The organism is Pseudoalteromonas sp. T1lg65 (genome assembly GCF_051930985.1).
Lineage (GTDB): Bacteria > Pseudomonadota > Gammaproteobacteria > Enterobacterales > Alteromonadaceae > Pseudoalteromonas.
This window is the reverse complement of sequence record NZ_CP196837.1, coordinates 1,845,931-2,076,616: the sequence shown is the minus strand read 5'-3', so window position 1 is coordinate 2,076,616 and position 230,686 is coordinate 1,845,931. Positions and strand designations below refer to the sequence as shown.

Annotated in this window: 238 protein-coding genes (2 of these 238 running past the window's edge); 117 read left to right on the top strand and 121 right to left on the bottom strand. The window is 41.7% G+C overall.

Annotated features, from left to right (window positions below; all coding sequences use genetic code 11):
• The 3 genes in view from ACSLBF_RS09075 to ACSLBF_RS09065 are tightly spaced (each overlapping or abutting the next) and all read left to right on the top strand, a layout consistent with a single transcriptional unit that may run on beyond the window.
• Positions 1-959: the 3' portion of a lipoprotein-releasing ABC transporter permease subunit gene (locus ACSLBF_RS09075; protein WP_440053099.1), read on the top strand. Its footprint begins 241 nt before the window's first position; the window shows 959 of its 1,200 coding nt (coding positions 242-1,200); its start codon lies off the left edge, out of view; its stop codon occupies positions 957-959.
• Complete coding sequence (lolD, locus tag ACSLBF_RS09070; RefSeq protein ID WP_440053098.1) at positions 952-1,641, top strand: lipoprotein-releasing ABC transporter ATP-binding protein LolD; 690 nt, start codon at positions 952-954, stop codon at positions 1,639-1,641. The genes ACSLBF_RS09075 and lolD overlap by 8 nt, the downstream gene beginning before the upstream one ends.
• Positions 1,634-2,863, top strand: a complete 1,230-nt coding sequence (locus ACSLBF_RS09065) for a lipoprotein-releasing ABC transporter permease subunit (RefSeq protein WP_440053097.1) — start codon at positions 1,634-1,636, stop codon at positions 2,861-2,863. The genes lolD and ACSLBF_RS09065 overlap by 8 nt, the downstream gene beginning before the upstream one ends.
• Positions 2,864-2,899: 36 nt before the next feature.
• Here ACSLBF_RS09065 and speB read toward each other — a convergent pair whose 3' ends face one another.
• Both speB and speA read right to left on the bottom strand, forming a co-directional pair.
• A complete protein-coding gene (speB, locus tag ACSLBF_RS09060) occupies positions 2,900-3,820 on the bottom strand; it encodes an agmatinase (RefSeq protein ID WP_440053096.1) in 921 nt (306 codons plus the stop codon).
• Positions 3,821-5,734, bottom strand: a complete 1,914-nt coding sequence (gene speA / locus ACSLBF_RS09055; protein ID WP_440053095.1) for a biosynthetic arginine decarboxylase — start codon at positions 5,732-5,734, stop codon at positions 3,821-3,823.
• Positions 5,735-6,006: 272 nt separating this feature from the next.
• Here speA and ACSLBF_RS09050 point away from each other — a divergent pair, with 272 nt between their 5' ends.
• From ACSLBF_RS09050 to ACSLBF_RS09030, 5 genes are all read left to right on the top strand, one after another.
• Positions 6,007-6,855 carry an alpha/beta fold hydrolase gene (locus ACSLBF_RS09050; RefSeq protein WP_440053094.1) on the top strand — a complete coding sequence of 283 codons (849 nt, stop codon included), beginning with the start codon at positions 6,007-6,009 and terminating at the stop codon, positions 6,853-6,855.
• A gap of 117 nt (positions 6,856-6,972) precedes the next feature.
• Complete coding sequence (locus ACSLBF_RS09045; RefSeq protein ID WP_440053093.1) at positions 6,973-8,109, top strand: type 1 glutamine amidotransferase domain-containing protein; 1,137 nt, start codon at positions 6,973-6,975, stop codon at positions 8,107-8,109.
• Positions 8,087-9,001: a dienelactone hydrolase family protein gene (locus ACSLBF_RS09040; RefSeq protein ID WP_440053092.1), complete on the top strand. Its 915-nt coding sequence runs from the start codon at positions 8,087-8,089 to the stop codon at positions 8,999-9,001. The genes ACSLBF_RS09045 and ACSLBF_RS09040 overlap by 23 nt, the downstream gene beginning before the upstream one ends.
• Positions 9,001-9,699 carry a response regulator transcription factor gene (locus ACSLBF_RS09035; protein ID WP_440053091.1) on the top strand — a complete coding sequence of 233 codons (699 nt, stop codon included), beginning with the start codon at positions 9,001-9,003 and terminating at the stop codon, positions 9,697-9,699. Before ACSLBF_RS09040 ends, ACSLBF_RS09035 begins: the two co-directional genes overlap by 1 nt.
• 5 nt (positions 9,700-9,704) lie before the next feature.
• Positions 9,705-10,961, top strand: a complete 1,257-nt coding sequence (locus ACSLBF_RS09030; RefSeq protein ID WP_440053090.1) for a sensor histidine kinase — start codon at positions 9,705-9,707, stop codon at positions 10,959-10,961.
• Positions 10,962-11,088: 127 nt separating this feature from the next.
• Here the strand turns inward: ACSLBF_RS09030 and ACSLBF_RS09025 are convergent, their stop codons facing one another.
• The 3 genes from ACSLBF_RS09025 to ACSLBF_RS09015 form a co-directional block, all read right to left on the bottom strand.
• Positions 11,089-11,235: a hypothetical protein gene (locus tag ACSLBF_RS09025; RefSeq protein WP_440053089.1), complete on the bottom strand. Its 147-nt coding sequence runs from the start codon at positions 11,233-11,235 to the stop codon at positions 11,089-11,091.
• 421 nt (positions 11,236-11,656) lie between these two features.
• Positions 11,657-12,412 (bottom strand): helix-turn-helix domain-containing protein, encoded by a 756-nt coding sequence (locus ACSLBF_RS09020; protein WP_440053088.1) that lies wholly within the window; start codon positions 12,410-12,412, stop codon positions 11,657-11,659.
• On the bottom strand, positions 12,412-12,855 hold the full coding sequence (locus ACSLBF_RS09015) for a carboxymuconolactone decarboxylase family protein (protein WP_440053087.1): 444 nt from the start codon (positions 12,853-12,855) through the stop codon (positions 12,412-12,414). The genes ACSLBF_RS09020 and ACSLBF_RS09015 overlap by 1 nt, the downstream gene beginning before the upstream one ends.
• A 144-nt stretch (positions 12,856-12,999) precedes the next feature.
• On the opposite strand from ACSLBF_RS09015, the gene ACSLBF_RS09010 reads away from it, so the two are divergent.
• The 4 genes from ACSLBF_RS09010 to ACSLBF_RS08995 are packed head-to-tail and all read left to right on the top strand — an operon-like array spanning position 13,000 to position 14,763.
• On the top strand, positions 13,000-13,440 hold the full coding sequence (locus tag ACSLBF_RS09010) for a GNAT family N-acetyltransferase (protein ID WP_440053086.1): 441 nt from the start codon (positions 13,000-13,002) through the stop codon (positions 13,438-13,440).
• A gap of 20 nt (positions 13,441-13,460) precedes the next feature.
• A complete protein-coding gene (locus ACSLBF_RS09005) occupies positions 13,461-13,913 on the top strand; it encodes a YaiI/YqxD family protein (protein ID WP_440053085.1) in 453 nt (150 codons plus the stop codon).
• Between the two features lie 8 nt (positions 13,914-13,921).
• The gene (locus ACSLBF_RS09000; protein ID WP_440053084.1) at positions 13,922-14,356 is read left to right on the top strand and encodes a GFA family protein; all 435 of its coding nucleotides are present in this window, start codon (positions 13,922-13,924) and stop codon (positions 14,354-14,356) included.
• A complete protein-coding gene (locus tag ACSLBF_RS08995) occupies positions 14,356-14,763 on the top strand; it encodes an ACT domain-containing protein (protein ID WP_440053083.1) in 408 nt (135 codons plus the stop codon). Before ACSLBF_RS09000 ends, ACSLBF_RS08995 begins: the two co-directional genes overlap by 1 nt.
• Positions 14,764-15,025: 262 nt before the next feature.
• Here the strand turns inward: ACSLBF_RS08995 and ACSLBF_RS08990 are convergent, their stop codons facing one another.
• The 5 genes from ACSLBF_RS08990 to ACSLBF_RS08970 all read right to left on the bottom strand — a co-directional run bounded on the left by ACSLBF_RS08990 (position 15,026) and on the right by ACSLBF_RS08970 (position 23,636).
• On the bottom strand, positions 15,026-16,255 hold the full coding sequence (locus tag ACSLBF_RS08990) for an FG-GAP repeat protein (RefSeq protein WP_440053082.1): 1,230 nt from the start codon (positions 16,253-16,255) through the stop codon (positions 15,026-15,028).
• Between the two features lie 109 nt (positions 16,256-16,364).
• Positions 16,365-18,680: a PAS domain S-box protein gene (locus tag ACSLBF_RS08985; RefSeq protein WP_440053081.1), complete on the bottom strand. Its 2,316-nt coding sequence runs from the start codon at positions 18,678-18,680 to the stop codon at positions 16,365-16,367.
• Positions 18,673-21,339, bottom strand: coding sequence for an ATP-binding protein (locus ACSLBF_RS08980; RefSeq protein ID WP_440053080.1), 2,667 nt, complete (start codon positions 21,337-21,339; stop codon positions 18,673-18,675). The genes ACSLBF_RS08985 and ACSLBF_RS08980 overlap by 8 nt, the downstream gene beginning before the upstream one ends.
• Before the next feature lie 53 nt (positions 21,340-21,392).
• On the bottom strand, positions 21,393-22,445 hold the full coding sequence (locus tag ACSLBF_RS08975; protein ID WP_440053079.1) for an HD-GYP domain-containing protein: 1,053 nt from the start codon (positions 22,443-22,445) through the stop codon (positions 21,393-21,395).
• Between the two features lie 78 nt (positions 22,446-22,523).
• Entirely contained in the window at positions 22,524-23,636 is a 1,113-nt protein-coding gene (locus ACSLBF_RS08970) for a response regulator (protein ID WP_440053078.1), read from the bottom strand.
• A gap of 259 nt (positions 23,637-23,895) precedes the next feature.
• On the opposite strand from ACSLBF_RS08970, the gene ACSLBF_RS08965 reads away from it, so the two are divergent.
• From ACSLBF_RS08965 to ACSLBF_RS08955, 3 genes are all read left to right on the top strand, one after another.
• Positions 23,896-26,499: a serine hydrolase gene (locus ACSLBF_RS08965; RefSeq protein ID WP_440053077.1), complete on the top strand. Its 2,604-nt coding sequence runs from the start codon at positions 23,896-23,898 to the stop codon at positions 26,497-26,499.
• Positions 26,500-26,655: 156 nt separating this feature from the next.
• Complete coding sequence (locus tag ACSLBF_RS08960) at positions 26,656-28,224, top strand: esterase-like activity of phytase family protein (protein WP_440053076.1); 1,569 nt, start codon at positions 26,656-26,658, stop codon at positions 28,222-28,224.
• A 121-nt stretch (positions 28,225-28,345) separates the two neighbouring features.
• Positions 28,346-29,101, top strand: a complete 756-nt coding sequence (locus ACSLBF_RS08955; RefSeq protein ID WP_440053075.1) for a methyltransferase domain-containing protein — start codon at positions 28,346-28,348, stop codon at positions 29,099-29,101.
• Positions 29,102-29,139: 38 nt separating this feature from the next.
• Here ACSLBF_RS08955 and ACSLBF_RS08950 read toward each other — a convergent pair whose 3' ends face one another.
• From ACSLBF_RS08950 to ACSLBF_RS08915, 8 genes are all read right to left on the bottom strand, one after another.
• A complete protein-coding gene (locus tag ACSLBF_RS08950; protein WP_440053074.1) occupies positions 29,140-29,742 on the bottom strand; it encodes a response regulator transcription factor in 603 nt (200 codons plus the stop codon).
• Positions 29,739-30,491, bottom strand: a complete 753-nt coding sequence (locus tag ACSLBF_RS08945; RefSeq protein ID WP_440053073.1) for a sensor histidine kinase — start codon at positions 30,489-30,491, stop codon at positions 29,739-29,741. The genes ACSLBF_RS08950 and ACSLBF_RS08945 overlap by 4 nt, the downstream gene beginning before the upstream one ends.
• A gap of 378 nt (positions 30,492-30,869) precedes the next feature.
• The gene (locus ACSLBF_RS08940) at positions 30,870-31,583 is read right to left on the bottom strand and encodes a tetratricopeptide repeat protein (RefSeq protein ID WP_440053072.1); all 714 of its coding nucleotides are present in this window, start codon (positions 31,581-31,583) and stop codon (positions 30,870-30,872) included.
• Positions 31,584-32,018: 435 nt separating this feature from the next.
• Positions 32,019-32,465: a ferric iron uptake transcriptional regulator gene (gene fur, locus ACSLBF_RS08935; protein WP_440053071.1), complete on the bottom strand. Its 447-nt coding sequence runs from the start codon at positions 32,463-32,465 to the stop codon at positions 32,019-32,021.
• 103 nt (positions 32,466-32,568) lie between these two features.
• A complete protein-coding gene (gene fldA, locus ACSLBF_RS08930) occupies positions 32,569-33,096 on the bottom strand; it encodes a flavodoxin FldA (RefSeq protein ID WP_440053070.1) in 528 nt (175 codons plus the stop codon).
• Between the two features lie 14 nt (positions 33,097-33,110).
• Positions 33,111-33,389 carry a LexA regulated protein gene (gene ybfE, locus ACSLBF_RS08925; RefSeq protein ID WP_440053069.1) on the bottom strand — a complete coding sequence of 93 codons (279 nt, stop codon included), beginning with the start codon at positions 33,387-33,389 and terminating at the stop codon, positions 33,111-33,113.
• Positions 33,389-33,610: a DUF2788 domain-containing protein gene (locus ACSLBF_RS08920; RefSeq protein WP_336566274.1), complete on the bottom strand. Its 222-nt coding sequence runs from the start codon at positions 33,608-33,610 to the stop codon at positions 33,389-33,391. Before ACSLBF_RS08920 ends, ybfE begins: the two co-directional genes overlap by 1 nt.
• Positions 33,611-33,698: 88 nt before the next feature.
• Positions 33,699-34,466, bottom strand: a complete 768-nt coding sequence (locus tag ACSLBF_RS08915; protein ID WP_440053068.1) for an alpha/beta fold hydrolase — start codon at positions 34,464-34,466, stop codon at positions 33,699-33,701.
• Between the two features lie 123 nt (positions 34,467-34,589).
• Here ACSLBF_RS08915 and seqA point away from each other — a divergent pair, with 123 nt between their 5' ends.
• From seqA to ACSLBF_RS08880, 7 genes are all read left to right on the top strand, one after another.
• On the top strand, positions 34,590-35,144 hold the full coding sequence (seqA, locus tag ACSLBF_RS08910; protein ID WP_440056209.1) for a replication initiation negative regulator SeqA: 555 nt from the start codon (positions 34,590-34,592) through the stop codon (positions 35,142-35,144).
• A gap of 9 nt (positions 35,145-35,153) precedes the next feature.
• Positions 35,154-36,791 (top strand): phosphoglucomutase (alpha-D-glucose-1,6-bisphosphate-dependent), encoded by a 1,638-nt coding sequence (gene pgm, locus ACSLBF_RS08905; protein ID WP_440053067.1) that lies wholly within the window; start codon positions 35,154-35,156, stop codon positions 36,789-36,791.
• Positions 36,792-36,908: 117 nt separating this feature from the next.
• Complete coding sequence (astE, locus tag ACSLBF_RS08900; protein WP_440053066.1) at positions 36,909-37,943, top strand: succinylglutamate desuccinylase; 1,035 nt, start codon at positions 36,909-36,911, stop codon at positions 37,941-37,943.
• Between the two features lie 252 nt (positions 37,944-38,195).
• Positions 38,196-39,413, top strand: coding sequence for a thiamine pyrophosphate-dependent dehydrogenase E1 component subunit alpha (locus tag ACSLBF_RS08895; RefSeq protein WP_440053065.1), 1,218 nt, complete (start codon positions 38,196-38,198; stop codon positions 39,411-39,413).
• On the top strand, positions 39,413-40,390 hold the full coding sequence (locus ACSLBF_RS08890) for a transketolase C-terminal domain-containing protein (protein ID WP_440053064.1): 978 nt from the start codon (positions 39,413-39,415) through the stop codon (positions 40,388-40,390). The genes ACSLBF_RS08895 and ACSLBF_RS08890 overlap by 1 nt, the downstream gene beginning before the upstream one ends.
• A gap of 10 nt (positions 40,391-40,400) precedes the next feature.
• On the top strand, positions 40,401-41,954 hold the full coding sequence (locus tag ACSLBF_RS08885; protein ID WP_440053063.1) for a dihydrolipoyllysine-residue acetyltransferase: 1,554 nt from the start codon (positions 40,401-40,403) through the stop codon (positions 41,952-41,954).
• Positions 41,955-42,391: 437 nt separating this feature from the next.
• Entirely contained in the window at positions 42,392-45,322 is a 2,931-nt protein-coding gene (locus ACSLBF_RS08880; RefSeq protein ID WP_440053062.1) for a TonB-dependent receptor domain-containing protein, read from the top strand.
• Between the two features lie 284 nt (positions 45,323-45,606).
• Here the strand turns inward: ACSLBF_RS08880 and ACSLBF_RS08875 are convergent, their stop codons facing one another.
• The 7 genes from ACSLBF_RS08875 to ACSLBF_RS08845 form a co-directional block, all read right to left on the bottom strand.
• The gene (locus ACSLBF_RS08875; RefSeq protein WP_440053061.1) at positions 45,607-45,855 is read right to left on the bottom strand and encodes a DUF3862 domain-containing protein; all 249 of its coding nucleotides are present in this window, start codon (positions 45,853-45,855) and stop codon (positions 45,607-45,609) included.
• A 14-nt stretch (positions 45,856-45,869) separates the two neighbouring features.
• The gene (locus tag ACSLBF_RS08870) at positions 45,870-46,694 is read right to left on the bottom strand and encodes a CsiV family protein (RefSeq protein ID WP_440053060.1); all 825 of its coding nucleotides are present in this window, start codon (positions 46,692-46,694) and stop codon (positions 45,870-45,872) included.
• Entirely contained in the window at positions 46,691-50,164 is a 3,474-nt protein-coding gene (gene mfd, locus ACSLBF_RS08865; RefSeq protein ID WP_440053059.1) for a transcription-repair coupling factor, read from the bottom strand. Before mfd ends, ACSLBF_RS08870 begins: the two co-directional genes overlap by 4 nt.
• Positions 50,165-50,180: 16 nt before the next feature.
• On the bottom strand, positions 50,181-51,071 hold the full coding sequence (locus ACSLBF_RS08860; protein ID WP_440053058.1) for a carbon-nitrogen hydrolase: 891 nt from the start codon (positions 51,069-51,071) through the stop codon (positions 50,181-50,183).
• Between the two features lie 6 nt (positions 51,072-51,077).
• Entirely contained in the window at positions 51,078-52,115 is a 1,038-nt protein-coding gene (locus ACSLBF_RS08855) for an agmatine deiminase family protein (protein WP_440053057.1), read from the bottom strand.
• A 151-nt stretch (positions 52,116-52,266) separates the two neighbouring features.
• Complete coding sequence (locus ACSLBF_RS08850; protein ID WP_440053056.1) at positions 52,267-52,863, bottom strand: PilZ domain-containing protein; 597 nt, start codon at positions 52,861-52,863, stop codon at positions 52,267-52,269.
• 72 nt (positions 52,864-52,935) lie between these two features.
• The gene (locus ACSLBF_RS08845) at positions 52,936-54,810 is read right to left on the bottom strand and encodes a methyl-accepting chemotaxis protein (protein WP_440053055.1); all 1,875 of its coding nucleotides are present in this window, start codon (positions 54,808-54,810) and stop codon (positions 52,936-52,938) included.
• A 154-nt stretch (positions 54,811-54,964) separates the two neighbouring features.
• Here ACSLBF_RS08845 and ACSLBF_RS08840 point away from each other — a divergent pair, with 154 nt between their 5' ends.
• Entirely contained in the window at positions 54,965-55,939 is a 975-nt protein-coding gene (locus ACSLBF_RS08840) for a DUF4382 domain-containing protein (protein ID WP_440053054.1), read from the top strand.
• 233 nt (positions 55,940-56,172) lie between these two features.
• Here the strand turns inward: ACSLBF_RS08840 and ald are convergent, their stop codons facing one another.
• Entirely contained in the window at positions 56,173-57,294 is a 1,122-nt protein-coding gene (gene ald / locus ACSLBF_RS08835; protein ID WP_440053053.1) for an alanine dehydrogenase, read from the bottom strand.
• 140 nt (positions 57,295-57,434) lie between these two features.
• Between ald and lrp the strand changes: the two genes are divergently transcribed.
• The 7 genes from lrp (at position 57,435) to rmf (ending at position 64,852) form a co-directional block, all read left to right on the top strand.
• Positions 57,435-57,914 (top strand): leucine-responsive transcriptional regulator Lrp, encoded by a 480-nt coding sequence (gene lrp, locus ACSLBF_RS08830; protein WP_440053052.1) that lies wholly within the window; start codon positions 57,435-57,437, stop codon positions 57,912-57,914.
• 115 nt (positions 57,915-58,029) lie between these two features.
• Positions 58,030-60,564, top strand: a complete 2,535-nt coding sequence (locus ACSLBF_RS08825; protein WP_440053051.1) for a DNA translocase FtsK 4TM domain-containing protein — start codon at positions 58,030-58,032, stop codon at positions 60,562-60,564.
• Positions 60,564-61,202, top strand: a complete 639-nt coding sequence (gene lolA, locus ACSLBF_RS08820; RefSeq protein ID WP_440053050.1) for an outer membrane lipoprotein chaperone LolA — start codon at positions 60,564-60,566, stop codon at positions 61,200-61,202. Before ACSLBF_RS08825 ends, lolA begins: the two co-directional genes overlap by 1 nt.
• The gene (locus tag ACSLBF_RS08815) at positions 61,195-62,535 is read left to right on the top strand and encodes a replication-associated recombination protein A (protein WP_440053049.1); all 1,341 of its coding nucleotides are present in this window, start codon (positions 61,195-61,197) and stop codon (positions 62,533-62,535) included. The genes lolA and ACSLBF_RS08815 overlap by 8 nt, the downstream gene beginning before the upstream one ends.
• Before the next feature lie 2 nt (positions 62,536-62,537).
• On the top strand, positions 62,538-62,918 hold the full coding sequence (gene crcB, locus ACSLBF_RS08810) for a fluoride efflux transporter CrcB (RefSeq protein ID WP_440053048.1): 381 nt from the start codon (positions 62,538-62,540) through the stop codon (positions 62,916-62,918).
• 6 nt (positions 62,919-62,924) lie between these two features.
• Positions 62,925-64,220, top strand: a complete 1,296-nt coding sequence (gene serS / locus ACSLBF_RS08805; protein ID WP_440053047.1) for a serine--tRNA ligase — start codon at positions 62,925-62,927, stop codon at positions 64,218-64,220.
• 461 nt (positions 64,221-64,681) lie between these two features.
• Positions 64,682-64,852, top strand: coding sequence for a ribosome modulation factor (gene rmf / locus ACSLBF_RS08800; RefSeq protein ID WP_440053046.1), 171 nt, complete (start codon positions 64,682-64,684; stop codon positions 64,850-64,852).
• Positions 64,853-64,919: 67 nt separating this feature from the next.
• Here the strand turns inward: rmf and fabA are convergent, their stop codons facing one another.
• Positions 64,920-65,435, bottom strand: a complete 516-nt coding sequence (fabA, locus tag ACSLBF_RS08795) for a 3-hydroxyacyl-[acyl-carrier-protein] dehydratase FabA (protein ID WP_440053045.1) — start codon at positions 65,433-65,435, stop codon at positions 64,920-64,922.
• A 235-nt stretch (positions 65,436-65,670) separates the two neighbouring features.
• On the opposite strand from fabA, the gene ACSLBF_RS08790 reads away from it, so the two are divergent.
• Genes ACSLBF_RS08790 through ACSLBF_RS08780 form a run of 3 tightly spaced genes read left to right on the top strand, consistent with a single transcriptional unit; the run spans position 65,671 to position 67,770 of the window.
• Complete coding sequence (locus ACSLBF_RS08790; RefSeq protein WP_440053044.1) at positions 65,671-66,528, top strand: 6-carboxytetrahydropterin synthase; 858 nt, start codon at positions 65,671-65,673, stop codon at positions 66,526-66,528.
• The gene (locus tag ACSLBF_RS08785; protein ID WP_440053043.1) at positions 66,521-67,342 is read left to right on the top strand and encodes a M23 family metallopeptidase; all 822 of its coding nucleotides are present in this window, start codon (positions 66,521-66,523) and stop codon (positions 67,340-67,342) included. The genes ACSLBF_RS08790 and ACSLBF_RS08785 overlap by 8 nt, the downstream gene beginning before the upstream one ends.
• A complete protein-coding gene (locus ACSLBF_RS08780) occupies positions 67,339-67,770 on the top strand; it encodes an acyl-CoA thioesterase (protein ID WP_440053042.1) in 432 nt (143 codons plus the stop codon). Before ACSLBF_RS08785 ends, ACSLBF_RS08780 begins: the two co-directional genes overlap by 4 nt.
• Before the next feature lie 151 nt (positions 67,771-67,921).
• Here ACSLBF_RS08780 and ACSLBF_RS08775 read toward each other — a convergent pair whose 3' ends face one another.
• The 5 genes from ACSLBF_RS08775 to ACSLBF_RS08755 are packed head-to-tail and all read right to left on the bottom strand — an operon-like array spanning position 67,922 to position 73,425.
• Positions 67,922-69,253, bottom strand: coding sequence for a Na+/H+ antiporter family protein (locus ACSLBF_RS08775; protein ID WP_440053041.1), 1,332 nt, complete (start codon positions 69,251-69,253; stop codon positions 67,922-67,924).
• A 6-nt stretch (positions 69,254-69,259) separates the two neighbouring features.
• Entirely contained in the window at positions 69,260-71,200 is a 1,941-nt protein-coding gene (locus ACSLBF_RS08770) for a transglutaminase family protein (RefSeq protein ID WP_440053040.1), read from the bottom strand.
• Positions 71,190-72,137, bottom strand: coding sequence for a hypothetical protein (locus ACSLBF_RS08765; RefSeq protein WP_440053039.1), 948 nt, complete (start codon positions 72,135-72,137; stop codon positions 71,190-71,192). Before ACSLBF_RS08765 ends, ACSLBF_RS08770 begins: the two co-directional genes overlap by 11 nt.
• Entirely contained in the window at positions 72,134-73,045 is a 912-nt protein-coding gene (locus ACSLBF_RS08760) for an AAA family ATPase (protein WP_440053038.1), read from the bottom strand. Before ACSLBF_RS08760 ends, ACSLBF_RS08765 begins: the two co-directional genes overlap by 4 nt.
• Positions 73,042-73,425, bottom strand: a complete 384-nt coding sequence (locus tag ACSLBF_RS08755; RefSeq protein WP_440053037.1) for a response regulator — start codon at positions 73,423-73,425, stop codon at positions 73,042-73,044. The genes ACSLBF_RS08760 and ACSLBF_RS08755 overlap by 4 nt, the downstream gene beginning before the upstream one ends.
• Positions 73,426-73,820: 395 nt before the next feature.
• Here ACSLBF_RS08755 and ACSLBF_RS08750 point away from each other — a divergent pair, with 395 nt between their 5' ends.
• Positions 73,821-74,042, top strand: coding sequence for a hypothetical protein (locus tag ACSLBF_RS08750; RefSeq protein WP_440053033.1), 222 nt, complete (start codon positions 73,821-73,823; stop codon positions 74,040-74,042).
• 233 nt (positions 74,043-74,275) lie between these two features.
• On the opposite strand, the gene ACSLBF_RS08745 is transcribed toward ACSLBF_RS08750, so the two are convergent.
• The gene (locus tag ACSLBF_RS08745; protein WP_440053032.1) at positions 74,276-74,473 is read right to left on the bottom strand and encodes a hypothetical protein; all 198 of its coding nucleotides are present in this window, start codon (positions 74,471-74,473) and stop codon (positions 74,276-74,278) included.
• A gap of 195 nt (positions 74,474-74,668) precedes the next feature.
• Between ACSLBF_RS08745 and ACSLBF_RS08740 the strand changes: the two genes are divergently transcribed.
• The 8 genes from ACSLBF_RS08740 (at position 74,669) to ACSLBF_RS08705 (ending at position 80,871) form a co-directional block, all read left to right on the top strand.
• Positions 74,669-75,934 (top strand): phage/plasmid replication protein, II/X family, encoded by a 1,266-nt coding sequence (locus ACSLBF_RS08740; RefSeq protein ID WP_440053031.1) that lies wholly within the window; start codon positions 74,669-74,671, stop codon positions 75,932-75,934.
• 12 nt (positions 75,935-75,946) lie between these two features.
• Entirely contained in the window at positions 75,947-76,249 is a 303-nt protein-coding gene (locus ACSLBF_RS08735) for a single-stranded DNA-binding protein (protein ID WP_440053030.1), read from the top strand.
• Position 76,250: 1 nt separating this feature from the next.
• Positions 76,251-76,493, top strand: coding sequence for a hypothetical protein (locus ACSLBF_RS08730; RefSeq protein WP_440053029.1), 243 nt, complete (start codon positions 76,251-76,253; stop codon positions 76,491-76,493).
• Positions 76,494-76,523: 30 nt separating this feature from the next.
• The gene (locus ACSLBF_RS08725) at positions 76,524-76,736 is read left to right on the top strand and encodes a hypothetical protein (protein ID WP_440053028.1); all 213 of its coding nucleotides are present in this window, start codon (positions 76,524-76,526) and stop codon (positions 76,734-76,736) included.
• A gap of 95 nt (positions 76,737-76,831) precedes the next feature.
• Positions 76,832-78,331 (top strand): hypothetical protein, encoded by a 1,500-nt coding sequence (locus tag ACSLBF_RS08720; RefSeq protein WP_440053036.1) that lies wholly within the window; start codon positions 76,832-76,834, stop codon positions 78,329-78,331.
• Positions 78,324-78,746 (top strand): DUF2523 family protein, encoded by a 423-nt coding sequence (locus ACSLBF_RS08715; RefSeq protein WP_440053035.1) that lies wholly within the window; start codon positions 78,324-78,326, stop codon positions 78,744-78,746. The genes ACSLBF_RS08720 and ACSLBF_RS08715 overlap by 8 nt, the downstream gene beginning before the upstream one ends.
• The gene (locus ACSLBF_RS08710; protein ID WP_440053034.1) at positions 78,746-80,065 is read left to right on the top strand and encodes a zonular occludens toxin domain-containing protein; all 1,320 of its coding nucleotides are present in this window, start codon (positions 78,746-78,748) and stop codon (positions 80,063-80,065) included. The genes ACSLBF_RS08715 and ACSLBF_RS08710 overlap by 1 nt, the downstream gene beginning before the upstream one ends.
• 584 nt (positions 80,066-80,649) lie before the next feature.
• Positions 80,650-80,871: a hypothetical protein gene (locus ACSLBF_RS08705; RefSeq protein ID WP_440053033.1), complete on the top strand. Its 222-nt coding sequence runs from the start codon at positions 80,650-80,652 to the stop codon at positions 80,869-80,871.
• A gap of 233 nt (positions 80,872-81,104) precedes the next feature.
• Here ACSLBF_RS08705 and ACSLBF_RS08700 read toward each other — a convergent pair whose 3' ends face one another.
• Positions 81,105-81,302, bottom strand: coding sequence for a hypothetical protein (locus ACSLBF_RS08700; RefSeq protein ID WP_440053032.1), 198 nt, complete (start codon positions 81,300-81,302; stop codon positions 81,105-81,107).
• A 195-nt stretch (positions 81,303-81,497) separates the two neighbouring features.
• On the opposite strand from ACSLBF_RS08700, the gene ACSLBF_RS08695 reads away from it, so the two are divergent.
• From ACSLBF_RS08695 to ACSLBF_RS08660, 8 genes are all read left to right on the top strand, one after another.
• Complete coding sequence (locus tag ACSLBF_RS08695; protein ID WP_440053031.1) at positions 81,498-82,763, top strand: phage/plasmid replication protein, II/X family; 1,266 nt, start codon at positions 81,498-81,500, stop codon at positions 82,761-82,763.
• A gap of 12 nt (positions 82,764-82,775) precedes the next feature.
• Positions 82,776-83,078 (top strand): single-stranded DNA-binding protein, encoded by a 303-nt coding sequence (locus ACSLBF_RS08690; protein ID WP_440053030.1) that lies wholly within the window; start codon positions 82,776-82,778, stop codon positions 83,076-83,078.
• A 1-nt stretch (position 83,079) separates the two neighbouring features.
• Positions 83,080-83,322, top strand: a complete 243-nt coding sequence (locus ACSLBF_RS08685) for a hypothetical protein (protein ID WP_440053029.1) — start codon at positions 83,080-83,082, stop codon at positions 83,320-83,322.
• Between the two features lie 30 nt (positions 83,323-83,352).
• The gene (locus ACSLBF_RS08680) at positions 83,353-83,565 is read left to right on the top strand and encodes a hypothetical protein (RefSeq protein ID WP_440053028.1); all 213 of its coding nucleotides are present in this window, start codon (positions 83,353-83,355) and stop codon (positions 83,563-83,565) included.
• A 95-nt stretch (positions 83,566-83,660) separates the two neighbouring features.
• Positions 83,661-85,160, top strand: a complete 1,500-nt coding sequence (locus ACSLBF_RS08675; protein WP_440053036.1) for a hypothetical protein — start codon at positions 83,661-83,663, stop codon at positions 85,158-85,160.
• A complete protein-coding gene (locus ACSLBF_RS08670) occupies positions 85,153-85,575 on the top strand; it encodes a DUF2523 family protein (protein ID WP_440053035.1) in 423 nt (140 codons plus the stop codon). The genes ACSLBF_RS08675 and ACSLBF_RS08670 overlap by 8 nt, the downstream gene beginning before the upstream one ends.
• On the top strand, positions 85,575-86,894 hold the full coding sequence (locus tag ACSLBF_RS08665; RefSeq protein WP_440053034.1) for a zonular occludens toxin domain-containing protein: 1,320 nt from the start codon (positions 85,575-85,577) through the stop codon (positions 86,892-86,894). The genes ACSLBF_RS08670 and ACSLBF_RS08665 overlap by 1 nt, the downstream gene beginning before the upstream one ends.
• 584 nt (positions 86,895-87,478) lie before the next feature.
• Entirely contained in the window at positions 87,479-87,700 is a 222-nt protein-coding gene (locus ACSLBF_RS08660; protein WP_440053033.1) for a hypothetical protein, read from the top strand.
• A gap of 233 nt (positions 87,701-87,933) precedes the next feature.
• Here ACSLBF_RS08660 and ACSLBF_RS08655 read toward each other — a convergent pair whose 3' ends face one another.
• A complete protein-coding gene (locus tag ACSLBF_RS08655; protein WP_440053032.1) occupies positions 87,934-88,131 on the bottom strand; it encodes a hypothetical protein in 198 nt (65 codons plus the stop codon).
• A gap of 195 nt (positions 88,132-88,326) precedes the next feature.
• Here ACSLBF_RS08655 and ACSLBF_RS08650 point away from each other — a divergent pair, with 195 nt between their 5' ends.
• The 8 genes from ACSLBF_RS08650 to ACSLBF_RS08615 all read left to right on the top strand — a co-directional run bounded on the left by ACSLBF_RS08650 (position 88,327) and on the right by ACSLBF_RS08615 (position 94,529).
• Positions 88,327-89,592, top strand: a complete 1,266-nt coding sequence (locus ACSLBF_RS08650; RefSeq protein ID WP_440053031.1) for a phage/plasmid replication protein, II/X family — start codon at positions 88,327-88,329, stop codon at positions 89,590-89,592.
• Between the two features lie 12 nt (positions 89,593-89,604).
• Positions 89,605-89,907: a single-stranded DNA-binding protein gene (locus tag ACSLBF_RS08645; RefSeq protein ID WP_440053030.1), complete on the top strand. Its 303-nt coding sequence runs from the start codon at positions 89,605-89,607 to the stop codon at positions 89,905-89,907.
• Position 89,908: 1 nt separating this feature from the next.
• On the top strand, positions 89,909-90,151 hold the full coding sequence (locus ACSLBF_RS08640) for a hypothetical protein (RefSeq protein WP_440053029.1): 243 nt from the start codon (positions 89,909-89,911) through the stop codon (positions 90,149-90,151).
• Between the two features lie 30 nt (positions 90,152-90,181).
• The gene (locus ACSLBF_RS08635; RefSeq protein ID WP_440053028.1) at positions 90,182-90,394 is read left to right on the top strand and encodes a hypothetical protein; all 213 of its coding nucleotides are present in this window, start codon (positions 90,182-90,184) and stop codon (positions 90,392-90,394) included.
• A gap of 95 nt (positions 90,395-90,489) precedes the next feature.
• On the top strand, positions 90,490-91,989 hold the full coding sequence (locus tag ACSLBF_RS08630) for a hypothetical protein (RefSeq protein WP_440053036.1): 1,500 nt from the start codon (positions 90,490-90,492) through the stop codon (positions 91,987-91,989).
• Positions 91,982-92,404, top strand: a complete 423-nt coding sequence (locus ACSLBF_RS08625; protein WP_440053035.1) for a DUF2523 family protein — start codon at positions 91,982-91,984, stop codon at positions 92,402-92,404. The genes ACSLBF_RS08630 and ACSLBF_RS08625 overlap by 8 nt, the downstream gene beginning before the upstream one ends.
• Positions 92,404-93,723, top strand: coding sequence for a zonular occludens toxin domain-containing protein (locus ACSLBF_RS08620; RefSeq protein WP_440053034.1), 1,320 nt, complete (start codon positions 92,404-92,406; stop codon positions 93,721-93,723). Before ACSLBF_RS08625 ends, ACSLBF_RS08620 begins: the two co-directional genes overlap by 1 nt.
• Positions 93,724-94,307: 584 nt before the next feature.
• Positions 94,308-94,529: a hypothetical protein gene (locus ACSLBF_RS08615; protein WP_440053033.1), complete on the top strand. Its 222-nt coding sequence runs from the start codon at positions 94,308-94,310 to the stop codon at positions 94,527-94,529.
• Between the two features lie 233 nt (positions 94,530-94,762).
• Here the strand turns inward: ACSLBF_RS08615 and ACSLBF_RS08610 are convergent, their stop codons facing one another.
• Positions 94,763-94,960: a hypothetical protein gene (locus ACSLBF_RS08610; RefSeq protein ID WP_440053032.1), complete on the bottom strand. Its 198-nt coding sequence runs from the start codon at positions 94,958-94,960 to the stop codon at positions 94,763-94,765.
• Positions 94,961-95,155: 195 nt separating this feature from the next.
• On the opposite strand from ACSLBF_RS08610, the gene ACSLBF_RS08605 reads away from it, so the two are divergent.
• The 8 genes from ACSLBF_RS08605 (at position 95,156) to ACSLBF_RS08570 (ending at position 101,358) form a co-directional block, all read left to right on the top strand.
• Positions 95,156-96,421: a phage/plasmid replication protein, II/X family gene (locus tag ACSLBF_RS08605; protein WP_440053031.1), complete on the top strand. Its 1,266-nt coding sequence runs from the start codon at positions 95,156-95,158 to the stop codon at positions 96,419-96,421.
• A 12-nt stretch (positions 96,422-96,433) separates the two neighbouring features.
• Positions 96,434-96,736, top strand: a complete 303-nt coding sequence (locus ACSLBF_RS08600; RefSeq protein ID WP_440053030.1) for a single-stranded DNA-binding protein — start codon at positions 96,434-96,436, stop codon at positions 96,734-96,736.
• Position 96,737: 1 nt separating this feature from the next.
• Entirely contained in the window at positions 96,738-96,980 is a 243-nt protein-coding gene (locus ACSLBF_RS08595; protein WP_440053029.1) for a hypothetical protein, read from the top strand.
• A 30-nt stretch (positions 96,981-97,010) separates the two neighbouring features.
• A complete protein-coding gene (locus ACSLBF_RS08590) occupies positions 97,011-97,223 on the top strand; it encodes a hypothetical protein (protein WP_440053028.1) in 213 nt (70 codons plus the stop codon).
• Between the two features lie 95 nt (positions 97,224-97,318).
• Positions 97,319-98,818 (top strand): hypothetical protein, encoded by a 1,500-nt coding sequence (locus ACSLBF_RS08585; protein ID WP_440053036.1) that lies wholly within the window; start codon positions 97,319-97,321, stop codon positions 98,816-98,818.
• Entirely contained in the window at positions 98,811-99,233 is a 423-nt protein-coding gene (locus ACSLBF_RS08580) for a DUF2523 family protein (protein ID WP_440053035.1), read from the top strand. The genes ACSLBF_RS08585 and ACSLBF_RS08580 overlap by 8 nt, the downstream gene beginning before the upstream one ends.
• Positions 99,233-100,552 (top strand): zonular occludens toxin domain-containing protein, encoded by a 1,320-nt coding sequence (locus tag ACSLBF_RS08575; RefSeq protein WP_440053034.1) that lies wholly within the window; start codon positions 99,233-99,235, stop codon positions 100,550-100,552. Before ACSLBF_RS08580 ends, ACSLBF_RS08575 begins: the two co-directional genes overlap by 1 nt.
• A gap of 584 nt (positions 100,553-101,136) precedes the next feature.
• The gene (locus tag ACSLBF_RS08570; RefSeq protein ID WP_440053033.1) at positions 101,137-101,358 is read left to right on the top strand and encodes a hypothetical protein; all 222 of its coding nucleotides are present in this window, start codon (positions 101,137-101,139) and stop codon (positions 101,356-101,358) included.
• A gap of 233 nt (positions 101,359-101,591) precedes the next feature.
• Here the strand turns inward: ACSLBF_RS08570 and ACSLBF_RS08565 are convergent, their stop codons facing one another.
• Positions 101,592-101,789 (bottom strand): hypothetical protein, encoded by a 198-nt coding sequence (locus tag ACSLBF_RS08565; protein ID WP_440053032.1) that lies wholly within the window; start codon positions 101,787-101,789, stop codon positions 101,592-101,594.
• A 195-nt stretch (positions 101,790-101,984) separates the two neighbouring features.
• Between ACSLBF_RS08565 and ACSLBF_RS08560 the strand changes: the two genes are divergently transcribed.
• The 8 genes from ACSLBF_RS08560 to ACSLBF_RS08525 all read left to right on the top strand — a co-directional run bounded on the left by ACSLBF_RS08560 (position 101,985) and on the right by ACSLBF_RS08525 (position 108,187).
• Positions 101,985-103,250 carry a phage/plasmid replication protein, II/X family gene (locus ACSLBF_RS08560; protein WP_440053031.1) on the top strand — a complete coding sequence of 422 codons (1,266 nt, stop codon included), beginning with the start codon at positions 101,985-101,987 and terminating at the stop codon, positions 103,248-103,250.
• A 12-nt stretch (positions 103,251-103,262) separates the two neighbouring features.
• Positions 103,263-103,565 (top strand): single-stranded DNA-binding protein, encoded by a 303-nt coding sequence (locus ACSLBF_RS08555; protein ID WP_440053030.1) that lies wholly within the window; start codon positions 103,263-103,265, stop codon positions 103,563-103,565.
• A gap of 1 nt (position 103,566) precedes the next feature.
• Entirely contained in the window at positions 103,567-103,809 is a 243-nt protein-coding gene (locus ACSLBF_RS08550) for a hypothetical protein (protein ID WP_440053029.1), read from the top strand.
• Between the two features lie 30 nt (positions 103,810-103,839).
• Positions 103,840-104,052, top strand: a complete 213-nt coding sequence (locus tag ACSLBF_RS08545) for a hypothetical protein (RefSeq protein ID WP_440053028.1) — start codon at positions 103,840-103,842, stop codon at positions 104,050-104,052.
• A 95-nt stretch (positions 104,053-104,147) separates the two neighbouring features.
• A complete protein-coding gene (locus ACSLBF_RS08540) occupies positions 104,148-105,647 on the top strand; it encodes a hypothetical protein (protein WP_440053036.1) in 1,500 nt (499 codons plus the stop codon).
• Positions 105,640-106,062 carry a DUF2523 family protein gene (locus ACSLBF_RS08535; RefSeq protein ID WP_440053035.1) on the top strand — a complete coding sequence of 141 codons (423 nt, stop codon included), beginning with the start codon at positions 105,640-105,642 and terminating at the stop codon, positions 106,060-106,062. Before ACSLBF_RS08540 ends, ACSLBF_RS08535 begins: the two co-directional genes overlap by 8 nt.
• Complete coding sequence (locus tag ACSLBF_RS08530) at positions 106,062-107,381, top strand: zonular occludens toxin domain-containing protein (protein WP_440053034.1); 1,320 nt, start codon at positions 106,062-106,064, stop codon at positions 107,379-107,381. The genes ACSLBF_RS08535 and ACSLBF_RS08530 overlap by 1 nt, the downstream gene beginning before the upstream one ends.
• A 584-nt stretch (positions 107,382-107,965) precedes the next feature.
• Positions 107,966-108,187, top strand: a complete 222-nt coding sequence (locus ACSLBF_RS08525; protein WP_440053033.1) for a hypothetical protein — start codon at positions 107,966-107,968, stop codon at positions 108,185-108,187.
• 233 nt (positions 108,188-108,420) lie between these two features.
• Here the strand turns inward: ACSLBF_RS08525 and ACSLBF_RS08520 are convergent, their stop codons facing one another.
• On the bottom strand, positions 108,421-108,618 hold the full coding sequence (locus tag ACSLBF_RS08520; protein ID WP_440053032.1) for a hypothetical protein: 198 nt from the start codon (positions 108,616-108,618) through the stop codon (positions 108,421-108,423).
• 195 nt (positions 108,619-108,813) lie between these two features.
• On the opposite strand from ACSLBF_RS08520, the gene ACSLBF_RS08515 reads away from it, so the two are divergent.
• The 8 genes from ACSLBF_RS08515 to ACSLBF_RS08480 all read left to right on the top strand — a co-directional run bounded on the left by ACSLBF_RS08515 (position 108,814) and on the right by ACSLBF_RS08480 (position 115,016).
• Positions 108,814-110,079: a phage/plasmid replication protein, II/X family gene (locus tag ACSLBF_RS08515; protein ID WP_440053031.1), complete on the top strand. Its 1,266-nt coding sequence runs from the start codon at positions 108,814-108,816 to the stop codon at positions 110,077-110,079.
• A gap of 12 nt (positions 110,080-110,091) precedes the next feature.
• The gene (locus ACSLBF_RS08510) at positions 110,092-110,394 is read left to right on the top strand and encodes a single-stranded DNA-binding protein (protein ID WP_440053030.1); all 303 of its coding nucleotides are present in this window, start codon (positions 110,092-110,094) and stop codon (positions 110,392-110,394) included.
• A gap of 1 nt (position 110,395) precedes the next feature.
• Positions 110,396-110,638, top strand: coding sequence for a hypothetical protein (locus ACSLBF_RS08505; RefSeq protein WP_440053029.1), 243 nt, complete (start codon positions 110,396-110,398; stop codon positions 110,636-110,638).
• Between the two features lie 30 nt (positions 110,639-110,668).
• A complete protein-coding gene (locus ACSLBF_RS08500; RefSeq protein ID WP_440053028.1) occupies positions 110,669-110,881 on the top strand; it encodes a hypothetical protein in 213 nt (70 codons plus the stop codon).
• Positions 110,882-110,976: 95 nt separating this feature from the next.
• Complete coding sequence (locus ACSLBF_RS08495; protein WP_440053036.1) at positions 110,977-112,476, top strand: hypothetical protein; 1,500 nt, start codon at positions 110,977-110,979, stop codon at positions 112,474-112,476.
• Positions 112,469-112,891 (top strand): DUF2523 family protein, encoded by a 423-nt coding sequence (locus ACSLBF_RS08490; protein ID WP_440053035.1) that lies wholly within the window; start codon positions 112,469-112,471, stop codon positions 112,889-112,891. Before ACSLBF_RS08495 ends, ACSLBF_RS08490 begins: the two co-directional genes overlap by 8 nt.
• A complete protein-coding gene (locus ACSLBF_RS08485; RefSeq protein ID WP_440053034.1) occupies positions 112,891-114,210 on the top strand; it encodes a zonular occludens toxin domain-containing protein in 1,320 nt (439 codons plus the stop codon). Before ACSLBF_RS08490 ends, ACSLBF_RS08485 begins: the two co-directional genes overlap by 1 nt.
• A 584-nt stretch (positions 114,211-114,794) precedes the next feature.
• On the top strand, positions 114,795-115,016 hold the full coding sequence (locus ACSLBF_RS08480) for a hypothetical protein (RefSeq protein ID WP_440053033.1): 222 nt from the start codon (positions 114,795-114,797) through the stop codon (positions 115,014-115,016).
• Positions 115,017-115,249: 233 nt separating this feature from the next.
• Here ACSLBF_RS08480 and ACSLBF_RS08475 read toward each other — a convergent pair whose 3' ends face one another.
• The gene (locus ACSLBF_RS08475) at positions 115,250-115,447 is read right to left on the bottom strand and encodes a hypothetical protein (protein WP_440053032.1); all 198 of its coding nucleotides are present in this window, start codon (positions 115,445-115,447) and stop codon (positions 115,250-115,252) included.
• A 195-nt stretch (positions 115,448-115,642) separates the two neighbouring features.
• On the opposite strand from ACSLBF_RS08475, the gene ACSLBF_RS08470 reads away from it, so the two are divergent.
• From ACSLBF_RS08470 to ACSLBF_RS08440, 7 genes are all read left to right on the top strand, one after another.
• On the top strand, positions 115,643-116,908 hold the full coding sequence (locus ACSLBF_RS08470; protein WP_440053031.1) for a phage/plasmid replication protein, II/X family: 1,266 nt from the start codon (positions 115,643-115,645) through the stop codon (positions 116,906-116,908).
• Positions 116,909-116,920: 12 nt separating this feature from the next.
• The gene (locus ACSLBF_RS08465) at positions 116,921-117,223 is read left to right on the top strand and encodes a single-stranded DNA-binding protein (RefSeq protein ID WP_440053030.1); all 303 of its coding nucleotides are present in this window, start codon (positions 116,921-116,923) and stop codon (positions 117,221-117,223) included.
• A gap of 1 nt (position 117,224) precedes the next feature.
• Entirely contained in the window at positions 117,225-117,467 is a 243-nt protein-coding gene (locus tag ACSLBF_RS08460; RefSeq protein ID WP_440053029.1) for a hypothetical protein, read from the top strand.
• 30 nt (positions 117,468-117,497) lie between these two features.
• On the top strand, positions 117,498-117,710 hold the full coding sequence (locus ACSLBF_RS08455; protein WP_440053028.1) for a hypothetical protein: 213 nt from the start codon (positions 117,498-117,500) through the stop codon (positions 117,708-117,710).
• A gap of 95 nt (positions 117,711-117,805) precedes the next feature.
• A complete protein-coding gene (locus ACSLBF_RS08450) occupies positions 117,806-119,305 on the top strand; it encodes a hypothetical protein (RefSeq protein ID WP_440053036.1) in 1,500 nt (499 codons plus the stop codon).
• Entirely contained in the window at positions 119,298-119,720 is a 423-nt protein-coding gene (locus ACSLBF_RS08445) for a DUF2523 family protein (protein WP_440053035.1), read from the top strand. The genes ACSLBF_RS08450 and ACSLBF_RS08445 overlap by 8 nt, the downstream gene beginning before the upstream one ends.
• On the top strand, positions 119,720-121,039 hold the full coding sequence (locus ACSLBF_RS08440; protein ID WP_440053034.1) for a zonular occludens toxin domain-containing protein: 1,320 nt from the start codon (positions 119,720-119,722) through the stop codon (positions 121,037-121,039). The genes ACSLBF_RS08445 and ACSLBF_RS08440 overlap by 1 nt, the downstream gene beginning before the upstream one ends.
• A gap of 445 nt (positions 121,040-121,484) precedes the next feature.
• Here the strand turns inward: ACSLBF_RS08440 and ACSLBF_RS08435 are convergent, their stop codons facing one another.
• From ACSLBF_RS08435 to ACSLBF_RS08420, 4 genes are all read right to left on the bottom strand, one after another.
• Positions 121,485-122,357, bottom strand: coding sequence for a bacteriophage abortive infection AbiH family protein (locus ACSLBF_RS08435; protein WP_440056164.1), 873 nt, complete (start codon positions 122,355-122,357; stop codon positions 121,485-121,487).
• Positions 122,358-122,509: 152 nt separating this feature from the next.
• Positions 122,510-123,700 (bottom strand): serine hydrolase domain-containing protein, encoded by a 1,191-nt coding sequence (locus tag ACSLBF_RS08430; RefSeq protein ID WP_440056163.1) that lies wholly within the window; start codon positions 123,698-123,700, stop codon positions 122,510-122,512.
• A 161-nt stretch (positions 123,701-123,861) separates the two neighbouring features.
• Positions 123,862-124,476 (bottom strand): response regulator, encoded by a 615-nt coding sequence (locus ACSLBF_RS08425; protein ID WP_440056162.1) that lies wholly within the window; start codon positions 124,474-124,476, stop codon positions 123,862-123,864.
• Positions 124,469-125,623, bottom strand: a complete 1,155-nt coding sequence (locus tag ACSLBF_RS08420) for a sensor histidine kinase (RefSeq protein ID WP_440056161.1) — start codon at positions 125,621-125,623, stop codon at positions 124,469-124,471. Before ACSLBF_RS08420 ends, ACSLBF_RS08425 begins: the two co-directional genes overlap by 8 nt.
• Before the next feature lie 127 nt (positions 125,624-125,750).
• On the opposite strand from ACSLBF_RS08420, the gene ACSLBF_RS08415 reads away from it, so the two are divergent.
• The 3 genes from ACSLBF_RS08415 (at position 125,751) to ACSLBF_RS08405 (ending at position 128,290) form a co-directional block, all read left to right on the top strand.
• Entirely contained in the window at positions 125,751-126,941 is a 1,191-nt protein-coding gene (locus ACSLBF_RS08415) for an acyltransferase family protein (RefSeq protein ID WP_440056160.1), read from the top strand.
• Between the two features lie 11 nt (positions 126,942-126,952).
• On the top strand, positions 126,953-127,249 hold the full coding sequence (locus ACSLBF_RS08410) for a hypothetical protein (protein WP_440056159.1): 297 nt from the start codon (positions 126,953-126,955) through the stop codon (positions 127,247-127,249).
• A gap of 303 nt (positions 127,250-127,552) precedes the next feature.
• A complete protein-coding gene (locus ACSLBF_RS08405) occupies positions 127,553-128,290 on the top strand; it encodes a hypothetical protein (RefSeq protein WP_440056158.1) in 738 nt (245 codons plus the stop codon).
• 46 nt (positions 128,291-128,336) lie between these two features.
• On the opposite strand, the gene ACSLBF_RS08400 is transcribed toward ACSLBF_RS08405, so the two are convergent.
• Positions 128,337-129,701 carry a hypothetical protein gene (locus ACSLBF_RS08400; RefSeq protein WP_440056157.1) on the bottom strand — a complete coding sequence of 455 codons (1,365 nt, stop codon included), beginning with the start codon at positions 129,699-129,701 and terminating at the stop codon, positions 128,337-128,339.
• Between the two features lie 364 nt (positions 129,702-130,065).
• Between ACSLBF_RS08400 and ACSLBF_RS08395 the strand changes: the two genes are divergently transcribed.
• Entirely contained in the window at positions 130,066-130,614 is a 549-nt protein-coding gene (locus ACSLBF_RS08395) for a hypothetical protein (protein ID WP_440056156.1), read from the top strand.
• Positions 130,615-130,844: 230 nt separating this feature from the next.
• On the opposite strand, the gene ACSLBF_RS08390 is transcribed toward ACSLBF_RS08395, so the two are convergent.
• The 6 genes from ACSLBF_RS08390 to trhO all read right to left on the bottom strand — a co-directional run bounded on the left by ACSLBF_RS08390 (position 130,845) and on the right by trhO (position 135,027).
• Positions 130,845-131,354, bottom strand: coding sequence for a GNAT family N-acetyltransferase (locus tag ACSLBF_RS08390; RefSeq protein WP_440056155.1), 510 nt, complete (start codon positions 131,352-131,354; stop codon positions 130,845-130,847).
• Positions 131,355-131,409: 55 nt separating this feature from the next.
• Positions 131,410-131,982 carry a tRNA-(ms[2]io[6]A)-hydroxylase gene (locus tag ACSLBF_RS08385; RefSeq protein ID WP_440056154.1) on the bottom strand — a complete coding sequence of 191 codons (573 nt, stop codon included), beginning with the start codon at positions 131,980-131,982 and terminating at the stop codon, positions 131,410-131,412.
• 56 nt (positions 131,983-132,038) lie between these two features.
• Positions 132,039-132,635, bottom strand: coding sequence for a sulfotransferase (locus ACSLBF_RS08380; RefSeq protein ID WP_440056153.1), 597 nt, complete (start codon positions 132,633-132,635; stop codon positions 132,039-132,041).
• 62 nt (positions 132,636-132,697) lie between these two features.
• The gene (locus ACSLBF_RS08375; RefSeq protein WP_440056152.1) at positions 132,698-133,081 is read right to left on the bottom strand and encodes an MAPEG family protein; all 384 of its coding nucleotides are present in this window, start codon (positions 133,079-133,081) and stop codon (positions 132,698-132,700) included.
• 37 nt (positions 133,082-133,118) lie between these two features.
• Complete coding sequence (locus ACSLBF_RS08370; protein WP_440056151.1) at positions 133,119-133,823, bottom strand: SIMPL domain-containing protein; 705 nt, start codon at positions 133,821-133,823, stop codon at positions 133,119-133,121.
• A 217-nt stretch (positions 133,824-134,040) separates the two neighbouring features.
• Positions 134,041-135,027 carry an oxygen-dependent tRNA uridine(34) hydroxylase TrhO gene (gene trhO, locus ACSLBF_RS08365; protein WP_440056150.1) on the bottom strand — a complete coding sequence of 329 codons (987 nt, stop codon included), beginning with the start codon at positions 135,025-135,027 and terminating at the stop codon, positions 134,041-134,043.
• A gap of 203 nt (positions 135,028-135,230) precedes the next feature.
• Here trhO and ACSLBF_RS08360 point away from each other — a divergent pair, with 203 nt between their 5' ends.
• Both ACSLBF_RS08360 and ACSLBF_RS08355 read left to right on the top strand, forming a co-directional pair.
• The gene (locus tag ACSLBF_RS08360; protein ID WP_440056149.1) at positions 135,231-136,565 is read left to right on the top strand and encodes a DEAD/DEAH box helicase; all 1,335 of its coding nucleotides are present in this window, start codon (positions 135,231-135,233) and stop codon (positions 136,563-136,565) included.
• 2 nt (positions 136,566-136,567) lie between these two features.
• A complete protein-coding gene (locus ACSLBF_RS08355; RefSeq protein WP_440056148.1) occupies positions 136,568-137,395 on the top strand; it encodes a CvfB family protein in 828 nt (275 codons plus the stop codon).
• 71 nt (positions 137,396-137,466) lie between these two features.
• On the opposite strand, the gene ACSLBF_RS08350 is transcribed toward ACSLBF_RS08355, so the two are convergent.
• Genes ACSLBF_RS08350 through rlmKL form a run of 4 tightly spaced genes read right to left on the bottom strand, consistent with a single transcriptional unit; the run spans position 137,467 to position 143,458 of the window.
• On the bottom strand, positions 137,467-139,197 hold the full coding sequence (locus ACSLBF_RS08350) for a DUF3466 family protein (RefSeq protein ID WP_440056147.1): 1,731 nt from the start codon (positions 139,195-139,197) through the stop codon (positions 137,467-137,469).
• A gap of 8 nt (positions 139,198-139,205) precedes the next feature.
• Positions 139,206-141,122, bottom strand: coding sequence for an ATP-binding cassette ATPase Uup (gene uup / locus ACSLBF_RS08345; protein WP_440056146.1), 1,917 nt, complete (start codon positions 141,120-141,122; stop codon positions 139,206-139,208).
• A gap of 1 nt (position 141,123) precedes the next feature.
• The gene (locus ACSLBF_RS08340) at positions 141,124-141,354 is read right to left on the bottom strand and encodes a glutaredoxin family protein (RefSeq protein WP_440056145.1); all 231 of its coding nucleotides are present in this window, start codon (positions 141,352-141,354) and stop codon (positions 141,124-141,126) included.
• Entirely contained in the window at positions 141,347-143,458 is a 2,112-nt protein-coding gene (gene rlmKL, locus ACSLBF_RS08335; protein WP_440056144.1) for a bifunctional 23S rRNA (guanine(2069)-N(7))-methyltransferase RlmK/23S rRNA (guanine(2445)-N(2))-methyltransferase RlmL, read from the bottom strand. The genes ACSLBF_RS08340 and rlmKL overlap by 8 nt, the downstream gene beginning before the upstream one ends.
• Before the next feature lie 446 nt (positions 143,459-143,904).
• On the opposite strand from rlmKL, the gene ACSLBF_RS08330 reads away from it, so the two are divergent.
• Entirely contained in the window at positions 143,905-144,675 is a 771-nt protein-coding gene (locus tag ACSLBF_RS08330) for a DNA/RNA non-specific endonuclease (protein WP_440056143.1), read from the top strand.
• 810 nt (positions 144,676-145,485) lie between these two features.
• On the opposite strand, the gene ACSLBF_RS08325 is transcribed toward ACSLBF_RS08330, so the two are convergent.
• From ACSLBF_RS08325 to ACSLBF_RS08205, 25 genes are all read right to left on the bottom strand, one after another.
• On the bottom strand, positions 145,486-145,725 hold the full coding sequence (locus ACSLBF_RS08325) for a hypothetical protein (RefSeq protein WP_440056142.1): 240 nt from the start codon (positions 145,723-145,725) through the stop codon (positions 145,486-145,488).
• A gap of 56 nt (positions 145,726-145,781) precedes the next feature.
• On the bottom strand, positions 145,782-146,729 hold the full coding sequence (locus tag ACSLBF_RS08320) for a hypothetical protein (RefSeq protein ID WP_440056141.1): 948 nt from the start codon (positions 146,727-146,729) through the stop codon (positions 145,782-145,784).
• Positions 146,702-147,406 (bottom strand): hypothetical protein, encoded by a 705-nt coding sequence (locus ACSLBF_RS08315; RefSeq protein WP_440056140.1) that lies wholly within the window; start codon positions 147,404-147,406, stop codon positions 146,702-146,704. Before ACSLBF_RS08315 ends, ACSLBF_RS08320 begins: the two co-directional genes overlap by 28 nt.
• Entirely contained in the window at positions 147,403-147,888 is a 486-nt protein-coding gene (locus ACSLBF_RS08310; RefSeq protein WP_440056139.1) for a hypothetical protein, read from the bottom strand. Before ACSLBF_RS08310 ends, ACSLBF_RS08315 begins: the two co-directional genes overlap by 4 nt.
• Positions 147,885-148,514, bottom strand: coding sequence for a hypothetical protein (locus ACSLBF_RS08305; protein WP_440056208.1), 630 nt, complete (start codon positions 148,512-148,514; stop codon positions 147,885-147,887). Before ACSLBF_RS08305 ends, ACSLBF_RS08310 begins: the two co-directional genes overlap by 4 nt.
• On the bottom strand, positions 148,507-148,782 hold the full coding sequence (locus ACSLBF_RS08300) for a hypothetical protein (RefSeq protein WP_440056138.1): 276 nt from the start codon (positions 148,780-148,782) through the stop codon (positions 148,507-148,509). The genes ACSLBF_RS08305 and ACSLBF_RS08300 overlap by 8 nt, the downstream gene beginning before the upstream one ends.
• A gap of 225 nt (positions 148,783-149,007) precedes the next feature.
• Positions 149,008-150,051 carry a reverse transcriptase domain-containing protein gene (locus tag ACSLBF_RS08295; RefSeq protein WP_440056137.1) on the bottom strand — a complete coding sequence of 348 codons (1,044 nt, stop codon included), beginning with the start codon at positions 150,049-150,051 and terminating at the stop codon, positions 149,008-149,010.
• Positions 150,048-150,401: a diversity-generating retroelement protein Avd gene (gene avd, locus ACSLBF_RS08290; RefSeq protein ID WP_440056136.1), complete on the bottom strand. Its 354-nt coding sequence runs from the start codon at positions 150,399-150,401 to the stop codon at positions 150,048-150,050. The genes ACSLBF_RS08295 and avd overlap by 4 nt, the downstream gene beginning before the upstream one ends.
• 60 nt (positions 150,402-150,461) lie before the next feature.
• Positions 150,462-151,712: an SUMF1/EgtB/PvdO family nonheme iron enzyme gene (locus ACSLBF_RS08285; protein ID WP_440056135.1), complete on the bottom strand. Its 1,251-nt coding sequence runs from the start codon at positions 151,710-151,712 to the stop codon at positions 150,462-150,464.
• On the bottom strand, positions 151,712-152,287 hold the full coding sequence (locus ACSLBF_RS08280) for a phage tail-collar fiber domain-containing protein (protein ID WP_440056134.1): 576 nt from the start codon (positions 152,285-152,287) through the stop codon (positions 151,712-151,714). Before ACSLBF_RS08280 ends, ACSLBF_RS08285 begins: the two co-directional genes overlap by 1 nt.
• Positions 152,284-153,087, bottom strand: a complete 804-nt coding sequence (locus ACSLBF_RS08275; protein ID WP_440056133.1) for a hypothetical protein — start codon at positions 153,085-153,087, stop codon at positions 152,284-152,286. Before ACSLBF_RS08275 ends, ACSLBF_RS08280 begins: the two co-directional genes overlap by 4 nt.
• Positions 153,080-154,228: a baseplate J/gp47 family protein gene (locus ACSLBF_RS08270; protein WP_440056132.1), complete on the bottom strand. Its 1,149-nt coding sequence runs from the start codon at positions 154,226-154,228 to the stop codon at positions 153,080-153,082. Before ACSLBF_RS08270 ends, ACSLBF_RS08275 begins: the two co-directional genes overlap by 8 nt.
• Positions 154,218-154,547 (bottom strand): DUF2590 family protein, encoded by a 330-nt coding sequence (locus ACSLBF_RS08265; RefSeq protein WP_440056131.1) that lies wholly within the window; start codon positions 154,545-154,547, stop codon positions 154,218-154,220. Before ACSLBF_RS08265 ends, ACSLBF_RS08270 begins: the two co-directional genes overlap by 11 nt.
• On the bottom strand, positions 154,547-157,282 hold the full coding sequence (locus ACSLBF_RS08260; RefSeq protein WP_440056130.1) for a phage tail tape measure protein: 2,736 nt from the start codon (positions 157,280-157,282) through the stop codon (positions 154,547-154,549). Before ACSLBF_RS08260 ends, ACSLBF_RS08265 begins: the two co-directional genes overlap by 1 nt.
• A gap of 3 nt (positions 157,283-157,285) precedes the next feature.
• On the bottom strand, positions 157,286-157,429 hold the full coding sequence (locus tag ACSLBF_RS08255; protein ID WP_409076818.1) for a DUF6890 family protein: 144 nt from the start codon (positions 157,427-157,429) through the stop codon (positions 157,286-157,288).
• A 23-nt stretch (positions 157,430-157,452) separates the two neighbouring features.
• Entirely contained in the window at positions 157,453-157,740 is a 288-nt protein-coding gene (locus tag ACSLBF_RS08250) for a putative phage tail assembly chaperone (protein ID WP_440056129.1), read from the bottom strand.
• Positions 157,730-158,362: a hypothetical protein gene (locus ACSLBF_RS08245; protein WP_440056128.1), complete on the bottom strand. Its 633-nt coding sequence runs from the start codon at positions 158,360-158,362 to the stop codon at positions 157,730-157,732. The genes ACSLBF_RS08250 and ACSLBF_RS08245 overlap by 11 nt, the downstream gene beginning before the upstream one ends.
• Complete coding sequence (locus ACSLBF_RS08240; protein ID WP_440056127.1) at positions 158,362-158,814, bottom strand: phage protein; 453 nt, start codon at positions 158,812-158,814, stop codon at positions 158,362-158,364. The genes ACSLBF_RS08245 and ACSLBF_RS08240 overlap by 1 nt, the downstream gene beginning before the upstream one ends.
• Before the next feature lie 10 nt (positions 158,815-158,824).
• Complete coding sequence (locus ACSLBF_RS08235) at positions 158,825-159,925, bottom strand: DUF2586 domain-containing protein (protein ID WP_440056126.1); 1,101 nt, start codon at positions 159,923-159,925, stop codon at positions 158,825-158,827.
• A 13-nt stretch (positions 159,926-159,938) separates the two neighbouring features.
• Positions 159,939-160,571: a phage virion morphogenesis protein gene (locus ACSLBF_RS08230; protein WP_440056125.1), complete on the bottom strand. Its 633-nt coding sequence runs from the start codon at positions 160,569-160,571 to the stop codon at positions 159,939-159,941.
• Entirely contained in the window at positions 160,564-161,037 is a 474-nt protein-coding gene (locus ACSLBF_RS08225) for a phage tail protein (protein ID WP_440056124.1), read from the bottom strand. Before ACSLBF_RS08225 ends, ACSLBF_RS08230 begins: the two co-directional genes overlap by 8 nt.
• Entirely contained in the window at positions 161,034-161,471 is a 438-nt protein-coding gene (locus ACSLBF_RS08220) for a head completion/stabilization protein (protein ID WP_440056123.1), read from the bottom strand. Before ACSLBF_RS08220 ends, ACSLBF_RS08225 begins: the two co-directional genes overlap by 4 nt.
• 98 nt (positions 161,472-161,569) lie before the next feature.
• The gene (gpM, locus tag ACSLBF_RS08215) at positions 161,570-162,286 is read right to left on the bottom strand and encodes a phage terminase small subunit (RefSeq protein ID WP_440056122.1); all 717 of its coding nucleotides are present in this window, start codon (positions 162,284-162,286) and stop codon (positions 161,570-161,572) included.
• Positions 162,287-162,352: 66 nt separating this feature from the next.
• Entirely contained in the window at positions 162,353-163,405 is a 1,053-nt protein-coding gene (locus tag ACSLBF_RS08210; RefSeq protein ID WP_440056121.1) for a phage major capsid protein, P2 family, read from the bottom strand.
• Positions 163,406-163,416: 11 nt separating this feature from the next.
• Positions 163,417-164,313 (bottom strand): GPO family capsid scaffolding protein, encoded by an 897-nt coding sequence (locus ACSLBF_RS08205; protein WP_440056120.1) that lies wholly within the window; start codon positions 164,311-164,313, stop codon positions 163,417-163,419.
• Positions 164,314-164,504: 191 nt separating this feature from the next.
• Between ACSLBF_RS08205 and ACSLBF_RS08200 the strand changes: the two genes are divergently transcribed.
• Genes ACSLBF_RS08200 through ACSLBF_RS08185 form a run of 4 tightly spaced genes read left to right on the top strand, consistent with a single transcriptional unit; the run spans position 164,505 to position 168,044 of the window.
• Positions 164,505-166,277, top strand: a complete 1,773-nt coding sequence (locus tag ACSLBF_RS08200) for a terminase large subunit domain-containing protein (RefSeq protein ID WP_440056119.1) — start codon at positions 164,505-164,507, stop codon at positions 166,275-166,277.
• A complete protein-coding gene (locus ACSLBF_RS08195; protein WP_440056118.1) occupies positions 166,277-167,335 on the top strand; it encodes a phage portal protein in 1,059 nt (352 codons plus the stop codon). The genes ACSLBF_RS08200 and ACSLBF_RS08195 overlap by 1 nt, the downstream gene beginning before the upstream one ends.
• Positions 167,332-167,646, top strand: coding sequence for a hypothetical protein (locus tag ACSLBF_RS08190; RefSeq protein WP_440056117.1), 315 nt, complete (start codon positions 167,332-167,334; stop codon positions 167,644-167,646). The genes ACSLBF_RS08195 and ACSLBF_RS08190 overlap by 4 nt, the downstream gene beginning before the upstream one ends.
• The gene (locus ACSLBF_RS08185) at positions 167,646-168,044 is read left to right on the top strand and encodes a 3TM-type holin (RefSeq protein WP_440056116.1); all 399 of its coding nucleotides are present in this window, start codon (positions 167,646-167,648) and stop codon (positions 168,042-168,044) included. The genes ACSLBF_RS08190 and ACSLBF_RS08185 overlap by 1 nt, the downstream gene beginning before the upstream one ends.
• A 190-nt stretch (positions 168,045-168,234) precedes the next feature.
• Here the strand turns inward: ACSLBF_RS08185 and ACSLBF_RS08180 are convergent, their stop codons facing one another.
• Positions 168,235-168,591, bottom strand: a complete 357-nt coding sequence (locus tag ACSLBF_RS08180) for a hypothetical protein (protein WP_440056115.1) — start codon at positions 168,589-168,591, stop codon at positions 168,235-168,237.
• A 43-nt stretch (positions 168,592-168,634) separates the two neighbouring features.
• Positions 168,635-168,886 carry a PapB/FocB family fimbrial expression transcriptional regulator gene (locus tag ACSLBF_RS08175; RefSeq protein WP_440056114.1) on the bottom strand — a complete coding sequence of 84 codons (252 nt, stop codon included), beginning with the start codon at positions 168,884-168,886 and terminating at the stop codon, positions 168,635-168,637.
• A 345-nt stretch (positions 168,887-169,231) separates the two neighbouring features.
• On the opposite strand from ACSLBF_RS08175, the gene ACSLBF_RS08170 reads away from it, so the two are divergent.
• Positions 169,232-169,483, top strand: coding sequence for an ogr/Delta-like zinc finger family protein (locus ACSLBF_RS08170; protein WP_440056113.1), 252 nt, complete (start codon positions 169,232-169,234; stop codon positions 169,481-169,483).
• A gap of 56 nt (positions 169,484-169,539) precedes the next feature.
• Here ACSLBF_RS08170 and ACSLBF_RS08165 read toward each other — a convergent pair whose 3' ends face one another.
• From ACSLBF_RS08165 to ACSLBF_RS08130, 8 genes are all read right to left on the bottom strand, one after another.
• Positions 169,540-170,232, bottom strand: coding sequence for a hypothetical protein (locus ACSLBF_RS08165; protein WP_440056112.1), 693 nt, complete (start codon positions 170,230-170,232; stop codon positions 169,540-169,542).
• Between the two features lie 807 nt (positions 170,233-171,039).
• The gene (locus tag ACSLBF_RS08160; RefSeq protein WP_440056111.1) at positions 171,040-174,183 is read right to left on the bottom strand and encodes a replication endonuclease; all 3,144 of its coding nucleotides are present in this window, start codon (positions 174,181-174,183) and stop codon (positions 171,040-171,042) included.
• A 159-nt stretch (positions 174,184-174,342) separates the two neighbouring features.
• Positions 174,343-174,636 (bottom strand): hypothetical protein, encoded by a 294-nt coding sequence (locus ACSLBF_RS08155; RefSeq protein ID WP_440056110.1) that lies wholly within the window; start codon positions 174,634-174,636, stop codon positions 174,343-174,345.
• A gap of 26 nt (positions 174,637-174,662) precedes the next feature.
• The gene (locus ACSLBF_RS08150) at positions 174,663-175,250 is read right to left on the bottom strand and encodes an SAM-dependent methyltransferase (RefSeq protein ID WP_440056109.1); all 588 of its coding nucleotides are present in this window, start codon (positions 175,248-175,250) and stop codon (positions 174,663-174,665) included.
• Positions 175,247-175,465 (bottom strand): hypothetical protein, encoded by a 219-nt coding sequence (locus ACSLBF_RS08145; protein WP_440056108.1) that lies wholly within the window; start codon positions 175,463-175,465, stop codon positions 175,247-175,249. Before ACSLBF_RS08145 ends, ACSLBF_RS08150 begins: the two co-directional genes overlap by 4 nt.
• An 8-nt stretch (positions 175,466-175,473) precedes the next feature.
• Entirely contained in the window at positions 175,474-175,815 is a 342-nt protein-coding gene (locus tag ACSLBF_RS08140; RefSeq protein WP_440056107.1) for a hypothetical protein, read from the bottom strand.
• Position 175,816: 1 nt separating this feature from the next.
• The gene (locus ACSLBF_RS08135) at positions 175,817-176,119 is read right to left on the bottom strand and encodes a helix-turn-helix transcriptional regulator (protein WP_440056106.1); all 303 of its coding nucleotides are present in this window, start codon (positions 176,117-176,119) and stop codon (positions 175,817-175,819) included.
• Positions 176,116-176,394 carry a helix-turn-helix transcriptional regulator gene (locus ACSLBF_RS08130; RefSeq protein WP_440056105.1) on the bottom strand — a complete coding sequence of 93 codons (279 nt, stop codon included), beginning with the start codon at positions 176,392-176,394 and terminating at the stop codon, positions 176,116-176,118. Before ACSLBF_RS08130 ends, ACSLBF_RS08135 begins: the two co-directional genes overlap by 4 nt.
• 171 nt (positions 176,395-176,565) lie before the next feature.
• On the opposite strand from ACSLBF_RS08130, the gene ACSLBF_RS08125 reads away from it, so the two are divergent.
• On the top strand, positions 176,566-177,033 hold the full coding sequence (locus ACSLBF_RS08125; RefSeq protein WP_440056104.1) for a helix-turn-helix domain-containing protein: 468 nt from the start codon (positions 176,566-176,568) through the stop codon (positions 177,031-177,033).
• 29 nt (positions 177,034-177,062) lie between these two features.
• On the opposite strand, the gene ACSLBF_RS08120 is transcribed toward ACSLBF_RS08125, so the two are convergent.
• The 9 genes from ACSLBF_RS08120 to ACSLBF_RS08080 form a co-directional block, all read right to left on the bottom strand.
• Positions 177,063-177,425: a hypothetical protein gene (locus tag ACSLBF_RS08120; RefSeq protein WP_440056103.1), complete on the bottom strand. Its 363-nt coding sequence runs from the start codon at positions 177,423-177,425 to the stop codon at positions 177,063-177,065.
• Between the two features lie 3 nt (positions 177,426-177,428).
• On the bottom strand, positions 177,429-177,992 hold the full coding sequence (locus tag ACSLBF_RS08115) for a hypothetical protein (RefSeq protein WP_440056102.1): 564 nt from the start codon (positions 177,990-177,992) through the stop codon (positions 177,429-177,431).
• Positions 177,993-178,006: 14 nt separating this feature from the next.
• Positions 178,007-178,168, bottom strand: a complete 162-nt coding sequence (locus ACSLBF_RS08110; RefSeq protein WP_440056101.1) for a hypothetical protein — start codon at positions 178,166-178,168, stop codon at positions 178,007-178,009.
• Between the two features lie 445 nt (positions 178,169-178,613).
• Positions 178,614-178,871 (bottom strand): hypothetical protein, encoded by a 258-nt coding sequence (locus ACSLBF_RS08105; RefSeq protein ID WP_440056100.1) that lies wholly within the window; start codon positions 178,869-178,871, stop codon positions 178,614-178,616.
• A 63-nt stretch (positions 178,872-178,934) separates the two neighbouring features.
• Positions 178,935-179,930 carry a hypothetical protein gene (locus ACSLBF_RS08100; protein ID WP_440056099.1) on the bottom strand — a complete coding sequence of 332 codons (996 nt, stop codon included), beginning with the start codon at positions 179,928-179,930 and terminating at the stop codon, positions 178,935-178,937.
• A gap of 386 nt (positions 179,931-180,316) precedes the next feature.
• Complete coding sequence (locus tag ACSLBF_RS08095; RefSeq protein ID WP_440056098.1) at positions 180,317-181,024, bottom strand: hypothetical protein; 708 nt, start codon at positions 181,022-181,024, stop codon at positions 180,317-180,319.
• A gap of 124 nt (positions 181,025-181,148) precedes the next feature.
• The gene (locus ACSLBF_RS08090; protein ID WP_440056097.1) at positions 181,149-182,747 is read right to left on the bottom strand and encodes a hypothetical protein; all 1,599 of its coding nucleotides are present in this window, start codon (positions 182,745-182,747) and stop codon (positions 181,149-181,151) included.
• 126 nt (positions 182,748-182,873) lie between these two features.
• Positions 182,874-183,506, bottom strand: a complete 633-nt coding sequence (locus tag ACSLBF_RS08085) for a GyrI-like domain-containing protein (protein WP_440056096.1) — start codon at positions 183,504-183,506, stop codon at positions 182,874-182,876.
• Positions 183,507-184,029: 523 nt separating this feature from the next.
• The gene (locus ACSLBF_RS08080) at positions 184,030-185,229 is read right to left on the bottom strand and encodes a tyrosine-type recombinase/integrase (protein ID WP_440056095.1); all 1,200 of its coding nucleotides are present in this window, start codon (positions 185,227-185,229) and stop codon (positions 184,030-184,032) included.
• Positions 185,230-185,351: 122 nt separating this feature from the next.
• Here ACSLBF_RS08080 and sbcB point away from each other — a divergent pair, with 122 nt between their 5' ends.
• The gene (gene sbcB, locus ACSLBF_RS08075) at positions 185,352-186,821 is read left to right on the top strand and encodes an exodeoxyribonuclease I (protein WP_440056094.1); all 1,470 of its coding nucleotides are present in this window, start codon (positions 185,352-185,354) and stop codon (positions 186,819-186,821) included.
• Between the two features lie 113 nt (positions 186,822-186,934).
• Here sbcB and ACSLBF_RS08070 read toward each other — a convergent pair whose 3' ends face one another.
• Positions 186,935-189,424 carry a VolA/Pla-1 family phospholipase gene (locus tag ACSLBF_RS08070; RefSeq protein WP_440056093.1) on the bottom strand — a complete coding sequence of 830 codons (2,490 nt, stop codon included), beginning with the start codon at positions 189,422-189,424 and terminating at the stop codon, positions 186,935-186,937.
• 196 nt (positions 189,425-189,620) lie between these two features.
• On the opposite strand from ACSLBF_RS08070, the gene ACSLBF_RS08065 reads away from it, so the two are divergent.
• The gene (locus tag ACSLBF_RS08065) at positions 189,621-190,364 is read left to right on the top strand and encodes a YciK family oxidoreductase (protein WP_440056092.1); all 744 of its coding nucleotides are present in this window, start codon (positions 189,621-189,623) and stop codon (positions 190,362-190,364) included.
• A 63-nt stretch (positions 190,365-190,427) separates the two neighbouring features.
• On the opposite strand, the gene ACSLBF_RS08060 is transcribed toward ACSLBF_RS08065, so the two are convergent.
• Together ACSLBF_RS08060 and ACSLBF_RS08055 are read right to left on the bottom strand one after the other, a co-directional pair.
• On the bottom strand, positions 190,428-190,874 hold the full coding sequence (locus ACSLBF_RS08060; protein WP_440056091.1) for a methyltransferase family protein: 447 nt from the start codon (positions 190,872-190,874) through the stop codon (positions 190,428-190,430).
• 60 nt (positions 190,875-190,934) lie between these two features.
• Entirely contained in the window at positions 190,935-191,528 is a 594-nt protein-coding gene (locus ACSLBF_RS08055) for a Crp/Fnr family transcriptional regulator (RefSeq protein WP_440056090.1), read from the bottom strand.
• 243 nt (positions 191,529-191,771) lie between these two features.
• On the opposite strand from ACSLBF_RS08055, the gene ACSLBF_RS08050 reads away from it, so the two are divergent.
• A complete protein-coding gene (locus tag ACSLBF_RS08050) occupies positions 191,772-193,946 on the top strand; it encodes a S9 family peptidase (protein ID WP_440056089.1) in 2,175 nt (724 codons plus the stop codon).
• A 32-nt stretch (positions 193,947-193,978) separates the two neighbouring features.
• Here ACSLBF_RS08050 and ACSLBF_RS08045 read toward each other — a convergent pair whose 3' ends face one another.
• Positions 193,979-194,920: a helix-turn-helix domain-containing protein gene (locus ACSLBF_RS08045; RefSeq protein WP_440056088.1), complete on the bottom strand. Its 942-nt coding sequence runs from the start codon at positions 194,918-194,920 to the stop codon at positions 193,979-193,981.
• Positions 194,921-194,970: 50 nt separating this feature from the next.
• Positions 194,971-195,879 carry a GGDEF domain-containing protein gene (locus tag ACSLBF_RS08040; protein ID WP_440056087.1) on the bottom strand — a complete coding sequence of 303 codons (909 nt, stop codon included), beginning with the start codon at positions 195,877-195,879 and terminating at the stop codon, positions 194,971-194,973.
• Between the two features lie 359 nt (positions 195,880-196,238).
• Here ACSLBF_RS08040 and ACSLBF_RS08035 point away from each other — a divergent pair, with 359 nt between their 5' ends.
• Both ACSLBF_RS08035 and ACSLBF_RS08030 read left to right on the top strand, forming a co-directional pair.
• Positions 196,239-199,025, top strand: coding sequence for a TonB-dependent receptor (locus ACSLBF_RS08035; RefSeq protein ID WP_440056086.1), 2,787 nt, complete (start codon positions 196,239-196,241; stop codon positions 199,023-199,025).
• Between the two features lie 46 nt (positions 199,026-199,071).
• Positions 199,072-200,331, top strand: coding sequence for a metallophosphoesterase (locus ACSLBF_RS08030; protein ID WP_440056085.1), 1,260 nt, complete (start codon positions 199,072-199,074; stop codon positions 200,329-200,331).
• Positions 200,332-200,664: 333 nt separating this feature from the next.
• On the opposite strand, the gene ACSLBF_RS08025 is transcribed toward ACSLBF_RS08030, so the two are convergent.
• Complete coding sequence (locus tag ACSLBF_RS08025; RefSeq protein ID WP_440056084.1) at positions 200,665-200,982, bottom strand: hypothetical protein; 318 nt, start codon at positions 200,980-200,982, stop codon at positions 200,665-200,667.
• A gap of 437 nt (positions 200,983-201,419) precedes the next feature.
• On the opposite strand from ACSLBF_RS08025, the gene ACSLBF_RS08020 reads away from it, so the two are divergent.
• The 3 genes from ACSLBF_RS08020 to ACSLBF_RS08010 all read left to right on the top strand — a co-directional run bounded on the left by ACSLBF_RS08020 (position 201,420) and on the right by ACSLBF_RS08010 (position 204,650).
• Positions 201,420-202,535 (top strand): HBL/NHE enterotoxin family protein, encoded by a 1,116-nt coding sequence (locus tag ACSLBF_RS08020; protein WP_440056083.1) that lies wholly within the window; start codon positions 201,420-201,422, stop codon positions 202,533-202,535.
• 3 nt (positions 202,536-202,538) lie between these two features.
• Positions 202,539-203,492: a hypothetical protein gene (locus ACSLBF_RS08015; protein WP_440056082.1), complete on the top strand. Its 954-nt coding sequence runs from the start codon at positions 202,539-202,541 to the stop codon at positions 203,490-203,492.
• An 87-nt stretch (positions 203,493-203,579) separates the two neighbouring features.
• Positions 203,580-204,650: a hypothetical protein gene (locus ACSLBF_RS08010; RefSeq protein WP_440056081.1), complete on the top strand. Its 1,071-nt coding sequence runs from the start codon at positions 203,580-203,582 to the stop codon at positions 204,648-204,650.
• A gap of 194 nt (positions 204,651-204,844) precedes the next feature.
• Here ACSLBF_RS08010 and ACSLBF_RS08005 read toward each other — a convergent pair whose 3' ends face one another.
• Positions 204,845-205,663 carry an RNA polymerase sigma factor gene (locus ACSLBF_RS08005; protein ID WP_440056080.1) on the bottom strand — a complete coding sequence of 273 codons (819 nt, stop codon included), beginning with the start codon at positions 205,661-205,663 and terminating at the stop codon, positions 204,845-204,847.
• A 49-nt stretch (positions 205,664-205,712) separates the two neighbouring features.
• Positions 205,713-206,105, bottom strand: coding sequence for a YybH family protein (locus ACSLBF_RS08000; RefSeq protein ID WP_440056079.1), 393 nt, complete (start codon positions 206,103-206,105; stop codon positions 205,713-205,715).
• A 265-nt stretch (positions 206,106-206,370) separates the two neighbouring features.
• Here ACSLBF_RS08000 and ACSLBF_RS07995 point away from each other — a divergent pair, with 265 nt between their 5' ends.
• Positions 206,371-207,351, top strand: a complete 981-nt coding sequence (locus ACSLBF_RS07995; RefSeq protein ID WP_440056078.1) for a hypothetical protein — start codon at positions 206,371-206,373, stop codon at positions 207,349-207,351.
• 351 nt (positions 207,352-207,702) lie between these two features.
• Here ACSLBF_RS07995 and ACSLBF_RS07990 read toward each other — a convergent pair whose 3' ends face one another.
• Entirely contained in the window at positions 207,703-209,397 is a 1,695-nt protein-coding gene (locus ACSLBF_RS07990; RefSeq protein WP_440056077.1) for an NAD-dependent malic enzyme, read from the bottom strand.
• Positions 209,398-209,570: 173 nt separating this feature from the next.
• Positions 209,571-211,331: a gamma-glutamyltransferase gene (gene ggt / locus ACSLBF_RS07985; RefSeq protein WP_440056076.1), complete on the bottom strand. Its 1,761-nt coding sequence runs from the start codon at positions 211,329-211,331 to the stop codon at positions 209,571-209,573.
• Positions 211,332-211,413: 82 nt separating this feature from the next.
• Between ggt and rrtA the strand changes: the two genes are divergently transcribed.
• Positions 211,414-211,998 carry a rhombosortase gene (rrtA, locus tag ACSLBF_RS07980; RefSeq protein WP_440056075.1) on the top strand — a complete coding sequence of 195 codons (585 nt, stop codon included), beginning with the start codon at positions 211,414-211,416 and terminating at the stop codon, positions 211,996-211,998.
• Positions 211,999-212,044: 46 nt separating this feature from the next.
• Here rrtA and ACSLBF_RS07975 read toward each other — a convergent pair whose 3' ends face one another.
• The 3 genes from ACSLBF_RS07975 to purE form a co-directional block, all read right to left on the bottom strand.
• On the bottom strand, positions 212,045-214,519 hold the full coding sequence (locus ACSLBF_RS07975) for a prolyl oligopeptidase family serine peptidase (protein WP_440056074.1): 2,475 nt from the start codon (positions 214,517-214,519) through the stop codon (positions 212,045-212,047).
• A 277-nt stretch (positions 214,520-214,796) separates the two neighbouring features.
• Positions 214,797-215,945: a 5-(carboxyamino)imidazole ribonucleotide synthase gene (locus ACSLBF_RS07970; RefSeq protein ID WP_440056073.1), complete on the bottom strand. Its 1,149-nt coding sequence runs from the start codon at positions 215,943-215,945 to the stop codon at positions 214,797-214,799.
• Positions 215,945-216,430: a 5-(carboxyamino)imidazole ribonucleotide mutase gene (purE, locus tag ACSLBF_RS07965; protein ID WP_440056072.1), complete on the bottom strand. Its 486-nt coding sequence runs from the start codon at positions 216,428-216,430 to the stop codon at positions 215,945-215,947. Before purE ends, ACSLBF_RS07970 begins: the two co-directional genes overlap by 1 nt.
• A gap of 495 nt (positions 216,431-216,925) precedes the next feature.
• Here purE and ACSLBF_RS07960 point away from each other — a divergent pair, with 495 nt between their 5' ends.
• Both ACSLBF_RS07960 and htpX read left to right on the top strand, forming a co-directional pair.
• Positions 216,926-217,450, top strand: a complete 525-nt coding sequence (locus tag ACSLBF_RS07960) for a TetR/AcrR family transcriptional regulator (protein ID WP_440056071.1) — start codon at positions 216,926-216,928, stop codon at positions 217,448-217,450.
• Positions 217,451-217,597: 147 nt separating this feature from the next.
• A complete protein-coding gene (gene htpX, locus ACSLBF_RS07955; protein ID WP_440056070.1) occupies positions 217,598-218,458 on the top strand; it encodes a protease HtpX in 861 nt (286 codons plus the stop codon).
• 49 nt (positions 218,459-218,507) lie between these two features.
• Here htpX and ACSLBF_RS07950 read toward each other — a convergent pair whose 3' ends face one another.
• Positions 218,508-218,999 carry a GNAT family N-acetyltransferase gene (locus tag ACSLBF_RS07950; RefSeq protein ID WP_440056069.1) on the bottom strand — a complete coding sequence of 164 codons (492 nt, stop codon included), beginning with the start codon at positions 218,997-218,999 and terminating at the stop codon, positions 218,508-218,510.
• A 134-nt stretch (positions 219,000-219,133) separates the two neighbouring features.
• Between ACSLBF_RS07950 and ACSLBF_RS07945 the strand changes: the two genes are divergently transcribed.
• Positions 219,134-219,340, top strand: a complete 207-nt coding sequence (locus ACSLBF_RS07945; RefSeq protein WP_440056068.1) for a hypothetical protein — start codon at positions 219,134-219,136, stop codon at positions 219,338-219,340.
• A 21-nt stretch (positions 219,341-219,361) separates the two neighbouring features.
• On the opposite strand, the gene bioD is transcribed toward ACSLBF_RS07945, so the two are convergent.
• The 4 genes from bioD to bioB are packed head-to-tail and all read right to left on the bottom strand — an operon-like array spanning position 219,362 to position 223,003.
• Complete coding sequence (gene bioD, locus ACSLBF_RS07940; RefSeq protein ID WP_440056067.1) at positions 219,362-220,051, bottom strand: dethiobiotin synthase; 690 nt, start codon at positions 220,049-220,051, stop codon at positions 219,362-219,364.
• A complete protein-coding gene (locus ACSLBF_RS07935; RefSeq protein WP_440056066.1) occupies positions 220,048-220,818 on the bottom strand; it encodes a methyltransferase domain-containing protein in 771 nt (256 codons plus the stop codon). Before ACSLBF_RS07935 ends, bioD begins: the two co-directional genes overlap by 4 nt.
• Positions 220,812-221,954 (bottom strand): aminotransferase class I/II-fold pyridoxal phosphate-dependent enzyme, encoded by a 1,143-nt coding sequence (locus ACSLBF_RS07930; protein WP_440056065.1) that lies wholly within the window; start codon positions 221,952-221,954, stop codon positions 220,812-220,814. The genes ACSLBF_RS07935 and ACSLBF_RS07930 overlap by 7 nt, the downstream gene beginning before the upstream one ends.
• Positions 221,955-221,959: 5 nt before the next feature.
• The gene (gene bioB, locus ACSLBF_RS07925; RefSeq protein WP_440056064.1) at positions 221,960-223,003 is read right to left on the bottom strand and encodes a biotin synthase BioB; all 1,044 of its coding nucleotides are present in this window, start codon (positions 223,001-223,003) and stop codon (positions 221,960-221,962) included.
• A gap of 128 nt (positions 223,004-223,131) precedes the next feature.
• Here bioB and bioA point away from each other — a divergent pair, with 128 nt between their 5' ends.
• Together bioA and ACSLBF_RS07915 are read left to right on the top strand one after the other, a co-directional pair.
• The gene (bioA, locus tag ACSLBF_RS07920; RefSeq protein WP_440056063.1) at positions 223,132-224,421 is read left to right on the top strand and encodes an adenosylmethionine--8-amino-7-oxononanoate transaminase; all 1,290 of its coding nucleotides are present in this window, start codon (positions 223,132-223,134) and stop codon (positions 224,419-224,421) included.
• A gap of 175 nt (positions 224,422-224,596) precedes the next feature.
• Complete coding sequence (locus ACSLBF_RS07915) at positions 224,597-225,934, top strand: KamA family radical SAM protein (protein WP_440056062.1); 1,338 nt, start codon at positions 224,597-224,599, stop codon at positions 225,932-225,934.
• Between the two features lie 65 nt (positions 225,935-225,999).
• Here the strand turns inward: ACSLBF_RS07915 and ACSLBF_RS07910 are convergent, their stop codons facing one another.
• The 5 genes from ACSLBF_RS07910 to ihfB form a co-directional block, all read right to left on the bottom strand.
• On the bottom strand, positions 226,000-228,015 hold the full coding sequence (locus ACSLBF_RS07910; RefSeq protein WP_440056061.1) for a bifunctional 2',3'-cyclic-nucleotide 2'-phosphodiesterase/3'-nucleotidase: 2,016 nt from the start codon (positions 228,013-228,015) through the stop codon (positions 226,000-226,002).
• A 341-nt stretch (positions 228,016-228,356) separates the two neighbouring features.
• Positions 228,357-229,067: an orotidine-5'-phosphate decarboxylase gene (gene pyrF, locus ACSLBF_RS07905; RefSeq protein WP_440056060.1), complete on the bottom strand. Its 711-nt coding sequence runs from the start codon at positions 229,065-229,067 to the stop codon at positions 228,357-228,359.
• A 29-nt stretch (positions 229,068-229,096) separates the two neighbouring features.
• Positions 229,097-230,233, bottom strand: a complete 1,137-nt coding sequence (locus ACSLBF_RS07900) for a lipopolysaccharide assembly protein LapB (RefSeq protein ID WP_440056059.1) — start codon at positions 230,231-230,233, stop codon at positions 229,097-229,099.
• A gap of 2 nt (positions 230,234-230,235) precedes the next feature.
• A complete protein-coding gene (locus tag ACSLBF_RS07895) occupies positions 230,236-230,499 on the bottom strand; it encodes a lipopolysaccharide assembly protein LapA domain-containing protein (protein ID WP_440056058.1) in 264 nt (87 codons plus the stop codon).
• Positions 230,500-230,515: 16 nt separating this feature from the next.
• Positions 230,516-230,686, bottom strand: partial view of an integration host factor subunit beta gene (gene ihfB / locus ACSLBF_RS07890; protein ID WP_440056057.1) — the 3' portion only. Its footprint extends 120 nt past the window's final position; the window shows 171 of its 291 coding nt (coding positions 121-291); its start codon lies off the right edge, out of view; it ends in the stop codon at positions 230,516-230,518.

Genomic DNA, 230,686 nt, shown 5'->3' with positions numbered 1-230,686 from the left:
CGTTGGAGCAACACCCTTTAGTAAAACGTGTCACCCCTTATTTAGTGAGTGAAGTGATACTACAAACTAATCAAGATTTGGTCGGAGTTAAACTGCAAGGTCAGTTCGCAGGTTATAGCAACACACTCGACACACAAATCGAATCAGGCAGCCTTGCGACTCTCCACAATAATAAGTATCAGCTAGCATTAAGTCGCTATTTAGCGAACAAATTAGATGTAGGCATTGGCCAACAGGTCAGAGTGATTTTACCTGAGTATTCTACATACTCACCGCTTGGTAGAACACCAACTCAAAGATTATTTACCGTCGCAGCGATTTATAATGCGCAAAGTGAGGCCGATACCTATCTTGCATTTGCCGATGGCAAAAGTTTACAACGATTAATGCGCAAAAGTGCTGAGCAATTCGACGTTAGCGTGCATTTGCATGATGCATTTGAGCTGCAAGCCTTTTACCAAGAAGCCTCTCCATTACTGAGTGGATTGCAGTATCAAGATTGGCAAACCCAGCAGGGCACTTTATTTTCAGCCGTTGCGATGGAAAAACGCGTGATGTCTTTGCTGTTAGGTTTAATTGTGATCGTCGCAATTTTTAATATCGTCTCTGCACTATCTATGATGGTGAGTGAAAAACAGGGGGAAGTGGCAATTTTACAAACGCTTGGCTTTACGCCAAACATGATAGCAAAAGTGTTTATGGCACAAGGTATGTATAACGGTGTAATAGGCACCATTATCGGCTTATTTGGAGGCTTACTGTTGTCGAGTAACATCAATGAATCGCTTCACTTTATCGGCCTTAATTTATTAGGTGGTGCAGAACTACCAGTTAAGTTTGAGTGGCGTGATTTAGTCATATTAACAATGGCCAGTGTGTCTCTAAGCTTTGTCGCAACGCTTTATCCAGCTAAGCGCGCATCCAACGTATTACCAGCAGAGGTATTAAGATATGAGTGATTGGGTAATTGACTGTCAGGGGCTGGTAAAAAGCTATCAAGACGGCAAGTCTGAAGTGACGGTTTTAAAAGGATTGGACTTGCAAGTTAAACAAGGGGAAATGCTCGCCATTGTCGGTAGTTCGGGTTCAGGCAAGAGTACATTGCTCCATATCCTTGGTACCTTAGATAAAGCGTCCAGTGGTACAGTTCAGATCAAAGGCGTTGAAGTAGGTAAGTTATCGAGAGCAAAACAAGCGGAGTTCAGAAATCAATATTTGGGCTTTATTTACCAGTTTCATCACCTATTGATGGAATTTAGCGCGCTTGAAAATGTGGCAATGCCGTTATTAATAGCTCGCCAACCAGCCAAACTTGCAAAACAAAAAGCGTTAGCCATGCTAGAGCGCGTTGGGTTGAGTCACCGTGCTGAGCACAAACCTTCGGAACTATCAGGTGGTGAGCGACAACGCGTAGCGATTGCCAGAGCGTTAGTGACCGAACCTGCATTGGTGTTGGCCGATGAACCTACAGGCAATCTTGATAAACAGAATGCACTAAAGATTTATGAACTACTAGCTGAGTTAAATCGAGATCTAAATACCAGTTTCGTGGTCGTTACCCACGATTTAGAGTTGGCCGATAAACTAGGACGCTCTGTGCAGCTCGATGACGGAAAAGTAGGTGAGCTCGAACATGCTTAGTTACTTTTTAAGCAAGCGCTTTCGCGAGTCAAAAAAACAACTTGGTTTTATCGGGTTTCTTACCAGAGCTTCTACGCTCGGCGTAATGCTTGGCATGGCGGTGCTCATCATCGCACTGTCTGTTATCAATGGGTTTGAACAACAGCTTGAACAAAGATTGTTATCTGTGGTTCCTCATGTCAGCTATCAAGCTCCTTATGAGCCAATAAATAATTGGCCCAGTAAAGTTGAGTTACTTGAGAAACAACCCGGAGTTATAGCAGCGACACCTGAAATCAATTTAACGGCGATGATTCAATTTAAAGGTCAGTTAAAGGCCTCACAACTAAAAGGGGTTGTGACTTCACGCCATCATTTGGTTTCTAACATCGGCGATTTTATTACCCAGAGTAAACTTCAAGATTTACAGCCTGGGCAGGTAATTGTTGGCGCTGGAATTGCGGAATCTTTATCGGCACAAGTCGGTGATAAAGTGCAACTTCTGGTTGCCAACAAACAAGCCGATAATCCGCTGGCCGCACCCAAGCGTATGACGGCTGAAATTGTAGGATTGATTAATATGGGCGGTCCCATTGATCAGACCTCAGTAATCGTCCCGCTGAGTGTACTACAGCAAAACCTTGGCTTGGATGAATTACAAACTACAGACTTGCGGGTTAAAGTAGAAGATATATTTGCCGCCAATCAAATTGCTATGCAAGCCGGTCGAGCTTTGCCAGATTTAGTTTATGTGTCTTCTTGGTTTCGTACTCAAGGCAGTTTGTATATGGATATTCAAATGGTCAGAACGATTGTATACCTGGTGGTGTTTTTGATTATTGCTGTAGCGAGTTTTAATATTATTTCTTCCATGGTGATGGAGGTAAAAGAAAAGCGCGCAGATATCGCAATTCTTAAAACCATGGGGGCTAAGGATTCGACAATTTTCGCGACATTTGCGTTACAAGGTGTGACCTATGCTGGGATTGGTGCGACCTTGGGCGCCATCATAGGTATCATTGTTGCGATTAACATTCCGGATATCTTTAGAGCATGGATCAATTACAGTGATGTAAATCCACTGGAAGGGGTTTACTTTATTGAATATCTACCGAGTAAGATTGTTTGGATGGATATTTATTTTAGTTTGGTAATCACGCTGATCATGGCTGTGTTAGCCAGTCTTTTCCCAGCTTGGCAGGCAACCAAAACAGATCCAGCAAAAGTATTAGGAAATGGATAAGAAGGCCCAAAGGGCCTTAACATCCAATCATGGATCTTACTTATGCTTAACAGCCCAAAGGTGAAGTAATTCATGAGCTATGGTTGCTGCAGCAATCGCAGTTAATTCGCTCTGATCATAGGCTGGAGATACTTCAACCACATCCATACCGATAATATTCACACCTTGTAGTGCTCTTAATATTTTCAACACCTTGTCTGAACTTAATCCGCCACAAACCGGAGTGCCTGTGCCAGGTGCAAATGCAGGATCAAGGCAGTCAATATCAAATGTTAGATACACAGGAAGATCTCCGATACGATTTCGGATCTGTTCGGCGATTTCTTCAGCGCTGATATCATTAGCCGTCATGGCATCAATCACACCAAATTCGTGACGATTGCGGCTGTACTCAGTACGTATTCCAATTTGCATGGAATGTTCAGGACTGATCAAACCTTCTCTGGGAGCATGGTAAAACATCGTCCCGTGATCGTAACGTGAACCTTGGCTATAGGTATCGGTATGCGCATCAAAATGCACTAATGCCATTTTGCCATAACGTTGTTGATGAGCGCGTAGTAAAGGCAGAGTAACAAAGTGATCACCACCAAAGCTCAATAGCGCCTTACCTTGATCGATGATCTGTTTTGCTGCCAATTCCAATTGTGCCGTGAAATATTCAGGATCCCCGACTGGATAGGTAAAGTCACCTGCATCTTTTAATTTTATCTTGCGCAGCAATGCAAAATCCCAAGGATACTTTTTGCTTTCCCAAGCAAGATGAACCGAGGCACGACGAATAGCATCTGGGCCAAGGCGCGCCCCAGGACGGCCTGAGGTTGCCAAATCAAAAGGCAAGCCGAGTACCACAACGTCCGCATCAATTTGCGTAATATCAGTCACCATTGGTTGACGTAAGAACGTCATGCCGTTGGAATACAACGAATGGTCGGTATGATCAAATAGTTGAGTCATTTAGCATTCTTCCAAATAGGTGTAACCATCAAGCCCAAGTTCTAGCTCTGCTAGACAAGTTGCTTGCTCATCTTGTGGCAAAGTCCTAGCCACTAAATTAGCGTAATTGACCTTAAACTGTTCTACATCTAAGTGAACATATCGCATCATATCAGCCACCGTATCACCGGCTTCAAAGTCACTCAGCTGCAGTGCCCCCTTATCATCCACAACAGCTGTGATAGTGTGGGTGTCGCCGAACAAGTTATGCATATCTCCCAAGATTTCTTGATACGCACCAACCAAGAAAAATCCAAGTAGATAGGGTTCGTCTTTCTTAAATTCGGGTACAGGCAGCGTACTTTCGATCCCTTGTCCGTCAACATAGTGCTCGATAGCACCGTCCGAATCACAAGTGATATCCAGTAGTACTGCGCGTCGCTTTGGTGCTTCAGTTAATCCACTTAGCGGCAAAACAGGAAATACCTGATCGATCCCCCAAGCGTCTGGCAAAGATTGAAATAGCGAAAAGTTAACGAAAAACTTGTCTGCCAGTTTGCTATTCAATTCATCCAATATCGGTCTGTGGAACCTATCTTTGTAGTTCATACGCTGTTTTAATTCATAGCTTACGCGCAGATTTACTTGCTCGACCCAAGCACGTTGTTCAAGACTGAGTAACCCCATAGCAAATTGGCCATGAGCTTCAGCTAAATCACTATGTGTATCGTGATAGATCTCAATCAGTGCTCGATCATCACTTGCTTCATTCAGTGCACGCCATGACATCCACATATTCTTTAATAGCTGTGGTGCGTCGTCACTAGGTGCGACAAGTTCTTCTACCTGATAGCTTTCGGTACCGATGACATCGGTAATAAGCACAGCGTGATGAGCTGTGAGTGCTCGACCTGATTCTGAAATTATCTTAGGCATCGGCTGTTGGTATGCTTTACAGGTGTCGCCAATGGTATAAACAATGTTATTTGCATATTCCGCCAAACTATAGTTCATCGAACTTGAAGATTGGCTACGTGTGCCATCATAGTCCACGGCGAGACCACCACCAACGTCAAGGTTTAACAGGTTTGCACCAAGCCTTCTAAGTTCACAATAGAAACGTGCAGCTTCACCGACGCCAACGCGTACATCGCGTATATTTGCCATTTGTGAACCTAAATGGAAATGAACTAACTGCAATGCGCTTAACATATCTAGTTGCTTAAGCTGATTGACAACAGCCAATACTTGCGACGCAGAAAGGCCAAATTTAGACTTTTCACCACCGCTGGCTTGCCATTTACCTTTGCCTTGCGACGCCAAACGTACACGGATACCTAATCTTGGTGTGACATTCAACTCTGCAGCCTGAGCCAGTACAATTTCCAATTCAGAGCGCTTTTCCAGCACGATATAGACTTGATGTCCAAGCTTTTCACCAATTAAAGCTAAGCGAATGTACTCTTTGTCTTTATAACCATTACAAACGATTACCGCACTAGTGCCTTCGCTCATTGCCAAAACCGTCAACAATTCTGCTTTACTGCCAGCTTCTAAACCCAGTTGCTTCTTGTCTTGTTGAGATTGACTCGCGACCAGTCCATCAATCACTGCTTTTTGTTGGTTTACCTTTATCGGATAAACCAATAAATAATCCTCGGGATAGCCGTAGTCTTTGGTGGCCTGATTAAATGCATTAACAATATTGGTAACGCGTTGATTTAAGATTTGCGGAAATCTTACTAGCGCAGGGAGGCTGTAACCCTTTTGCTTAATTTGATCTGCAATAGCAGTTAATGCAATGCTGTGTGTTGGCTGCTGCAAGTTGGGCGTCGCAGTAACCTCTCCTTGATCATTAATGCCAAAAAAGCCTTGGCTCCAATGGCGCACGTTGTAGCATTCACGTGCTTGTTCAGAAGAGGTGGTCTTGGTCATTCAAGTTCCTTAGATAATAAAAATTAGAAGGTCATTTTTCGCGAATTAGACTGCAATCCGATTTAGCTGTCTAACAAGTTATTTTACTCGTCAAGAGTTAGGAATCTGTGAGTGAGTAGTAGAAAAAAATAGCCGCCTTGAATTACTCAATAGAAGTTTCAGAACTTTCTGAAACTTCTGTTGAGTAAAAATGTGAAAGTGATATTATTTAGCCGAAGTAAATCGCTTCGTGTGTCGTAACATAATGATTTTATTTAAGGAAAGTAACGATAATGAATAATAACAAGCTCACGGCTATTACACTTGTATCCTCGATGCTAATTTCAGTGCCAGCATTTGCTGAAGAACATGTCCACAACGAATACCAATACGTTGAAGCTGCTGGCAATAAGATTGCCTACCTCTGCAAAGGAGAAGGAAAGCTAACTGCGTTGTTGATCGCTGGCATGGGTTTGGATGTGCGTGAGACGTACAACAACACTTTCCATCGCGCCGAACCAAAAGGCTATCGACTTTGTATGTATGACAGAGCCGGTTCTGGTCAAAGTAAAATGGAAAAGCGTCGCGTAAGAACCATGGCTGAACTCGTTACAGAATTGGAAGAGTTCACTAAGGCTGCAAAAATGGACGAGCTGGTGCTTGTGCCTCATTCTTTTGGTGGCATGATAGCCAGAGCATATGCACATAAAAACCCTGAAAAAGTGAAAGGACTGGTTTTAATTGATACTGCACATGAATCTTGGGTTGAAAACATGCAACGCAAAATGTCACCAGATGGCTGGAAAACCATGTCTTGGATCATTGATTGGGAGAAATCCTCTAACTCATTTGAAGATATTATTGAAGCTTCAAACCACACTAAGCTATACCAAGTGCATAAAAGTCTTCCAGTTACCGTGTTATCCAGAGGCATGCCGCAGAACGATATAAGACAGACAGGTATGAGCTATGAAGATGTAGATATTTTCAATGCGACTTGGAATGAAGCACAGACAAAGCTGCACACAATTAGTGATGATGTTGAAGTCGTTACAATGAAATATGCTTCCCATGTTTTTGATAAAACCGATCCATGGATTGCTATTGAGCACATCGACAAAATGGTAAAACGAGTAAAATAAGAGAAGCTATTATCGGGGAGTATATTTTGCTCCCTAAAAACTATTTTATCCCTTCACATCGGCTTCACAAACTCATTGCTACTTTTCCCTGGTAATCACAATAAAGGGAGAGTCCCAATGTTTCGAACTGCAATTAAATTACCTCTAATAATCTCTTTGAGTGCAGCTGCATTGAGCACACAAGCCATGAGTAATAACGAGCCACATGTTGTTATGGTACTCAGTAGTCACGGAAAACTCGATGCTAAAGGCGAGATGATTCAGCCCGGTTATGAATTCGATGAGCTGAGTAAAGCGTATGCGGTTTTTAAAGCAAATGGTGTAAAAGTGACGTTAGCTTCCCCTTCGGGTGGAAAACTGGTTGCAGACAATTATGATAAAGAAAAAGCTTATAACCAACTATTTTTAGAAGACGAAAAGGCAACCAGCAAACTAGAAAACACCATCAAGCTTGAACATATAAAAGCTGCTGATGTTGATGCAGTATTTGTTGTCGGCGGTAAAGGTCCAATGTTTGATCTAGCTACAAATACTGATTTACAGTCTCTTATTCGTAAAATCTATGAAAAACAAGGGGTCATTGGCGCGGTGTGCCATGGTCCTGTAGCACTCGTCGATGTTAAGCTCTCTGATGGAGAGTACCTGGTGAAAGGAAAGCGCGTTAATGGCTTCACTAATGAAGAAGAGCAGGCATTTAGTAAAAAGTGGGCCAAACAGTTCCCCTATTTTTTGGAAGACAAACTGAAAGAGCGTGGTGCTCAATTTGAACAAGATGGCTTGATGCTTAACCAAGTGACAATCGATGGTCAGCTTATCACCGGGCAAAACCCGTTTTCAACAGCGGATACAGCAAGAGCAATGGTAAAGTCGCTTGGGATCAATCAGGACAAGTCGCCAAAGTTCAAAGATGATGAGACAATTTTGCTAGTTGAAGCATTTTTTAAAGACCCAGCGGCAGCAAAGCAAAAATATCAAACGAATCAAGCTGATTATGATCCCATGATGTTAGCCATGTTTGGCCTTTATCAGGCTAAACATGCTAACACTGAGCATGAATTAAACACTGCAATTACCATCATGGATCTATCACTTTCAACCTTAGATCACCCTATGTTGCATGCGGAACTCGCTCGCGCTCATATCCGTAAAAACGATACGTTGCAGGCGCAAAAAGTAGTCCAAAAAGCATTAAAAAAACATACTGATTCAGCATTACTTAAGGAGCTAAACAATGCGCTTAACAAACAAGGGTAAAGTTATAGCAACTACGTTATTTGGCGCTGCAGCTGCGATTGGTGCAATTTGGTACTCGATTGCCAATATACAACCTTATGAGATTAGCAGCGAACAGCTACACAAAACCTATCAGCACGGCAAAGTCGTGAGTCATTTTCAGTTGAAGGAAATATCGCCAAATCATTTTGAGATTAAGTATAAAAGCTTTGATGGTGAGTGGGTAAATGGGCAGTTGGTTTATCCTGAGTCTTATCAAATTGGCTCGAGTTCCATACCGGTAATGGTTGGGTTACATGCAAAAGGCAGAAGCGATTTACGCTTTTTCCAGGAGAGCTTTAAAGACCGTGACACTTCTGAACAAACGGATGAATTAACAAAAATGGCCTTGGATAAGGGCTACGCAGTGGTAGCAATCGATGCCAGAAATCATGGAAAACGCAAGGACGCCGACTATGGCATTGGTGAGGTGATGCGAGATCTTCGCTATTTTGGTAAACGTGAACCTTATGAGGCGATGATTATTAATACCGTTAAGGATAATCGTGTTTTGTTAGACTGGATAGAGTCTCAACCACAATTTGCACAGGACCAGATTAGTTTAGCCGGCTATAGCATGGGCGGACAAATTAGTTTACTGTTAGCGGCTGTAGATAGTCGTGTAGACAAGGTATTGTCGATTGTACCGCCGCACATAGGTGACGCCACGGCGATTGTTGCACCAAAAAATGTTGTGTCGCTTATCAATCAGCAAGTTTGGTTAGTCACTGCAGATGATGATGAATATGCGGATGTAGAGCAAAATGCCGCGCTGTTTTCACATCTTGCTTCATCGAATAAAAAACATATTGAAGTCGAAGGTGAACACGTATTACCTGAAGGCTACTATACCCAATTAACAGGATGGTATTAATGTTCAATAGCTCACCATTAAAAGTATTAGTAATTGAAGATAATCATGATATTGCCAGTAATATTGCAGACTATTTTGCACAACAAGAAGTGATTACAGATTTTGCTTACGATGGTGAGCTAGGTTGTACATTGGCACTTGAGCAATACTTTGATTGTATTGTGCTAGATATTGCACTGCCTGGCATGGATGGTCTTACAGTTTGCAAGCAACTTCGTGACAAAGCCGACCGACATATTCCAATCATCATGCTGACCGCTCGAGATACATTAGACGACAAGTTAGTTGGATTCGCGCAAGGTGCAGATGACTACTTAACCAAACCATTTGCACTAGACGAGCTGTATGTGCGTTGCTTGGCTTTATCTAAGCGACATGTACTCAACAAAAGTAGAGTAATTGAATTGGGTCAGAATGAAAAAAAGCTGTGTTTGGACATACAGACAAATACCATTAGTCGCGCTGACCAGACCATTTCTTTGCAACCAATCGCTTTTAAAATTCTCAAGCTTTTGATGGAAAGTCATCCTCGGGCATTGTCTAAAAGTGAGCTAATAGACAAAATTTGGGGTGATGAACCCACCGACTCTGATGCGTTGCGCTCTCACATTTATCAGCTAAGAAAAGAAATAGATAAACCTTTTTCTAGTCCCGTGATTAAAACTATTCACAGTGTTGGATTGGCATTAGATCTATAAAAATTATGAAATCGTCGCAACTTAGAAACCGAATTATTGGCTATTTTATTGGCTTTGTGGTGCTTTTGAGTCTGTTGTTCAGCGCACTGAGCTTTATCTTTTCATACAACATTGAAGACAACCTATTTCGTATACTTTTAGACGATGAACAGCGTCATGTTGAGCAACAATTAACTAGCGGCATGACTCCTAAGCCTCGTCTTGAGTTTATTGAATATCATCAGCACGTTGAGACGTTGCCGGAAATTATTCAAAGACTCAGTATAGAAGAACCGAAAAGAAGTGAATTTGCCTCTGAGGATGGAAAACACTATCACCTAAAGCGATTAGATTCGGGGTTTTTGGTTGCTGAAGTCAGCGAACATTTAGTGGTTAGAAAGCTAAAAACCGAAATGTTTAGCTTGCTAGGCGTGTTGGTGGTGATTGGTTTAGCTATTGCGTTCGTTTTTGCTTTTGCAGCATTTGCGGTTGCCAAACGGATGTTAAGACCATTGGACTCGTTAATGGCCATCATTGACAATGCTCCAGTCGATAAGTTACCAAGCGGATTTTCTAAGCAATTTAGCGACAACGAAATAGGGCGGTTTGCACAAACGCTTGAAGCTGCGCTTGATAGAATAAAAACATTTATTGCGCGTGAGCGGCAATTTACTCAAGACGTATCACATGAATTGCGAACTCCTTTGGCTATCACTGGAGGTGCGGTAAAGTTATTACAAGATTCGCCATTAAATGATAAACAACAAACTGTACTTGCTCGCATTGACCACGCACAGCTACAAATGTCGCAAAGTGTGGAGGCTTTATTATCATTGGCTCGGGAAAACCAGATCAGGCCTACCCAAGTTAAGGTATTACCAATTGTAGAAGAAATTGTGTTGCAGCTTGCTTATCAGATAGAAAATAAGCCGATTGAGCTTGATATTCAGCTCAAATCATCGCTAGTAGTTAACGTGCAGCAAGCTGATTTAAAAATGATTTTAGTGAACCTAATTGCCAACGCGTTTACTCATACTCAAAGTGGCATCATCGGTATTTCCTATCAAGATAACCACTTAATCATCCGAAACACGGGGATAGGCATCGCGGCACCAGTACTTGAACGGGTATTTGAATCAGGTGTAAAAAGCGCAACAAGCCCCGGACTTGGTATTGGTTTATCTATTGTGAAGCGGTTATGTGAGCGCAATAATGTTCTGTTGAATTTAGACAGTGATGAACAACAGACTTGTGTCATGTTGAGCTTTCAAGGGGATGCGTAACGATTTGTGTAAGTTCGGTTTCTGATGGGATATTATCGATTCACGTTGGTACTGGCTCTAAAAAGGTAAACTGTATATACACTAGAGCCAGTATAAACGTAACTAAAACGGTACTAAGCTGTTATAACTACATAAACCTCACACACGTCGCGCCGTAGCAACCTGTTAGTGTATTTACACCACCAGCGACCTTTTTTGTGGCTTTAGAATTGATATCCATGTTATCAAGATTATCAAGCTTTTTTAATTTTTGCTTTTTTAATACTAATTTCATTGTATTTTCCTTATTGGTATGGCCCGAGAGTGGGCTGTTTAAGAAACTGTCAAAAAGCGTTATCTAAGTCAATGAGTTAACGGCAACAAAACCTTATCTTTTATAACCGGTTTCTAATGGACAGTAACTTTTGAGGTGTTTGTTAGAAGAGAATTAGTAGTAACGATGTATGCAAAGTTGGCTTAACCAACTTGTTCAGCACTTTAATAATGGCAATAATGAAAATAGATTCTTATTATTATCATTCGTTTAGGTTTCTTTAATGTTTATGTCTAGTAAGCAGGTGAACGACGACTGGCAATGAATAAACGTATCCACTCAATATAAAGATTGGCATAAGCATCTCTATACGAATGGGCTAAATTAGTTATTCGTAGCTGAGGTTAGTCAGTAAATTGCATATTAAGACATTGCAATGGGTTTAGCACTGTTGGGATCGCGATATCAACTTCCGATACTGGATGGGCGAGAGTTGACAAATATGTTTGAATTCGCGACTCATATGAGCCTGATCTGAAAAACCACACTGTAACGCGATATCGACTAGCGAAACATCGTTAGCCCGTTTGATTTTGCTTTGGGCCAATCTAACCCTTATTATTCTTTCAAGAAGTTTGGCGGTAATTTTACAATGTTGCTTAAAATACCGTTCCAGCTGCCTCACGCTTACTTGCATATGATTAATACTTTCTGACAGTGGTTTATTGTTACATAGCACCTTATGCAACACGTGTATTTGCTCTAAATCTCGGGATGCGATTACCGAGTTTTTGAAGTGGCTCAATACTAAATTTTTGAAGTGATTAAGATGAAACTGGTCCGATAAAGATGAACTGATTGTGGTGAGTGTCTGACCATCCAACAGAGGGTGGTTGATCGAACGTAGGTATTCGAGACTTCCTAGCGTAAACCTTATACCTGCGATAACCGCGCCGTTAGACGCGGTTATGCAGTGAGATTGTGTGGATGGAGGTTGTATCACATAGTTGTTAGAGAAAGACTGTTGCTCGAATCGAATGTTATCGACTTGGTTAGCAAATAGTATCCCTTGAGCGCCATCGCTTGGAAGCCATATTTGCTTCTCGTGAGCAGTGTGTACTGAAGCTATCCACAGCGCTTGAATAAAAGGCTGAGCCTGCGCTGGCTGATAAATCTCTAACGTTAAGTCTTGGTGCATTAGCTGTGGTTAACCTCTGGTTGAAACACCTTAACAACTCGGTTCCAGCTATTTATAGCATTGATAGCCACGGTAAGAGCAAATAATGTCTCATCAGAAAATTGTTCGGATAGACGTTGATATAATTGCTCGGAAATAACTTCCGCACTTGTCACTCTTTCTGCAAACTCCAACATCGTTTGTTCCTGCTGTGTATAAAAAGGGAGTGTTTTCCATGCACTCAAGCCCATTAAACGCTGAGGCGATTCACCAGCAGCTTGCGCTTTTTCTCGATGCATTTCAATACAGTATCCACATTGATTGAGTTGTGAAACCCTAAGTTTTATAAGTTCGATTGCTTTAAACTCTACATTGGGTGTTAAGGTGGACTCAATTTGCTCCTCCAATGTAATCAGAATGCGCATCAATGCGGGGGCAGCGTTGTAATGGTTTGCTCTTTTCATAAGATTCTCCTAGTGATTAAAGTGCCCACAGCATATCGAGTCGTGAAGCTTTTGAATTGAAAAAAAACGACATTTTGAGTCGGATATTTACACCTAGTCTGTTATCTTATCAGCAGAATGCGAAGCAAAAACAAGGAGTACCAAATGAGCGATATTGAATTTGTGAAAGCCAAAGATAAAGACTTTGCGTATTTGCTCTCGTTGCGAAAGGAAACCATGGTGCCGCATCTTGAACAAGCTGGACTGTTCTTGACTGATGAAGACCATAAAGCGCGTGTTTTATATGAGTATGCAGCATCTCACATCATTTACTTGAATGGTCGACCTATTGGATTGGCCAAATTTAAGCCGGATGGTCAACAGTACCAATTATTTCAACTGCAAATAGAACCGAGAATGCAAGGTAAGGGATTTGGTAGCAAAGTGATTAACACGCTACTGAGTAGATTTGCAGATAAGGATTGGACATTAACCGTGCTAAAACAAAATCCGGCAAAACGGTTATATGAACAATCGGGTTTTGTCACGTTTGATGAAGACGAACATGAATTTCATATGCGCTACAATATGCAGCAAGCACGTTGAGTAGTTATAGAGCAAGTATTATGTCAAAACAAATTTGGGTAGATGCGGACGCTTGCCCAGTAGTAATTAAAGAAATGCTGTTTAGGGCCGCAGTGCGTAGTTCAACAACGGTGACCCTAGTGGCCAACCAATATATGAAAACGCCTCCCTCGCCATTTATAAAAAAGTTACAGGTTTCTAGTGGCTTCGATATTGCGGATAACGAAATTGTAAAACGCGTTAACGAAGGGGATCTCGTTATTACTAGTGATATTCCGCTGGCCGATGAAGTGATCGAAAAGGGTTGTGTGGCGCTTAGTTCAAGAGGGGAGTTGTTTACTAAGGAAAATATAAAATCACGATTAAACATACGTGATTTTATGGACACAATGCGTGCAAGTGGTGTGCAAACTTCAGGTCCGCCACCATTGTCTCAATCCGATAAACAGCAATTTGCAAACCAGCTAGATAGTTGGATAACTCGTAACAAATAGGAAGTAACATGAAGTATCAGGCAAGTTGTTTATGCCAATCTGTAAAAGTCGAAATCTTAGGTCCGATCACCGATATTATTCACTGTCATTGCTCACTGTGTCGTAAGTCCACAGGGACTGCATATGCTACGAATGGTTTTGTTGCTACAAGTGATTGCATTGTGACCGAAGGAGAGCGTGAACTGGGCGAATTTGAATTTAAGCCGGGAAGAAAGCGCCATTTTTGCAAGCGTTGTGCTTCGCCCATCTACAGCTCAAATAGTGACGATCCATCAAGGGTTAGACTACGCTTAGGTATTTTAGACTCCGCGATTGCTGAGCGTCCGATGTCGCATAATTTCGTAGCCTCTAAAGCCAACTGGGAGGAGATGGACGCAGCGCTTCCGAGATATGATGAGTTTGAGCCAACCAGAGATCTAAGCAAAATCAAAAGGAACGTCTAATGTGCAGTGGTATCACCGATCTTAGTGTCTTACTAGCCTCGATGTCACCTGAAATTGATACCACTGAGTATGTATTTTGTTCGTTAGATATTTCTTTCCAGGAGTGTTCGAAGTATCAACCGATTGCGACATTCAAGGAATCCGAAGGCATGACGTTGGTGTTGATTCGCAGTGTTGCCGATACGTATAACTTACCTTACCAATGTGTAATGCAAAAAATTACGCTAACAGTGCATTCAAGCCTTGAAGCGGTTGGTTTGACCGCGGCATTTGCCAATGCATTGAAAGAAGCGAACATCAGCGCGAACGTAATTGCTGGTTTTTATCACGATCATATTTTTGTGCCTGCTGAGCAGTCAGACAAAGCAATGCACGCTTTACGCACATTGAGTAAAAAGTACCGATAACTCGGTAAGGCGGTTTACCTTGAGATACATGGATTGCTAAAAAGTGTACGAACTGTAATGGTGTTACTTTTTAGGAGCGTTTTAATATCCATTCGTGGCGTACCAGAGTGTTAGACAGTTAGATAGCGTCCTCTGCTAATTCAACGATTATGTGAGAGTAGGACGCATAAGTGGCTGTGGCTACGACCTCAGCGGTGATAAACAGCGAGAGTCTTCATCAAAGCGCTATTCATAACGCAGCCATAGGTTCATTTCGTTATCCTCAGTCGATGTTATTTAGATCATGGACGTAAGCAGCGCCTGAGGAGTCGCCATTGTCATCACGATGGGGAGCCGCAATTATCGCGTTATTATCTGATAGGGCAACATTCCAACCAAATCGGTCCCCGGGGGCACCATCCGTCGCCACAATTTTGTTGGCGTAACGCCATTGACCCAAATGCTTTCTAAATACATACAGCGCACCGGCATTATCACCATTAGCATCATGATGCATAGCGCTGATTAAGGCGATATCGTTGCGCAGTGCGACGCCACGTGCAAACCTATCATCGGCCTTGCCATCAGGAGCAACTAACTTTTGTGTCTGTGTCCATTGTCCATTGGTACGTTCAAAGATGTATGCAGAGCCTGCGTCTTTACCAATACCCTCAATGTCGTCTCGTCTAGCGGAAATTAGAGCGGTGTCTCCAGATAGTGAAATACGTACACCGAAAATATCAGTATTTCCGCCATCTTTAGCTGTCAGCTTTGCTTGATGATTCCATTGCTTACCGTCAAAGTGATAGGCATAAACAGCGCCAGCTTTTTCGGCTTTTTCGTCGTTTAAGTCTGCACCAACTAAAATGGTGTCACCGTCTATCGCCACACTGATCCCGAATAGATCGCCTTCAGCGCCATCTGCTGCTGCAAGTTTAGTGTGAAAACGCCATGTGTGGTTGTCTCTTTCATAGACATAGGCAGAGCCCGAATCTTTATGCGGTGCATCGCTGTGAGGTGCGCCAATGATAAGAAAGCGCTCGTTAAGTGCAATGCTTTGACCAAAAGCATCGCCAGCTCTACCATCGGTTGCGGTTAAAATTTGTTGCTGAGACCAAGCATTTTCGTGTTTCTCAAATGAAAACACTGCACCCGAATCGAGTCCTTTATCGTCTCTTCTTGAAGCACCTAACATCGCAATATTACCTTTTAACGCCACATTGCCCCCTAATGTATCTCCAGCATGTGCGGGAGAAGCGAGCAATTTTGCTTGTTGCTGCCAACCAGCAGAGCCAAGGGTAAAAACGTATGCGCTTCCTGAATCTTGGAGGTTATTAGTATCTGAGTTGAGTGCCCCAACCAATGCGGTTGGACCATCTATTGCGACACTGAAAGCGAATTGATCTCCCGTTTTTGTGTCGTTAGGTAACAACTTTTGTTGCTGTGCATAACTTTGATAGGTGACTATTAACGTAAAACAAGACAGGAGTTTTAAAGTAGAAACAGATTTCATTTTCACATTCTTGTGTATAAGTTAGGTAAAGTCCTACTTTATTCAACTCTTTGTCGCATAACAAGATATCTTCTACGGAGTAACATTCGAAAAAGTTATTATTGTGACTCTACACCATTTTATTTAACACTTCATTCAGCTCATCAAATTCGATGGGTTTGGTGATGTAAGCCGTAAACCCAAGGCTTCTAGCTTGCTCTTTATCTGACTCCATGGCGTTAGCAGACACCGCAACAACGGGTATATTTTTTGTTGTATCATTTTGTTTCAACATTTGAAAAACCTCATACCCAGAAATGTCAGGAAGATTTATATCCAACAAAACTAGGTCAGGTTTGTTTTTGGTAGCAAGTTCATACCCTGACTGACCATTTATTGCTTCAATATATTCAAAGTCTCCTAGTCGAGAGATTAGCCGATTCATGAGTTTTCGATTTGTGGAATTATCCTCAATATACAATATCTTATTAGTACCTTTTTGATTATCTTCAACCTTACGTATGAGTGGGATGGAAATGTTGAAAGTGGACCCTTTTCCTAATTGACTTGTTACACTGACGCTGCCGTTCATCGCTTCAATCAACTCTTTGACTATAGTTAATCCTATACCTATTCCATGCTCACCAGAGTATTCGTCAGGTCCACGTTCGAATGGTGAAAATATGGACTCTACTTTGTCTTGAGGGATGCCTTTTCCTTCGTCCATGACGCTAATAACAGCGAAAGAGTCATCTTCAGTCATCTCTATCTTGACCGAACTACCAGCATCACTGTATTGCACTGCGTTTTCGATGAGATTGGTAAATACTTGTTTTAATTTTGAATAATCAGCATTTACATAAAGTAACGGGCTATGGGGGAGTAACACTGAAATACCTTTGGTTTTTGCTTCGTTCTCTATTAGTTTGAAGGCATTTTTAACACACTCGTTGAGATTAACTTCCTCACTGCTTATGGCGATATCTCCAGTCTGCACAGACGCAACCTGAAGTATCTCGTTCACCATTTGCATTAGATTTTTTCCTGCTGTTGCTATTTCCTGTAAACTATCATGTTGTTGGGGTGTTAATTGTTCGTCTTCTAAAATTTGGGTAAAACCAATAATGGCGTTTAAAGGCGTTCTTAACTCATGACTCATACGAGACAAAAACTTGGATTTTGAGCGGTTTGCCGATTGCGCTTGAAGCGACGCAGCTTCTAGCTCAGCCGTTCTGTCTTGTACTTGTTGCTCTAAATTGTCTCGGTATTGATCCAGCGCCGTTTCATATTTTCTTCTTTCTGTAATGTCCCTGACAATTCCAGTGAACATTATCTTATTGCCGACCTTCATCTCGCTTACGGCCAACGACATGGGAAATACCGAACCATTTTTTCTTTTGCCTAGTACTTCGCGTCCTGAGCCAATTACTTTCTTAATTCCGCTAGTGAGGTAATTCTTTAAATAGTCGTCATGCTCCTCTTGGTACGGGGCTGGCATTAACATCTTGATGTTGTTGCCAATCACTTCGCGTTCTGTATAACCAAAAATCTTCTCTGCGGCTGGATTAAAACTATCGACCACCCCCGATTCGTTAATCGTTATAATACCGTCAACCACGGTTTCTATGATGGCTTTTATTCGAGCTACTTGGTCGTTTAAAAGAGATTTTTGTTCGGTAATATCTGAAACATCTCGGACAATACCGGTAAACATTTTCTTGCCGTCTACCATCATTTCGCTGACCGACAGTTCCATTGGAAATAACTGACCGGATGCCTTTTGCCCTAATACTTCTCGGCCGATCCCGATGACTTTTGCTTCTGACGTCGTGATATAGTTAGTTAGATAGCTATCATGTTCATCTTGATAAGGCGCGGGCATCAGCATTTTTACATTATGACCAATTACGTCACTTGCCTTGTAGCCGAATATTTTTTCTGCCGCTGGGTTAAAAGTTTCAACGATCCCATGCTTATCTATAGTAATGACACCATCAATAACTGTATTGATGATGGCAGATAATCGTGAATATTGAGATTGTAGCTGAGATGAGAGTTTATCCATCTCCGTTAGTTTTAAGCGTAGTTGTTCGTCATCTGAATTAGCTTGTTTTTTTAAGTCTTTAATTTGTTCCGCGAGAAGTGATATTTCATCTTTATCAAAAGCAGCCCGTGTATGTGTATTTTTGGCTAACTGACATGAGAGATTTTCGGTTACTGCTTTTAATCTCAACCGAAAGTAAATAAAGCTGCTTAATAGCATCGTAGTTGCGGTTAAAACAAAGGCTGTTACTACTATACTGTGGTATTCATAGTGAAAATATTCATCGATGATAAAAAACAGTGTGGCAAATGCAATGGTTGTAATGACCAATAAAAACGCTGGATAAGGTATCGTGTAGCGACGATTGTGCTGAGTTACCTGTGGCATTTTGGGTTTATTCATTGTCACCTCGGGATCTAAGTGAAACGGTGAATGTAGAACCAACTCCTAACTCACTTTTAACATCTAGTTTTCCTTTCATTAAGTGCACTAGCTTTTTCGTGAGCGTTAAGCCTATCCCTGTACCGACTTTATCAGAGTGCTCAGCACCTAATCGATTAAAAGGTTCATACAACTTATCCAAGTCTTCATGTGCAATACCGATGCCTGTATCTTTAATTTCTATTTGGCAATCATCTTGGTTATTGCTGGTTGAGATTAAAATTTGCCCATCTTGGCGATTGTATTTGATGGCATTGGAAAGAATGTTAAGCAGAACCTGTTTCAGTCTTAGCGGGTCACACCAAGCATATGCATCGTTTATTGGCTTTATCTGTAGTGAGATGTTGTTACTTTTGCAGTCTGCTTCGATGTATTTGGCACATTCAAGAACCATCTCTGAAATATCTACGAGTTGATTTTTTATCTGTAATTTACCGGCTTCTACTTTTGAAAGATCTAAAATTTCATTGATTAAACTCAGTAAATGTTTACTTGCTTTAAGAATTTCTTGAACGTCGTCCTGATCTTCAGAAGATAGATACTCTGAAGATTCCAAAAGTTGCCCAAAACCAAGAATCGCGTTCAGCGGAGTGCGCAGTTCATGGCTGATGTTGGATAAAAACTCAGACTTAGCCTTGTTAGCATGAACTGCTGCTTCTTTAGCGCTAATTAACTGTTCTTCATTTCTGACTCTAATCAGTTCCAATGCTATACGGTCTGCAAATACGGTAAGTAGAGATTTGATATAATCAGCGTTACGTAATTTTCGTTCGCTCATTAAGCCAATATGGCCTAGCTTTTCACCATCTGGTGAGATCAAACGAACAGCTATATAGGCTTCAATGTTATTATTTTTAAGCCAGCTATCTTCAGGAAATAAAGCATGGACATTTTTTTCGTAAAAACAAATGTGTTTACCTTCTAATGTTCCGCAAGGAGTACCACAAATGTTGTAAGTGTAGGGGGCACGATGTTCACCAGCATGAAATAGACCAAGGGTTCGCATTTCATCTGGGTTACCTGTTGGTACCGAAATAAAGCTTGTGGTGACGTTGGTGGCTATGGCGAGGCTTTCTAAAACTTCGTCGAAAAAATTCTGACTTATCGTTGTCGAAGTGCTTACAACGATTGCTTTTAAGGCCTCTTGTAACATTTTATTTGTAGTAATATCAGTGCGTATGGAAATATATTGATAGGGCCTGCCATCTTGATCTGAAAACGGAACAATCGTCGCGTTTACCCAGTAAAGCCCACCATCTTTTCTTTTATTACATATCTCACCATGCCAAATATTTCCCTCGCTAATGGTTTGCCACATGGTGTTATAAAACTCTTTATCATGTATGCCTGACTTAACTATCCGATGATTTTGCCCGATCAGTTCATCTCTTGTGTAACCACTTGCAGCACAAAAGCTGTCATTAACATAAGTGATTGTTCCTTTATGGTCAGCAATACTGACTATTGCGTGGCTATTCATGGCCAAATGTTCTTTATCTCGCTCGTACGCCTCTTTTTGCAACGTGTGTTTAAGCTCGTTTTTCACTCTATATCGTCTGGCTCGTACAGAGATAGCGCCGCAAAAATGAGCTTCGTTTACGGGTTTCAGTAAAAAGTCATCCGCACCAGTTTTTAACGCATATAGCTGAGACGCATATTCAGTATCACTAGATAAAAATACGATTGGTACGTCAACGAACATGGGCTGTTCTTTAAGTAAAATCGCCAGCTCTGGGCCTAGCATTTTCGGCATGTGAAAATCAAAGATCATGACATCAGGTTTAATTTTATTGATATGCTCAAAAACCTGAAATGGCTCGTTAAACTCCCACGTTTCAAAGCCCGCAGCTTTAAGCATCGCACTATGCAAGGCTAGTGCAGTTCTACTATCGTCAACCAGTATTGCTCGATAGGGCTCATCGGTATTTTGTGCCAACGAATTTAGTACGGAAAATATATGGCTTTCTGTGCAGGGTAATTGGATAAACCTATCCACGCCTAACCGCAGTAGTTTTAATCTGAGCTCGATATCTATGGCTTTCGCCATCAGCAAAATAGAAACACCATCGCCATAGTCTGTTTTAATTTGTAATAGCGTTTCAAAAAGCGTCGCTTCGTGAGGGTCGCGATTCCATTTTAACAACACCATATCCACTTGCGCGTCAATTTTTCCGGAGTCAGAACTGGTTTGATGAACTGCGTAACCAAGTCCTTGTAAGTTCGCAGTTAAGTGCTCGCTGTCCGGGTTTTTATCATCAATAACCAGTATTGCACTACCTTTTCCTAGTTTAGGGTCCTCGTTTGAGCTCGTAGATATATGATTCGGTAGAACGCGACTATGCGAAAGGGTATATAAAAGTTCATCAATGATGTTCGCAAGTTCGGAGGCTGCTGTTTGGCTAGGGTTAGCTTGAAAGGCGCTCAGTTTATCGAGTAACAGGGTAAACGCCGTTTGCCTTGGATAAAAAGACGCCCCTAGTTCAGAGTCTATAAACTGGGTTATCGTCCCATTGAGCCTGTCTATAGTACTTGGAGTCAAAGGGATATGTTTTTGGCCATCGAGTATAACTTTATCGCGGATATGATGTAGCTGTAGAGAGAGTGTGTGTAGAATAAACATTGAGTGCTACACCTCAAAAGTTAAAAAACATAATAGCCAGCCCAGCACAGTCGTTAATCCTGAAACTGCTGTTTTATAGCAACCATTTTTTCGATGTTTGCCAAAAATAGTTTCACTAGTTCCGGGTCAAAGTGACTTCCACTGCTGTCTTCAATTTGTTTACAGGCTTTTTCAACACTCCATGCTTCTTTGTAGGGTCTGACCGATGTCAGTGCATCAAATACATCGGCTATGGTGGTTATTCGTGCTTCTATTGGGATTTGATCGTTTTTTAAGCCTTGAGGGTAACCAGAGCCATCCCATTTTTCGTGATGGCAATGAGCGATCCTTTGTGCCATTTGCATAAGATCTGAGTTATCGCCTTCTAACAGCTTGGCACCAATAGAGGTATGCTGTTGCATTATTTTCCATTCTTGTTCATTGAGCGGGCCTGGTTTCAATAAAATAGCGTCGGGAATACCAATCTTACCGATGTCGTGCATTGGACTGGCATTTAGGATCAGATCACAGTCTCGTTCATTCCAGCCTAGCAACTCCGCAAGCAATTTACACATGTGGCTCATGCGTAAGATATGGTTACCAGTCTCTTCATCGCGGTACTCAGCTGCCATGCCAAGTCTTTGCACGATGCTGAGGCGAGTTTGATGCAATTCCCTGGTTCGATTGGCTACCATTTCTTCAAGCACTTGGGCCTGATCTTTGAGTAACTTATGGGCTAAATGTGCATCTAATAGATTTTGCACTCTCATCAGTAATTCACTTTTTTCAAATGGTTTAGTGACATAATCTCTGGCACCATTTTTTAACGCTTTCAGTGTGGTTTCTGTGCTATGCTGCGCTGATATTACGATGATGGGTGGTATAGATTGTTCATCAAGTGCAAAAAGCGCCTCCATTACTTCAAAACCATCCATATGGGGCATGTTGATATCTAGTAGGATCAGATCGGGCTTAAGCTCCAAATACGTCGCCACTGATTTTCGAGAATCATCTACTAAATGAATATTTTTGTATCCTTTCGCAGAGAGCACTCTGTCCAACAATTTAAGGTTTGTTGGGTTGTCGTCAATGGCAAGTAATACAGAGTTAAGTCTAATATCTTTCACGCTTCGCGGCTCATATAACTAAACAATATCAGGTCACATTTTTCATACTAGTTCATTGTGTAAAATGCGCACAGAGTATTAATCGATAGCTTTAAGTTGTTCTGTGATGTTTTGCAATTTGTCTTCGATGATAAACGAAATGCCTAAGGTTTCTTCCACGTCATCTTTGGTATCATCAACTAAACCAACTAGCTCGCTTTCCTGATCTTCATCCAACCCAAGGGTGATAATTTTAAGTTGAATAGATTGTGAAAGATTACTGACAAGAGCAGAAACTTTTTCATCCTGGTTCTCACACAACTTTTTAATGGCGGCAAAATCTCCAAGCAATTGCTTTTTCAGCTCGCTAATAGCTTGTTTACGGATGTTGTCTCGTTCTTGTTGTTCCTGAATGGCCTCAATTCTACTGTCAACGATGGTGAGTAAAATTGCAAAGTTGTCACGTACTCGCCCTAGTAGGTCGTCGTCATAGATTGGTAAGCCCTTGACTAACATTGAACAAAACGGCGAGTTAAAAAGCATATTGGCTCCAAATGGTACAATACGCTTAGCTTTCCTTCCTAATTCGAGGATTTCTTTTTCCAAGTCTGTCATGCTTTGAGCAGGGTATTGGAAATGTTGTCCAGATACTCTAAATTCGACACAACAACTAACTCCAGAGTTGGCAAAATACTCTCTGATGTTTTGAAAAAGTATATCCATATCATGAACGTCGAGGTTTGAAGTGAAAAATGTCACTAAAGCGCCCAATTCATTCGCTTGCTGCATTGACGTAAATGCAGTGTTTGAAGCCATGTCACATTGTTCTTTCAAGGATTCACGTTCAGCAATACGGTATTCAACGCGTCTTAGCTTTTCATGTAAAATAGAGAAGTCCACAGGCTTGGAAATATAGTCATCGCCACCGCAGCCGTATGCATTCAGTTTATCTTCACTGGAGGTTAGTGCGGAAATGAAAATAATTTCGGTGTCCGCGAACGAGGGATGCGCTCGAATGTCAGTAACTAAGTCATATCCAGTAAGACCATTTTCGAGCATGATATCCATCAACACGACTTCAGGGTCATGGGCCTGCATTAATTCAATAATTGGCTCGTTACCGTCCGAAGAAATCACCTCGAACTTGGCCTGTAAAGCCCTTTCTAAGAGTTTTCTATTTTGCGGATTATCATCAACTGATAAGACTTTCACAATGGTTCTCACTCAATCGAAAAATAGATTAGATATAAATAGAAAGTAGTTATAAACAGACACGTGAGCAAATCAAAAATGGTAATTATACGAGCGTAGTAATACTTCATTTGCGAGCGTATAAAAAACAATTCGACAGAACGCTACGGTTTTTTACATATCTCCACACCCCAAGACACTTTTGTACAGCCATAAGGAACAAACGAATATATGCTCCTTTACGAGCAACTACTCAATGGGCATAAATAAAAGGACAAATATGAAAACGTCATACAAGCCATACTCAAAAGTGATGCTGGCTCCTCTTATCGGTACATTATTACTTGCAGGTTGTGGGTCAGACGGCAAAGAAAAGCATGCTTTAGAAAGCTACAATGGAGTTTGGATTGAGTTGGGAACACCGAACATATGGCAATTTTCCAACCAGCAATTAACTCGTTTTCAAACGAATGATGCAGGCTGTGTTTTATTAGATAAACATGCTTTTTCAGAACTAGATGTTTTAAAAGACAATCTTAAACTGACAGACAACAAACTAACACTAGTGACACATGCTACTTCCGATTGGCAGTTTGCTAGACGCAATGCGTTACCTGAGCAATGTGTAGGTGAAAATTTGTTATCTGGAAACAACCCAATCGAAAACTTTGAATTTCTGTGGCACCTATTTAATGAATCTTACGCGTTTTTCCATCAACGTGAGATTGATTGGCAAGCGTACTATCAGCACTTTCGCCCAATGGTTACTGAGCAGACTACTGAACAAGAGTTAGCGGTTATTTTTGAACAAATGCTATCTGCCTTTAATGACAGCCATGTCAATCTTTCTGATGGTGGCAATGTTGATATAGACGGTGGTGCACCGAAAGGGCTCAGTTTAGAAGTCGTGCGCTATATTGATGAATATGGTGATGGTGACGATTGGAGTCAAGCTGAAGATTTGTATTACCAGCAAGTAGAACGGTTCCAGAGTCTTATTTTGTCTTACAGCGATAGCGAACCTGCGCAACTAAAACAGTTAGATGAAGGTACAGCAATACGATGGACTACACTTACAGACAATGTTGGATATATTCAAATCATCAGAGAGTCTTCAATACTACTTGCAAACGAAAATGAAAATTTGAGTTTGTTTGAGCATATTGCTGCTGCCAAGCAAGACATTGCGGATACTGAAAAAGTGATGCGTGCAGTAATGACTGATCTGGCAAATACCAGTGGCATTATTATTGACTTAAGGTTAAATGACGGAGGCTATGACAAGGTCTCAGAAAAAATAGCCAGTTTCTTTACTTCACAACCTCGTGATTATGCCAAAAAGCAGATTCATAACGCTAGTTATCAACAACCGCAACAAACTCTGACTTTGGAACCATCTCCCATTACGGCATTCGAAAAGCCAGTCTATGTGTTAACTGGACAATCTTCGGTGAGCGCTGGCGAAGTCTTAACGCAAGCTTTGTCGGTGCTTCCGAATGTTAAGCTGGTGGGACAACCGACTAACGGTGCAGTGTCTGATATGATGTTATTTACCTTACCGAATGGTTGGCAAGGGTCGTTGAGTCATCAGGTCTACTATAACGATCAAGGTAACGAGCTTGAAGTGGCAGGAGTAGAGCCTGATATTGAAGTTCCAACATACTCTGTTTTCGATACTACTCATAACTCAGATACACCGCTAAGCTATGCGATTCAAGCACTTGGTAAAAAACCTAAGTCTCGTTATTCCCTTGAGGAAATGGATAAAATCCTAGATGAAAACTTTGACGATTTGGGTGTTCCTGGCGTCGCACTCGCAATGATCCATGATGGAAAGATTATATTTGAAAAGGGATATGGCTCTGCCAATGTTGAAACCAACCGACCCATGACGGCAAATACTCCGGTCAATATTGGCTCAGTGAGCAAGGCGGTAATGGCGGTTTCAATTATGCAAAAAGTTGAAAATGGCGACATCGATTTAGACGCAAAATTAAATGACTTTAATTTGCCGTTTACAGTTCAAAGTCCTTATACGACAACTCCGATCACGTTAAAGCACTTAGTCACTCATACATCAGGGATCCGCGATACCCTCAGTTACATTTGTAGCTACTATAAACATGATGATCTGCGCTCTCTTCACTATTCATTCAATACCGCAGATTGTAGCGAGTTTCCAATCACCGATCCGACAGATTTTTACCGACAATATTTGTTAACCGGAGGAAAGTATTTCTCCGATGCTGTATACGCACAAGGAGAGGAAGCCGAGCCCGGCAGTGTTTATGAATATAGCAACGTCGCATCAGGTTTAGCTGGTTATGCCGTAGAACAAATGTTGAATATAAACCTTGCTGAAGATATGAAACTTAATCTTTTTGACCCGCTAGGAATGAACGATACCAATTGGAATTATCAAGCACTTAGCCCGCTAAATCCCAAAGCTCAACAATACACCGCGGATGAAGAAGGGAACCTAATCGCAATTCCAGAGTTTAGTTATCCAACATTCTACGATGGCGATTTAAATAGCTCGGCTCACGATTTGGCTGTGTTATTGTTGGCGTTAGCAAATGGTGGAGAGTTAAATGACGCTCATATTCTGAAACCAAGCTCAATTGCAGACATGTTAAGCGAACAAACCGACGAACAAGTCGACATGTTTCAAACCCAAGGCGTGTTTTGGATCTGGCAAGGTCCATTTGTCGGTCACGATGGTGGCGATCCGGGTTCGAGCGCATTGATTAGCTATAATCCCTACACCAAAACAGGATTTGCCATGGTCGCAAGTGGTAACGACGATACTGTAGGGAAAGGCCAGTTTTTCAGCGAAATGAAAAAGTTTACCAACGCCTTCTCTCGTGCTGCAATGAGCCAATAGAGCTCATATTAAAAGATAAGCACAGGTCTAAGCCGTGCTTATCTTTTTTATATCTATGTTCATATTTATATTAACGCAATTGTCATCGTCTGTTCTTTGTTCCTGATTAAGCTAAACGACTTTTATTGATAGTCACAAAAATTATAAGGAACAAACATGAACAATCTGGGTAAAAGTTTGTTGGCTGTATCACTGCTAACTGCATTAGTGGGGTGTAGCGGAGATGATGGTAAAGACGGTGTGAACGGCAGCGACGGTGTTAATGGCGTAAACAGCTTAGTTAGGCAAGACAATTTGCTCATGGGAGATGAAACATGTTTCTTCGGTGGGGTACAAATTAATAGTGGACCGGATGGTAACGCTGATGGACAGCTTAGCGACGATGAAATTGACCATACTAGCTTTGTTTGTGATCCTTCATCGGTATCACAACAGGGGACTTCATTGCCTTATTCAGTTATGCGTAATGACCTGCAAAATGGCTTAGTAGCTGGAAGCACATTTGAGATTAGAAATGGGGGCTACGGCTCAGATATGGTTGCTCATCCTACGAATCCGACGCAGTTCTATGCGCTAACTGATCGCGGACCAAACGCTAACTATACCGGCCAATATGGCAAAGGAAAAACCTTTCCAACCCCCGAATATACGCCTCGCATTGGACTATTTGAGCTCAAACATAATGGCCAAGTTGTTAAAGTAAAAGATATCTTACTTAAAAGACCTGACGGTACATTGATAACAGGCTTACCCAATAGTGCAGATTTAGGTGGTACCGGTGAAACACCTTATGACACGAAAGGTGATCCAATTTTGCAAGACAGCAATAGCCCGTATAACGAGCAGACGAACCCAATAAAGTTAGATAACTTTGGACTTGATGGAGAAGGGCTGGTGGCTCTATCTGACGGTACGTTTTGGATCAGCGATGAATATGGTCCACATATTGTTCATTTTGATGCACAAGGAAAAGAAATTGACCGCATCAATGCATTTGCGAATGATGAACGGGTTTCAATTCAATTACCTGCTGAATTTGCTAATCGTCGAGCTAATAGAGGAATGGAAGGATTAGCTATCACACCTGATGAAACAACCTTGGTAGGCGTTATGCAGTCAACCATGCACAACCCAAATGGCGCAGTGAAAAATTCCGATTTGGTACGTATCATCACCATAAATTTAGAAAGCCGAAAGGCGTCACAATTCCTCTATCGGCAAGAAAAAAAACAAAACTCTAACTCTGGTATTGTTGCACTATCAGACCAAGAGTTTTTAGTGATTGAACGTGATGGCACGTTTTTTAGTCAAAATCCCAACGCGATGAAGCGTATTTATAAAATCAAGTTAGATAGCGCGACTGATTTAGAAACAGTAGAGCAAACCAGCGAGCTAGTACAAAACCCTGAGCTAGGTTTAACGATTAGTGGCCAAACAATTGAGCAAGTATCTATTGATGGGGGGTGGGAGAAATTAGAGGTATATGGCATTGTACCTGTACAGAAACAGCTTGTGATCGACTTAGTTGAGCAAGTGAATTATCCGCATGACAAGTTAGAGGGCATGTGGCTAATTGATAAAACTCGCTTAGCGGTGCTTAATGATGATGACTTTGCTACTTGGTCTACCGCAGGCGTATTGGAGCAAAAATATTTAGACGCGGCTAAATCAAGGGTCGATAGTAACACCCTATACTTAATCGAAGGTCTTGAATTAGATAAATAGCATTTTGAAATGACAGGTGCCCTACCAAAAGAGTGGGCACATCGCCTCGCCAAACTAAGTTTGACTTTTATTACTGATATGAGAGTTTTGGATACCTAATCTAGACGAATTGAGTAAGAGTGTGGATCTAATTACCGAATATATACAACAACAAAAGTGGCGTAACTGGTCAAATTACATTGATTTAATCCCGCTCCAATCTACCGATACTGTATTGGATCTAGGCTGTTCAGTAGGCAACGTTACTCATTTGCTTTCTTCGAGGGTTAAGAGCGTGATAGGGGTAGATCTAAACCCCGAGTTCGTTGAGTTTTGTAACGCAAACAAAAAGCAAAATGAACAGTTTTTGTGTCATAACCTGTTAGATATTGACCTGAACTCGTTTGCGGAACTCAACGGCATTTGGGCAAGTTTTTCTCTTAGTTATCTTGCTGAACCGCTGTCTTTTTTAGATAAGGTGTTTAACAACATGGAAAAATGGGGTTGGATTGCTATTTTGGACGTATCCTGTTTTATTTCAGGAAATATGGACTCCGATAGTATCTTTTATCAACAGGTCAAAACTTTCGAAATGGAGTCTTACTTAGCTGGTGTGTATGATTTCAATTTTGGTGGCAGGGTACAATCATTACTAGAACAGAGCGGATTTAAGGTTATACACAGTGATAACGATGTCACTGACACAGAGCTGAATTTTAATGGCCCGGCTAGTGAAAAGGTCATCAAAGTGTGGGCAGCTCGTTTAAAACGATTGATTAGACTAAAAAACCTATTAGGTGATAGTTACAATGCCTTTGAAAAAGAGTTTCTTGCGCATTTAAGTTCAGTTGACCATACAAAAAACGCTAACCTTAAATTTGTGGTAGCAATTAAGTAATAGTCTTTATTTGATAATTAGTTGGGCCTCCTGGATAGTCACAGCCAACCTTTGATTTTAGCTATTCGAGCTGCGTCAACTCGATTTGCGGCACCGAGTTTACTTATGGCCTCTGAGAGATAATTACGTACAGTTCCTTCTGACAAATACAGCTTTGTGGCAATCTCTTGAGTTTTTAATCCCTCAGATGCGAGCGCTAAAGCTTTACGTTCTTTTTCCGAGAGGGGATCTTGTTCCGATAGGGCATTTAAGGCTAGTTCAGTATCAATAACCTTTTTACCTTTCATAACCTGTTTAATTGCCTGGATCAGCTCCTCAGATGGCGCTTCTTTTAACACAAACCCTTTTACGTTGGCATCTAGTGCACGCCGAATATAACCTGCGCGCGAAAAAGTGGTCATAATCACGGTACTGATATGTGGATACTCTAGTTGAATAAACTGGGCTAACTCGATACCAGACATTTGAGGCATTTCTATATCGGTCAATACCAAATCAAATGATTCTTTACGCAGTAATTCTTGTGCCTCAACACCATTAGATACTTTTGCAATCACATCTATGCAGGGATCTAAGTTAATCAGGGCGCTGATTGCATCACGCACGAGTACTTGATCCTCTACTACTAATACCCTAATCATAAAGTCTTCTCTGTGAACTTAATACAAATTGAAAATCCAGAATCACTATCAAGTAAAAGATCTCCTCCGATTTTTTTACAACGTTCAGCAATACCTCGCAAGCCGTTTCCCCGTTGATGAGCGGATTTTACTGTGCCGTTGTCTTTAACGAGCACATTATCGTTAGTTAGTTTGATTATTACTTCAGAAGCGTCGCTATGTCGTATGATATTGGTCGTCGCTTCGGTAAGTATAAAAGTTAACTGTTTTTCTTTATCCAGTTCTAGCCCACTTAACTTATTTTCAATGCTGACACTGATCCCTTTTGCTGTTAAATCTGACTCAATTTTTGAGAGTTGTTTAGTCAGGCTGTAGCTATTCATGTCAGTGATAGCGACACGAATATCACTCAGTAAATCTCTGCTAAGCTCCGAAACTTGCTTTATTTCAGCGATTGCCAAATCCATCTTTCCGTTGAGCGTAAATTTTTCGGCAAGCTCAGCTTTTAGTGCAATTGAAGATAAACTATGTCCAGCTAAATCGTGTAAGTCTCTAGCTATACGTTCTCTTTCCGCTTCGGTAGCTAACTGTTTAATCCTTTCTTGGTTTTTTGCATCTTTTTTTGCATGCTCGAGCTCTCTGCGAGCTGTGAAGCCAATAGGGTAGAGTGCAAGGCTTACTAATATAGCTGGCGCTGAAAAGTAGAGGCCAATGTCAACCGTCAGAAAATACCTCGAAGCGATGTAAATAGAGACCAGCAAGATCGCCATTCCAAGTAATCCATTTCTGATTGTAAAGTTAAAACCCAAGAAGAAAGCTGCGTATCCGAATAGTGCTTGTGAACCAGGTGTCAAGGCAGTGCCAAACATGGATAACAGGATTATTGCGGCGACTATAGGCCAAACCTTTTCATCCTTGAAAGTTGAACCATAGATATAGCAGGCGATAAAAACGAAGTATATTGTAATGCTCAATAGAATTTGTTGAAAATTGAAATGTTCCAAATTCATTAGCGTGGGCAAAAAATAAAAGCCTGAAAATAACAGTGGAGCCCAAAGCCTGGTATCGAGTTTCTTGTGAAAACGGTGCATGTCAGTTTCCTAATGCGGTATTTAATGTGCCCCTAATGAATTAGGGGCCGACGATTACTAATTGTTGTTTTCTTTATTATCAGCCAGAAGCATTCTAGCCCAATCATAATTTGGAGAAAGAGTTAAAGCTTGTTTAAAGTCCTGCTTAGCTTGCGCTTTATTATCTAGTGCAAGATGCGTCAACCCGCGCCATACGTAGGCTTCCGAGTAACCCCAATTATGATGCTGTGGATCTGCACGGCGGTAAAGCTCAATTGCATCATTTAGTGTGTCAAGTGCGACCTGCTTGCTGCCGCCAAACATTGTTGGTGTATTATAAGCGGAAATACCTTTTACTAAATAAGCTCTTGGGTTACTGCTATTTAAAGTAAAGGCTGTTTCTAGCATTTCAGAGGACTTCGGTCCATAGTATGCCCCTTTAATTGGACTCATAAAAATTCTGTATCCATACACTTGCGACAATAATGCGGCGTGTTCGCTTGTTGGTTGTGCTTCCATTAGCGTTTCTAAAATCTGCTGCGCTTTTTCAATAGCCAAGTTAGCTTGGTCACTTTGATCACTGATGTTGTAACCAATTGCCAACCGATATTGAGCCAAGGCTTTTTCATAACCATCCACTGTTGAAGCGAGTTGCTTCAATGTACTGATATCAGAAGCGTGAGAAGCCGCTTCGATTGAGTTAATAGTTGCTTGATCTGCGTTAGAACAGTTAGAAAATGTGAGTATCATTACAGCCGAAATTGCAGCGATAGAGCTTGTTAATTTATTCATTGTATTGCTTCCTTCTACTAGTTTGTTAACTACCGACTTGGTATGAAACAATTATGAATTGATAACGGTGCTGATTTTAGAGTCTTTTGTCATGAGTTTGAGGTGACAAAAGTCACAACCTTAAAACTGGGATCCTAGAGGCAGCAACAGAGATCTCAAACCAATATACTTAACCTCGACTGCGGATAAGCGAATTTACCTTTAGTGCAATTTTTTCCTCTCTCTTCGATTTATTCATCTGTAATAGCCAGCTATTAACGAGTAAAAAGCTTTGATATTGAACGAAATCTAATCATTGATACGAGAGCAATCATGGGTTCTTAAGTATTTACACTTACAAAACTCTTATCCGCCGATGAGGTTGTCTTGATGTTCAGCAAATTTAGGCATAAAAAAAGCTGGCGATAAGCCAGCTTTAAATAATTTTGTGGTGGTCTAGTTGCCGTTTTCTTCAGCGAACTTTTTACACGCTTCTTTATCTTCACACTCACCGTACAGGTACAGCGAATGGTTCGTTAGGCGAATACCATTATCATTAGCGATTTCTTCTTGTCTATTTTCGATAATGTCATCTTCAAATTCAACGACTTTACCGCACTTTAGACAAACCAAATGATCGTGATGTGTGCTGCCCGAAAGTTCGAAAACAGATTTACCACCTTCAAAGTGGTGACGAGACACAATTCCGGCGTCATCAAATTGGTTCAACACACGGTAAACTGTTGCTAAGCCGATTTCTTCTCCCTTATCTAGGAGGATCTTGTACACGTCTTCTGCGCTAATATGTTGATTATCTGGAGATTGTAAAATCTCAAGAATCTTAATTCGCGGAAGCGTAACTTTTAAACCAGCCTTTTTAAGCTCTAAGTTGTGATCAGTCATTAAATCTGTCTCAATCTGTTAGTTATAATTTGTCTTAGGTGAATTCACGACGCTTACCTAAGAATAACGTGCTCGGGCTACAAGTGCAAAACCCAACGCTTGGTTAGTCTTCTAACTCGCTTAGGCACATTTCTTCATATACTTGAGCACACCATTGTTTAACGCGTTGCTCAGTTAGTTCCGGTTGACGGTCTTCATCAATACCTAGACCAACAAAGTGATTATCATCAGCCATCGCTTTTGATGCCTCAAAGTGGTAGCCGTCAGTAGACCAGTGACCAACTACAATAGCACCACGTTCAGTAACGATATCATTAATCATGCCCATTGCATCTAGGAAGTACTCTGCATAATCTTCTTGGTCACCACAACCGAAGATAGCAACAAGCTTACCTTCAAAATCCACTTCTTCAAGTTCAGGGAAAAAATCATCCCAATCACACTGTGCTTCACCGTAATACCAGGTAGGAATACCGAAAAGCAATAAGTCGAATTCAGCGATTTCTTCTTTACTGCTCTTTGCTATGTCTTTTACATCAACAAGCTTTTTTCCTAGTTCCTTTTGGATCATTTTAGCGACGTGTTCAGTGTTGCCTGTGTCACTACCGAAAAAAATACCTACACTTGCCATTAATTGCTTACCTTCTATCTATTAACCGCTAATTTCTCTTGTAAAATGGTCTCTATTAGGGCACTTCGACTAATATTTTGTGCCTCAGCCATATCACTTAGCGCCTGATATAATTCTGATGAAACCTTAAATTCTACTCTTTTTAGGCCCCGAGCCCTATCTCTTCTGATTTGATTTCGCTTATTTACTTTAAGCTGTATCTCTCTAGGAAGAGGGTTTGTCTTTGGGCGGCCCGGACGCTTTTCGTCCTCGAACAGGTCGATCGTTGTTCTATCTGTCTCAGACTTTGCCATTACCCAACACCTGCGCCTTGCCAGAATACTTGAATGAGCCCTTTAGCAATAAAGCCAGAGCAACCAAGAAATAGTACAAGCCAGACGGTATAGCGCCCAAATTTAGGTACGTCACCTTTTTTAAGTACGTCTTGAATAGCCATACCGATGAAAAAGAAAATACCAGCAAGAGCGAACCAAAGCCCAAGAGTTTCAAATTCATTTATAAATTGACTGACCATTTGAGTTCTACTTATCAAATAAACGGCGCATACTATACCACAAGCTAGAGCGATAAATTAAGTTTATAAGGTCAAAATCGCGTCGTTTTTATCGAATAAAATCAATAATTGACCGATTTACCGCCGCAGGCTTTTCAGCATGAAGCCAGTGTCCAGCGCCTTGGATAATTTTCGCTTTGGCGTTAGGGAACAACTTCATAATCTTGTCTCTATGTTCGGGCAAAATATAATCTGAGTTTGAACCTTTTATAAATAGAGTATCACACAAACAAGATTGATTCTCATTAATGTTTGAAATTATTTGACCATAATTTGCGGCTATGGCGCTTAGGTTAAAGCGCCAAGCAAAAAAACCGTCGTCATTTTTGGCCAGACTCTTTAGTAGAAACTGCCTTACGCCGAGTTCTTCTATGTATGGTTGCATCAGGTTGTCAGCATCAACTCGCGCAGTAACTTTTGCTGTTGCTACCGATTTTAGCGCGGCAATAATATTGTCATGGCGACTATGATAGGCAACGGGAGCGATATCAAGTACAACTAGCTTATTGATTAGTTCGGGATACTGCTGCGCGAATTGCATTGCAACTTTGCCACCCATTGAGTGACCCACTAAATGACAATCAACGATGGATAGGGCGTTTAACAATCGTTTGATGTCGTCAGCCATGGCTTGGTAATTAAATTCATCACTATGAAATGACCGGCCGTGGTTTCTAAGATCAATATTAACAACGTCAAATGCTTCTGATAATGCTTTGGCAATGATATTGAGATTTTCGAGCGAACCGAACAGGCCGTGCATCAATACGACGGTTGGATTGCCTATTTTTCCGCTGCGTTGGTAGTTTAACTGCATAACCCCTCCAAAATTCGCCGTTATTGTGACATCGCTGACTGAAATTGCAAAGCCGTAGAGTAATAGTTTAAATTTGGATATAATCGAAGTAATTGCAGTTTGAAAGCAAAAGACAGGAAACGCATGAAAAAAATAGAAATAGATGACGAGCTGTATCAGTACATCGCCAGTAACACTCAAAGTATTGGCGAAAGCGCTTCTCAAATTTTACGTCGTTTATTAAAACTAACTCCTGCTGTTGAATCTCAACAACACACGGCATCAGACAACAATTCAGACACTGCCGTAGCAGCTACGCCTAAAGTCGATAAACAAGAAAGTGTAAGTGTCATCAAATCTTCTGCAAACGTATTTAACATTCTTAATAAAGAAGAGTTAGCGATGCAAAAAGGTGTGGTAGGGCGCTTTTTGTTTATTTTATCGGCTTTTCATCGTGTGCATAAAAAAGATTTTGAAAAGGTTTTGGATATAAAAGGGCGAGACCGTATTTACTTTGCAAAAAGCAAAGAAGACTTATTGCAAAGCGGTAGTAGTATGAACCCTAAGAATATTGTGGACAGTGAATATTGGGTTATGACCAACTCAAATACCACCCGCAAAAAAATGATGCTTCATGAAGTGGCTAAAGTGATTGGCTACAGTGATGATGAAGCAGAAAAAATTAGAGACTACTTATAAGGAAATCGTATGGCGATTCACCCGCAAGCTGGTAAGCAAGCAACGCAAGAGCAGTTGGTTAACATTCCAAAATTAGTATCTTCATATTATTTAAATGAACCTGACCTGGAAGCACATCCTGAGCACTGTGTTGCGTTCGGTACCAGTGGCCACCGTGGTTGTTCGTTCGATTTCAAATTTAACGAATCACATATATTAGCAATTACTCAAGCTATTTGTGATTACAGAAGAAACAATAATATTTTCGGCCCTCTATTTTTGGGTAAAGATACACACGCTTTGTCAGAGGCAGCCTATAACTCTGCTATAGAGGTGTTGGTTGCCAATGAAGTGCAAGTGATCACCCAAGAAAACGACGATTTTACGCCAACTCCAGTTATAAGCCACGCGATTGTTACGCACAACCGTACCCACAAGAACGAGTTGGCTGATGGCATTGTTATTACACCGTCTCACAACCCACCTCAAGATGGTGGATTTAAATACAATCCGCCCAATGGTGGTCCGGCTGATACTGATGTCACAAATTGGATTGAGCAGCGAGCTAATCAGTTACTCACCGAAGATTTGGTCGAAGTAGAATTGTTTCCTTATGCAAAGGCCATTCGCTCAGGCTTTATTAAATATGAAGACCTAATAACGCCCTATGTTAAAGACTTAGAAAATGTAGTTAATCTTAAGGCAATTGCCGAAGCCAATATTTGTATCGGTGTTGATCCTTTAGGTGGATCTGGTATTAATTTTTGGCCTGTAATCGCAAAGCACTATGGTCTTAACCTTACTGTTGTAAACAGTCAGGTAGATGCGCGTTTCGCTTTTATGCCTTGTGATAAAGATGGCAAAATCCGCATGGATTGTTCATCTCCCTATGCCATGGCAAATTTAATTAAGCTAAAAGACGACTATGATATTGGTATTGGAAACGACCCTGACTTTGACCGTCATGGTATCGTTACCAAAAATGGATTAATGAATCCAAATCACTTCTTAGCTGTGTCGATTGATTACTTGCTAAATCACAGGCAGTGGCGAAGTGATATCCGAATCGGCAAAACACTGGTTTCAAGCGCGATGATTGATAAAGTGGTTGCAGCCAATGAACGCCAAGTCAATGAAGTGCCAGTAGGTTTTAAGTGGTTTGTTGACGGGCTTGCATCTGGTGAGCTTGGCTTTGGAGGTGAAGAAAGTGCAGGCGCATCGTTCTTGCGTTTTGACGGCACTACTTGGAATACCGACAAAGACGGTTTTATTTTAGGTCTGCTTGCAGCAGAAATTCTAGCGGTAACTGGAAAGATTCCTAGTCAACGCTATCAAGAGCTAGAAGCGCAATTCGGCGCACCGATTTACAAACGTATTGATGCACCTGCGACGGGCGAACAAAAAGACAAATTGAAGGCGTTAAATGCAGACAATATTACAGCAGCGTCACTAGCGGGCGAAAAAATTACCCAAGTGTTGACACATGCTCCGGGAAATGGCGCTGCGATTGGTGGGCTAAAAGTGGTCACTGAAAATGGCTGGTTCGCAGCACGTCCTTCAGGAACAGAAGACATTTATAAGATTTACCTTGAGTCATTCAAGGGCGAATCGCACCTAGCACTGCTTGAAGAAGAAGCTAAAGCGTTAGTTGACTCTGTCATCAAATAACATAAAAAGGCCATATTTTTTATATGGCCTTTTTTATCTTGCTATCCGCTAAAATAGATATTGTTGATAAAGAACTTACGATATTTATCCACTCTCACAACAGAAAGTAGAAATACAATGAGCTATCTTGAACAGTTAAAACAATCCGGAGATTTCTTAACAATTACCCGAGAAAATGAATTTTCGCTTCAACCTGCTTCGTTTACCTTGGCGAATGGAACGGAAGTTACAGTAAAAGATACGGGGGTGATTCAATTTGAACCCGACTACGAAACCAATAAAGATATTGTGCTCTCTAGTGCCGTGCATGGTAACGAAACAGCTCCTATTGAAATCTGTGACGAGCTTATCCAGCGAATTATCAAAGGTGAAATTTCATTAAAACAGCGCGTACTGTTTATATTCGGTAATCCCAAGTCGATTAATATTGGCCAGCGTTTTGTTGATGAGAATTTGAATCGCCTGTTTGACGGAGCGCATCAGAACAAAACAGAAAACCCTGAGCAGATCCGCGCGGCCAATTTAGAGACTTATGTAGCGGACTTTTTTACCTCAGTCCCAGAAGGGAGATATCGGTGTCACTATGATTTGCACACCGCTATACGCGGTTCTAAAAACGAAAAATTTGCGGTATATCCGTTTCTTAATGGGGCACCGTGGAAAAAGTCTCAACTACAGTTTTTGCTTGCTTGCGGTGTTAATACTGTTCTAATGATGAGTTCACCCGCTACGACATTTAGCTATTTCTCAAGCGCAAATTTTGCTGCTGACGCCTTTACAATAGAGCTTGGTCAGGTTAAACCGTTTGGCGAAAATGACATGGCTAAATTTGCATCTACCAAGGCTACACTTAACGCATTAATTAGCCAAGATGAGATTGAATATGGTGAATTTAATGCAAATGATTTTGAACTGTTCACTGTGCATAGAACCATTAATCGTACTCAGCAGGCATTCTCTTTTCCATTTCCTGATTCAGCCGTTAATTTTACTGGTTTCGCAAAAGGTGAGTTGCTAGCGACGGATGGCGAAACAGAATATTTTGCCGAAGTCGAAGGAGAAGCTATTATTTTTCCAAACGCAAATGTTGCAATTGGACAGCGTGCTTTATTGACGGTTGTTCCTATGGAAATAGATCATCGCTTTATTTAATAACCTGAAAAATAAGACTTTATTTCTATCGTATCTAAAACTTTCCAAAAAAAGCTCGACAAAAAAACGGTTATTCATCTAGGATTAGTTGAATAACCGTTTACGTTAACGTAAAGTGAAATCGCTTTAATTTAATTTACTTGCTTATTTCGCAAATATTATTCGCATAAAGAATAAGCAGAATTACACATGTGATTGCGGCCGCGATTTCGTGGTAAGCAAGTTTGTTATGACAACAAGAGAAGGTAGGTTATGACTAACCCCAATAATATATCGCTAAATATCAGCCACGAGCTGAAATTTATTGATGGTCATGCACTTAATATCCCTACATTGCAGATCCTAAGTGAACAAGGCGAAGTCCTTGACGGTGCGACCGTTCCAGATATTGATAAAGAAACAGCACTAAGAATTTACTCAACAATGCGATTTATCCGTTTATTGGATGAGCGTATGCAAGGTGCTCAGCGTCAAGGGCGGATCAGTTTTTACATGCAATGTTTAGGCGAAGAAGCAGCGGTAACTGCAAGTACTGCGGCGCTGAAACAAGAAGACATGATTATGGCGCAATATCGCGAGCATGCAGCAATTCATTATCGTGGCTTTACGCTTGAACAATTTATGAATCAGCTTTTCTCAAATGAAAAAGATTTGGGTAAAGGGCGACAGATGCCAGTTCACTATGGTTCAAATGAACTGCATTACCTAACTATCTCTTCTCCATTGGGAACTCAAATTCCTCAGGCCACGGGTTATGCTTATGGTCAAAAAATAAAGCATATAGACAAGCAAACGGGTGAGCTAAATTCTGAGATTGAAAACGTCACCATTTGTTATTTTGGTGAAGGTGCGGCTTCAGAAGGTGATTTTCATGCTGGATTAAATATGGCAGCAGTTCACGGTGCACCGGTTATTTTCTATGCTCGCAATAACGGTTACGCAATTTCAACACCAGCTGACGAACAGTTTAAGGGCGATGGTATTGCTGCTCGCGGTGTAGGCTACGGCGTTAAAACTATTCGAGTCGACGGAGCTGATGCATTGGCCGTTTACGCAGCGACAAAAGAAGCACGTCGAATTGCCGCTGAAAATGGTGAGCCAGTGATGATAGAGTCTATTGCCTACCGCCTTGGTGCACATTCTACTTCAGATGACCCTAGTGGTTACAGAACCAAAGATGAAGAAGCTGAATTTAAAAATAACTGCCCAATCAACCGATTCAGAAACTGGCTGTTAAAACAAGGCTGGCTAAACGAACAAGAAGATGAAGCTGAAAAAGAAAGCATTCGCGAAGAAATTTTGGCAGCGTTAAAAGTGGCAGAAAAAGTACAAAAGCCAGCGCTTGAAGATTTAGTTTCTGACGTTTATGACACCCCAATTCCTTCATTACAAAAGCAGTATGAAGAACTAAAAGAGCATATAAAACAACATCCAGATGCGTATCCAGTGACAGCGGGGAGGCTTAAATAATGGCTAAGATGAACATGTTACATGCCATTAATTCGGCATTAGATATCACCATGGCTGAGCACCCTCAAGCGTGTATCTTCGGTGAAGACGTTGGGTACTTCGGTGGCGTATTCAGAGCTACTTCTGGTTTACAAGAAAAGTATGGCAAGCACCGAGTTTTTAATACTCCTTTGACTGAGCAAGGTATTTTGGGTTTTGCAAACGGATTAGCTGCATTTGGTGCGCCAGCGCTGGCAGAAATTCAATTCGCGGATTATATCTTCCCGGCTTTTGACCAAATTGTGAATGAATCTGCTAAGTTCCGTTATCGTTCGGGCAATGAGTTTAATGTGGGCAATTTGACCATTCGTACACCATACGGTGGTGGCATTGCAGGTGGTTTGTATCATTCGCAGTCGCCAGAGGCCTATTTTGCGCATACGCCAGGCTTAAAACTGGTCGTTCCACGTAACCCATACCAAGCAAAAGGTTTATTAAGAGCCGCAATTAAAGATGATAACCCGGTGATCTTTTTTGAACCCAAGCGCTTGTATCGAGCCTCAGTTGGTGAGGTGCCTGAAGAAGATTACAGCATCGAGCTTGGTAAAGCTGAAGTAGTAAAACAAGGCACAGATGTCACACTACTTGCGTGGGGGGCACAGATGGAAATCATTGAGCAAGCCGCTGAAAAAGCAGAAGCTGCAGGAATTAGCTGTGAAGTTATTGACTTGCGTAGTATTTTGCCTTGGGATGTAGAAACGATTGCAAAATCAGTAGTGAAAACCGGTCGTCTAGTGGTAAGCCATGAAGCGCCAATTACCAATGGCTTCGGGGCTGAAATTGCAGCAACCATCCAAAAAGAATGTTTCTTACATTTAGAATCACCTATCGAACGTGTGTGTGGCCTTGATACGCCATATCCTCTGGCGTTAGAAAAAGAATATGTACCAGACGCGCTAAAAGTGTTTGCTGCAATTAAACGTTCAGTAGAATTTTAAGGAACGAGCGATGGCAAAAGAATTTATTTTACCCGATATCGGTGAAGGTATTGTTGAGTGCGAAGTCGTTGAATGGCTTGTTGCGGTTGGTGATGAGGTTAAAGAAGACCAACCAATCTGCGATGTCATGACGGACAAAGCTCTGGTACAAATCCCAGCAGTACATGATGGTGTAATTACTAAATTACACTATGAAAAAGGCGATATTGCTAAGGTACATGAACCATTATTTGCGATGGACGTGGCCGGAGAGACCGCAGCACCTAGTAATGGCTCTGAAGCGAGTGATGAAGCACCTAAATCAGAGTCAGGCTCTGTTCTAGAAGACTTCATCTTGCCAGATATTGGTGAAGGAATTGTTGAGTGTGAGATTGTCGAATGGCTGGTTGCAGAAGGTGATGAAATCAAAGAAGATCAAGCTGTATGCGACGTGATGACTGATAAAGCGCTGGTCCAGATCCCTGCCAAATATGACGGTGTTGTGGAGAAACTTTATTATCAAAAAGGTGAAATAGCTCAGGTCCATAGCCCACTATTTCAGATGCGCTTGGCTTCTGCGCATGGTCATAAAGTCGACGATCCGATCGCGTCAATTCACAAGCCTCAGGAAAGTAAGCCTGAAGCGAAAACAACCGCATCGGAACGAAAGCTACCAAGTGGTGGTAAGGCGATTGCGTCGCCAGCCGTTCGACGACGTGCACGTGAGTTAGATGTAGACATAACCAAAGTGCCAGGTTCGGGCAAGAACGGTCGTGTGTTTAAGGAAGATATCGACCACTATCTTGAGAGTGGATCGATAAGTAAGGCAACACCGCTAACTCAAGAAAAGTCAACGGCACCATCAACAACGGTAGCAGGCGGTACGCGCGTAGAGCCGTTACGTGGTATGAAAGCTGCGATGGCTAAGCAAATGGTAGCTTCGGTATCCACCATTCCGCATTTTACCTATTGTGATGAAATCGACTTAACCGATTTAATTGCGCTTAGATTGTCATTGAAAGAGCAATACGCTAAGCAAGGTATCAAACTGACGATGATGCCGTTCTTCATTAAAGCGTTATCATTGGCTATCAATGAATTCCCGATACTAAATTCACAAGTAAACGAAGACTGCACAGAAGTTACTTACTTTGACGATCACAACATTGGCATGGCAGTGGATAGCAAGTTAGGCTTGCTTGTGCCTAATATTAAATCATGCCAGACGAAATCCATTGTTGATGTAGCCCAAGCAGTTACAGAGCTTACTGAGGCTGCAAGGGAAGGTCGTGTCTCTCCTGATTCGTTAAAAGGCGGTACTATTTCAATCTCAAACGTTGGTGCAATTGGTGGTACCGTAGCGACACCTATTATCAACAAGCCTGAAGTGGCAATTGTAGCTCTTGGCAAAGTACAAAACCTTCCTCGCTTCGATGAGCACGGCAACGTTGTTTCGCGTTCAATTATGCAGATCAGTTGGTCCGGAGATCACCGCATCATAGATGGTGGCACAATCGCGCGTTTCTGTAACTTATGGAAATCGTTCCTAGAGGAACCTGCAAAAATGCTAATGGCAATGCGCTAATTAGTTTTGTTAGTTTCTACTTGTTGTAAAGGGCCTTGACGGCCCTTTTTTGTTTTATATATTGATCTGACAGTTTTTTAAGTCTAGATGTCGCGCAGAAGCTTACTGAAATAGAAGTTACTAGCCGACTCAATTAAGAAAACATAGAATACTGTATGGTGGTGTGTTTAAACGATCAGTGAAAAATAGATCAGCATCTAACTTAACTCCCCCGTCAAAGCTTATTAAATAGCAGTGAGTTTGTACCTTTCCTTATAATTATTAGTATTCTATTGGTCTATTTTTTACATTGGTGAATATTTTCATTGGGTTAAGTTGCTATTTTACTTTTTTTTTGTAGGAAAAAAGTTTACAGTAATTGTGTAACCACAAGAGGTAAATATTGCATCTAAAGTGTTTACACTAATAATAATATTTCAAAAAGGGAAATGAAAACTATGTTTGCTAGAAGTAAGTTATTCAGTGCAATCCAACTTTCTTTGATTGCCACAGCAACCTTATCTGGCTCGGCGTTTGCTGAATCTGATAATGAGAATGGTGCAAAGGAAATTGAGAAAATTCAGGTTACAGGTTCGCGCATCGCGCGTTTCGAGCTTACCCAACCTTCTCCAACAATCACACTAACTGGCGAACAGATCGAACAATCAGGTATACCTGATCTTGCTTCTGTACTAGCTGAATTACCTGCAATTGGGGCAACGGGTACACTTAGAGCGAATACTGGTAGTAGTGAGAATGCGGGTTCAAGTACTATCGACTTACGTCGTCTAGGAACCGATAGAACACTTGTGTTAGTTAACGGCAAACGTCACGTTGCAGGGCAACAAGGTTCAGCCGTAGTTGACCTTTCGACTATCCCAACAGCAATGATTAAGCGTGTTGAGGTGATCACGGGTGGTGCTTCTGCTATCTATGGTTCTGACGCAGTTTCAGGTGTTGTTAACATCATCACAAGAGATGATTTTGAAGGTCTTGAGCTAAAAGCTTCATTCAGTGATTCGCTTCATGGTGTAGGTAATCAAAATAAAACCTTTAGTCTGGTTGGTGGTGTTTCGACTGCTAACGGTAAAGGTAACGCCACTGTCTACATCTCTAAAGACTCAGTAAATGAAGTAATGGAAAGAGACTTGCCTCATTACACCGAGGGCTCAACAGTGGTTAACCCGGCTAACACAGGTGAAGATGATGGTATTTTAGATAGGATCTGGGCACCAAATGTTCTTTCAGAATGGATCAGCCAAACAGCCGTATTAGATCATGCTAGCACCAATTATACGTTCGATAATGCAGGAAATGGACAACTAATGCCAGTTAGGGATTTGTCAAATTCAGCTGCTTTTGGTAGTTTCCCTGATGGTTGTGAGCTTTGCTTCTCGACTTCAAGATATGTAAACTTTTTACCTGAGCGTGATAAAGTCACCGTGGGATCATACTTTAACTATCAACTGAGCGACAATGTTAAGTTTTACTCAGATGTAAAGTATGTTCGCTCAGATATAATCCAGCAAGCTCAGCCCGCTTACCGTTTTGCTGCTGGGGACACAGTTAACCTGCTAGAAAACCCTTTTGTTCCTCAAGAAACAGTGGACTTTTTTGCAGCAAAAGACAAGCAAGTCGTCAAGATTAACAAATTTTTCGATGAAATTGGTAACCGTGAAGCACGTAATAAACGTGAAACATTCAGACTTGTAACTGGTTTCAAAGGTGACTTTACATTAAGTGATACACTATTTGACTATGACGTCTACTACTCGTACGGCCGTACTGAAAATGACCGTATTCAAGCAAACGATCTGATTGTTGGCAACTGGGTTGCAGCGCTAGATTCTGTTATAAACCCTGAGACGGGTAAGGCAGACTGCCGCGCGAACGTACCATCAATGCAAGGTGAAGGTTACAAGAATCCAGCAACTGTGGATGTTGGCAACTGTGTAGCCTATAACCCATTTGGTTACGACCAAGCTTCTCAAGAAGCAAAAGACTGGGTGAGTGCTAACGTTACAAGACAAGATACTATCAAGCAACGCTACTACGGTGGCTCAGTATCATTTGATAGTTCTGAATGGTTTGAGTTACCAGGCGGAGCATTAGGAATGGCGCTTGGTTACGAAAAGCGTTGGGAGTCTTCGGGTTCAATCACTGATGAGTTAACCAAATCTGGCGCTTTGAATGAAGTTGCTACACCGGATACTTATGGTGAGTACGATGTATCAGAATGGTTCTTTGAGATCAATTTACCACTTCTTTCTGATGCGTATCTAGCACACGAATTGAGTATTGATGCTGCATTTAGACGCGCAGATTACTCCCATGCCGGTGAAGTAGATGCATGGAAAGCCGGTTTTATGTGGTCACCAATTGAAGGCTATAGTTTACGTGGTACATACAGTGAAGCTGTTAGAGCGCCAAACGTAACAGAAGCGTTCTCTCCTCGTAGTCCTGATTTTGCACGAGTTTGGGATCCATGTGATACAACAAGACTTGCTAACAATCCTAACCGAGCTGCTAACTGTGCGGCATTGGGTATTCCTGCTGATCATATCGGACAAGACAATGCGAGTAAGCGTGTAATTCTAGGCGGTAATCCAAATTTGGATCCGGAAGAATCTACTTCATTCACATTGGGCTTTGTAGCCACAGCGTTTGAGGATTTCTCTTTCAGCATCGACTACTATGATATTGAAATTACAGATGCAATTCAGTCAATAGCGCCTCAAACTGTAGCTAATAACTGTGTGGATGGCCCTGAACTTGATCCTGTTTTCTGTAGTCAAGTTACTCGTGATCCTAACAACAATTCGATTACTTTTGTTGAATCTGGTTACTTAAACACTGCAAAACTAGCACTATCTGGTATTGAAGCTGACTTTAATTATAATCTTGATCTAGCTGATTTCTCACTACCTGGTAGTGTAAAGCTTAATTTGTTTGTGAACCACGTCATAAAATACGATGCATTCGAATTCCAGAACCGTCCAGATGTTAAAGACCGTGAAGATGGCGAAATGGGTGACCCAACATGGCAAGCTACATTTAGAGCAGTTTATAACTTAGATGATCTAGCTGTGACATGGAGCAGCCGCTTTATCGATCGCTCAGCAATCATTGATTTAAAAGAAACATTCTCTCCAGAAGGTGAACCTCTTGGTGATAATGCTGAAGATACACAATATGCCTACGCTCCTAGCATGGTTTATCATGACATTTCAGCGCGTTATTTCGTGTCTAGTGAACTGAAAGTAGAAGCAGGTGTACGTAATGTATTCGATAAAATTCTTCCTAAATTTGTCGGTGGTTCAGGTGTAGACTCTGCTATTTATGATCCTTGGGGTAGAAGAGCGTTTGTAAACGTTTCATATACGTTCTAATCTCTTCAAGTTAGAATATCTTCAACGCCAATCAGTTTTTACTGATTGGCGTTTTTTTCTTAATGCAAACTTAAGCGTAATTGAATATTAAGAGTAATTGGACCTAATTAATTAAAGTCATAATAAGTCCAAATCGAGCTTATCGCTGGTTAGCGAAAGGGGTGTATGTCGCCTTTAACAATATTTCAGAGATAATGATGGGTCAGAAGGAAAAGCTAATTTTTGGTGGAAGTAAGACTCAGATTTACTCTCTAAGTCTTATAAATCAAGAAGCGATTAGCAGATTATTTTAAGCCTTCCTTAGAATACAAAGTAACCTTATTTGAAACTAAAGTCACTTTGATATTCTTTTCTTCACTCCCCCAAATACAAGCGGTGTGTAGTGTTTTTTCTTCGCACTTATCAGCTGAACCTAGAATTTCCTCAAGAGCCGCGCGTTCCATACCAACTTCAATTTTATTGTAATTTTCTAAGTTAACCTTTGAGCATCCAACTAGAGTAAGTAGCGCAGTAGTGATTATCAATTTTTTCATAATAGTTACCCGTTCTAATGTTTATATTTTCTTATTTGAAAGATCACCCCAAGCTTAGGGTGATCAAGATAGTGAACATCACCACTGTATACTCTTGTATATTGAGACATACGAGCAGTGTTTAACTTGCCATTATCTTCGTACTTTAGATCTAAATCAGTAGTGACATACAAATAGTGGCGTACATGGATCTTAATAAAGCCTTCTAACTGATAGCTAATTGTAGATTGTTCTTCGGAAAGGTCGAATTGCTGTGTACCAGCTAACAGATCATTAATTGATGGTATCGCAACATAGCTGGTCTCAATGGGTTGTCTTTCGCCTGCTTTAATTATCACGTTTGGCGCTCGGCGTTTACTGGTTTCAGGAAATCGCCAGCCAGTATGCAGTAAAGGCTGTAAGCCTTTTCTTTTAAGTTGCGCAATCTTATCGGTAAACTGCAGCTGGTCGGGTGCAAGTAAATAAATTGAATCCATATGATCTTGCGGTTGTACTTCAGGTGTTATTGGTAACCGATCATATAAATCGATATAGCTGAAATTAGGATCGCATGCCCAAGAACTTGTTTGCATCGTTATATTATGAATAAGGTCAAGGTTTGCAAAAGCACGATCGCCTCTCATACAGCTATTAAACCCCGTATTATTGTATCCGGCAGTTAATAAATCGAGTGTATTTCGACGAGATAGTGGTTCAAGTTCAATGCTAAAATCCTCTTTCAGTTCTGCACTTTCTTGTTGCTCAAAGGCAATTAACTCAACCTCAAACCATCTTACAGCATGCGCATTAGATGTACTCAGCGAAGATAAAAGAAGCACTGTTTTTATTATGTTTTTCATGCAACTGCCTTTTTCCCAAAATCGTCCATCATAGCATTAACTAATTTAAGCCTTTCTCTTGCATTCTTTTCTTCAATAAAGAATTTGAATTTGTTAGCACCTTCCATACGGTAGAGGCTCGGGTTGCTTTGTATCAAGCCAATAATGAATGTCGGGTTAACACGGGTGTTACTGGTGAACTCAAAATATCCGCCCTTGGGGTTCGCTTCCACTTTATTTATGCCTAATTCATTGGCTTTAAACTTTGCGCTCTGTACTTCAAACAAGTTTTTGGCTGCATCAGGAAGTAGCCCAAAGCGGTCAATTAGTTCTATTTGTAATTCGTCAAGTTCTCTGGCGTCTTTAACACTGGCAATACGTTTATACATGCTGAGTCTGATATTGACATCAGGAATATAGTCGTCTGGCAGCAAGGCTGGGAGTTTGAGATCTATTTCGCACTGCTGTTGTAATAAATTGTTTAACGTTGGCTCTTTGCCATTTTTTAGTGCATCAACTGCCTGCTCTAACATTTCCATAAATAATGTGAAGCCAACCGTTTGGATCTGACCGCTTTGCTCATCGCCTAGCAATTCACCGGCGCCACGGATCTCTAAATCATGAGTTGCCAGAGCAAAGCCCGCGCCTAAGTCTTCAAGTTCTTCAATAGCATGCAAGCGTTTTACCGCGTCTTTGGTCAACGACTGACTATTACGCGTCAGCAGGTAAGCATAAGCTTGGTGATGACTTCGACCGACACGGCCTCGTAACTGGTGCAGCTGGGCGAGACCAAGTTTGTCAGCTCTGTCCATAATAATGGTGTTTGCTGTTGGAATATCGATACCCGTTTCAATGATGGTGGTACAGACTAACACATTGTGTTTTTGATGGTAGAAATCATTCATCAACTGTTCTAAATCACGCTCACGCATTTGCCCGTGGGCGACGGCAATTGAAGCCTCGGGAACCAACTGAGCTAGGTCGTAGGCCACTTTATCAATGGTTTCCACTGCATTATGCAGGAAATAGACTTGACCACCACGTTTAATTTCACGAAGTATCGCCTCACGTATTAATTCGTCGTCTCTTTCGCGAACAAACGTTTTGACTGGTAGGCGTTTTGCAGGTGGCGTAGCAATAATTGATAAATCGCGCATCCCGCTCATTGCCATATTCAGCGTTCTTGGGATGGGGGTAGCTGTTAGCGTTAAGATATCAACGTCTGCTCTTAGCTGCTTAATTTTTTCTTTTTGGCGCACACCAAAGCGATGTTCTTCATCGACAATTAGCAGCCCTAAATCTTTAAATTTAATGTTTTCTTGAATGAGCTTGTGAGTACCAATAACAATATCAAGCTTGCCATTTTCAAGCAGTTGTAACGTCTCTTTTTGTTCTTTGGCTGAGTTGAATCGAGAGAGAACACCAACTTCTACTGGAAAATCAGCAAAGCGGTCTTTGAAATTTTCGTAGTGTTGTTGCGCTAGTAAGGTAGTTGGAACCAAGACTGCGATTTGCTTGCTGTCGTTAACGGCAACGAAGGCTGCCCGCATTGCTACTTCTGTTTTTCCAAAACCTACATCACCACAAACCAATCTGTCCATAGCTAAGGGAGACTGCATATCCGCTAACACAGCAGCAATGGCATCACTTTGGTCTTGAGTTTCTTCATAGGGAAAACTGTCTGAGAATTGCTGATAAGCACTTTTATCTAATTTAAAAGCATAACCCGGTTTGCTTTGTCGTTTCGCGTAGATATCGAGTAACTCTGCGGCTACATCTCTGACCTTTTCTGCGGCTTTTCGTTTGGCTTTTTCCCAAGCATCTGAACCTAACTTATGGAGTGGGGCACTGGCTTCTTCACCACCTGAGTACCTGCTTAGCATATGCAAAGCAGAAACGGGCACATAAAGCTTGGCCTCGTTTGCGTAAATGATAGTGACGAATTCAGTTTGTATGCCAGCTGCATCTATGGTTTCTAGCCCTTGATACCTTCCTACGCCATGATCTAAATGGACAATTGGTTGACCTTGTTTTAGCTCAGCTAAGTTTCGAATTAACGCGTCTTGGCCTTGCTCATACTTATGTTTTCGACGTCGCTTTTGTGATGCCTTTATTCCTAGTAATTCTTGTTCGGTGATAATGGAGATATGAGGTTTTCCAGCTAATTTTACGCTGGTTGCTAATGGGCTAACTAAGATACCAACATCATTAGAAGAATGTTGAAATTCATCAACTGATTTAACTTGAGTAAGTTTTAAAGCAGTCGGCTTTAGCAATGCAAATAACGACTCTCTGCGACCTTCAGATTCAACGCTAAGTAACACTTTAGTGGCACTTTTTTTTGCGTCTGTAATGTATTTTATAAGCTTCTGATATGGGTCAGCAGCTTTGTGGTCGATCCTTACATCGGGCAAAAGTTCAGCCGACAAATTATAATGTCCGGCCTTCGTGCCTAATTGAGCTTGGCTGAGTTTTATCCTGGGAAACTGATTAAAGCCTTCAAACAGGACTTCAACAGGTTGATAGAGTTTACCGGGTTCTAACAGCGGTCTTAACGGGTCAACTTTGCGACTTTCATAACGTTTATTGACATCCTGCCAAAAATCTTTAGCGGCAGATTCTAAGTCGCCAAGTTGCATAATTACCGTGTGTTTAGGCAAATAGTCAAAAATGGTGGTTAGATTGTCAAAAAATAGTGGCAAATAATACTCTATACCAGCAGGCCAATTTCCTTTACTGACTTGCATATAAATACTGTCTTGTTCAGAACTAGCGCCGAAATGCTCGCGGTAATTTACTCTAAAACGTTCGATATCTTCAGCATTGGTTGGAAACTCGTGCGCTGGTAACAAGTCAATTTTCTCAACCTCTTCACTGGAGCGTTGCGTTTCAATGTCGAAATGACGTATGGAATCGATCTCATCGTCAAAGAAATCTATGCGATAGGGGAGCACACTTCCCATGGGATAAAGATCAATAATCGAGCCGCGGACCGCAAATTCCCCGTGTTCCATCACCTGCTGTACGTGACGGTAGCCTGCCAGAGTTAATGATTCTCTCAATGCTTGTACGTCAGTGACTTCACCTTTGCGGTAATTCAAAGACATACCGTAGATATAGCTAGGAGGTGCCGTTCTTAACATCAACGTAGACACGGGCAAAATCAGTACGAGCTTACTCTCTTTTTTCAAAGAGTTTAGTGTCGCGAGGCGTTGAGAAATAATATCTTGATGAGGTGAAAAGTGGTCATAAGGTAATGTTTCCCAGTCTGGGAAAAGCATTACCTTGGTATCTGTTAATAAAAACCCGAGTTCTAACTCAAGGCGAAGTGCAGAAGAAGCGTCTGGAGTGACCAATAAAATGACATCATCGTGCTTTTTTACGCTGTCACTGACAGCCAGAGAAAGTCCGCTTCCAACCAGGTTTCCCCAATTGATTTTATCCTTAACAGATTTAACCCAAGGTAAGTTATCCCATTGCGCCTTCGCCATTGATTACTCCTCTATTTTAATCGCGATAAATCTTGCACAGATCTTGGTAGTGATCGATTCTACGGTCTCTTAGATACGGCCATATACGGCGAACCGATTCACTTCTTGCCATATCTATTTCAACTACTGCGGTTTGTTCTTGCGTTTCTGACGCGTGAAGTAGCATTTCACCTTGTGGACCAGTAACGAACGAATTACCCCAAAATAAAATACCTTCGCTTTGGTTTGAAGGATCTGATTCATGACCGACGCGGTTAACACTGATCACGGGCACACCATTTGATACAGCATGTGCTCGCTGTGCAATAATCCAAGCATCACGTTGTCGGATTTGCTCAGCTTTATCATCTCGAGGGTCCCAACCTATTGCTGTTGGATAAATCAATAGCTCAGCTCCAGCCATAGCCATTAATCTTGCTCCCTCAGGAAACCATTGATCCCAACATACCAGTACACCAAGTTTACCTAGAGAGGTTTGAATAGGCGTAAAGCCCATATCACCTGGTGTAAAATAAAACTTTTCATAAAAGCCTGGATCATCTGGAATATGCATTTTGCGGTATTTACCTGCAATTGAACCGTCACTATCTAGGACCACAGCTGTGTTGTGGTACAGGCCGGTGGCACGCTTTTCAAATAAAGAAGCGACGATAACAACGTTCAATTGTTTAGCTAACGCGCCCAAAGTGTCGGTACTTGGACCTGGTATCGTCTCAGCAAGCTCAAACAATTCAGTATCTTCGGTTTGACAAAAATATAAGCTGCGGTGGAGCTCTTGTAACACTATAAGTTGCGCACCTTGTGCAGCCGCGTTTCTAATCTCATTACATGTTTTATCAAAATTGTCTGCTAAGTTTGCACAATTGCTATGCTGTACAATTCCTACTTGAATTCTTCTTTCAGACATAATTAGTTACCTCAAAAAACCTTTAGGTAGCTGCATTGTGATGCAGTGCAGGCTACCAAACTGGTGAATAATAGGAAGGCAATTGATACCAATAACCGTTCTTTCTGGATGCGCTTTTGCTATTTGTGCTAGAGCTGCTTGGTCATTTTCATCGTCATAAATCGGAACTAATACCGTTTTATTGATAATCAAGTAATTTGCGTAAGTCGCTGGTAATCTATCACCATCGCTATCATATTTTGCTGTTGGCCAAGGCAGTGGTATCAGGTCATATGGGCTACCCTCAGCTGTTCGAAAACTTTTCAACTGAGTTTCCATCGCCTGTAGCGCCTCATAATGCTCATCATTAGGATTGTTGCAGGTCACATACACCAAGGTGTTGTTTGGCGCAAAACGAACCAAGGTATCGATATGACTATCGGTATCATCACCAGCAAGAAACCCATGGTCTACCCAAAGAAATGATTGCGCACCCAGTTGATCAGATAGTGCCTGCTCGAGATCTGTTTTACTCATATTCGGATTTCTGTTCGGATTGAGTAAACACTCTGAGGTAGTTAATAAGGTTTTGTGTTCGTTAATCTCGATACCGCCACCTTCCAGTACAATATCAACCTTTTGGTAGGTGCAGTTGTCGGCCAAAATTTCAGCGGCAAGTCTTTCGTTAATTGCATTATCTAACTCTGCTGGGAACTTGTTTCCCCAGCCGGTAAAAGTAAAATCTTTCAAACACAACTGGCCGCTCTCTGATTGCACTGTGATAGGGCCGTGATCTCTTGCCCACGTGTCATTGCAAGGAGTGGTGATGAAACGCACTTTGGACAAATCCACTTCTGCATCAGTTAAAAGTGCTACTACGTGAGATTTTAAGGTTTCACTATGCACAACAATAACCACTGATTGTACTTGCGAGATATGTTGACAAAGATTGATATAAACAGGCTCAACGCTATCAAGAATTGGCTGCCAGTCGGTATCTGCGTGAGGCCAGGTTAGCATGACTGCGTCTTGCTCTGCCCACTCAGGTAGAAGTGTAAAGCTCATTAATTATTCACCATCAATAAGTAAGCCTATAGTTTACCATTTGACTTACAGCTGTCAGTAAAAAATTTGGATTTACATCCACCTATGAACGAGATAAAGATCTAGACCCAGTAACATTATTGTCATTACGATGGTTGTTTTGTGCGGGAGTTCAGCTTTTTTCAGCGTCGGTGTCGTCAGCTTCGTTCTCATCGCTGTGTTTGCGCTTCAGCTGGCGAGTTTGCGCGTGTAAACTGGCGCGCACCAAAAGCTCCTGATCTTGTTCTCTGATCTGAGAAAAGGCGAGGGTGTACTGGTTTTGATCTATACCGATCACTTCGGAGTAGCAGAAAATAGCACTTGCCTCAGAACTGAGAAAAATTTTAGTGCGAAATGACTGACCCATTTCGTATCGTTCTTCGAGTGTAACCTTAAGTCCGCCACCGCCATAGCTATCGCAGTACAGATTGTCGTCATCCGGGGACTCTTGGGCGAGAATATGGCCAATAATCAGATCGATTTTCCGCGATTGGGCTTGTAAATAAGCAGCTAGTTCAGTCGCTACATCGCCAATGTTACGCAACGGTCTAAGCGCCTTTAATTCAAGCTCGTTAACTTCGTTCGCAAGTTTGAACAAAGGCGGTATGGAAGCGTCGAGTTGAGATTCAGTTTTAGGCACCATGTTCTTGTCAACGGAGCACAGATTAATTTGTACTTGTTCATTGATCTGGAAGTAATCGTCGAATGCTTCTTGCAAACTAGGCTTCATAACTGTCTCTCAACTCGCTTTAACGAGTACTGCTATAATTTCCGTTATATTAGCGGCTTAAGCCACCAATAATCAAACTTTGAATTCCTCGAGTAGCTTTTCTTGTGAGGAAATTTTCTCTACTTGCGATTGCATTGTCGAATCGACATTTTTCGCTTCTATATACACAGTATCAGAAATCTCTCTGATTGAAGTCGAGCTCAAGTTTACATTCGTAACAATTTCCGATTGTTCGCTGAGCATCTGAGCAATTCGCGTGTTTAATTCGACGATATGCTTAATAGCGCCACGAATATCTTGCAGCGCCGCGCGTGTTTCTTCAGCTTTTTCTACTGTTTTATCCACATACTGCTGACTCTGTTTCATGACCAATACGGCGCTTTCCGAGCCTGATTGTAGTTGGTCAATCATCGATTTAATTTCAGTTGTTGCTTCTTGGGTACGTTGGGCAAGCGTTCTAACTTCATCTGCCACAACAGCAAAGCCACGACCTGATTCGCCGGCTCTGGCAGCTTCTATCGCAGCATTTAGCGCAAGTAAATTAGTTTGTTCTGCGATACCATTTATCACAGATAATATTTGCTCAATAGCTGAAGAAGCGCTTTCTAGCTCGGTTACAACGGCAACCGCGGAGCTGATCTGACTAGATAACTCATCTATAGTAGTAGTTGTTTCAGAGACTATTTGCTCGCCATGAATTGCTGCCTGATCTGTTTCTTTTATTGCTTCAGCGGCTTCATGGGCTGATTGTGTAATTTGATGTTCATTGTCTGACATATGGGTGGTAGCTTCGTCCAGTTTCTTAATACTGGAAAGCTGACTTTGAATTGCAATTTTTGCGTTTTTAGCAACTTGAGAGGTTTGCTGCGCATCGTCAAGCACCTCGTGTCCAAGACCTTGGATATTGGCGATTAGTTTCTGCAAACTTGCGGTGAATAAATTAAAATTCTTTGAGATCTCCGCAAACTCTGGTTCATGTGCTGTGTCTAGTCGAACGGTTAAATCAGCATTGCCTTTTGCAATGTTCGCCATGGCCTCGTTAATTTCCTCAAGAGGTCGCATCAGTAGGTTGATCACGAATGAAAGTAATGCAATGCTGAGCACCACCGCTACTAAAGTAAAAGTTATTGCATCAGTTCTTAAGTCAGAGACGGTAGCGAACACTAGGTCTTTTTCGAGAGAAACGCCCAAATACCAGTCAAGCCCTTCAACTTTTTTGAAAACCACCAAGCGTTCAGTTCCATCTATTTCGACATATTGAACTGTGGTTGATGGCTTCACGCCTTGTAAAAATGGTTCAGAGGATTTGCCGTTTAACTTAGTATTCGGGTGAGAAATAGTTGTACCGTCTTCGCTTATCATAAAAGCGTAGCCAGCGTCATATAAGTCAAACGAATTTATCATATCGCCAAGTTTAGCAAGACTAACGTCGAAAAAGATTGCACCTTCAAAGCGGCCGTTCTTTTTCACTGGTGTACCAATAGAGACAACAATTTCGTTTGTTACTGCATCAGCATAAGGCGCAGTTATAATGAGTTTGCCGGCTGATTTTGCATCAGTATACCAAGGTCGTTTTCTTGGGTCCCATCCAGCCCCGGGGTCCCAGTTAGGATCGCTAGCCACGTAGTTACCCGAACTCTCGTCACCATAACCAATTAACAAAAAGTTTTCTGTTAAGGTTGGCTGAGAAATTATAGGGAAGGCTTGTTGGAGTGAGTTTGTATTGGCGACAAGGCTGGTTGTTAATGCAGCCAAATCAGTGGCGCCGGTGATCTGAGCAGTAACGGTATTACTGATCCCCTGAATAATCTCTGCTGTGCTTTGCTCTATTTGCTCTTCAATAGACATTTGTACAGAAAAATACTGCTTTAGCGACAATAATAACAGTGCCAACAATAGAACAATCGCCGACATGGATACCACTTTATGTTTAAACTTCACACCCATACTCCAAAAAAGACAACTGTTATAAAGTTATGACAAATAATAAGAAAATGCCAAACATTTAACGCTTATCTGAAGGGTATTTATGATTATTGTCAATTCATTAATAATTTATTCATTCGGTAAGTTCTAGACTCGAGATTAGGAGGATAGAAACATGAACAATAGAGTAAATTACCTTACCGCACTAACTTCGGCGTTAATGATATCTGCGTGTGGAGGATCGGGTTCTGATAATAAATCAAATGAGCAGAATAGCGGCAGTGTTACGCCAAAAACAACCGTAACCATCGGGTTATCAGATGCTGCGGTAACGAACCTTTCTGAAGTAAATTTAGTCATTCAAAGCGTTACTTTAAGAGCTGAAGGACAAGATGACATTACTTTTGACACATTAGACGATTCTGGAAACCCTCAACAAGTCAACTTACTAGACTTTACCGGTGACGATGTATTTTTAATAGTTAGAGACCAAGAAATCCCTGCAGGAAGCTACCAGTGGATCAGAGCAGATGTAATCAACGGAGACAGTGGTGAAAATTTAGAATTAGTTTCGAACGTTAAATATTTGGATGATACTCAAGCACCGCTCGTAGTAACTCGAAAAGCAAATGATGGCGTTGGTGAAATTCAGCTAAATGATTTTACAGTGAATGAAGGTGAGAATGAATTGGTGCTTGAATTTGACCTAAATAAAGCACTTCACAAACGTGGCAACAGCAACACAGTTTATTTGAAACCTACGGCAGTACGACTCGAGAACCTATTAACTACGCTTGACATCAACGGTAGTTTGTCTGACGAGCTTAAAACAGCGTGTATTGCCGATAACTCAGAATCGGCACCAGAAAATGGTGACTTTAAGCATGTGGTTTATCTTTACGATAGCAGTGTTGTTGATATAGGAGATATCAGTGAACAAGAAAATGCGCCAAATGCAACAGCGACTGTCGATCTAGAAAGCAACTACACGATCGCATTCGTAAAACCAGGAGATTACGTCATTGCATATTCTTGTTTGGGGCATTTAGATGATGCGGAAACCGTAGATGAATCGTTTTCGCTCTATCAGCAGAAAGCTATCTCGGTGACTGCTGACACAACGGTCAATTTTGACGTCGAAAGTAACTAGAGTGTGCTGATTTTTGCTGTTTGGTTTTTGTTTTCCGCAGTGGGTTTGAGCGCGGCGCTCGACTTGCCGCCTAGCAATCTAAACAAAAGTTGAGCAACAATGCACAAAGCGCACTGAAGGGAACCCGCTGGGCAGCGACGTATTAGCGAGTTTACGTAAACAAGGCTAAGTAACCTGAACGCAAAAACAAAAATGGCGCATCAATGTGCGCCATTTTATATAAGTTAGAAAACTTATGCGTTTTCTAATGCTGTACGAGCGTCAACATATTCCATGTTGAAACCATCAGCAACTTCCTTACATGTGATCTTACCGTTGATTACGTTTAGACCATCCATAAAGTGTTTGTCAGCAAGTAGTGCTTCTTTATAGCCTAGGTTTGCTAGTTTGATGATGTAAGGTAGTGTTGCGTTGTTAAGTGCAAAAGTAGAAGTACGTGGAACCGCACCTGGCATGTTGGCAACACAATAGTGAACAACTTCATCAACGATGTAAGTAGGTTCTGCGTGTGTAGTTGCTTTAGAAGTCGCAATACAACCACCTTGGTCAATCGCAACGTCAACGATTGCAGCGCCTGGCTTCATCGCTTTAATGTGTTCAGCGGTAACTAGTTTTGGCGCTGCTGCACCTGGAATTAGTACACCACCGATTACTAGGTCAGCTTCAAGTACGTGTTTCTCAAGCGCATCCGCTGTTGAGTAAACTGCTTTAGCTTGGCTGCCGAACTGTGCATTAAGCGAACGTAGTACGTCGATGTTACGGTCAAGAATCGTAACGTCAGCACCAAGACCTACAGCCATTTGAGCCGCGTTCCGACCTACCATACCACCACCAATAACAACAACTTTCGCTGGCTCAACACCTGGTACGCCACCTAGCAACATGCCACGACCTTCACGTGATTTCTCAAGCGCTTGTGCACCAGCTTGGATGGACATACGGCCTGCAACTTCAGACATTGGTGCAAGAAGTGGTAAACCACCGCGAGCGTCTGTTACAGTTTCATAAGCGATACAGATTGCGCCACTTTTCACTAGGTCTTCAGTTTGTGGAAGATCTGGTGCTAGGTGTAAGTAAGTGAATAGGATTTGACCTTCACGTAACATTGCACGCTCAACGGCTTGAGGCTCTTTTACTTTTACAATCATGTCTGCAGTAGCAAATACTTCTGCTGGAGTAGCAAGTACCTTAGCACCAACTTCTTGGTAATCTTCGTCAGTGAAACCGATACCAATACCAGCGTTAGTTTCAACTACTACTTCGTGACCGTGATTAATTAGCTCACGAACACTCGCAGGAACCATACCCACGCGGTATTCATGGTTTTTTATTTCTTTAGGTACACCAATAATCATAATAATTCGCCTCAAAATAAGAACGGGATAAAATTTTCGACTATTATATTTACCTATAGCCAGTTTGTCTTACTGTTTTTATAGTGTAGAGTAGTTATATTATCTGAATTTAAATTCAAAACAGGATATAAAACTGGCTCATGCACCAACAATTAGACAGAATAGATAGAAAGATTTTAGTCGAACTGCAAAAAGATGGCAGAGTTTCCAACGTAGAACTGGCGAAACGCATTGGTTTAAGTGCCACGCCGTGTTTAGAACGTGTCAAAAAATTAGAGCGTGAAGGCTTTATTAGGGGATATAAGGCGGTAGTGGATCCTGCTAAACTAGGCCAGGGACTGTTAGTATTTGTGGAAGTGACAGTAAACAAAAACTCCCCCGATGTATTCGATAAGTTTAACCAAGCGGTGAAACAGCATGATGAGATCATTGAATGCCACCTTGTTTCAGGTAATTTTGACTATCTATTAAAAACCCGAGTTACCGACATGTCTGAATACCGAGGCGTTCTGGGTGAAATTCTTCTAAAATTGCCCAGTATCAGTGAAAGTCGTACCTATGTCGTCATGGAAGAAGTAAAAGGGGAGGAGGGTGAGGTAATAAAACCTTGTGCACCTTAAAGCTTTTCTTGGTAAGGTGTGACTATATACAGCATTTATAATGCAAATAACGAATTATGCTGAAATTTCAGCCAATTTTGCCCAAATAAAAGAGACAAAATAAGGTTTAATTACAATGCGCTTAAATGGTGTGCAACGCCTCTTAGAAACCGGCCTAATTGTAAGCACTGCGGCAGCGATATTTATGCTGTGCGCATTAATAAGCTTCGACCCTGCAGATCCCGCTTGGACACAGTCTGGCGAATATGTAAAAGTGAAAAACATAACTGGCGCTGCGGGTGCTTGGTTAGCTGATATAATGCTTTTAAGCTTTGGCTGGCTATCTTTTCTGATCCCGGCTGGCGTTCAGTTTATGGGCTATCTGCTCTTCAAAAAGCCGCATAAAATACTTCAGCTTGATTACACCACACTTGGACTGCGTTTAATCGGTGCGACGCTCTTTATAACATCGGCATGTGCAATCAGCAGTATCAACTTCGACGATATTTTTAACTTCTCATCAGGTGGTGTCATTGGTGATGTTGTAGCCAGTGCAATGATGCCAGCTTTTAATTTTACTGGTACTTCAATTCTACTGTTATGCTTCTTTTTCGCTGGGTTAACGTTACTGACGGGAGTTTCCTGGGTAGAATTTGTTGATTACCTAGGTGAAAAAGTTGTCGCGACTTGTCGCTGGCTTGCTAGCAAGTTTGCCGCTAAGTCGCAAAAAGAGAGTAAAGAAAATACGCTTGTATTTGCCAATACTGAAGAATTGCCCGCTGATGAATCGGCCTCAATTAACGAACAGTCAAAACAGGACAAGCAAGAGGCCGAGGATGATGAAAAGGAGCCATCTCAAACTACTCGTGGCTTTGGTAAATTAAAAGATCGTCTATTTAGTAAAAATCAATCAGCAGATGAGGCTGAGTTTCGTGAGCCACGTTTAGAGCCTGACGTGTTCGATGAATTAGATGACATATTGGAACAAGAAATCGCATTTTCGGCTGTCGAAGATGAGCCTCTCGATACTGTTGCTGCACTGAATGCTTTAGATGAAGCCCCAGTTCACGAGACGAAAGTGGTGTCACCCGCGCGGCCAATAAAGACAAAGCCAGGTTATCAGCCTCCACCAACGGCAAAAGAAAAATTTGAAGCTCTATTGGACGCAGAACCGCCTAAGAATCCTCTGCCATCTTTAGATTTACTAGATAGACCAGATAAAGCTAAAAACCCGATTTCAGAAGAAGAGCTTGAACAGGTATCGCGGTTAGTAGAGACCAAACTTCTTGACTTCAATGTGCAAGCAAAAGTAGTAGGGGTTTATCCAGGCCCGGTTGTGACCAGATTTGAACTTGATCTTGCACCGGGCATTAAAGTGGCCAAAATTACTGGGCTGGCAAAAGATTTAGCTCGCTCCTTGTCCGCAGTCAGTGTGCGGGTAGTGGAAGTAATACCGGGCAAAACTTACGTTGGTCTGGAATTGCCAAACAAACATCGTGAGATTGTCCGTCTGTCTGAAGTGATGAATGCGCCAAAATTTGAGCAAAACCCATCTCCTTTAACCATGGTACTAGGTAAAGATATCGCTGGACAACCTGTGGTTGCCGATCTTGCTAAGATGCCTCATCTACTGGTTGCAGGGACCACCGGTTCAGGTAAGTCAGTGGGCGTTAATGTGATGATATTAAGCTTGCTTTACAAGTCACCGCCTGAAGACGTCCGGATGATCATGATCGATCCAAAAATGCTGGAATTATCGGTTTATGAAGGTATACCGCATTTGCTTTGTGAAGTTGTAACTGACATGAAAGAAGCTGCCAACGCGCTACGCTGGTGCGTTGGGGAAATGGAACGTCGTTATAAACTCATGTCGGCGCTTGGCGTCAGAAACTTAAAGGGTTACAACCAAAAGATAAAAGATGCAAAGGAAGCTGGCTACCCAATTTTAGATCCATTATTTAAAGATACCGATGGCATGGCGGAGGAGCCGCAAGAATTGGATAAATTACCCAGTATTGTCGTGGTCATCGATGAATTCGCTGACATGATGATGATAGTTGGTAAAAAGGTAGAAGAATTGATCGCGCGGATCGCGCAAAAGGCGAGGGCTGCGGGCATTCATTTGGTATTGGCAACGCAACGTCCTTCGGTTGATGTGATCACCGGTTTGATCAAAGCGAATATACCAACTCGGATGGCTTTCCAAGTTTCTAGTAAAATTGACTCAAGGACCATTTTGGACCAGCAAGGTGCTGAAAACTTGTTGGGTATGGGTGATATGTTGTACTTACCACCGGGGACCAGTGTTCCGATCCGAGTTCATGGTGCATTTGTTGACGATCATGAAGTACACGCCGTGGTGAGTGACTGGAAAGCCAGAGGGAAACCGAACTACATTGAAGAAATTTTATGTGGGGATGCGACAGAAGACATTTTATTGCCAGGAGAAGCTCCTGAGGGTCAAGATGAAGAATCCGATCCACTTTATGATGAGGCGGTTGGCTTTGTTATTGAATCCGGGAAGGTTTCGGTTTCTAGTGTTCAAAGAAAATTGCGAGTAGGTTATAACCGTGCCGCTAGGCTAGTTGAACAAATGGAAATGTCAGGTGTAGTTAGTGCGCCAGGTCATAACGGCGCTCGAGAAGTATTAGTTAAAGGCGGAGCCAATTAATGAAGAAAATATTAACCACAGTTGCATTGGCAGTCAGTACCGTTACATTTACAACGGACGTTCAAGCAGAACAGTCGGCTATGGACCAGCTAAAACAAACCTTAGCCAAAATGACAAGCTTCCAAGGCAAATTTGAGCAAGTTGTTAAAGATGAACAAGGTAATGTATTACAACAAGGCGCGGGTCAAATTACCTTGGCACAACCGTTGAAGATCCGCTGGCAACAAGAGATGCCTGATGAAACTTTGTTTGTTTCTGAAGGTAAAACGACGTATTACTATGATGCTTTTGCCGAGCAAGTCACTATTATGGATACCAATAAGCTCATTGATACCACGCCATTTGTGTTATTAACCACGCAAGATATGACACAATGGAATAAGTATCAGGTGACGCTTAACACAACGACCTATGAAATTACCCCAAATGAGACCGTTGAGTCTCAAGTAGAGAAATTAACATTGGAATTCAATAAATCCGGTGATTCACTCGCTAAACTAAGTGTAATAGATGTTTCTGGGCAACTTTCTTCATTTACGTTCAAAAACACCAAAGTTAACGAGACTATATCGGATACAACATTCCAATTTACAGTGCCTGAAGGAGTGGTCGTCGACGACCAAACGCAAAGTGACTAACTTTGGATTTGATTTTGCTCCAGATGTGAGACCGTTGGCCGCTAGAATGCGGCCAACGTCGTTAGATAACTACCTAGGACAAAGCCATATTTTGTCTAAGGGATCTGTGCTTTATAAGGCAATCACATCAGGGAAATGCCATAGCTTGATTTTATGGGGACCGCCTGGTGTTGGAAAAACCACCTTGGCAGAACTGATAGCGAAGTATGCTCAGGCAGAGTTTATCAAGTTGTCAGCGGTTTCAGCCGGAATCAAAGATATCAAAGATGCGGTATTGGAAGCCAAGAGCCGATTAGCCCAATCCGGTCAGAGGACCTTATTGTTTGTTGATGAGGTTCATCGATTCAATAAATCACAGCAAGACGCATTTTTACCTCACATTGAGGATGGCACTTTTACGTTTATTGGTGCGACCACAGAAAACCCATCTTTTGCGCTTAATAATGCCATTTTGTCTAGAGCGCGGGTGTATACATTAAAATCACTGACAATTAGCGAGCTTAAAACAACAATAGAACAGGCTTTATCTCTAGATGTGCAGCTGAAAAATCAAAACGTAGGTATCGCGGATGCGGAAATTGAACTGCTTGCCAAGGCCGCAAATGGCGATGCGCGCAAAGCGTTAAACCTTTTGGAACAAGCGGTGGATTTAAGTTTTGATCCCGAAGCCGGACAGTGCCTCATTACCCAGGCTGTGCTGCAACATGTTCTACCCAGTCATTTATCATCGTACGATAACAAAGGTGACTTGTACTATGACTTGATTTCAGCATTTCACAAATCTGTGCGAGGCAGCTCACCTGATGCAGCGTTATATTGGTATTGTAAGATCCTTGCCGGCGGTGGTGACGCTTTGTATGTTGCGCGTCGCTTGCTGGCCATTGCAACTGAGGACATTGGTAATGCAGATCCAAGAGCCATGCAAGTCGCTTTAAACGCTTGGGATATCTATCATAGAGTCGGTCCGAGTGAAGGCGAACGAGCCATAGCTCAAGCTACCCTTTACCTTGCTAGTGCGCCAAAAAGCAATGCGGTGTACATGGCATTTAACCAAGCTAAACAAGACGCTAAAAATGACCCTAATTACCCAGTTCCTGAGCATTTACGTAATGCGCCGACTGCGTTGATGAAAGAAATGGGTTTTGGAGCAGAGTACCGCTACGCACATAATGAACCGGGAGCATTTGCTGCCGGAGAAAGCTATTTGCCAGAGGATATATCCGGCAGGCAATATTACTTCCCTTCAGACCGTGGTCTGGAAAAGCAGATCCAAGAAAAGTTAAGCTATTTGGCCCAGCAAAATGCCAATAGTAAAAACAAAAGGTACGATTAGAAATGTGGTTGACTTATCTTAGTGTAGCCCTAGGTGGAGCAATAGGCGCCATGCTGAGGTTTTTAATCAACGATATAAGCATAAAACTACTCGGTAAGGGATTCCCTTTTGGTACGTTGATCGTTAATATTCTCGGTTCATTATTAATGGGTGTACTTTACGGTTTAATCGAAAAACAAGTGATTGCAGTCTCGCCAGCGAAAACCTTAATTGGCATTGGCTTTCTTGGGGCTCTTACGACTTTTTCAACTTTTTCTATGGACTCTTTGCTGTTGTTACAGCAAGGACAATACGTGAAAATGGCGCTCAATATCACATTAAATGTGGTGGCTTGTATATTTATGGCCTGGATAGGCCTGAGCCTTATCATGCAAAAAGGTTAATAACACATGTTAGATTCTAAATACTTACGTCAGGATGTCGAAGAAGCAGCAGCGCGTCTTAAAAAGCGCGGCTTTGAACTAAACGTTGCTTTGATCAACGAATTAGAAGAAAAGCGCAAAGCGCTACAAACGAAAACGCAGGAATTACAAAGCGAGCGCAATAGTCGCTCCAAAGCGATTGGCCAAGCTAAGGCTAAGGGCGAAGACGTTCAGCCGCTAATGGATGCGGTTGCCAACCTTGGTGACCAACTAAGCGCAGCCAAAGAAGAGCAAGATAAAATTCTAGCTGAGTTAAACGATTTAGCTTCTTCATTACCAAACTTACCAGCAGAAGAAGTGCCTGAAGGCGAAGATGAGTCACAAAACGTTGAAGTAAGCGTTTGGGGCGAGCCGAAAAAGTTTGACTTTGAAGTTAAAGATCACGTTGATTTAGGTGAGGCACTAGACAAAGGTTTAGATTTTGAAACTGGTGTTAAATTAAGTGGCTCACGCTTTACGGTAATGCGTGGCGCTGTCGCGCGTATGCACCGTGCATTAGTTCAGTTTATGTTGGACACACACACTGAGAAAAACGGCTACACAGAAATGTACGTACCGTACTTAGTGAATAAAGCAAGCTTGTTTGGCACAGGCCAGTTACCAAAATTCGCAGAAGACTTGTTCCACACTGAAGCGTTGTCAGAAGACCAAGATGGCTTTAGCTTGATCCCCACAGCCGAAGTACCATTAACTAACTGTGCACGTGATGTGATTTTTGACGAAAAAGAATTACCAATCAAAATGACTGCGCATACGCCGTGCTTTAGAAGCGAAGCAGGTAGCTATGGTCGTGATACACGTGGACTTATCCGTCAACATCAATTTGACAAAGTAGAGTTGGTTCAACTTGTTAAGCCAGAAGACTCAATGGCAGCGCTAGAAGAACTTACCGGTCATGCTGAGCAAATTTTACAAGCACTAGCGTTACCGTATCGGAAAGTGATTTTGTGTACCGGAGACATGGGGTTTGGAGCGACTAAAACCTATGACCTAGAAGTATGGTTACCAGCTCAAGACACGTATCGCGAGATATCTTCTTGCTCAAACATGTGGGACTTCCAAGCTCGTCGTATGCAAGCGCGCTTCCGTCGTCAAGGCGAGAAAAAACCCGAACTATTGCACACACTAAATGGTTCAGGTCTAGCTGTTGGACGTACCTTGGTTGCGATTCTGGAAAACTACCAGCAAGCAGATGGCTCAATTGTTGTGCCAAGTGCACTTAAGCCATACATGGGCGGCATTGAAGTAATAAAAGCGCAATAACAAAATACAAGTTGTTGATATCAGGCTGTATTAATTACAGCCTTTTTTATGACTAAATTATGAATGTTTTTTTACAAGTTAATTCAGAAGCCTAATTTAAAAGATACGTTAACGTTGGATAATATATCCATGAGTTTCATCCATTCCGCATCGTTCTTCCCCATAAGATTTGAGGTCAAAAGAATTACATTTTCTATCATTGCATCACTCGGCGAGATGTGATTTATTGAAGATGTGGATTTGGCCAAATCTCAAAGTCTGGAACCGTTAACGTAACGAAGGTTAATAGTTCTACCGTTTAAGTTTTCTCAATAGAACCTAAAGATGTTATTCGTTTTAGTATCAGGTTCGGGTAGGCATAAACACCAATGGTTATGTAAGCTTCGAAACCCTGATTGTTCCTAACAACGTTCTGTAAATTACAGTGCGTTGGTCGAAGAAAGAAGGTGAGGATATTACCTATGAAGAGACAGAAAAGAGACCGTTTAGAGAGAGCACATTCACAAGGATTTAAGGCAGGATTAGCAGGGCGGTCAAAAGAAAATTGTCCCTATCAACAACTAGAACCTAGATCAGAATGGTTAGGCGGGTGGCGAGAGGCCATCGACAACAGAAACCTGTATAAAACTTGATTCGTTAACGTTTAGGAGAGCAAAGCCCCAGTAAAGGGGCTTTGTTGATCTTGAAAGGAAAAAATACTTAAAAAGCACTAGTGTCTTGGAATAGACCCACTTTTAAATCTTTTGCTTCATAAATAACTCGACCATCAACTTCTACCGTGCCGTCAGCCATCCCCATAAACAGCTTACGCTTGATTACGCGCTTCATATCGATCCGGTAGGTCACTTTTTTTGCTGTGGGTAAAATTTGACCGGTAAACTTAACTTCACCTACACCTAAGGCACGTCCTAAGCCTGGACCACCAGACCAACCCAAGAAGAAACCTACGATTTGCCACATAGCATCAAGGCCAAGACAACCTGGCATTACAGGGTCGCCTTTAAAGTGACAGTCGAAAAACCATAAATCTGGATTGATGTCTAATTCAGCCACGATTTGACCTTTACCAAATTCACCACCGTTATCATTGATTTCGATGATGCGGTCCATCATTAGCATGTTGTCGCTAGGCAGTCTGCAGTTGCCTTCGCCAAACATCTCACCTTGACCACATAAAATAAGTTCTTCTTTCGTATAGCTATTCTTAGGTTCCATAGTATTCTTCTTAATCTTACAAATTGTCGCTACTTTAGCGTACAGATGTACGCCAAACAACTCTGAACAGTTAAAAATTCACGATTTTGCATGGAATTCTGTACTTTTTTTGTGACTGTTTCATTAAATCGCCGTTATCGCCTGTTCTAAATACAAATCAATTAGGATAAGGGGCGATTTCTGCTGCAAATAACTTTATAATAAAGATAATTTTATACCCTTTATAAGGAAGCTCATGATCCTGTTTGTTGATGCTTTAACTGTTATAGATTTCTCGTTTTTATGTCCTCGTAGAGGGGCGGTCGGTGAAAGTTGGATTGTCGATATCACTTTAAAAGGTGATTTAAATGAAGAGTCTATGGTGTTGGATTTTGCAAAAGTCAAAAAACAGATTAAGAGCATAATTGACTCTAAACTTGATCATAAGCTGGCCATTCCAAGCGAGCTCGCTTGTAATTACCAACAGCAAAATGAGCGCGTCAGTTTTGACTATTACTTTGGTGATAATCATCATATGGCAATGAATGCGCCAGCAGAGGCGGTATGTGTAATCGCTGGTGACGCAGTGACAGAAGAAACTACTATTGCATATCTTAAAAGCGTCATCATGCCGTGTATGCCAGATAACGTGATAGATATCGGGATTGAACTAAGACCGGAAGCAGCGACTGGTTTTTATTATCACTATAGCCACGGGTTGAAAAAGCACGATGGTAACTGTCAGCGTATTATCCATGGGCATCGCTCGCTTATAGGCGTAAAACTAAATGATATAAGCATGCCAAGATTGCAAAAACTGTGGGCTGATAAATGGTCCGACATTTATTTAGGCAGTGAAGAAGACTTGGTTTCTGCTGCGAATCTAAAACATGTGAAAGCCGACGCTGAAGATTACGCATTTGCCTATGAGTCAACTCAGGGCTATTTTGAATTAGCGGTCGCTAAAAAGCGCTGTGATATCATCCCTTGCGATTCCACCGTTGAATGTATTGCTGAATACTTAGCACAACAAATAAAACAACAACATCCTGATGACAAAGTCGAAGTAAGAGCCTACGAAGGTGTCGGAAAAGGAGCCATTGCATATGCTTAAATCACTTGTTGCGGTTTCGCTTTTATTTTCTAGCGTGGTGAGCGCGATGGAATTAAAAGGCGAATTTACGCAGGGTGGGATGATAATTGGACAGCTCAAAGGTGTGCAAACTGTCACATTCAATGACAGAAAGCTCAAGGTGAGTCCTGATGGTGTGTTTGTGTTTGGTTTTGGTCGAGACGAAGAGCTGGTTCATCAATTGTCTTGGATTGATAAAGATGGCAAGCGTCATGAGAAACAACTCGACATCGAAAAGCGCGAATACAAAATAGATAAAATAACTGGGGTGGCGAAGAAATATGTTTCTCCACCTGAGGACGTGCTAGCGCGTATCCAAAGCGAGGCGAAAGCCGTTGCCGCAGCTAGAAAGTCTGCGTCAGATTTAACCTTCTTTACTGGGCCGGTGTATCGACCAGCAAAAGGGCGAATATCAGGTGTATACGGTAGTCAGCGCTACTTTAATGGTGAACCCAGACGACCACACTTCGGATTAGATATAGCCAACAAAACCGGGGAGCCGGTAATGGCGCCGCTGCCTGGAAAGGTTGTGTTTGCAGATAACGATTTGTACTACAGCGGTGGTACGTTAATTTTGGACCACGGACACGGTGTCACTTCAACTTATATTCATTTGAGCAAACTAGACGTTAAGCTTGGTGATATGGTTGAAACCGGCGATAAAATCGCGGAAATTGGAGCGACTGGTCGAGTTACTGGTCCTCACCTAGATTGGCGCTTTAATTGGTTTAATACCCGTTTAGATCCAGCGCTTTTGATGAATGACACGCTAGCAAATGAAGTAGTAAATAAATGACAGATTTAGAAAGACAAGCAATTATCGAGAAACGTATCGAAGACTCTATCACATCAGTGACTAAGACTGTGTTTCCGGGACGTACAAATCACCACAATACGCTGTTTGGTGGCGATGCGCTTGCATGGATGGACGAAGTAGCATTTATTGCTGCGACTCGCTTTTGCCGAAAGCCGCTAGTGACTATTTCTTCAGATAGAGTTGATTTTAAAGAAGCTATTCCTGCTGGGACTTTTGCTGAACTGGTGTCAAAAGTTAGCCATGTCGGAAATACCAGTTTGAAAGTTGATGTAAACATCTATCTTGAGAGAATGCATAAAGATGATAAACATTTAGCTATCAGTGGTAGCTTTACGTTTGTTGCTGTTGATGACAATCACAGACCTACACCCGTTGTATGTGATCTGATGCTTAACGGATTTAAATAGTCTTTTTAACTTAAGGGCCTCGTGCCCTTAAGTTAAAGGTAATAAAGAACACATCATACTGATATTTTAAATACCAATTACGCATCAAACAATACTCTTGCTTTCCTATTTTCATCAAAAAGGGCGTCATAATGAGACGCCCTTTTTGATGTTATAAAACCATTGCCGCTATCCATCCAAAGATAAGCAGCGGAATATTAAAATGTATAAATGTCGGGATAACCGAGTCACGAATATGGTCATGTTGACCATCGGCATTTAAACCTGACGTCGGTCCTAATGTCGAATCCGATGCAGGGGAACCAGCATCACCGAGTGCCCCTGCCGTACCAACAAGTGCTGCGGTTGCCATGGCAGAAAATCCAATTTCTAGCGATAGGGGAACAAATAGAGTGGCGATAATAGGCACCGTAGAGAATGAACTACCAATTCCCATCGTGATAAGTAATCCGACCAACAATATCATTGCCGCAGCTAATGGCTTATTATCGCCAAATAGTTCCGCACAACCGGCCACTAGGCTTGCCACGTCACCAGTTGCTTTCATCACTGACGCGAACCCTTGAGCAGAAATCATGATAAAACCAATCATGGCCATCATAGCGACTCCACGACTGAATACATCCGAGCTTTGCTCCCATTTTACGATGCCGAACAGACTAAACACCATAACACCAACCAAGCCACCTAAAATCATTGAGCCACTGATATTTTGTGCGATCAGTGAAGCAACAATGGCAACACAGCCGACAATAATGACTTTTTTCGCTTCTTCGCCACGCGGAATATGATTACTAGTCGTAGTCTCGTCAGTGTGAGAATGGGTGTATTGGCGTTTTTTTCTGTAACTGAAAAACACCGCAATCAACAGTCCAACCAACATACCAACGGCAGGGATGATCATCGCCATCGGTACGCTTGTTTTAATAATCTCTAGACCATTATCCGCCAAGTTCTTATGCAAAATTGAATATAGATAAATGCCACCAAAACCGTAAGGTAAAACCATATAACTCGTTGCAAGTCCAAAGGTCAAAATGCATGCCACGGCACGCCTATCTACATTCAATTGGTTCAGTACCATCAGTAATGGCGGGATCAATATGGGAATAAAAGCAATATGTACCGGGATTAAATTTTGGGAAGCAATTGAACAAGCAAGGATAATTGCCATGATAAACATACTTAAATAGGTTGTAGCTTCTTCACTATTGTTGTTTACCAGATGGAGTAGTCGGTGCGCTAGAATCTGTGTTAAGCCAGACTTTGAAATTGCAACAGCAAACCCACCAAGCATTGCATAACTCAGCGCAATTTCAGCGCCGCCTGATAAACCGTCGTTAAATGCCTTAAGCGTAACCGTTAAATCTAAACCGGCTACAAGTCCTGCGACTAATGCACTCACAGTCATCGCAACGATGACATTTACTCTTGCTAGACTTAGCCCTAACATGAGTAGAACCCCAACAATTACTGCATTCATAGTGTTTTATTTACCCTTTATTTTTATTCGACTTACTAACTTTTTTAGGTTTCTTTTTTGCGATTTAGTAGCTAGAACACGCTGATAATGTAATTGCTCAAACTCAGCGTAAAAAGCACCTAGCTCGTTTTCAACCTGTGGATAGATATCGGCGAGCAAACGCAGGTTTTGTTTTACTGTACGACCATGTTCAGGTTGATTAAAATGCGCCAAAATTTGCTTGTACAAGTTAAGTTCAAACGGTATCACATTAGATTGCATTAACCGGCGATAGTAAAACGCCGCGCTAACCACGATTACTATAGTGATAAGACTCAGCAAGCCAGCCCACAGTTTTCCATTGTGACCAAATAGCTGCTCAAATAGGGCACTCTGCTTGCGATTGTCAAAATTTATAACTGCCTTTGTCCAGTGGTAATCAAGCACTTCGAGTTTTAATCTAAGCCAATTGACGGTTTGCCAGTCAGAAAAAGCCAGCAAACTATACCCTAGGTTTTCCTTAAAATCATCGCTCAGTTCTTGAAATTGAGACAAACTGCCTGATATTCGAGAAGGCGCGATCCAAGCGGTTGGATCAAGTCTTTGCCAACCAAGCTTAGGGTCGAAGTATTCAACCCACGCATGTGCATCATATTGATACACACTGACATAACCTTTTTCTTGATTAAGCTCACCCCCAAGATAACCAGAAACCAGTCTGGCAGGAATACCGACCGATCTTAACATAAACGCTGTGGCTGATGCGTAATGTCCACAAAAACCGTTTTTAGTTTCAAATAAAAATGCATCGATGACTTGTGAAGACGAGATCTCTGTAGGACTTAACGTGTAAGCAAAGGCGTTTTCTACAAAGTAGTTTTTTACTTTATCAATGAAGTCAGCTGTGGTTTTAGATTCTTGATACCAAACTTGTGCCAGTTGTCTTGTTTGGTTGTTAGTATCAATTGGTATTTGCGTATTAAAGCGTAATAGCCGACTGATAGTTTGCTGTTCACTAATTACGTCGTTTACCGCAATTTGATATTCAAATGGTTTGTTCGCGGGGGATTTTTTGTAAACCGTCCCAAACACGTTTGAACTGATGTTGCTTGAAGCCGGCGAAGAAAACTCCAGACCATACAACCAAGGTAGTAAACTGGGCTGCGCTGTGATTAAGACATCTGCGTTTGTTGGGGTAATTGCGTTAACAGCAGCATCTTGACCATTCGACATTAACCAGCGTTCACCGTCGAATTTGTCATGGATAATTGCACGCCAATAATAAGGACCTTTTAATAAATCGGCATTAAAAAATTCCGCTCTAAATACCAATTCTTTAGATTTAGCCAATTCACTAATTGAAAAAGGATCAACATTTTCAGACAACCCCGTTTTACTTTGTTTGCTTGGCGTTGGCAGTTGCCAAAAAGCCGGAAGCTTTGGCATAAACGCAACAAGCAACGCGGTAAGCGGCAAAATTATCAAGAAACTCTTCACAGCAAAACGAAGTGAGCCCTTGAAACTCACATTATTTTGTAAATTTAACATAATACCTAAGTTGATGATCAGCATGAATATCACCAACAGAGTTGAATAGAGGCTTTGCGTAAATAAGAACAAACACGGGTAAGTGAAAAAGTTTAAGATACAAACTTGCAAGTATTGAGTACGCGTGCGGGCATGAATTTGTTTAAGACTTGCTGCTATTAGCATTAACGCCACAAACAAACTGACACTACTTTTAAATCCAATAAACAATCCAGTGAATATAGCGGCAATAAGGGTAATAAGATTAATCGCGCGAGTCGTAATAACTGTTGATTTTTTCAGTGTCCGAATAACCTGCCAAGCCAATAAAAAGGTGGATAGCGCGACAAAACTCCAACCAAACTCGTTCACTAACAGTAAGGACATTGTCCAGATCATCAACGTAGTAAGATTAAACCAAATTGGCGCGCTAAAATTCACTTAACGACTCCATGCAGCGCTTTAAATGCTGCTCTCCATGTGCTGGTTTTATTAATAAGCTGCCAAGTTGCATACCGTATTTGATATTATTGTTCTGAGCTTGGTTAATTAGATAGCTTAGATTACTCAAACGCGTTTCTTTATCACCGTTTAGTTCGTCGAAACGATAAAATACCTCATTATCATTGAGCTCATATTGCCCAACATCTAATGTCTGTTTGATAAATAGTTGGTCAGTTTTGGCGTATATCTTCCAAGCGACGCGGTTAACTGGCATCCCTTTTTGATAGCGATATAATTGTTCTGATAATGCTTCATTCGCCAAGCTGTCCTGTTCAGGCACGCCATCATGTGTATAGCTGATTCCAGAAAGCTGAGTTGCTAATGGAGTAGGGTAGACATAGGCATCATCATCAAGGTAAAGGTAGCTCCATACTTTTACCAATCCAAACGGATAATTGCTGCTAATGGAGACTTTTTTTATTTTGTATTTACCGCGCTGTTTACATGCATTTAGTGGCATGTCGATTTGCGTGTTGTTGCCGTTTAATTCACATTGCTCACTCAGCGCAAGTGACGTTGATGAAAAAACCAAAGCTTGTACAGGATGTGCTGCATTTAGCTCAAATTGGGCTAATGGTGAGCAGGGGCTAAAATTGGCTTTTGTGCCCAAGTAATGGATAGTAAGACCGTTAAAATTAAAGTAGGCCATTAGTAGCGACAACAACATCAACAATGCCATTAGGTAAGCTGTTGCCAATATTAAGTTGTTTTGATAATTAACACCAAGAATGAAATTAACCAATGCGATGGTCAGAAACAACCAGCCATCTTTTGACGGTAAGATATAAATTGTATTATGAGAAAGCGTGGTACGTGGACCTGCGTGTTTTTTTAAGATCAGTTGTTCCACATAGCTGCGAAACCAACCGATCATATTGCGCTCACTGAAACTTCATTAAATATAAGTTGTGTTGCAGCTTGTTGCTCTTTGATGTTTATGCCCATTCTATGCGCGCAAATATGAGGAAAGACTGCCTGCACATCGTCTGGGATCACAAAATTTCTGCCAGCTATAAGCGCCCAAGCCTTTGCTGCACAAGCTAGCGCAATACTCGCTCGGGGTGACAAAGGATCGGTAAATTGATTACCAGCTCGAGTAAAACTCACAAGTCGTAAAATATAGTCAGACACAGTATCGGACATTTCTACCAAAGCCACAGCATCTTGTAATTGCGAGAGTGTATCGGCGTCAATGACCTGAACAGCAGAGCCTTGATTTCGGCCTTTTCCAGTGTTTTTTATAAGTTCAAGTTCAGCTTGTTTAGAGGGATAGCCTAGACTGATCCGCATAAAGAAACGGTCTAATTGCGATTCTGGCAGCGGATGTGTACCAGATTGATGCTGCGGATTTTGTGTGGCTATCACAAAAAATGGCTTTGGCAGAATATGGGATGTACCATCAATCGTTACTTGATGTTCTTCCATCGATTCAAGCAGAGCACTTTGTGTTTTAGGGCTTGCGCGATTAATTTCGTCGGCTAACAAAACCTGAGAAAAAATTGGACCGGGGTGAAATTCAAAAGTCTGTGCATCTCGGTTAAATACGGACGTACCGGTAATATCCGATGGTAAAAGATCACTGGTAAATTGTACGCGACCGTAACTTAAGCCTAAAACATCAGCCAAAGCATGGGAAAGTGTGGTTTTGCCCATACCCGGTAAATCTTCAATAAGCAAATGGCCACGAGAGAGCAAGCAGCACAGTGCCAGTTTGATTTGCTCGGGCTTTTCGAAGATAACGTGTGATACCGCCTCAATAGCTTGATTTATCGCCTGGCTCACGCGATAAGCTCTAATCGCTTCATAACCGTATCAACTTTTTTAGCGTTAAATGGCTTAGCAATATAGCCGTTAGCACCCAGTTCCCAGGTGTTTTGAACGTTCTCTAGACTATTATGACCAGAGCACATAATAACGTTTGTTGTTGGGAAGTGTTCGTTGATATAGGAAAGGATTTCCGAACCATCGGTGTCTGGCATTTCAATATCTAAAAAGATAACGCCAGGCTGTTTATGCGCAAGCAAAGATTTTGCGGCGTCGATATCTTCGGAGCCGTAGATTTCTTCAAAGCCAAGATCTTCTAAAATGTCGGTGAGGAAATCTCGTGTGTCCTCAGTGTCATCAATTATTAAGATTGGCTCAAGGGGCCTTACAAATTCCATATGTCGATACTTCTTAATACTAACTCAGCAACATACTATAAAAACACAAAGCGTAGCTCAATAGAAAAAGTGTGAAAGATTCACTTAATGTCCGATACCGTCTAGTATAGGACATTAAGTGCAACTTTGAGTAGCTAGAGATATAGATAAATAAAACAGCCCATAATGGCAGCAGTGTTATGTTGAGAGAAACCCCCGCAAAATCATTACTCTGCGGGGGTTTTGTGGTTTATGGTCGGTCAAAATAGGTAGGTGACCGACCATCACAAAAGCATTGCTTTAGTGCCCGTAACATAATACAAATTATGGTGAGGTTGGCTTTCATCCCACATTTTAAAAATCATGTATTGAATATATAGCCTTCAAATTTAAACTCTTAAAAAAGGAAATTAATTATGCCACGCTTAAATTTAGTAATTAAACAATCTCCAAATGCTCCTATATTGAAATCTATAGATACTGCAGATATCCCTAGAGTTGGTGAGCACATTTTATATCGTGGCGATTGTTATGCTGTAATAAATGTTCTTTATGACATTGAAAATAAAGATGAAATCAAACTCTATTTAGAAACCAGTCATCATCCTTCTACTGGTGAAATGAAGTTTGGTGGTTAAGTAGAATTCGATACGATGCGGCTTGCCGCATGAAGCGCCAACTCGATAGTGATTTAACTCAGGTGTTTTAGCGCGAGAACCCGCCGATGGCGGTCGGTACTATTTCTGGAGACCTGACCCCGAGCGAATGCGTTCGCTCCCTTGATAAACCGAAACCAACTTTCAGTCAGCTCAGTTGTACCGAGTGGGGTACGGTGTGGAGAGTCCACATACTTTAATAGTGGACTCTAGTCTCATTTTGAAACTTTCTCTTCTTCTTCTTCGATTAGATCTTGTTTCGCCATATTTTGATAATTATCTATCATGTAATGAACAATGTCCGTCCAAGTTACTGATCTCCCTGTTTTATATGAAACCTCAATAGCTTTTCTTTCTAACTCTAGTTTCTTTTCAATTGGTATCGAGATCGTTGTTCTGTTTGCTTTCGCCACTTCTTTAACTCCGTTCTGTTAATAGCTGAATGTTAGCACGCTTGAATTTTATTATTCATCAATACTTGTATTCACCCATTCACTTCTGTTATAAATATCGCAGTTGAATAGATGTATTCACCTATTCAGGTCGGTAATGACCTGTCTCATTTTTTGGGATTAGTTACCATTACTACTCATCAGAAGGATTTTTTTGTGATAGACCTCTTGCGAATCAAAGTGCCATTTAACGACTCTGTCGTTGCTGCATCACCTGAAGGTGATAGCGGTTTGGTTGATTTGCGTGAATGTCAAAAACGCGGTTGCAAGATGGAAGCGGGGGACGTTACTTTTCGTCCGAACGACTATCGTCTAGATGCTGAGAACGTTGCACTTGCTGAGGTTTCATGTCTTAGACATCCTTTTGAATCACTTCCTAGCAGTTGGTCAACTTTAAGTTTTAAGGTTTATCAAGGCGGTTCTAATTACTATCCACACATTGAGCTTAAAGCTAGCCCTGCGAAACTCCTTACTGGTCAAAATGTTTTTGGTACATGCAACGTTATGACTTGCCTTGATTCGTTGGTTTCTGCTTTCTGTTACGCACTTCCTGATATGGTCGAGATACTGGATTTTGAACACGCTACGCTTGCTCAGATTGACTGCACTTTTACTGCTCATTTACCAAATGAGTCTGACAGCAGGAATGTGATACACGCACTTAGAAACATTTCAAACGGTCAAACGAGAGGTAGTAAATCATCGTTTGATACCACGGCCTACTTTGGCAAAGGTAGCCGCCATAAACGTCTCAAAGCTTACTTGAAGCAGTTTGAGCTTGCAGACCAAATAGCCAAAATCACGTCACGTTACGATAAGACCAAAGACCCAATTTATAAAATACAGCTCGATGCTATGAGCGCACCCGATGTACAAGAATTTGCTACAAACGCCCTTCGTTTAGAGGCCAGTATCATGCCCCGCATGTTGCATCGCCTCGCTATTCCTACGAATGTTTGGGAGTTTGAAAGTCACGCTAGAAGTTTTGATGGGTGTCTAATTAAAGAGCTATGGAATCACGCTTGGTCAGATATTTTTAAGACATTTGAGGGCGAACATATGCGTACATACAGCGACACTGAAGTTCATGAAAATTTGAGAGAGCACTTTAAAACAGAGACTAAAACTGGTTTTAGTTATTCCAAGGCTGATCGTCTATTTCGATTTTTCCGAATGATGAAGCACGAGGGTTGGGAAGAGGTTAAAGCGACTACACCAAAAGCAACTTTCCATAGAAGCATTAAAGAAATTACAGAGGTAGTCCCCAAGGCATACCTACAAAACCTACAAGCCACGGCATCCAATGTCGTGCCTTTAATCAGATTTATCAACGTCGATTTCGAACGCCAGCACCCAGCAGGCTGGACTGAACCTACGCGACTATCAGAGCAATTCGAAAGCGGCCTACGCTTAGTAAGTTAACGGAGAAAACACATGCAACATCAACAACTAATTATTGAAATCGTAAAAGGCCATGAGAACCCAATGCCTCGCACTGTTAATAAGGGCAAAGACAACGAAAGGGTGGTTTATGACCAAAAGGCATACGCTCATACGGGTGGTGCTTTTCCTAAGGAATTTCGTTTGTCTCACGATGACCACAACAATGCCTATCCAGTTGGCAAATATACGTTAGCTCTTGAATCTTTCTGTGTTGGCCGTTGGGGTGACCTTGAAATTAACGGTCGTCAAATGAAGCTTGTTCCAGCTTCTCAAGAATTGCTTAAGGCTGTCTGATATGCAATGCGTCATCATTTCCGAATCAGGCCAACTAATCGCAGCAACTGCTGAAACATGCGAATACGTTTTGTTGACGACTGAGCAGGTGACGCAAATTCAATTAAACGGATTGGTAGACACGCTCAACGAGCTGTTCCAATTTGATTTGGCTACGTTCGGCCTAATCAACGCCGCGGCATTGACCGCATTTTTTACCGCTCATTCAATTGGTCGAATCGTCCGAGTGATGGGCAAAACCTAAAAACACACTCAATTAAATTAAGGAAAAATCGTGAAATTACTATCAAAAATCGCTCTAGGTTCTACTGCTGCGCTAGGTTCTGCAATGGCGTCAGCTACTGCAACCACTCCTGATGTTGCGGCAACGATTGAAACCGCTGTTGCTGCTGGTCAGTCAAACTATACGCTCGTTGTCGTTGGTCTGTTGTCACTAGCTTCAATCGGTTTCGGTGTTGGTTTTATCATTAGCAAATTATCTCGTTAATGGTTACGACCATTATTCTAGGTACGTTTCTCGTTTGGGTCTTCGTCGAGGGCTTTTCTAGCGGGGTTCGTACCTCCTAATATTAAAGGCGTTATATGCGAGTTTTCTATACGGCGCTTATCAGCGCCTTTTTTCTATCATTCAACTCATTGTCCTTAGAGTTTAAACGTGATGAGCAAAAACCTATTCTCGTTCCTACTGACTATGGACGTTGCACTCATTTAGATGGTGGCGGTCATCTGCTGTCTGAATGTTTATCTGCTGTTGAATCCGCGAGTGAGGGCAAAACGTATATTTATACCGGTTTTCATTCAGGTCCTCTCGATGATAATTCATATCCTATTTTAGCTACTGTTACTGAGCGTCGCGGTTGTGATGGTCAGGACCATTGTACATTTGAGCCGTATATATATACCGCTGGGCGTTTTTACATTCAATTTACTGTTCAGGTAGAGGATTGCCCACCTGATGGTCACCCAACGTATACCCAAAAACGGGGTGGTGAAACTGATGACAACCCATCTCGTTGCATCGACCCAGCCCGTGATAACTGTCAGGAGCCATCGTTAGATGACCGTCCATCATTTAGTATAGGTGGTGGTAATCGCTGCTTCACCAATCCAGACGGCTCAACGTGTAAATACTCATCTGACAATAATGACATGATGATGGTGTCACCATTATACGACGGTCAGGAGGGGACTAGCTGTGGTGATGATGGTGATGGTGGCGATGGTTTACCCACTGTTCCAGATCCATTTATTCCGCCTGATTTGTCTGATTTGCCTGAGGCTCCTAGTACCGCTCCATCTGCTGAGCCGCTAGGCCAAATCTCCGACCCGTCAACCTCAGAAACCGAGCTAGACGGTATAAACCAAATGAACCGTAATGTTACTGCGTCTACTCAAAATCAGGTTGATTTTGGTCGAGCCAATGTTAGAGCGCTCAACAATATTTATATTGAGTCTAGGCACTCTAATGACCTGACTCGGTTTTTTTCCTCTCAATTAGACGTCATCGGTAAAAATACTCAAATTATGTCCGAGCAGGCAAATAACGCGTTTCGTGCTGCATCTACTAACGTCGAACAAACCGCTACTGTTGCGAATAACACTAGGTACATTGTCAATTCAACCAACGCCCAAACTGCAACACTAAATTCTATCCGTGACACACTCAATTCTATTAACGATAAACTCGCTGGTGATGAACCTTGCGAGGGCGAGGACTGCCCAGACCCTGAGCCAGATTGTGAGGGGTTCGAGTGTGCCGGTGTTGCTCAGGCGGGAAAGCAGGGGGGTCTGAATGACCTATTTACTCAGGATTCTATTGATGAAATCAGGGTTCAAATTACTGACCAAATCGAATTGAACACTGCAGAGCTAGACGACATTCGCACTCAGTTAGACACTGTTTTTGATGTTTCGCCAACCATTAGCGGTTCATACGAGGAGCGAACATTAGATATTTACGGTGAATCAATTGATATTTCAGTAGCCAGATTTAGCAATTTTTATCAAATGCTAGCAGCACCATTAATGCTAATCGCCACTATGTCCGCGTTGTTTATTTTGTTGAGGGAGCGCCATGATTAAATCCACACAAACCAAAACCATTTTATTAATTTCCGCATTTCTATTTTTATCGCCTGTAGCGCTAGCATCTCACTACGACGGTTATCAGGGTGTGTTTAGTTTTATGAACGATTTTGTTTCTGATATTTGGGATTTTTTAGATACCGACCTCCCTAATTTTATCACGCGTTTTTTTGCATGGTTCGTTGAATATGCAACGCTACTCAGACTCAAAATAGAGTTAGAGACTATTAAATTTAGTTGGCAGGTTTCGAAAAACATCATTGAGAATTTTCAGATAGCCAGTCGCATCACCTCGGCTGCTAATCAATTACCTGCTGACGTTCGTGCTGCTCTCGTTGATATGCGTGCATTTGATGCGCTCAATGTGGTAATTCAGGCGCTAATCACTCGCTATGTTATGAGGTTTCTATAATGGCGACGTCAATATTTCATGGTGCGCCAGGTTCGTTTAAATCAGCCTCAGCAGTTTGGTTTGAGTTATTGCCAGCGCTGAGAGCGGGGCGTTTAGTAGTCACTAATATCGAGGGCATTAAACCTCTGGATGATATCGAGCGCGAGTTAAACGAAACATTCCCTGATTCTGCAAAATTGTGGCGAATGTCTAGTCAGAGCGAATCAGGCCATAAATTGTGGCGTAATTGGTATCATTGGATGCCGTGCGGTGCGCTCATTATCATGGATGAGGTTCAGGATATTTACCCGACTGAAACCACTCAATTCAAACCTGAATCATGTGATTATCAGCCCGTTCAAAACTATCAGGATTATCTACCTAGTGACTGGTATCAGTACCATTTAGATACACTCGAAACGTACAAACCAGACGACCTAACTAGCGGTGATGTTGATGATTTGGGTATCGAGATATTTAACGAACACGGGCATATCATCTACCCAAAAACCCTAAAGGAGGCGTACATGCGCCACCGTAAATACAACTGGGACATCATTTGCTGTACGCCTGATATCACCTCTGTACATAAATACATCCGTAACGTTAGCCAGTACGCCTATGCACATAAATATTTTGACGGGCTAGCCAAAATTCCATACTTCAACCGGAGGCCGAGAATACATGAACATAATCCAAAATTGGACGGCAAAACGCCAAACAGGGCAGACCCGAAAAAGTGGCGCAAAATCCCCATCGACGTCCACAGACTCTACAAATCAACAGCGACCCAATCTATTACAGGCGCAACAGGAAAAAATTTTCTACTCAGTCCTATGTTTGCCTTTCCGGTGGTCGTTCTCACTTTGTGCGCTGGTTATTTCATCCTATATTTCAGTGGTGCTATGGATGTGGAAAAAAACCCGCAACCCGCGCAGGTTCCTACTAAAAATAGTAAAACGGATATTTCTACTGCTGTTAATAATGACCCTGTTCCGGCTGTTGCTCGTGAGCCTATTCATGTGAGTCTACCATTTGATGCAACTAGGGCGCAGGTTAGCGGTTATCACGTTAAATTTGACGGTGAGAAAATCGAACAGACTGCCATTTTGGAATTTGATACACCTGATGGTTTAGTTTCTCTAAACACGTTTGATTTGAAGCTAATGGGCTTTACGGTCAACATCATGAGTTATTGCTATGTCATCATTGAGCACGCGGATTACAAATACAATGCCTTTTGCAAATCAACAACGCCAAACAAACCAACCTATGAACCAGCTCAAACGGAGCCTAATATTGATTTTGGTTTTGGTGGTGACGCGCCAAGCGAAGCCTGAGCGTAGCGCGGCAACACCAAAACCCAATAATGGTTAAATCTTTAATCTAAGGATAAGTCACTGGTGACCCATGGAAACTAAGAACCAACGTTATGAAAATAAACAAAAATCTCGCGGTTTAAAAAAAGTTACTCTTTGGATACCTGAGCATTCTGAAGTTGAGCTCAGACAGACAATTGATTTTTTGTGTTCAAATACAGATCATGTTCCATATATGGCTAGGAGCATTAAGACTGGTAAGTTCAAGAAAATTGTATAATGTCCAATACTAGACAATATCGGTCATAAGTAATTGATTTTTAAAAGGTTAAATATTTATTTTAATTATTTTTGGCTTTATATCAACCTCCCATAATGGCAGCAGTGTTATGTTGAGAGAAACCCCCGCAAAATCATTACTCTGCGGGGGTTTTGTGGTTTATGGTCGGTCAAAATAGGTAGGTGACCGACCATCACAAAAGCATTGCTTTAGTGCCCGTAACATAATACAAATTATGGTGAGGTTGGCTTTCATCCCACATTTTAAAAATCATGTATTGAATATATAGCCTTCAAATTTAAACTCTTAAAAAAGGAAATTAATTATGCCACGCTTAAATTTAGTAATTAAACAATCTCCAAATGCTCCTATATTGAAATCTATAGATACTGCAGATATCCCTAGAGTTGGTGAGCACATTTTATATCGTGGCGATTGTTATGCTGTAATAAATGTTCTTTATGACATTGAAAATAAAGATGAAATCAAACTCTATTTAGAAACCAGTCATCATCCTTCTACTGGTGAAATGAAGTTTGGTGGTTAAGTAGAATTCGATACGATGCGGCTTGCCGCATGAAGCGCCAACTCGATAGTGATTTAACTCAGGTGTTTTAGCGCGAGAACCCGCCGATGGCGGTCGGTACTATTTCTGGAGACCTGACCCCGAGCGAATGCGTTCGCTCCCTTGATAAACCGAAACCAACTTTCAGTCAGCTCAGTTGTACCGAGTGGGGTACGGTGTGGAGAGTCCACATACTTTAATAGTGGACTCTAGTCTCATTTTGAAACTTTCTCTTCTTCTTCTTCGATTAGATCTTGTTTCGCCATATTTTGATAATTATCTATCATGTAATGAACAATGTCCGTCCAAGTTACTGATCTCCCTGTTTTATATGAAACCTCAATAGCTTTTCTTTCTAACTCTAGTTTCTTTTCAATTGGTATCGAGATCGTTGTTCTGTTTGCTTTCGCCACTTCTTTAACTCCGTTCTGTTAATAGCTGAATGTTAGCACGCTTGAATTTTATTATTCATCAATACTTGTATTCACCCATTCACTTCTGTTATAAATATCGCAGTTGAATAGATGTATTCACCTATTCAGGTCGGTAATGACCTGTCTCATTTTTTGGGATTAGTTACCATTACTACTCATCAGAAGGATTTTTTTGTGATAGACCTCTTGCGAATCAAAGTGCCATTTAACGACTCTGTCGTTGCTGCATCACCTGAAGGTGATAGCGGTTTGGTTGATTTGCGTGAATGTCAAAAACGCGGTTGCAAGATGGAAGCGGGGGACGTTACTTTTCGTCCGAACGACTATCGTCTAGATGCTGAGAACGTTGCACTTGCTGAGGTTTCATGTCTTAGACATCCTTTTGAATCACTTCCTAGCAGTTGGTCAACTTTAAGTTTTAAGGTTTATCAAGGCGGTTCTAATTACTATCCACACATTGAGCTTAAAGCTAGCCCTGCGAAACTCCTTACTGGTCAAAATGTTTTTGGTACATGCAACGTTATGACTTGCCTTGATTCGTTGGTTTCTGCTTTCTGTTACGCACTTCCTGATATGGTCGAGATACTGGATTTTGAACACGCTACGCTTGCTCAGATTGACTGCACTTTTACTGCTCATTTACCAAATGAGTCTGACAGCAGGAATGTGATACACGCACTTAGAAACATTTCAAACGGTCAAACGAGAGGTAGTAAATCATCGTTTGATACCACGGCCTACTTTGGCAAAGGTAGCCGCCATAAACGTCTCAAAGCTTACTTGAAGCAGTTTGAGCTTGCAGACCAAATAGCCAAAATCACGTCACGTTACGATAAGACCAAAGACCCAATTTATAAAATACAGCTCGATGCTATGAGCGCACCCGATGTACAAGAATTTGCTACAAACGCCCTTCGTTTAGAGGCCAGTATCATGCCCCGCATGTTGCATCGCCTCGCTATTCCTACGAATGTTTGGGAGTTTGAAAGTCACGCTAGAAGTTTTGATGGGTGTCTAATTAAAGAGCTATGGAATCACGCTTGGTCAGATATTTTTAAGACATTTGAGGGCGAACATATGCGTACATACAGCGACACTGAAGTTCATGAAAATTTGAGAGAGCACTTTAAAACAGAGACTAAAACTGGTTTTAGTTATTCCAAGGCTGATCGTCTATTTCGATTTTTCCGAATGATGAAGCACGAGGGTTGGGAAGAGGTTAAAGCGACTACACCAAAAGCAACTTTCCATAGAAGCATTAAAGAAATTACAGAGGTAGTCCCCAAGGCATACCTACAAAACCTACAAGCCACGGCATCCAATGTCGTGCCTTTAATCAGATTTATCAACGTCGATTTCGAACGCCAGCACCCAGCAGGCTGGACTGAACCTACGCGACTATCAGAGCAATTCGAAAGCGGCCTACGCTTAGTAAGTTAACGGAGAAAACACATGCAACATCAACAACTAATTATTGAAATCGTAAAAGGCCATGAGAACCCAATGCCTCGCACTGTTAATAAGGGCAAAGACAACGAAAGGGTGGTTTATGACCAAAAGGCATACGCTCATACGGGTGGTGCTTTTCCTAAGGAATTTCGTTTGTCTCACGATGACCACAACAATGCCTATCCAGTTGGCAAATATACGTTAGCTCTTGAATCTTTCTGTGTTGGCCGTTGGGGTGACCTTGAAATTAACGGTCGTCAAATGAAGCTTGTTCCAGCTTCTCAAGAATTGCTTAAGGCTGTCTGATATGCAATGCGTCATCATTTCCGAATCAGGCCAACTAATCGCAGCAACTGCTGAAACATGCGAATACGTTTTGTTGACGACTGAGCAGGTGACGCAAATTCAATTAAACGGATTGGTAGACACGCTCAACGAGCTGTTCCAATTTGATTTGGCTACGTTCGGCCTAATCAACGCCGCGGCATTGACCGCATTTTTTACCGCTCATTCAATTGGTCGAATCGTCCGAGTGATGGGCAAAACCTAAAAACACACTCAATTAAATTAAGGAAAAATCGTGAAATTACTATCAAAAATCGCTCTAGGTTCTACTGCTGCGCTAGGTTCTGCAATGGCGTCAGCTACTGCAACCACTCCTGATGTTGCGGCAACGATTGAAACCGCTGTTGCTGCTGGTCAGTCAAACTATACGCTCGTTGTCGTTGGTCTGTTGTCACTAGCTTCAATCGGTTTCGGTGTTGGTTTTATCATTAGCAAATTATCTCGTTAATGGTTACGACCATTATTCTAGGTACGTTTCTCGTTTGGGTCTTCGTCGAGGGCTTTTCTAGCGGGGTTCGTACCTCCTAATATTAAAGGCGTTATATGCGAGTTTTCTATACGGCGCTTATCAGCGCCTTTTTTCTATCATTCAACTCATTGTCCTTAGAGTTTAAACGTGATGAGCAAAAACCTATTCTCGTTCCTACTGACTATGGACGTTGCACTCATTTAGATGGTGGCGGTCATCTGCTGTCTGAATGTTTATCTGCTGTTGAATCCGCGAGTGAGGGCAAAACGTATATTTATACCGGTTTTCATTCAGGTCCTCTCGATGATAATTCATATCCTATTTTAGCTACTGTTACTGAGCGTCGCGGTTGTGATGGTCAGGACCATTGTACATTTGAGCCGTATATATATACCGCTGGGCGTTTTTACATTCAATTTACTGTTCAGGTAGAGGATTGCCCACCTGATGGTCACCCAACGTATACCCAAAAACGGGGTGGTGAAACTGATGACAACCCATCTCGTTGCATCGACCCAGCCCGTGATAACTGTCAGGAGCCATCGTTAGATGACCGTCCATCATTTAGTATAGGTGGTGGTAATCGCTGCTTCACCAATCCAGACGGCTCAACGTGTAAATACTCATCTGACAATAATGACATGATGATGGTGTCACCATTATACGACGGTCAGGAGGGGACTAGCTGTGGTGATGATGGTGATGGTGGCGATGGTTTACCCACTGTTCCAGATCCATTTATTCCGCCTGATTTGTCTGATTTGCCTGAGGCTCCTAGTACCGCTCCATCTGCTGAGCCGCTAGGCCAAATCTCCGACCCGTCAACCTCAGAAACCGAGCTAGACGGTATAAACCAAATGAACCGTAATGTTACTGCGTCTACTCAAAATCAGGTTGATTTTGGTCGAGCCAATGTTAGAGCGCTCAACAATATTTATATTGAGTCTAGGCACTCTAATGACCTGACTCGGTTTTTTTCCTCTCAATTAGACGTCATCGGTAAAAATACTCAAATTATGTCCGAGCAGGCAAATAACGCGTTTCGTGCTGCATCTACTAACGTCGAACAAACCGCTACTGTTGCGAATAACACTAGGTACATTGTCAATTCAACCAACGCCCAAACTGCAACACTAAATTCTATCCGTGACACACTCAATTCTATTAACGATAAACTCGCTGGTGATGAACCTTGCGAGGGCGAGGACTGCCCAGACCCTGAGCCAGATTGTGAGGGGTTCGAGTGTGCCGGTGTTGCTCAGGCGGGAAAGCAGGGGGGTCTGAATGACCTATTTACTCAGGATTCTATTGATGAAATCAGGGTTCAAATTACTGACCAAATCGAATTGAACACTGCAGAGCTAGACGACATTCGCACTCAGTTAGACACTGTTTTTGATGTTTCGCCAACCATTAGCGGTTCATACGAGGAGCGAACATTAGATATTTACGGTGAATCAATTGATATTTCAGTAGCCAGATTTAGCAATTTTTATCAAATGCTAGCAGCACCATTAATGCTAATCGCCACTATGTCCGCGTTGTTTATTTTGTTGAGGGAGCGCCATGATTAAATCCACACAAACCAAAACCATTTTATTAATTTCCGCATTTCTATTTTTATCGCCTGTAGCGCTAGCATCTCACTACGACGGTTATCAGGGTGTGTTTAGTTTTATGAACGATTTTGTTTCTGATATTTGGGATTTTTTAGATACCGACCTCCCTAATTTTATCACGCGTTTTTTTGCATGGTTCGTTGAATATGCAACGCTACTCAGACTCAAAATAGAGTTAGAGACTATTAAATTTAGTTGGCAGGTTTCGAAAAACATCATTGAGAATTTTCAGATAGCCAGTCGCATCACCTCGGCTGCTAATCAATTACCTGCTGACGTTCGTGCTGCTCTCGTTGATATGCGTGCATTTGATGCGCTCAATGTGGTAATTCAGGCGCTAATCACTCGCTATGTTATGAGGTTTCTATAATGGCGACGTCAATATTTCATGGTGCGCCAGGTTCGTTTAAATCAGCCTCAGCAGTTTGGTTTGAGTTATTGCCAGCGCTGAGAGCGGGGCGTTTAGTAGTCACTAATATCGAGGGCATTAAACCTCTGGATGATATCGAGCGCGAGTTAAACGAAACATTCCCTGATTCTGCAAAATTGTGGCGAATGTCTAGTCAGAGCGAATCAGGCCATAAATTGTGGCGTAATTGGTATCATTGGATGCCGTGCGGTGCGCTCATTATCATGGATGAGGTTCAGGATATTTACCCGACTGAAACCACTCAATTCAAACCTGAATCATGTGATTATCAGCCCGTTCAAAACTATCAGGATTATCTACCTAGTGACTGGTATCAGTACCATTTAGATACACTCGAAACGTACAAACCAGACGACCTAACTAGCGGTGATGTTGATGATTTGGGTATCGAGATATTTAACGAACACGGGCATATCATCTACCCAAAAACCCTAAAGGAGGCGTACATGCGCCACCGTAAATACAACTGGGACATCATTTGCTGTACGCCTGATATCACCTCTGTACATAAATACATCCGTAACGTTAGCCAGTACGCCTATGCACATAAATATTTTGACGGGCTAGCCAAAATTCCATACTTCAACCGGAGGCCGAGAATACATGAACATAATCCAAAATTGGACGGCAAAACGCCAAACAGGGCAGACCCGAAAAAGTGGCGCAAAATCCCCATCGACGTCCACAGACTCTACAAATCAACAGCGACCCAATCTATTACAGGCGCAACAGGAAAAAATTTTCTACTCAGTCCTATGTTTGCCTTTCCGGTGGTCGTTCTCACTTTGTGCGCTGGTTATTTCATCCTATATTTCAGTGGTGCTATGGATGTGGAAAAAAACCCGCAACCCGCGCAGGTTCCTACTAAAAATAGTAAAACGGATATTTCTACTGCTGTTAATAATGACCCTGTTCCGGCTGTTGCTCGTGAGCCTATTCATGTGAGTCTACCATTTGATGCAACTAGGGCGCAGGTTAGCGGTTATCACGTTAAATTTGACGGTGAGAAAATCGAACAGACTGCCATTTTGGAATTTGATACACCTGATGGTTTAGTTTCTCTAAACACGTTTGATTTGAAGCTAATGGGCTTTACGGTCAACATCATGAGTTATTGCTATGTCATCATTGAGCACGCGGATTACAAATACAATGCCTTTTGCAAATCAACAACGCCAAACAAACCAACCTATGAACCAGCTCAAACGGAGCCTAATATTGATTTTGGTTTTGGTGGTGACGCGCCAAGCGAAGCCTGAGCGTAGCGCGGCAACACCAAAACCCAATAATGGTTAAATCTTTAATCTAAGGATAAGTCACTGGTGACCCATGGAAACTAAGAACCAACGTTATGAAAATAAACAAAAATCTCGCGGTTTAAAAAAAGTTACTCTTTGGATACCTGAGCATTCTGAAGTTGAGCTCAGACAGACAATTGATTTTTTGTGTTCAAATACAGATCATGTTCCATATATGGCTAGGAGCATTAAGACTGGTAAGTTCAAGAAAATTGTATAATGTCCAATACTAGACAATATCGGTCATAAGTAATTGATTTTTAAAAGGTTAAATATTTATTTTAATTATTTTTGGCTTTATATCAACCTCCCATAATGGCAGCAGTGTTATGTTGAGAGAAACCCCCGCAAAATCATTACTCTGCGGGGGTTTTGTGGTTTATGGTCGGTCAAAATAGGTAGGTGACCGACCATCACAAAAGCATTGCTTTAGTGCCCGTAACATAATACAAATTATGGTGAGGTTGGCTTTCATCCCACATTTTAAAAATCATGTATTGAATATATAGCCTTCAAATTTAAACTCTTAAAAAAGGAAATTAATTATGCCACGCTTAAATTTAGTAATTAAACAATCTCCAAATGCTCCTATATTGAAATCTATAGATACTGCAGATATCCCTAGAGTTGGTGAGCACATTTTATATCGTGGCGATTGTTATGCTGTAATAAATGTTCTTTATGACATTGAAAATAAAGATGAAATCAAACTCTATTTAGAAACCAGTCATCATCCTTCTACTGGTGAAATGAAGTTTGGTGGTTAAGTAGAATTCGATACGATGCGGCTTGCCGCATGAAGCGCCAACTCGATAGTGATTTAACTCAGGTGTTTTAGCGCGAGAACCCGCCGATGGCGGTCGGTACTATTTCTGGAGACCTGACCCCGAGCGAATGCGTTCGCTCCCTTGATAAACCGAAACCAACTTTCAGTCAGCTCAGTTGTACCGAGTGGGGTACGGTGTGGAGAGTCCACATACTTTAATAGTGGACTCTAGTCTCATTTTGAAACTTTCTCTTCTTCTTCTTCGATTAGATCTTGTTTCGCCATATTTTGATAATTATCTATCATGTAATGAACAATGTCCGTCCAAGTTACTGATCTCCCTGTTTTATATGAAACCTCAATAGCTTTTCTTTCTAACTCTAGTTTCTTTTCAATTGGTATCGAGATCGTTGTTCTGTTTGCTTTCGCCACTTCTTTAACTCCGTTCTGTTAATAGCTGAATGTTAGCACGCTTGAATTTTATTATTCATCAATACTTGTATTCACCCATTCACTTCTGTTATAAATATCGCAGTTGAATAGATGTATTCACCTATTCAGGTCGGTAATGACCTGTCTCATTTTTTGGGATTAGTTACCATTACTACTCATCAGAAGGATTTTTTTGTGATAGACCTCTTGCGAATCAAAGTGCCATTTAACGACTCTGTCGTTGCTGCATCACCTGAAGGTGATAGCGGTTTGGTTGATTTGCGTGAATGTCAAAAACGCGGTTGCAAGATGGAAGCGGGGGACGTTACTTTTCGTCCGAACGACTATCGTCTAGATGCTGAGAACGTTGCACTTGCTGAGGTTTCATGTCTTAGACATCCTTTTGAATCACTTCCTAGCAGTTGGTCAACTTTAAGTTTTAAGGTTTATCAAGGCGGTTCTAATTACTATCCACACATTGAGCTTAAAGCTAGCCCTGCGAAACTCCTTACTGGTCAAAATGTTTTTGGTACATGCAACGTTATGACTTGCCTTGATTCGTTGGTTTCTGCTTTCTGTTACGCACTTCCTGATATGGTCGAGATACTGGATTTTGAACACGCTACGCTTGCTCAGATTGACTGCACTTTTACTGCTCATTTACCAAATGAGTCTGACAGCAGGAATGTGATACACGCACTTAGAAACATTTCAAACGGTCAAACGAGAGGTAGTAAATCATCGTTTGATACCACGGCCTACTTTGGCAAAGGTAGCCGCCATAAACGTCTCAAAGCTTACTTGAAGCAGTTTGAGCTTGCAGACCAAATAGCCAAAATCACGTCACGTTACGATAAGACCAAAGACCCAATTTATAAAATACAGCTCGATGCTATGAGCGCACCCGATGTACAAGAATTTGCTACAAACGCCCTTCGTTTAGAGGCCAGTATCATGCCCCGCATGTTGCATCGCCTCGCTATTCCTACGAATGTTTGGGAGTTTGAAAGTCACGCTAGAAGTTTTGATGGGTGTCTAATTAAAGAGCTATGGAATCACGCTTGGTCAGATATTTTTAAGACATTTGAGGGCGAACATATGCGTACATACAGCGACACTGAAGTTCATGAAAATTTGAGAGAGCACTTTAAAACAGAGACTAAAACTGGTTTTAGTTATTCCAAGGCTGATCGTCTATTTCGATTTTTCCGAATGATGAAGCACGAGGGTTGGGAAGAGGTTAAAGCGACTACACCAAAAGCAACTTTCCATAGAAGCATTAAAGAAATTACAGAGGTAGTCCCCAAGGCATACCTACAAAACCTACAAGCCACGGCATCCAATGTCGTGCCTTTAATCAGATTTATCAACGTCGATTTCGAACGCCAGCACCCAGCAGGCTGGACTGAACCTACGCGACTATCAGAGCAATTCGAAAGCGGCCTACGCTTAGTAAGTTAACGGAGAAAACACATGCAACATCAACAACTAATTATTGAAATCGTAAAAGGCCATGAGAACCCAATGCCTCGCACTGTTAATAAGGGCAAAGACAACGAAAGGGTGGTTTATGACCAAAAGGCATACGCTCATACGGGTGGTGCTTTTCCTAAGGAATTTCGTTTGTCTCACGATGACCACAACAATGCCTATCCAGTTGGCAAATATACGTTAGCTCTTGAATCTTTCTGTGTTGGCCGTTGGGGTGACCTTGAAATTAACGGTCGTCAAATGAAGCTTGTTCCAGCTTCTCAAGAATTGCTTAAGGCTGTCTGATATGCAATGCGTCATCATTTCCGAATCAGGCCAACTAATCGCAGCAACTGCTGAAACATGCGAATACGTTTTGTTGACGACTGAGCAGGTGACGCAAATTCAATTAAACGGATTGGTAGACACGCTCAACGAGCTGTTCCAATTTGATTTGGCTACGTTCGGCCTAATCAACGCCGCGGCATTGACCGCATTTTTTACCGCTCATTCAATTGGTCGAATCGTCCGAGTGATGGGCAAAACCTAAAAACACACTCAATTAAATTAAGGAAAAATCGTGAAATTACTATCAAAAATCGCTCTAGGTTCTACTGCTGCGCTAGGTTCTGCAATGGCGTCAGCTACTGCAACCACTCCTGATGTTGCGGCAACGATTGAAACCGCTGTTGCTGCTGGTCAGTCAAACTATACGCTCGTTGTCGTTGGTCTGTTGTCACTAGCTTCAATCGGTTTCGGTGTTGGTTTTATCATTAGCAAATTATCTCGTTAATGGTTACGACCATTATTCTAGGTACGTTTCTCGTTTGGGTCTTCGTCGAGGGCTTTTCTAGCGGGGTTCGTACCTCCTAATATTAAAGGCGTTATATGCGAGTTTTCTATACGGCGCTTATCAGCGCCTTTTTTCTATCATTCAACTCATTGTCCTTAGAGTTTAAACGTGATGAGCAAAAACCTATTCTCGTTCCTACTGACTATGGACGTTGCACTCATTTAGATGGTGGCGGTCATCTGCTGTCTGAATGTTTATCTGCTGTTGAATCCGCGAGTGAGGGCAAAACGTATATTTATACCGGTTTTCATTCAGGTCCTCTCGATGATAATTCATATCCTATTTTAGCTACTGTTACTGAGCGTCGCGGTTGTGATGGTCAGGACCATTGTACATTTGAGCCGTATATATATACCGCTGGGCGTTTTTACATTCAATTTACTGTTCAGGTAGAGGATTGCCCACCTGATGGTCACCCAACGTATACCCAAAAACGGGGTGGTGAAACTGATGACAACCCATCTCGTTGCATCGACCCAGCCCGTGATAACTGTCAGGAGCCATCGTTAGATGACCGTCCATCATTTAGTATAGGTGGTGGTAATCGCTGCTTCACCAATCCAGACGGCTCAACGTGTAAATACTCATCTGACAATAATGACATGATGATGGTGTCACCATTATACGACGGTCAGGAGGGGACTAGCTGTGGTGATGATGGTGATGGTGGCGATGGTTTACCCACTGTTCCAGATCCATTTATTCCGCCTGATTTGTCTGATTTGCCTGAGGCTCCTAGTACCGCTCCATCTGCTGAGCCGCTAGGCCAAATCTCCGACCCGTCAACCTCAGAAACCGAGCTAGACGGTATAAACCAAATGAACCGTAATGTTACTGCGTCTACTCAAAATCAGGTTGATTTTGGTCGAGCCAATGTTAGAGCGCTCAACAATATTTATATTGAGTCTAGGCACTCTAATGACCTGACTCGGTTTTTTTCCTCTCAATTAGACGTCATCGGTAAAAATACTCAAATTATGTCCGAGCAGGCAAATAACGCGTTTCGTGCTGCATCTACTAACGTCGAACAAACCGCTACTGTTGCGAATAACACTAGGTACATTGTCAATTCAACCAACGCCCAAACTGCAACACTAAATTCTATCCGTGACACACTCAATTCTATTAACGATAAACTCGCTGGTGATGAACCTTGCGAGGGCGAGGACTGCCCAGACCCTGAGCCAGATTGTGAGGGGTTCGAGTGTGCCGGTGTTGCTCAGGCGGGAAAGCAGGGGGGTCTGAATGACCTATTTACTCAGGATTCTATTGATGAAATCAGGGTTCAAATTACTGACCAAATCGAATTGAACACTGCAGAGCTAGACGACATTCGCACTCAGTTAGACACTGTTTTTGATGTTTCGCCAACCATTAGCGGTTCATACGAGGAGCGAACATTAGATATTTACGGTGAATCAATTGATATTTCAGTAGCCAGATTTAGCAATTTTTATCAAATGCTAGCAGCACCATTAATGCTAATCGCCACTATGTCCGCGTTGTTTATTTTGTTGAGGGAGCGCCATGATTAAATCCACACAAACCAAAACCATTTTATTAATTTCCGCATTTCTATTTTTATCGCCTGTAGCGCTAGCATCTCACTACGACGGTTATCAGGGTGTGTTTAGTTTTATGAACGATTTTGTTTCTGATATTTGGGATTTTTTAGATACCGACCTCCCTAATTTTATCACGCGTTTTTTTGCATGGTTCGTTGAATATGCAACGCTACTCAGACTCAAAATAGAGTTAGAGACTATTAAATTTAGTTGGCAGGTTTCGAAAAACATCATTGAGAATTTTCAGATAGCCAGTCGCATCACCTCGGCTGCTAATCAATTACCTGCTGACGTTCGTGCTGCTCTCGTTGATATGCGTGCATTTGATGCGCTCAATGTGGTAATTCAGGCGCTAATCACTCGCTATGTTATGAGGTTTCTATAATGGCGACGTCAATATTTCATGGTGCGCCAGGTTCGTTTAAATCAGCCTCAGCAGTTTGGTTTGAGTTATTGCCAGCGCTGAGAGCGGGGCGTTTAGTAGTCACTAATATCGAGGGCATTAAACCTCTGGATGATATCGAGCGCGAGTTAAACGAAACATTCCCTGATTCTGCAAAATTGTGGCGAATGTCTAGTCAGAGCGAATCAGGCCATAAATTGTGGCGTAATTGGTATCATTGGATGCCGTGCGGTGCGCTCATTATCATGGATGAGGTTCAGGATATTTACCCGACTGAAACCACTCAATTCAAACCTGAATCATGTGATTATCAGCCCGTTCAAAACTATCAGGATTATCTACCTAGTGACTGGTATCAGTACCATTTAGATACACTCGAAACGTACAAACCAGACGACCTAACTAGCGGTGATGTTGATGATTTGGGTATCGAGATATTTAACGAACACGGGCATATCATCTACCCAAAAACCCTAAAGGAGGCGTACATGCGCCACCGTAAATACAACTGGGACATCATTTGCTGTACGCCTGATATCACCTCTGTACATAAATACATCCGTAACGTTAGCCAGTACGCCTATGCACATAAATATTTTGACGGGCTAGCCAAAATTCCATACTTCAACCGGAGGCCGAGAATACATGAACATAATCCAAAATTGGACGGCAAAACGCCAAACAGGGCAGACCCGAAAAAGTGGCGCAAAATCCCCATCGACGTCCACAGACTCTACAAATCAACAGCGACCCAATCTATTACAGGCGCAACAGGAAAAAATTTTCTACTCAGTCCTATGTTTGCCTTTCCGGTGGTCGTTCTCACTTTGTGCGCTGGTTATTTCATCCTATATTTCAGTGGTGCTATGGATGTGGAAAAAAACCCGCAACCCGCGCAGGTTCCTACTAAAAATAGTAAAACGGATATTTCTACTGCTGTTAATAATGACCCTGTTCCGGCTGTTGCTCGTGAGCCTATTCATGTGAGTCTACCATTTGATGCAACTAGGGCGCAGGTTAGCGGTTATCACGTTAAATTTGACGGTGAGAAAATCGAACAGACTGCCATTTTGGAATTTGATACACCTGATGGTTTAGTTTCTCTAAACACGTTTGATTTGAAGCTAATGGGCTTTACGGTCAACATCATGAGTTATTGCTATGTCATCATTGAGCACGCGGATTACAAATACAATGCCTTTTGCAAATCAACAACGCCAAACAAACCAACCTATGAACCAGCTCAAACGGAGCCTAATATTGATTTTGGTTTTGGTGGTGACGCGCCAAGCGAAGCCTGAGCGTAGCGCGGCAACACCAAAACCCAATAATGGTTAAATCTTTAATCTAAGGATAAGTCACTGGTGACCCATGGAAACTAAGAACCAACGTTATGAAAATAAACAAAAATCTCGCGGTTTAAAAAAAGTTACTCTTTGGATACCTGAGCATTCTGAAGTTGAGCTCAGACAGACAATTGATTTTTTGTGTTCAAATACAGATCATGTTCCATATATGGCTAGGAGCATTAAGACTGGTAAGTTCAAGAAAATTGTATAATGTCCAATACTAGACAATATCGGTCATAAGTAATTGATTTTTAAAAGGTTAAATATTTATTTTAATTATTTTTGGCTTTATATCAACCTCCCATAATGGCAGCAGTGTTATGTTGAGAGAAACCCCCGCAAAATCATTACTCTGCGGGGGTTTTGTGGTTTATGGTCGGTCAAAATAGGTAGGTGACCGACCATCACAAAAGCATTGCTTTAGTGCCCGTAACATAATACAAATTATGGTGAGGTTGGCTTTCATCCCACATTTTAAAAATCATGTATTGAATATATAGCCTTCAAATTTAAACTCTTAAAAAAGGAAATTAATTATGCCACGCTTAAATTTAGTAATTAAACAATCTCCAAATGCTCCTATATTGAAATCTATAGATACTGCAGATATCCCTAGAGTTGGTGAGCACATTTTATATCGTGGCGATTGTTATGCTGTAATAAATGTTCTTTATGACATTGAAAATAAAGATGAAATCAAACTCTATTTAGAAACCAGTCATCATCCTTCTACTGGTGAAATGAAGTTTGGTGGTTAAGTAGAATTCGATACGATGCGGCTTGCCGCATGAAGCGCCAACTCGATAGTGATTTAACTCAGGTGTTTTAGCGCGAGAACCCGCCGATGGCGGTCGGTACTATTTCTGGAGACCTGACCCCGAGCGAATGCGTTCGCTCCCTTGATAAACCGAAACCAACTTTCAGTCAGCTCAGTTGTACCGAGTGGGGTACGGTGTGGAGAGTCCACATACTTTAATAGTGGACTCTAGTCTCATTTTGAAACTTTCTCTTCTTCTTCTTCGATTAGATCTTGTTTCGCCATATTTTGATAATTATCTATCATGTAATGAACAATGTCCGTCCAAGTTACTGATCTCCCTGTTTTATATGAAACCTCAATAGCTTTTCTTTCTAACTCTAGTTTCTTTTCAATTGGTATCGAGATCGTTGTTCTGTTTGCTTTCGCCACTTCTTTAACTCCGTTCTGTTAATAGCTGAATGTTAGCACGCTTGAATTTTATTATTCATCAATACTTGTATTCACCCATTCACTTCTGTTATAAATATCGCAGTTGAATAGATGTATTCACCTATTCAGGTCGGTAATGACCTGTCTCATTTTTTGGGATTAGTTACCATTACTACTCATCAGAAGGATTTTTTTGTGATAGACCTCTTGCGAATCAAAGTGCCATTTAACGACTCTGTCGTTGCTGCATCACCTGAAGGTGATAGCGGTTTGGTTGATTTGCGTGAATGTCAAAAACGCGGTTGCAAGATGGAAGCGGGGGACGTTACTTTTCGTCCGAACGACTATCGTCTAGATGCTGAGAACGTTGCACTTGCTGAGGTTTCATGTCTTAGACATCCTTTTGAATCACTTCCTAGCAGTTGGTCAACTTTAAGTTTTAAGGTTTATCAAGGCGGTTCTAATTACTATCCACACATTGAGCTTAAAGCTAGCCCTGCGAAACTCCTTACTGGTCAAAATGTTTTTGGTACATGCAACGTTATGACTTGCCTTGATTCGTTGGTTTCTGCTTTCTGTTACGCACTTCCTGATATGGTCGAGATACTGGATTTTGAACACGCTACGCTTGCTCAGATTGACTGCACTTTTACTGCTCATTTACCAAATGAGTCTGACAGCAGGAATGTGATACACGCACTTAGAAACATTTCAAACGGTCAAACGAGAGGTAGTAAATCATCGTTTGATACCACGGCCTACTTTGGCAAAGGTAGCCGCCATAAACGTCTCAAAGCTTACTTGAAGCAGTTTGAGCTTGCAGACCAAATAGCCAAAATCACGTCACGTTACGATAAGACCAAAGACCCAATTTATAAAATACAGCTCGATGCTATGAGCGCACCCGATGTACAAGAATTTGCTACAAACGCCCTTCGTTTAGAGGCCAGTATCATGCCCCGCATGTTGCATCGCCTCGCTATTCCTACGAATGTTTGGGAGTTTGAAAGTCACGCTAGAAGTTTTGATGGGTGTCTAATTAAAGAGCTATGGAATCACGCTTGGTCAGATATTTTTAAGACATTTGAGGGCGAACATATGCGTACATACAGCGACACTGAAGTTCATGAAAATTTGAGAGAGCACTTTAAAACAGAGACTAAAACTGGTTTTAGTTATTCCAAGGCTGATCGTCTATTTCGATTTTTCCGAATGATGAAGCACGAGGGTTGGGAAGAGGTTAAAGCGACTACACCAAAAGCAACTTTCCATAGAAGCATTAAAGAAATTACAGAGGTAGTCCCCAAGGCATACCTACAAAACCTACAAGCCACGGCATCCAATGTCGTGCCTTTAATCAGATTTATCAACGTCGATTTCGAACGCCAGCACCCAGCAGGCTGGACTGAACCTACGCGACTATCAGAGCAATTCGAAAGCGGCCTACGCTTAGTAAGTTAACGGAGAAAACACATGCAACATCAACAACTAATTATTGAAATCGTAAAAGGCCATGAGAACCCAATGCCTCGCACTGTTAATAAGGGCAAAGACAACGAAAGGGTGGTTTATGACCAAAAGGCATACGCTCATACGGGTGGTGCTTTTCCTAAGGAATTTCGTTTGTCTCACGATGACCACAACAATGCCTATCCAGTTGGCAAATATACGTTAGCTCTTGAATCTTTCTGTGTTGGCCGTTGGGGTGACCTTGAAATTAACGGTCGTCAAATGAAGCTTGTTCCAGCTTCTCAAGAATTGCTTAAGGCTGTCTGATATGCAATGCGTCATCATTTCCGAATCAGGCCAACTAATCGCAGCAACTGCTGAAACATGCGAATACGTTTTGTTGACGACTGAGCAGGTGACGCAAATTCAATTAAACGGATTGGTAGACACGCTCAACGAGCTGTTCCAATTTGATTTGGCTACGTTCGGCCTAATCAACGCCGCGGCATTGACCGCATTTTTTACCGCTCATTCAATTGGTCGAATCGTCCGAGTGATGGGCAAAACCTAAAAACACACTCAATTAAATTAAGGAAAAATCGTGAAATTACTATCAAAAATCGCTCTAGGTTCTACTGCTGCGCTAGGTTCTGCAATGGCGTCAGCTACTGCAACCACTCCTGATGTTGCGGCAACGATTGAAACCGCTGTTGCTGCTGGTCAGTCAAACTATACGCTCGTTGTCGTTGGTCTGTTGTCACTAGCTTCAATCGGTTTCGGTGTTGGTTTTATCATTAGCAAATTATCTCGTTAATGGTTACGACCATTATTCTAGGTACGTTTCTCGTTTGGGTCTTCGTCGAGGGCTTTTCTAGCGGGGTTCGTACCTCCTAATATTAAAGGCGTTATATGCGAGTTTTCTATACGGCGCTTATCAGCGCCTTTTTTCTATCATTCAACTCATTGTCCTTAGAGTTTAAACGTGATGAGCAAAAACCTATTCTCGTTCCTACTGACTATGGACGTTGCACTCATTTAGATGGTGGCGGTCATCTGCTGTCTGAATGTTTATCTGCTGTTGAATCCGCGAGTGAGGGCAAAACGTATATTTATACCGGTTTTCATTCAGGTCCTCTCGATGATAATTCATATCCTATTTTAGCTACTGTTACTGAGCGTCGCGGTTGTGATGGTCAGGACCATTGTACATTTGAGCCGTATATATATACCGCTGGGCGTTTTTACATTCAATTTACTGTTCAGGTAGAGGATTGCCCACCTGATGGTCACCCAACGTATACCCAAAAACGGGGTGGTGAAACTGATGACAACCCATCTCGTTGCATCGACCCAGCCCGTGATAACTGTCAGGAGCCATCGTTAGATGACCGTCCATCATTTAGTATAGGTGGTGGTAATCGCTGCTTCACCAATCCAGACGGCTCAACGTGTAAATACTCATCTGACAATAATGACATGATGATGGTGTCACCATTATACGACGGTCAGGAGGGGACTAGCTGTGGTGATGATGGTGATGGTGGCGATGGTTTACCCACTGTTCCAGATCCATTTATTCCGCCTGATTTGTCTGATTTGCCTGAGGCTCCTAGTACCGCTCCATCTGCTGAGCCGCTAGGCCAAATCTCCGACCCGTCAACCTCAGAAACCGAGCTAGACGGTATAAACCAAATGAACCGTAATGTTACTGCGTCTACTCAAAATCAGGTTGATTTTGGTCGAGCCAATGTTAGAGCGCTCAACAATATTTATATTGAGTCTAGGCACTCTAATGACCTGACTCGGTTTTTTTCCTCTCAATTAGACGTCATCGGTAAAAATACTCAAATTATGTCCGAGCAGGCAAATAACGCGTTTCGTGCTGCATCTACTAACGTCGAACAAACCGCTACTGTTGCGAATAACACTAGGTACATTGTCAATTCAACCAACGCCCAAACTGCAACACTAAATTCTATCCGTGACACACTCAATTCTATTAACGATAAACTCGCTGGTGATGAACCTTGCGAGGGCGAGGACTGCCCAGACCCTGAGCCAGATTGTGAGGGGTTCGAGTGTGCCGGTGTTGCTCAGGCGGGAAAGCAGGGGGGTCTGAATGACCTATTTACTCAGGATTCTATTGATGAAATCAGGGTTCAAATTACTGACCAAATCGAATTGAACACTGCAGAGCTAGACGACATTCGCACTCAGTTAGACACTGTTTTTGATGTTTCGCCAACCATTAGCGGTTCATACGAGGAGCGAACATTAGATATTTACGGTGAATCAATTGATATTTCAGTAGCCAGATTTAGCAATTTTTATCAAATGCTAGCAGCACCATTAATGCTAATCGCCACTATGTCCGCGTTGTTTATTTTGTTGAGGGAGCGCCATGATTAAATCCACACAAACCAAAACCATTTTATTAATTTCCGCATTTCTATTTTTATCGCCTGTAGCGCTAGCATCTCACTACGACGGTTATCAGGGTGTGTTTAGTTTTATGAACGATTTTGTTTCTGATATTTGGGATTTTTTAGATACCGACCTCCCTAATTTTATCACGCGTTTTTTTGCATGGTTCGTTGAATATGCAACGCTACTCAGACTCAAAATAGAGTTAGAGACTATTAAATTTAGTTGGCAGGTTTCGAAAAACATCATTGAGAATTTTCAGATAGCCAGTCGCATCACCTCGGCTGCTAATCAATTACCTGCTGACGTTCGTGCTGCTCTCGTTGATATGCGTGCATTTGATGCGCTCAATGTGGTAATTCAGGCGCTAATCACTCGCTATGTTATGAGGTTTCTATAATGGCGACGTCAATATTTCATGGTGCGCCAGGTTCGTTTAAATCAGCCTCAGCAGTTTGGTTTGAGTTATTGCCAGCGCTGAGAGCGGGGCGTTTAGTAGTCACTAATATCGAGGGCATTAAACCTCTGGATGATATCGAGCGCGAGTTAAACGAAACATTCCCTGATTCTGCAAAATTGTGGCGAATGTCTAGTCAGAGCGAATCAGGCCATAAATTGTGGCGTAATTGGTATCATTGGATGCCGTGCGGTGCGCTCATTATCATGGATGAGGTTCAGGATATTTACCCGACTGAAACCACTCAATTCAAACCTGAATCATGTGATTATCAGCCCGTTCAAAACTATCAGGATTATCTACCTAGTGACTGGTATCAGTACCATTTAGATACACTCGAAACGTACAAACCAGACGACCTAACTAGCGGTGATGTTGATGATTTGGGTATCGAGATATTTAACGAACACGGGCATATCATCTACCCAAAAACCCTAAAGGAGGCGTACATGCGCCACCGTAAATACAACTGGGACATCATTTGCTGTACGCCTGATATCACCTCTGTACATAAATACATCCGTAACGTTAGCCAGTACGCCTATGCACATAAATATTTTGACGGGCTAGCCAAAATTCCATACTTCAACCGGAGGCCGAGAATACATGAACATAATCCAAAATTGGACGGCAAAACGCCAAACAGGGCAGACCCGAAAAAGTGGCGCAAAATCCCCATCGACGTCCACAGACTCTACAAATCAACAGCGACCCAATCTATTACAGGCGCAACAGGAAAAAATTTTCTACTCAGTCCTATGTTTGCCTTTCCGGTGGTCGTTCTCACTTTGTGCGCTGGTTATTTCATCCTATATTTCAGTGGTGCTATGGATGTGGAAAAAAACCCGCAACCCGCGCAGGTTCCTACTAAAAATAGTAAAACGGATATTTCTACTGCTGTTAATAATGACCCTGTTCCGGCTGTTGCTCGTGAGCCTATTCATGTGAGTCTACCATTTGATGCAACTAGGGCGCAGGTTAGCGGTTATCACGTTAAATTTGACGGTGAGAAAATCGAACAGACTGCCATTTTGGAATTTGATACACCTGATGGTTTAGTTTCTCTAAACACGTTTGATTTGAAGCTAATGGGCTTTACGGTCAACATCATGAGTTATTGCTATGTCATCATTGAGCACGCGGATTACAAATACAATGCCTTTTGCAAATCAACAACGCCAAACAAACCAACCTATGAACCAGCTCAAACGGAGCCTAATATTGATTTTGGTTTTGGTGGTGACGCGCCAAGCGAAGCCTGAGCGTAGCGCGGCAACACCAAAACCCAATAATGGTTAAATCTTTAATCTAAGGATAAGTCACTGGTGACCCATGGAAACTAAGAACCAACGTTATGAAAATAAACAAAAATCTCGCGGTTTAAAAAAAGTTACTCTTTGGATACCTGAGCATTCTGAAGTTGAGCTCAGACAGACAATTGATTTTTTGTGTTCAAATACAGATCATGTTCCATATATGGCTAGGAGCATTAAGACTGGTAAGTTCAAGAAAATTGTATAATGTCCAATACTAGACAATATCGGTCATAAGTAATTGATTTTTAAAAGGTTAAATATTTATTTTAATTATTTTTGGCTTTATATCAACCTCCCATAATGGCAGCAGTGTTATGTTGAGAGAAACCCCCGCAAAATCATTACTCTGCGGGGGTTTTGTGGTTTATGGTCGGTCAAAATAGGTAGGTGACCGACCATCACAAAAGCATTGCTTTAGTGCCCGTAACATAATACAAATTATGGTGAGGTTGGCTTTCATCCCACATTTTAAAAATCATGTATTGAATATATAGCCTTCAAATTTAAACTCTTAAAAAAGGAAATTAATTATGCCACGCTTAAATTTAGTAATTAAACAATCTCCAAATGCTCCTATATTGAAATCTATAGATACTGCAGATATCCCTAGAGTTGGTGAGCACATTTTATATCGTGGCGATTGTTATGCTGTAATAAATGTTCTTTATGACATTGAAAATAAAGATGAAATCAAACTCTATTTAGAAACCAGTCATCATCCTTCTACTGGTGAAATGAAGTTTGGTGGTTAAGTAGAATTCGATACGATGCGGCTTGCCGCATGAAGCGCCAACTCGATAGTGATTTAACTCAGGTGTTTTAGCGCGAGAACCCGCCGATGGCGGTCGGTACTATTTCTGGAGACCTGACCCCGAGCGAATGCGTTCGCTCCCTTGATAAACCGAAACCAACTTTCAGTCAGCTCAGTTGTACCGAGTGGGGTACGGTGTGGAGAGTCCACATACTTTAATAGTGGACTCTAGTCTCATTTTGAAACTTTCTCTTCTTCTTCTTCGATTAGATCTTGTTTCGCCATATTTTGATAATTATCTATCATGTAATGAACAATGTCCGTCCAAGTTACTGATCTCCCTGTTTTATATGAAACCTCAATAGCTTTTCTTTCTAACTCTAGTTTCTTTTCAATTGGTATCGAGATCGTTGTTCTGTTTGCTTTCGCCACTTCTTTAACTCCGTTCTGTTAATAGCTGAATGTTAGCACGCTTGAATTTTATTATTCATCAATACTTGTATTCACCCATTCACTTCTGTTATAAATATCGCAGTTGAATAGATGTATTCACCTATTCAGGTCGGTAATGACCTGTCTCATTTTTTGGGATTAGTTACCATTACTACTCATCAGAAGGATTTTTTTGTGATAGACCTCTTGCGAATCAAAGTGCCATTTAACGACTCTGTCGTTGCTGCATCACCTGAAGGTGATAGCGGTTTGGTTGATTTGCGTGAATGTCAAAAACGCGGTTGCAAGATGGAAGCGGGGGACGTTACTTTTCGTCCGAACGACTATCGTCTAGATGCTGAGAACGTTGCACTTGCTGAGGTTTCATGTCTTAGACATCCTTTTGAATCACTTCCTAGCAGTTGGTCAACTTTAAGTTTTAAGGTTTATCAAGGCGGTTCTAATTACTATCCACACATTGAGCTTAAAGCTAGCCCTGCGAAACTCCTTACTGGTCAAAATGTTTTTGGTACATGCAACGTTATGACTTGCCTTGATTCGTTGGTTTCTGCTTTCTGTTACGCACTTCCTGATATGGTCGAGATACTGGATTTTGAACACGCTACGCTTGCTCAGATTGACTGCACTTTTACTGCTCATTTACCAAATGAGTCTGACAGCAGGAATGTGATACACGCACTTAGAAACATTTCAAACGGTCAAACGAGAGGTAGTAAATCATCGTTTGATACCACGGCCTACTTTGGCAAAGGTAGCCGCCATAAACGTCTCAAAGCTTACTTGAAGCAGTTTGAGCTTGCAGACCAAATAGCCAAAATCACGTCACGTTACGATAAGACCAAAGACCCAATTTATAAAATACAGCTCGATGCTATGAGCGCACCCGATGTACAAGAATTTGCTACAAACGCCCTTCGTTTAGAGGCCAGTATCATGCCCCGCATGTTGCATCGCCTCGCTATTCCTACGAATGTTTGGGAGTTTGAAAGTCACGCTAGAAGTTTTGATGGGTGTCTAATTAAAGAGCTATGGAATCACGCTTGGTCAGATATTTTTAAGACATTTGAGGGCGAACATATGCGTACATACAGCGACACTGAAGTTCATGAAAATTTGAGAGAGCACTTTAAAACAGAGACTAAAACTGGTTTTAGTTATTCCAAGGCTGATCGTCTATTTCGATTTTTCCGAATGATGAAGCACGAGGGTTGGGAAGAGGTTAAAGCGACTACACCAAAAGCAACTTTCCATAGAAGCATTAAAGAAATTACAGAGGTAGTCCCCAAGGCATACCTACAAAACCTACAAGCCACGGCATCCAATGTCGTGCCTTTAATCAGATTTATCAACGTCGATTTCGAACGCCAGCACCCAGCAGGCTGGACTGAACCTACGCGACTATCAGAGCAATTCGAAAGCGGCCTACGCTTAGTAAGTTAACGGAGAAAACACATGCAACATCAACAACTAATTATTGAAATCGTAAAAGGCCATGAGAACCCAATGCCTCGCACTGTTAATAAGGGCAAAGACAACGAAAGGGTGGTTTATGACCAAAAGGCATACGCTCATACGGGTGGTGCTTTTCCTAAGGAATTTCGTTTGTCTCACGATGACCACAACAATGCCTATCCAGTTGGCAAATATACGTTAGCTCTTGAATCTTTCTGTGTTGGCCGTTGGGGTGACCTTGAAATTAACGGTCGTCAAATGAAGCTTGTTCCAGCTTCTCAAGAATTGCTTAAGGCTGTCTGATATGCAATGCGTCATCATTTCCGAATCAGGCCAACTAATCGCAGCAACTGCTGAAACATGCGAATACGTTTTGTTGACGACTGAGCAGGTGACGCAAATTCAATTAAACGGATTGGTAGACACGCTCAACGAGCTGTTCCAATTTGATTTGGCTACGTTCGGCCTAATCAACGCCGCGGCATTGACCGCATTTTTTACCGCTCATTCAATTGGTCGAATCGTCCGAGTGATGGGCAAAACCTAAAAACACACTCAATTAAATTAAGGAAAAATCGTGAAATTACTATCAAAAATCGCTCTAGGTTCTACTGCTGCGCTAGGTTCTGCAATGGCGTCAGCTACTGCAACCACTCCTGATGTTGCGGCAACGATTGAAACCGCTGTTGCTGCTGGTCAGTCAAACTATACGCTCGTTGTCGTTGGTCTGTTGTCACTAGCTTCAATCGGTTTCGGTGTTGGTTTTATCATTAGCAAATTATCTCGTTAATGGTTACGACCATTATTCTAGGTACGTTTCTCGTTTGGGTCTTCGTCGAGGGCTTTTCTAGCGGGGTTCGTACCTCCTAATATTAAAGGCGTTATATGCGAGTTTTCTATACGGCGCTTATCAGCGCCTTTTTTCTATCATTCAACTCATTGTCCTTAGAGTTTAAACGTGATGAGCAAAAACCTATTCTCGTTCCTACTGACTATGGACGTTGCACTCATTTAGATGGTGGCGGTCATCTGCTGTCTGAATGTTTATCTGCTGTTGAATCCGCGAGTGAGGGCAAAACGTATATTTATACCGGTTTTCATTCAGGTCCTCTCGATGATAATTCATATCCTATTTTAGCTACTGTTACTGAGCGTCGCGGTTGTGATGGTCAGGACCATTGTACATTTGAGCCGTATATATATACCGCTGGGCGTTTTTACATTCAATTTACTGTTCAGGTAGAGGATTGCCCACCTGATGGTCACCCAACGTATACCCAAAAACGGGGTGGTGAAACTGATGACAACCCATCTCGTTGCATCGACCCAGCCCGTGATAACTGTCAGGAGCCATCGTTAGATGACCGTCCATCATTTAGTATAGGTGGTGGTAATCGCTGCTTCACCAATCCAGACGGCTCAACGTGTAAATACTCATCTGACAATAATGACATGATGATGGTGTCACCATTATACGACGGTCAGGAGGGGACTAGCTGTGGTGATGATGGTGATGGTGGCGATGGTTTACCCACTGTTCCAGATCCATTTATTCCGCCTGATTTGTCTGATTTGCCTGAGGCTCCTAGTACCGCTCCATCTGCTGAGCCGCTAGGCCAAATCTCCGACCCGTCAACCTCAGAAACCGAGCTAGACGGTATAAACCAAATGAACCGTAATGTTACTGCGTCTACTCAAAATCAGGTTGATTTTGGTCGAGCCAATGTTAGAGCGCTCAACAATATTTATATTGAGTCTAGGCACTCTAATGACCTGACTCGGTTTTTTTCCTCTCAATTAGACGTCATCGGTAAAAATACTCAAATTATGTCCGAGCAGGCAAATAACGCGTTTCGTGCTGCATCTACTAACGTCGAACAAACCGCTACTGTTGCGAATAACACTAGGTACATTGTCAATTCAACCAACGCCCAAACTGCAACACTAAATTCTATCCGTGACACACTCAATTCTATTAACGATAAACTCGCTGGTGATGAACCTTGCGAGGGCGAGGACTGCCCAGACCCTGAGCCAGATTGTGAGGGGTTCGAGTGTGCCGGTGTTGCTCAGGCGGGAAAGCAGGGGGGTCTGAATGACCTATTTACTCAGGATTCTATTGATGAAATCAGGGTTCAAATTACTGACCAAATCGAATTGAACACTGCAGAGCTAGACGACATTCGCACTCAGTTAGACACTGTTTTTGATGTTTCGCCAACCATTAGCGGTTCATACGAGGAGCGAACATTAGATATTTACGGTGAATCAATTGATATTTCAGTAGCCAGATTTAGCAATTTTTATCAAATGCTAGCAGCACCATTAATGCTAATCGCCACTATGTCCGCGTTGTTTATTTTGTTGAGGGAGCGCCATGATTAAATCCACACAAACCAAAACCATTTTATTAATTTCCGCATTTCTATTTTTATCGCCTGTAGCGCTAGCATCTCACTACGACGGTTATCAGGGTGTGTTTAGTTTTATGAACGATTTTGTTTCTGATATTTGGGATTTTTTAGATACCGACCTCCCTAATTTTATCACGCGTTTTTTTGCATGGTTCGTTGAATATGCAACGCTACTCAGACTCAAAATAGAGTTAGAGACTATTAAATTTAGTTGGCAGGTTTCGAAAAACATCATTGAGAATTTTCAGATAGCCAGTCGCATCACCTCGGCTGCTAATCAATTACCTGCTGACGTTCGTGCTGCTCTCGTTGATATGCGTGCATTTGATGCGCTCAATGTGGTAATTCAGGCGCTAATCACTCGCTATGTTATGAGGTTTCTATAATGGCGACGTCAATATTTCATGGTGCGCCAGGTTCGTTTAAATCAGCCTCAGCAGTTTGGTTTGAGTTATTGCCAGCGCTGAGAGCGGGGCGTTTAGTAGTCACTAATATCGAGGGCATTAAACCTCTGGATGATATCGAGCGCGAGTTAAACGAAACATTCCCTGATTCTGCAAAATTGTGGCGAATGTCTAGTCAGAGCGAATCAGGCCATAAATTGTGGCGTAATTGGTATCATTGGATGCCGTGCGGTGCGCTCATTATCATGGATGAGGTTCAGGATATTTACCCGACTGAAACCACTCAATTCAAACCTGAATCATGTGATTATCAGCCCGTTCAAAACTATCAGGATTATCTACCTAGTGACTGGTATCAGTACCATTTAGATACACTCGAAACGTACAAACCAGACGACCTAACTAGCGGTGATGTTGATGATTTGGGTATCGAGATATTTAACGAACACGGGCATATCATCTACCCAAAAACCCTAAAGGAGGCGTACATGCGCCACCGTAAATACAACTGGGACATCATTTGCTGTACGCCTGATATCACCTCTGTACATAAATACATCCGTAACGTTAGCCAGTACGCCTATGCACATAAATATTTTGACGGGCTAGCCAAAATTCCATACTTCAACCGGAGGCCGAGAATACATGAACATAATCCAAAATTGGACGGCAAAACGCCAAACAGGGCAGACCCGAAAAAGTGGCGCAAAATCCCCATCGACGTCCACAGACTCTACAAATCAACAGCGACCCAATCTATTACAGGCGCAACAGGAAAAAATTTTCTACTCAGTCCTATGTTTGCCTTTCCGGTGGTCGTTCTCACTTTGTGCGCTGGTTATTTCATCCTATATTTCAGTGGTGCTATGGATGTGGAAAAAAACCCGCAACCCGCGCAGGTTCCTACTAAAAATAGTAAAACGGATATTTCTACTGCTGTTAATAATGACCCTGTTCCGGCTGTTGCTCGTGAGCCTATTCATGTGAGTCTACCATTTGATGCAACTAGGGCGCAGGTTAGCGGTTATCACGTTAAATTTGACGGTGAGAAAATCGAACAGACTGCCATTTTGGAATTTGATACACCTGATGGTTTAGTTTCTCTAAACACGTTTGATTTGAAGCTAATGGGCTTTACGGTCAACATCATGAGTTATTGCTATGTCATCATTGAGCACGCGGATTACAAATACAATGCCTTTTGCAAATCAACAACGCCAAACAAACCAACCTATGAACCAGCTCAAACGGAGCCTAATATTGATTTTGGTTTTGGTGGTGACGCGCCAAGCGAAGCCTGAGCGTAGCGCGGCAACACCAAAACCCAATAATGGTTAAATCTTTAATCTAAGGATAAGTCACTGGTGACCCATGGAAACTAAGAACCAACGTTATGAAAATAAACAAAAATCTCGCGGTTTAAAAAAAGTTACTCTTTGGATACCTGAGCATTCTGAAGTTGAGCTCAGACAGACAATTGATTTTTTGTGTTCAAATACAGATCATGTTCCATATATGGCTAGGAGCATTAAGACTGGTAAGTTCAAGAAAATTGTATAATGTCCAATACTAGACAATATCGGTCATAAGTAATTGATTTTTAAAAGGTTAAATATTTATTTTAATTATTTTTGGCTTTATATCAACCTCCCATAATGGCAGCAGTGTTATGTTGAGAGAAACCCCCGCAAAATCATTACTCTGCGGGGGTTTTGTGGTTTATGGTCGGTCAAAATAGGTAGGTGACCGACCATCACAAAAGCATTGCTTTAGTGCCCGTAACATAATACAAATTATGGTGAGGTTGGCTTTCATCCCACATTTTAAAAATCATGTATTGAATATATAGCCTTCAAATTTAAACTCTTAAAAAAGGAAATTAATTATGCCACGCTTAAATTTAGTAATTAAACAATCTCCAAATGCTCCTATATTGAAATCTATAGATACTGCAGATATCCCTAGAGTTGGTGAGCACATTTTATATCGTGGCGATTGTTATGCTGTAATAAATGTTCTTTATGACATTGAAAATAAAGATGAAATCAAACTCTATTTAGAAACCAGTCATCATCCTTCTACTGGTGAAATGAAGTTTGGTGGTTAAGTAGAATTCGATACGATGCGGCTTGCCGCATGAAGCGCCAACTCGATAGTGATTTAACTCAGGTGTTTTAGCGCGAGAACCCGCCGATGGCGGTCGGTACTATTTCTGGAGACCTGACCCCGAGCGAATGCGTTCGCTCCCTTGATAAACCGAAACCAACTTTCAGTCAGCTCAGTTGTACCGAGTGGGGTACGGTGTGGAGAGTCCACATACTTTAATAGTGGACTCTAGTCTCATTTTGAAACTTTCTCTTCTTCTTCTTCGATTAGATCTTGTTTCGCCATATTTTGATAATTATCTATCATGTAATGAACAATGTCCGTCCAAGTTACTGATCTCCCTGTTTTATATGAAACCTCAATAGCTTTTCTTTCTAACTCTAGTTTCTTTTCAATTGGTATCGAGATCGTTGTTCTGTTTGCTTTCGCCACTTCTTTAACTCCGTTCTGTTAATAGCTGAATGTTAGCACGCTTGAATTTTATTATTCATCAATACTTGTATTCACCCATTCACTTCTGTTATAAATATCGCAGTTGAATAGATGTATTCACCTATTCAGGTCGGTAATGACCTGTCTCATTTTTTGGGATTAGTTACCATTACTACTCATCAGAAGGATTTTTTTGTGATAGACCTCTTGCGAATCAAAGTGCCATTTAACGACTCTGTCGTTGCTGCATCACCTGAAGGTGATAGCGGTTTGGTTGATTTGCGTGAATGTCAAAAACGCGGTTGCAAGATGGAAGCGGGGGACGTTACTTTTCGTCCGAACGACTATCGTCTAGATGCTGAGAACGTTGCACTTGCTGAGGTTTCATGTCTTAGACATCCTTTTGAATCACTTCCTAGCAGTTGGTCAACTTTAAGTTTTAAGGTTTATCAAGGCGGTTCTAATTACTATCCACACATTGAGCTTAAAGCTAGCCCTGCGAAACTCCTTACTGGTCAAAATGTTTTTGGTACATGCAACGTTATGACTTGCCTTGATTCGTTGGTTTCTGCTTTCTGTTACGCACTTCCTGATATGGTCGAGATACTGGATTTTGAACACGCTACGCTTGCTCAGATTGACTGCACTTTTACTGCTCATTTACCAAATGAGTCTGACAGCAGGAATGTGATACACGCACTTAGAAACATTTCAAACGGTCAAACGAGAGGTAGTAAATCATCGTTTGATACCACGGCCTACTTTGGCAAAGGTAGCCGCCATAAACGTCTCAAAGCTTACTTGAAGCAGTTTGAGCTTGCAGACCAAATAGCCAAAATCACGTCACGTTACGATAAGACCAAAGACCCAATTTATAAAATACAGCTCGATGCTATGAGCGCACCCGATGTACAAGAATTTGCTACAAACGCCCTTCGTTTAGAGGCCAGTATCATGCCCCGCATGTTGCATCGCCTCGCTATTCCTACGAATGTTTGGGAGTTTGAAAGTCACGCTAGAAGTTTTGATGGGTGTCTAATTAAAGAGCTATGGAATCACGCTTGGTCAGATATTTTTAAGACATTTGAGGGCGAACATATGCGTACATACAGCGACACTGAAGTTCATGAAAATTTGAGAGAGCACTTTAAAACAGAGACTAAAACTGGTTTTAGTTATTCCAAGGCTGATCGTCTATTTCGATTTTTCCGAATGATGAAGCACGAGGGTTGGGAAGAGGTTAAAGCGACTACACCAAAAGCAACTTTCCATAGAAGCATTAAAGAAATTACAGAGGTAGTCCCCAAGGCATACCTACAAAACCTACAAGCCACGGCATCCAATGTCGTGCCTTTAATCAGATTTATCAACGTCGATTTCGAACGCCAGCACCCAGCAGGCTGGACTGAACCTACGCGACTATCAGAGCAATTCGAAAGCGGCCTACGCTTAGTAAGTTAACGGAGAAAACACATGCAACATCAACAACTAATTATTGAAATCGTAAAAGGCCATGAGAACCCAATGCCTCGCACTGTTAATAAGGGCAAAGACAACGAAAGGGTGGTTTATGACCAAAAGGCATACGCTCATACGGGTGGTGCTTTTCCTAAGGAATTTCGTTTGTCTCACGATGACCACAACAATGCCTATCCAGTTGGCAAATATACGTTAGCTCTTGAATCTTTCTGTGTTGGCCGTTGGGGTGACCTTGAAATTAACGGTCGTCAAATGAAGCTTGTTCCAGCTTCTCAAGAATTGCTTAAGGCTGTCTGATATGCAATGCGTCATCATTTCCGAATCAGGCCAACTAATCGCAGCAACTGCTGAAACATGCGAATACGTTTTGTTGACGACTGAGCAGGTGACGCAAATTCAATTAAACGGATTGGTAGACACGCTCAACGAGCTGTTCCAATTTGATTTGGCTACGTTCGGCCTAATCAACGCCGCGGCATTGACCGCATTTTTTACCGCTCATTCAATTGGTCGAATCGTCCGAGTGATGGGCAAAACCTAAAAACACACTCAATTAAATTAAGGAAAAATCGTGAAATTACTATCAAAAATCGCTCTAGGTTCTACTGCTGCGCTAGGTTCTGCAATGGCGTCAGCTACTGCAACCACTCCTGATGTTGCGGCAACGATTGAAACCGCTGTTGCTGCTGGTCAGTCAAACTATACGCTCGTTGTCGTTGGTCTGTTGTCACTAGCTTCAATCGGTTTCGGTGTTGGTTTTATCATTAGCAAATTATCTCGTTAATGGTTACGACCATTATTCTAGGTACGTTTCTCGTTTGGGTCTTCGTCGAGGGCTTTTCTAGCGGGGTTCGTACCTCCTAATATTAAAGGCGTTATATGCGAGTTTTCTATACGGCGCTTATCAGCGCCTTTTTTCTATCATTCAACTCATTGTCCTTAGAGTTTAAACGTGATGAGCAAAAACCTATTCTCGTTCCTACTGACTATGGACGTTGCACTCATTTAGATGGTGGCGGTCATCTGCTGTCTGAATGTTTATCTGCTGTTGAATCCGCGAGTGAGGGCAAAACGTATATTTATACCGGTTTTCATTCAGGTCCTCTCGATGATAATTCATATCCTATTTTAGCTACTGTTACTGAGCGTCGCGGTTGTGATGGTCAGGACCATTGTACATTTGAGCCGTATATATATACCGCTGGGCGTTTTTACATTCAATTTACTGTTCAGGTAGAGGATTGCCCACCTGATGGTCACCCAACGTATACCCAAAAACGGGGTGGTGAAACTGATGACAACCCATCTCGTTGCATCGACCCAGCCCGTGATAACTGTCAGGAGCCATCGTTAGATGACCGTCCATCATTTAGTATAGGTGGTGGTAATCGCTGCTTCACCAATCCAGACGGCTCAACGTGTAAATACTCATCTGACAATAATGACATGATGATGGTGTCACCATTATACGACGGTCAGGAGGGGACTAGCTGTGGTGATGATGGTGATGGTGGCGATGGTTTACCCACTGTTCCAGATCCATTTATTCCGCCTGATTTGTCTGATTTGCCTGAGGCTCCTAGTACCGCTCCATCTGCTGAGCCGCTAGGCCAAATCTCCGACCCGTCAACCTCAGAAACCGAGCTAGACGGTATAAACCAAATGAACCGTAATGTTACTGCGTCTACTCAAAATCAGGTTGATTTTGGTCGAGCCAATGTTAGAGCGCTCAACAATATTTATATTGAGTCTAGGCACTCTAATGACCTGACTCGGTTTTTTTCCTCTCAATTAGACGTCATCGGTAAAAATACTCAAATTATGTCCGAGCAGGCAAATAACGCGTTTCGTGCTGCATCTACTAACGTCGAACAAACCGCTACTGTTGCGAATAACACTAGGTACATTGTCAATTCAACCAACGCCCAAACTGCAACACTAAATTCTATCCGTGACACACTCAATTCTATTAACGATAAACTCGCTGGTGATGAACCTTGCGAGGGCGAGGACTGCCCAGACCCTGAGCCAGATTGTGAGGGGTTCGAGTGTGCCGGTGTTGCTCAGGCGGGAAAGCAGGGGGGTCTGAATGACCTATTTACTCAGGATTCTATTGATGAAATCAGGGTTCAAATTACTGACCAAATCGAATTGAACACTGCAGAGCTAGACGACATTCGCACTCAGTTAGACACTGTTTTTGATGTTTCGCCAACCATTAGCGGTTCATACGAGGAGCGAACATTAGATATTTACGGTGAATCAATTGATATTTCAGTAGCCAGATTTAGCAATTTTTATCAAATGCTAGCAGCACCATTAATGCTAATCGCCACTATGTCCGCGTTGTTTATTTTGTTGAGGGAGCGCCATGATTAAATCCACACAAACCAAAACCATTTTATTAATTTCCGCATTTCTATTTTTATCGCCTGTAGCGCTAGCATCTCACTACGACGGTTATCAGGGTGTGTTTAGTTTTATGAACGATTTTGTTTCTGATATTTGGGATTTTTTAGATACCGACCTCCCTAATTTTATCACGCGTTTTTTTGCATGGTTCGTTGAATATGCAACGCTACTCAGACTCAAAATAGAGTTAGAGACTATTAAATTTAGTTGGCAGGTTTCGAAAAACATCATTGAGAATTTTCAGATAGCCAGTCGCATCACCTCGGCTGCTAATCAATTACCTGCTGACGTTCGTGCTGCTCTCGTTGATATGCGTGCATTTGATGCGCTCAATGTGGTAATTCAGGCGCTAATCACTCGCTATGTTATGAGGTTTCTATAATGGCGACGTCAATATTTCATGGTGCGCCAGGTTCGTTTAAATCAGCCTCAGCAGTTTGGTTTGAGTTATTGCCAGCGCTGAGAGCGGGGCGTTTAGTAGTCACTAATATCGAGGGCATTAAACCTCTGGATGATATCGAGCGCGAGTTAAACGAAACATTCCCTGATTCTGCAAAATTGTGGCGAATGTCTAGTCAGAGCGAATCAGGCCATAAATTGTGGCGTAATTGGTATCATTGGATGCCGTGCGGTGCGCTCATTATCATGGATGAGGTTCAGGATATTTACCCGACTGAAACCACTCAATTCAAACCTGAATCATGTGATTATCAGCCCGTTCAAAACTATCAGGATTATCTACCTAGTGACTGGTATCAGTACCATTTAGATACACTCGAAACGTACAAACCAGACGACCTAACTAGCGGTGATGTTGATGATTTGGGTATCGAGATATTTAACGAACACGGGCATATCATCTACCCAAAAACCCTAAAGGAGGCGTACATGCGCCACCGTAAATACAACTGGGACATCATTTGCTGTACGCCTGATATCACCTCTGTACATAAATACATCCGTAACGTTAGCCAGTACGCCTATGCACATAAATATTTTGACGGGCTAGCCAAAATTCCATACTTCAACCGGAGGCCGAGAATACATGAACATAATCCAAAATTGGACGGCAAAACGCCAAACAGGGCAGACCCGAAAAAGTGGCGCAAAATCCCCATCGACGTCCACAGACTCTACAAATCAACAGCGACCCAATCTATTACAGGCGCAACAGGAAAAAATTTTCTACTCAGTCCTATGTTTGCCTTTCCGGTGGTCGTTCTCACTTTGTGCGCTGGTTATTTCATCCTATATTTCAGTGGTGCTATGGATGTGGAAAAAAACCCGCAACCCGCGCAGGTTCCTACTAAAAATAGTAAAACGGATATTTCTACTGCTGTTAATAATGACCCTGTTCCGGCTGTTGCTCGTGAGCCTATTCATGTGAGTCTACCATTTGATGCAACTAGGGCGCAGGTTAGCGGTTATCACGTTAAATTTGACGGTGAGAAAATCGAACAGACTGCCATTTTGGAATTTGATACACCTGATGGTTTAGTTTCTCTAAACACGTTTGATTTGAAGCTAATGGGCTTTACGGTCAACATCATGAGTTATTGCTATGTCATCATTGAGCACGCGGATTACAAATACAATGCCTTTTGCAAATCAACAACGCCAAACAAACCAACCTATGAACCAGCTCAAACGGAGCCTAATATTGATTTTGGTTTTGGTGGTGACGCGCCAAGCGAAGCCTGAGCGTAGCGCGGCAACACCAAAACCCAATAATGGTTAAATCTTTAATCTAAGGATAAGTCACTGGTGACCCATGGAAACTAAGAACCAACGTTATGAAAATAAACAAAAATCTCGCGGTTTAAAAAAAGTTACTCTTTGGATACCTGAGCATTCTGAAGTTGAGCTCAGACAGACAATTGATTTTTTGTGTTCAAATACAGATCATGTTCCATATATGGCTAGGAGCATTAAGACTGGTAAGTTCAAGAAAATTGTATAATGTCCAATACTAGACAATATCGGTCATAAGTAATTGATTTTTAAAAGGTTAAATATTTATTTTAATTATTTTTGGCTTTATATCAACCTCCCATAATGGCAGCAGTGTTATGTTGAGAGAAACCCCCGCAAAATCATTACTCTGCGGGGGTTTTGTGGTTTATGGTCGGTCAAAATAGGTAGGTGACCGACCATCACAAAAGCATTGCTTTAGTGCCCGTAACATAATACAAATTATGGTGAGGTTGGCTTTCATCCCACATTTTAAAAATCATGTATTGAATATATAGCCTTCAAATTTAAACTCTTAAAAAAGGAAATTAATTATGCCACGCTTAAATTTAGTAATTAAACAATCTCCAAATGCTCCTATATTGAAATCTATAGATACTGCAGATATCCCTAGAGTTGGTGAGCACATTTTATATCGTGGCGATTGTTATGCTGTAATAAATGTTCTTTATGACATTGAAAATAAAGATGAAATCAAACTCTATTTAGAAACCAGTCATCATCCTTCTACTGGTGAAATGAAGTTTGGTGGTTAAGTAGAATTCGATACGATGCGGCTTGCCGCATGAAGCGCCAACTCGATAGTGATTTAACTCAGGTGTTTTAGCGCGAGAACCCGCCGATGGCGGTCGGTACTATTTCTGGAGACCTGACCCCGAGCGAATGCGTTCGCTCCCTTGATAAACCGAAACCAACTTTCAGTCAGCTCAGTTGTACCGAGTGGGGTACGGTGTGGAGAGTCCACATACTTTAATAGTGGACTCTAGTCTCATTTTGAAACTTTCTCTTCTTCTTCTTCGATTAGATCTTGTTTCGCCATATTTTGATAATTATCTATCATGTAATGAACAATGTCCGTCCAAGTTACTGATCTCCCTGTTTTATATGAAACCTCAATAGCTTTTCTTTCTAACTCTAGTTTCTTTTCAATTGGTATCGAGATCGTTGTTCTGTTTGCTTTCGCCACTTCTTTAACTCCGTTCTGTTAATAGCTGAATGTTAGCACGCTTGAATTTTATTATTCATCAATACTTGTATTCACCCATTCACTTCTGTTATAAATATCGCAGTTGAATAGATGTATTCACCTATTCAGGTCGGTAATGACCTGTCTCATTTTTTGGGATTAGTTACCATTACTACTCATCAGAAGGATTTTTTTGTGATAGACCTCTTGCGAATCAAAGTGCCATTTAACGACTCTGTCGTTGCTGCATCACCTGAAGGTGATAGCGGTTTGGTTGATTTGCGTGAATGTCAAAAACGCGGTTGCAAGATGGAAGCGGGGGACGTTACTTTTCGTCCGAACGACTATCGTCTAGATGCTGAGAACGTTGCACTTGCTGAGGTTTCATGTCTTAGACATCCTTTTGAATCACTTCCTAGCAGTTGGTCAACTTTAAGTTTTAAGGTTTATCAAGGCGGTTCTAATTACTATCCACACATTGAGCTTAAAGCTAGCCCTGCGAAACTCCTTACTGGTCAAAATGTTTTTGGTACATGCAACGTTATGACTTGCCTTGATTCGTTGGTTTCTGCTTTCTGTTACGCACTTCCTGATATGGTCGAGATACTGGATTTTGAACACGCTACGCTTGCTCAGATTGACTGCACTTTTACTGCTCATTTACCAAATGAGTCTGACAGCAGGAATGTGATACACGCACTTAGAAACATTTCAAACGGTCAAACGAGAGGTAGTAAATCATCGTTTGATACCACGGCCTACTTTGGCAAAGGTAGCCGCCATAAACGTCTCAAAGCTTACTTGAAGCAGTTTGAGCTTGCAGACCAAATAGCCAAAATCACGTCACGTTACGATAAGACCAAAGACCCAATTTATAAAATACAGCTCGATGCTATGAGCGCACCCGATGTACAAGAATTTGCTACAAACGCCCTTCGTTTAGAGGCCAGTATCATGCCCCGCATGTTGCATCGCCTCGCTATTCCTACGAATGTTTGGGAGTTTGAAAGTCACGCTAGAAGTTTTGATGGGTGTCTAATTAAAGAGCTATGGAATCACGCTTGGTCAGATATTTTTAAGACATTTGAGGGCGAACATATGCGTACATACAGCGACACTGAAGTTCATGAAAATTTGAGAGAGCACTTTAAAACAGAGACTAAAACTGGTTTTAGTTATTCCAAGGCTGATCGTCTATTTCGATTTTTCCGAATGATGAAGCACGAGGGTTGGGAAGAGGTTAAAGCGACTACACCAAAAGCAACTTTCCATAGAAGCATTAAAGAAATTACAGAGGTAGTCCCCAAGGCATACCTACAAAACCTACAAGCCACGGCATCCAATGTCGTGCCTTTAATCAGATTTATCAACGTCGATTTCGAACGCCAGCACCCAGCAGGCTGGACTGAACCTACGCGACTATCAGAGCAATTCGAAAGCGGCCTACGCTTAGTAAGTTAACGGAGAAAACACATGCAACATCAACAACTAATTATTGAAATCGTAAAAGGCCATGAGAACCCAATGCCTCGCACTGTTAATAAGGGCAAAGACAACGAAAGGGTGGTTTATGACCAAAAGGCATACGCTCATACGGGTGGTGCTTTTCCTAAGGAATTTCGTTTGTCTCACGATGACCACAACAATGCCTATCCAGTTGGCAAATATACGTTAGCTCTTGAATCTTTCTGTGTTGGCCGTTGGGGTGACCTTGAAATTAACGGTCGTCAAATGAAGCTTGTTCCAGCTTCTCAAGAATTGCTTAAGGCTGTCTGATATGCAATGCGTCATCATTTCCGAATCAGGCCAACTAATCGCAGCAACTGCTGAAACATGCGAATACGTTTTGTTGACGACTGAGCAGGTGACGCAAATTCAATTAAACGGATTGGTAGACACGCTCAACGAGCTGTTCCAATTTGATTTGGCTACGTTCGGCCTAATCAACGCCGCGGCATTGACCGCATTTTTTACCGCTCATTCAATTGGTCGAATCGTCCGAGTGATGGGCAAAACCTAAAAACACACTCAATTAAATTAAGGAAAAATCGTGAAATTACTATCAAAAATCGCTCTAGGTTCTACTGCTGCGCTAGGTTCTGCAATGGCGTCAGCTACTGCAACCACTCCTGATGTTGCGGCAACGATTGAAACCGCTGTTGCTGCTGGTCAGTCAAACTATACGCTCGTTGTCGTTGGTCTGTTGTCACTAGCTTCAATCGGTTTCGGTGTTGGTTTTATCATTAGCAAATTATCTCGTTAATGGTTACGACCATTATTCTAGGTACGTTTCTCGTTTGGGTCTTCGTCGAGGGCTTTTCTAGCGGGGTTCGTACCTCCTAATATTAAAGGCGTTATATGCGAGTTTTCTATACGGCGCTTATCAGCGCCTTTTTTCTATCATTCAACTCATTGTCCTTAGAGTTTAAACGTGATGAGCAAAAACCTATTCTCGTTCCTACTGACTATGGACGTTGCACTCATTTAGATGGTGGCGGTCATCTGCTGTCTGAATGTTTATCTGCTGTTGAATCCGCGAGTGAGGGCAAAACGTATATTTATACCGGTTTTCATTCAGGTCCTCTCGATGATAATTCATATCCTATTTTAGCTACTGTTACTGAGCGTCGCGGTTGTGATGGTCAGGACCATTGTACATTTGAGCCGTATATATATACCGCTGGGCGTTTTTACATTCAATTTACTGTTCAGGTAGAGGATTGCCCACCTGATGGTCACCCAACGTATACCCAAAAACGGGGTGGTGAAACTGATGACAACCCATCTCGTTGCATCGACCCAGCCCGTGATAACTGTCAGGAGCCATCGTTAGATGACCGTCCATCATTTAGTATAGGTGGTGGTAATCGCTGCTTCACCAATCCAGACGGCTCAACGTGTAAATACTCATCTGACAATAATGACATGATGATGGTGTCACCATTATACGACGGTCAGGAGGGGACTAGCTGTGGTGATGATGGTGATGGTGGCGATGGTTTACCCACTGTTCCAGATCCATTTATTCCGCCTGATTTGTCTGATTTGCCTGAGGCTCCTAGTACCGCTCCATCTGCTGAGCCGCTAGGCCAAATCTCCGACCCGTCAACCTCAGAAACCGAGCTAGACGGTATAAACCAAATGAACCGTAATGTTACTGCGTCTACTCAAAATCAGGTTGATTTTGGTCGAGCCAATGTTAGAGCGCTCAACAATATTTATATTGAGTCTAGGCACTCTAATGACCTGACTCGGTTTTTTTCCTCTCAATTAGACGTCATCGGTAAAAATACTCAAATTATGTCCGAGCAGGCAAATAACGCGTTTCGTGCTGCATCTACTAACGTCGAACAAACCGCTACTGTTGCGAATAACACTAGGTACATTGTCAATTCAACCAACGCCCAAACTGCAACACTAAATTCTATCCGTGACACACTCAATTCTATTAACGATAAACTCGCTGGTGATGAACCTTGCGAGGGCGAGGACTGCCCAGACCCTGAGCCAGATTGTGAGGGGTTCGAGTGTGCCGGTGTTGCTCAGGCGGGAAAGCAGGGGGGTCTGAATGACCTATTTACTCAGGATTCTATTGATGAAATCAGGGTTCAAATTACTGACCAAATCGAATTGAACACTGCAGAGCTAGACGACATTCGCACTCAGTTAGACACTGTTTTTGATGTTTCGCCAACCATTAGCGGTTCATACGAGGAGCGAACATTAGATATTTACGGTGAATCAATTGATATTTCAGTAGCCAGATTTAGCAATTTTTATCAAATGCTAGCAGCACCATTAATGCTAATCGCCACTATGTCCGCGTTGTTTATTTTGTTGAGGGAGCGCCATGATTAAATCCACACAAACCAAAACCATTTTATTAATTTCCGCATTTCTATTTTTATCGCCTGTAGCGCTAGCATCTCACTACGACGGTTATCAGGGTGTGTTTAGTTTTATGAACGATTTTGTTTCTGATATTTGGGATTTTTTAGATACCGACCTCCCTAATTTTATCACGCGTTTTTTTGCATGGTTCGTTGAATATGCAACGCTACTCAGACTCAAAATAGAGTTAGAGACTATTAAATTTAGTTGGCAGGTTTCGAAAAACATCATTGAGAATTTTCAGATAGCCAGTCGCATCACCTCGGCTGCTAATCAATTACCTGCTGACGTTCGTGCTGCTCTCGTTGATATGCGTGCATTTGATGCGCTCAATGTGGTAATTCAGGCGCTAATCACTCGCTATGTTATGAGGTTTCTATAATGGCGACGTCAATATTTCATGGTGCGCCAGGTTCGTTTAAATCAGCCTCAGCAGTTTGGTTTGAGTTATTGCCAGCGCTGAGAGCGGGGCGTTTAGTAGTCACTAATATCGAGGGCATTAAACCTCTGGATGATATCGAGCGCGAGTTAAACGAAACATTCCCTGATTCTGCAAAATTGTGGCGAATGTCTAGTCAGAGCGAATCAGGCCATAAATTGTGGCGTAATTGGTATCATTGGATGCCGTGCGGTGCGCTCATTATCATGGATGAGGTTCAGGATATTTACCCGACTGAAACCACTCAATTCAAACCTGAATCATGTGATTATCAGCCCGTTCAAAACTATCAGGATTATCTACCTAGTGACTGGTATCAGTACCATTTAGATACACTCGAAACGTACAAACCAGACGACCTAACTAGCGGTGATGTTGATGATTTGGGTATCGAGATATTTAACGAACACGGGCATATCATCTACCCAAAAACCCTAAAGGAGGCGTACATGCGCCACCGTAAATACAACTGGGACATCATTTGCTGTACGCCTGATATCACCTCTGTACATAAATACATCCGTAACGTTAGCCAGTACGCCTATGCACATAAATATTTTGACGGGCTAGCCAAAATTCCATACTTCAACCGGAGGCCGAGAATACATGAACATAATCCAAAATTGGACGGCAAAACGCCAAACAGGGCAGACCCGAAAAAGTGGCGCAAAATCCCCATCGACGTCCACAGACTCTACAAATCAACAGCGACCCAATCTATTACAGGCGCAACAGGAAAAAATTTTCTACTCAGTCCTATGTTTGCCTTTCCGGTGGTCGTTCTCACTTTGTGCGCTGGTTATTTCATCCTATATTTCAGTGGTGCTATGGATGTGGAAAAAAACCCGCAACCCGCGCAGGTTCCTACTAAAAATAGTAAAACGGATATTTCTACTGCTGTTAATAATGACCCTGTTCCGGCTGTTGCTCGTGAGCCTATTCATGTGAGTCTACCATTTGATGCAACTAGGGCGCAGGTTAGCGGTTATCACGTTAAATTTGACGGTGAGAAAATCGAACAGACTGCCATTTTGGAATTTGATACACCTGATGGTTTAGTTTCTCTAAACACGTTTGATTTGAAGCTAATGGGCTTTACGGTCAACATCATGAGTTATTGCTATGTCATCATTGAGCACGCGGATTACAAATACAATGCCTTTTGCAAATCAACAACGCCAAACAAACCAACCTATGAACCAGCTCAAACGGAGCCTAATATTGATTTTGGTTTTGGTGGTGACGCGCCAAGCGAAGCCTGAGCGTAGCGCGGCAACACCAAAACCCAATAATGGTTAAATCTTTAATCTAAGGATAAGTCACTGGTGACCCATGGAAACTAAGAACCAACGTTATGAAAATAAACAAAAATCTCGCGGTTTAAAAAAAGTTACTCTTTGGATACCTGAGCATTCTGAAGTTGAGCTCAGACAGACAATTGATTTTTTGTGTTCAAATACAGATCATGTTCCATATATGGCTAGGAGCATTAAGACTGGTAAGTTCAAGAAAATTGTATAATGTCCAATACTAGACAATATCGGTCATAAGTAATTGATTTTTAAAAGGTTAAATATTTATTTTAATTATTTTTGGCTTTATATCAACCTCCCATAATTTACGTTATGTTAAATAGCATATTGAGTTCTTAAGGACTTATATTGTTCCTATTCCACTTTTAACAGGTTAAACATCTCATCATTAAACTCAAAGTCTTCTTCTATTAAGATTTGGCTCATACATAAATACTATAAGACGACAATCTCTTTTTTTAACTTGATTTGCAATCAGTTTCCACCAAGTTTGGTCGGTTACTCCTATTGAGGAGCCAAAAATACAAATCAGATGGGCCTGATTGAGTAGTCGAACACAGTCTTGATCAATAGCATGAGCACTAACTCTGTTACACAATGGTTTAACAATCGACTCTGCTACATCTTCGATATTTCTGAACTTTTTACTAAGAACTTGTTCAATATTGTCAACACCCAAAACCATATTTTCTTCCAAAGTACCGTGTAAATGCAGTACATTTAGGATACTTTGACTTTCAGCAACACTAGAAGGCTGACATTTAGTCAATACATTTTCGTATCTTGCATGGGTTGTTTCTATGCCGAGTATGGATTCAATCGTGTTTGTATAGTTGAACGTGATAATAGATAGATTCTTGGCATTTTTTTGGCTACTGTTATAATAGTCAAGCAATCGACAATGCGAAGTTTCCGAATATACTTCTGGTGAAAAGAGGTCAGTAATAAATTTTTTCTTATCTAACCGTTGTAATTTAGTTTTTACGAATTCAGTTTGTATTTCCGTCAGGTAGTTTGCCAATTCATCAATCAAATCTGAATGAATTTCCTCAAAATCTGTTGCTGAATCAAGTTGCTCCGTATACTTCCCCAAATTCGCCTCTAAGTCTGACCAATCTAAGTAATTTTCACCGATTTCGTTCTTAAATTCTGCTATGATTGGTGATTCGTTTTTAACCCTTTTATATGAATTCAAAAAATCCTTATAGCTAGTTTTCAAATTGAGTTTGAGATCAAACCCATTTCCTATAAAGTACAAGATATTCATATTATTTTCCGATCCTGAATCAGTTATGATATTAAGACAACTTTAATATGTCAGCAAGAACGAAAGTTAACTCTAAAACTCTGTTATTATCTTTAATTCTTTTTGCGACAGACTATCCGTACCGGGTTCTCAAAATCTAGCGCACAATTCCCCTACTTCACTTCAAACCTTTCTAACATCACTTTTATCGCTTTTTCTACTGCATATCTGGCATTTTTGGTGTCGCCGTTGGTGACAGCTAATAAAGCGATATTCTTTTCTGGCAGAATCAAATTGTCCTGATAAAACGTGCCGGTGAAACCATTATGATGAAAACCTGTGTTGTCTGGGTTTAGCATCCAGCCTAACGCATAATCTGTGCTGACAGGGGTAATGAGTTTTTGGTAGGTTTCAGCATCAAGTAAGTCGTTGTTGCCCTGAACACCAGCAAGGTACGCGCGTAGATATAATGATAGATCGGTTAAATCAGCACTGACCAAACCAGCTGGCGCCATTACCATGGGAATATCGACCCGGTCAGCGGGTGTGATTGCATGCCATAGCCCGTCTCTTAATTGGTGACCACTAGGCTGAGCGGGATTGGAATAACTCGCAGGTCCAAAGCCGACGTTGTCCATACCTAGCTTGGCGAATAGTTCCTGATTAACGAGGGTTTCCCACGGCTGTCCTGAAACGCGCTCCAACATATGCGCGGCAACCACATAACCTGCATTGCTATATAAAAATTCCCCAGCGGGACCCTCTCTTTCGGTATTTAAGAATTCTACTGTCCAAGACGCGCGTTGTTCAATCATCGGACGTTGATCCATGTGCCACTTTCCGGTGTAAATAGATGGTAGGTCACGCATAAGGCCGGAAGTATTGGACAACAAGTCTTTTAATGTCACAGTTTCAAGATCTTGATTAATTTTCCCGGCTAATTCAGGAAACACATCTAACACTGTGCTTTCAAAGCGAATTAGACCCTGCTCTACTAATCTTGCTGCAGTTGTCGCCGTCATCGATTTGCTGAACGAGCCAATTGACCAGCGGTCAGATCGGGTTACTTCATCGTTTTCGCCACTTACGCGAACACCAGTGACATCCAACTCTACGATTTGGTCACCATGTACAATAAATCCGCCAAGGGCTGGCATATTAAACTCAGTGCGGATTGCTTCTAGGTGAACAGCAAGTTGCTTATCTCCCGCTGTACCGAAAGGCGGTGGTGTTTCTGGCTCTTGCGCTTCAAAAGCTGGAACCACATTGATATTGTTATCACTCTCCTTACAACCCGTAAGTAACACGGATGACAAAGTGAAGCTCAGCCAAATTATGGCAGTAAAAGGTTTACGTAACAGCATGATATTTCCTTATTTTTAGTTCGATTACGGATATTACTGTATAAAAATGTTACGTAAAGTTTAATTTTTATTAAACTGAGCACCATTGCAGGGCCTAGTATGATGTGTTCTTTTGTGAGTCCGATATTAGTTACGGTATGGATTCGTTAACATTAAAAATGCTAAATCAAATGCTGATTAATTGCTTTTAGTACCGCCTGCGTACGGTCATGCACGCCCAGTTTTGCTAGGACTTGCGATACATGGTTGCGAATGGTTCCTTCTGAATTTTGTAAGGTACTGGCGATCACTTTATTGGGCATTCCCAACGACATACATTTTAGTACCTCTTGTTCTTTGGGTGTTAAGCGCTCTGTCGGTGGGTTTGTCTGTTGCAACAGATACTCAGTTACCGCGTTTTGCAATACACGATTACCGGCTTTAACTTGCTTGATAGCATCAATCAGTCCTTCCAGTTCGATGTTTTTAAGCACATATCCTCTTGCGCCAAGGTTGATGGCTTTTAGCAACACATCGCAATCTTCAAACGTGGTGATGATCAACACAGGTGGTTGGTTGAGCTTGTTTTTAATTGCTTCAAGTACACCCAGGCCATCTAAGTTTGGCATTCTCATATCTAATAGGACTAAGTCGAACGTGTGCTCAGCCATTAGTGACAGCGCTTGATTACCATCCTCAGCCATACCGTCCACAGATATTTCGCTATCTAGATTAAGTAAATTGGCAAGACCTAATCTAACCAATGTTTGGTCTTCAACCAGTAAGCAACTAATCATGCACAACCTCTGTAGTTATCGGTATAGTTATGGTGCTTACGAGTGTTTGCTTGTCGAGATGCTGCTCAAAGCTACCTTGAAAATGTGACATCCGCTCTTTTAACCCCGCGAGGCCGTTTCCTGGTTTAGGGAGCTGCTGCTCATTTTGATTATGCTGAGCGTTCGCTTCAAGTACTGTCTGTTCGCCTTTTTTATAGACAGTGATATCAAATGCGATCTCGCTCGCTTTAGTGTGTTTTAATGTATTACTTATCATCTCTTGGCAAAAGCGAATAACACACAACGCGTAATCCTGCGGCAAACGTTCTACTTCATCGTTCATGTGTAGTTGGCAGGATAGTTGCGGTGTTAGCGCAAAAATACTCTCTAAAGCCTGTTTTAGCAGTGCTTTATCACGTCGTTGCTCCGATACTATTGCCCTCACCTCATCTAGCACTTGTTGGCTTAACAGGTGGCAATTGGCAATTGTTTCCTGTATTTGTGGTGGAGCAGTCCGTTTCGCAAAGTCTAAATTTATGCTGAGAGCCGTGAGTTTGTGTCCCAATGAATCGTGCAACTCTCGGGATAGATGCTGTCGTTCTTGAGCCGCGTGCATCGCGCCCATCATTTGTTGTGTGGCTTTCAGTTCTTTGTAGTTTTGCCGAGATTGATAATGCATATTCAAGCTTTCAACAATACGTTTACTCACAAACCAGTTCATGGTGCAAAAGAAAAACCACACAATAAACATCACCCAAGGAATTTCGCCGTTCCAACGCGCATAGTGAGTAAAGGAATAGGTCAGTAACGTTAGCACTACAAAGGCTAATACTTTGGGTAACGCAAAGTGCGGACTAAAAATGGCCGAAAACATCACCAGATGGATAAAAACTAGCGATGTAGAGGTTACTTGGATAAGGCTTACTATAAGCAAAAAGTACAAAACCGCCACTATGTTAACATGACTATTGGGCGCCTTTAGGACATAAAACAGCAAAGCGAGGATCGCGCCACTGATTGGTAACTGTAGTAAAAGGTCTATGCCGTTGTTGGCGTAGTATGCACAGGCAATGGTCACACCGAGCCAAGACGCAATGGTCGAAAAATGCCAATCGGTGGTGTGTTTAATGGTGGCTTCCATGGACTTAGTCTTGTTATTTTTTTGCATTATTGCAAATAAACACAGCTTGAGACAATGACATATGTCATAGATGGCGCATGAGCAATGTGACTGGTCAAACTGTCTTCAACTTAGTTATTATAGGTACAAACCATGACAAGGAACTCTGTGATTAATGCCAACCGCTCAACGCTTTCATTTTATTGATAATCTACGCTGTCTTGCTTTATTACTTGGTGTGGTATTCCATGCTGCTTTGGCTTATGGGCCGTATTTTAAAAATATCTGGATTGGTGTAGATACCACTGCACATCATGCTACTTTTGATTATCTCAGCTTGTGGTTGCATTTGTTCCGCATGCCACTGTTTTTTATCATCGCGGGGTTTTGTAGCGTACTACTTATTGAAAAACGTAACGCCAATGGCTTTATGGTTAATCGCTTAAAACGCGTGTTGCTGCCATTTTTGGTGTTTTTTCCGTTAGCAGGAATAGCATATTTTCATGCCTTGACTTGGGGTTCAAGTGTGACCAATACCGTTCCGCCAATTTTAACCCTGCTTGCTGAAATGGAACCAAGAGTGAGCACCATGCACCTTTGGTTTTTATGGTATCTAATACAATTTTGTCTAGTGCTTTGGTTAGTTCATAAAAGCGACAAGCTATTCGATAAGTTACTCAATATCGTTGTTCACCCTGTTTTCTTACTGCTTGCATTACCCTTTTTGGTCTTTGTGTCACTGAGCACGCAAGCAGTACCCTTCCCTGCGCCTGACAAGCTAACCCCTGCATTATGGACATACGGCTTTTATGGTGTTTTATTTCTGGTTGGTGCAGGGCTATATCAAAACAAGCACAGGATAATAAGAAGCAACAGATTTATAGCGCCTTTAAGCCTAGTTGCTATCGCTTCACTAATTGTGTATCTGGTTATTATACCCAATCCTCCTACCCTAGAAATGGTTAAACAAGCGGCTGCGGATGGACAGTTTATACCATCGGGGAGCGCGCATTACATTCAAGCAGCAGTTCAAGCAGTAGCTATCGTTAGTTGGACTGGCTTTGTTTTTGTCTTAGGTTATCGCTTTTTAGATCACGCCAATACAGCCAGTAAGCTAATTTCAGACGCTTCGTATTGGATTTACTTGGTCCACGTGCCTGTGTTGCTCTATATTCAATTGCCTTTAACCAATGTGGCCATATCACCATTTTTGAAATTTTTAATTAGCGTGGTTGTAACGCTGGTCATTGGCCTGGCTAGTTATTCTCTTCTGGTCAGAAACACTTGGCTAGGTGTGTTTCTAAATGGCAGAAAACACAACACGCAAACCCAATTGAGCGAGTCTGCTATAGCGCACAAATCATAGGAAGAAGAATTATGAACGAATCAACTACCATGTCGACATTTGCGACTATTCAACAAGGCGTGGCTCATGCTGATGGTATCTTAACGCTGAGCGAAGACCTAGTGCGTTTCACTGCAAACAACACGCAGCTTGGGTTAGGTCCCATTGAGTTTTCACGTGATAGTATCCAATCCATTACGCGATGCTTTGCAAAAGGTGGTGGCTTTATCCCTGTTGGCCGCGATTCGATAGAAATTAGGTTAAAAAACGATAAAAAATATCAGTTTATATTAGCCGAACCGCACAGTTGGATTGACGAATTATCGTAAATTTGTGGCTCTTAGAGGGTTGCGAATGACATGTTGTCTCAGATTAGCCTGTAAACGCTAAGTAACTGACTTAGTCATGACTATTTGATTTAGCAAGACGTGTGAGGCTAGAAATTTGAGATACTCGCTAAAATCAATCTTGAAATTATTAAAATAATAACAACAATTTTATAAAAACGCTCATATTCAGAGCACCGAAAGGTCAAAAAAGACACTAAAAAGTTAAAAAAACAGTTATCTTTATTTAACTTTTTACCTTAGCATCCGATAATAAGGTTAACGATGACTTAGAAAGGATCTGATATGAAAGTCAATACAAACCAAGTAGTACTAGGAGCGTCCCCAGCAGACAATTCACCTGCCCAGATAACCAAAAGCGGCAGTGAAGCAGCGCTCAGTAAAACCTTATCCACCCTTGAACCTGATGTCTATCATGGTACAAGCACCAAAGAACCGCCTGTTACTTACGAAAGACCATTCAATATTGGAGAGTCTGTACAACAAGTTGAGACGGTCGAACAAACCATGGACAGAGTATTTGAAGCCAGCTCTGAGCTTTATATGGGCGGAAATATGTTTCGCGCAGCAGATGCAATGACAGCTGAGTACGACAACTTTATGTCTGAGTTATCGAAAACTAATCCTGAGTTAGCCGCAAAAAACTGGGGGTTTTCGGTGGATCCTGACGGCAAAATAGCGGTGTCAGGTCAGTTAAGTGAAAAAGAAGCTCAACTTTTGACTGATAAGCTAAATGGTAATGAGGAACTTGTACAGTATGCCAATGACGTAAAGGAAAGCTTTCTTAAATATACCGCGCTCGAACGAGGCCCCGAAGGCAATGGAACCAGTAAATATTGGGGTAAATATGATGTGAATAATGATAACTTCGGCGATGTTATTAATATGAGAGCAGTGATAGAACTAGGTCGTAACCAAGACCCTGAGAACATCAAAACAGGCGATCACTTACATACATATAACTTTGTAGAAGGTATGGCTGCACAACTTCAGAGTAACGCAGAAGTTAAGTACTCTGCTTGAATGCAATCAAAGAATCGGATGCTATAAAGCATCCGACTTTTTTAGTTTACGAAGGTACACTAGAGATCAAATCTTGGTCGCAAATATGTCCCAAGTAAACAAACGGAACGTTCGGCCCTCCGACTCCAATCAGGTCTATTACACCATCATTGTCAGCGTCAACGTTAGTTGGAATTAATATTTGCCACCCACCAAGCTGTACTTCCGAGCGCCATCTATTTCTGTAGCCATAGCTATATTCTGTATGCTCAATGTTGAATATATCTGGGCTACAGGTTCCCAAATTAACGGTTTTAGAAATTCTACCGTTCGCATCGGTCGTAAACGTATGTCTTTTATCACTATTTGCTTTGATTATTCTAAGGGTTGCTGTCGCATTTTCTATCGGTGCCCCTGTTGAGTCGAGCAAAGTAACGCCCCAGGATACATTACGATACGCTTGTGTGGTCAAGTACGGGTTGCTTTGTGCCGCTAAGGGGATACGATTCACATTGCTTTCCCCTGACACCTTGTTATTTGAAAACGAGGCAACGACTGAGGAGACAGTTAAATTATAAGTATTATTGGGGTTATTTGGTACCGCAGAGTTTGCCCTGACCCGCATAGTAATAACTTGATTCGCCTGTAAACCCGAAATTGGCACAGGCTCATTTTGAGATATGGCGACCCAACCGTTATTGAATACTTCAAAGATATAATCAGCTGCCCCATTACTGTTAAAGTTAAGCGCAAGGTCTTGTCCATTTACTGCTGTAAATTGATACAAATCGATATCGTTCGCACTGTCCAAATTACCGGTAATATTATTTTGACCGGTAGATAAAGTAGTCGCTGTAGCCACGGTATCATTAAATTCATACGCATCTAATTGCGTCGCGACAACGGCTCCAAAATGAAATGGCGATCCGTCTGACTCCTTAACATCCATATACCAGTAATAATGACCGGGTTCAGTTAACGCGATCACAACTTCATCAGCTGTTCCCGCGTTTGTACTGGCCCCGATCACTGTCAATGAATCATCCTCATTGTGTTTTATTACACTGAGATCAACATTTGTATCTCCAGATTGTCCAAACAACAAAGCTGTTGTTTTACTCCGTTCACTGATCTCAAAGTGGTAGCAAGCAGCTGCCCCAGAGGTTGCACCATTTAATGTATACTGATTTCCAGTTACTAACGTAGGACATAAAGGGATTATTGCTGCAGTCTCGTTTTGCACCGCAAAATTTAACTCTGACGCCTCTGAACCTAATTGAGGTAACTGCTCCGGTATCTGTTTCGTCATCATGTTTTGAGATGGTGAGTAGATCTGAACATTACCGGCACGCTCGAGTCGATATTCTTTTGCATGAACGTGAGTAAATGCTGCTAAAGCTAACACCGATAAAGCCACTTTTGATAATTGCATAAAACTTTCCTTATTAAATGTAAATTACTCTATGGAGTTGTTAATAAATCACAAACAAACAACAGCAGCAATCGATGCTTTTTCAAGGGCACTTTTTTTATCCATTGAGTAAATAATGAAGTTTCAGAATTTCGATCGAAGAAGGTGAAAAATAATCAACTAGCGAGGCTTATTGATACAACTTCATTGAAATGTAACTTTGTTTTATAGCAAATGTGAGATGTTTAAACATGCAAAACACGCTTTCAATACAGCCGTTGATTAAATTATATTTAAGCTAAACTAGCTGTATGTTTACTTTTTTATGATTTGAAGAGTAAACTTATACAGACGTGATAAGCCGACACAACAAGGAATTTGTTTTATGAAGGTCATTATATTCACTCTATTACTATCCATAAGCTTTGTCGTAAAATCCCAGCAGCCTAAATATTGGTTTAACAACGAATATACTCGTGAAGAGGTGTTAACCGGCTTTCAATTAGAGTTAATTCAAAAAAACATGCTGCAAACTATCATCGACAATGCACAACTGGCCGTTAACAATGATGTTGAGTACCTCAATGGTGATAAACTGATTATTGGGGATGCATTTCGAAGCGTTAATTACCCGGGTAAAGCCCAGCTAAAGCTGGATGTGACTGCACAGAATGAAGGTGTTATTCAGTTCGCCTTATCACCAACGGAAGTGCTCTATGATGAACATTTAAACATTATATACATCGAATTTGAGTCAAGCGTACGAGGTGTCAGAGCTTACCTTTATCAGGACATTCAGGAAAGTTCAGCGCAGTCCAAGAGTAACGCAAACTACGAATTGGTGCTTGATACAGAGAATTCTCAGACTATCATTTTTTTGTCCAGTTACTTAGACATTCAAAAAGCAATTCGCTTATTCCAAAAAAGAATTTAGCTTTACTGGTAATGATGTGATGGAATTTAGTTACTCAAGGTCTCAATGATGTCAGAGATGGCACTATATCAACTACCTGACCTGCCGCAGTATATGCCGTATTCTCGCGCTAATCTTCCTTTCGTCGAGAGATGGCAAAAAGACGTGTTGCGCTGGAGTTGATGCAGCGAGTGAATTTGGTAAAACAATATATAATGCCCGCCAAGCCCTTTGATATCTGTTCTCATTTATTATTTTCCTTTGACCTTGGCATACAAATGCTCGTCGCACAGTACGCCACCATGAGACACTGCCGATTTTAGTATTCCCTCGAGAGAAAATCCGTTCTTTTCAAGCACACGAATTGACGCTTGGTTTTGTGCGGTTACCGGATTAAAGATCCGAATAACATCTGTATTAGCAAAAATATTTTGAACGAATTGCTTAACCGCTTCTGTAGCGATTCCTCGCCGCCAATAGGGCTCTGCTATCCAGTAACCTAACTCTGCGCTGTGCTTGTATTCAAAACCTTGTAAATAGACTCCTATAACACCACAAAAAATACCTTTAGCTTCAATGGCTTTAACTATTGCATTTTGCTTGCAACCTACCTCTAGCCACCAGTCTGCATCCTCTAAAGTATAGGGTTTCGGGATCTTGGACGATAAGTAACGAGTAACATTATCATTGTTGAGATATTCCACCAGTAAAGTTCGGTCACCTTCACTAGGAGGTCTTAGTGTGAGATCAACTGGGCGCACGACGTTTATCCTTAAGCGAGTGAGGTTGGTTTGGCTTCACAAACCAACCCTATAATTAATGTAAAGCGGCAGTAAATGGGATTTTTCGGCAAATTTCAGCTTCAGCCAATAGAATTTCTTCAAGCCTTTGGTCGATTGTAGTCTTATCGAAATACTCATAACCCAGCTCTACAAATAAGTTTTTGTGCTTTTCTTCTGACTTGGCAATAGTCACGTAAAAGTCTTTTTCTTTGCCTTCAGGTAGTGCTTCTGCAACCAGTGAAAACCGTTCATGTCCTCGCGCTTCAATGACCGCTGCAACCAACAATCTGTCAATTAGGTATTCGTCTGTACCTTGTCTAAATAACCCGCGCATGTGCTTAATGTAAGGATCTTTTTGATCATTACCTAAGGTAACGCCTCGCTCCGTCAGTAGCTTTAATACCTGTTTGAAGTGGATCATTTCTTCTATTGCGAGATCGGCCATGGCTCTGACCAGCTTAATTCTATCGGGGTAATGGCCTAGCATTGCCATGGCCATACCGGAAGCTTTCTTTTCTGCGGCCGCATGGTCTTGCAAAAAAGTATCAAAGTCAGCCAGTACGCCTTCGGTCCAGCTAAATGGTGTGTGGAATTTCAGTTCAAACATACTTCTAGTCTATTCGGTTTTATAAAAACGTAATTTTTTCGATTGTATCAAATTTATTAGTTAGCTGCGGGGTTGCATTCGCTCAGATATAGCGCTGTATCTCTGTCCGCCTTACCTGCTCGGGTTGAAGGTACCTTTCTGCTATCCTTAAGCCACTTCCAGGCAGTCACCTTACCACCAATATTGACGTGCGGAAAATCAACTTGGTGAACTGGAACATCAAAAAAATCTGCAAACTTTGCTTTCGCATCTTGCTGGCTTAACGAAAAGCACAAATATGGCAGTTTATTCCTTGACGCAAAAGCTTCGACGGCTTTTTGATGATTGATGGCAATCTCGTACCAGTAGTTTGGTTCGTCAAAGTGTTCAATAAAATTTGGAAAAGTATTCAAATAGCAGCGTTTAATCGTATCGTTAAATCCGCCTTTGTCTGATAACAAGTTGTCTTTCATGGCAGATAACAAGCGTTTTATTGATGGTAGCCAAGTATTCAGGTCCCGCTGCAGATGTACGATTTTACAGTTGGGATACAGGGAAGCCAATTCCTCATAATCCGAGAAAACCGGTGTATCTGCGAGTACTTGTGCTGTATCCAAAGCCTCTCGCGTATACGCAGTATGAGCCGTGTAAAAACCCAGTTTTACTGCGGCCATACACACACTCGTAGTTCCTGTTCTTGGCAAACCCGTAATCAGGATCTTGGTATCTTTCATTGCTAAAATGCGTGACTGATATAGAGGACAAAATTAATCACCATTGCGACAAGCATCACTAGATAAGTTAATGCCATTCCGACTTGTCGCATTGGAATATTGGCTTGTTTAATCGCCATATAATGTGCCAACCTAGCAATAATAAATGTACTGCCTAAGACATATAGCCAAATTGGATTGATAGTCTGAAACTCTAAGATAAACAGTAAGATAAGTGTGATTGGTGTATATTCGCTAAAATTACCGTGAGCACGAATTGCAGCTTGAAGCTGACTATTACCGCCGTCACCAAGCGCTATTAAATTTCCTTTTCTTAGTTTGATAACATCAAAACTTAGTTTGATATAAATAAGTGTTAATAACGCTGCAAAAAAACCAGTGATCATAAAAAAGCCCTCTGTTATAAGGGCTTAGTATATCCTGTTATTCAATAAAATATACAGCGTAAACTTCTGCACTTAGTTTGATTGTGCCAGTATTATATGCCTCTTTCACATTTGCAGCTTCAGCTTGCATAAGGCCTGAAGCTGAACGTGAGTATGGCCTTTGTGGTGTTTGCATCGGATCGAAAGAAACGGAGTACAGCCTTACGATTTTTACGTCAAACTCTTGAGACAGTTCTTTGGCTGCCTTTTTGGCATCTTTAATCGCAGACTTTTTCAAACTATCTAAAAATTGACCTTCGTTTTCTACTGCAAACTCAGTGTTGTTAAATTGGTTAATACCGCTGTCTACAAAAGCTTGCAACAATTCTGGGTAACGTGAAATATCTTTGAGCTTTACCGTCAGGCTGCGGTTGACATTAAAACCTTCAAATTCCTCTTGATTAGTCTGCCGGTTATAGCGAGTTTGACGATAAATGTTAAGTTGATCAGCGTGAATATCTTCTTTTTTAATTCCGAAGGTTTTCGAGATTTCTATCGCCTTAGCCATGATTTCGTCTACATTTTTCTTGGCCGTCGGCAATGATTTGTCTTTCTCGGTGATTGCCACTCGGATAATGGCAGTGTCGGGTTGCACTTGCATATAAGCTGTACCCTTCACATATAAATGGGGAGAGTTTGGTAGTGCTCCGGCAAAACTGACAGCCGAAAAACAAATTGCTAAAAAACCTGATAGTAACCGCATAAGATATTCCTCTATTTAAGTCCTTGGACATTCAATCATAATAGAATTAACCATGACTGAATTATAGTAGCGAGTAACAAACAATAACAAAAAGGCTTGTGCGCAACCAATTGCTGATACGTGCATATACCATAGACAAAAATAAACCCCGCACAAGCGAGGTTTATATTAAATCTAGAAGGAAGCATTTACTGCGCTTTTTCTGATCCGCTGAACACTACGCAGACTTTTTACGCTGCGCTTCTTTTTGCGCTAACTTTTCTTCTTTACGCTTACGGATTGCTTCTTGTGCGTCATGACCAATATGACCTTCACCTCGTTGTTTCGCCAGCTCAATTTGCTTCTGACGCTCGGCAAAGCGAGCAATTTGCTCTTCTGTTAGGTCTTTGTGGCAGTGGTGACAAGACACACCTTCCATGTATTCTGGAAGCTGCTTTTCTTCTTCCGTAATAGGCATTCTACAAGCGTGACACTGATCGTAAGAGCCTTTGTTTAGGTCGTGATCAACCGCAACACGGTTATCAAAGACAAAACACTCGCCTTCCCACATGGTGTCTTCTTTTGGCACATCTTCTAAATATTTTAGAATACCGCCTTCAAGGTGATACACCTCTTCAAAACCTTGCTCTTTCATATAAGCAGTAGACTTTTCACAACGAATACCGCCGGTGCAGAACATTGCTACTTTTTTGTGTTTGGCTGGATCGAGGTTTTGCTCAGCCCAAGCCGGGAATTCACGGAAAGTTTTGGTTTTAGGATCTATCGCGTTTTTAAACGTACCGATTTCAATTTCGTAATCATTACGGGTATCTACAAGCACCACGTCAGGGTCTGAAATTAACGCATTCCAATCTTGTGGCTTAACATAAGTGCCAACAACTTCTTTAGGATTAATACCTTGAACGCCCATGGTAACGATTTCTTTTTTCAGTTTAACCTTAGTGCGATAGAACGGACACGTTTCGTCGAATGACTCTTTGTAAACGATGTTATCTAAGCCTGGTTGTTTGTCTAACCATGCTAGTAAGGCATCAATACCTTTGCGTTTGGCTGCAACAGTACCGTTAATTCCCTCTTCTGCTAGCAATAAAGTACCGCGAACTTCATTCGCTTCCATCACGTCGATGAGGGGTTGTCTAATCTCTTTATAATTAGGCAGTGAAACAAACTTGTACATTGCACAAACAACATATTGTTCAGACATGGAATTTTCCTATAGTTAAGCTTTTGTTAGCTGATGCGCTAAGCACGACACATCAACGTGAAACCGAGTCGCAAACCCGGCGCTGAGGCGGGTATTTTACGGATTTTTGCTTTAAATGCAAAAAACATGATTTGTGTATCCGTCATACTCTATGCTTTGCTATAATTGCGTGTTTTTATAATTCAAGATTTGGAGAAATTGACTTGAGATTCACAGAACTTGGGATTGATTTGCGTCTAGAACAACAGCTAGGCCATCAAGGGATCACAACACCGACAGAGATCCAAGCCCATGCGATTCCAACGGCTTTAGCTGGCCACGATATTTTTGCTCAATCCAAAACGGGTTCTGGCAAAACATTAGCATTCTTGCTGCCAGCAATTCAGCGTGTGATGAAGCAAAAGGCCCTTAGCAAACGCGACCCAAGAGTTTTAATTGTTGCCCCTACCCGAGAACTCGCCACCCAAGTGTTTAGTGAATGTCGTTTGTTAATTGCCGGCACCAACCTGAGTGTTTGTAAGGTACTCGGTGGTGAAAACTACAATGATCAAGTCAAAGCGTTAAGAAAAAATCCACACTTTGTAATTGGCACTCCAGGTCGAATTGCAGACCATATCGACAGCCAGTCTATGTTTTTAGCAGGACTTGAGTTGTTAGTTTTTGATGAAGCCGACAGAATGCTTGATCTTGGTTTTGAAAAACAATTAGAAACCATAAACAACGCAGCCGACCATAGATTGAGACAAACCTTGTTATTTTCGGCCACACTCGACCATACGCAGGTCGAAACGACTTCTAGAGCGTTGTTAAAATCACCTAAGCGCATCATGCTTAGTAATGCGCATCAACAACATGAAGATATTCAACAGGCTCTTTATTTTGCCGATCATCTTGATCATAAAGAGGCATTGCTAAAGCACTTCTTGAGTCAGGCCGATGTGGGCCAATGTATCATCTTTACAGCGACACGTTCTGATACCGATCGATTGAGTAACCTACTTACTGAAATGTCGATTAAGTCGGTTGCCTTGTCAGGCGATATGCCGCAAAACAAACGATTGGATATTATGGATAGCTTTAGCCGCGGTCTGTTTAAAGTGTTAGTCACAACTGATGTTGCTTCTCGTGGATTAGATTTACTATCCGTTACCCATGTTATTAACTTTGATCTGCCTAAACAAGCCGAAGAATACGTGCATCGTATCGGTCGTACAGGTCGAGCTGGGTTTAAAGGGACTGCAATCTCGTTCGTTGGTCCAAAAGACTGGAACAGCTACATTGCAATTAAAAACTATCTCGATGAGCCGCTGAAGTTTGCAGAAGTTGAAGGGCTCGTTGGGAAGTTCAAGGGTTTTAAGCAACAACCACAGCAAAGTAAAAAACCAAATAAAGCGCAAAAGACATCAACTTCAAAGCCTAAAACTCAATTTAAGGGATCGGCAAAGCCTAAAACCAAAAAAGTAATTCAGGCTCCAATTGATATTGATGGAACCATGCCACTGCGCAGAAAACCTAAGCCCAAAAGCGACGAGGAATAACTATGTTAGGTCAAATTAAAATGTTAACCATCGAAGAACTTACTGCCGAAGGTGCTTATTTAAACGGTGGTGATCTTGGTGAGGTGTTTTTACCTAACGAACAAATTCCAGATTACCTGGAAGAAGGCGACAGTGTTGAAGTTTTTATCTTCTTAGACAATCAGGGTCACCCAACGGCTACGACCAAAAAGCCGCTTGCTCAGGTAGGTGATTTTGCATTACTTCGGGTAAAAGAAATTAACAATGTTGGTGCCTTTTTGGATTTGGGAATCGAAAAAGACGTATTGGCACCTTTTAACGAGCAAAAGCCAAAAATGCGTGACGGCTACAGTTATTTAGTGAAGCTTTATTTGGATAAAGCCAGTCAACGCATATGCGCATCAAGCGCGCTTCGTAAATTCCTTAATAAGACCAAGCCAAGCTATGAAAAGTTTGAAGAAGTCGATTTGATCGTTGCTGCAAAAACCGATTTAGGATTTAAGGTAATAGTCAACGAGGCACACTACGGTTTAGTTTTCTCGAACGATGTATTCAAAAAAATGTATATTGGTCAGCGCATGAAAGGCTATGTGAAGGCTATCCGCGACGAAGATAAAATCGACATTGTGCTGGAAAAACCGGGAATTGGTAAAGTGCGTGATTTATCTGAACACATTTTAGCTCAACTGAAAGAAAACGGTGGCCACCTTCCTCTGGGTGATAAGTCTGATCCTGAAGCGATCAAGCGGGCTTTTTCAACGTCTAAAGCCAATTACAAAAAAGCCATCGGCGGTTTGTTTAAACAAGGCCTCATTGATATTGAAGCTACGGCAATAAAACTACGGAAATAAAAAAGGAGCGGTTAGCTCCTTTTTTACAGTCGGCTCAAATAGAAAGTTTTCTATTTAAGCGTTGCCTTTACTTACTTCAAATTGAATCTACGACGTAAGTAAACCAACGGCAACAATACCAAGCTAAGTAATCCCCAACCACCAGATTTTCTCTCATAGGTTTCTGCTTCTGGCGGCGTACAGCTTTCAACTTCACCCGCAATTGGAGTTAATAGTACCGGCAATGTCACCGACTCGTACTCAGTCTCACCTTTACTGTTAGTTTTTATCTGTCCCAAAGAATCACGTTTTTCTACCGTTTTGGTCGCAATGGCATAAATTTTATTGTCATCTGTGACTTTAACAGCTTCAGCAACGACATAAGGAAAATCATCGCCACGACAAGGAAGCAGTGAATTTAGATTAGTCAGCTTTTCGTCGCCCAAATTGTAGAGAAAAGCTTCTCTTCTAGAGCTTGACGTGTTTTTCTCAACTTCAGCTTGCCCAACAATAACACCATGATTGTTAATGTCTTTTACGGCGAGTTCCGAGCCTTCATGGTAACTTGGTAGCTCATGATAAGCGCCAGCGTTAATATCAAAGTAGAAACCTTTCGAATCGTATTCCGCGCGGTTGTAGCTCGAGTAAAGACCTTTTACACCAACCATAATGTTGTTGTCATTGATGTCGACAGCTCTGCTAAATTCTGAGTAATACTCTACTTCTTTAATTCGTTTAAACTCACCATCTTGATAATAACCGGCCTGTACTAATGGCAATAATCTATCATCACTTTGTCTACGCGCTCTCGAATAACCCACAGCGACACCGTCTGAATTCACCGCCATCGCTATACTGCTGTAAGCGTTATCATCATCTTCATCAGGTGAAAACCCAAGGCCTAGGTTTTCTTTGCTAAGTAAATTTAGTTCCGCGTCAAAAACCCATTTGTAAGCTCTTTTATGATAGATGTTGCCATAAGCAGCAATGCACACTTTGACCGGATTGTCGACGCCATCACACTTTTCAGCAATGTCTTCTGCTCTATCCACTTGTAACCCAGTCGAGCTTTGACCAACGACTTGATAATTGCCATTGGCATCTAGTTTAATATCTGTAATGACAACGGTGCCACCATACTGGTCGAACTCGGGCTCAATAACCACGCGTTTCCCCGAAGGCGATTCAAGTAAACCTCGTGATTCCCAGTCTCTAACAAAGTAGGTTTCTTCTTCTGTTTCACCTTCTTTGGTAAATACGGTTTTTTCATAAGGTGCAGAGCCCCAACTTGCCAACGTTCCATCGCTTGCGATACTGGTTAAATAGTTGCTTACCGAACGCGTCAGGCCGTCATATTCAGGTTTTTCAACATCAAACAGTACGTGCTCATTCGCCGAGTTATTATCATAGGTTAAGCTTATTGCACTATATAGCTTTTGATATTTCTGAGAACTTGAAACTACGCGCTGGAGATAATCCAACATAAACGCATGTGCTTGCTCATTAGTTTTAAGGATCGAGCTGTCGTTTTCTATATCTTCTAATGTAAAGGTAACTTCAATTTCTCTTAATTCGTAATTCGATACAAATTGGTCATAAAGTCTTTTTATTCCGCTATCTTCAAAATCGATATAGCTAACGTCTACAGGTAGGTTAAATAACCCTGAAGCATAACCAATTACATCGCCAGCTTCATTGGCGTCTGTCACGTAGGTATATTTACTTTGTTCGTGGCGAGCTAGCTCTGTTAACTGATAAGTAGCGGCTGTCGCTTGGTTTGCTAGCCCCAAAACAATACTTGTGGCCAATAATTTAAGTTTCATTTCAATCCTTACTGCTGATTCTGCAATGCTTCTAATTCTTCCCAACGCTCAAACGCGGCTTCCAGCTTCGACTCTAGGTCAGCTAAATGGTTCAACGCCGCGTGAGTGGTTTGTTGATCTTGTTTAAAAAAATCAGGATCACTAACCAATTGCTGCTGCTCTTCAACAGCTTTTTCGAGTTCCTCTACTTTACTGGGCAATGACTCTAATTCAAGTTTTAATTTGTAACTCAGCTTGTTATTACGAGTTGGCGTTGGTGTTTTCTTTTGCTCTGATACGACCTGTTTTTCAGCTGATATTTTTTCTAGTTCTTTTCTTTGCTGGTCTCGTTTTTGTTTATAATGCTCGTAGTCACTATAACCACCAACAATTTCGGTAACTAGACCGTCGCCTTCAAATGCCCAAACACTACCACAGGTGTTGTCGATAAACTCCCTATCGTGACTGACTACCAACACAGTGCCATCATATTGATTGAGGATGTCTTCTAACAACTCTAGTGTTTCAATATCCAAATCATTAGTTGGTTCATCCAGCACAATGACATTTGAAGGTTTTAGGAAGAGTTTGGCAAGCAATAAGCGGTTTTTCTCACCGCCTGACAAAGCTTTGACGGGTGTTCTTGCTCTCACTGGCGGAAACAAAAAGTCTTGTAAGTAGCCAAGTACATGACGAGAGCGACCACCAACGTTAACTTCCTGCTTACCTTCAGCCACGTTATCCTGAACCGTAGCTTCTTCGTCAAGTTTATCGCGGTATTGATCAAAATAAGCGACTTCTAGGTTTACACCTTGCTTCACTTTTCCTTGAGTTGGATTTATCTCCCCAAACAACAACTTCAATAGCGTTGTTTTTCCCACTCCATTTGGTCCAACCAATCCAACGCGGTCACCGCGCATCACAATGGTGGAAAATTCTTTTACAATCGCTTTGTCAGAAAAACTATGGCTGAGATGCTGAGCTTCGAAAATCAGCTTACCCGAGCGCTCTGCTGATTCAATATTAAAGTCAGTCTTACCTTGTTGTTCAATACGCTGTTTTCTTTCTACACGCAGCGCTTTAAGTGCTCTCACTCGGCCTTCATTTCTGGTACGACGAGCTTTAATGCCCTGTCTGATCCAAGCTTCTTCCTCAGCTAACCTTTTATCAAACAACGCATTTTGCTGTTCTTCTACTTTAAGATCATGAGCCTTTTGTTCCAAATATTGTGCATAATCACCAGGATACGAAACTAACTGGCCTCGATCCAAATCAAGAATGCGAGTAGCCATGGCGCGAATAAATGCACGATCGTGAGAAATAAAGACGATGCCACCTTTAAATTCTTTGAGAAATTGCTCAAGCCAAATGACACTTTGCATGTCCAAATGGTTAGTCGGTTCGTCAAGTAGTAGCAGGTCGGGATCACTAACCAGTGCTTTGGCCAGAGCAACTTTTCGAAGCCAACCGCCTGATAGTTTTTCTAAACGCATATTAGCATCAAGTTGTAGCTGACTCAGAACCACTTTAATACGTGACTCAAACCGCCATGCATCTTCGGCTTCAAGGCGCTGGGTTAGTCGCTCAAGTCTATTCATTAGCTTTTCAGATTGATCGTTCTGAAGCGCTTCATTCACTTCATGAAACTCGATTAGTAGCTCAGCAACGGCCGGAAGACCACCAGCAACATAATCAAATACTGAACCATGTGCCCCTTTGGGCGGATCTTGTTCTAGCCTTGAGATTTTCAGTCCACTGACACTGATAATCTCACCGTCATCTAATTGCAGCTGACCGTCCAACACCTTTAATAAGGTTGATTTACCGGCTCCATTTCTGCCAACAATACAAACTCGTTCACCGGACTCGATAACCGCTTCTGCATTGTCCAATATTGGGTTTGAGCCAAACGCGAGTTGCGCTTTAGCTATGCGTATTAAATCCATATTATTTTATAAATTCTTGTAGTTGTTCTAAGTTAAATGGCCAACCTAACTCTCGTTCTGTGTCCTGTCTTTTTAACACTGGAATTCGAGTTTCATACTGTGCCATGTATTGTTCAGTCTCTACAATGTCGATTAAGAACACATGCTCTGATGGCAAGCATTGCTGTATAAGAGCCAATGCATCTTCACATAAATGACAGCCATCCGTATGGAATAAAACGTAATTAGGCATGTCTGATTAACCAACTGTTGTGGATCTGTTTATTACGCTTAAAGTCAGGAGAAAGCGTGTGCTTTGAGTATTCTTGTGCTGTCAACCCAATCCCTGCTAAGGCCATTTCGTCGATTTTAAAGCCGCGTTTATTGTTTGAGAACAGCAATGTTCCGCCTGGCGCCAATATGTTTTTAACCCAGCCGAGTAGTTTGATGTGATCGCGTTGTACGTCGAAAGCATCAGCCATTCGCTTCGAATTAGAAAACGTCGGTGGATCTAAGAAAATTAGGTCGTACTGCCCTTTTGCATGTTCAAGCCACTTCAAGCAATCTGCTTGTTCAAAGCGATAACGAGAGTTCTTCAACCCATTTAATTCAAAGTTTTCTTCTGCCCACTTTAAATAGGTTTTCGACATATCGATGGTAGTCACCGCTTTTGCTCCGCCAAAAGCCGCGTGGGCAGAAGCTGTACCTGTATAGGCAAACAGGTTTAGAACACGCTTATCTTTGGCGTTTTGCTGGATAAACTTGCGCGCTAAGCGATGGTCAAGAAATAGCCCAGTGTCTAAGTAGTCAAATAGATTTACTTTGAACTTAACACCAAACTCTTCAACAATTTCCGTTCTATTTTGTTTATCGAACGCTTTGTATTGTTCTTGTCCTTTTTGCTTCTTTCTGACTTTAACTGCGATGTTAAGCGGATCAATATCAAGCTGTTGCGCCGTCAGCGTGATCACGTCTTGCAAACGTTTTTCTGCAACCACATCATCAATTTCTTTAGGTGCTTTGTATTCAAAAATGACAGCGCTTTGGTTATACACATCAACTGCCACGTTATACTCAGGAATATCGGCATCGTAGACACGGTAAGCCTTAATGTTTTCTGACTTTATCCATGATTTTAAACCTTGAAGGTTTTTCTTTAGTCGATTTGCAAACGCAGCCGATCCTTCAAAGTTTAATCCGTTGCTATCGCTGCTTTGTTGTACTTGTTGTTCATTCATTTCATACAAGTTAAGCAACACATCAAGCGGACCATTTTTAAACTTGTAGCCTTTTTTGCGAGCTAGCTTCAGCACTTTAAATAAGCTTTCATCACTACTTAGTAGCGCAAGTTGCCAATCTTTATAATGCTTTTTAAATGCCACACCCATATTGCGATACAGTGAAATTAACTCTGCCATACCACCTAAACGCTCACCATAAGGTAAGTTACTTAACACGGTGCCTGGGCGTTTGGCTGCTGCGGTAAGACAATTTGCATCTTCATGTTTAAATTTGATATGTGTTGCAACCCCTGCTCGCTCAGCATTTCGCTTAGCAATACTTAATACTTTTTCATCGATATCGCTTCCGATAAGCCAAAGATTTTGCTCTGTTCCTTGGGCTTTTAGCTCAGCTTTAAGCTCATCGAATTTTGCTTGTCGAAAACTTGGTAACCGTTTGAAAGCAAAATCTTTATTTAAGTTTGTAGGAAGATTCAGCGCCATTGAGGCGGCTTCGATTAGCAAAGTACCGGAACCACAACAGGGATCAAATAAAGGCTTACTGATGTCATCAAGCCAACCGCTTCTTTTAACCAACGCTGCCGCAAGATGTTCACGAATCGGTGCCTTACCCTGCTTATCTCTATAGCCTCTGTCAGATAGACGAGGACCAGAAAAATCGATATACAGTGCACAGCCTTGCTTTGTAAGTTTTGCGACAATACGCAGATCTGGAGTTTCTTTATCAATGTTAGGGCGCTGCTCGAATAAGTCACTGAAGTAGTCCACTATCGCATCTTTGATCACCAATCCAGAAAACTGGGTGTTTTTAAGGGCGCTATTAGTACCGGAAAATTCCACAGCAAAGGTTTGCTTGGGACTGAACCAATCCTGCCATGCTTGAAATCTGGCAAATTTATATAGCGACTCCTTATCTTTAACTTCATTTTGATCATCCACCAAAAGCATTACGCGCGTCGCAAAGCGAGTCAGCATACAGAACTTTTGTACATCTAAATTAGCACCAGTAAATTTTACCGAACCAATGGTTTGCTTATTGATTTCAAAGTCGAAAGCCTTTAGTTCATCGACCAAAAGCTGCTCAACACCAATAGAAGTTAACGCGATAAATTGCAATTTCAATACCCTTAAATCTCAATTGTGGCGCAGTATAACACACAAGTTATTACGAGGTGATCTGTTGGAACTTATGCAATTACAATATTTAATTGAATTCAATTGGAATGGAGTGAATTTTGATCATCTCATGAAGTATTTTGAGGTGATGATTATCGTCTCGACTCTCAAAATGAACGATTGCTCAAAGTTCAGTGAGTCACCCCCATCAGCTTACGCATTACGAAAAAGACACGAGCAAAACGAGCTTAACGGCCAAAATACGCAGCCACTGAAAACCTCGAAACTTTGAGGTATGGTCGAAACTAGTACAATACCCTTTATTGACTCTTACATCTCCGCCGATATCTAGCTCTAACACCCCAATATAAAAAACACTATATTTACATTAAATTGACACAGTTTACCTTTAGCCTTTGTGAAAATTTTTATGCAAGGATTTAAACGTGAAGATTGCATTATTACTTTTACTTACCGCTAGTTCTGCTGCGATTGCAAACTCAAGCAGCTGTAGTAATTATGGTTGCCCTACTGGCGCATCATCGACTAACGATATCGTCGAGCGCCCAATTTATGTATTAAGTAACAACCGCAAGACCAAATTTGCCGATTGGGCAGCCTACAAAGTAACCCCTAAAACCATTGATGGCCCTAGTCGCTCACGCACTTGGAAGGCAGATCCAAAAATTTATAGTAGATACACCTTGGAACCTAACGATTACCAAGATGCATGGGCAACCATTCAGACAGATAGAGGACACCAAGTTCCTCTCGCCTCTTTTTCAAATACTGACCATTGGAGTGATACAAACTACCTGTCAAACATCACCCCGCAGTCATCTAACTTAAATCAAGGACCTTGGGTGCAATTGGAAAATGCAGTAAGAAGCGTTGCCAGAACAGGTGACAATGCCTACGTCGTAACTGGACCTTTATACGAATACTATTTTGCAACCCTACCGCAGGCGAATGAAGCTCACACCATCCCTTCGGGTTATTTTAAAGTGGTATTCACCGTTATCGGCTCAAATGTGAAAGCATCCGCTTTTATTATGGAACAAACATCAAGTCGATATTTGGATTTTTGCAGAACCGAAGTCACCATCGATGAAGTTGAAGCGCGCTCTGGATTGAACCTTCTGCCAAGTTTACCCAGTTATCAAGCAACTGACGTTGAGGGCAATATAGGCGGGTTAAGCTCACGGTTAGGTTGCTAAGCCATTAAGCTGCTGGTTTTCTAGTCGCGCTCTTGTTCAAGCCCAATACTGCATTGGGCTTGTTTAACATAACCTATTAGATGACATTGAATACACAAGTACCTGTTTACCATTCACTGTATACCAATATCTATTTATCAGAAGATATCTACAAGCAGTAAAAACAGTTTTAATGGGGATCATTCACTGTAACAAAAGAGCGCAATTATAACCCCAACAACGCCAAGGATTACACAAAATACGTATAGTCAATTTGCTTCTGCATCCATTATTTTTCGAGATTTAAAGTATAGTAACAATTAAATTCCACCCAAATACTCGACCATATCGAAATATCTATACTCTCTCATTCATGAGCAGTCCTTTTCCTTGTTATTTTGCGCCTTACTCTTAGTCACGCTATATGCGATAATGTAGCAAACCAAACGTTCTTGATTATTGTGTTGTGTAACGCCGTGAAAATGACTAATGAATAGAAGCTCTGTAAGGGGCTCGTACCATGATTACTCGCAACATAAACGGCCTAACCGCCTTTGATTAATAAAGTAAGCCACTGATTTTATGATAAATAACAACCAGCATAATGACTCTAACAACAATCAAAATATCGCGACCATCTACTGGCACGATTATGATAATACAAATGCAATGTATTGATTTATATAACCTTTGTTATTAACAATAACGTATGGCACACACAACCATACACACACTCACAACAACAAATACTAATGACTTTTTAAACAACTTGGACCCGTTTAGACTATGAGTGCTAACACCATTGAAGTTGAGTTAGCTTCTATCATATTTTTATAGTGTCTTTATCGCATCAGTTAGCTTTAAGTCTGTATCTTCAATACTAATGTTATTAAAAGCAGTGATCTGAAAGTTAAAAATCAAATCAACATCAAACTCACCAACGTTGTCTAATATTTGCTCTTTAAGACCTTTCGACATGTCAAAATTTTTAACACCCCAAACAAATTTAGATTGACTAGTTGCACCACCATAGTTGAATGTGGCGTGATAAAAAACGTTTCTTGCGATCATTCCTCGGCTTCCAATTCAGATATTTGCACAGCTTAATCACAAAATCTGTGGGTAACTTAACCCACGATAGGATCTAAATCCCCTTTGAGTCCTTGCGCATCTGCTGCATATGCAGAAAAGTCTCCCGATTGTGCGGGTGGTTTGCCAGGGGGGTGAATGTGGGATGATAGAGTTTTGTTGGTATCACTGACAATGACAATTAAATCGCAGAGAATTTGCAATACATTTACTGAGTCATTGCCGACCCAAACTGTAGTGCCCTCTACTTTTGCAAGCTCTGCTGCTTTTGCATGCAGCGTTTTAAGCGACTCTAACGTTAGGTTGTCATGTGCTTTGACTTCAAGCGTTTTTTGACTCCCAATGAGCACCCCTTCAAGTGCGGTGATTAGAGCTTTTTCACCGACCACGGTTTTTAGCGCGCCCATCACCTCATTAACCTGATTGCCGTCTATTTTTAGGATGTCGTGTGTATCTATGCTGCAGGTGCGTTGGTGATAGCTTTGTTCACTTTTGCGTGCTGTTGTTTTGCTCGTATCACTGGTTTGGGTTATATCGCCGTCAGTGTTTAAGTGCCAGTTTCCGTCGCGACCTTGTATTTTGCTTCGGCTGTTTTGTTGCAGTGTTACGTCGGTGCGTTTGTGTTCTGGTACTAAGCTGCGCCATGGTAATAAACTGGTGATCACTGGATGGCTGTTTAAACCATCGATGTATTGTATTAGGCAGTGCATACCTGGTGCAGGTTCATTTAATAAGCCGTGATCGGATGCTTGCCCTGTGCCAAGAGTTACTTGCTGAAACACAGGAACGTCCAAAGGCTCGCAAGTTAGCGGGTTTAATAACTGTATGTCGGCGGCTTTTAATGGTCTAAATGCGGTGCTAATTGCAGCGACATCACTTGGCAGGTCGTATATTTTTTCAATACGTGCTAGCTGCGGCAGGTGTTTACGCTCGCTCAACTCTGGAAAATAGCGCTGTATTAGGCGCTTAATGGCTTGTTTGACCATCGTATGTGCATCCTGTCGTTGATTAGGGTTACTTCGGTAATGTACCGCCCATTTAGTTTTATGCCTGGTCTTAGTTTTGGGATAGCTATTAGCTCACCAGTGGTTGAGCTTTTAGCGGTTATTGTATGCTCTGGAAAGTCATTGATAGCTGCGAGCGGCCAACGTGAGTCGCGCCAACTTCCGACAAATATTTTGCCGTCTGGGCGCTGCTGAAATATAAAATCATTAATGCCCCATACTTTACCAATTTGCCTTAGTGCCTCAACACCTGTGCCGCTGTGATAAAACGCTGGCGTTATTTGATTTAAATACTCTGCGTTTTCAGGGGTTACGAACTCAACACCCAGTTTTGTTAGTTCATCAAGCACGGCTGTAATTGTTGCGTGACGAACAGCCAGTGGCGCGGGAAAGCTTAACGCGCCGAGTAATTCACGGCAGGTTAAATACCAACGGCCATTGGCGTGGTGTTTTGACTCTATGACGCCTAGAAAATACGGGATCATATTATCTAGCGTGTAACCTAGGTGCAGTTCAACCAAGCCGCTTGGCTCTTGCTCTGTGAACACTTCAAACTTTGCGCGGCCAGCGCTGGCAATATCGAGCTGTACTGTTTTGCTTACTATGTTAGTCACTGTGCTGCCACCAATCGTTAACGTATTTGATAGGCGGGTGCTCATGGCCCTTCTACCTCAGCAAATTTATTTTGCACATCGTCGTTACTGGTTGTTGCTTGTGCCTCGGCGTTGGTGCTGGCTTGTTCATCTAGCTGCTGTTGCTCACGTTCTGAGACTGATTGAACTTCAACGAGCTTAAAACTCACTTGCCATGCCTTTTTGTCTTCAAGCTCAGTGGCTTTTACTTCGCCATCAAACTTTGCTTTGCGAATTTTATATGCCTCGGCTAATGCATTGGTAATGGTGTAAACAACACGGGCGCCGTTTTCGTCTAGCGCTTTTGATTTAGCGATAATGGCTGCTAGCTCGCTTTCATCCAGCATGGGTATTTTTGTTTTTACAGTTATTAAACCTGGCTTAACACCCTGATCACTACTTAGCGCAAAGCTACCAAACCCCGACATATCACCACCTGCTAATTTTACCGATGCATCAACACGGGTTTCAAACCCCGGTATGTTCCAGCCATCAATTGCTAAGCTCATAACACCTCTTTAATTTTATTAAGTTCGCCCATTTCACCAACGAATAAACATAGTGCCCAGTAGCTATGTTCATTGCCTTTGCTAGCAACTGAGTCGGCTAGCTGCTTTGCTGTGCCTGCTGTTATTAATTGCACATCTACCCCGCTACTTTGAGCGGTGAATTGCGCTTGATTTAACCGCTCGTCGCGGGCTGTTTTTAGCTCTGCTGTTTGTGTTAATGCATCGTCAATAGTGGTGATTAATTGCTGGCCGCTGCTATTTATTGTGGCGAGTTCGTCCGCTATTAGCTGCTCACGAATTGGTAATAGGTTTTGCAGGGTGTTGATTTGCCATTCGATACTTTGGCCGTCATAGGTTACGAGCTGAGTTTGCTCTAATGTACTTTGGCTTTTTGCATACCGGCCGCAGGCGATAAACTCAGGGATTGGGCAGTATTCGTTTATTGATTCCAACTTACTGGCAAGTGCTGCGGGATCGGTTGCACTCACTGATAACAATAAACCGCCATAGCTTGCTGGTTTATCGGTGCGCGAGTCGTCTTTAATGGCAGACGCAAGCAACTGCGCGCCCACTTGCATTGAGCAAGGGGCGGCAGTTTGGTGATAACAAAGCGCTACGTTATGCATTGTCATGCAGTGGGTAGCGAGTTTTGATTTCAGCTACTTTGTCTTGCCACTTTTGGTATGACACAGGCGTGCCGTCGTATTGTGCTTCCATGTATAAAGGGTCTGACTCGGCTTTGTAAGCGGCTTGGCGCTTTTCAACATTTTGGCTTAGCTCAAACTGCTGCTGATTTAATACTGAGTCGATTTGCTCTTGGTCCATGCCTAAGTTTTGCATGTACTCAGCGGTTGTATTGCTGTGGCTTGCGCCTTTGTAGATATATGTAAACATAGTTTTACCTTTTAAATGGAGTGTTAAATAACTTTAGCTTTATGCTGTGCGTGTTGGCATGGCTTGCATGGCCCAACCACGATTGCACGCATTGGTTTATTTCGGCTAGTGTCACTTTGCCTTGTGAAAACTCTTTTCTAAACTTTTTTAGCTTTGTGCTTATTCTCTTTACACTGCTTTTTCTTAGCAGTCTGTGGTTTGCAAATATTCTGTACCCTAAAAAGTCTAGCGAGCGGCCTCGCGTTTTGCTATTGGGAACACCTGCGTTTTGCTGTTTGTTTTTAGCCGTAGGTTTTTATATAAAAACCCCTCTATTTTTTCTCTGTATTCATGCAGCGCCCTTTTGTCATGGTGAATAATTGTAAAGTCATCCATGTAACGAATGTACCGCCTTGCTTTTAATGTGTGCTTTGCAAAGTGATCGAGTTCGTGCAGATAGATATTTGCAAATATCTGACTCGTTAAATTACCGAGCGGAATGCCCACTCCAGCTGCGTCGCTTGGGCTTTTATCAATAATGTAAAAAAGCAGATTTCTTGTTCTTTGGCATTTTAACTTTGCGCCTAAAATGCTTTTTAATATTTGATGATCAATGCTTGAAAAATACTTGCTTATGTCTGCTTTTAGCGCATAGGCTTTGCCGTTTTCGCTTTCTACTTGCTTAATAAATCGTTGAGCTCTGTCGGCTCCGGCATGCGCTCCCTTGCCTTTTCTACATGCGTAAGAGTCATAGATGTATTGTTTGTCGAACAGCGGTTTGATTACATTGCAAATTGCCCGATGTATAACGCGGTCTTTAAAGTGCGGCGCTGAAATTAACCGGCGCTTTGGCTCAAAAACATAAAAATGCCTATACGGTAATACACTGTACATTTCCCACATTAGCTCGTTTTGTATCTGCACTATGTTTTCTTCAAGGTTATTAAAGAACGCAAGCGCCGATGCTGACGTGGTTTTTCCTTTTCTGCACTGGTATGCAGCATTTAATATATTTTCAAACTGATATATCTTTTCATAAGTACAGCCAATCGACGCATCAACTGGCTTTATTTCTTTTTCAGCAATTGCTGAGGAAGCTGCATCCTTTTCAAAGTCGCACTGACAACCCCCCTTGGGGATATTGCTTCTGGCATATTCAAGAGCGGGACGAAAACCGATATTACTGTTCGCATTCGAACGGCCATTGCTGAGGTTGAGCGCGCCCAAGCCAGCGTTCGAGCCATTGTTCCAGTTGCCGCCACGTAGCGGGAATCGATTCCGTGCATTCATAATGCAACTGCCTGTTTATTCTTTACTGATTTAATCCAACCGCCGAGCATTTTGCCAATCTCTACCAAGCGCTCTATCCATAATTGATACTTTTTTGTATCTATATAGCGTAGTTCTTTAGCCAAGCGAACTTGTCGCTTTAATATTGCGAGCTCAATATCTAACTCTGTCAATGTTGTTTTTTTATGGTAGCGCTTAAATGCAGTAACTATTAATCGCTGCAACTGAAGCATAGACTTTCGTATCTCTGCTGCTAGCACATGCTTTTCATGTTTTGGGAACTGCCGTATAGCTTGATACCCGTACATCAACATATCTCTGCATTTTTCTTCTATTGCTAGCGCGGTCAAATTAATCTCCTTTTATGTTATTTCCGGGCTATCGCCCGGGGTTCAAATTTCAATAACCAATTACGCAAAGAAAGCGGGACGAAAACCGATACCACTGCTCGCAAACGAACGGCCATTGCTGAGGTTCAGCGCGCCCAAGCCAGCGATCGAGCCATTGCCCCAGCCGCCGCCACGTAGCGGGAATCGATTGCCATAATTTCGGCAGTAGATTGCACCCGATACAGTGGTTGTTGATTCGGATTCAATAAGCAAGCGGCGTAAAATCTCGACCTTTTGATACGTTTCTGATTTTGTAATAGCTGCAAAATGGCTGTTTGTTAAATATGGGTTGTCGTTACTATCTTCGCCCACTGGGCCATTACGGTTTGTAATTGCGCTGTTAAGCACTGGAGATCCAGCACTGCCTGCGCCTTCTGTGTTTGCGACTGGTGAGTCAAAATAAGCTGAATGCTTGATCCAGTTTTCCTCTACGATTTCTGGGTTGTTATCTAGCGTAGTAATTACCTGACCTTCACTTAGCGTCATTTGGTCTAGCCACTCCCACACGTTACCTACTAGGTCTTGGATGCCCCAGTCTGTGTGGTCGTGCGACCATGTTGCAGGGCCTTTACCTGTGTCGGTTCTTGCAAGCCCTGACGCATCCCCTGGGATGCCATTGTCCGAACGGCGTGCAGTTTCTAATTTGTTTTCGTGGCTGCGGCCATAGTTTGTATTGCCGCGTGGCACGGTATCATTGGCTAGTGACCATAGTGCGATTGCAGCCCATTCGTGAATGCTCATCATGTGCCAGCCTGCGCCCTTGTTGTTACACAGCGCTTTTGCTACATCGTAGTTAACTGATGTACGTGGCTGCACACCACCAATTACCGAACAGCCGCCATTAGCGCCTGATGATGCTAGGTATTTTGCAATGAGTACCTCACCCATTTGCTCGCCATTACGCTGAAACATGGTTGGCGTACCTGTGCCTAGCATTAAGTCAACGCCCAAACGATCAAGAATGGCTTGGTTAATGTCTTCGTAATTAAAACGCGGGATGCGCACCATAACATTTGGGTTGCCCTGTTCATCTATTACTACTGTGTTACGGCCACCTGATGCATCTTCGATTGCTTTGCGGTAGCCGTCTGATGCAACGATTGCCAGTTGCGCCGAGTTTGCGGCAACTTGCTGATCAAGTGCGGCTTTTTTACTGTTGTAGTCGCTGGCTAGCGCGGCTGTTTTTGAGTCTATCTCGGCTGCTTTGTTTTCTACCGCTGTAACCACACGGTCTGCCGCTGTTACGATTTCGTTGATTTGTTCAATGCTCATCATAGTTCCTTAGTAAATACTGTAAAATCTGACATTAAGAAATAGTTGCGCAACGTGCGGTACATGTTGTTTACCTGCGCGGTTGCTGTGGTTAGTGATAGTGCGTTTAGTGCATCAATTTGCGGGCTGTAATCAAACATCCATGATTGCGCAGGGATGGTAATGCGAGCCAGTGCCGCCGCTGCTGCAAACTTAAGAACAAACGATCGGTTGTGTACGTTATTTACACCTTGGCGTTTGCGCTGAAGCGGCAGGTAATCGACGGCTAATAATGTGCCGTTTTGCGTTACTAGGCCTATCCAGTTGTAATCAAAGTCGCCAATATCTTGCTCTAGCACCACGGCCCATGCAACGGTGTTTGCGTCAACATAGCCAGACACATCAATATTGCGACGATGCGTTATTCTTAACGAGCTCGGCATTTGCTCATTTGGGTTGCGCTCAGCGTGCTCGTTTAAATTTGGTATGTTTGCAAACACCAGTTCTTTTACATCAAGCCCTTTGTTTTCAAGTGCTCGGGTGGTTATGTAACTTCTTCCGGCGTTGGTCATAATGCCGGTGATGGCTTCGCTCATAGTATCTCCTTGGCGATACTGACACCGCCCTCTTTACTTAAAAATCCATAGTGATGATGTGCAGCAATAACATGCTGTACATCGGTGGTTATTGATTGATGTGCGGTGTTGCTCACTACGTTATCGAGCCCTAAAAATTGATATAGCAACTCAGTAGGCAGTGTGTGTTTTACGTTATGCGCAATTGCATGCAGTGGCGCGTGGCTGCTTTCGTTTTGCAAGTCAATAAAACCATGGCTGTATTGCTGCGCGGCTTTATTTTGTGCGGCCAAATGCAATGTGTGATCAATGTGGCAGCTATCCCATTGCACAAGCGTTAGCCCAAGACTCATTATTACATCAGCTTTGTTATGTACGGTTAATTCGTAGCGGCGGCATGTACGGCCATATAGTTGTATTAGCTCTGGGAGTAAATCGGTATTACCTGCAAGGGTTGAATCCGTCATATCAATGGCGATAATGTCCCAATCTCGGCCATCGATGCGTTCACGCACGTTTAGTACCTCCAGCCCAAGACGGTCAAATATACTTTTAACGGATGCGACTTCACCGGCATCTATCGTATTTACCAGTGCATGCTGCACACGCTTTCTGTATAGCTCTATTGGTTCGTCATCTAAGCGGGTTGTTAAGCGCTCCCACGCAAGGAACCCGAGCACAGGCTCTTCGTTTTGTGACTCATCTTTTTGGTTAACTGCCCACATTACGTAGTCGCGTGATTGCTCCCAGTAGCCGGTTACCGCTTTCACCAGTTTTTCGGCGTAGCCTTTGTTGAGCCAGGTAGCAATTTGATTAGCCATTTGCTACCTCGGTTACTGTTAGTGACGCCAGAACCGGTAGCCAGTTGGCCGCTGTAATATCGTCTATATCAAACTTGATAGATTGCAATTCACTAAATTGTTCGTGGCACTCTGCTATTAACTGGCTAATACTAAATACAGTTTTATGCGCTACACGTGTTGGTGCATAAGCTGCATTTTGCCTAAATGCGGCTTGTATAAATGTTGTTAATTCACTCTGAATGCTGTCGCTTTGTGGGTGTAATTTATAGGTAGCGGTAATATCAAAGCCTGTGGTTGCCATGGCGTAAACCATAAAGTCGTCACCTAAACCATGGTGGCCTGCACTGCGAATATGCTGGTTAATCGCGCTAAGCAATGCCGATGGCACGGGGCCTACATCTAAATAAATATACGCATTTGCAGTGCCTGGACCGCGGGGTGCGCCATTTTGTATTTCAATGTTTTCTATTGGTACAGCAAAGCTTGCAATAATTTGTTTGTACACGGCGTTAATGTGCCAGCGTGCGGCAGTGCCAAATACATTACGGATGCGCAGGCGGTAATTCTCGGTACTTTCATCGTCGGAACCTGGCTTAATTAACCAATCCTCATTGTTGGTTACGGTAATTCCGTCTTGTTTTTCTGTGAAGTAGCGATAAGCATGGGCGGGTAAGTTAAATGCGGCGCCGGTGTTTTGAGCTTCTGCTAGTGCATATGCAGTGCTTTGGGCGTCGCTGAAATAAACATCTTGCAACAATGTGAGCTTATAAACAGTATCGCCAAGCACATCAGTTACAACCTGCGTACCAGCAACAATAGCGCTTTCACCTTCAGTGTTGATACGGGTGAACGTGAGTATGCCTTGTGCTTTTAAGCCTGCTTGAATAAATACATTACGCGCGGGGCCGTGGCGTTCAATTAACGCTGTGCGGCTGGCAGTCATAATAAATAAATCGGGCATTAATTGCTGGGCTATCCAATTAAAGAGCTGTACAACGGGCTTTGTGATCAACGCTTCAACAGTTCGCCAGAACGGGCCAAACGGTGAGTTATTGGCAACCTGTATGTTTTGTTCTTTTAGTTGTTCTTGCCATTGCGCTTGTGCTGTTTGCTCATCCATCGGCAAGCCTGCGTTTTGCATTAGGGTTTTAAAGTCCACTTTGTAGGCCTCCGTATTGACGCGTTTGCGCGGCGATGTTTAATGTACCGTCATCATTACGTAGTACTTTTATCGTACCTGGCTTAATGCGGTTGTCTTGCTCTGTGAGTAATTCAAGCTCTGTTAAAATGGGGGCTATGCTATTTTTATTACGTAGGCCAACAAGCTTAGTTAATATGCCGCTTTCTAAAATTCGGTGTTTAATATCCTGAGCGATAACATCGGCTTTTTTTAACGTTGCAGGATCTAACGAATCATTAAGAACAAAGTCGTTATCTTCAACTGCCAAATCAATGTGTAGTGCAATATCAAATTCCATTAGCCGGCTAACTCCATCATTTGTTCAAAACTTTGCGCTAGGTCATCTGATTTGATGGTTAGGCTATCAATATGCACACTCTTACGATTATCGCTCTCGCTTGAGTTGCTGCTACTTGTGTTGTTGGTTAGGTTTTGTAAAAACGCTGACTTTTGCACTTTGGCTTTATAGCTATTACTTTGCTGTTGTTGCTCGGTGCTTAGTTGCTCCACTTTGTATGCGCTGTTATTTGCTGCGTTGGTAATTGCTTGATCTGTTTTGTTGGTTGGGAACGGCTGCACAGGTGTTACAACTTGATCTACATTAGCAAGTTGCACACTTGAGCTATCAAATACAGGCGAGTTAGCCGCGTTAGTAAAATTGTTAGCTGTATTAGCAACTGTATTTTGTAGCGCCAATTGTGTGGCTAATTGTGTTAATTGACCACTTTGTCCAACATAGTTATTTGTAGCTGTACTCGATGCGGCTTTGTTAATTTCATCATTTGCTGAAACTGTATTTTGTAGCGCTGATTGTGTGGCTAACTGTGTTAATTGATCACTTTGTCCAACATAGTTATTTGTAGCTGTACTCGATGCGGCTTTGTTAATTGCATCATTTGCTGAAACTGTATTTTGTAGCGCTGAATGTGTGGCTAACTGTGTTAATTGATCACTTTGGCCAATATAGTCATTTGTAGCTGTACTCGATGCGGCTTTGTTAATTGCATCATTTGCTGAAGCATAATTATTAATAGCTGTAGCCGTTGGCGATATGCTGGTTTGTGTGTTTGTAATTACTGAGTTAACTGTATTGTTTAACGCGCTGGTTTGTGCCAGTTCGCTATTCATTTTATTTACAGCATTATTGCTCTGTAATTGTGCGGCTGAATTTATACCCGCAGTATTATTAATCGAGTAAACGGTATCATTTGCTGCAGCATAGTTAGGTGTAACTTTGTCGCCTGGTAACTGTGCGGCTTTGTTAATCACAGCTTGGCCGTAGTCGCGGCTGAATGCTTGTTCTGCATTTTGCATGACTAAATTGCTAGGCTGAGCACGGTTAATGTTTTCGTGTGTTGAGGTTGCCTCTGTTTTTATTTTTGCCTCTGTATCGTCAATCAGGCCGAGTTTTTCAAGCACCCATTTAACGCTATCAATTACCCCATTAAAGGCCGCTTTTACACTATCAAACACCGCCATTAATACTTTGCCCCAGGCGGTATTTTGAAACGCATCGACTAAATCATCCCAGTAATAAATAAGCGCCCCAACTGCCGCGATGAGCGCAATAACACCTGCTACCACCCACGTAATTGGGTTTGCCCAAAGCGCCGCATTAAATAACCACGTAGCCGCTTGACCTGCGAGCATAACCGCTTTAAATGTGCCAATAGCAATGGCCGCCGCGCCCATCGTTGCAATGAGTGATAAAAAGCCCAGTACACGCAGTGCGATTAACGCCCCCTGCCATAGTTTTGTTAGAACGGTTAAACCACCGGTCAGTGCAGCAGTTGAAACGATCGCCATTTTATACAGGCCCATCGTAAAAATAATGATGCCATGCACAGTGATCAACGCGACGATAACCACAACGAGCGTTGCGATCACGCTTGATAAAAATGAGAATCGCTCAGTCAGTGACACAATGCCCGCAAAGCCGGCGGCGAGCATTTCAACGAACGGCTCAACCACAGGCAATAAGCGGTTACCCATTGCGGTAGCCGCTGCATTAAATGAACCGCCTAAACGATCCCATGGGCTGGCAATGATGTTTGCCATCTCCAAGGCTTTGGAATTGTCTTGCACGTTTTCAAAAACAGTGATGCCGTCTTTTAATTTGTCTACCTTAGTACTGAGTACATCAACGGCTTTTGCACCTTGTTTACCAAATATTTGGGTAAGTACATCGCCACGCGCTACAGAACCCAGCGAGGATAAGCGGTTATTAATACGCCCTAGCACCACATCAATTGCGAGCATGTCGCCGTTATCAGCAGTTAATTTTATGCCTAATGCATCTTGCGCTTTACCAATCCCTTGTAATAGTGAAGCCGCTTGTGTACCAGCCACTGATCCTGATTTAGCAACCAGTTGCAGTTCGCCCACTAACGCGAATTGTTGAGCCGAGCTTAAGCCAATGTTTGTCGCAGTCGCCCCAAGGTTTGAAAACGCGGCTTGCATTTCTGCACCGGTGGTTTTGTATAGCTGTACGGCGGTGGCGGTTTGCCCTGCTATTTGGTTTACCCAATTCGCTTTGCCCATCTTATTAGCTGTTTTTTCAAAGATGCCATACATGGTGCCCATATAACTGGTGATGGTGGCCGCATCCGCTTTGGTCGCTACGGCTAATATGTTTGATGTTTTGGTGAACTCGGATAGCTCAAACCCATTTAAGCCATTAATGGCTGATTGAATATCGTAAGCACTGCGAACAAACTCGGCAGAGTTACCACCAAATTGAAAACCAAACTTATAGGAGGTTTTAGTCAGTTGTTGCAAGGCGTCGTCAGTAACGCCCAGTGATTGCACTTCACCTAAAGCGGCAACGTGATCAATAGCGGGCGCAAGTGATTTTGCAAGGGCGTAACCACCACCGACGGCTGTGGCTGCGCCTCGCATCATTTGATCTTGGGCGGCGGCGGTTTGCTGGCTCAGCTGATTAATTTTAGCCATGACTTTATTAACCGGCCCGGTGACTTTGTCAATGATGCCGATTGAATAAGTAAGCTTGTCTAATTTGCTGAGTGTTGCCATTAATTACTCGCCGCCTAATGCAGTGCAAATGCCGTTATTTACGGCAGTTACAAAGTTTTCTTGCTGTGATGTTTCAAGGTAAAGCGCCTGTGCCAAGCTCTCGTCAGTTACTGGTAAATTGCCAAAATATTTAGCGTGGTATGCCAGTAACTGATCAAGCCTGCTTTTGCCTATTTGCTTGGCTCGGCTTTCGATTTTTTTACTGTAAAATTAAACTCGGGTTGGTATTCTTCAACAATGACTCCCACTAAAAACAATGCGGCACCCGGTTGCTGTACCAGCTCTTTGAGCTTTTTAGCGTCGGCTTCAACCACTGTGTTTAGCAAAAAGTTAGTTGCCGGCTGCACCTTGTTATTCGGCTGAGTCGAGTTAATGTATTTGTTATAGTCAGCGCCATTGACGTTAAATGTAATGTCGCCAAAGTGGGTTTCTAATGTGATGTGTTTCTCAAACGCCATGATCAATACTCTCTTTAATATCTGCTTGTTCTAGCAGTGTGTATGTAAAATAAGGGCCGTACTTGCCCGCAGATTGCTCGCACAAAGCAATAAACTCATCAAAGTCGTTTGGGCTTGCAAACACTTGGCAACCGGCTGACCACTTATCAACTTGTGTTGATGTGGTTTTGCTGTTTGCGCGGTGACAATTGATACCAAAGTAACCTTGCTGTAGCAGTGCTTGGGGTGTGACGTCCGTGTCTAACTCGGTGTCTTGATTGTTGTCACGTAAAACAACAACAGGTTTATGTTGTACAAGGGCGCGGTATTTGCCCTGGTGATAACCCAATGTCCACAGGCTTTTATGCTGCCCTGCAATTAGCACAGCTGTACCATCTACATTAATTGGGTGTTTACGCCAGTAAATACCGGCATCCGTTGTGGCTTTATACTGCTTAAGTTGCCATTCGCCACCTTGTTGATACAACACACAAATAGCATCATTAAATGTGTTAGCACGCGTATTTGCATGACGAACACCTATGATGTTTAGGTTTAATTCACCCTCAAATACTTTGTGACCACACGCTTTCATGGTGTTAAGTAATGTTGTTGCTGTTAGATTGCGAATGGCTTTTGACATTACAGATCTCTCACTTCATCAGCGGTTAAATAAGGCACACCGTTGATTTTTACAAAATCAGGGCTGGTGATTGGGCATTTAATTGAGGTGGTATCCTCTTCGCCGCCATCGGCCTTGATGTTAATAATTTCATCTAATTGCGGTAGACAACCAAAGGCTTCAACATTCTTTTTGCCCGCTGACACCTCAGCATTAAAAGCAACATCAAAAGGTTCAATGCCTTTCCAGCTACCTGCTTGCTCTGCTTGAGCCTGCACAATTAACCAGTTTTCATGGTCAAGTTTTAGTGTTACCTCACCTTCGACAGGGCCATCAATAAAGCCTTTTGGGATACCGCGTACTTTTTTTACTGTGCGGCCGTCGGTAATTTTTACAGTGGCTTCCATGACATGCACCATTGAATTACCAATGAAAATGTCAAAGTCCTTACCGCCTAATACTTTCTGCGTCATGATGCTGTCCTTACTCTGCGTCGTCTAACATGATCCCAACAATAATGGTGCTTGGGGAATCAATCGGTTTTACTTTAAGCACGACTTGTAATGTACGCGCATCCATAAATGTGAGGTTGATACTGTCGTCTTTTGGTGCGTCAATCAGACCTGGGAACTTGTCAGCACCAATGTTAATTGATTTGCTCATATCACGCAGTGGCTTACCCATTACGCGCTTACCAAATTCAATACCACTTGTACTGTTGTTTAAGCGACGGTTTTTGATTTGTTGAATAGCTATGATGCGCACAGCACGCGCAGCTTTATCGACAATCCGGCCTGTTTCAATCTGCTGAAAATCACCGCCTTCAGCATCCAACATGTTGACGTCGCCAAAATAAACACCATCAAAATCAGGATAAAACTGGGTGCAACTAAAACGCAGTGCATCTAATGCTGCTGTGGTTGCATTGGTCAGCGGGTTGCCTGCTGCATCTTCTGGCAGTGGCATGAGTGACATTGCGCCAGTTAGTACGCGCATTGGGCTATCAGCAATGGTTACCGAGCTTTTACATAAGCGACCTGTTACTGCGCCCAGCTCGTCACCAAATAGTAATGGCACAACAGCCACACGTTCACCAACAACACCATCCGTTAACGGTTGTAATGCAGTGACTAAATCAGACCAGTTTTGACCATCAGTTAAACCAGGTGCAGCAAGTAAGAAACGGACACGACGAGCAAGGCTTGATAAAATCTCTAGTGCTTTGGCTTGATAACTTTCAATTTCGGCTTTACCTGTTACAGATGTACAAACAACGATAATTTCGGGGCTAACATCTTGGTCCATAGCCTGGTCAATAAGCGCCATTACATCATCACCCGCTCCGTGAGAAATAGCGTAGCCACTTACTAAGTCATCGCCGTTGCGCTGCCATGCTTTAACTTGGGTTTTTAATGGTGAGTCGGCTTCGCCAAGCAAACTATCAAAATCGCTTTGTGCATTAATTGCTAGAATGCTGCCGTTGTTCTCTGGTGCTTGACCTAAAAACAACACACTACGCTCTACTTCTTTGGTAACACCACTGCCTGTTTGAATGGCGGCAACCGAAACTTTACCCTGTGCCATAATCGTTCCTTGTTTACGCCACTTGCATGGCTTTGTTTAAAATAAAACTCTGTTGCTCTTTTTGTTCAGCTATCGTCTGCCCTAAAAATGAGCGGGCGGGCAAGTCAATTTGCCATTTGCTCTTACCTGAGCCGCCCTTTAATTCTCGTAGCAAAAATCCCGCTTGGTTTTTACTTAAGTGCTCTGTTATCCATTTTATGCTGGGGCGTTTGCTGCCCTTCCCTTTGCCTCGTGGTATTTTGTAACCTGCGGCAATTAATGCCCTAGCTTGATTACGCGTTGCCAAGCCTTCCTTACGCTGCTCACCATTGTTTTCTGGTGCTTGCGCAGTAATGCTTATTCCTTCTTGCTGCGCTCTGGCTATTTTGCCAGTGCGTGTATCTTTAAAATAAACGCTGGCATTATTTGGCCCGTACCGCACTTTCATTCGACGCTTTAGCTTTGTGAGCATTTTTTTCTTGCGCCCGTTAGCTCTGCCTTTCCACGTTTTACCCGTTAGATCTTTTTGTTGGGTTATTCGCCCTTTACCACTGCGGTTCGCGGCTCTTATCGCGCCCCGTAACAAGTTACGCCGTTTATTTGGCTTGAGTTGTAAAAACGCTAACTGCTCTCTGCTTTCGCCTTCGTCAAATTTGACGTTAAGCACGGCTTACTTCACCATGCAGCGTAAATGCTTCTGCTATCCAAAGGCTTTGGTCCCCAAAGTCATAACGGATGCCGTTTAATTCAAACGGGCCGTTATCTGATTGCGTTAATTCGATATTTTCGCAAAGTTGGTCAATCGTTAGTTCAACTTCATTAGTGTTGTCGTCGTTGACATCGGCACTAAACTCAATGTCAGAGCTGTCGTACTTACCGCCGTTTTTCTGTAACCAAATCGATGCGAATGCACATATCAATGCAGCTGGTGCAGCGCATGGGTTTATACTGATCACCCCTGAATAGTAAAATCGCGCTGCTAACAAGCCATTACCATGGATTGTTTTACTGCTTGGCTCTATTCGGCCACCTTCAATCCAACAATCAAATTGCTCTGGTTTCGCCAGCATACGGCCTTGGTATAGGGCGCTTTGCAAATGCTGTTTTAGTTGCTCTATTTTGCTCGCGCTCATAGTAGCTCTACCGTTGCAGTGGTACTTAATCCAACTAGCAAACGCATATTGTTTACAAATTGATGTAACCAATATTCATAGTTATCAATATTTGCTTGCTGCTGTGCAGCGGCGTTATCTCTATGTGTGCTTCCCAATCTGCTAATTAGCGTGTTTGCTTTAGCTTTGCTATATACCGCCAAATTGTAAAACAGTGCTTGCTGAGCATTTAAAGGTTCACCATTGCTAAGCATAACCTTGTCGAGTTCTTGATTGACCTCGGCTTGCGCTGCTTTTAACTTGTCACAGATCACATCTGCTTTGTTCGCATATTCGCTGGGGATAGCAAAGTGTGCTATAAAATAAGCTGTGCTCAAGTCGGGGTAATACCCATTACCTGGAACGACTTGGTCATTTGCTTGTACCTCTGCCAACGGCATGTTTGATATGTTCACTTTCTACCCCTTGTTAATTAGTGTGGGCGCCACTTAGTCGTAAGCAGCCAATCAAATACTGTTAACTGGTTACGCTAAGTTGCCCACTGGCGTTGGAGCTATTTCAAAGTCAGTTGCTTTTCTATTTTTTCAATTAGCGTTTTAACACCCGCTTTTTCATTTATCTGTTGCGCAATTTTTCCGAACCGGACTGCGTTACCATAGTTATGCTGTGTAGCTTCTAATTTGGTCGCAATGGCGTATAACTTCCCGCCTGCGATTTCGCTGCCCGTCCAGTCTTGGTTGCGTGTGGCATACATTACTTGTTGCAGTGTAAGGGCCATGTTTGCCAATTCATCTTCTGTGCAACTGTTTTGCAAGTACCAATTTGCAGCATCGTATAGCTGATCAATTAAGAACGTTGGCCAGTGTTTGGTTGAAAATACGGTTGGTAGTGGTTGCTTTTGTTCTACAAGCAGTGGCAAAAGCTCAATTGCTTGGTTCCACCTTTTTAAATCAACTAACCAAACAAATACCCAAGCAAGAACCATATTTGGATAGTTATCACCACGTAACCGGTATTGTGTTAAGAATCCAAGATAATCATTTTTCTCAATCGCCTTGGCCTTGTAATCCGCTTTATCGTTTATATCGCCAAATGTTTTTAATTGAGCCAAGTCCGAGTTCATAGCCGCCTTAAAAAACGCGTACTCGGTTTGCGTATCTAGGTTCTTTTGCGCTTTTGGCTCGGCTTGAGTCTGCGCATGCGTAGGGTTGCTTTTTGGTACTTCGCTATTTGTTTTGGCTTTGTTTAACGCTCTTTGAACTAGGCTCATATAAAAACACTCTTTAAAAGTGCCGCCAGCATGCAGCTAGGCGGCAAAGTTTCACTTACAGGAGAATTAGGACCACGTGCCATCAGCATTTTTGTGGATTTTTACTGAATCAGATTCGATGTAGGCAACCTTTTCTAAATCTTCTACGTAGTAACAGGCGTTGCGTGATTCATAGTCTTCTACCCGTTTTTTCTTGGCATTATTCTCAATGCTCATTCTTATAGAACCCGACTGAATGTAATGGCTGAGGTTGTCAAAGCTGGTAACAAAAATACCTCTTGGAGGGAAAAAGGAGACTTGAAAGCTCGGTAAGCCCCCATAAGTATTAATGACCTGAGACATTTCTACTTTTTGCTTTTCACTGGGTGTATGGGCATTTTTTGCATAATGCTTACCTTTGTCTTTAGCGATCAGCTCATCACCAATAATTGCCACGAGCCCAACACGCTTATGGAGTGGGATAAACTGAACCAAGTCATGCACTGCACAATCTAAATTTTCGTAATCTCCATCTTCGCCTATACGAATTTCATCAACTCTCACATTTTCGCCGTCTGCCCCATCTTTAATTGCTCTATCAGGTGCATCATTTCTAATATGCTGAAGCCAGCCAATGTTGACGTCCTGCATCATTGGATACTCAGCTAAGTTAGTAGACTCAGCAACATGAGTCCCATACCAGCCGATCTTAATAATATCCAATGCTTTTTGTTGGCTTACATGGTTGCGGTAACGCTCATGAAAATCAGGGAATTTCGCCCAAGCGTCCATTTTTGCCCATGTTAAGTGAGTATCTACCTCTTCAGGAAAGCACTCATACTTACGGCTATCTAGCTTTGACGCATCTTTTGTTTTACGCTCTTTCGTATCATCTTTTTCCACTCCAGCGCGACCTGTTACCCCGGCCCCTGCACTCAGAAATAGTGACTCACCTTTAATCTCATCTGGCATTCCGTGGTTGATACGAGTAAGAAACTCAGCTGATTCATATACTTTATCGTATAGTTTTTGTTCTAAGCTCGGTTCAACTGCAAAGTTATCGGATACATTGGGTACACCGTAGTTTTCAGCCAATGCACGACATATTGAATTAAATACTTGAGTTGTTTGTGTACGCATTGCTTGTGTCCTTACAGTAGATTCGCGTATTTACCGTCATCGCCTGTAGGCTCGTCATCGGCATCAGTTGTGTTGTCGGCTTCAGTTTTAGAAAGTGCGTTAAACTGGTCTTGCAGCTTTTTAAAATCTTCGCCCTGTTCTTCAATTTTTTTGCTTAGTTTGGTGAGCAGTTCCGTCTGCTCGGTGTTTTCGGCTTCATTGCCTTGGCCTTCATCCTGTTGGCCTTGTGCTTGCTGCGTATTTTTACCAAACGCGGTCATCGAATCCGCGATTGTTTTAAAGTGTGGTGCAAGCGTATCGGCTACAGCTTTGCCAATGTCCGCTTTGTCTTGGTCTGTTAATGGCATCATTTCGTCCTTGTTAAATAGGTTTCTAAAAAATGGTTTTTTAGGCGTTTTATCATCAGGGCTGTGCAAACCAAGATCAGCGCGAAAAGAAACGTCCTTGTTATCTATGCCCTGTTGTTTATTAAACTTAGCTCTTGATGTGTAGGTGCTTGCAGGGTAATCAGTGACCGCTAATCCTGTTAAATACGTTTTATTGGAGCCTTGAAAGTTACGGTCAATTTCCATCGAAAAATAAACATGCTGATCAGCTTGATTAAGCTGCACAAAGCTAGCATTTGGTGCAAGTATCGCGTATAGCACTTGTACGCCGTCTTCATTTTTTGATGTGCTTACTTCTATTACGTCGCCAAGCATGCCACCATTTACTTTTACCGATGATAAGGCTTCCGCTTTCCAGCCCGACCAATCTGCATAATGGTCAATATTAATTCGAGCGCCATACTTTTTTGGATTGTATGTTTCAGCAATATCGTTAATGTCTTTTTCAGTGATTTCTCGACCATCGACTGTTAAACCAACCGCTGCAATTGCAAGTGGTACTGTACGTAATTGACCTGGCATGTAATAACCTGTTTAATGCGTTTCGCTTATTAACTTGCAATGAGTTTGCACGCTATTTTTGGTTATTTCTAATGCTTTAACTTTTTGAAATTCCTATATTTACCTTTTAGGAAGTGTTAGGTTTTTAAGTAACAGATTCGGCCCGTTTTTATCCTTAAACTGCAACTATGGATAATAAATAAGGGTGCAGGATGCAGCCAAAGTACGGGCCAGAGGTTCGCAAGCAAGCGCAAGACTTGTATGTTGTGCAGGGTTATACATTTGATGAAATAGCCGAATTGCCCAACATGCCAAGCGCCAGAAGCATTAGACGCTGGGCTGATGATGGTAAGTGGGCCGACATGTGCCCAAGTTATAATGCCGAAATGGCATTTAGCCGCCGTATTAATATCCTAACCGACAAACCTGAAAAGAACGAAGCGGATTATATAGAGTTAGAGTTTTGTACTCGCCAGCTTTGCGCCCTAAATAAAAGTAAACTTGCCCCTGCACCTAAACAACGAGCCGCCAATGATGATGGCAATACCGTTAGCCAAACTACTGGAAATACCAAAAAGAAGAAAAACAAGAAAAATGATTGCTCGGGTATTACCGTTGAAATGCTCGACGAGCTTAAAGAAAAGTTACTTTACCCGCACCAATTACATTGGTTTGAAAACCAAGACTACCGAAACCGATTTATATTAAAGCCGCGCCAAATTGGCGCCACTTTCTACTTTGCTTTTGAGGCGTTTTATGACGCGGTAGTAAATGGCCGTAACAAGATTTTTATATCTGCATCGCGTGATCAGGCTGAAGTATTCAAAGCCAACATTATCGCGCTAGCTCGTGAGCACTTTAATATTGAGCTTACAGGCTCGCCTATGGTGTTGAACCTCAAAGGCGGCAAAACCGTTAAGCTTATTTTTAAATCGACTAACGCAAGAACTGCTGCATCTGAAAGTGGCGATTTATATATTGATGAAGTGTTTTGGATACCAAAATATAAAACGTTACGCGCACTTGCGGGCGCAATGGCAACCCATAAACATTTGCGGATCACCTACTTCAGTACGCCATCTGTTACCAGCCACGAAGCATACGATCATTGGAATGGTAAATGGTTTCGTAAAACTAAGGCCTGTAACGACCCCGAATTTGCAATAGATTGCAGCCATAAAGCTTTAAAAGAAGGCCGCTTATGTGAAGACGGCATATGGCGGCAAATGCTTAATGTGCATGATGTGGTTAACTCTGGCTTTGACCGCATTGATATAAAAGTTTTGGAAAACGAGTATTCACAGGACGAGTTCGACAACTTGTTCATGTGTAAGTTTATTGATGATGCACACAGTGCTTTCAATCTCAAACAAATTATGGCGTGTGTGGGCGAGTCAACTAAGTGGGACGATTTTGACGAAGAGTTTGAACGTCCATTTGCATTAAAGCCTGTAGTGATTGGTTTTGACCCTGCCCGATTCGGTGACAAAGCATGTGTTGCAGTTTTAAGCCTACCAATGAAACCAGGCGAAAAATTTAGACTACTCGAAACGCTTGATTTGAGCGGAAACGATTTTGAGGCCATGGCCCGCGAGATAGAAGAGCTGACCCACAAATACAATGTACAACATATTGGCGTTGATACAACCGGTATGGGTTATGGTGTTTGGGAGCTAATCACCGCATTCTTCCCAAACGCGGAGCCAATTCACTATAACCCAATCATTAAAAACCAAATGGTTATTAAGGCGCTTAATGTTATTAAAAACCGCCGCTTTGAGTTTGACAAAGACGCGGTAAACATTGCCAGTTCTTTTATCAACATTCGCCGTAAAGTGGTTGGCGACCAAATCACCTATGCCACAAACCGCACTGAAACAACGGGCCATGCCGATATTGCATGGGCAATTATGCACGCCATGAAATTTGAACCTTTAGACGGTAACACAATGGGCCGTCAAACATCTGTAGGGATAGCAGCTTAATGGATAAGCCGAGGATAAATGTAAAAAGTGGCGAGACGCCAAACTATACAGCAATGAGCGATGTATTTAGTTTTGGAGATCCCGAACCATGTTTAGATAACCGGTTGACCGATTACACCGGAGTATTTGCAGACAGTAACGGCATTTACGCACCACCCGTTAGTTTATATGGGCTGGTTAAGCTGTTGCGAGTTAATGCCCAGCATGGGCCTATTTTAGGCTTTAAGCGCAACATGATTTTAAAGTGGTTTAAACCCAACTCAGTGCTTAGCAACGAGGCATTTAAAAAGTTTGCGTATGATTTCCTTTGGTCTGGTAATGCTTATCTACAAATCATCAAAAACAAGTTTGGTCAAATCATTCGATTACGTCACTTACCTGCACTAACCATGCGCTATACCACCGAACGTGGCGTATACGCACAATTGAGTAATCGAGCTTTAGAGCCAATCCGATTTAAAGCGGGTGAAGTTATTCACGTTAAAGAGTATGACCCCGCGCAAGGTATTTATGGCATACCAGAATACTACGGTGGTATACAAAGCGCATTACTCAACGAAGATGCCACTCTATTCAGGCGCCGATATTACAAAAACGGCGCACATATGGGTTTTATATTTAGCATGGCTGATCCAAATCTTAGCATTGAAGATGAAAACAAATTAAAAGACGCTATCAAAGACAGTAAAGGCGTGGGTAACTTTAGAAGCCTATTTTTCAATTTCAGGAGCAATAAGGCCGACGCTGAGAAGTCTATCAAAATAACGCCCGTTGGTGATATATCAACTAAAGATGAGTTCGAGCGCATCAAAAAAATTACGCTCAACGATATGTTAAGCATGCACCGTGCTCAAGAAGCCTTGAGCGGACAAAGCTCCGGCGATAGCCCGGGCTTTGGTGATTTAGATAAAATCACCCGCGCATACTACAACAATGAAGTTGTGCCACTTCAGCAGACGATGCAAGGCATTAATCGCTACTTGCCAGCCCATTTACACATTGATTTCGACATTCCAGAATACTCCGATTTATACCCGAATAAGGACAAGGCCGCATGATAGATATGGAATATCTAAAACACATTTTTCAATTTGTGGTGATCAGCTTGGTCGCTGCCGCAATACAGCTTTACTTGAGCCCGCATGCGTTCACCTTTGCGCGTTATTTTTTTAATGCGCTAATGGCATTGCTAGCCGCGTATTTGGTATCGAGTTTTTGTGACTTTTGGCAAGTGGCAGAAAGCGCTCGACCAGGCTTTATTGGCGTAGGCGCTTACTTGGCTCCCCACCTATTCAATGGATTAAATAATTTAGGTCAGCGATTTAGCAAGGATCCGCTGAAAGTCATAAACCAACTAAGGAGAAAGTAATGGGTTTGCTATCAAAAATCTTTAGCGTTGGAGCAGCAGAACCCGTAAGCGCGATCGGCGATATCCTAGATGAACTATTTACATCTGATGAGGAAGAGCTCAAGCTTGAAGCTATAAAGCTCCGACTTTTACAAAAGCCACAATTAGCACAAACAAAAATCAATGCAGTTCAGGCAACACACCGCAGCATATTTGTTGCGGGTGCTAGGCCATTTTTGATGTGGGTGTGTGGGCTAGGATTTCTATTTGCGTTTGTCATTAACCCTACTCTTCAATGGCTTTGGCCTGAAATAGGCTCGCCAGCTCTTCCGCTTGAGGTAATGATGGAACTTACCCTTGGTATGCTTGGCCTCGCAGGGCTGCGAACAGTAGAGAAGATAAAAGGCGTGTCTAAATAGTACTAAGTGTTCAATTGTTTTAATGGTATTTATAATTAGTTCAAACATGTTAGGAGTCCACAAAATTGTCGGACTCCCAATACTAAACATAGAAATAATACTTACACCAAAAAAGTTACTATTTACTTATTTTAATAATAAAGTTGTAGCGTGTTCCTGAGCTAATTATTGTCGTATCATATTCGTGAGTTTAGGATGGCTCTTTCTCTAATCTCAGATCGCTTGTTAACTTGAAAGTTGTGCCCTCTTGGTTTCCCGTAGTTTCTTTCGCTTTATTCTTGTATTCTTGAACAGCGCACCTTATATGGTGAGCAAATTGACTCAACCTCTCATCAAGTACTTTGTCGTTTTGAAAAGCTCGAAACAATTCTTTGTCTTCCTCGGTTGGATCAAAACAAACTTCATCAATAATTAAGTTGAAGTTTACATAAAAACCTTCGTTATTATACCTGTAATGATGCTTCGTCACTGAGGTTTGCGTTGGCCCAGCATGTTTATATAAACCTTCACTTTCCAAAATAGACTCAATAAAATTTAATACCGACATTGCTTATTCCTTTTATGTTCAATGGTTATATCATATTCACTCTTTAATCGAGCTGACAAGGTAAATCTAACTCCTTTATCCTTTCAATAACAGCTGCTTTTTCTTCTAGCTTATTTAAGGCCGCAGAAAGATTAGGCAATTCTACACCATTAATCATTGCTGCGGCTTTCTTATCCATCCCATTTACCAAATAGTCAAAAAGCGCACTAATAACATTCTCACTTTGAATTCGAGTAAGAGATAAAAGTAATTCAAAACGCTGTTGGCTCTGCATGCCTTTAAAAAGATATTTCATAAAATAGTTATGAGTTAAGTCATAATTATTTTAGTTTATTTTGATTTTCAGTTTTTACAATGATTTTTGCGATATTGTTGTCACTTTCATGTCAAAGCGTGTCACAACTTTGACAATCAGATCCTTTTAAGCAAATCGCTAGATCTTTTATTTACTTGGCTTAGCTCTAAGGCGGTTGTCACTAGGCTTGTCAATTTGACGCATTTTTTGTGCAAAAGCGGAAGGCGAGGAGGAGTGAATTTTTCGCCCTTTTGCTTTCTCGCTCTCATTTCTGGGTGATATTTGCAGAGGCCGCGAATACTGTATAGAATCACAGTATCTTAGTTGTTTTGAGGTGAGGTTTTGATGGCTAGAGTAACGTGTCCTAACTGTGAGGCTAAAGCTATCGTCACGTCTCGTGATAAACAAAGCACACATGTAGTTACGCTATATTGTTCTTGCAGTAATACTCGTGAGTGTGGTGCCACATTTCGAGTGACACAATCATTTGATCATTTCATTAATCCCCCCTGTAAAAGTACAGCGCAAATCGCAGCTGGGCTTATTAAGAATCTTCCAAGAGAGCAGCAGCTGGAATTACTTGGCTTTAACCAATAGCATAGAGCAAAAACTTCAGCGTGTTTTTTTAAAGCTAGTATTATTACAACCCGTCACTATAAGAACATAGAAAGCATTAGAATTACAACAATTAAGCAGCTACACTCAAAAACCTTCTTCTGCAACTTGTATCTATCTAACTGAGCTTGGCTTTCAAAAACACCGTGCTTGTATGAGTATACATGATCTATTTTCTGAAATTTTTCATCATGTAACGCTACTCTTTGATTCCAATTTTCATAAGATTCTTTATCTTTATAAATATGCCAGCTACACTTTTGATTTGAAACGTCGTCTCCTTGGTTTAACAGTAGCTCTGAAACGGCGTACCCTTGTTTTAACACTTCTTCTTTCAATACGTTTTTAGCTATATACAACTCGTCTTCACTAGTTGCATATCCAAATCTATATTTAATGTAATAAAATACGTCTAAATCGTAATACTCTAAATTGTTAGGAGGGAAAATTTCCTCTCCGCATATTAATTTTTTTGCATATTCGACTCCCCCTTTTCCTTTTTTATAAGGTTCGGACCTATCTACAATAATCTTCCGTGGAATAAAACCTCGCTCGGAAACTTGCCATCCTGATGGCAAATTGTATATTGTACTTAGCTCCTTTAGTAGATCTCTGCTGCCACCTCTATACTGTCTAGCTGTATTCTCATACTCCTTACGCTCTGCGTCTAATCTTCTTTTTTCTTGTTCGAGTTTATCCCTTTCTTGAATATGTATGTATTGATTGTTCATTCGTGTACTCTCCTAAATCCTTTCAAACTCCGGCCATCATCATCGCGCTCAACAATTGCACAATTTACAAACTCTGTTGTTTCACTACTCAACTTTTCTCGGCATAGCCGATCGTGTAACTTAATGCAACTACCAATCTAGTGTATAGAATGTACACAAAAACTAAAAGCACTGTGTTTATTAGTAATATTGGAAATATCAGAGTGGACAAATTTGAATATTATAAAGGCCTAACACTAGGCCCTTGAACGTGTTTAGTTAATGTTATTTGCAACTAAAGCCTTCAATATAATCAATGGATTGACGGTGATGCTCTGGATCAGGGCCGTGAGTAAGAGTGAAAGCTTCTGTGAGGTTATCACCAAAATATTTATATTCGGGTCTCGAGACTGTTACTTTCGTAGCATTGTTTTCCCAATGCACTATACCGATAGTAACAGGATAATGAGATTCTTTTTTATAGGTAAACCTTTTGGTGACCCCATTACATGAAACTTTAAAATCAGCTTTATAAGCATTAGCTTCCTAGTCCAAGAACATCGGCTTCACCGAGACCCATATAATTCCGGCCTCAGCAGGAGTGTAAAATCTATCGAGCACAGTATCTCCGGCTAAAGCCGAGTTAGCAATTAAACTAAGTGGTATACTAAGAATCGTAGTTAAAATAACTTTTTTCATAATCAGTCCTTAAAAATGTGAATGTTGAGATGCCATTAAACGTTAATTAAATGAATGTGCAAAGTTAATGAATTACTTTAAATTTTAACTGCATACCAGAGAAAGCCAACACAAATTTTGAACTGTCAGCTATGCCATAAACCCAATATCCCACCAATTATTCGCATTGATATCACTGGCTAATCCGCTAATTATCAACCTAGCTAGCTCAATATCACCAACCAACTGTAGCTTATTCTTGAAGTTACAGTTCGACGGCAAGCTCCGCTGTTCGGCTTCAGCCAAGCTGAATGCTACATCAACAATTTCTCTCGCCTCACGCCAATGATCCTTTTCTGGTGTAGCGGCAATCACTCTGTCCATATCGCTGAAGTCGAGTTGTTTAAACGAACGCAACTTATCACCCTCTTTATAGAAAACCCGCCCATGAGCCATAACGGTTCCATCCTCTTCTAACGCTTTGAGCTGTTCATCATCTAGGGCATCCCAATACGCTATGCTGTTTACAGCTTCGTTCCTGCGTTCTTCAGCTTGTTTTTGGGCAAGCGTTTGCGCTACGTGAACCACATAATCATGTTTGATTGCTTTTTTCTGCTCTTTTTCATCCATAACGAGCAATTGACCTCCCCGAATTACGTAAACTCGGCCATTGTGATGCACCTTTTTACCGTCCGCCAGATCCTTTTTAAACTCTGCGATCTCTTTTTCTGTATACCCAATCAGATCTAACAAAAATCCGTCTCTATGCCCTGTAGGGCAAGGCGTACAATTATTCCCACTAGTCCAAGATAGGTCGGCTGCGCCGACGTTGTTGGCATCGTGCATACTCGCATCATAGGTGTTGTCGTTAGCTGCGGCAGTACCAATTGGTTGTTTGTCCCAGGTGTGAACTCGAGTTATTAGCGTGCATCTACTTTGTTCATCAACCACGCCTTTAAGCCGCTTTGTGCACTCTGAATACGCATTGGCGAACTCAGTATGTTGATAAGCAGGTTTAAACCTAGCCTCACGGCCAATGCCAAAACCACCCATTAAGGTCACAAATGTCTTAAAGTCCCCCCCATCAGCAGCTTTACGCACTTGCTCTAGCTCGTCATTGCCTTTAACTTCTTCACGTACTCTGCGCAGCTCACGCCAGATGGTAATTGAGGGGGATTTTTGAAACTGGAATTGACGAATGCCCCACGTACTTGCCCATGCTTTTACCGGGTTAACAGCCTTAATGAGCTTTTCACCGGTTTCCGCGTCGTATTCATTGGCTAAAGCAAACCCGTCTATGTTCTTACTTACATATTTAGCGATATAAGCCGCAGCACCACCTGTTTTGTTACCATCTTTATCAACCTTTGGTGGCTCCATTCTAATGGCCGTATAGCGAGGGCCGCTTGGGGTGTAATCCTTTTTGGGTTCTCGCGTATAGACTTTGCGCTTTTTATTGAGGCCCCATATTCTACGAGCACGAACATACCTGGCACGCAGTGATTTACGCTTTTTGAACCGTTCAAAAAAGACCTCTCTATCGTCTTTGGTAAAGTAGTGGCGCAGGATGTGATTTACTTTGTGGTAGTAACGCTCAGGCATCCACAGCAGCATATGCCAGTGAGTACAGCCGTCGGCGTGTGGCTCAGCAACGCGAATACCAAAATATGGGATTTCTTCGCGGTCCAGCTTAGCGCGTGCCTGTGAGTACAGTTTATTCAGGTAGTCACTTGCTTCTTTCGGTGTAGAGCCATCCCACTTAGGAGAGTTCGCATGGAACCGGCTCGGGGTTGTAATGTTAAAAAAACCGCCTACATAACCCATTTCGTCGGCAAGTTCTTCCGTTTCGCGGATCCGTAGCATTAATTCATTACGCATGTTTTCAGGGTTGGCGACTCCAGCTTCAACGGCTTTCATCAACGAAATTACATCGTTTTGCTCATTTACAAGCTCTAAGCTTTCTAGGTATCGCCTACCCTTTTCTCGGTCTGCTTGGTACTCTTTAAGCGCCTGCTTAGAGCAATACGCATTAATCCCCTTTCTTTTGGTTGTCGATCCTGTCTTTTTTTTATGTGTGGTAAATAGGTCTCGGCCCACTTCTCCCGTAGCGATCTCTAAATGCTCTAAATAGCGGCGCCTAATGGTTTTCAATTTACGCGCCCACCACTTGTGGCACTGGGCCTTTAATAGTGCAACTTCTGCATCTGGCTCAGTTAAATACTCGCCCTTTTCCTCAAAAGCTAACGTAACACCATACTGCTCAGTGAATTCAGCTATGGCGTTATAAAATTCAACTTTGCTCCAGTTTGATTGCTCGGCGGCTAGATCGGTTAATACCTCGGTCACTTTAGCGGCAAGCTTGCTCGCGTGTTTTTTCGTTTTTTCTGCATTGGCTATGATGTGCCAAGGCAATGGCATGCTGTCTGTTATCCTCTTAAGTGTTCTTAGGCGGGGCTTAAGAGTGTTTACTGCACGTCTAAGCCAAGCATTGGCTTGGTACTGGCATTTTGCGTGGTTTTTATAGTCTTCTGGTACACCCTGTTGCGTGTGCTTACCAAACTCATATAACCGCTTGCTGATCTCTAGCAGCTCATCCTTACCAGCGCTCGCTAGGTTTTGAAGTGATGAGTCATACTTAACTATAAAACGTTTAGCAAATCGCAACTGTAGAGGTTTTGGTACTTTGCTTAAGCAGTCATATACAAAGTCAATCTCCGCTTGGTCGCCTAAGGAGTTAACTAGGGCCATCGCACTGCTTGTTACCAAGCTGCTAGCTTGTTTGACAATACTGTTCTCTGCGTCTAGTTCCGCTTGTGTTCGTTCACGCTTAAGCAGCTCAAGACGTTTTTCTTTTGCCACCTCTGCTACTTTGAGCATTTCCTCAGTTTGTCTAACAAAACTGGCCTGAATACTTCTAGCACGCTTGCTGGCTACTATGTCGGCAGCAATATAATTGTGGTGGCGGTTGTTATGCACTTTATTTAATGCCGCAACAGCCTGTTTGCTGAAACTTAAACTGGTTAAATCTATTCTATGAGGTGTAGTTTCAAGCACGTTACAAAACCAAGCGTTAGCAGGTTCGCTTGGGTTTGTAGGCTCGTCTTGATACCAAGCATCTGGCTCAGGTGTTATTTTAGAGATGTATTGTTTGGCTAGTTTATACTGGATATAAACGGTAAATCGCTGCAAGCCGTTTAACAAAGTCGCTCTATGCGCGTTGTCTCGTACTTGCTTTGTGATGGTTACTGCGGCTTTACAAACCTCAAATGTTTTTATTGGCCATATGATGCTCACTGGCATACTCCCTTAAAAAGGGGCTTTCGCCCCATACAACATGGAGAAGTTGGAATTTAAATTTAGCCGGCTAGTGCTTTGTAAATTGCAGAAACGTAATTTGCCTAATTGCAGCGTTATTGCCCTTCCCCATAGTCTCTAAATCAAGCATTACGTGGTTCATGCAGCTTCCTCAATTTGTTCAATTGATAACGGCTCTCCACCCATTTGGGCGGCATTAAGTGCTGTTTTCATTTGGTCGTAAATGAGGGAATACTCAGCATGCTCTTCGCTAATCATTTCGATGATTGGAATCAAATCAGTTAGCGTGTCTTCGCACTGCATTAACATGTGAATTGTGCTGCGTTGATTAAGCAAACGGATTGTAAAATTGGCCTGTTCAACCGCATGATTAACAATGTTGCTGATTAAACGCTGCGCTTTGGATAGATCTTGGTCTTTGATAGGGAGCATTTTTAATATTCCTTTGGATAGTTAAATTAGATTACAGCTAGTTCTGCTGGGAGCCTGAACCCTTTGCAAAATACAAAGTGGGCGTATTCGATGGAGTCGGTTTTACTTGGTTTTTCAGGGTTAAACGCACCCCGCTTGCTATGCACATATACCGAAGCAAGCGGTAAGGATTGCCACATGACTTTTCGCTTTATACTTCCTAACCAATTGAGGCGTTGTAACATGATAACCATGCCGCCATCTCTAACCATGTTTAACGAGTGATAAACAAACTCTTGTGAGAGCCTAAAAGGTGGATTAGTTATGATCATGTCGTACTGGTTATGCTCTGGCCCGGTAGGTTGCTTTAAAAAATCAACCCCCTTACGCTCTGCGCGAGAATCAGTTCTTATATCCCAACTCTCGGCTATAAGCCCGTGTTGAGCTAGCACCGAAGGGTAACTCATTTCATATTTTTCACACCCACCTGCACTTGGGTCTAGGATTTGGTTGTACGACCCAAAGTCGCTGATTCCATCTTGATCAAAGGCATACAAAAAGTCGTTAATCATCCAGTGTGGCGTTACGTAGTAGTCATCTTCATGACGTATGTATCCTCGGCCTGTTGAGCTCATGACTTCACCTCACCTAATGCTAAGCGCAGCATACGGATAGACTCTTCACAACCGCCTGTAGACTCAACCCAACCAATGGTTTGTTCAATAGCACGAGTCAGTTTTGCGTTTAACTCTAGCTGCTCTTGGTACAAACGGTTTAGTTTGCCTAATTGTCTAGGCGTAGACATAAACGTTCTAACCGGTGCTTTTATCACTGTTGTAGATACACGCATAACAACTCCTAATGTTGCTTTATTGGTGTAACTACGCTGTCGGCACTGTAGCGTGGCGTATTTGGCTTTGCGCCATGATAAAAGCACTCTGGTTGCATGGCGTTTGCGTCGATAAACTCAATCACAATGTTGTTCAAGAACATCAAGCCATTGCGTACTTTGTCGCGCTCGTCTAGCGTCATATCATCCCAGTGCTTATCTAGGTCTAAACGGCTGAACCCTGCTGTAAACAGCACGAGTTGACGTTGCTTTTGGCTAAGTACGTTTGTAAAGATGTAACCAGGCTTTTTACGGTGGTCGCCAATCATTGCTCTAATTTCGCGTAAGCCCTGAGGTTGTGTATTTGCCATGTTAAACCTCCTTACTTTCTATGTAGCTGTCTCTGAATTTTATAAGTTGGGTACGTCGATAATGATTTGATCTACCAAATGGAATAGCAGGTGGAAATCCATCTTTTTTTGCGAGTTCCCAAAATTTCTTGCGGCCACATCCAAGGAGCTTCATTGCATCTATTGTGGGTAATAGTTCGTCTTTTAGCTCAGACTCCTGTTGAGCTAGTTGTTGTTTAAGCTGCAAGTTCTCATTAAGTAATGTCATAAGAATGGCCTGTGCATCTGGGGAGATATTTAGCTGAGTTATAGCTTCAATATTCATGCTGCTTGCTCCTTGGCTTGCAGCAATTGCTCGCCGTACTGAGAGTAAAAAGACTCTGTAGTCATTGAGCGCCACAAATTAATGTCTGTCTCTAACCACACCGAACATCTATGCGTTAACTTTTGAGCTCTAGGGAACTTACCTTCGCTCATTAGTTTATAGATATGAGACTGCGACATGCCGCACATATCCATAACTCTCTCTAGCCTTAAGAAACCTTCATTTGGTCCAACAACTTCGCCAAGCAGGTTCTTCCTTAACTCTTGTATTTCCATGTATCACCTCATAAGTCATTTATGTACTTGATTGGTTCCTAAATGGCCCTTTCTTATGCTAACCTCTACTACAGTAGTCGGATAAATCTACTGAACAATAACAGGAACAAACTTTAGAAACCCAAGGTTCTTTTTGGAACCTTTTAAGCACTCTAGGATCTTATTGTAATCATGTCAAGTCATGTAGGTGATAAATTAAAATTAGTACGGACTTCACTTGGGTTAACACAAGCACAATTCTGCGATCTGCTTGGTATTGGTATCGGTGGATATAAGAAGTATGAAATAGGGCTTTCTGAGCCTGGATATCCCGTAATTGAGAAATTTGCTAATCACGAAAGTACAAAAATGTACATGCTATGGTTACTGACTGACAATACTAATCCATCTCTTGGTCAAATATCTCCGGGGGATAAGCTCACTGTATCTGCAGGTGAGCTTTCAGATGATGAATTCGAGACTCAGTTTGTTGAAATAGTATCGCAAGCAATCTTAATGTTTTGTCATCTAAATTGGTTTACACCTAATACACAAAAGCCAGTAGATTTCGATGACTGTGGTAAGTTAATCTTAAAAGACTTAAAACCTTTATTATCCTCAAAATATTCAGGTAAACAGGAAACTAGTAAAACAGCATAAAAAAACCCGCTAAGTTGCGGGTTTATACTCTATTTCACAGCCTTAAGAACTGGCCGCTCTGGTTTTGGTACTAAAATTATAGGCTGTGCGCCAACCAACTTCACATAATTTCTAACACCATTATGAGCAATTTGCACTTTCTTGTATTGGATTGTTTTGTCTTGTTCTGTTATTGCATCATATACCTGAAGTATTACGCTATGTGACTTCATGTTCACTTCAGTAAAGTCTAACACGTCGGGGCTTTTCAGTAAAAACCGTGAAAATAAAGTAAGCAGCTTACGTTCAAAACCTAACTTTTCTTCTACTTCATTCAATATATTCAGATATATAAATGCGGAGAAAAGTAACACTATAGCCATGGTCACAAATAAAATTAGTTGTTCTGACATACTTTAACGTCCCAGTTTTAGTTTTTTTATTCTTACAAGTGCAACAATTGGGTATATTCCAATTGTGACCAGTGTTGCAATATTAAACAAAACCACGCAAATTTTGTACATTGGCATATAAAAGTCAAACCCTAATATTGCCCGAATATAAAATTGAATTAATTGATTTGCACATATAAGAATGGAAATTAGGATAGTGATTCTAGCAACAGTTGAAAAAGCACATTTTCTGATCTTATGAGCTACAACGACAGTCATTAAAAAGGCAAATTCAAGGAAAAACAATGTTGCGTAGAAGATTTGTCGAAGATGCAATTTATCATCAATGTTCAAAGATAGAATTAAATTTGAAATAATACTAGTAATAGGATGAAAAACGGCAACAGAAATCGCAGTCAGAAAGCAGCTATGTAACAATGCATCACTTTCACTTGAAATGTCTTTAAAACCACCAAAAAACAATTGACTCAGCTTTTGATAGCTTAACGCACATATACTTATGACTACTGTAATTTGTAAACAAATCACAAAAATACCAATAAAGTAGAGACTTCCATTAACCGTCAAAATCAATCCTTATTTCATTTTAAAATTTCGTTTTCTTTTTTATAGCTTGACTCTGCGTAGACTATGCTTGCTCCACCCTGCTCTTGCATTGAAGGAGGTTCAATACCGTCACCACTGCCAGTACCTCCACCATGAACTTTCTTCAATTGGCTCTTATCAAGTGTTTTGGAGTTCATATTTAGATCCTTATTCATTATGTTGATAAATCCTTACACTTGTTTATTCAATGTTAATGCATTTGGCGCTGCATGACAACAAGCAAAGTTAGTTTATCGCAATTAGTGCGCGGGCTACAAGCTAAAGAACTGTATATAAATACAGGCTTATTCACATACCCAAAAGTCGTTACTATACAATAATGCTGATTACGTCTATTGGAATTGCAAACATTCCACCTAATAGTGCTAAGCCAACAACTAGACACCCTATTGATGGGAGTTATATCTGTTTATTTTTGAGTTATAGGTATTTTATTTTTCATATGCCACATATTTTGACAAGTGCTGTGTATGAAAGGCTACTACTTTAAGGTGTCCCATTTCTACTAATTTAATACTATCTTGAAATCTGTATAAGCTAACATGCCGACAGCTCTTGCGGAACCTGCACCAGCCGTAAAGCTTATTTCTTGGTTTCATACCCATCAATACGAACCAAGGCATTTAGGCCCATGTATCTAGTCAGCTTGAATTTGTATGGATATCGCTTTGCAATTTGTACCAACTTTATACAAGGCACACCTGTTCTCCACGCTAATAAAATTATGACTATTGGCCGTTGCTCTGTTTGCTGAATTAAAAATGCGTACTCTTGGTTAGGCAAAAGTGAATTACCGTTAGACTTGTTGACTAGGGAAAGTAGGTTTTGTAGGTATTTCATTATTCATCCTTGGATTTAAGAGCGCACTCCACTGCGCTCTTGATAATACTAGTTCAAGGAATGTTACTGTCCACCATTCAAGGGAGTTAGTTCATTATTTCCAGTAATCAGAATTTTCAAAAAGGCCATCTGGTTTGTGCTATATGATTTCTGCTTTTTAATTTTACCGTCAATCTTTTTAAAAGTATCAAATGTTACGACCCCCTGATACATTTTTCCTTCGTCCATATCCCATCCAGAGGGCACTGCGTACATAACTTGAATTAGCTCGCTTAAAAATGAATGTTCAAAAACATCCCCTTCCTTAAAGGATAAGCAAATCCCTTGAACCCAAGTCATGTAAGACTTTTTATTCTTCATTCTCTTTACATAACTCATACCAAGAGCTTCTCGATGACCGTAGCAAACTTTATATTTCCAATGCGCAGTTTTTATTGTAATTCCACCTTTGATATTGGCTACTATTGGTGCGATTAAAGCTGGCTTTGCGATAGCTCGAGCCTTGTACTGTTTTTTTAAACTCTCTAAAAACTGCAGCTCGTAGTAGTAATCGGTGGAGAAACTAAATTCTGACTTAATTATTGTGTAAAACTTATTTGCGGCGCCATCGAAACTAGTAAAGTGACTCGGTTTGCAGCATTTCCCACCAATCTGCCAAGGCCTCTCTCGCTTAAAACCATCTTCATTAAGTTCTCTAAACTCAATGCTCACAATAGCCTCTCCAGCTTGCTTTATACAAATATTCTGGTTTTCTGTTACTATTTTTGTAGATTCTGGAATAAGTGGGCTTACTAAGTTGATTAAGGTTTCAATTGTGCCTACACGCAGTGGTAGTTCTGCATATTCATAATTTTTTACCTCATCGGGCTCTAAAAAAGTAACCTTTTCAAGTTCGAATTCTCTTTCTTCGTCACGAAGTTTACAGATTGCATAGATTTTTCCTTTAGACAACTTCGTTGGAAGTATTGGCCTAACTTTACCTGGGTAACTACCGGCAGCATAAATAATGTGAACAACTTGATTTTTTTCTATTGCCGCTGCCGCAAGGGAATGAGACATGTAAAACTTCCTTATTATATTTAACAAAAATAATAACTTTGCATTACACATCTTACAATCTGGGGATTTAAACAGTACTCCCTATATGATACCGCTGTTTAACTTGGGCTTAGAAGCTAATATGAACTTTGTACACAACTACTGTTACTACCTCACTTGACAAGACAGGCAGTTATGAGCGAGAGGCGAACTGTCAAACAAATACGTTTTGGACAGAAATGCGTTAGAGATGGAGGACGGCTCTGTGCCACAAGCCAACAGTCGTAACGCCCTGTTAAGGTGTGAGCAACGCCGCACCCAAGCTCCCGCATACCACCTTAAACACTAAACGCAACGCATAGTAAAAATGCCACGCGTTGCGAATCACTCTTAAACAGTTTGTTAGCTTAAATTTTGCACTCTGAACTTTTAGAGAACCATTCAGTATCTCTACATGCAGTTTCCAAAGCTGATATTTCAGAATTCAAACTTAGTGGCGTCCAATAGTCACCTGAAACTAAATACTTATTCTTTGTGATGGAGTTCACCCACCCAAAGCCAACGAGTTGTCTATGAAAAGCACTAATTAATGAATTGGTCGGCATTACTTCATATTCAATAAAGACTATCATAGCCTCTGGCTTATAGTAATCTCTAGCAGATAGCGGTGGGATTCTAAACGCTTCACTTCTGTTCGATTCAATCTTGACACCATCTAACTCTTTAAATTCATACGCAGGAATATATGTTTCATTACCACCTGGAATTGAAACACCATCTTCGTCTACTTGTAATTCAGCAAGAATATCTTTTGTAAGAGTAAAAACGATTTTTTGATTAAAGTCTGGATAGACCCTTAATTTTTCAACGGTATAATCTATCGGGCTGCTGTTAGTTGCTTTGAACTCGTATCCGGAATTTAAAGGTTTGGTGAATGATATGGCTACGCCTTTATCAAAATAGTTGAACGAGACTTGTAAGATCACTAACAGCAAACCACTACCCATTAAAAACCCCAAAAACTTAGCAAGCTTTGAAGACTTATCCATAATAGAGGTTTCGTTGGGGATTCTCTTTGAAGGTTTCCTTGAAGCCTTTTTCTTTTTCTTCGACATACACTCTAACCTAAAATATTTAAGCTAACGCCGCAATAAGCGGACTAAAATAGTGGGTTAAAATGTAGAGCGAAGCGAAACCTAACCCACTGTTTTAGTTCCGTTTAATTGCCTTGTTATATTTTCATAGCTGACTAGCTGACAGACCAAATGACATTCCTACTAAATGCCCTACATCAAAAAATGGAATTCGATGTTCCATTTGAGAATAATGTGAACATTTTACAATAGTCAAATTTCGGTTATCTTTCGCGTTCACGTTTGTCAGAAGATCAATATATTCAGGATCATCTCCAATAAACACAACATTTTGAAAAGTAAGGGCTGAAGAATCAAAAGAAGACTTGTCTTGAAAAATATCGTGAGTGACTTCGAAAACAGACTCTATTTTTTTTACTTTTTCCCCGAAGGCAAATGCAACAAGCTCAAACATGCAATTATTACCTTTAAGTTTTGCGCCATCTAATGATGAAACAGGTATTTTAACTAAGGGGATATCATCAATTGCATTAGAAAAGGCAAATACTTTGTAAGTTTTATTTTCTTCTAACACTCTACAGTTGCGTAAAGCTTGATAAACTAATTCTTCTAATTTTAAATTACTAAAATCACTCTCTGGGTACAGCTCTTTATACATTGGAGAAAATTTTTCAATTGATTCAGCAAGGAAGTTAACATCAATTAAAACGGCTGTATTGGAGTAATTCACGGTTTTATTTTTTACTTTGTTTTTTTTTGCTTTTTCTAATTTTGTATCTCTGATGGCTTCGAGTTCAACCCAGCTTTTATTGTAAAAGCAAACTAGATCTCTAATGCATTTGGTTATGTATAACTGTAATTTATTGAAAAGATCTGTTTGTTTACTAAGTTCTGGTATCAATATTTCTATACTCTTACCATTGTGAATTATTTCCGTACGCAATCCATCTTCATTGTCACCGCTAGAATAGTATTTAAACTCTTCCTGCAATCTATGAATGTCCGAGCTGTTTTCGGCTATGTGAGCCGCAATTTTTGTTCTAACCTTCTGGAACTTAGTAAAACTATTTGGATCGGCGATAAATTCAAACAATCTCATTATTTCGATGAATTTCCCTGTATTATCATTTTCTTCCAATGCATTTGAAAACATTCTCAATGCTTGTTTCGCTATGTTCCCAACCTCTCCAATATCATCATTTAATAGGTTAAAATTAGTGAAAATTTCGGAGTTAATATCTAAACCTACACCCGCCGTTAAAGTATTACTGTAGATCGTAGTATCTATGATACGAGTAAAAGGACTCCCTTTCCCATTGTACATTAACAGTAACGTCTCACCTGATGTAACTTGCCCCAACCTTGCTGGCATAGTTTTAGGAGCAACTAAGGAGCAAAACTCAAATTTTATATAATCGATAATTATGGAGGCTTTAGATATTGCAGTAGTCATAATTTGCAAATCACTTGATACGCTCCCAGGGTAATCAGCATAAGTTTGATCATTGATTACTACTAAAGGGTTTGATTTAAGCTTCTCAATGTTTGAATCAAATTTATCTTTGTCTTCTTGAGACATAATAATTGTATTACTAAACATATCATCAATATCGATACAGCCTTTTGGAAAGATTCTTATGTTCCCAAATGACTCTTCACTTGTTAAATCAAGTCTCTCCACGGGGAAAATATAAAAATACTTCGCTTCAAGATCGTTTCCGTACAAATCTTCAATTTTATTCATAAATCCTCGGAGAAAATATAACGCCGCGTTAAACGGCAATTTGCAGTTGGCTAAACTCAGTGAGCGAAGCGAACAACAGCCAACTGTAAATTGTCCGATTCAATGCTTTGTTAGGCATTTTTTAATTTACTTAACCTTAAATCTCAATACCGTTTTTAGCTTTTCAGGAACAACTTTTCTCGCATCTGATAGGTAAATTTCACGATGAATTTTTGATAGGCGAGTTAATCCATTTTCACGTGAAAATGCTTCCATTTTTTCAAATGTTTCAGGCTCATCTTCAAACCTCCCTAAGTGAAGCATTTGAACGCACTTTCCATCTGCTATTGATTCAAATTTTACTTGTTCGAGTAAAGGATTTAGCTTTTTCTTTTTTACGGATTCAATAATATCCCTAAAAACACTTTCGTCTACAAATTCCGGTTGCCTAATCATTATTTGATAAATCAGGTCTTCCTTTGCAATTGTTCCTTTGAATCGCTTTTTCGCTTCTTCATTTATATCCCATACCCCTTCCAGTGGGTAAACTGTATAATCAAAGTATCCAGAAGGTTGGTATTCTTCCTTTTTGGACAGCATCTTAATACCGTATGCTACTGAATATAAAGCGCCGATACATTCATTGAATATACTCTCGGCAGGACTCCCTTCACCTTTTATTGTTATAAATTTAAATTCCGGTACTTCTACTATTTCTGGCTTTTGTTTGGGAATGTATAACTTCTTTTCTTTCTTACGCCACTCGTATTTTTCTGACACTTAACTTCCTTTCTTGTCAACTATGTTTGGGTATGCGATTAATGCCTAACAACTTATTCTGTCCCACTTTGGTAGTTTATAACGCACCAAAACGGCTCATATTACATACCTTTATAATTCCACCAATAATTGCTACTGTAAACAGGCATATAGCACAGCGGCAAATTCTAGTTCGTCACTTTACCCCAAAACGGCGAGTAATAATGTTATCGGACAAAATCAGGCATTTTGTATAAAAACAGCATAACTTTGCTCACTATCAACGTCGGCTTCTCGTTCAAAACAGACATTTAGAGCATTTACGTTAAAGCATTTTGGGGCAGATACGAGTTACGCTGATAGTCTGTTTATGGCACATTTTCGACTGTAAGATTTGATTGATTTTTATTAATCGAGTCTTACAAGTCAATCTAAGACCAATTCAGTTGAGATCCGTGGTAAGTAACGCCAATATATCTGCGCTTGGTTTATTTCGTAAACGCCTAAACCCTGCTATAACTAGTTTACGTTTTCTTATGGTACTTCAAAGCTCACCAATGGCGTTTATTATGTGCTTCCAGTAAACTTCATAACCTTTACGTTGATCACTAATGTAGTCATGTTTGTTATACACGGCCATCACTCCGCGCATAGCATGGCCTAGCATTTTCTCTGTTACATGTGGTAAAACACCTAATTCACTTAATAGTGTGCTTAATGATCTTCGCGCGTCATGAGGTACAAACTTCTGGACTTGAGACTTTTTATACAGGTGACTCCACATTCTTTCGCAGAACTGATTTATTGAATGTGTTGTTATGGGCTTTTTAGGATTCGCCCCGGGGAAAACTACCCCATTGCGGCCATAAACCAGACCCTGATTTTTCAGTATCTCTATCATCTTATCCGTCAATGGTCTTCGAATAGTCTTATTGGATTTAGAGTTTTCTGATGGCACAGTCCAAATTTTATCCTCAAAGTCAATATGCTCCCATCGCATCAATCTTACTTCTGATTGTCTCGCTCCAGTTATAAAAATGAACTGTAAGCATGCTTTGGTTGTAGGCGTTGATTTTGACTGTTCTATTTGCCGCCAAAGCAATGCAATCTCTTTAAAAGTTAGCCATCGTTGGCCTTGCGTCGTTGGTATACCAACATGCTTCGTTTGAAGATTGAGTAATGGATTATTTCCGCTTATTAATCCCCTCATCGAAGCCCACCGAAAAATGGTCTTTAACCTTACCAGTATTACGGGTGACGTTTTAGCAGATCCTTTATCTTTGACAAAATCAAAAAATTTATGCCAATCCACCGGAGTCATATCGTCGGCGGGTTTTTCTTGTAAGTATGGCACTATCCATTTGCTTAATTGGTTTTCGTAGAGTATCCGAGTTTTTTGTTTGTACTTTGACTGTTCACTTTCATACCATGCATCTGCTAATTGCGCTGGAGTAGGCTTTCCAGAAGAGCATTGCTTGTATTCTTTAAACTTTTTACGAGGGTCATCCCCTGCTGTGATCCAACTTTTGAAATATGGAACAAGCTCTTGGGCAGACTTTATTGTCACTTCTGGGTAGTATCCCAATGTAATTAACTGCTGCTTGCCAATGTAGCGGCAACGATATTGCCAAACTACTGTTCCATTATTATTGCGCCTTACCCTCAGTCCATCTCTATGCGATAATGTCAAAGGTTCGTTTTTCTTGTTCACTAGATTTCGTAGCTTAGCATCCGTTAGTGCCATAAATATATCCATACACACATAGGCAAGAATTGATATACACAGTTATATACACTCTTGTGGATAATTACAAGAAACATTAAAAAACCAGTGAATACACGTCTTAACATTAAGTATATGATTTTATGAATATTGATAGTTTGTCAGAAACAAAAAGAAATGCTGAGAACACACCGTCTATCTACTGGCACGATTATGAAAGCTGGGGCGCGAATCCACAAAAGGACAGACCTAGCCAGTTTGCGGGGATCCGTACTGATCTAGACCTGAATATTATTGGTGAGCCGCTAATTGAATATTGCCAACCCGCGCCAGACTATTTACCGCATCCACAAGCGTGTTTGGTCACAGGAATTACCCCACAACATGCATTAAAGCATGGCTTAAACGAAGCTGAGTTTATGGCCAAGATCCATCAGCAGTTTTCTCAACCGAATACCTGTGTCGCCGGATACAACAGCATTCGCTTTGACGATGAGCTGTCACGCTATAGTTTATATCGTAATTTTTATGACCCTTACGAGCGAGAATGGCAAAACGGCAACAGTCGTTGGGACATTATTGACTTGGTGCGAGCATGTTATGCATTGCGCCCAGAAGGCATTAATTGGCCGACAAAAGAAGATGGTACGCCTAGTTTTAGATTAGAGCATTTAACTAAAGCCAATAATATCGACCATGGCGCGGCGCACGATGCATTAAGTGATGTCACGGCAACCATCGCGCTGGCTAAATTAATCAAAACTAAACAGCCAAAACTCTACGATTTTTACTTTACTCATAGAAATAAAAAGGCAGTGGCAAGCTTAATTGATGTGTTTAATATGCAGCCTTTGGCCCATGTTTCTTCACGTTTTCCTGCAACCCAAGGGTGTATTACTTGGGTCGCCCCCATGAGCTTTCATCCAACCAACAGCAATGCCGTGATCTGCTTTGATCTCAGCCAGTCGCCACAGGTATTATTAGATTTAGATTCAGAACAACTTCGTGAGAGGCTGTATACTAGAAGAGCAGATCTTGCTGAAGATGAACTTCCCGTTGGACTTAAACTAGTTCATACCAACAAGTGCCCGTTTATTGCACCTGCTAAAACACTTTTGCCAGAAAACGCACACCGCTTAGGGATTGACAGAGAACAATGTTTAGAACACTTAAAAGTACTAAAACAACACCCTGAACTACGCGAAAAAGTAGCAGAAGTATTTGCCGATAACGCTGGATTTGATACTCCTTCCAATCCTGACTACCAACTCTATGACGGGTTTATAAGTAAATCCGACAAAGCGAAATTTGCCATAGTTCGAAACACCCCACCAGAACAGTTATCAACCTTGCATTTAGATTTTGAGGCCAGTAAATTTTCTACCATGTTATTTCGTTACCGCGCACGAAATTGGCCACAAACATTAACCCAACAAGAACTTGAGCAATGGCGTAAATATTGCCAAAACAAGCTAATGCATAACGAAGATAGTCCTGCAATTAGTGCTCAAGACTTTATGCTCGAACTAGAAAACCTTGCCACTGAACACGAGGGAAATGAGCGTAACTTGGGGATTTTAAGAGCTTTGTATCATTACGCACAGAGTTTATAAGCGAGGTGAGCAGTTCAAGCTTAAATCAAGTGTAAGTGAACAACTCTAACGTGACTTTAAGAAACAAAAAACCGGTAGACACAGCCTACCGGTTTTTTAATGTTCTACCTAACTTACTCTTCAATGACAGCTGTATTTGTCACTTGTAATGCTAAACCTTTCGATTTTAAGAAACTTGCAATTTGAGTTTGCATTTCAACCGAAGCAGCAGCATGACCTTGTGCTGTTCCGCCAGCCTGTGCTGAGAAGCTTGTCGTCAACACCGAGCTGTGATGCCCTTGACTGAACTTAACAACGTAACTTGAAGGCGTACCGTCCGTGCTCATCTGCGATTCACTCACCGCTGTTAAGCCCATGTAGTTTGCCAGAGGTAGACTACCTGATAACACGCTACGTTCTGTTGAAGGAGGTATCACTAGATCTGCCTTGTTACCATCAACACCGCCAGTCACTACACTCATGTAAACAGGTGTCTGTAGTGCTTTGACCATCGACGCATAGTTTAATGGATCTGCACTATCTAACGCGGTTTGAGCAGCAAAAGCAAATTGATTAACAACACCATTGATTGCTGCAATTGATTGTTGGTCATCAGCCATTTCCAGCGCCGTTCTGAATGACGTATATGCACATGGAACATAGGCTGCCATCGCAGCTGCATTGGTTGGATCTACAACACCACAATCGCCCACTGCGCCGCCTGACGTGATGTATTCGGTAAGCGCTTTCTTGATTAACGTGCCAGAGGCACCAGCAACAACAGAGCCTTGCACAACTGGACCAAACGATTGCGATTCGATAAGGAAGTTGGCGATGCCAGATCCACCACTTGCTAACGCAGCTGATTTCACATTAAACATAGCACCAAGTGTTGCATCTTGTGTTGCATTCCCTGTTTGGAATGGCGCGTTAGCATGGGCGATAAAACTAGGACCAACGATTGAGCCTAATGAGTGGCCTAAAAAGCTAACATCTTGCGTGTTAAACATGACTTGGCCACCAGAAGCTTGGTTTACAAAGTTCAAACCAACACGTAAACCAAGTAAATCAGCAGTCGACTGACGTAAGTTGTCACGAGCCACCAGTAACGACGTTAAATTCATGTACGAAAGAACACTTTTGGTTGAAGCATTAAAGTCTTCAATACCATCTCCGTTACCATCAATACCACGCTCGCCATGCATCGGATGGTCGATAGCAACAGTAGCAAATCCAGCTTGAGTCAACGCTAAAGTCAGTCCTAGCATGTCTTCTTTTTTGCTGGTAATACCGTGTTGCATAATAACTACTGGCCAACCAGTTTCAGGTCGTGCAGCTTCATTAGCTGGCATGGTAATTTGTACTGGTACATTTGCGTGCCATTGTGTTTTCGGGATTGGGTTGTACTTTGTTAAGAAACGTTTGTCATCCAAGCCAAGATCTCTAAGCTTGCCCTGCGACAACCCCATACACAACGCATCAGCCTGTGATACTGGAGCTTCAGGAAGCCCACCAGCCGCAGCAGCATAACCTGCTAAGGTAACGCCATTGTCACATAGACCCTGCCAATACGTGTCAACTAATGAATCAGCAGTACCTGAATCCGGCTTTGCCAAATACTGTGGCAAAGTCACCTGACCACGTAAATAGCGGATTGATTGAAACGCAGGAATCAGCGCATCAGGTATCTGACCAGCTAACACATCTGCCACTGTCATACCTGGGACTGGTTGAGCTGGCACTGCCAAAACAGGTAATGGATAAGCCTGAGCTAAATCTTGATTGGCAAGTGACGCAATTAATAATTGACGAGCCGCCGCTAGTGCATGACCTCTGGATTGCGTTGTCATTGCAGCAGAATAGATGATTTCATCTTTAGTTACAGTACCAAACTCAATGAGCTTTTCTTCATAACTTTTGATCACTGCTTGCAATGTTTTTTGAGTATCGGTCACTAAATCTTCACTGGCACGGAGTAAACCGTAAGTGGATGAAGAGTTAATACCCCGACCTTGTGAATCCTTGATACCTTTAGTCAACACCGTAATATAGGTTGTTTCAGGCTTAAGAGGTTTTAAAGGTACGACGACAATACTGGTTCCGGCGGCGTTTGTTGTTGACACAAAGTCTGAGCCAAATTGTAGTTCAGCAACCGTTTTACAAGCTTGTCCACTTGCTACAACTTTACATTCATCGATGTCTTGTAGTGGACTACCCATCTCAACTTCGAAAATACGCACAGAACCTGGCATAGACACACTTGATTTATCGAGGCTTAACCCGGTTGGAATGGATAAATCAACAGTGTAAGGCATTTGCGTTGACCAACCGTCTAACGCTCCGAGAGCTACAGAAGGGTCGGCATATCCAGCCCGGCTTACGATTGGATTTCCGTCAGCATCTGTAATGCCAAGCTTTTCACCTGGCAAATTTAAAGTACCGTCTGTAGTGCCCGAAAACAACAAATCATTCGGGACGGGCACCACCCCATTTGAAGGATCAAATTTAACAGCGATAGAAGGGATAACTGGCGTCGATTCTTTTTTTACGTCTTCTAACGTTTCGCCGCCTCCGCAGCCAGCAAGAACCGCTGAAACTGCGAGTGAGAGTAACATTTTTTTCATTCGATAGGCTCCGACATAATCTTATTATTATTGTGATAATTCTCGTTAAATCTGTGTAATAGCATTTTTAATAAGACATTAGACCAGTTAAACTTAACCCAATCCAATTCTTTTCGCCAGCCATATTTACAATAAATTCGATAACTTGGCTGATCAGTGTGGTAAAATATCGAAAACTTTTCAAATGGAGTACAGAATGCAGACTTATCAAGCTCCGGACAACGCCCTGGCTGAAAAAGTAATTCTTATTACAGGTGCAGGTGATGGTATCGGTCGTGTTGCAGCAATCAATTATGCCAAGCATGGTGCAACCGTTATTTTACTCGGTAAAACCACGAGTAAGTTAGAAGCTGTGTACGATGAAATCGTAAATGCAGGTTACCCGCAACCTGCTATCGTGCCAATGGATTTACGCGGTGCTACTAAGCAACACTACCGCGATTTGGCTGCTACCATTGAGCAGCAATTTGGTAAACTAGATGGCCTTTTAAACAATGCATCAATTCTTGGGTCATTGGGTCCACTTGAACATTTCTGTGTTTCCACGTTTGAGAACATCATGAAAGTGAATGTGACTGCACAGGCGATGATCACTAAATACTTGTTCCCTATCCTACGCAAGGCACCACACGCTTCAGTCGTGTTTACTTCTTCCGGTGTTGGTAGACAAGGCCGTGAATTTTGGGGGGCTTACGCCATTTCTAAATTTGCTACGGAAGGGATGATGCAAACTTGGGCAGCAGAAGTCGGCAAAACCAATATTCGCATTAATTGTATTAACCCTGGTGCTACACGCACGAGCATGCGTGCATCAGCCTACCCTGGTGAAGATAAAGATAAATTAAAAACTCCAGAAGAGCTTATGCCGACCTACTTGTATCTTATGACTGATGATTCCATTGGCGTTAATGGACAATCATTAGATGCACAGAGCAAATGACAACTTTGAAATGTAATTAACTCAAGCCGCCGCTTACTGCTGCGGCTTTTTTATGTGTGCGAGCTAAATCCAACGCCTTACTTTCTTACAATAACAGCTATAGTCAGGCCCAAACTTATTCGTCATCATCTGCTCCTCATAGGCGATGTACCACCTATCAACGATTAGCGCGAATAAAGCCGTCAATAACAATGAAGATATCGCGGCGCCGGTCAACACAGCGACTCCTAATAGTGCAACAACAAATCCCAAATACATCGGGTTACGAGTAAATTTAAATACACCTTCTGTCACCAATACATCTGGTTCATCAAATGTCATGATATTGGTTTTCAGTCTTTTAAATAAACGTTTGCCTGATATGGATAACGACAAACCAATTATGATCAAAATAATACCAAACAGACTATATGGCAGCGTCAGCGTATGTAGACTGCCCGTAGCCCAACAAACAACGGTAATCAGTATTGCAAACCACATGAATAGCAATGGGGGTAATAATTTCTGCATTATATTTATCTCCTTTAAATAAGCTTGATTATACCCAATGGCTACCACCCCTTCCTTAACCTATGTTAAGTCCATCTGTTTTCTTATTCGTGACAGAGTCACGTCTGTCACTCCCAAGTATGAGGCGATATGCCTAAGCGGCACTAACTCACTTCCTTCTCCAAAGTCATTAAGAAACACTTGATAACGAGCCTTTGCATCAAGTAACAATAAGTCCGCTTCACGCTTTTCTTTTTTTAGCACCAGTTTTTCATATAGCCTACGAACAAGAATGTTCCATTTGGTATATTGTGTGGTTAATAAAATTAGGTCTTCATATGCGATTGCAGCAGTTGTGCATGTGGTAATGGCTTGAGTATAAAAGGGACTTGGTGCACCGCCGACTATGGAGCTAACGCTAGTAAACGCGCCGCCTAATTTTACTAAAGATTTATTTCGCTCTATTCCTTCGTGGTCAACATAAAAATACCGACCAATACCATGGATAACAAAATAGACTTTCTTAACCAACTCGCCTTCACAAAAAATAAATTGCTTGGGTTCAAAAGTCTCAAAGGTAAATAAACGTTGAGCGTCTTCTAACTCGGTGTCACTAAACTCTGTATATAGACGGAATACCTTAGATAATTGGTTTGTATTAATTCTGTGCTCCATATTTGCTCTATTTCCTTATGTGGTTGAACAGCTGACCCATTTTATGAACATTGCCAGTTTTTGCCTAACAACATCATAAATATTTAGCTGTTTATTATCTATTTTTGGCTAAAGATGAATGACCATAAATCAATCTGATAGATAAATTCGTCGCGAAAAATACGTAATTGGTCTTATGTAGATTCGTTTACAGCAACCAATCATGTATTACCTACAGGTACAACTATACATAGGAAGTAATTTATGAGAAATCTATCAATAACAATTGTCGCAGCCGCAGTAGCTGCACTCGTTGGATGTCAGCAAACCGCATCTTCTAGCAGTGCTGTAAATAAACGAGACGTGCTTATCGCCGATGAAACTATATCAGCCCCAATCGCAAAAAAAGTCCCTCATATCACCAAAATCCATGGCTATGAATTGGTCGATAATTATCATTGGTTGCGTGATGATACTCGTAGTGATGAGAAAATTCTCTCTCATTTAGAGCAAGAAAATGCTTACACAACAGCAAAACTAAAAGCCACAGAGTCGCTACAACAACAACTTTTCGAAGAAATCAAAGGCCGTATTGTCAAAGATGATGCCAGTGTCCCCGTAAAAAAGGGAAACTATTATTACTTTTATAAAACACAGGGTGAGCAAGAATATCCCGTTTATTATCGTAGTAAAGATGCAAATGGAGAAAACGCAGAAGTCTTGTATGACGAAAATGAACTGTCCAAAGGCCATGGATATTACGCTATCGATTCTTACGCCGTATCCCCCAATGATCAATTGCTAGCTTATGCACAAGACCCGACGGGACGACGTATTTACACCGTACGCATTAAAGATCTCAATAATGGGCAATACTTTGAGGATTCACTTGAAGGAGTATCAGCGAACATTGTTTGGGCTAATGATAACCAGACACTTTACTACATTAAAAAAGACCCTGTCTCGCTACTCGGCTACCAAGTATATCGCCACAAAATAGGTACAGCACAGTCCGAAGACCAACTTGTATATGAAGAAACTGACAATACGTTTTATACTGGCTTGGGTAAAAGCAAAGACGGTAGTTTAATTTATATCCACCATTCAAGTTATGTATCCAGAGGAGTTTCAGTTCTCGATGCCAATGATACCAGTGCAACCCCTGAGCGCTTGTTGCCAAGAACACAAGGCCTAGAATACAGTGTCGAGAAACTAGAGGACTGGTTTTATATCTGGACCAACAAAGACGCGGTCAACTTTAAGTTAATGCGCGCAAAGGTCAACGATATCGCTGACGTAAACAAATGGCAGACCGTTGTGCCACATAACCCGGATGTCAAACTTGATGACTTTGAGTTATTCGCTGAGCACTTGGTGTATGAAACCAGAGAACAAGGCTTACCTCATCTAACGGTACTTAACTTATCCACTAATAAGAGTAAGCGTATTGCTTTCAATGACCCTACATACACGCTAGGTATGAGAGGTAACTATGATATTACCGCTGGCAAGTTAAGGTTGGTGTACTCAAGCATGACCACACCTAGCTCTGTATATGATGTTGACTTAAAAAGCTTAGAAAAGACTCTACTCAAGCAAAGTAAAGTCCTTGGCGATTTTACACCTGACAACTACAAGTCGGAACGGCTATTTATTACCGCAAGAGACGGGGCAAAAATTCCGGTTTCATTAGTGTACCGCAAGGATAAATTCAAACAAGATGGGACAAACCCACTACTACAATACGGTTATGGATCGTACGGAATAAATGTATCTCCCAAATTCTCCATCAGTAACCTAAGCCTATTAGACAGAGGGTTTGTATACGCGATTGCCCACATCCGAGGATCTGAAACATTAGGTCGACCTTGGTATGATGACGGAAAAATGCTCAACAAAAAGAATACCTTTAATGACTTTATTGACGTCACCAAAGCGCTCGCTGATAAAAAGTATGGCGATCCATCTCGTATTTATGCACGAGGCGGTAGCGCAGGTGGATTATTAATGGGAGCAGTAATCAACCAAGCACCAGAGCTATACGATGGCGTGCATGCTGCGGTTCCATTTGTTGATGTGATCAATACCATGCTAGATGAAAGTCTACCACTCACCACCAATGAGTATGATGAATGGGGTAATCCTAACGATAAAACCTATTTTGACTATATGTATTCATACTCACCTTATGATCAGGTAAAAGCCCAAGCCTATCCAAACCTACTTGTAACGACCGGACTGCACGATTCGCAAGTGCAATATTTTGAACCAGCAAAATGGGTAGCTAAACTCAGAGACCACAAAACCGATGACAATTTGCTGTTGTTTAAAACCAATATGGAAGCCGGACATGGCGGCTCTGCCGGCAGATTCCAAAGCATCCACGAAACGGCGCTAAGTTATAGTTTCTTTATTGGTCTGGCTAACAACCAGTTATAAGAGTACCAAATAAGGCTTAACATCAAACGGTGTTAAGCCTTTCTAAAATGCGAAGGCACTCCCCCCGTCCAACGCTTAAAAGCACGTCTAAAGTTGGTAATATCATCAAATTGTAATGCTCTAGCTGCCTGTTCATTGGATAAGCCTTGCTCAGCAACATGAAACATCGCTTGCTGACGAAGAAGCTTGTCTTTTTCCTGAACAAACGTGGTACCGTGCTGTTTTAATTTTCTTTTGAACGTAGCAGGGCTCATTGCTAAAGATTCAGCAATATTTTCAATGTTGCTCTTAGGTTGCTTTAAGAGCAAGCGATGAACCGTTGCCAAAAAACCAGTGTGGTCTGGAGTGAGCACTCTTAACTGCTTGTTTATAAGATAAGGAAAGGCCCCCTGCTGCGTCTGGTTCAGCTCGTTATAATCTAGCGCAATGGTAAAATCACTATGGTCAAAACTAAAAGACTGCTGAATGTGACTTAAGTATTCAATCTGGTATTCAGGCTGAGGATATGGAAATTGAAATCGGATTGCGGCGGTCTGACAGCGCCATTTCACATAGCCGCTGATTAAGGCCGCTAGCATTTCGAAGTTAAACCGCTGAACGTCTTCGCTGGGCACTTCAATCGCACTAGAGAAAACCAGATGAATACTTTGCTTATCTTTTAAAGTGCGAAAGTGCATTAGGGGAAATAAGGCCTTACCTTTTAACACCAGTACTTTTAGTAGCTGGCGTAGCGATCCACAGTTAAATAGTAGTTCACCATAGGATGCAACCAACGTGTTCAGCAAGTATTGACCAAATACAAAACCGACTTCTTTACAGCTCGGTTGTATGATCAAGTTTGCGACTATTTGGTGGTATTGCTGTGTGCTAATACTCGCCCCGACTTTGGCTAAGTCAGAGTAAAATAACTTACTCCCTCGCAAGATCACATCGGGGTGAACGCCTCGCTGTTGTGCTAATTCAACAAGTGGCAAAGCAAAATATCTGCTTTGCAAACACTTATGGGTTAAATCAATATAAAGCATTACGCGACATTTGATTTAGTATGGTTTAACCGCTGCATTAAACTCGACACCAATACATTGAATGGCTGCGCTTGTTCGTCGCACTGTATGCTAGCCCAGTTCACCGAGCTAAAATCTGAAGTGTTATGACCTTCATCATACTGAGCATGATTAGCAATTAACGACGCCGCTCTTGCTGCTATTTCTGCTGCTTGCACATAGTTTGTTAATGGATGAAGAACCACAAATTTATCAGCAGCAAAGCGGCAAATAATATCCGTGTCTCGAATACTGACCGCCAACATATCAGCAATTGCTTTTAATAGCTGCTCACTTTTTAACTGGCCATTTTTTCGTGCAAAAGCAGCAAAGCCACAAACATCAAACAGCGTTAAACAAAACGTTTGCTTGCTAACACTCACTCTTTGCTGTTCGCTAACGACTTGCTTTTCCATATACTCAACACTGTATAAACCGGTAATGAAATCCGTCATGCTGTGATCACGATAAAAGCGCTCTTTTTTTAGCAAGGTTTGATTGAGCACGCGTTGTTCTTGATACCAATAGTAAGCAGATATACTCATCATGATCATACCCAAACAGGCAGGAAACGCTTCGATACTGGTTAAATAACTTGGGGTAAATACAAACATTTCATCAAGAAAATCCCAAAGCATTGATAAATACATTGCGCTAAGACCAATAAAAAGCAAATTCGTTACTCTTCCCCGAGGTCTAGTCAATAAAATGGTTGCAGTCCAAAGCAATACCATCAGCGTGATACCACCTTCTCCCGCACTATCCAGCCAGTCTATTTCAACCAAAGGTTTTAATTGGGCGTAAAAAAGGGTCACCGTGAGCGCAATTAAGCTTAATATGACCAAGGTTAACCATTTATTGAAATGTAAAAGAAAAGGTTGAAGTTTCATTTCGCGAGCTCGTTAGATAAGGCATTACCGACATTTTAAAAACGCTGCAATTTCAGCGTGAGGTCAATTTAGCTCATCAGTGTTAGTGTTTTTATGACAAATCCCCAAAAACCTTCCTTAACATGTAAAAGAAACCGTTATTTTTGGCCTTTGAGAATACAGAAAAGGTCAACAGACTCAAAAGGCTTAAACAAAACTTGGGGGTCATATCAGCTCAATACTGTTCGAATATCCTGCAAAAACAGCTCTGAACTCTAACTCTAGAAACACCTGAAATAAAATCGTCACCTTTTCACACTAGTTTAGCGGCGTCTTTCAGCAACAAGCTGGAATTTACTCAACCTGTGCGAGCAACAACAATGAAAAATTTACTACCGTCACTTTTTAAACTCTCTCCAGTCGCGTTGGTCTGCGCTGGGCTCACAGTAGCATCCCATGTTCAAGCCAATACACTAACTGGACAAGTGAGTGCTGAGTCCCAAAAAACGCACTTTCAAGGCGCTAAAATTGTCATTAAAGAATTAAATAGAACCTTGGTGTCTGAGCGAGATGGCCGTTTTAAAATCAGTAAAATTCCTGCGGGTAATTACACCATGGAAGTCAGCTACCTTGGCGCCGAAACTATTACTCAGTCAATTACCATCACTGACAACCACACTACAGATGTAAAGATTGAACTAGCCGCAAAAGCTGGGCTAATGGATGATATTATTGTTGTGGGTCAGCGCGCTGGCCAAGCCGGTGCACTCAATCGCCAAAAGAATGCCTTGTCGATTAAGTCTGTCGTTAGTGCAGATTCAATCGGCCAATTACCAGACCAAAATGCCGCAGAAGCCCTTCAACGCCTTCCTGGTGTCTCTATTTTACGTGACCAAGGTGAAGGCCGGTTTGTCGGTATTCGTGGTATCGACCCTAATTTAAATAACGTCACAATTAATGGCACTAGTGTGCCTTCTCCTGAAGCTGGCGTTCGATCCGTTGCCATGGATGTCATCCCAAGTGAGTTAGTACAGAGCTTAGAAGTCAGCAAAACAGTAACTCCAGATATGGACGCATCAGCTGTTGGCGGTAGTATCGAAGTACAAAGTTTAAGTGCCTTTGATCGCGACGGACAAAGCTATAGCGTAACTTTACAAGCCTCTCACAACGAGCAAGTCAGTGAAACCAGTCCGAAAATATCGGCAAGCTTCACTGACACTTTTGAACTACGCAAAGACACTGAATTTGGCATCGCTACCGCGGTATCGTGGTTTGAACGAAAGTTTGGCTCTCACAACATGGAAACCGATGGTGGCTGGATGGAGCTTGAGCTGGATGATGTCAATACCGGTGAAGAAGTTAGTTTCTTTGGAGCCGAAGAAATAGAACAGCGTCATTATCTAATTACTCGTGAACGCTTAGGCGCAGCATTAAATTTTGATATCCATCATAAAGGCTTTAAAAAATATTACTTGCGTACTCTTTACAGCGAGTTTTCTGATGATGAATACCGTCAGCGCAACGAATATAAATTCGACAAAGGTGATGTGTTTGGTGCAGAAACGTCAGCCACTAAAGCATATTTTTCCGGTGCTGATGTCGATCGAGACACTAAAGACAGATATGAAGAGCAAAGCATTTTATCTGCGGTACTAGGTGGTGAAAACTATATCCAAGATTGGTTTATCGAGTATAACGTCAGTTATTCAAAGTCAGATGAAAAAGAACCAAATAGACTGGATGCAGACTTCGCGGGAGAAGGCTTTGCAATGGGCTATATTGCTGGAGAAACGCCAACACTTGGCGCTGACGACCGAGTTAATGACTTAAGTCAATTTGAGCTGGACGAGATCGTTTGGGAAAACAACCTTAGCGAAGATGAAACCACCTCATTCAAGCTAGACTTAACCAAAGACTTCACGATGTCAGGCTACAACGCCCAATTTAAGTTCGGCGGTAAATATAGCGATCGAGAAAAAATAAACCGAATTGACGCTACCTTGTATGATGGTGGATTTAATGACACAGTCGCACAAAACTTCGCAACTCACTCTCCAGACTATGAAATTGGTCATTTTGGACCAGGTTTAGACCGCAATGCGATCCGTAAGTTTTTTGCCTCACAACAAGCCAATTTTGAAGTTAATCAGCTCGAAACGGATATCGAATCAAAAGGGCGTTCTTACGATAGCGAGGAACAAGTCTCCGCACTTTACGGTATGTTAACGGTTGATATAGAAAACCTAAACGTCATTGCTGGATTCCGATACGAAGATACGGATTACAGCACCTCAGGGCATCGGGTTGAACTAATAAAAGATGATGTAAACGACGTTGAGCGTGTTGATATTAGTGCGTGGCAAGTTGAAGATAGCTACGATCATCTACTTCCAAACTTGACACTTCGCTATGCGCACAATGACTCACTGATTACGCGTTTCGCATTTACTCAAACCATCGCCAGACCCAGCTTCGGTGACGCTGCGGCTTATCAAGTGATTGAAACTGAAACTTCTGAAGATGACGGTGTGATTGAAGTTGAACGTAAAGCAGAAGTCGGTAACCCAGCATTATCACCTTACGAGTCGACAAATTATGACTTCTCAATTGAATATTACCAAGGTGCAATTGGGGTGCTCTCCGCTGGCTTATTCCATAAGTCCATTGACAACTTTATTGCCGAAGCCGAAGTGCAAGACAATGGCGAGTGGGATGGCTACAAAGAAGTGAAGCAAAGCGTAAATGGCGGTGAAGCAGAACTTACGGGCGTAGAATTAGCTTATAGTAAAAACTTTAAATCAGGCTTGATGCTCTCTGCAAATGCGACATTTATAGATGCAGATGACAACTTGCCTAATCAGTCTGACAACATTGGCAACCTAATGGTTGGTTATGAAGATGATACGATAAGTGCTCGTTTAAGTGCATCATACAAAAGCAAGAGCTTTATACAGACTGAAAATGATCAACGTGTTTATCAAGACGACCATCTGCAGTTAGATTTTAGCGCCAAGTACTATCTAAATGAACAGACTCAAGTATTCTTTAACGCGGTAAACCTCACCGATGAGCTTCTTTACATCTATCAAGGCAACAAGCGTTACAACTATCAGTATGAAACCTACGGACGTTCGTTCGAACTTGGCTTCACCATTACGTCATTTTAATAAAGAGTTACGGAGGGCGCCGAGGTAACAAGGCGCCACATTTAATATGAAGAAGATTTTATCCACCCTCCTTCTCACTACCAGCTGTGCAAGTTTTGCAACCGAAAGCATTAATTTTTTGGCATTTGGCGATGGCGGGTATCACCCTGATTATCCAAAAGCTAAACACCTAGAAAAGCCCAAGAACAAGGCTGAGTTCATTGCCGCTGAAAAAGCCGACTGGTTAGAGGAGCACCGTCCACTTGCTGATTTTGGTCATGCTCCCATTTATATTTATCCAAATACGGATATCGCGACCGAAGACACGGGCGCGTCAGCAGTAGGCCAAGCCATGGCTACGCTATGTAAAACCAAGCCTTGTGACTTTGGTATTCAACTAGGTGATAATATCTATCCCGATGGTGCAGCTGCAAATGATGGTAAAGACGATCAGCAACGCATGAATGACTTGATCCTCTCTCCCCTAAAACCCCTGTTTAAACAAAATCCTGAATTAATTGTTTACTCTGCGCTGGGTAATCACGACTGGAAGACCTCTCGCCGAGGTGTGAAACTACAAACTGAGTGGATGCAAACTCAACCGAATTTTTACATGGACAGTCAAGGGTATTACAATTACACCCTTGGTGAAAAAGGCAATGACGTCGAGTTTTTCGTCCTAGACACCAATATGCTGCTTTCTGGTCAACACTACTACGAGATCCCTTTAAAATCAGATGGTAGTGAACAAGGTCTCGCTAGTGCTCTAGCCAGTGGTCAAGCCGAAGTCGAAGACATTGAGAAACACGAACAGCCCGTTAATGGCGAAGATCATCGCCAACTTGCTTGGCTGGCTGACGGACTAAAAAACTCCACAGCAAAATGGAAAATTGTCTATGGCCATCATGTACTTTGGTCAATTGGCGGCACCAAATACGATGAAGCGCATGTATTGCGCAGACTTATTCTTCCAGAGCTTTGCGAATATGCTGATGCCTACATTGCAGGTCATGAGCATGATCTTGAGTTGTTAACAGATGACTGCTCCCGAGTTCTGCCGGGTAACAACAAGCCAAAGCTGCCGTTGATTATCAGCGGTGCTGCATCAAAAATGCGCGGTATTCACCAACCACTGGCCGATTATCAAGAAAAGCGCTATCCAGAATATGATTTGGTTTGGAACAAGGCCTTTACTTGGGGTTTCGCGCACATCCAATTAGACAATTCTAAAGACGAATTAGCCGTGTCTTTTTACACCACCCCAACGGACAAAAGTGGCAAGCTCGTATCCGAATCGCAATTTCGATTTAAGCACCGTAGTAAATAATCGAGCAAAATAGTTAACCTATTAAAAACACCAAGATTATTTGATAATTTAATCTCAAGTCGGAGGTGTTTTTTGTAGAATCTTTATCCCAATCCCGTAAACGCAACACGTTATACGGGATTTTTACAACCTAATATCTGAACAGCCTGTCGTAACAAGGTTTGTTTGATAAGGTCCATAGGTGGAAAATAGGTCTGACACAGACTGGATCAAAAAATCCAAGAATTTAGAAAAAGGTTGGCGAGCATCAGCTTGTTTATGCGAGTACTAAATGATGAAGATTTAGTACTCAAAGCAAAACTGAATACATCGTGATGAGTTTATCATGTTTAACTAGCGAATTAACTCACACTTTCCATCAGTACCGTGTTTATCTAACCTCAATTGGCATTGTCTAAGGGCTGCCTCTTTCGCTTTATGTGTTGAGCTATAGCCTTCAGAGTACCCAAAAAACTCCCAGCCATCAGAGGTTTGTGCAAGTGCAAAAGCCTTATTAGATTTCTTAGTCTCAAATTCTTTTAACGCTTTAATTGTGGCATCATAATAAGTGTTTTGATTACATAAATTTGAATCAGGCTCTTTTTCACAAAAGTTTGGCGTAGATTGGCATCCAGCCAACAGTATTGTTAATAACATTCCTAAATATTTCATCTCTATCCTTAAAAATACACATAGTCACTTTCACACTTTGCTACTTACACATTTTTGTAAGCTGGCGATAAGATGGAACAAGTCTATCAATTAACTAGAAAATGGTAATTTGCAAAGATAAACATACCAAACTTTTCATTGAGTTATATACAGTAAATGTGTCCTTTGCAGTCACATATTGCAAAAAACAGTGAGGTGCATAACTTGACGATTTCGGCCAAACTGATTCAGCCATATATACGCTGAGTGTCACGTTAATTTGTTCTCACCACTGAAGTCATGCCATCAACCAAAACAAAAAAAACACCTTTTAAAAACATCATTTTTACAAGATAATACTTTCAACCTAGGAAGGCTGTTTGTATAGGTGTTTTTGATACCAAATATCTCAAAAAGTGAATTATCACTTTGCGGATCACATAAATAATGGAATGACAATGAGAGTACCCTCTATAGCACCACCACATGCTCAAGCTACAAAACAAAATCTAGCCAACAACTTAAGTGCGCTACTTCATATTCGCGCTTATGCACTTTCTGTTCAGCAGATAGAACTGTTTCCTATTAGCAACCCACCTCCACATTGGTTTAACCCGTTAAATCAACATATTTCTACCGCTAAAGGCCATGCTGATAATTGGAGCAACACAATTGAGCCGGGTATTGTATCTAGAATCCCTAATGCGATTAATGATTTCGCTCGTCGCGTTGACATGATTGTGCACAATATAAAACAGATACTTTTAGATGATCATAACCATGTTAGGATTCCTAGCTCTGATGACGTTGTAACGATAAAGCGAGATCTTGAGTGGCTCACCCATCACGCTACGAGAGATTATCTACAGATCAAAACTCTGCATACTGGCTTTCAGGGTTTCAGTAGTTCATCTCATCAGGATTACTCTGCACTGACTGAAAGTGTAGATGGCATTCAATCTGCAATCGGTGCAGATCAACGTGCAATCGCACATGTTAAAACGGAAATAGCGAACGCAAAAGCAGAAATAAATGCAGATAATTTACGCATTGACGCTTCAGCAATAGCCGGTGGTGCGGGCCTAATTTTAGGTGCTAGCCTATTAGGTTTGGGTGCGGCGGCAGGACCTGCGGCACCGTTTTTATTACTAGCAGGTGGGTTTTGTATGCTGGGGGCTGCTGCCGAATCAGCTGGTCTTATTTCACATTACGAAAGCTGTATCCGCAATTTAAAGAATAACATCAACTCACTAACTTCTGAAATGTCGCATGAAGAACAACAAGTAGTATCGTTAACGCTGTTAAAGCACCATATTGACAGTGTTGTGGATAAAAATAGAGCGATGGGTGATTCACTATCAGAAATTTCTGATTGGTTCGAAATTACCTTGGGTAAGTGCTCAAATGCACTTCAGTCAATTACTGACGCGGTAGATGATGTCAGTCAAGTAGACTGGGATGACTTTGTGGAAGACTTAGAGATGGCCAAAAGCAGTTGGCTAGACCTCAAGAGATTTGTTGACAACATGCAGATTCAAGCGACTGGTAGCCACGCACATACTCATAGGGCGTAAGTGATGACTATAAATTTATTTGCGCCACCTGAAAACCAGTCGATGCAGCAGAGTATTCAGGCACTGCCTGATAACTTAACTGTATTAGACTCTTTTGCGAATCATATAAACAGTTTGGATATTTCCAGCATAGACATTCGCGAGCTGGGCCTTGGAAGCACACCCTCTTGGTACACAACTCTGTCGTCTGATTTGTATTCACTAAAGCGAAACATGAGTGAATGGGCAAACGTAGTTCGCCCCGGTTTTATAAAACAACGGTGGGAAATCATTATCTACAGTGGCTTTTTTGAATTGAGCAGCCTCGCCGTAGAAGCCGCTGCATTACATAACCCGCCAAGTAGACTAGGTGTTTACTTTGGTAGTTTTGGAATGGAAGTCGTCGTGGCCAGAGTTAATACCAACGTACAGCATCTACTGGGGCAGTTTAGAACAGTTCACCGAGCTTCTGAGCAGGCAATCGATTCATTTGGTTCAGTCATTGATGGAATGCAAAGTACCGAGCACGATGTAGAGTCTCATATCCAGTCACTTAACAATGAGATTGGTCACTTAGAATCGCAACTAAGAGAGCTCCGTAATCAGCTTGGTCTCGGTTCACAAGGTGGTTACACCCCCGCTATTGTGCGCGAAATACATCATGTTGAACAACTCATTGCGAGTAACAGAAACCGAATGTCCAACATTCAGTACGAACTTAGTAAAGTGAGACATCTACGTCAACAATTGCTGTTAGTGCGCAGTTTAGATGATGCTCAGTTACAAAACAGCATAGACCAGCTTGCTGATTTTTGGGGTACCGTCTATAACGCAATTCAACAGGAGGTAAGCGACATACATGATTTAGTGAGTGATGGCGATGAGCAAGATTGGGATAATCTACGCAACGACATTTGTCTAGACCTTAAGATCGCGAGACAGCAATGGTGGTCTTTGGTACGCCTCATAGAGAGCTAACTTATAACCGTATCTCTCACTAATACCATAAAGCCAGCTTTTGAAGTTTGAAGATAGCTGGCTTTTTTAACAACAAGGACACTACGAATGCTCTCGCCAAACCCCACTTCAGTTAAAATGCTTTTAACTAACTTTTTTGTAGGCCATCATAAACTTAATTGTGCAGCTCTTGCGCTAAGATATGTTCACCTTTACAACCCGGCAACCGAGAAGCCCAGCTGGTACAATCAAATCAATCAACAAATTCACCATATACAACCAATTGCTGGAAATTGGCTGCTAAACGATGGACCTTCTATTCTTGCAGGCCTTACCCAACAATTTATACATGTAAAAGAGCTGTTCAGAGTATTTGTTGACTCAACGAATACTTCAAATATCCAAAATTGCCAGCTGCATCTCCATTGGCTCCGCCACCATGTGGGTAATATGAGTGAACAGGCATCTCACTTTCAAAACCAGCTACAGCCTTTTGTTACGCAATTTTCAGCGCAAAAATCTTCGCTTGAACACGCCATCGCAGAAGCCAACCTAGCAATACAAGGAGATAGAAATAAAGTAAACGAATTAAAAAATAGAATATCTCAGCTATATCAAAAAATAAGTTCACAGACCGCGCACGCCGAAGATGAGATGATGCAAGTTACTTCATCCGGCGCGGCTGCTTCGTTCGCATTATTAACCTATGGTTTTGAAGTTGCACTTGCAGTTGGTGCACAAAGCTTTCCAATCGTTGGACTTGGAGTCGCATTGGGAGGACTAACCTACAATGCCATTATGAATGCCATACATCAGAATGAAGTAATAGAAGAATTACACGAAATTGGGCGCCTCAAGCAGCAACTGTTGTCTGAAGAACAAGAAATTGCAGCTTTGCAGATTATTTCCGAAGCCCTAACGCAAACAGAACGAGCTATAGAACACATTCAAAATTGCATAAGCTTTGCTCCAACATGGCAGACCTTTGAACAACAACTTAATCAGTTGCATACTCAACTTGCTCAACCTGGTGTTAATCCACAAAACATCGAAGCGATTAGAACGTTACCTCAGGCTTTATTGGCTTGGGATAGAATTGCCACTATGAGCACGAATGTACAACTGGCTTCAAGCGGTTTTTCTTCGAGCTGGCATGTTAACCTCAACCATTTGCAATAATGCAAATGGTTCCAACATGTCATATTCGAAAAAGCAGTTGAGATATGGGATCTCAAGTTTCTTTTGACACCTACTTCTGACTTTCGATTCGCACAGTCCTTCAATCTAGCTATTCGGTAACGGCTCTTAACATTAACCATAAATCTGGGAGGGTTTACCTCACAGCTCTATTAATCTATTAACCACAACAAAAATCACTGAAATTGTCCCTGAACCAACTCGCCGAAATATTCACCCAGTTCTACAGGACATTCGTAGAGACCAACAGATTTTTGTGAAGCTATCGCTCTGAGTTCAATTTGGGTTTCTACCAGTGCTGTTTTTACCTCATCATAGGAATAGCGCGGTTTAGCCGAAAAATAAGTATTTGTTGGTATGACTCTTTGATTTTTAATAGCAGTGTCTAATTTAGTCTCGCAGCGGCATGTTGCGCATGAACTCACCAAGCCACAACTTTTGTTAGTAAACTCGTAGACCTCAGCTCTAGCTCTAGATAATCTTTTTCGGAAGTTATTCTTTGAAATAGATAGAATTTCACAAGCATCATTGTGATCCAACTCGAAAATTTCACCCAAGATATAAGCCACACGATGTGCCGAATTTAAACACAACAACATAGCCATAGTACAAGAAATGCGCAGCTCATTTAGTAACACGCTGTAATGCGGATCATCCTGCCACTCGTTAGAAGTATGCAAATCAGTCTCTAAGTCCTGTTTAAACTCTTCAAATGTTATTTCTGGATCTTTACGAAGGCTTCTTTGTACGTTTAGTAAGTGGTTTACTGCAATACGATAGGCCCACGTATGAAATTTACTTTCAAACTTAAACGAACCTAAATTAGTGATAACCTTTACCATAATTTCTTGAGTCGCATCCATGGCGTCTTCCGGATTTACGAGCATTCGAAGCGCTAATCCATAAATTTTATTTTGACTTGCTTCTACTATTTTTTGTAAGGCTAATTTATCGCCTTCTGTTGCGGCTAGAACCAATGATTCCAACTTCTCCATTACTCACTCCTTTTAGCTCGCGCTACTTAGCGCGAGCTAATTACCACGATTAGTTTTCTAATAAGATTTGCGCATGTGGGTTATCCAAAACGAGTAACCATTTCCCATCCGATTGCTTTCTTAGCACCGCTACAGACAAACCTGACTCAGCTATTTCATCACCATCCGGTGTTCTTGCATTCATGGTCCATGGTGCAATATGTAAAGCGATATCACCGCAAACGAGTACTTCATGACCTTTGGGGTATTCAAACTTAGGATTAAGTTGAAATGCGCCAGAAAACATTTCTGTTAGCTCTGCTTTACCAGAAACATTTACACCAGGTTCAAATAATACTGTCGCTTGTTCTTCATAGCTGTGAAGTACTGCTTGCATGTCTTTATTATTGAACGCTTTTGTCATTGATTTTACGGCGTCTAATACGTTGTTGCTACTGCTCATTCTATTATCCTTATCATTTACTGATACATTGATATCTCTTTAATTAAATCAGTTGTCGTTTCATTGGTTTTTCCACCAACGGTTATTTAGACAAATCAACAATAGCTGGTGTGACAAAAAAAATGATTTTGCGGAAGGATTTGGAAATCCGAGGGTTTGCCCAAGTTAAATAAAAACAACAATGTTACATTTGTAACTTTATATAAACACAATTTATTTTATTCTGGCACCGAAATTAATAAACTGCGCTTAAATAAGGACAACAATGAAAAATATTTTTTGGTTTTTTTTAATTACCATCCCTTTGTTTGCAAATGCCGAAAATACAGTAAGTAACCAAGAGCTCAACGTGCAAAATGAAGCTATCCAATCTTCTTCAACGAGTGGTAAAGATTGGTTCAATACTCCGGGCTCTTGCCAGTTTTTGAAATCTCTACTTTATGGCTATAACGGAAATACAGACAGAAATCCGACGTCGGTACCAATGGTTTTTACTAATAACTTTTGCTACGCCTATCGGCTCACAACACAAAATACTTTCCCACAGGAAATGATGAGCGATATATCTTCTGAAGTTGAACGCCACTTTAATGTCATAGAACATAACTTTAAAGAAGTGTCGACTGATCCTATCAATATGGTTTCGGCGCAATCAGGTGCAGGTGTTAGAAGTATTAACTCTAAGGTCAAAGGCTACTTGCGGTTGCGTATTAATGGTCGAGTTGCTGCTAATGGTGATATCCCTATTACTATAAACAACTTTGATGTAGAAACTGTCGGTCATCTAAGAAAATACCAACTTGGTTTGCCTATTAACATTTACGCTAAAGTTGCTTTTAAAAATATCAGTGTACAAGGCATCTACAATGTTTATGACCAACGCTTCACCGGTCTACCCAATTTTTCACAATATACGCCCAGTGTCACTGTTGATGTTAAGTTACCTTGGCTATTCGATCTATTAGATAAATTGACACCGGGGATCTTTGATAAAATGTACGAAGAATTTGCGAGGATTGTTACTGATGTATTTGAGTTTATTGGTGTGGACATGGGTGAAGATATTCCTGAGGTCATCGCACATAACGCTCAATTATTGCCACATTCTTTATCATCTATTACGCCATTAAATAATTATCGCCCAGGTGATCAAGTCTATCTAGAAATGGAATTACAAAGAGGTTATGCATTCATTAAAGATAACAATACTAGTTATCTGGTAATAACGCTCCCACTAATGCTATAAACGCTGGCTTTATTTAAAAACTAGGTGGAACCCAATCTGTTTGGTGTTCCACCTCGGCATTATCAACTTTTATTTAACCAGCAGTAGTCACTAATTTTATACCGTGCAATAAACACTGTTTATATACACAGCTCAAGCGTATTTACAATAATCAAGAAAAACGAGCTTTAATTTTTGTATGCGCTACTACACGCAACATTGAGGCTCAAAAACGCTTGTCATAACCCGTAATAGACACTGAACATTTGAACCTAAGTTGACAGCACTATTAAGGTTCTTTAACGATAAAACCCTGCTAACACAGCAGGGTTTTCTCAGTTTTACGCAATCTATTCGGTTCGGTAAATTGAATCAAATACTGCAACGCTTGTAGTTACGATACTCTGGTAACCAATAATTTTTCTCTATTGCAGCCCAGATTGCTTCATCATCCATCTCTAGTGCCACACCCTCTTCCATCGCTTTTTTCGCGACAGCAAAAGCAATGCGTTTGCTTAGCGGTTCGATTTCAGTTAGTGCCGGTAACAAGCTGCCTTTACCAGAGTTTGCCAAAGGAGATGACTCTGCCAATGTTTCGCTTGATACCATCAACATACTATCGGTGATCTGCGTTGCTTTAGCAGCTAGCACACCTAGGCCGATCCCTGGGAAAATATAACTATTGTTACACTGTGGAACGATGTATTTTTCGCCATTAAGTTCAACCGGATTAAATGGGCTACCAGTAGCAACAATAGCTTCACCATTGGTCCAGTTAATAACATCCTTTGGATGTGCTTCCACTTGGCGCGAAGGATTACTCAATGGGAATATGATCGGCTTTTCACAACCCGCATGCATTGCTCTAATCACTTGCTCAGTGAATAACCCCGGCTGACCCGATACACCAATTAAAATATCAGGCTGGGTGCAATGCATCACATCTAACAATGACGCATATTCACCACTGTAAGTCCATTCTTCCAATGCTGTGGCTTTTTGCACCAATGCCTGTTGGAAGTCTCTCAGACCTTCCATTCCTTCAGTAAGAAGACCAAAACGGTCTACCATAAAGACTTGGCTACGCGCTTGAGCATCAGTGATCCCCTCTGAAACCATTTGACTGATAATTTGCTCTGCAATACCACAACCTGCAGAGCCGGCTCCCACAAAGACCACTTTTTGTTGAGATAATTGCTCGCCTTTGACGCGGCATGCAGCCAGTAAAGACCCTACAGTCACCGCAGCTGTACCTTGGATATCATCGTTAAAGCTACAAATTTCATCCCGATAACGCTTAAGTAACGGCATCGCATTTGGTTGTGCAAAGTCTTCAAACTGCAACAATACATTTGGCCAACGGCGCTTCACTGCTTTGATAAATAAATCAAGAAATTCATCATATTCTGTTTGCGAGATACGCTTGTGGCGTGCCCCCATATACATGGGGTCATTTAATAGCTTTTCGTTGTTTGTACCAACGTCTAGCATGACTGGTAGCGTGTAAGCTGGGCTTATCCCACCGCATACGGTATAAAGTGCAAGCTTTCCGATTGGAATACCCATACCACCAATACCTTGGTCACCCAGACCTAAAATACGTTCACCATCAGTCACAACGATAACTTTTACTTTGCCTTTGGTCGCGTTGCGTAAAATATCATCGATTTGATAACGTTCTTCGTAAGAAATGAACAAACCACGAGAACTGCGATAAATGTCTGAAAACTTTTCACATGCATCACCTACCGTCGGCGTGTAGATGATTGGCATCATTTCTTCAAGATGATCACGTACCAAGCGGTAGTAAAGCGTCTCGTTATTATCTTGAATTGCACGTAAGTAAATATGCTTGTTGAGATTGTCACTAAAGCTTGAATATTGCTGATAGCAACGCTCTACTTGTTCTTCAATCGTCTCGTAACGCGGTGGTAATAAACCCGCTAAATTGAAGCTTTCTCTTTCACGTTGAGAAAATGCACTACCTTTATTGAGAAGAGGCGTTTCGAGTAAGGTTGGACCTGAGTAAGGAATGTAGAGATAATTTGGATCGGTTTCTTTAGTCATATTTACAAGCTTGACACTAAGTTATTAGTCTAAGGGTTCATTATTGTCTAAAAGGATTAAATTACAACGAATTTAGTGCTCATCAGACCAATGTGTAATTGCTCGGAACTTTATTTTCGGCATTCTGTTCCGAGCAGAATATTATATCGTAATTCGTAGCGGTAAACTACGGATTATTCACTACTTTCACCAAGTGCAACACCTTCTCTTCTGGGATCGGCTCCACCGATCAACACCCCGTCTTTTATAAGAATTGCGTGTAGTCCTGAATTTAAGTCTCGCACTTGCACTTCATGTCCTTTTTGCTCAAAAAACGGCACATACTGTTCCAGTGGAGTCCCCTTTTCTAATGTTGTATAGCGGTTTCGGTTGGTGATCTTTGGCAGATTAATGGCTTGTTGCGGTGACAGCTGCCAGTCAAGCACACCAATAATGGTTTGCGCGACATAATTGATGATCCGACTACCACCCGGAGAACCAACCAATAGTTTCAGCGAACCATCTTCATTGAACACCATGACAGGTGACATTGAGCTTCTCGGCCTTTTATTTGGTTGCACTCTATTAGCAACCAATTTGTCCCCTTGTTTTGGTGATAATGCAAAGTCAGTGAGCTGATTATTCAGCAAGTAACCGTTTACCATAACGGTTGAACCAAATGCCATTTCAATAGAGCTGGTCATTGATACCGCGTTACCATCCATATCCACAATAGACACATGCGTGGTTGATGGTAACTCATAACTATCATCCATCGCGTAAGCTAGTTTGCCGTATGTTGGGTCGCCGACCGGATAATTAGGATTATCATTTTCGCCGATTAATTTGCTGCGTCCAGTTAGATAAACCTCATCTAACAAGGCTTTGGTTGGTACTTTGACAAAATCAGGATCAGCAATGTAATAATTTCTGTCGGCAAACGCCAACCGAGAAGCTTGAGTGAACAAATGCAGAGCCTCAGGGTCGTTGGCTTTGAATGTCTCAAGTTTATACGGTTCCAAAAGTTTTAAGATTTGCAGTACAGCAACTCCACCACTACTAGGTGGGGCCATCGAGCAAACCTTGTAAGCTTTGTAATTCGTACAAATGGCATCGCGATACTTACTGCGATAGTTTTCAAGATCGCTCATCGACAACGTACCTGGAGCAATTTCAGATTCTTGTACCGCTTTGACCAACTTAATGGCATTTTGACCTTCATAAAAAGCTTGTATACCAATATTCGCCAGCTTGAAATATAGATTCGCCAATTCCGGATTTTTCTTCACCGTGCCAACGGATAGCGCTTTGCCGTTCGGATAAAAATAGTCTTTCGCAGGTGAGAGCTTGGTTAAACCAGGGTTGAGCTCTTTTTCTAACAGCATGTTTAGTCTTGGTGAAACCACAAAGCCTTCTTTCGCTAACTCTATAGCTGGCTTAAATAAGTCACGCCATGGCAACTTTCCGTACTTATCATGTGCGGTTTTAAAGGCATGCAAAATTCCCGGAACACCAACCGAACGGCCACCTACTACCGCTTCTATCCACCTTACAGGCTTGCCATTTTCATCTAAAAATAGTGCCGAACTTGCTGCAGATGGCGCCACTTCTCTACCGTCAATCGTCACTAATTTTTTCGTTTTAGCGTCGTAATGCAGTATAAATGCACCGCCACCAATGCCAGAAGACTGTGGTTCAACTAAGGTAAGAACGAGTTGTGTTGCTATCAGTGCGTCTATCGCACTTCCGCCTTGCGCTAAAATAGTTTGACCAGCTTTACTGGCATACGGATTTGCGGCTACCACCATATACTTTTTGGCAGTGCGTTCTTCTTTATTGCTAAATCCTGTTGCTGCTTCAGGTTCACGGATCTCAGGTTTTAGTTCTTTTGCTTGAGCTATCGGAACAAGACTCAGTGTATAAGCCATTGCTATAGAAAGAAGCGTATGTTTCATAATCACCACTTTGATGTGTTTCAATCATTGGCATCATAAAAGTAAATAGGCACAATATGCAAAAAAATAGGCATAAAATCTGATGTTTAATCTCCCACTCGAAAAACAGTTTATTACTGGCCCAATTATTTTAGCTTTATTTGCTGTACTGTTGATGCTTCTCAATTTAAGTGATTCTCTCGATTTTAACCGCGTACTTATTACTGAAGGTGAAATTTGGCGTGTTTTGACCGGCCAGTTTATGCATAGTAACTTTTATCACCTTGGTTTAAACCTACTTGGCATCTTGCTGATTTGGTTACTCCATGGTGAGTACACCCCTACAACGCATTATTTTCAAAATACGTGGCTGCTGGCGTTAGCTACGGGAGTACTCATCTATTTCTTCGCCCCAAACATCATTCTCTACACAGGGTTAAGTGGGCTGCTACACGGGATGATTGTGATGGGCGCCTTGGAAGACATAAAACGTAAAATGACCACTGGATATCTGTTATTTTTCGGTGTGTTTGTCAAAATAGGATGGGAACAGTTTCACGGAGGCTCCACGGAAGTTGAAGCACTAATTAACTCTCGGGTCGCTATTGAAGCTCACTTATTTGGCGCACTCAGTGGTGTTTGTTTATTTTTACTCCGCTTTGTTGTTACTAAAAAAAGCGCCGATTAACTCGGCGCCTAGTTTTTAATACCAACTAGATAACTTGTATATACACCTACAGGTGGTCTTTAAATAACTTGTATATACGACGGTATTCATCCAACCAGCTTGAAGGTTGTCTAAAGCCATGAGGCTCGACAGGATAAATAGCGGTTTCAAAGTTTTCTTTTTCTAGCTCAATCAATCGTTGTACTAAACGCACCACATCTTGGAAGAACACGTTGTCGTCAATCATTGGGGCATTAATCAATAATGCTTTGTTTAACCCTTCTGCATGATAAATTGGAGAGCTACGACGATATGCAATCGGATCGACATCAGGACGGTTCAAGATGTTTGAAGTATATGGGTCATTATAATAAGCCCAGTCTGTTACAGGGCGAAGTGCAGCACCAGCTTGGAAAAGGTCAGGCTGAGTAAACAATGCCATAAACGTCATAAATCCACCGTATGAACCGCCGTAGGTGCCAACCGCATTGCGATCAACATTTACGTTTTCAACCATCCAGTTTACGCCATCAGCTAAATCTTCAATTTCCGGTTTGCCCATATGACGATAAATGGCTGTGCGCCAATCTCTGCCATACCCCTTTGAACCACGGTAATCCATATCCATCACCACATAGCCTTCGTTGGCAAGTAAAGAGTGGAACATAAACTCTCTAAAGTAGTTTGACCAACCCATATGAGAGTTCTGCAGATAACCTGCACCATGGTTAAAGATCACCGCTTTACGGTTTTTACCGGTCTCGCCTTCTTGGTAGTCTGACGGATAATACACTTTCGCATAGACTGGTTCATCTGTGTGGCTCGATGGCACCGCAACTATCTGAGGTGCAACAAGCTTTTTATTTAAAAATGCATCAGTTACTGTATTAGTCAGTCTTCTGGCCGCCGTGTTTGGTTTGGCGTCTGCAACATAGAGCTCAGGCGGCGACATAATTTTTGAATGCGTTAGCAACAAGCGCTGCTCATCCGGACTCAAACTGTAATCAGTCATACCATCTAAGTTAGTCAGTTGCTGGTGCGAACCGTCCGCAAGGTTCACGCGGTAGATTTCATAAAGACCAGGGTGCTCTTTGTTAGCTTTGTAGTAAATTGCTGAATCATCTGATGTTAATGTCAAATCAGAAACTACATATTTACCTGAAGTTATTGCCTTCGGCTCACCATTTAAAGGCTTTAAATACAGGTGGCTATAGCCGCTTTCTTCTGACAAATAATACAGGGTATCTTGATTATTCAACCAGCCAAACTGGTTATGGCGATAGTTTACCCAAGCTTCATCATGCAATCGGTGTTGTGAGACCAACTTAGCGGTTTCGAAATCAACTGTGGCAATCCAACGGTCCTTGTTATCCCAAGCTTCTAGCATTAGTGCAACTTGTGTACCTGACGCATTCCACTCTATCGAATCCCATGGGTAAATCAAGTTGATGTGCCTTGGTGTGCGTTGCGATTTATAAGTGTCCCCTAGCGCTTTTGCATTCTCTGCTTTGACACTAGCAAGTACATCTTCATCAAAACCTGGCAGCGTGTCATACCCCAGTACTTTTTGTTGCTTAGCGGCAATGTCAATATAAATGATTTCAGATTGAGAGGGTTTAGCGTCAGCGACCCGTAAGCGCGCTTTAACTGGGTCAATATTGCCGTCTTGAGTAACATAATTAGGCATAATATCCGTATCTGCGCGAGACGGTTTATCATCTTTGATCACTGCAACAAGCTTGTTACCGTCGGGCGACAGTTTCACATCAACTAACGCTTTACCTTTACCCAAATAGAACTGACGGTCTTGGATAGTAGTATTTTGAGCTTCTAATTGGGTATTACGCGTTTGTTTGTCTTTTGAGTTCTGATGCGTTAAGGCTACGTACTCAATCAGTTTATGCTGCTCTTTTGCTATAAAAGACGATGGCTCCTGAACGCCTTTAGGTTCGTCACTCATATGCAGCTTAACAAGTTCTTTAGTCAGTCCAGACCCGAGATCTACAGCAAAAAAGGCATTACCTGCTCGATATGCTAAACGGCCATCGCGTAAAAACTGCGGTGCATATTCGTAATCTGATGAATGTGTGATCTGGATAAGTGTGTTTGTAGCTAGATCTTGGACAAACACATTACCTTCAAATTCATAGGCATATTTGCTCTTATCTGTGTTAAATACACCGTCGTTAGCTCCGACACTATGTAATTCATCCAGAGATACTTTTGTAGGCGCTTTTGTAGCGCTCACTTTAAATAAGTCCCTCAGCTCATTACCCGCTTGCTTTTGGCTGTAATAAATGTCGGTACTATTAGCTGACCAATATGGTCGAGAAGGTGAGCGAGCAATCCAATCGGGGTTGGCCATCGCTTGCTCTAAAGTGATTAACTCGGATCCAAAATCGATAGGAGTAGAAATCGACTTAGTTATTACCGGAGCAATCGCGTTTGCTTTGGTTACAATAGTTTCAGAACTCGTTGTTTGGCAACCAGTTAGTAAAAAGCTCGAAGCTACAGCTAGCGAAATTAAAGATTGTTTCAACATATCAGCGTCTTGTAGTTATAGATTTTTCGCCATTTAAACAGAAAAAATACTCAATTACGACAGCATTAAGACTAATACCCGTAACCACAAGACAAAAAAAGGCCAGCATGGGGATGCTGGCCAAATACTCTCTGCGCTCACATAGTCGTTGATGGACAACGAGTATGAAATGAGGCCTATCCGCGCCTCAAATTAATAGACTACGGGCATTTGCTAAAGTTCAAAAAAAGTATGAATAATTTTTGAACGATACAGTCTCAACGCGAAATTGAATAAATCAATCTCCTTTGAGCAGCTTCGCTGTACTCTCAACCCCAGGATAATCTTGTTCCGGTAGAATATCTGCTAGCTTTGACAACGCATCACCTAAAGCCGATAGATCTTTAGCTGAAACGTTAATATGGCCCATTTTTCTGCCTGGCTTAGCAGACTTGCCATACCAATGACTAGTGGTGCCAGCAACCTGTAACACCGCTGTAGGAATGCATGACTGCCCTAATACATTAATCATGGCTGTCGGTTGAATCAAACGCGTATCACCTAAAGGTAGGCCTGTAACCGCACGCATGTGATTTTCAAACTGGCTCGCATGGCAGCCCTGTTGCGTCCAGTGCCCAGAATTGTGCACTCGAGGGGCTATTTCGTTAACCAGCAACTTACCGCCAACATCAAAAAATTCAATCGCCAGAACACCAACATAATTTAAGCTACTTGATAAAGCCGAAAAAGCTTGCTCAGCTTGCTGCTGGATCTCTGATTTTTCTTTGCCTGCGATAGACAGAGTTAGCACACCATGCGTGTGTTGATTCTCGGTCAACGGATAAACCTTCACCTCTCCTGACTTTGAACGAACACCTATAATGGACACTTCACGGTCAAATGGGATCATCTGCTCTGCGACAATAGTGTGCGGTGCTAAGGCCGTGCCGGAACTTAGAAATGCGTTCATTTCTGACCAAATGGCTTCAATTTCCTGCTCTGACTTAACTCGCCATTGACCCTTACCGTCATATCCCGCTTGACAAGTTTTAACGACCAAAGGTAAACCTAATGAACTAATCGCATCCAGAAAGTGAGATTTTTCGGTGATAATTTTATAAGGGGCACATGGCACTTTTGCGCGCTCTAATAACGCTTTCTCGATTGCTCTGTCACCGCCTGTTTTAATTGCTTGAGCACCGGGGAAAAACTTGCCAGATCGTTCACAAACCGATAATACATCGTCTGGAATATGCTCAAATTCTGCAGTGATCGCATCGGCTTGACTAATAGCTTCAGCCAAGCTGAGTTCGCTTTTAATGAAAGTCACAGGATCAATTATCGACTCTGTTCCCACATCATAAGCGCTTACCTGAATATCTAAGTGAGTTGCAGATAAGCTCATCATTCTAGCTAGCTGACCTGCGCCTAATACTAATACTTTCATTACTCTACCGCTGGATCTGGATTAGCCAATACTGTTTCAGTTTGTGTTTTTCTAAATTCGTCTATTTTGGCAAGTAATTCTGGCTGTTGGCAGCCAAGGATCTGTGCGGCCAGAAGACCCGCGTTAGCGGCACCAGCATCGCCGATTGCCAATGTACCAACCGCAACCCCTTTGGGCATTTGGCAAATTGACAGAAGAGAATCGACACCGTTTAGTGCTTTAGACTTAACTGGAACGCCTAACACAGGCAAACTGGTAAACGCAGCCGCCATGCCTGGAAGATGAGCAGCGCCACCAGCACCAGCGATAATTACTTTTATACCACGCTCTGCAGCACTTGAAGCATAATCAGCTAATAGTTGCGGAGTTCGGTGTGCAGATACCACGCGCGTTTCATATTCAACGCCAAACTTGTCTAACATTTCTGCTGCATGTTGCATGGTAGGCCAGTCTGACTTTGAGCCCATGATAATACCAACGGTCATAATATTTCCTCGACTATGCTTGAACGATACTTTGTACCAATTGAAATAAAAACAATTGGCATCAGCCATAACTTCAATAGGCTGAGTTGGCAGGGATTATACCTAAGAACACAAATAAAGCGAAGTAACAGCGGGCCACAGAGCGAACAAACCCGCTGATAGAATTGATTAGCTACTGTAATTAGAACTTAACGAGTGACTTTTATCGAATGCTCGATTGAAATGAAATCTGAATTGTTTAGGACCTAGGATTAAAAATAATATCGTCAATCCACCAGGAACCAAGACTAGCTTTAACACCGGGCCCAACACATAACTGTAGAAGCCAATCATTGGTAAAAATAAGATAAAACCTAAAATACGGATAAGAAACATAGGTACCTCCTTGATTAATGAGCGCGCTCAATTATAAATATGAGCACGCTCATTAATCAAGAATTATATGCTAATAATCTGTTTTATTGTAAAATCCTCAAGTCGAGGAGAGAGATAAGAATGAAAAAAAGCGACGTGACAAAACAAAAAATAATGGCTTCAGCTTGGTATTTGTTTACGACTGAGGGTTATCAGCTAACAACCACTCGACAAATTGCTCAGCATGCGAACGTAGCAACAGGAACCGTTTTTTCACACTTCCCAAGCAAGTTGGATATGTTAAAGGAAGCAATGTTTGAACAACTTGAACAAATACTTTGTGAAGCCAGCAAAACAGACGAGCAACACACCGCAAGATTGAAACTTCGCCATTACTCAACCTACCTCTATGCGTTTTATCTAGAAAATAGAGAATTCAGTAAAGAGCTATTAACTGGCCTAATTTGGCAACAAAGTTACTTTGCCGATCAATTACAAGCATTTAAGCATCAGCTATTCGCTGAACAAGAGTTTGATGCTATCAAGGCTGATATCATGGTTGACTGCTATTTTATGACTCTCGTTCAGGGGTTGAATGATCCCCACTCCACTGCCGACCAACTGGTTCGAAGGCTTTCCAGTAAGCTAAAATATATCCAACAATAGATCTGAACGATGTGTTCTTTAATTTGTTTTGGCTGAATTAACTTGTAGTTTTATATATTAGCCCTTATAAAGCAGTTAGGAATTTGAGTTGTACTGTAAGTGCTTGGGAAATCACTTGGGTTCTCTCTAATTTTTAACGAGGTTACAATGAAACGCGTAATTCTGTTCCTTATTACTAACCTAGCAGTAATGCTAGTTTTAGGGATAGTGCTGTCAGTCATCATGTCGGTTTTTGGTATTTCTAACCGAAGCTACAGTGGCATTATGATTATTGCCGCGGTGTTTGGTTTTGGCGGTGCTTTCATTTCTCTATTCATGTCAAAATGGATAGCCAAAAAATCAACCGGAGCTTATGTCATAGAACAACCTAGAAACGAAACCGAGCATTGGTTAGTTTCAACAGTTGCCAATCAAGCTAAGCAATCAGGCATTGCCATGCCAGAAGTCGCTATTTACGACAGTCCAGAGATCAATGCATTTGCTACTGGACCAAGTAAAAACAACAGTTTAGTTGCTGTAAGTTCGGGTCTTCTTAACAACATGAGTCAAGATGAGGCCGAAGCGGTACTCGCTCATGAAGTTTCTCACGTTGCTAATGGCGACATGGTAACTTTAACTTTGATCCAAGGTGTCGTGAATACCTTTGTTATTTTCTTAGCAAAAGTATTAGCTGGAATCGTCGATAACTTCCTAAACAGTGATGAAGAGGAATCTGGCGGTAGCTGGACATATTTTATTTTCGACATGATTTTCCAAATTTTGTTTGGAATTCTAGCTTCGATCGTTGTTGCGTACTTTAGTCGTCGTCGTGAATTTGCTGCTGACAAAGGCGCCGCAAATTTAGTTGGAGCGCACAAAATGCGTGCGGCACTAGAGCGTTTGAAGCACAATCATGAGTCACAACTTGAAGGTTCGATGATGGCCTTTGGTATTGCATCGGGTAAATCCGTGGCTGACTTTTTTGCTTCTCATCCACCGCTTGATGAGCGTATCAACGCCTTAAGATAACATGATGTTTGTCGGGAAATAGCGGTATCACTACTGTTATTTCCCGCAACTAAAGCTCTAGAAAATAGCGACTTTTGTCGCCCGTAACTGCCACAAATCCTAGTAACGTTAATACTCGTCTCGAGCGACTGTTTTCTTGCTGTACCTGTGCAATCACCCGCTTGATCACACCCGCTTTATTCCAATAGTCAGTATGCGCTAAAGCGAGCTCCATCGCTTCTTGCATATAGCCTTGACCCCAATAGCTCGGATCGAGTTCATAGCCAATTTGAATTTCCTGACTTTGTCCATTGAAGCTATGAAAGCCTATGCTGCCGATTATCTTTGAGTCATCTCGGGTTAGGATGCAAAACCTAGCACCAATGCCTTCTAAACATTGTTCAATATCATACTGGATCATTGCTTTTACATCTTCATCGGTTAGGTTATCACCGTAATCATTGAAACTTTTCACCAATGGGTGATTCAGAATACGATGTAACTGTGGCTTGTCCCGATGTCGAACGAGACGTAAAGCCAACCGCTCAGATTCAAAATTCATAGTTTCAAAATGCCTTACTTATTTTTTTAGCTAATGAATATAGCATCGCGACCACTTTTATAAATTAAGTTATTCTGACGAAATAAGATTTATTGTAGAATCTGTCATTCACAAGTAATACGCGGGATAATAGAATGTCTGCTGATTTTAAAGTAATACCACCAACCACAAAAGTGTATTGTCCAGAGCGTGGTGAAGGTTGGACATTAACCGGAATAACCGGAATTGACGAGAACACTTCAGTAATGTTCTCTGGTACACGCTATACCATTAGCGCTAGGGAAATCGTTGAGAAACTGCTGCCAAATTACCTCGCACAAAATAATACTAGCAACGATTAACGGCCTCTTTTGAGGCCAGTGTTATGAGGATGAAGGTAAGTCAAACAGTTCTAGTAAAGCACTTCTTAACTGTAACTTAGGCTTATCATCACTGTACGGCGCCACCGCTAGCAGTGGACAATCTAGTTTGCTTTTTAGGGTTTGTAGATTTGCTTCGTATTCCAACATATCGGGATCTACTTGATTTGCCACCCACCCAACCAAATTAATCCCTTTGGCTTTAATTGACTCCGCCGTCAACATGGCATGATTCAAACACCCTAATTTCATTCCTACCACTAGGATCACGGGTAAAGACTCAGCAGCAACCCAATCATACAAAAATTCCTTTTCATTTATGGGCAACGCCCAACCTCCTGCACCTTCAGTTAGCAAGTAATCTGGATTAAGGGTAAGCACGTCTTGGTACGCAGCACTTAATCCTGTGACGCTGACTTGTACATCTGCACGCTCTGCTGCGATATGTGGCGCTATAGGTGGCGCAAAACAAAAAGGGTTAACTTGTTCGTATTTTCCATGGACCGTTGCGGCTTCCATTAATGTGATTGCATCCACATTGACCAGTTGTCCAAAAGCTTCCTCCGCACCTGCCGCAATTGGCTTAAACCCAAAAGCGTACTTTTTGTGATGGGCAAGCAGTTTTAGCAATAAGCTGGTGATGTAAGTCTTACCGACTTCAGTATCCGTTCCAGTTATAAAAAACGATTTCATCTAACTAACTCCATAAATCCCACTTCATAAGTCACATCAAACCCATTTGCACCACTTGGATAACTATCGATGAGACGCTTATACGCACTTTTGCTCAATAGTCCCTGCCGACGTTTAGAGGAAAGAACATTATTGGCACCAATATTTTTCACCGATTTCAGTGCATCTAAGGCAGTTTGATAGTTATCGCATAACCTCCGTTGGGTTGACCAATTCAGTTGAAAACCGGCTTGTTTTGCAAACCATTCAATCTCTTGCAAAGACTTAAACGAATTAACATGAGAGCAATTGTCTACGCCTTGCCAAGCGAGATTTATTTCTTTCAATGAGCCATCTAAAACCGTAGAGAGCAATACTTTCCCTTGTTCTTCACATACTCGATATAGCTCTTGAAACAATCTTTGTGGGTCTTTGGACCATTGGATTGCAAAATTACTAAATATAAACGAGATACTCTTATCGAGCAGTGGTAGAGAGTCCATATCTGCGCAAACTCCCTGCGCTTCTTTAGCGCCTTGACGCAGCATATCAGTACTCAAATCCATGCCGACATAACATCTGGCTAATTTTCGTAAGCTTGAATGGTTCTGGTGCGGGCCACAGCCCAGATCCAGCAGGTTATTGCGTAGCAACCTAACTTTACCGTCGCCATTATTGAGCCTATCAAATAGATACTCAGCAGCACGAAGTTGCACTTTAGCATGCTGACTATATTGTTGGGCAGCATTTGAAAAACGATCTTTGATTTGAGATTGCGAGCTTAACACGGCAGCTCCTTCAATGTAGCGACTAATTTGTCTATGTCATTGTGCGTGTGCGCTGCAGTCAATGTGATCCTTAACCGTGCTGTGTTAACTGGTACTGTTGGTGGACGTATTGCACTCACCCAAATCCCATGTTGTTTTAAAAATTGCTGTGCCAACATGGCATTTTCAGCGCTACCAAGTATCAAAGGTTGAATTGCCGTATCGCTCTCTATCAACGCTAAACTAGCTTTATTTGCCTGTTGTTTAAAATATAAAATATTGTTAAGTAACATCGTCCGCGCTTCATTCGCCGCGATTAGTTTATCTAGCTGCTGCTGCGCGACCTCAACAAAAATTGGCGAAAGGTTGGTTGAATAGATGTACTCACGATTAAACTGGATTAGGTATTCAATTACCGTTTTAGAGGCGAGCACAGCAGCACCTTGACACCCCATCGCCTTGCCAAAGGTAATGATGAGAATATCGGGTTTAATACCCTTTTCTATACTGCCCAGCCCTCGTTCGCCTATCACTCCAAAGGCATGCGCATCGTCAACCATAAGCCAAGCATTATGTGCCTTCGCAAGCCGACTGATTTCTTCAAGCGCCGCCGTATCCCCATCCATACTGAATACACCTTCAGTCACAATGAGTTTATTCACAACGCGAGCTTTTTCTAGTCTGGCTCTAAGGTGATTAGTGTCATTGTGGTTGAAGCGATGCAGCTTCGCGGTTCCCGATAAACTGCCATCGATCAAACTGGCGTGATTTAACTTGTCGTGGAATACCGCCGCATCATCAGCTTTGGTCAATTGCGAAAACAGACACTTTAGTACGCTCGAATTAGCCGCAAAGCCGCTACCAAAAAGCAATGCAGATTCATAACCAAGCAACTTTGCCAGACGTTGCTCAAATTGCTCATGTAATTGTGTATGGCCAGTTACCAATGCTGAACTACCGCTACCTGATTTCGCACTGAACTTTTCAACATCAATCGATTGAGCAAGCCCAAGGTAATCGTTACTAGCAAAATTGAGGTAATCAACGCCATCAGCAACCAGCTTGGTTGCTGACACTTGCTCAAAACATGTTCGAGACCGAAACAAGTTTTCGGTTTTACGAGCAGCTAATGAGGCACTAATAAAGTCAAATGCCATTGGACTTAATTTGCCTCATAGAATAATTCTGACGTTGCTTTATCTGCGATAGCTGACGACAATGAGGCTTCATATGCTTCGTCTGAGTAATCTTCCCGGCTTTCGGGTTTCATACCAAGTTTCTTTAATAGATTCATATCTGCATCAGCTTCTGGGTTTTCCGTGGTTAACAGTTTGTCACCATAGAAAATCGAATTCGCGCCAGCAAAGAAGCACATCGACTGCATTTGTTCGTTCATTGCCGTACGGCCTGCTGATAGCCTTACATAACTGTGTGGCATCATGATCCGAGCAACCGCGATGGTACGAATAAATTCAAAGTGGTCAAGGTCATCTACGTTTTCCAGTGGCGTCCCCTTCACTTTTACCAGCATATTGATTGGCACACTTTCTGGTTGTTTTGGTAGATTGGCTAATTGCATCAGAAGTCCGTAACGGTCAGCAGCTTGCTCACCCATACCGACAATACCACCAGAGCATACTTTCATTCCGGCGTCACGCACATTATCTAGGGTATCAAGACGGTCTTGATAAGTACGAGTGGTAATGATCTGCTCGTAGTATTCAGGAGAAGTGTCTAGATTATGATTGTAGTAATCTAGTCCCGCATTGCGAAGCGTATGCGCTTTTTCATTATCTAGCATGCCTAAAGTCATACAGGTTTCTAAACCTAATGCTTTTACTTCCTTGACCATTTTCTCAATGTACGGCATGTCTCTATCTTTAGGATCAGACCAAGCGGCCCCCATGCAAAAACGAGTCGCTCCTTTTTCTTTTGCAAGCTTGGCTTGGCTAACTACTTTTTCTACTTCCATCAGTCGCTCACGCTCCAGATCAGTTTTGTAATGTCCTGATTGTGGGCAATATTTACAATCTTCAGGGCATGCGCCTGTTTTTATTGAAAGCAGCGTTGAGATTTGTACTTCGTTTGGATTAAAGTTCGTTCGGTGAATACTTGCCGCATGAAACAGTAAATCGTTAAACGGCATGGTGAATAATGCTTTTACTTGTTCATGTGTCCAGTCGTGTCTTACTTTGCCAAGTTCCATAATGATTCTCTTCTTTGAGCTTTGTCGCAAAAACGGTTATTTTACGAGCACTTAATCTGACGGTATTTGGCTTAGTCTACTTCTTGCCTTAGTATTGTCAACGGAATGAATGACTCAAAGGTTTACAAGTGAGCAATAAACACACCATCGATTTAGATTTTGATCGCGAACACATTTGGCACCCATATACATCAATGATTGACCCACTGCCCGTGTATCCGGTTACTCGTACATATGACAATAAAATAGAGCTTGAAACTGGTGAAGTATTGATTGATGGTATGGCCTCTTGGTGGAGTGCAATCCATGGTTATGGACATCCAAAAATTGTAAAAGCTATACAGCAACAAGCGCAAGTAATGAGCCATGTTATGTTTGGAGGCCTAACCCACCAACCAGCAGTGGATTTATGTAAAAAGTTGCTCGCTATCACACCAAAAAGTCTAGAAAAAGTGTTTCTTGCTGATAGCGGCTCGGTTAGCGTAGAGGTTGCCATTAAAATGGCACTGCAATATTGGATGAGTCTTGGTAAAACAGGTAAATCTAAGCTGATGACAGCGAAGAAAGGCTATCACGGTGACACATTTGCCGCGATGAGTGTTTGCGACCCAGTTAATTCAATGCATAACCTTTATCAGGGGTTTTTACCTGAGCACGTATTTGTCGACGCGCCAAAGAGCAGTTTTTTTGCAACACAATGCCAAGCTGAGCTGCTGCAATTGGAACAAGCATTTATAGATCACCATGACGAAGTTGCGGCTTTTATAATTGAGCCCATGGTGCAAAACGCCGGTGGCATGAATTTTTATAATCCAGAATATTTAAAATGCATACGTGAGCTTTGTAACAAATATGATGTGCTACTAATCTTGGACGAAATTGCGACAGGCTTCGGACGAACCGGAAAAATGTTTGCGTGTGAACATGCGGATATCGAGCCTGATATTATGTGCATTGGTAAGGCATTAACTGGCGGTGCGATGACACTTAGTGCAACTTTAGCAACCGAAAATGTGGCGCTGGGTATAAGTCGAGGTGACGCAAAAGTGTTAATGCATGGCCCGACATTTATGGGCAACCCACTAGCCTGTAGTGCAGCAAATGCCAGCATTGAGTTACTTACTAATGAATATGGACTCGCTCAAGTCCGACGTATTGAAAATGCTTTAGCAATACTCGAAGATTGCTCCAAGTTCGAAGAAGTAGTTGATGTGAGAGTGTTAGGTGCAATAGGAGTTGTTGAGCTTAACACAAGTATAGATGTTGCAAAAATTCAACAGTTTTTCATTTCACAAGGTGTTTGGATCAGGCCATTTGGTAAGCTGATTTATGTGATGCCCCCTTACACCACTCCCAATCAAGATATTGAAAAACTTTGCAAATCTATCTTTAAAGCGATAGCAGAGAAGGCTTACTGAGAGGACTAGCTAATTATACTTAGATCTTAAGAGGAAACTCCGTAGATCCTATTAAAAAAGGCATCAAATATTGCAAATTGGTGCACTTTTTTAGATTTGTCCCTGAAATGATATCAGGGACATGTTACCATGGTGGCTTTTATTAATAGCAAGTGAGAAAAGAGACACATTATATATGCAGCAAACCGTCCAATTGCAGCCAGCTGAAGCTTATCAGCCACCTCGTTTCACTGTTTATCAACACCGCCAGATCGATAAAATCGAACAACTCGATAAATTGCCTGAGCATCTTCGCTTTCAAATGAAAGTCGTCGCCAACGTTTTTCCTTTTCGTGTCAATAACTTTGTAATTGAAGAACTCATCGACTGGGATAAGGTACCTAACGATCCTGTATTCCAACTAACTTTTCCACAAAGAGGAATGTTAGACGATGAGTCTTATGAACAAATGGCTTCGTTATTGAGCCGAGAGCATACACCAGAAGAAGTATTTAATTTAGCCACGGAAATTCGTCAAAAGCTTAATCCGCACCCTGCTGGGCAAATGGAAAAAAACGTGCCTGAACTTGATGGAGAACGTGTTGAAGGCATTCAGCACAAATACAAAGAGACCGTGTTATTTTTCCCTTCTCAGGGGCAATATTGTCATTCATATTGTACGTTCTGTTTCCGCTGGGCGCAGTTTGTAGGTAAAGCGACCCGCTTCAATAATAATGATGAAGCGTTACTACACAACTATCTTGCAGAGCACAAAGAGGTGACCGATCTGTTGATGACCGGCGGTGATCCAATGGTTATGCGTACAGTTAAGTTACGCAAATATTTGGAAGCTTTGAAAGAGCCGCGTTTTGACCACATTCGTACAATCCGTATCGGCACTAAATCGTTGACCTTCTGGCCATTTAGGTATGTTACCGATCCTGATGCTAAGGACTTATTAGCTCTACTTAAAGAGCTAGTCGATGCAGGTAAACATGTTTCAATCATGGCACATGTGAACCATAAGCAAGAGTTAAGAACCGACGTCACTCGTGAAGCTATACGCCAAATCAGAAAAACCGGTGCGCAGATCCGTACCCAGGCACCACTATTAAACAACATCAATGTTGACGCTGATATGTGGGCTGAAATGTGGCAAGAGCAAACACAACTTGGCATGATCCCGTATTACATGTTCATTGAACGTGATACTGGCGCAAAACGGTATTTTGAGATCCCACTTCACAAAACTTGGGAAACATTCAGGGATGCCTATAAAAAAGTCTCGGGGGTCAGCCGTACCGTACGCGGTCCCTCTATGAGTGCAGGACCAGGCAAAGTAGAAATCTCTGGTGTAACGGAAATCCACGGTGAGAAAGTGTTTGCACTACGCTTTATTCAAGCTAGAAACCCAGATTGGGTGCAGCGTCCTTTCTTTGCTAAGTTTGACGAAAATGCTCACTGGCTTGACGATCTAAAGCCCGCTTTCGGTGAAGAAAAGTTCTTTTGGCAAGATGAATATGAAGCGATGTAATCACATCACTAACTAATATCATAAAACAAGCGCTTCGCTTATAACTTAACGAAGCGCTTTTTAATTTATTGATGCATCATATCTAAGCGATACAACCTAAAGCCGGCTTCATCCGTCTTCTGAGTCGTTGAAATAAACGGAAACTGCTCACTGTAAGCTGCCGCTTCATCATTATTTGCACTCTTAAACTCAACAGTTACGCCTTCTACAGTTGCGAATGACCAGTTCATATCGGCAGAGGGATCTAACGCACCATCCTGGCTTAACTGACTCATTTCTAAAATGTAATCTGCTACGACCTGACGGTTCTCGTTTGGTGAGTCTACAACAATTTTAGATGCTGAAATACCTGGGAAATTACCTCCTCCTGACGCTCGGTAGTTATTGGTCGCGACCAAAAATACTTGGTCATCGGCAACAGGCTGACCATTGTAAGTCAGTTCTTTGATGCGTCTGCCATCCGAAGCTTTCTCCCCATTTTTTGCATACCGAGCGGGTTGCATAACATCAACGGTGTAACTAACACCGTCAATCACATCAAAGTTATATGAAGGGAAATCACTATTAATTAACTGTTGTACACCCGAAGCGTTCGGCGTGATTTGATTAAACTGCCCAGCAGACATCTCCAACCATTCTCGAACTTCAGCACCTGTAAGTTTCAGTACTTTTAAGATATTTGGATAGATGTACATATCTGCAACGTTACGGTAGGCAATATCCCCCGCGGGAATTGAAGTGAAGTCATCTGCACCACCACGCCCTGCTCTAAAAGGAGCGCCAGCTGATAAAATTGGTAAGCCTTCTAACTCAGTCCCTTTAACAATTTTAGCGGTGTACCATGCTTGAGCATCTGTCACGATTTGAATGGAAGGATCATCGATGACTAACGCAAAATAGCTATTAACAGGGTTAGAAATCTTCGCAAATGGTTCGTTTACCCATTGTTTAGTTTCTTTGTGCTCTTGTGCAACTGCCTGTTCGACTAAAGGATCATTATCAACCAAAGCGACGGTTTGCTTGTTCTCATCTGTTTTATAGATTGGCTTTAGGTAAGACTGTGAATCCAACAAATTCCACTTACCATTTGTAAACTCAAGATTTAGATCGACTACACCTAGGTGATTACCCCAAAACCCTGGCATAACAGCAGCAACCCCATTGATAGTTCCCTTCTCGTTATCGATACCTAAATCTTCTAACCCGGCATATCGAGTTCCTGGGAAATTTGCATGCGCGTGGCCAAATAGAATGGCATCAATCCCATCTACTTTAGACAAGTGATAAGAAGCATTTTCTGCTTTGAGCTTGTACTGTGATGTATCTAAACCAGAATGTGGGATTGCAACAACTAAGTCAGCACCTGCCTTTTTCATTTCAGGCACGTATTTTTTTGCCATTGCAACGATGTCTTTAGCAATTACTTTGCCTTCAAGGTTCGACTTATCCCACTGCATAATTTGCGGTGGCACAAAACCAATAAATCCAACTTTAATAATATGACTGTCATCATGTTGGTCGAAAACTTGTTTATCAATAATTATGTAGGGCTTAAATAGTGGCTTATCGTTATTTTCGTCATCATCACCGTCATCAACAAATACGTTGGCGCTTATATACTCAAAGTTTGCATCATCAATTGATTCAGTTAAAAACTCTAAACCGAAATTAAATTCATGATTACCGATATTAGCAACATCGTAATTTAGCGTATTCATGGCTTTATACACTGGGTGAACTTCGCCTTCTTTCACTCCTTTAATTTTTGCCATGTAGTCACCTAACGGACTACCTTGTATAAGATCGCCATTATCTACTAGCAGTGTATTTTTTTCTTCGCTCCTAATTTTATTAATCAGAGAAGCGGTTTTGACTAAACCGACTTTATCATCCTGTTTATCTGAAAAGTAATTGTAATTTAGAACATTTGCGTGAATATCGGTAGTTTCAAGTAAAGTAACTTTGACTTTTGAAGCCTCTTTCGGCGGATTATTGATAAATTTATTGTCAGAATCTGAACAGCCAGAAATATAACCAGTGATCCCACACATCACCAATAAAGATAAAAGCTTTTTATTCATACGTCTTTTCCGAAGTAGAGTTTATGCATACCCGTGTGTATGCTTATTATTAATTCCTTTTTAGCTACAATTTAAAATAGCTATAACTATATAGGTGTCAGCGATTAGCATTAAATTGTTAATTAAATGAAAATTATAAAATGACGAATTTAAACTAAACCCAACAGCTTTTATTCTATTATTTTCAAAAGACAATCTAACGAAAGATTTATGGCAGTATTTGAGGATTATTATGACGGTTCTATGTAAAGGAGTACTGATGTGCTACTAACAGCTAAATTAAAAATATGAGACGTTCAGAAAATCGGCAAGTATCTGTAATAAATACTTGCCTGCCAAAATTAAAGTGCAGCTAAGCTGTCATTAATCGACTTTAGTGCTAACGCTGGATTTTCAGCTTGTGTTATTGGTCGACCAATAACCAAGTAGTCGCTACCTGCTTTAACAGCTTTCTCTGGTGTCATAATTCTTTTTTGATCTCCTGCATCGGCTCCCGCGGGACGAATGCCTGGCGTAACTAGCTTAAAGGCATCTCCCAACTCAGATTTCAACAATTCAGCTTCTTGCGCAGAGCACACTACACCATCTAAACCCGCTTCCTGAGCTAATCTTGCAAGATACAACACTTGCTCCTGTGGGGTTTTTTCGATGCCTAATTTAAGAAGTTGACCTTGATCCATACTGGTAAGAACAGTTACCGCAATTAGCAATGGCGCACGTTCGCCATAAGGCTGTAATGCTTCCTTTGCTTTCTTCATCATTTCATGACCACCGCTGGCGTGTACGTTGACCATCCATACTCCAAGTTCAGCTGCAGCCGTCACGGCTTTTGCCACCGTGTTGGGAATGTCATGAAATTTAAGATCTAAAAATACGTCGAACCCCTGCTCAACAAGCTTTTTAACAAATTGCGGTCCAAAGTAGGTAAACATCTCTTTTCCCACTTTTAACCTGCACTCGTCTGGAGATAATTGAGATACGAAGGAGAGCGCCGCCTCTTCGTTATCATAATCTAGTGCTATCAAAACTTTTTTTAAATCTTTGGTCGACATAATTACCCTATTTGGCAAAGTGTTAATACTTAAAAGCCGTCTAATCCGCGGCTAGGAGCAAGGGATTCCCAATGCTTGCAGGATGGGCATAACCAATAAATGGTATGACTAGAGAATCCACAATGCGTGCATTGATAATTTGGTTTAGTTGCTACATATGACTTAACTAATTTTTCTATGTCTTGTAGCACCACTTGGATTTTAGCATCCTTGTCACTTATCAACTGTAATAAATAACTAAAACCCCTAATTGATGGCTCACGTTTTAAACTATCAGTTAGAAATTCTATAGCTGCTTTGATATCACCAGATTGAACTAAACTTTGGCAGTACTTTATTTTGACTATAACTCCCCCATCTTCCAAAAGCTCTTTTATTAAGGCTGTATATTGCTCATGAATATTCAACTTAACATAACAGTCCTCAAGCTCTTCTAACACGAGTGGCGCCATGACGACAAAATTACAAGCAAGTTTACGCCAATAATAGATACTTTTTACGTAGTCTTGATGTCTATACGCATCATTCCCAAGTTCATACAGTGGGCGAATAGTTTCATGAGTAAGCTGTGTAGCTTTATCAAACAATAAGCTATCTTTTTCTTGAATAGCCGCTTCACAGAAAAAGTTTGCAATTGCGGCACAATGATTAGCTTTTCGAAATAATTCGGGGTGCGCCTCATACATATGTATGCCTTTACGCCAATCTCTGGTTTGAGAATACAAATTAAGCATTGGATCGAGCGCATCTTGGAAGCCGTCCTTGATTAAAATAACCAAATGTTCTTCTGCACTATCTAATAATCCTGCAAGTATGTAGTCTTGAGCGAGTTCTAACCTACAAGAATGAATGAGCGACTTTTCTAGGTTCGGTTGCTTAAGCAATAATTCATGGATTTTAATTGCACGATCAAGCTCGCCTCGTTTACGAAATAACGTTGCGAGTGTCAAATAATGTTCAACAGAGTCTGCAGACACTTCCAGCAATTTGATTAGGTGTTCCAGACCTTGATCTTCTTCTCGGTCGAGAAGAAACTTTAGACCTTTGCTATATTCAGAGGTAATTTGACGACTTTGCTCAATCGCTTGATTTTTAGCACTATTTTTACCCATCACATAGCCATAAGCAGCAGCAACGGGTAAAAGTAAAAACAGTAGCTCCAGCATTATTATTGTTCTGGCTGGCGAGTGAGCTTAGTGTTAGATTTTTTTAGGCGGTAGTTTTGCCATTTCAACTTGGAAAATATTGCCGCAGCACTAAGCAGCCCAATGACAACCCCTAATGCTAAGCATAAACTAAGTACAGTCGCTAGAGGAAGCTCTGTACTAGCTATAATAAAGTTAACATTTACAACTTGAGGATTCTGCGTCCCAATCACAAAAGCAATAATGATGGCAACAACAACTAATCCCTTTTTAAATACTGCAACCAAGTTGAGCCTCGTTAACTTATTTGTTGATACTTTCGTTTACTCTATCACGTAATTCTTTGCCCGGTTTGAAATGTGGCACGTACTTACCATCTAGCTCAACGGTGTCACCTGTCTTTGGATTACGACCGGTTCTTGGAGAGCGATAGTGAAGTGAGAAACTGCCAAAGCCACGGATTTCAATTCTTTC

Excerpts from the sequence above, each read along its gene's own strand:
- ACSLBF_RS08685 (WP_440053029.1), top strand. The coding sequence starts at position 83,080 with ATGCAATGCGTCATCATTTCCGAATCAGGCCAACTAATCGCAGCAACT.
- ACSLBF_RS08020 (WP_440056083.1), top strand. The coding sequence starts at position 201,420 with ATGAGAGTACCCTCTATAGCACCACCACATGCTCAAGCTACAAAACAA.
- ACSLBF_RS08295 (WP_440056137.1), bottom strand. The coding sequence starts at position 150,051 with ATGAATGCACGGAATCGATTCCCGCTACGTGGCGGCAACTGGAACAAT.
- purE (WP_440056072.1), bottom strand. The coding sequence starts at position 216,430 with ATGACCGTTGGTATTATCATGGGCTCAAAGTCAGACTGGCCTACCATG.
- ACSLBF_RS08960 (WP_440053076.1), top strand. The coding sequence starts at position 26,656 with ATGAACAATCTGGGTAAAAGTTTGTTGGCTGTATCACTGCTAACTGCA.
- ACSLBF_RS08165 (WP_440056112.1), bottom strand. The coding sequence starts at position 170,232 with ATGAACAATCAATACATACATATTCAAGAAAGGGATAAACTCGAACAA.
- ACSLBF_RS08595 (WP_440053029.1), top strand. The coding sequence starts at position 96,738 with ATGCAATGCGTCATCATTTCCGAATCAGGCCAACTAATCGCAGCAACT.
- seqA (WP_440056209.1), top strand. The coding sequence starts at position 34,590 with ATGAAAAAAATAGAAATAGATGACGAGCTGTATCAGTACATCGCCAGT.
- ACSLBF_RS09000 (WP_440053084.1), top strand. The coding sequence starts at position 13,922 with ATGAAGTATCAGGCAAGTTGTTTATGCCAATCTGTAAAAGTCGAAATC.
- ACSLBF_RS08670 (WP_440053035.1), top strand. The coding sequence starts at position 85,153 with ATGATTAAATCCACACAAACCAAAACCATTTTATTAATTTCCGCATTT.
- ACSLBF_RS08535 (WP_440053035.1), top strand. The coding sequence starts at position 105,640 with ATGATTAAATCCACACAAACCAAAACCATTTTATTAATTTCCGCATTT.
- ACSLBF_RS08665 (WP_440053034.1), top strand. The coding sequence starts at position 85,575 with ATGGCGACGTCAATATTTCATGGTGCGCCAGGTTCGTTTAAATCAGCC.
- ACSLBF_RS08630 (WP_440053036.1), top strand. The coding sequence starts at position 90,490 with ATGCGAGTTTTCTATACGGCGCTTATCAGCGCCTTTTTTCTATCATTC.
- ACSLBF_RS08125 (WP_440056104.1), top strand. The coding sequence starts at position 176,566 with ATGTCAAGTCATGTAGGTGATAAATTAAAATTAGTACGGACTTCACTT.
- rmf (WP_440053046.1), top strand. The coding sequence starts at position 64,682 with ATGAAGAGACAGAAAAGAGACCGTTTAGAGAGAGCACATTCACAAGGA.
- ACSLBF_RS08370 (WP_440056151.1), bottom strand. The coding sequence starts at position 133,823 with ATGCGGTTACTATCAGGTTTTTTAGCAATTTGTTTTTCGGCTGTCAGT.
- ACSLBF_RS08080 (WP_440056095.1), bottom strand. The coding sequence starts at position 185,229 with ATGGCACTAACGGATGCTAAGCTACGAAATCTAGTGAACAAGAAAAAC.
- ACSLBF_RS08840 (WP_440053054.1), top strand. The coding sequence starts at position 54,965 with ATGAACAATAGAGTAAATTACCTTACCGCACTAACTTCGGCGTTAATG.
- ACSLBF_RS08395 (WP_440056156.1), top strand. The coding sequence starts at position 130,066 with ATGAAGGTCATTATATTCACTCTATTACTATCCATAAGCTTTGTCGTA.
- ACSLBF_RS08495 (WP_440053036.1), top strand. The coding sequence starts at position 110,977 with ATGCGAGTTTTCTATACGGCGCTTATCAGCGCCTTTTTTCTATCATTC.
- bioB (WP_440056064.1), bottom strand. The coding sequence starts at position 223,003 with ATGGAACTTGGCAAAGTAAGACACGACTGGACACATGAACAAGTAAAA.
- ACSLBF_RS08305 (WP_440056208.1), bottom strand. The coding sequence starts at position 148,514 with ATGCATAACGTAGCGCTTTGTTATCACCAAACTGCCGCCCCTTGCTCA.
- ACSLBF_RS08870 (WP_440053060.1), bottom strand. The coding sequence starts at position 46,694 with ATGAAAAACATAATAAAAACAGTGCTTCTTTTATCTTCGCTGAGTACA.
- ald (WP_440053053.1), bottom strand. The coding sequence starts at position 57,294 with ATGATTATTGGTGTACCTAAAGAAATAAAAAACCATGAATACCGCGTG.
- ACSLBF_RS08750 (WP_440053033.1), top strand. The coding sequence starts at position 73,821 with ATGCCACGCTTAAATTTAGTAATTAAACAATCTCCAAATGCTCCTATA.
- ACSLBF_RS08855 (WP_440053057.1), bottom strand. The coding sequence starts at position 52,115 with ATGAGCTTTACACTTCTACCTGAGTGGGCAGAGCAAGACGCAGTCATG.
- ACSLBF_RS07960 (WP_440056071.1), top strand. The coding sequence starts at position 216,926 with ATGAAAAAAAGCGACGTGACAAAACAAAAAATAATGGCTTCAGCTTGG.
- ACSLBF_RS09025 (WP_440053089.1), bottom strand. The coding sequence starts at position 11,235 with ATGAAATTAGTATTAAAAAAGCAAAAATTAAAAAAGCTTGATAATCTT.
- ACSLBF_RS08100 (WP_440056099.1), bottom strand. The coding sequence starts at position 179,930 with ATGTCTCATTCCCTTGCGGCAGCGGCAATAGAAAAAAATCAAGTTGTT.
- ACSLBF_RS09040 (WP_440053092.1), top strand. The coding sequence starts at position 8,087 with ATGCGCTTAACAAACAAGGGTAAAGTTATAGCAACTACGTTATTTGGC.
- ACSLBF_RS07930 (WP_440056065.1), bottom strand. The coding sequence starts at position 221,954 with ATGGCATTTGACTTTATTAGTGCCTCATTAGCTGCTCGTAAAACCGAA.
- ACSLBF_RS07990 (WP_440056077.1), bottom strand. The coding sequence starts at position 209,397 with ATGACTAAAGAAACCGATCCAAATTATCTCTACATTCCTTACTCAGGT.
- ACSLBF_RS08235 (WP_440056126.1), bottom strand. The coding sequence starts at position 159,925 with ATGGCACAGGGTAAAGTTTCGGTTGCCGCCATTCAAACAGGCAGTGGT.
- ACSLBF_RS08250 (WP_440056129.1), bottom strand. The coding sequence starts at position 157,740 with ATGGCGTTTGAGAAACACATCACATTAGAAACCCACTTTGGCGACATT.
- ACSLBF_RS08780 (WP_440053042.1), top strand. The coding sequence starts at position 67,339 with ATGACAGATTTAGAAAGACAAGCAATTATCGAGAAACGTATCGAAGAC.
- ACSLBF_RS08185 (WP_440056116.1), top strand. The coding sequence starts at position 167,646 with ATGGGTTTGCTATCAAAAATCTTTAGCGTTGGAGCAGCAGAACCCGTA.
- ACSLBF_RS08945 (WP_440053073.1), bottom strand. The coding sequence starts at position 30,491 with ATGGCGATCTTGCTGGTCTCTATTTACATCGCTTCGAGGTATTTTCTG.
- ACSLBF_RS08530 (WP_440053034.1), top strand. The coding sequence starts at position 106,062 with ATGGCGACGTCAATATTTCATGGTGCGCCAGGTTCGTTTAAATCAGCC.
- ACSLBF_RS08265 (WP_440056131.1), bottom strand. The coding sequence starts at position 154,547 with ATGGAATTTGATATTGCACTACACATTGATTTGGCAGTTGAAGATAAC.
- ACSLBF_RS08055 (WP_440056090.1), bottom strand. The coding sequence starts at position 191,528 with ATGGAGCACAGAATTAATACAAACCAATTATCTAAGGTATTCCGTCTA.
- ACSLBF_RS08190 (WP_440056117.1), top strand. The coding sequence starts at position 167,332 with ATGATAGATATGGAATATCTAAAACACATTTTTCAATTTGTGGTGATC.
- ACSLBF_RS08510 (WP_440053030.1), top strand. The coding sequence starts at position 110,092 with ATGCAACATCAACAACTAATTATTGAAATCGTAAAAGGCCATGAGAAC.
- ACSLBF_RS08200 (WP_440056119.1), top strand. The coding sequence starts at position 164,505 with ATGCAGCCAAAGTACGGGCCAGAGGTTCGCAAGCAAGCGCAAGACTTG.
- ACSLBF_RS08000 (WP_440056079.1), bottom strand. The coding sequence starts at position 206,105 with ATGAGCAGTAGCAACAACGTATTAGACGCCGTAAAATCAATGACAAAA.
- ACSLBF_RS08445 (WP_440053035.1), top strand. The coding sequence starts at position 119,298 with ATGATTAAATCCACACAAACCAAAACCATTTTATTAATTTCCGCATTT.
- fur (WP_440053071.1), bottom strand. The coding sequence starts at position 32,465 with ATGACTGATCACAACTTAGAGCTTAAAAAGGCTGGTTTAAAAGTTACG.
- ybfE (WP_440053069.1), bottom strand. The coding sequence starts at position 33,389 with ATGGCAAAGTCTGAGACAGATAGAACAACGATCGACCTGTTCGAGGAC.
- ACSLBF_RS08620 (WP_440053034.1), top strand. The coding sequence starts at position 92,404 with ATGGCGACGTCAATATTTCATGGTGCGCCAGGTTCGTTTAAATCAGCC.
- ACSLBF_RS08965 (WP_440053077.1), top strand. The coding sequence starts at position 23,896 with ATGAAAACGTCATACAAGCCATACTCAAAAGTGATGCTGGCTCCTCTT.
- fabA (WP_440053045.1), bottom strand. The coding sequence starts at position 65,435 with ATGGAACCTAAGAATAGCTATACGAAAGAAGAACTTATTTTATGTGGT.
- ACSLBF_RS08895 (WP_440053065.1), top strand. The coding sequence starts at position 38,196 with ATGACTAACCCCAATAATATATCGCTAAATATCAGCCACGAGCTGAAA.
- ACSLBF_RS07970 (WP_440056073.1), bottom strand. The coding sequence starts at position 215,945 with ATGAAAGTATTAGTATTAGGCGCAGGTCAGCTAGCTAGAATGATGAGC.
- ACSLBF_RS08400 (WP_440056157.1), bottom strand. The coding sequence starts at position 129,701 with ATGCAATTATCAAAAGTGGCTTTATCGGTGTTAGCTTTAGCAGCATTT.
- ACSLBF_RS08415 (WP_440056160.1), top strand. The coding sequence starts at position 125,751 with ATGCCAACCGCTCAACGCTTTCATTTTATTGATAATCTACGCTGTCTT.
- ACSLBF_RS08095 (WP_440056098.1), bottom strand. The coding sequence starts at position 181,024 with ATGTCGAAGAAAAAGAAAAAGGCTTCAAGGAAACCTTCAAAGAGAATC.
- ACSLBF_RS08280 (WP_440056134.1), bottom strand. The coding sequence starts at position 152,287 with ATGAGCGAAGCCATCACCGGCATTATGACCAACGCCGGAAGAAGTTAC.
- ACSLBF_RS08340 (WP_440056145.1), bottom strand. The coding sequence starts at position 141,354 with ATGCCTAATTACGTTTTATTCCATACGGATGGCTGTCATTTATGTGAA.
- ACSLBF_RS07945 (WP_440056068.1), top strand. The coding sequence starts at position 219,134 with ATGTCTGCTGATTTTAAAGTAATACCACCAACCACAAAAGTGTATTGT.
- ACSLBF_RS08885 (WP_440053063.1), top strand. The coding sequence starts at position 40,401 with ATGGCAAAAGAATTTATTTTACCCGATATCGGTGAAGGTATTGTTGAG.
- ACSLBF_RS08140 (WP_440056107.1), bottom strand. The coding sequence starts at position 175,815 with ATGGCAAATACACAACCTCAGGGCTTACGCGAAATTAGAGCAATGATT.
- mfd (WP_440053059.1), bottom strand. The coding sequence starts at position 50,164 with ATGGCGAAGGCGCAATGGGATAACTTACCTTGGGTTAAATCTGTTAAG.
- ACSLBF_RS08350 (WP_440056147.1), bottom strand. The coding sequence starts at position 139,197 with ATGAAACTTAAATTATTGGCCACAAGTATTGTTTTGGGGCTAGCAAAC.
- gpM (WP_440056122.1), bottom strand. The coding sequence starts at position 162,286 with ATGAGCCTAGTTCAAAGAGCGTTAAACAAAGCCAAAACAAATAGCGAA.
- ACSLBF_RS08980 (WP_440053080.1), bottom strand. The coding sequence starts at position 21,339 with ATGTTTATTCTACACACACTCTCTCTACAGCTACATCATATCCGCGAT.
- ACSLBF_RS08920 (WP_336566274.1), bottom strand. The coding sequence starts at position 33,610 with ATGGTCAGTCAATTTATAAATGAATTTGAAACTCTTGGGCTTTGGTTC.
- bioD (WP_440056067.1), bottom strand. The coding sequence starts at position 220,051 with ATGAAATCGTTTTTTATAACTGGAACGGATACTGAAGTCGGTAAGACT.
- ACSLBF_RS08825 (WP_440053051.1), top strand. The coding sequence starts at position 58,030 with ATGCGCTTAAATGGTGTGCAACGCCTCTTAGAAACCGGCCTAATTGTA.
- ACSLBF_RS09035 (WP_440053091.1), top strand. The coding sequence starts at position 9,001 with ATGTTCAATAGCTCACCATTAAAAGTATTAGTAATTGAAGATAATCAT.
- lrp (WP_440053052.1), top strand. The coding sequence starts at position 57,435 with ATGCACCAACAATTAGACAGAATAGATAGAAAGATTTTAGTCGAACTG.
- ACSLBF_RS08915 (WP_440053068.1), bottom strand. The coding sequence starts at position 34,466 with ATGCAGTTAAACTACCAACGCAGCGGAAAAATAGGCAATCCAACCGTC.
- ACSLBF_RS08880 (WP_440053062.1), top strand. The coding sequence starts at position 42,392 with ATGTTTGCTAGAAGTAAGTTATTCAGTGCAATCCAACTTTCTTTGATT.
- ACSLBF_RS08675 (WP_440053036.1), top strand. The coding sequence starts at position 83,661 with ATGCGAGTTTTCTATACGGCGCTTATCAGCGCCTTTTTTCTATCATTC.
- ACSLBF_RS08275 (WP_440056133.1), bottom strand. The coding sequence starts at position 153,087 with ATGGCTAATCAAATTGCTACCTGGCTCAACAAAGGCTACGCCGAAAAA.
- ACSLBF_RS08505 (WP_440053029.1), top strand. The coding sequence starts at position 110,396 with ATGCAATGCGTCATCATTTCCGAATCAGGCCAACTAATCGCAGCAACT.
- ACSLBF_RS08710 (WP_440053034.1), top strand. The coding sequence starts at position 78,746 with ATGGCGACGTCAATATTTCATGGTGCGCCAGGTTCGTTTAAATCAGCC.
- trhO (WP_440056150.1), bottom strand. The coding sequence starts at position 135,027 with ATGTCTGAACAATATGTTGTTTGTGCAATGTACAAGTTTGTTTCACTG.
- ACSLBF_RS08995 (WP_440053083.1), top strand. The coding sequence starts at position 14,356 with ATGTGCAGTGGTATCACCGATCTTAGTGTCTTACTAGCCTCGATGTCA.
- lolD (WP_440053098.1), top strand. The coding sequence starts at position 952 with ATGAGTGATTGGGTAATTGACTGTCAGGGGCTGGTAAAAAGCTATCAA.
- fldA (WP_440053070.1), bottom strand. The coding sequence starts at position 33,096 with ATGGCAAGTGTAGGTATTTTTTTCGGTAGTGACACAGGCAACACTGAA.
- ACSLBF_RS08150 (WP_440056109.1), bottom strand. The coding sequence starts at position 175,250 with ATGAGCTCAACAGGCCGAGGATACATACGTCATGAAGATGACTACTAC.
- ACSLBF_RS08425 (WP_440056162.1), bottom strand. The coding sequence starts at position 124,476 with ATGATTAGTTGCTTACTGGTTGAAGACCAAACATTGGTTAGATTAGGT.
- ACSLBF_RS08720 (WP_440053036.1), top strand. The coding sequence starts at position 76,832 with ATGCGAGTTTTCTATACGGCGCTTATCAGCGCCTTTTTTCTATCATTC.
- ACSLBF_RS08660 (WP_440053033.1), top strand. The coding sequence starts at position 87,479 with ATGCCACGCTTAAATTTAGTAATTAAACAATCTCCAAATGCTCCTATA.
- ACSLBF_RS08070 (WP_440056093.1), bottom strand. The coding sequence starts at position 189,424 with ATGAAAAAAATGTTACTCTCACTCGCAGTTTCAGCGGTTCTTGCTGGC.
- ACSLBF_RS08030 (WP_440056085.1), top strand. The coding sequence starts at position 199,072 with ATGAAGAAGATTTTATCCACCCTCCTTCTCACTACCAGCTGTGCAAGT.
- ACSLBF_RS08580 (WP_440053035.1), top strand. The coding sequence starts at position 98,811 with ATGATTAAATCCACACAAACCAAAACCATTTTATTAATTTCCGCATTT.
- ACSLBF_RS09065 (WP_440053097.1), top strand. The coding sequence starts at position 1,634 with ATGCTTAGTTACTTTTTAAGCAAGCGCTTTCGCGAGTCAAAAAAACAA.
- ACSLBF_RS08110 (WP_440056101.1), bottom strand. The coding sequence starts at position 178,168 with ATGAACTCCAAAACACTTGATAAGAGCCAATTGAAGAAAGTTCATGGT.
- ACSLBF_RS09010 (WP_440053086.1), top strand. The coding sequence starts at position 13,000 with ATGAGCGATATTGAATTTGTGAAAGCCAAAGATAAAGACTTTGCGTAT.
- ACSLBF_RS09015 (WP_440053087.1), bottom strand. The coding sequence starts at position 12,855 with ATGAAAAGAGCAAACCATTACAACGCTGCCCCCGCATTGATGCGCATT.
- ACSLBF_RS08715 (WP_440053035.1), top strand. The coding sequence starts at position 78,324 with ATGATTAAATCCACACAAACCAAAACCATTTTATTAATTTCCGCATTT.
- ACSLBF_RS08375 (WP_440056152.1), bottom strand. The coding sequence starts at position 133,081 with ATGATCACTGGTTTTTTTGCAGCGTTATTAACACTTATTTATATCAAA.
- ACSLBF_RS08850 (WP_440053056.1), bottom strand. The coding sequence starts at position 52,863 with ATGAAGCCTAGTTTGCAAGAAGCATTCGACGATTACTTCCAGATCAAT.
- ACSLBF_RS08485 (WP_440053034.1), top strand. The coding sequence starts at position 112,891 with ATGGCGACGTCAATATTTCATGGTGCGCCAGGTTCGTTTAAATCAGCC.
- lolA (WP_440053050.1), top strand. The coding sequence starts at position 60,564 with ATGAAGAAAATATTAACCACAGTTGCATTGGCAGTCAGTACCGTTACA.
- ACSLBF_RS08640 (WP_440053029.1), top strand. The coding sequence starts at position 89,909 with ATGCAATGCGTCATCATTTCCGAATCAGGCCAACTAATCGCAGCAACT.
- ACSLBF_RS08240 (WP_440056127.1), bottom strand. The coding sequence starts at position 158,814 with ATGACGCAGAAAGTATTAGGCGGTAAGGACTTTGACATTTTCATTGGT.
- ACSLBF_RS08175 (WP_440056114.1), bottom strand. The coding sequence starts at position 168,886 with ATGAAATATCTTTTTAAAGGCATGCAGAGCCAACAGCGTTTTGAATTA.
- ACSLBF_RS08245 (WP_440056128.1), bottom strand. The coding sequence starts at position 158,362 with ATGTCAAAAGCCATTCGCAATCTAACAGCAACAACATTACTTAACACC.
- ACSLBF_RS08325 (WP_440056142.1), bottom strand. The coding sequence starts at position 145,725 with ATGATCGCAAGAAACGTTTTTTATCACGCCACATTCAACTATGGTGGT.
- ACSLBF_RS08025 (WP_440056084.1), bottom strand. The coding sequence starts at position 200,982 with ATGAAATATTTAGGAATGTTATTAACAATACTGTTGGCTGGATGCCAA.
- ACSLBF_RS08385 (WP_440056154.1), bottom strand. The coding sequence starts at position 131,982 with ATGTTTGAACTGAAATTCCACACACCATTTAGCTGGACCGAAGGCGTA.
- ACSLBF_RS09050 (WP_440053094.1), top strand. The coding sequence starts at position 6,007 with ATGAATAATAACAAGCTCACGGCTATTACACTTGTATCCTCGATGCTA.
- ACSLBF_RS08040 (WP_440056087.1), bottom strand. The coding sequence starts at position 195,879 with ATGAAACTTCAACCTTTTCTTTTACATTTCAATAAATGGTTAACCTTG.
- ACSLBF_RS08730 (WP_440053029.1), top strand. The coding sequence starts at position 76,251 with ATGCAATGCGTCATCATTTCCGAATCAGGCCAACTAATCGCAGCAACT.
- ACSLBF_RS08775 (WP_440053041.1), bottom strand. The coding sequence starts at position 69,253 with ATGAATGCAGTAATTGTTGGGGTTCTACTCATGTTAGGGCTAAGTCTA.
- ACSLBF_RS08600 (WP_440053030.1), top strand. The coding sequence starts at position 96,434 with ATGCAACATCAACAACTAATTATTGAAATCGTAAAAGGCCATGAGAAC.
- ACSLBF_RS08050 (WP_440056089.1), top strand. The coding sequence starts at position 191,772 with ATGAGAAATCTATCAATAACAATTGTCGCAGCCGCAGTAGCTGCACTC.
- ACSLBF_RS08195 (WP_440056118.1), top strand. The coding sequence starts at position 166,277 with ATGGATAAGCCGAGGATAAATGTAAAAAGTGGCGAGACGCCAAACTAT.
- ACSLBF_RS08540 (WP_440053036.1), top strand. The coding sequence starts at position 104,148 with ATGCGAGTTTTCTATACGGCGCTTATCAGCGCCTTTTTTCTATCATTC.
- ACSLBF_RS07995 (WP_440056078.1), top strand. The coding sequence starts at position 206,371 with ATGAAAAATATTTTTTGGTTTTTTTTAATTACCATCCCTTTGTTTGCA.
- ACSLBF_RS08420 (WP_440056161.1), bottom strand. The coding sequence starts at position 125,623 with ATGCAAAAAAATAACAAGACTAAGTCCATGGAAGCCACCATTAAACAC.
- ACSLBF_RS08035 (WP_440056086.1), top strand. The coding sequence starts at position 196,239 with ATGAAAAATTTACTACCGTCACTTTTTAAACTCTCTCCAGTCGCGTTG.
- ACSLBF_RS08985 (WP_440053081.1), bottom strand. The coding sequence starts at position 18,680 with ATGAATAAACCCAAAATGCCACAGGTAACTCAGCACAATCGTCGCTAC.
- ACSLBF_RS08490 (WP_440053035.1), top strand. The coding sequence starts at position 112,469 with ATGATTAAATCCACACAAACCAAAACCATTTTATTAATTTCCGCATTT.
- ACSLBF_RS09030 (WP_440053090.1), top strand. The coding sequence starts at position 9,705 with ATGAAATCGTCGCAACTTAGAAACCGAATTATTGGCTATTTTATTGGC.
- ACSLBF_RS08575 (WP_440053034.1), top strand. The coding sequence starts at position 99,233 with ATGGCGACGTCAATATTTCATGGTGCGCCAGGTTCGTTTAAATCAGCC.
- ACSLBF_RS08765 (WP_440053039.1), bottom strand. The coding sequence starts at position 72,137 with ATGATCGGTTGGTTTCGCAGCTATGTGGAACAACTGATCTTAAAAAAA.
- ACSLBF_RS07910 (WP_440056061.1), bottom strand. The coding sequence starts at position 228,015 with ATGAATAAAAAGCTTTTATCTTTATTGGTGATGTGTGGGATCACTGGT.
- ACSLBF_RS08845 (WP_440053055.1), bottom strand. The coding sequence starts at position 54,810 with ATGGGTGTGAAGTTTAAACATAAAGTGGTATCCATGTCGGCGATTGTT.
- ACSLBF_RS08105 (WP_440056100.1), bottom strand. The coding sequence starts at position 178,871 with ATGAAATACCTACAAAACCTACTTTCCCTAGTCAACAAGTCTAACGGT.
- ACSLBF_RS08615 (WP_440053033.1), top strand. The coding sequence starts at position 94,308 with ATGCCACGCTTAAATTTAGTAATTAAACAATCTCCAAATGCTCCTATA.
- ACSLBF_RS08210 (WP_440056121.1), bottom strand. The coding sequence starts at position 163,405 with ATGCGTACACAAACAACTCAAGTATTTAATTCAATATGTCGTGCATTG.
- pgm (WP_440053067.1), top strand. The coding sequence starts at position 35,154 with ATGGCGATTCACCCGCAAGCTGGTAAGCAAGCAACGCAAGAGCAGTTG.
- ACSLBF_RS08735 (WP_440053030.1), top strand. The coding sequence starts at position 75,947 with ATGCAACATCAACAACTAATTATTGAAATCGTAAAAGGCCATGAGAAC.
- ACSLBF_RS08135 (WP_440056106.1), bottom strand. The coding sequence starts at position 176,119 with ATGAATATTGAAGCTATAACTCAGCTAAATATCTCCCCAGATGCACAG.
- speA (WP_440053095.1), bottom strand. The coding sequence starts at position 5,734 with ATGACCAAGACCACCTCTTCTGAACAAGCACGTGAATGCTACAACGTG.
- ACSLBF_RS08320 (WP_440056141.1), bottom strand. The coding sequence starts at position 146,729 with ATGGTCAAACAAGCCATTAAGCGCCTAATACAGCGCTATTTTCCAGAG.
- ACSLBF_RS08180 (WP_440056115.1), bottom strand. The coding sequence starts at position 168,591 with ATGTCGGTATTAAATTTTATTGAGTCTATTTTGGAAAGTGAAGGTTTA.
- ACSLBF_RS08120 (WP_440056103.1), bottom strand. The coding sequence starts at position 177,425 with ATGTCAGAACAACTAATTTTATTTGTGACCATGGCTATAGTGTTACTT.
- ACSLBF_RS08225 (WP_440056124.1), bottom strand. The coding sequence starts at position 161,037 with ATGAGCGCGAGCAAAATAGAGCAACTAAAACAGCATTTGCAAAGCGCC.
- ACSLBF_RS08205 (WP_440056120.1), bottom strand. The coding sequence starts at position 164,313 with ATGCCAGGTCAATTACGTACAGTACCACTTGCAATTGCAGCGGTTGGT.
- ACSLBF_RS08315 (WP_440056140.1), bottom strand. The coding sequence starts at position 147,406 with ATGAGCACCCGCCTATCAAATACGTTAACGATTGGTGGCAGCACAGTG.
- uup (WP_440056146.1), bottom strand. The coding sequence starts at position 141,122 with ATGGATTTAATACGCATAGCTAAAGCGCAACTCGCGTTTGGCTCAAAC.
- ACSLBF_RS08625 (WP_440053035.1), top strand. The coding sequence starts at position 91,982 with ATGATTAAATCCACACAAACCAAAACCATTTTATTAATTTCCGCATTT.
- ACSLBF_RS08450 (WP_440053036.1), top strand. The coding sequence starts at position 117,806 with ATGCGAGTTTTCTATACGGCGCTTATCAGCGCCTTTTTTCTATCATTC.
- ACSLBF_RS08990 (WP_440053082.1), bottom strand. The coding sequence starts at position 16,255 with ATGAAATCTGTTTCTACTTTAAAACTCCTGTCTTGTTTTACGTTAATA.
- ACSLBF_RS08060 (WP_440056091.1), bottom strand. The coding sequence starts at position 190,874 with ATGCAGAAATTATTACCCCCATTGCTATTCATGTGGTTTGCAATACTG.
- ACSLBF_RS08550 (WP_440053029.1), top strand. The coding sequence starts at position 103,567 with ATGCAATGCGTCATCATTTCCGAATCAGGCCAACTAATCGCAGCAACT.
- ACSLBF_RS08465 (WP_440053030.1), top strand. The coding sequence starts at position 116,921 with ATGCAACATCAACAACTAATTATTGAAATCGTAAAAGGCCATGAGAAC.
- ACSLBF_RS08585 (WP_440053036.1), top strand. The coding sequence starts at position 97,319 with ATGCGAGTTTTCTATACGGCGCTTATCAGCGCCTTTTTTCTATCATTC.
- ACSLBF_RS08170 (WP_440056113.1), top strand. The coding sequence starts at position 169,232 with ATGGCTAGAGTAACGTGTCCTAACTGTGAGGCTAAAGCTATCGTCACG.
- ACSLBF_RS08355 (WP_440056148.1), top strand. The coding sequence starts at position 136,568 with ATGTTAGGTCAAATTAAAATGTTAACCATCGAAGAACTTACTGCCGAA.
- serS (WP_440053047.1), top strand. The coding sequence starts at position 62,925 with ATGTTAGATTCTAAATACTTACGTCAGGATGTCGAAGAAGCAGCAGCG.
- ACSLBF_RS08555 (WP_440053030.1), top strand. The coding sequence starts at position 103,263 with ATGCAACATCAACAACTAATTATTGAAATCGTAAAAGGCCATGAGAAC.
- ACSLBF_RS08645 (WP_440053030.1), top strand. The coding sequence starts at position 89,605 with ATGCAACATCAACAACTAATTATTGAAATCGTAAAAGGCCATGAGAAC.
- ACSLBF_RS08480 (WP_440053033.1), top strand. The coding sequence starts at position 114,795 with ATGCCACGCTTAAATTTAGTAATTAAACAATCTCCAAATGCTCCTATA.
- ACSLBF_RS08410 (WP_440056159.1), top strand. The coding sequence starts at position 126,953 with ATGAACGAATCAACTACCATGTCGACATTTGCGACTATTCAACAAGGC.
- ACSLBF_RS08950 (WP_440053074.1), bottom strand. The coding sequence starts at position 29,742 with ATGATTAGGGTATTAGTAGTAGAGGATCAAGTACTCGTGCGTGATGCA.
- ACSLBF_RS08860 (WP_440053058.1), bottom strand. The coding sequence starts at position 51,071 with ATGTCTGAAAGAAGAATTCAAGTAGGAATTGTACAGCATAGCAATTGT.
- ACSLBF_RS08435 (WP_440056164.1), bottom strand. The coding sequence starts at position 122,357 with ATGAATATCTTGTACTTTATAGGAAATGGGTTTGATCTCAAACTCAAT.
- crcB (WP_440053048.1), top strand. The coding sequence starts at position 62,538 with ATGTGGTTGACTTATCTTAGTGTAGCCCTAGGTGGAGCAATAGGCGCC.
- ACSLBF_RS08010 (WP_440056081.1), top strand. The coding sequence starts at position 203,580 with ATGCTCTCGCCAAACCCCACTTCAGTTAAAATGCTTTTAACTAACTTT.
- ACSLBF_RS08460 (WP_440053029.1), top strand. The coding sequence starts at position 117,225 with ATGCAATGCGTCATCATTTCCGAATCAGGCCAACTAATCGCAGCAACT.
- rrtA (WP_440056075.1), top strand. The coding sequence starts at position 211,414 with ATGTTTAATCTCCCACTCGAAAAACAGTTTATTACTGGCCCAATTATT.
- ACSLBF_RS07975 (WP_440056074.1), bottom strand. The coding sequence starts at position 214,519 with ATGTTGAAACAATCTTTAATTTCGCTAGCTGTAGCTTCGAGCTTTTTA.
- ACSLBF_RS08430 (WP_440056163.1), bottom strand. The coding sequence starts at position 123,700 with ATGCTGTTACGTAAACCTTTTACTGCCATAATTTGGCTGAGCTTCACT.
- ACSLBF_RS08790 (WP_440053044.1), top strand. The coding sequence starts at position 65,671 with ATGATCCTGTTTGTTGATGCTTTAACTGTTATAGATTTCTCGTTTTTA.
- ACSLBF_RS09045 (WP_440053093.1), top strand. The coding sequence starts at position 6,973 with ATGTTTCGAACTGCAATTAAATTACCTCTAATAATCTCTTTGAGTGCA.
- ACSLBF_RS09005 (WP_440053085.1), top strand. The coding sequence starts at position 13,461 with ATGTCAAAACAAATTTGGGTAGATGCGGACGCTTGCCCAGTAGTAATT.
- ACSLBF_RS08005 (WP_440056080.1), bottom strand. The coding sequence starts at position 205,663 with ATGGAGAAGTTGGAATCATTGGTTCTAGCCGCAACAGAAGGCGATAAA.
- ACSLBF_RS08300 (WP_440056138.1), bottom strand. The coding sequence starts at position 148,782 with ATGTTTACATATATCTACAAAGGCGCAAGCCACAGCAATACAACCGCT.
- ggt (WP_440056076.1), bottom strand. The coding sequence starts at position 211,331 with ATGAAACATACGCTTCTTTCTATAGCAATGGCTTATACACTGAGTCTT.
- ACSLBF_RS07950 (WP_440056069.1), bottom strand. The coding sequence starts at position 218,999 with ATGAATTTTGAATCTGAGCGGTTGGCTTTACGTCTCGTTCGACATCGG.
- ACSLBF_RS08705 (WP_440053033.1), top strand. The coding sequence starts at position 80,650 with ATGCCACGCTTAAATTTAGTAATTAAACAATCTCCAAATGCTCCTATA.
- ACSLBF_RS08890 (WP_440053064.1), top strand. The coding sequence starts at position 39,413 with ATGGCTAAGATGAACATGTTACATGCCATTAATTCGGCATTAGATATC.
- ACSLBF_RS08440 (WP_440053034.1), top strand. The coding sequence starts at position 119,720 with ATGGCGACGTCAATATTTCATGGTGCGCCAGGTTCGTTTAAATCAGCC.
- ACSLBF_RS07900 (WP_440056059.1), bottom strand. The coding sequence starts at position 230,233 with ATGCTGGAGCTACTGTTTTTACTTTTACCCGTTGCTGCTGCTTATGGC.
- htpX (WP_440056070.1), top strand. The coding sequence starts at position 217,598 with ATGAAACGCGTAATTCTGTTCCTTATTACTAACCTAGCAGTAATGCTA.
- ACSLBF_RS08090 (WP_440056097.1), bottom strand. The coding sequence starts at position 182,747 with ATGAATAAAATTGAAGATTTGTACGGAAACGATCTTGAAGCGAAGTAT.
- ACSLBF_RS08875 (WP_440053061.1), bottom strand. The coding sequence starts at position 45,855 with ATGAAAAAATTGATAATCACTACTGCGCTACTTACTCTAGTTGGATGC.
- ACSLBF_RS08525 (WP_440053033.1), top strand. The coding sequence starts at position 107,966 with ATGCCACGCTTAAATTTAGTAATTAAACAATCTCCAAATGCTCCTATA.
- ACSLBF_RS08570 (WP_440053033.1), top strand. The coding sequence starts at position 101,137 with ATGCCACGCTTAAATTTAGTAATTAAACAATCTCCAAATGCTCCTATA.
- ACSLBF_RS08130 (WP_440056105.1), bottom strand. The coding sequence starts at position 176,394 with ATGGAAATACAAGAGTTAAGGAAGAACCTGCTTGGCGAAGTTGTTGGA.
- ACSLBF_RS08380 (WP_440056153.1), bottom strand. The coding sequence starts at position 132,635 with ATGGCCGCAGTAAAACTGGGTTTTTACACGGCTCATACTGCGTATACG.
- ACSLBF_RS08785 (WP_440053043.1), top strand. The coding sequence starts at position 66,521 with ATGCTTAAATCACTTGTTGCGGTTTCGCTTTTATTTTCTAGCGTGGTG.
- ACSLBF_RS08260 (WP_440056130.1), bottom strand. The coding sequence starts at position 157,282 with ATGGCAACACTCAGCAAATTAGACAAGCTTACTTATTCAATCGGCATC.
- ACSLBF_RS08755 (WP_440053037.1), bottom strand. The coding sequence starts at position 73,425 with ATGGAATTTGTAAGGCCCCTTGAGCCAATCTTAATAATTGATGACACT.
- ACSLBF_RS08145 (WP_440056108.1), bottom strand. The coding sequence starts at position 175,465 with ATGCGTGTATCTACAACAGTGATAAAAGCACCGGTTAGAACGTTTATG.
- pyrF (WP_440056060.1), bottom strand. The coding sequence starts at position 229,067 with ATGTCGACCAAAGATTTAAAAAAAGTTTTGATAGCACTAGATTATGAT.
- sbcB (WP_440056094.1), top strand. The coding sequence starts at position 185,352 with ATGAATATTGATAGTTTGTCAGAAACAAAAAGAAATGCTGAGAACACA.
- ACSLBF_RS08690 (WP_440053030.1), top strand. The coding sequence starts at position 82,776 with ATGCAACATCAACAACTAATTATTGAAATCGTAAAAGGCCATGAGAAC.
- ACSLBF_RS08405 (WP_440056158.1), top strand. The coding sequence starts at position 127,553 with ATGAAAGTCAATACAAACCAAGTAGTACTAGGAGCGTCCCCAGCAGAC.
- astE (WP_440053066.1), top strand. The coding sequence starts at position 36,909 with ATGAGCTATCTTGAACAGTTAAAACAATCCGGAGATTTCTTAACAATT.
- ACSLBF_RS08155 (WP_440056110.1), bottom strand. The coding sequence starts at position 174,636 with ATGCTCCCTATCAAAGACCAAGATCTATCCAAAGCGCAGCGTTTAATC.
- ACSLBF_RS08015 (WP_440056082.1), top strand. The coding sequence starts at position 202,539 with ATGACTATAAATTTATTTGCGCCACCTGAAAACCAGTCGATGCAGCAG.
- speB (WP_440053096.1), bottom strand. The coding sequence starts at position 3,820 with ATGACTCAACTATTTGATCATACCGACCATTCGTTGTATTCCAACGGC.
- ACSLBF_RS08310 (WP_440056139.1), bottom strand. The coding sequence starts at position 147,888 with ATGAGCTTAGCAATTGATGGCTGGAACATACCGGGGTTTGAAACCCGT.
- ACSLBF_RS09020 (WP_440053088.1), bottom strand. The coding sequence starts at position 12,412 with ATGCACCAAGACTTAACGTTAGAGATTTATCAGCCAGCGCAGGCTCAG.
- ACSLBF_RS08285 (WP_440056135.1), bottom strand. The coding sequence starts at position 151,712 with ATGAGCATTGAACAAATCAACGAAATCGTAACAGCGGCAGACCGTGTG.
- ACSLBF_RS08940 (WP_440053072.1), bottom strand. The coding sequence starts at position 31,583 with ATGAATAAATTAACAAGCTCTATCGCTGCAATTTCGGCTGTAATGATA.
- ACSLBF_RS08065 (WP_440056092.1), top strand. The coding sequence starts at position 189,621 with ATGCAGACTTATCAAGCTCCGGACAACGCCCTGGCTGAAAAAGTAATT.
- ACSLBF_RS07915 (WP_440056062.1), top strand. The coding sequence starts at position 224,597 with ATGCAGCAAACCGTCCAATTGCAGCCAGCTGAAGCTTATCAGCCACCT.